General features: G+C 71.3%; 151 protein-coding genes and 1 pseudogene. 64 read left to right on the plus strand and 88 right to left on the minus strand.

Going from position 1 to position 195,576, the window contains the following annotated elements; translation table 11 throughout:
* Positions 1-85: 85 nt before the first annotated feature.
* The gene (locus AB0O48_RS23655) at positions 86-652 is read right to left on the minus strand and encodes a helix-turn-helix domain-containing protein (protein WP_357249874.1); all 567 of its coding nucleotides are present in this window, start codon (positions 650-652) and stop codon (positions 86-88) included.
* A gap of 112 nt (positions 653-764) precedes the next feature.
* Here AB0O48_RS23655 and AB0O48_RS23660 point away from each other — a divergent pair, with 112 nt between their 5' ends.
* Positions 765-2,165: an MFS transporter gene (locus AB0O48_RS23660; protein ID WP_357249877.1), complete on the plus strand. Its 1,401-nt coding sequence runs from the start codon at positions 765-767 to the stop codon at positions 2,163-2,165.
* Positions 2,166-2,188: 23 nt separating this feature from the next.
* On the opposite strand, the gene nhaA is transcribed toward AB0O48_RS23660, so the two are convergent.
* The gene (gene nhaA / locus AB0O48_RS23665) at positions 2,189-4,123 is read right to left on the minus strand and encodes a Na+/H+ antiporter NhaA (RefSeq protein ID WP_357249880.1); all 1,935 of its coding nucleotides are present in this window, start codon (positions 4,121-4,123) and stop codon (positions 2,189-2,191) included.
* Between the two features lie 103 nt (positions 4,124-4,226).
* On the opposite strand from nhaA, the gene AB0O48_RS23670 reads away from it, so the two are divergent.
* On the plus strand, positions 4,227-4,466 hold the full coding sequence (locus AB0O48_RS23670; protein ID WP_357249883.1) for a hypothetical protein: 240 nt from the start codon (positions 4,227-4,229) through the stop codon (positions 4,464-4,466).
* A gap of 17 nt (positions 4,467-4,483) precedes the next feature.
* On the opposite strand, the gene AB0O48_RS23675 is transcribed toward AB0O48_RS23670, so the two are convergent.
* From AB0O48_RS23675 to AB0O48_RS23685, 3 genes are all read right to left on the minus strand, one after another.
* Positions 4,484-10,492 (minus strand): DUF4011 domain-containing protein, encoded by a 6,009-nt coding sequence (locus AB0O48_RS23675; RefSeq protein WP_365068376.1) that lies wholly within the window; start codon positions 10,490-10,492, stop codon positions 4,484-4,486.
* 269 nt (positions 10,493-10,761) lie between these two features.
* A complete protein-coding gene (locus AB0O48_RS23680; protein WP_357249889.1) occupies positions 10,762-13,281 on the minus strand; it encodes a DUF262 domain-containing protein in 2,520 nt (839 codons plus the stop codon).
* Between the two features lie 273 nt (positions 13,282-13,554).
* Positions 13,555-13,902: a hypothetical protein gene (locus AB0O48_RS23685; protein ID WP_365068378.1), complete on the minus strand. Its 348-nt coding sequence runs from the start codon at positions 13,900-13,902 to the stop codon at positions 13,555-13,557.
* Between the two features lie 763 nt (positions 13,903-14,665).
* Here AB0O48_RS23685 and AB0O48_RS23690 point away from each other — a divergent pair.
* Positions 14,666-15,502 carry an aldo/keto reductase gene (locus AB0O48_RS23690; protein ID WP_365068380.1) on the plus strand — a complete coding sequence of 279 codons (837 nt, stop codon included), beginning with the start codon at positions 14,666-14,668 and terminating at the stop codon, positions 15,500-15,502.
* Positions 15,503-15,667: 165 nt separating this feature from the next.
* Here the strand turns inward: AB0O48_RS23690 and AB0O48_RS23695 are convergent, their stop codons facing one another.
* Both AB0O48_RS23695 and AB0O48_RS23700 read right to left on the minus strand, forming a co-directional pair.
* Positions 15,668-17,737: a phosphocholine-specific phospholipase C gene (locus AB0O48_RS23695; RefSeq protein WP_365068382.1), complete on the minus strand. Its 2,070-nt coding sequence runs from the start codon at positions 17,735-17,737 to the stop codon at positions 15,668-15,670.
* Positions 17,738-17,815: 78 nt separating this feature from the next.
* On the minus strand, positions 17,816-18,742 hold the full coding sequence (locus AB0O48_RS23700) for an AraC family transcriptional regulator (RefSeq protein ID WP_357571010.1): 927 nt from the start codon (positions 18,740-18,742) through the stop codon (positions 17,816-17,818).
* A 103-nt stretch (positions 18,743-18,845) separates the two neighbouring features.
* Between AB0O48_RS23700 and AB0O48_RS23705 the strand changes: the two genes are divergently transcribed.
* The 3 genes from AB0O48_RS23705 (at position 18,846) to AB0O48_RS23715 (ending at position 21,576) form a co-directional block, all read left to right on the plus strand.
* Complete coding sequence (locus tag AB0O48_RS23705; RefSeq protein ID WP_357571011.1) at positions 18,846-19,676, plus strand: NAD(P)H-binding protein; 831 nt, start codon at positions 18,846-18,848, stop codon at positions 19,674-19,676.
* A 73-nt stretch (positions 19,677-19,749) separates the two neighbouring features.
* Positions 19,750-20,790, plus strand: a complete 1,041-nt coding sequence (locus AB0O48_RS23710) for an SEC-C domain-containing protein (RefSeq protein ID WP_365068384.1) — start codon at positions 19,750-19,752, stop codon at positions 20,788-20,790.
* A 285-nt stretch (positions 20,791-21,075) separates the two neighbouring features.
* Positions 21,076-21,576 carry a DUF2231 domain-containing protein gene (locus tag AB0O48_RS23715; RefSeq protein WP_365068386.1) on the plus strand — a complete coding sequence of 167 codons (501 nt, stop codon included), beginning with the start codon at positions 21,076-21,078 and terminating at the stop codon, positions 21,574-21,576.
* A 4-nt stretch (positions 21,577-21,580) separates the two neighbouring features.
* Here the strand turns inward: AB0O48_RS23715 and AB0O48_RS23720 are convergent, their stop codons facing one another.
* Positions 21,581-22,237, minus strand: a complete 657-nt coding sequence (locus AB0O48_RS23720; protein WP_365068388.1) for a DUF998 domain-containing protein — start codon at positions 22,235-22,237, stop codon at positions 21,581-21,583.
* 141 nt (positions 22,238-22,378) lie between these two features.
* A complete protein-coding gene (locus tag AB0O48_RS23725) occupies positions 22,379-25,729 on the minus strand; it encodes a S8 family peptidase (protein WP_365068390.1) in 3,351 nt (1,116 codons plus the stop codon).
* Between the two features lie 330 nt (positions 25,730-26,059).
* Here AB0O48_RS23725 and AB0O48_RS23730 point away from each other — a divergent pair, with 330 nt between their 5' ends.
* From AB0O48_RS23730 to AB0O48_RS23745, 4 genes are all read left to right on the plus strand, one after another.
* Positions 26,060-27,943 carry a Xaa-Pro dipeptidyl-peptidase gene (locus AB0O48_RS23730; RefSeq protein WP_365068392.1) on the plus strand — a complete coding sequence of 628 codons (1,884 nt, stop codon included), beginning with the start codon at positions 26,060-26,062 and terminating at the stop codon, positions 27,941-27,943.
* An 828-nt stretch (positions 27,944-28,771) separates the two neighbouring features.
* Positions 28,772-29,434 carry a C39 family peptidase gene (locus AB0O48_RS23735; protein ID WP_365068394.1) on the plus strand — a complete coding sequence of 221 codons (663 nt, stop codon included), beginning with the start codon at positions 28,772-28,774 and terminating at the stop codon, positions 29,432-29,434.
* A gap of 252 nt (positions 29,435-29,686) precedes the next feature.
* A complete protein-coding gene (locus AB0O48_RS23740; protein ID WP_357249924.1) occupies positions 29,687-30,580 on the plus strand; it encodes a DUF1996 domain-containing protein in 894 nt (297 codons plus the stop codon).
* A gap of 71 nt (positions 30,581-30,651) precedes the next feature.
* Complete coding sequence (locus AB0O48_RS23745) at positions 30,652-31,281, plus strand: DUF305 domain-containing protein (RefSeq protein ID WP_357249927.1); 630 nt, start codon at positions 30,652-30,654, stop codon at positions 31,279-31,281.
* A 70-nt stretch (positions 31,282-31,351) separates the two neighbouring features.
* On the opposite strand, the gene AB0O48_RS23750 is transcribed toward AB0O48_RS23745, so the two are convergent.
* The 3 genes from AB0O48_RS23750 to AB0O48_RS23760 form a co-directional block, all read right to left on the minus strand.
* The gene (locus AB0O48_RS23750; protein WP_357571019.1) at positions 31,352-33,022 is read right to left on the minus strand and encodes an ABC-F family ATP-binding cassette domain-containing protein; all 1,671 of its coding nucleotides are present in this window, start codon (positions 33,020-33,022) and stop codon (positions 31,352-31,354) included.
* Between the two features lie 237 nt (positions 33,023-33,259).
* A complete protein-coding gene (locus AB0O48_RS23755; RefSeq protein WP_365068397.1) occupies positions 33,260-33,997 on the minus strand; it encodes an alpha/beta hydrolase in 738 nt (245 codons plus the stop codon).
* Between the two features lie 12 nt (positions 33,998-34,009).
* Positions 34,010-34,612, minus strand: coding sequence for a TetR/AcrR family transcriptional regulator (locus AB0O48_RS23760; protein ID WP_357249936.1), 603 nt, complete (start codon positions 34,610-34,612; stop codon positions 34,010-34,012).
* Between the two features lie 129 nt (positions 34,613-34,741).
* Here AB0O48_RS23760 and AB0O48_RS23765 point away from each other — a divergent pair, with 129 nt between their 5' ends.
* Entirely contained in the window at positions 34,742-35,845 is a 1,104-nt protein-coding gene (locus tag AB0O48_RS23765; protein WP_357249939.1) for an aldo/keto reductase, read from the plus strand.
* Positions 35,846-35,914: 69 nt separating this feature from the next.
* On the opposite strand, the gene araD is transcribed toward AB0O48_RS23765, so the two are convergent.
* From araD to AB0O48_RS23790, 5 genes are all read right to left on the minus strand, one after another.
* The gene (gene araD / locus AB0O48_RS23770; protein WP_365068400.1) at positions 35,915-36,616 is read right to left on the minus strand and encodes an L-ribulose-5-phosphate 4-epimerase AraD; all 702 of its coding nucleotides are present in this window, start codon (positions 36,614-36,616) and stop codon (positions 35,915-35,917) included.
* 207 nt (positions 36,617-36,823) lie between these two features.
* Positions 36,824-37,798: an alpha/beta hydrolase gene (locus AB0O48_RS23775; protein WP_365068402.1), complete on the minus strand. Its 975-nt coding sequence runs from the start codon at positions 37,796-37,798 to the stop codon at positions 36,824-36,826.
* Between the two features lie 75 nt (positions 37,799-37,873).
* On the minus strand, positions 37,874-38,770 hold the full coding sequence (locus tag AB0O48_RS23780) for an acetyltransferase (protein WP_365068403.1): 897 nt from the start codon (positions 38,768-38,770) through the stop codon (positions 37,874-37,876).
* A 158-nt stretch (positions 38,771-38,928) separates the two neighbouring features.
* Positions 38,929-40,128, minus strand: coding sequence for a low temperature requirement protein A (locus tag AB0O48_RS23785; RefSeq protein WP_365068405.1), 1,200 nt, complete (start codon positions 40,126-40,128; stop codon positions 38,929-38,931).
* Positions 40,129-40,265: 137 nt separating this feature from the next.
* On the minus strand, positions 40,266-41,837 hold the full coding sequence (locus AB0O48_RS23790) for an NAD(P)/FAD-dependent oxidoreductase (RefSeq protein ID WP_365068407.1): 1,572 nt from the start codon (positions 41,835-41,837) through the stop codon (positions 40,266-40,268).
* Between the two features lie 204 nt (positions 41,838-42,041).
* On the opposite strand from AB0O48_RS23790, the gene AB0O48_RS23795 reads away from it, so the two are divergent.
* On the plus strand, positions 42,042-43,004 hold the full coding sequence (locus AB0O48_RS23795; RefSeq protein WP_357571028.1) for an AraC family transcriptional regulator: 963 nt from the start codon (positions 42,042-42,044) through the stop codon (positions 43,002-43,004).
* Positions 43,005-43,136: 132 nt separating this feature from the next.
* Positions 43,137-44,261, plus strand: a complete 1,125-nt coding sequence (locus AB0O48_RS23800) for a glycoside hydrolase family protein (RefSeq protein ID WP_357249958.1) — start codon at positions 43,137-43,139, stop codon at positions 44,259-44,261.
* On the opposite strand, the gene AB0O48_RS23805 is transcribed toward AB0O48_RS23800, so the two are convergent.
* From AB0O48_RS23805 to AB0O48_RS23825, 5 genes are read right to left on the minus strand one after another with little or no spacing between them, the layout of a single operon-like run.
* Positions 44,243-45,151, minus strand: a complete 909-nt coding sequence (locus AB0O48_RS23805) for an NAD(P)-dependent oxidoreductase (protein ID WP_365068409.1) — start codon at positions 45,149-45,151, stop codon at positions 44,243-44,245. The genes AB0O48_RS23800 and AB0O48_RS23805 overlap by 19 nt on opposite strands.
* A gap of 50 nt (positions 45,152-45,201) precedes the next feature.
* Positions 45,202-45,867 (minus strand): response regulator transcription factor, encoded by a 666-nt coding sequence (locus AB0O48_RS23810; protein WP_357571029.1) that lies wholly within the window; start codon positions 45,865-45,867, stop codon positions 45,202-45,204.
* Positions 45,864-47,027 carry a sensor histidine kinase gene (locus AB0O48_RS23815; protein ID WP_365068411.1) on the minus strand — a complete coding sequence of 388 codons (1,164 nt, stop codon included), beginning with the start codon at positions 47,025-47,027 and terminating at the stop codon, positions 45,864-45,866. Before AB0O48_RS23815 ends, AB0O48_RS23810 begins: the two co-directional genes overlap by 4 nt.
* Before the next feature lie 5 nt (positions 47,028-47,032).
* Positions 47,033-48,562, minus strand: coding sequence for a multicopper oxidase domain-containing protein (locus tag AB0O48_RS23820; RefSeq protein WP_365068413.1), 1,530 nt, complete (start codon positions 48,560-48,562; stop codon positions 47,033-47,035).
* Positions 48,559-48,786 (minus strand): hypothetical protein, encoded by a 228-nt coding sequence (locus AB0O48_RS23825; protein WP_357249973.1) that lies wholly within the window; start codon positions 48,784-48,786, stop codon positions 48,559-48,561. Before AB0O48_RS23825 ends, AB0O48_RS23820 begins: the two co-directional genes overlap by 4 nt.
* A 143-nt stretch (positions 48,787-48,929) precedes the next feature.
* Here AB0O48_RS23825 and AB0O48_RS23830 point away from each other — a divergent pair, with 143 nt between their 5' ends.
* Entirely contained in the window at positions 48,930-49,349 is a 420-nt protein-coding gene (locus tag AB0O48_RS23830; protein ID WP_357249976.1) for a PPOX class F420-dependent oxidoreductase, read from the plus strand.
* Positions 49,350-49,365: 16 nt separating this feature from the next.
* On the opposite strand, the gene AB0O48_RS23835 is transcribed toward AB0O48_RS23830, so the two are convergent.
* Positions 49,366-50,250, minus strand: coding sequence for a bile acid:sodium symporter family protein (locus AB0O48_RS23835; RefSeq protein ID WP_357249979.1), 885 nt, complete (start codon positions 50,248-50,250; stop codon positions 49,366-49,368).
* Between the two features lie 146 nt (positions 50,251-50,396).
* Here AB0O48_RS23835 and AB0O48_RS23840 point away from each other — a divergent pair, with 146 nt between their 5' ends.
* Positions 50,397-51,722 (plus strand): glycoside hydrolase family 18 protein, encoded by a 1,326-nt coding sequence (locus AB0O48_RS23840; RefSeq protein WP_365068417.1) that lies wholly within the window; start codon positions 50,397-50,399, stop codon positions 51,720-51,722.
* Positions 51,723-51,929: 207 nt separating this feature from the next.
* Positions 51,930-52,688, plus strand: a complete 759-nt coding sequence (locus AB0O48_RS23845; RefSeq protein ID WP_365068419.1) for a VOC family protein — start codon at positions 51,930-51,932, stop codon at positions 52,686-52,688.
* A gap of 174 nt (positions 52,689-52,862) precedes the next feature.
* Here the strand turns inward: AB0O48_RS23845 and AB0O48_RS23850 are convergent, their stop codons facing one another.
* Complete coding sequence (locus AB0O48_RS23850) at positions 52,863-53,303, minus strand: hypothetical protein (RefSeq protein WP_365068421.1); 441 nt, start codon at positions 53,301-53,303, stop codon at positions 52,863-52,865.
* A 128-nt stretch (positions 53,304-53,431) separates the two neighbouring features.
* Here AB0O48_RS23850 and AB0O48_RS23855 point away from each other — a divergent pair, with 128 nt between their 5' ends.
* On the plus strand, positions 53,432-56,233 hold the full coding sequence (locus AB0O48_RS23855; protein ID WP_365068423.1) for a M14 family zinc carboxypeptidase: 2,802 nt from the start codon (positions 53,432-53,434) through the stop codon (positions 56,231-56,233).
* Positions 56,234-56,306: 73 nt separating this feature from the next.
* Here AB0O48_RS23855 and AB0O48_RS23860 read toward each other — a convergent pair whose 3' ends face one another.
* The 5 genes from AB0O48_RS23860 to AB0O48_RS23880 form a co-directional block, all read right to left on the minus strand.
* On the minus strand, positions 56,307-56,498 hold the full coding sequence (locus AB0O48_RS23860; protein WP_357249992.1) for a DUF397 domain-containing protein: 192 nt from the start codon (positions 56,496-56,498) through the stop codon (positions 56,307-56,309).
* Positions 56,489-57,289 carry a helix-turn-helix transcriptional regulator gene (locus AB0O48_RS23865; RefSeq protein WP_365068426.1) on the minus strand — a complete coding sequence of 267 codons (801 nt, stop codon included), beginning with the start codon at positions 57,287-57,289 and terminating at the stop codon, positions 56,489-56,491. Before AB0O48_RS23865 ends, AB0O48_RS23860 begins: the two co-directional genes overlap by 10 nt.
* Positions 57,290-57,580: 291 nt before the next feature.
* Positions 57,581-61,846: an FtsK/SpoIIIE domain-containing protein gene (locus tag AB0O48_RS23870; protein WP_365068428.1), complete on the minus strand. Its 4,266-nt coding sequence runs from the start codon at positions 61,844-61,846 to the stop codon at positions 57,581-57,583.
* 10 nt (positions 61,847-61,856) lie between these two features.
* Positions 61,857-64,376 carry a serine/threonine-protein kinase gene (locus AB0O48_RS23875; RefSeq protein ID WP_365068430.1) on the minus strand — a complete coding sequence of 840 codons (2,520 nt, stop codon included), beginning with the start codon at positions 64,374-64,376 and terminating at the stop codon, positions 61,857-61,859.
* 124 nt (positions 64,377-64,500) lie between these two features.
* Positions 64,501-67,041 (minus strand): serine/threonine-protein kinase, encoded by a 2,541-nt coding sequence (locus AB0O48_RS23880; protein WP_365068432.1) that lies wholly within the window; start codon positions 67,039-67,041, stop codon positions 64,501-64,503.
* A gap of 169 nt (positions 67,042-67,210) precedes the next feature.
* On the opposite strand from AB0O48_RS23880, the gene AB0O48_RS23885 reads away from it, so the two are divergent.
* From AB0O48_RS23885 to AB0O48_RS23900, 4 genes are read left to right on the plus strand one after another with little or no spacing between them, the layout of a single operon-like run.
* Positions 67,211-67,522 carry a hypothetical protein gene (locus AB0O48_RS23885; RefSeq protein ID WP_357250006.1) on the plus strand — a complete coding sequence of 104 codons (312 nt, stop codon included), beginning with the start codon at positions 67,211-67,213 and terminating at the stop codon, positions 67,520-67,522.
* Complete coding sequence (locus tag AB0O48_RS23890) at positions 67,515-67,811, plus strand: WXG100 family type VII secretion target (RefSeq protein WP_357250008.1); 297 nt, start codon at positions 67,515-67,517, stop codon at positions 67,809-67,811. Before AB0O48_RS23885 ends, AB0O48_RS23890 begins: the two co-directional genes overlap by 8 nt.
* Positions 67,812-67,823: 12 nt before the next feature.
* Positions 67,824-68,936 carry a hypothetical protein gene (locus AB0O48_RS23895; RefSeq protein ID WP_357250011.1) on the plus strand — a complete coding sequence of 371 codons (1,113 nt, stop codon included), beginning with the start codon at positions 67,824-67,826 and terminating at the stop codon, positions 68,934-68,936.
* Entirely contained in the window at positions 68,937-69,410 is a 474-nt protein-coding gene (locus AB0O48_RS23900) for a hypothetical protein (protein ID WP_357571039.1), read from the plus strand.
* A 62-nt stretch (positions 69,411-69,472) separates the two neighbouring features.
* Here AB0O48_RS23900 and AB0O48_RS23905 read toward each other — a convergent pair whose 3' ends face one another.
* Positions 69,473-71,533 carry a cellulose binding domain-containing protein gene (locus tag AB0O48_RS23905; RefSeq protein ID WP_365068436.1) on the minus strand — a complete coding sequence of 687 codons (2,061 nt, stop codon included), beginning with the start codon at positions 71,531-71,533 and terminating at the stop codon, positions 69,473-69,475.
* A gap of 445 nt (positions 71,534-71,978) precedes the next feature.
* Here AB0O48_RS23905 and AB0O48_RS23910 point away from each other — a divergent pair, with 445 nt between their 5' ends.
* Complete coding sequence (locus AB0O48_RS23910; protein WP_365068438.1) at positions 71,979-73,334, plus strand: PHB depolymerase family esterase; 1,356 nt, start codon at positions 71,979-71,981, stop codon at positions 73,332-73,334.
* Between the two features lie 139 nt (positions 73,335-73,473).
* Here AB0O48_RS23910 and AB0O48_RS23915 read toward each other — a convergent pair whose 3' ends face one another.
* Positions 73,474-73,623 carry a hypothetical protein gene (locus tag AB0O48_RS23915; protein ID WP_357250022.1) on the minus strand — a complete coding sequence of 50 codons (150 nt, stop codon included), beginning with the start codon at positions 73,621-73,623 and terminating at the stop codon, positions 73,474-73,476.
* Between the two features lie 328 nt (positions 73,624-73,951).
* On the opposite strand from AB0O48_RS23915, the gene AB0O48_RS23920 reads away from it, so the two are divergent.
* From AB0O48_RS23920 to fxsT, 3 genes are all read left to right on the plus strand, one after another.
* Positions 73,952-74,389: a hypothetical protein gene (locus tag AB0O48_RS23920; RefSeq protein WP_357250025.1), complete on the plus strand. Its 438-nt coding sequence runs from the start codon at positions 73,952-73,954 to the stop codon at positions 74,387-74,389.
* A gap of 57 nt (positions 74,390-74,446) precedes the next feature.
* Entirely contained in the window at positions 74,447-75,934 is a 1,488-nt protein-coding gene (locus tag AB0O48_RS23925; protein ID WP_357250028.1) for a hypothetical protein, read from the plus strand.
* 211 nt (positions 75,935-76,145) lie between these two features.
* The gene (gene fxsT, locus AB0O48_RS23930) at positions 76,146-79,952 is read left to right on the plus strand and encodes an FxSxx-COOH system tetratricopeptide repeat protein (protein WP_357250031.1); all 3,807 of its coding nucleotides are present in this window, start codon (positions 76,146-76,148) and stop codon (positions 79,950-79,952) included.
* A 22-nt stretch (positions 79,953-79,974) separates the two neighbouring features.
* Here the strand turns inward: fxsT and AB0O48_RS23935 are convergent, their stop codons facing one another.
* The 6 genes from AB0O48_RS23935 to AB0O48_RS23960 all read right to left on the minus strand — a co-directional run bounded on the left by AB0O48_RS23935 (position 79,975) and on the right by AB0O48_RS23960 (position 87,693).
* Positions 79,975-81,843 carry an HEXXH motif domain-containing protein gene (locus AB0O48_RS23935; RefSeq protein WP_357571044.1) on the minus strand — a complete coding sequence of 623 codons (1,869 nt, stop codon included), beginning with the start codon at positions 81,841-81,843 and terminating at the stop codon, positions 79,975-79,977.
* 354 nt (positions 81,844-82,197) lie between these two features.
* A complete protein-coding gene (locus AB0O48_RS23940) occupies positions 82,198-83,319 on the minus strand; it encodes a hypothetical protein (protein WP_357571046.1) in 1,122 nt (373 codons plus the stop codon).
* 124 nt (positions 83,320-83,443) lie between these two features.
* Complete coding sequence (locus tag AB0O48_RS23945; protein WP_357250038.1) at positions 83,444-84,460, minus strand: LacI family DNA-binding transcriptional regulator; 1,017 nt, start codon at positions 84,458-84,460, stop codon at positions 83,444-83,446.
* A 53-nt stretch (positions 84,461-84,513) separates the two neighbouring features.
* A complete protein-coding gene (locus tag AB0O48_RS23950) occupies positions 84,514-85,350 on the minus strand; it encodes a carbohydrate ABC transporter permease (RefSeq protein ID WP_357250041.1) in 837 nt (278 codons plus the stop codon).
* On the minus strand, positions 85,347-86,345 hold the full coding sequence (locus AB0O48_RS23955; protein ID WP_365068442.1) for a sugar ABC transporter permease: 999 nt from the start codon (positions 86,343-86,345) through the stop codon (positions 85,347-85,349). The genes AB0O48_RS23950 and AB0O48_RS23955 overlap by 4 nt, the downstream gene beginning before the upstream one ends.
* A gap of 52 nt (positions 86,346-86,397) precedes the next feature.
* Positions 86,398-87,693: an extracellular solute-binding protein gene (locus tag AB0O48_RS23960; protein ID WP_365068444.1), complete on the minus strand. Its 1,296-nt coding sequence runs from the start codon at positions 87,691-87,693 to the stop codon at positions 86,398-86,400.
* 250 nt (positions 87,694-87,943) lie between these two features.
* On the opposite strand from AB0O48_RS23960, the gene AB0O48_RS23965 reads away from it, so the two are divergent.
* The gene (locus AB0O48_RS23965; protein ID WP_357250050.1) at positions 87,944-89,569 is read left to right on the plus strand and encodes a glycoside hydrolase family 43 protein; all 1,626 of its coding nucleotides are present in this window, start codon (positions 87,944-87,946) and stop codon (positions 89,567-89,569) included.
* A gap of 44 nt (positions 89,570-89,613) precedes the next feature.
* Here the strand turns inward: AB0O48_RS23965 and AB0O48_RS23970 are convergent, their stop codons facing one another.
* Positions 89,614-90,240: a hypothetical protein gene (locus AB0O48_RS23970; protein ID WP_365068446.1), complete on the minus strand. Its 627-nt coding sequence runs from the start codon at positions 90,238-90,240 to the stop codon at positions 89,614-89,616.
* A gap of 299 nt (positions 90,241-90,539) precedes the next feature.
* Here AB0O48_RS23970 and AB0O48_RS23975 point away from each other — a divergent pair, with 299 nt between their 5' ends.
* The 4 genes from AB0O48_RS23975 to AB0O48_RS23990 all read left to right on the plus strand — a co-directional run bounded on the left by AB0O48_RS23975 (position 90,540) and on the right by AB0O48_RS23990 (position 93,394).
* Positions 90,540-91,754 carry a chitosanase gene (locus AB0O48_RS23975; RefSeq protein ID WP_357250056.1) on the plus strand — a complete coding sequence of 405 codons (1,215 nt, stop codon included), beginning with the start codon at positions 90,540-90,542 and terminating at the stop codon, positions 91,752-91,754.
* Between the two features lie 128 nt (positions 91,755-91,882).
* On the plus strand, positions 91,883-92,275 hold the full coding sequence (locus AB0O48_RS23980) for a MerR family transcriptional regulator (RefSeq protein WP_357250060.1): 393 nt from the start codon (positions 91,883-91,885) through the stop codon (positions 92,273-92,275).
* On the plus strand, positions 92,263-92,592 hold the full coding sequence (gene trxA, locus AB0O48_RS23985; protein ID WP_365068523.1) for a thioredoxin: 330 nt from the start codon (positions 92,263-92,265) through the stop codon (positions 92,590-92,592). The genes AB0O48_RS23980 and trxA overlap by 13 nt, the downstream gene beginning before the upstream one ends.
* A 40-nt stretch (positions 92,593-92,632) precedes the next feature.
* Positions 92,633-93,394, plus strand: a complete 762-nt coding sequence (locus tag AB0O48_RS23990) for an MBL fold metallo-hydrolase (protein ID WP_365068449.1) — start codon at positions 92,633-92,635, stop codon at positions 93,392-93,394.
* Between the two features lie 35 nt (positions 93,395-93,429).
* On the opposite strand, the gene AB0O48_RS23995 is transcribed toward AB0O48_RS23990, so the two are convergent.
* On the minus strand, positions 93,430-93,861 hold the full coding sequence (locus tag AB0O48_RS23995; protein WP_357250302.1) for a cold shock domain-containing protein: 432 nt from the start codon (positions 93,859-93,861) through the stop codon (positions 93,430-93,432).
* Positions 93,862-94,039: 178 nt separating this feature from the next.
* Between AB0O48_RS23995 and AB0O48_RS24000 the strand changes: the two genes are divergently transcribed.
* The 3 genes from AB0O48_RS24000 (at position 94,040) to AB0O48_RS24010 (ending at position 97,408) form a co-directional block, all read left to right on the plus strand.
* The gene (locus AB0O48_RS24000) at positions 94,040-94,546 is read left to right on the plus strand and encodes a nitroreductase/quinone reductase family protein (RefSeq protein WP_357250066.1); all 507 of its coding nucleotides are present in this window, start codon (positions 94,040-94,042) and stop codon (positions 94,544-94,546) included.
* A 191-nt stretch (positions 94,547-94,737) separates the two neighbouring features.
* On the plus strand, positions 94,738-95,406 hold the full coding sequence (locus tag AB0O48_RS24005; RefSeq protein ID WP_357250068.1) for a class I SAM-dependent methyltransferase: 669 nt from the start codon (positions 94,738-94,740) through the stop codon (positions 95,404-95,406).
* Between the two features lie 109 nt (positions 95,407-95,515).
* Entirely contained in the window at positions 95,516-97,408 is a 1,893-nt protein-coding gene (locus AB0O48_RS24010; RefSeq protein WP_357250071.1) for an ABC transporter ATP-binding protein, read from the plus strand.
* An 85-nt stretch (positions 97,409-97,493) separates the two neighbouring features.
* On the opposite strand, the gene AB0O48_RS24015 is transcribed toward AB0O48_RS24010, so the two are convergent.
* Together AB0O48_RS24015 and AB0O48_RS24020 are read right to left on the minus strand one after the other, a co-directional pair.
* Entirely contained in the window at positions 97,494-98,006 is a 513-nt protein-coding gene (locus AB0O48_RS24015; protein ID WP_365068452.1) for a PepSY domain-containing protein, read from the minus strand.
* A 162-nt stretch (positions 98,007-98,168) separates the two neighbouring features.
* Positions 98,169-98,618, minus strand: a complete 450-nt coding sequence (locus tag AB0O48_RS24020; RefSeq protein ID WP_357250077.1) for a GNAT family N-acetyltransferase — start codon at positions 98,616-98,618, stop codon at positions 98,169-98,171.
* A gap of 100 nt (positions 98,619-98,718) precedes the next feature.
* Between AB0O48_RS24020 and AB0O48_RS24025 the strand changes: the two genes are divergently transcribed.
* On the plus strand, positions 98,719-99,600 hold the full coding sequence (locus AB0O48_RS24025; RefSeq protein WP_357250080.1) for a LysR substrate-binding domain-containing protein: 882 nt from the start codon (positions 98,719-98,721) through the stop codon (positions 99,598-99,600).
* A gap of 34 nt (positions 99,601-99,634) precedes the next feature.
* Here AB0O48_RS24025 and AB0O48_RS24030 read toward each other — a convergent pair whose 3' ends face one another.
* The 3 genes from AB0O48_RS24030 to AB0O48_RS24040 are packed head-to-tail and all read right to left on the minus strand — an operon-like array spanning position 99,635 to position 102,199.
* On the minus strand, positions 99,635-100,189 hold the full coding sequence (locus AB0O48_RS24030; RefSeq protein ID WP_357250082.1) for a DUF5872 domain-containing protein: 555 nt from the start codon (positions 100,187-100,189) through the stop codon (positions 99,635-99,637).
* Positions 100,190-100,217: 28 nt separating this feature from the next.
* The gene (locus tag AB0O48_RS24035; RefSeq protein WP_365068455.1) at positions 100,218-101,507 is read right to left on the minus strand and encodes a HAMP domain-containing sensor histidine kinase; all 1,290 of its coding nucleotides are present in this window, start codon (positions 101,505-101,507) and stop codon (positions 100,218-100,220) included.
* Entirely contained in the window at positions 101,504-102,199 is a 696-nt protein-coding gene (locus AB0O48_RS24040) for a response regulator transcription factor (protein WP_357250088.1), read from the minus strand. Before AB0O48_RS24040 ends, AB0O48_RS24035 begins: the two co-directional genes overlap by 4 nt.
* A 102-nt stretch (positions 102,200-102,301) precedes the next feature.
* On the opposite strand from AB0O48_RS24040, the gene AB0O48_RS24045 reads away from it, so the two are divergent.
* Positions 102,302-102,766 carry a septum formation initiator gene (locus AB0O48_RS24045; protein WP_357250091.1) on the plus strand — a complete coding sequence of 155 codons (465 nt, stop codon included), beginning with the start codon at positions 102,302-102,304 and terminating at the stop codon, positions 102,764-102,766.
* A gap of 124 nt (positions 102,767-102,890) precedes the next feature.
* On the opposite strand, the gene AB0O48_RS24050 is transcribed toward AB0O48_RS24045, so the two are convergent.
* The 4 genes from AB0O48_RS24050 to AB0O48_RS24065 form a co-directional block, all read right to left on the minus strand.
* Positions 102,891-106,826 carry a ThuA domain-containing protein gene (locus tag AB0O48_RS24050; protein WP_365068458.1) on the minus strand — a complete coding sequence of 1,312 codons (3,936 nt, stop codon included), beginning with the start codon at positions 106,824-106,826 and terminating at the stop codon, positions 102,891-102,893.
* Positions 106,827-107,036: 210 nt separating this feature from the next.
* Entirely contained in the window at positions 107,037-108,497 is a 1,461-nt protein-coding gene (locus tag AB0O48_RS24055) for a hypothetical protein (RefSeq protein WP_357250096.1), read from the minus strand.
* Positions 108,494-110,341, minus strand: coding sequence for a dynamin family protein (locus AB0O48_RS24060; RefSeq protein ID WP_365068525.1), 1,848 nt, complete (start codon positions 110,339-110,341; stop codon positions 108,494-108,496). The genes AB0O48_RS24055 and AB0O48_RS24060 overlap by 4 nt, the downstream gene beginning before the upstream one ends.
* A 115-nt stretch (positions 110,342-110,456) precedes the next feature.
* Positions 110,457-111,344, minus strand: a complete 888-nt coding sequence (locus AB0O48_RS24065) for an IniB N-terminal domain-containing protein (RefSeq protein ID WP_365068460.1) — start codon at positions 111,342-111,344, stop codon at positions 110,457-110,459.
* Positions 111,345-111,641: 297 nt separating this feature from the next.
* Between AB0O48_RS24065 and AB0O48_RS24070 the strand changes: the two genes are divergently transcribed.
* The 6 genes from AB0O48_RS24070 to AB0O48_RS24095 all read left to right on the plus strand — a co-directional run bounded on the left by AB0O48_RS24070 (position 111,642) and on the right by AB0O48_RS24095 (position 119,047).
* Positions 111,642-112,898, plus strand: coding sequence for an Hsp70 family protein (locus AB0O48_RS24070; protein WP_357250100.1), 1,257 nt, complete (start codon positions 111,642-111,644; stop codon positions 112,896-112,898).
* 5 nt (positions 112,899-112,903) lie between these two features.
* Positions 112,904-115,468, plus strand: coding sequence for a LuxR C-terminal-related transcriptional regulator (locus AB0O48_RS24075; protein ID WP_365068462.1), 2,565 nt, complete (start codon positions 112,904-112,906; stop codon positions 115,466-115,468).
* Between the two features lie 46 nt (positions 115,469-115,514).
* Positions 115,515-117,431, plus strand: coding sequence for a nitrate- and nitrite sensing domain-containing protein (locus tag AB0O48_RS24080; RefSeq protein WP_357250106.1), 1,917 nt, complete (start codon positions 115,515-115,517; stop codon positions 117,429-117,431).
* Entirely contained in the window at positions 117,428-117,877 is a 450-nt protein-coding gene (locus AB0O48_RS24085) for a roadblock/LC7 domain-containing protein (RefSeq protein WP_357250108.1), read from the plus strand. The genes AB0O48_RS24080 and AB0O48_RS24085 overlap by 4 nt, the downstream gene beginning before the upstream one ends.
* Complete coding sequence (locus AB0O48_RS24090; RefSeq protein WP_357250111.1) at positions 117,855-118,235, plus strand: DUF742 domain-containing protein; 381 nt, start codon at positions 117,855-117,857, stop codon at positions 118,233-118,235. The genes AB0O48_RS24085 and AB0O48_RS24090 overlap by 23 nt, the downstream gene beginning before the upstream one ends.
* A 74-nt stretch (positions 118,236-118,309) precedes the next feature.
* Positions 118,310-119,047, plus strand: a complete 738-nt coding sequence (locus AB0O48_RS24095) for a cellulose binding domain-containing protein (protein WP_365068465.1) — start codon at positions 118,310-118,312, stop codon at positions 119,045-119,047.
* A 73-nt stretch (positions 119,048-119,120) separates the two neighbouring features.
* Here the strand turns inward: AB0O48_RS24095 and AB0O48_RS24100 are convergent, their stop codons facing one another.
* The 3 genes from AB0O48_RS24100 to AB0O48_RS24110 all read right to left on the minus strand — a co-directional run bounded on the left by AB0O48_RS24100 (position 119,121) and on the right by AB0O48_RS24110 (position 121,681).
* Positions 119,121-120,053: a DUF4394 domain-containing protein gene (locus AB0O48_RS24100; protein WP_365068467.1), complete on the minus strand. Its 933-nt coding sequence runs from the start codon at positions 120,051-120,053 to the stop codon at positions 119,121-119,123.
* 251 nt (positions 120,054-120,304) lie between these two features.
* Positions 120,305-120,901 (minus strand): hypothetical protein, encoded by a 597-nt coding sequence (locus tag AB0O48_RS24105; protein ID WP_357250118.1) that lies wholly within the window; start codon positions 120,899-120,901, stop codon positions 120,305-120,307.
* A gap of 114 nt (positions 120,902-121,015) precedes the next feature.
* On the minus strand, positions 121,016-121,681 hold the full coding sequence (locus AB0O48_RS24110) for a hypothetical protein (protein ID WP_357571070.1): 666 nt from the start codon (positions 121,679-121,681) through the stop codon (positions 121,016-121,018).
* Positions 121,682-121,690: 9 nt separating this feature from the next.
* Here AB0O48_RS24110 and AB0O48_RS24115 point away from each other — a divergent pair, with 9 nt between their 5' ends.
* Positions 121,691-122,071, plus strand: a complete 381-nt coding sequence (locus AB0O48_RS24115; protein WP_357571071.1) for a YccF domain-containing protein — start codon at positions 121,691-121,693, stop codon at positions 122,069-122,071.
* Between the two features lie 152 nt (positions 122,072-122,223).
* Positions 122,224-124,353 (plus strand): RNA polymerase recycling motor ATPase HelR, encoded by a 2,130-nt coding sequence (helR, locus tag AB0O48_RS24120; RefSeq protein WP_365068470.1) that lies wholly within the window; start codon positions 122,224-122,226, stop codon positions 124,351-124,353.
* Between the two features lie 18 nt (positions 124,354-124,371).
* Here the strand turns inward: helR and AB0O48_RS24125 are convergent, their stop codons facing one another.
* Both AB0O48_RS24125 and AB0O48_RS24130 read right to left on the minus strand, forming a co-directional pair.
* Positions 124,372-126,456, minus strand: a complete 2,085-nt coding sequence (locus AB0O48_RS24125) for a PQQ-dependent sugar dehydrogenase (protein ID WP_365068472.1) — start codon at positions 126,454-126,456, stop codon at positions 124,372-124,374.
* 176 nt (positions 126,457-126,632) lie between these two features.
* Positions 126,633-127,184 carry an RNA polymerase sigma factor gene (locus tag AB0O48_RS24130; protein WP_357250131.1) on the minus strand — a complete coding sequence of 184 codons (552 nt, stop codon included), beginning with the start codon at positions 127,182-127,184 and terminating at the stop codon, positions 126,633-126,635.
* 58 nt (positions 127,185-127,242) lie between these two features.
* On the opposite strand from AB0O48_RS24130, the gene AB0O48_RS24135 reads away from it, so the two are divergent.
* Positions 127,243-128,607, plus strand: coding sequence for a serine/threonine-protein kinase (locus AB0O48_RS24135; RefSeq protein ID WP_365068475.1), 1,365 nt, complete (start codon positions 127,243-127,245; stop codon positions 128,605-128,607).
* Here AB0O48_RS24135 and AB0O48_RS24140 read toward each other — a convergent pair.
* Positions 128,594-129,289 (minus strand): hypothetical protein, encoded by a 696-nt coding sequence (locus tag AB0O48_RS24140; protein WP_365068476.1) that lies wholly within the window; start codon positions 129,287-129,289, stop codon positions 128,594-128,596. The two genes, AB0O48_RS24135 and AB0O48_RS24140, sit on opposite strands and share 14 nt — an antisense overlap.
* Positions 129,290-129,549: 260 nt before the next feature.
* Between AB0O48_RS24140 and AB0O48_RS24145 the strand changes: the two genes are divergently transcribed.
* The 3 genes from AB0O48_RS24145 to AB0O48_RS24155 are packed head-to-tail and all read left to right on the plus strand — an operon-like array spanning position 129,550 to position 133,571.
* A complete protein-coding gene (locus AB0O48_RS24145) occupies positions 129,550-131,586 on the plus strand; it encodes a serine hydrolase domain-containing protein (protein WP_365068478.1) in 2,037 nt (678 codons plus the stop codon).
* A gap of 42 nt (positions 131,587-131,628) precedes the next feature.
* The gene (locus AB0O48_RS24150; protein ID WP_357571078.1) at positions 131,629-132,924 is read left to right on the plus strand and encodes a histidine kinase; all 1,296 of its coding nucleotides are present in this window, start codon (positions 131,629-131,631) and stop codon (positions 132,922-132,924) included.
* The gene (locus AB0O48_RS24155) at positions 132,921-133,571 is read left to right on the plus strand and encodes a response regulator transcription factor (protein ID WP_357571079.1); all 651 of its coding nucleotides are present in this window, start codon (positions 132,921-132,923) and stop codon (positions 133,569-133,571) included. Before AB0O48_RS24150 ends, AB0O48_RS24155 begins: the two co-directional genes overlap by 4 nt.
* A gap of 13 nt (positions 133,572-133,584) precedes the next feature.
* Here AB0O48_RS24155 and AB0O48_RS24160 read toward each other — a convergent pair whose 3' ends face one another.
* The 12 genes from AB0O48_RS24160 to AB0O48_RS24215 all read right to left on the minus strand — a co-directional run bounded on the left by AB0O48_RS24160 (position 133,585) and on the right by AB0O48_RS24215 (position 146,751).
* Positions 133,585-134,709 carry an LLM class flavin-dependent oxidoreductase gene (locus AB0O48_RS24160; protein WP_357250149.1) on the minus strand — a complete coding sequence of 375 codons (1,125 nt, stop codon included), beginning with the start codon at positions 134,707-134,709 and terminating at the stop codon, positions 133,585-133,587.
* A gap of 18 nt (positions 134,710-134,727) precedes the next feature.
* Entirely contained in the window at positions 134,728-135,795 is a 1,068-nt protein-coding gene (locus tag AB0O48_RS24165; protein ID WP_357571080.1) for an LLM class flavin-dependent oxidoreductase, read from the minus strand.
* Positions 135,792-136,307: a GNAT family N-acetyltransferase gene (locus AB0O48_RS24170; protein WP_357250154.1), complete on the minus strand. Its 516-nt coding sequence runs from the start codon at positions 136,305-136,307 to the stop codon at positions 135,792-135,794. Before AB0O48_RS24170 ends, AB0O48_RS24165 begins: the two co-directional genes overlap by 4 nt.
* Positions 136,304-137,650, minus strand: a complete 1,347-nt coding sequence (locus tag AB0O48_RS24175; protein ID WP_357571081.1) for an NtaA/DmoA family FMN-dependent monooxygenase — start codon at positions 137,648-137,650, stop codon at positions 136,304-136,306. The genes AB0O48_RS24170 and AB0O48_RS24175 overlap by 4 nt, the downstream gene beginning before the upstream one ends.
* A gap of 16 nt (positions 137,651-137,666) precedes the next feature.
* The gene (locus AB0O48_RS24180; protein WP_357571083.1) at positions 137,667-138,875 is read right to left on the minus strand and encodes an LLM class flavin-dependent oxidoreductase; all 1,209 of its coding nucleotides are present in this window, start codon (positions 138,873-138,875) and stop codon (positions 137,667-137,669) included.
* Positions 138,876-138,885: 10 nt separating this feature from the next.
* The gene (locus tag AB0O48_RS24185) at positions 138,886-140,511 is read right to left on the minus strand and encodes an ABC transporter ATP-binding protein (RefSeq protein WP_357571084.1); all 1,626 of its coding nucleotides are present in this window, start codon (positions 140,509-140,511) and stop codon (positions 138,886-138,888) included.
* The gene (locus AB0O48_RS24190; RefSeq protein ID WP_357571085.1) at positions 140,511-141,401 is read right to left on the minus strand and encodes an ABC transporter permease; all 891 of its coding nucleotides are present in this window, start codon (positions 141,399-141,401) and stop codon (positions 140,511-140,513) included. The genes AB0O48_RS24185 and AB0O48_RS24190 overlap by 1 nt, the downstream gene beginning before the upstream one ends.
* Positions 141,402-141,404: 3 nt before the next feature.
* Positions 141,405-142,340, minus strand: a complete 936-nt coding sequence (locus AB0O48_RS24195; protein WP_357571086.1) for an ABC transporter permease — start codon at positions 142,338-142,340, stop codon at positions 141,405-141,407.
* A 1-nt stretch (position 142,341) separates the two neighbouring features.
* Entirely contained in the window at positions 142,342-143,985 is a 1,644-nt protein-coding gene (locus AB0O48_RS24200; RefSeq protein ID WP_357571087.1) for an ABC transporter substrate-binding protein, read from the minus strand.
* 395 nt (positions 143,986-144,380) lie between these two features.
* Positions 144,381-145,289, minus strand: a complete 909-nt coding sequence (locus AB0O48_RS24205) for a zinc-binding dehydrogenase (protein WP_357571088.1) — start codon at positions 145,287-145,289, stop codon at positions 144,381-144,383.
* Positions 145,290-145,329: 40 nt separating this feature from the next.
* Positions 145,330-145,863, minus strand: coding sequence for a flavin reductase family protein (locus tag AB0O48_RS24210; RefSeq protein WP_357250178.1), 534 nt, complete (start codon positions 145,861-145,863; stop codon positions 145,330-145,332).
* A gap of 33 nt (positions 145,864-145,896) precedes the next feature.
* Entirely contained in the window at positions 145,897-146,751 is an 855-nt protein-coding gene (locus AB0O48_RS24215; RefSeq protein ID WP_357571089.1) for a DUF1684 domain-containing protein, read from the minus strand.
* A gap of 367 nt (positions 146,752-147,118) precedes the next feature.
* Here AB0O48_RS24215 and AB0O48_RS24220 point away from each other — a divergent pair, with 367 nt between their 5' ends.
* Complete coding sequence (locus AB0O48_RS24220; protein WP_357571090.1) at positions 147,119-147,916, plus strand: SAM-dependent methyltransferase; 798 nt, start codon at positions 147,119-147,121, stop codon at positions 147,914-147,916.
* 59 nt (positions 147,917-147,975) lie between these two features.
* On the opposite strand, the gene AB0O48_RS24225 is transcribed toward AB0O48_RS24220, so the two are convergent.
* Positions 147,976-148,779, minus strand: a complete 804-nt coding sequence (locus AB0O48_RS24225; RefSeq protein ID WP_357571092.1) for a cellulose binding domain-containing protein — start codon at positions 148,777-148,779, stop codon at positions 147,976-147,978.
* 317 nt (positions 148,780-149,096) lie between these two features.
* Between AB0O48_RS24225 and AB0O48_RS24230 the strand changes: the two genes are divergently transcribed.
* The gene (locus AB0O48_RS24230) at positions 149,097-150,170 is read left to right on the plus strand and encodes a hypothetical protein (RefSeq protein ID WP_365068485.1); all 1,074 of its coding nucleotides are present in this window, start codon (positions 149,097-149,099) and stop codon (positions 150,168-150,170) included.
* A gap of 37 nt (positions 150,171-150,207) precedes the next feature.
* Here AB0O48_RS24230 and AB0O48_RS24235 read toward each other — a convergent pair whose 3' ends face one another.
* The 3 genes from AB0O48_RS24235 to AB0O48_RS24245 form a co-directional block, all read right to left on the minus strand.
* Positions 150,208-151,305 (minus strand): winged helix DNA-binding domain-containing protein, encoded by a 1,098-nt coding sequence (locus tag AB0O48_RS24235; protein ID WP_357571095.1) that lies wholly within the window; start codon positions 151,303-151,305, stop codon positions 150,208-150,210.
* Between the two features lie 319 nt (positions 151,306-151,624).
* Positions 151,625-152,875 (minus strand): DUF222 domain-containing protein, encoded by a 1,251-nt coding sequence (locus tag AB0O48_RS24240; RefSeq protein WP_357250195.1) that lies wholly within the window; start codon positions 152,873-152,875, stop codon positions 151,625-151,627.
* A gap of 151 nt (positions 152,876-153,026) precedes the next feature.
* Positions 153,027-154,277, minus strand: a complete 1,251-nt coding sequence (locus tag AB0O48_RS24245; protein ID WP_365068488.1) for a phosphodiester glycosidase family protein — start codon at positions 154,275-154,277, stop codon at positions 153,027-153,029.
* A 329-nt stretch (positions 154,278-154,606) separates the two neighbouring features.
* On the opposite strand from AB0O48_RS24245, the gene AB0O48_RS24250 reads away from it, so the two are divergent.
* Positions 154,607-160,069, plus strand: coding sequence for a carboxyl transferase domain-containing protein (locus tag AB0O48_RS24250; RefSeq protein ID WP_365068490.1), 5,463 nt, complete (start codon positions 154,607-154,609; stop codon positions 160,067-160,069).
* Between the two features lie 34 nt (positions 160,070-160,103).
* Here AB0O48_RS24250 and AB0O48_RS24255 read toward each other — a convergent pair whose 3' ends face one another.
* Positions 160,104-160,709, minus strand: coding sequence for a hypothetical protein (locus AB0O48_RS24255; protein ID WP_357250203.1), 606 nt, complete (start codon positions 160,707-160,709; stop codon positions 160,104-160,106).
* A gap of 144 nt (positions 160,710-160,853) precedes the next feature.
* Here AB0O48_RS24255 and AB0O48_RS24260 point away from each other — a divergent pair, with 144 nt between their 5' ends.
* A complete protein-coding gene (locus AB0O48_RS24260; protein ID WP_357250206.1) occupies positions 160,854-161,369 on the plus strand; it encodes a SigE family RNA polymerase sigma factor in 516 nt (171 codons plus the stop codon).
* Positions 161,366-162,217, plus strand: coding sequence for a hypothetical protein (locus tag AB0O48_RS24265; protein ID WP_357571101.1), 852 nt, complete (start codon positions 161,366-161,368; stop codon positions 162,215-162,217). The genes AB0O48_RS24260 and AB0O48_RS24265 overlap by 4 nt, the downstream gene beginning before the upstream one ends.
* Positions 162,218-162,245: 28 nt before the next feature.
* Here the strand turns inward: AB0O48_RS24265 and AB0O48_RS24270 are convergent, their stop codons facing one another.
* The 3 genes from AB0O48_RS24270 to AB0O48_RS24280 all read right to left on the minus strand — a co-directional run bounded on the left by AB0O48_RS24270 (position 162,246) and on the right by AB0O48_RS24280 (position 166,548).
* Entirely contained in the window at positions 162,246-162,824 is a 579-nt protein-coding gene (locus AB0O48_RS24270) for a sigma-70 family RNA polymerase sigma factor (protein WP_357571102.1), read from the minus strand.
* 191 nt (positions 162,825-163,015) lie between these two features.
* Positions 163,016-164,845 (minus strand): ABC transporter ATP-binding protein, encoded by a 1,830-nt coding sequence (locus AB0O48_RS24275; RefSeq protein ID WP_357571104.1) that lies wholly within the window; start codon positions 164,843-164,845, stop codon positions 163,016-163,018.
* Positions 164,842-166,548 (minus strand): ABC transporter ATP-binding protein, encoded by a 1,707-nt coding sequence (locus AB0O48_RS24280; protein ID WP_357571105.1) that lies wholly within the window; start codon positions 166,546-166,548, stop codon positions 164,842-164,844. The genes AB0O48_RS24275 and AB0O48_RS24280 overlap by 4 nt, the downstream gene beginning before the upstream one ends.
* Before the next feature lie 165 nt (positions 166,549-166,713).
* On the opposite strand from AB0O48_RS24280, the gene AB0O48_RS24285 reads away from it, so the two are divergent.
* From AB0O48_RS24285 to AB0O48_RS24310, 6 genes are all read left to right on the plus strand, one after another.
* On the plus strand, positions 166,714-167,298 hold the full coding sequence (locus tag AB0O48_RS24285) for a hypothetical protein (protein WP_357250219.1): 585 nt from the start codon (positions 166,714-166,716) through the stop codon (positions 167,296-167,298).
* 6 nt (positions 167,299-167,304) lie between these two features.
* Positions 167,305-168,507, plus strand: a complete 1,203-nt coding sequence (locus AB0O48_RS24290; protein WP_357250222.1) for an efflux RND transporter periplasmic adaptor subunit — start codon at positions 167,305-167,307, stop codon at positions 168,505-168,507.
* On the plus strand, positions 168,504-169,193 hold the full coding sequence (locus tag AB0O48_RS24295; RefSeq protein ID WP_357250224.1) for an ABC transporter ATP-binding protein: 690 nt from the start codon (positions 168,504-168,506) through the stop codon (positions 169,191-169,193). The genes AB0O48_RS24290 and AB0O48_RS24295 overlap by 4 nt, the downstream gene beginning before the upstream one ends.
* Positions 169,190-170,419, plus strand: a complete 1,230-nt coding sequence (locus AB0O48_RS24300) for an ABC transporter permease (RefSeq protein WP_357250227.1) — start codon at positions 169,190-169,192, stop codon at positions 170,417-170,419. Before AB0O48_RS24295 ends, AB0O48_RS24300 begins: the two co-directional genes overlap by 4 nt.
* Before the next feature lie 73 nt (positions 170,420-170,492).
* Positions 170,493-171,194: a response regulator transcription factor gene (locus AB0O48_RS24305; RefSeq protein WP_357250230.1), complete on the plus strand. Its 702-nt coding sequence runs from the start codon at positions 170,493-170,495 to the stop codon at positions 171,192-171,194.
* On the plus strand, positions 171,191-173,014 hold the full coding sequence (locus AB0O48_RS24310; protein ID WP_357250233.1) for a HAMP domain-containing sensor histidine kinase: 1,824 nt from the start codon (positions 171,191-171,193) through the stop codon (positions 173,012-173,014). Before AB0O48_RS24305 ends, AB0O48_RS24310 begins: the two co-directional genes overlap by 4 nt.
* 53 nt (positions 173,015-173,067) lie before the next feature.
* On the opposite strand, the gene AB0O48_RS24315 is transcribed toward AB0O48_RS24310, so the two are convergent.
* The 4 genes from AB0O48_RS24315 to AB0O48_RS24330 all read right to left on the minus strand — a co-directional run bounded on the left by AB0O48_RS24315 (position 173,068) and on the right by AB0O48_RS24330 (position 177,186).
* Positions 173,068-174,393 carry a carbohydrate-binding domain-containing protein gene (locus AB0O48_RS24315; protein WP_365068497.1) on the minus strand — a complete coding sequence of 442 codons (1,326 nt, stop codon included), beginning with the start codon at positions 174,391-174,393 and terminating at the stop codon, positions 173,068-173,070.
* Between the two features lie 168 nt (positions 174,394-174,561).
* Positions 174,562-175,470, minus strand: coding sequence for a hypothetical protein (locus AB0O48_RS24320; RefSeq protein WP_357250239.1), 909 nt, complete (start codon positions 175,468-175,470; stop codon positions 174,562-174,564).
* A gap of 31 nt (positions 175,471-175,501) precedes the next feature.
* Positions 175,502-176,347: an SDR family oxidoreductase gene (locus tag AB0O48_RS24325; RefSeq protein ID WP_357250241.1), complete on the minus strand. Its 846-nt coding sequence runs from the start codon at positions 176,345-176,347 to the stop codon at positions 175,502-175,504.
* Positions 176,347-177,186: a fumarylacetoacetate hydrolase family protein gene (locus AB0O48_RS24330; protein ID WP_357250244.1), complete on the minus strand. Its 840-nt coding sequence runs from the start codon at positions 177,184-177,186 to the stop codon at positions 176,347-176,349. Before AB0O48_RS24330 ends, AB0O48_RS24325 begins: the two co-directional genes overlap by 1 nt.
* A gap of 106 nt (positions 177,187-177,292) precedes the next feature.
* Between AB0O48_RS24330 and AB0O48_RS24335 the strand changes: the two genes are divergently transcribed.
* Genes AB0O48_RS24335 through AB0O48_RS24345 form a run of 3 tightly spaced genes read left to right on the plus strand, consistent with a single transcriptional unit; the run spans position 177,293 to position 180,059 of the window.
* Positions 177,293-178,003, plus strand: a complete 711-nt coding sequence (locus tag AB0O48_RS24335; RefSeq protein WP_365068501.1) for a (Fe-S)-binding protein — start codon at positions 177,293-177,295, stop codon at positions 178,001-178,003.
* Positions 178,000-179,445, plus strand: a complete 1,446-nt coding sequence (locus AB0O48_RS24340; RefSeq protein WP_365068503.1) for a LutB/LldF family L-lactate oxidation iron-sulfur protein — start codon at positions 178,000-178,002, stop codon at positions 179,443-179,445. Before AB0O48_RS24335 ends, AB0O48_RS24340 begins: the two co-directional genes overlap by 4 nt.
* The gene (locus AB0O48_RS24345; protein ID WP_357250253.1) at positions 179,442-180,059 is read left to right on the plus strand and encodes an LUD domain-containing protein; all 618 of its coding nucleotides are present in this window, start codon (positions 179,442-179,444) and stop codon (positions 180,057-180,059) included. The genes AB0O48_RS24340 and AB0O48_RS24345 overlap by 4 nt, the downstream gene beginning before the upstream one ends.
* 65 nt (positions 180,060-180,124) lie before the next feature.
* Here the strand turns inward: AB0O48_RS24345 and AB0O48_RS24350 are convergent, their stop codons facing one another.
* On the minus strand, positions 180,125-181,024 hold the full coding sequence (locus AB0O48_RS24350; protein WP_365068505.1) for an ABC transporter substrate-binding protein: 900 nt from the start codon (positions 181,022-181,024) through the stop codon (positions 180,125-180,127).
* A gap of 212 nt (positions 181,025-181,236) precedes the next feature.
* Here AB0O48_RS24350 and AB0O48_RS24355 point away from each other — a divergent pair, with 212 nt between their 5' ends.
* On the plus strand, positions 181,237-181,647 hold the full coding sequence (locus AB0O48_RS24355; RefSeq protein WP_365068507.1) for a VOC family protein: 411 nt from the start codon (positions 181,237-181,239) through the stop codon (positions 181,645-181,647).
* Between the two features lie 183 nt (positions 181,648-181,830).
* On the opposite strand, the pseudogene AB0O48_RS24360 reads toward AB0O48_RS24355, so the two are convergent.
* The 4 genes and pseudogenes from AB0O48_RS24360 to AB0O48_RS24375 all read right to left on the minus strand — a co-directional run bounded on the left by AB0O48_RS24360 (position 181,831) and on the right by AB0O48_RS24375 (position 184,437).
* A pseudogene (locus tag AB0O48_RS24360) lies at positions 181,831-182,087 on the minus strand (CbrC family protein).
* Between the two features lie 93 nt (positions 182,088-182,180).
* Positions 182,181-182,780: a hypothetical protein gene (locus AB0O48_RS24365; protein WP_357250262.1), complete on the minus strand. Its 600-nt coding sequence runs from the start codon at positions 182,778-182,780 to the stop codon at positions 182,181-182,183.
* 150 nt (positions 182,781-182,930) lie between these two features.
* Complete coding sequence (locus AB0O48_RS24370; RefSeq protein WP_365068509.1) at positions 182,931-183,911, minus strand: HEAT repeat domain-containing protein; 981 nt, start codon at positions 183,909-183,911, stop codon at positions 182,931-182,933.
* Positions 183,912-184,032: 121 nt separating this feature from the next.
* Entirely contained in the window at positions 184,033-184,437 is a 405-nt protein-coding gene (locus AB0O48_RS24375; RefSeq protein ID WP_357250268.1) for a nuclear transport factor 2 family protein, read from the minus strand.
* A gap of 83 nt (positions 184,438-184,520) precedes the next feature.
* Between AB0O48_RS24375 and AB0O48_RS24380 the strand changes: the two genes are divergently transcribed.
* Complete coding sequence (locus AB0O48_RS24380) at positions 184,521-185,039, plus strand: helix-turn-helix domain-containing protein (protein WP_357250271.1); 519 nt, start codon at positions 184,521-184,523, stop codon at positions 185,037-185,039.
* A 71-nt stretch (positions 185,040-185,110) separates the two neighbouring features.
* On the opposite strand, the gene AB0O48_RS24385 is transcribed toward AB0O48_RS24380, so the two are convergent.
* The 5 genes from AB0O48_RS24385 to AB0O48_RS24405 all read right to left on the minus strand — a co-directional run bounded on the left by AB0O48_RS24385 (position 185,111) and on the right by AB0O48_RS24405 (position 193,071).
* A complete protein-coding gene (locus tag AB0O48_RS24385; RefSeq protein WP_365068512.1) occupies positions 185,111-186,640 on the minus strand; it encodes a hypothetical protein in 1,530 nt (509 codons plus the stop codon).
* 71 nt (positions 186,641-186,711) lie between these two features.
* Entirely contained in the window at positions 186,712-186,912 is a 201-nt protein-coding gene (locus AB0O48_RS24390; protein ID WP_357250276.1) for a hypothetical protein, read from the minus strand.
* A 96-nt stretch (positions 186,913-187,008) separates the two neighbouring features.
* Positions 187,009-191,898 carry a tetratricopeptide repeat protein gene (locus AB0O48_RS24395; protein WP_365068514.1) on the minus strand — a complete coding sequence of 1,630 codons (4,890 nt, stop codon included), beginning with the start codon at positions 191,896-191,898 and terminating at the stop codon, positions 187,009-187,011.
* Complete coding sequence (locus tag AB0O48_RS24400; protein WP_365068516.1) at positions 191,895-192,308, minus strand: CU044_2847 family protein; 414 nt, start codon at positions 192,306-192,308, stop codon at positions 191,895-191,897. Before AB0O48_RS24400 ends, AB0O48_RS24395 begins: the two co-directional genes overlap by 4 nt.
* A 286-nt stretch (positions 192,309-192,594) precedes the next feature.
* Positions 192,595-193,071 carry a YfbM family protein gene (locus AB0O48_RS24405; protein WP_357250288.1) on the minus strand — a complete coding sequence of 159 codons (477 nt, stop codon included), beginning with the start codon at positions 193,069-193,071 and terminating at the stop codon, positions 192,595-192,597.
* A gap of 97 nt (positions 193,072-193,168) precedes the next feature.
* Here AB0O48_RS24405 and AB0O48_RS24410 point away from each other — a divergent pair, with 97 nt between their 5' ends.
* Positions 193,169-195,448 (plus strand): glycoside hydrolase family 44 protein, encoded by a 2,280-nt coding sequence (locus tag AB0O48_RS24410; RefSeq protein ID WP_365068519.1) that lies wholly within the window; start codon positions 193,169-193,171, stop codon positions 195,446-195,448.
* Positions 195,449-195,576: the final 128 nt, after the last annotated feature.

Here is a 195,576-nt window from a genome sequence, read left to right on the forward strand (position 1 = left end):
GTCACGGGGAAGCGGCCCGCGCGGCGCCGCTTCCCCCGCGTGCTCCTGGGAGTTGTACGTCTGCGCCGTCACCGTGACGTCGAGGTCACCCGGTCGTCGTGCTCAACCCGTCCAATGCGACAACGAGGACGTGGTCGCGCTGCTCGGAGCGCGGGAAGTGCCCGGAGGCGATGGCGCTGGAGAGCCGCATCACGTCGTCGATCGTCACGTCGGCACGCACCTCGTGCGCCAGCTGCGCGCGCTCCAGCAGCGGTCCGCCCGCCGCGTAGAGCGCCCGCCGACACTCCTGGTACGCGGCGGACTCCCGGTTGAGGCCGGCGGCCAGAGGCTGCTTCGCTCCGATGTATTCCACGAAGCGCCGCAGCCACGCGTACAGGGCGGCACGGGGGGCCAGGGAGCCGACGTCTTCGGCCGCCTCGCACACCGCCTCGACCTCGGTGACGTAGACGTTCTCGATCAGCACCTCGCGGGTCGGGAAGTTCCGGTAGAGCGTCGCGATGCCCACGCCAGCGCGCCGGGCGATCTCCTCGAGGGGAGCGTCGGCGCCCTGCTCAGCGAAGGCGACACGGGCCGCCGCGAGGATCGCGTCGTAGTTGCGCGCCGCGTCCGCCCGGTGTGGGCGGGCCACGCGCAGGTGGGTGAGGGCCGTCACGGTGCCGATGTCTCCCAGTGCCAGCAAACGGAGGCCGCCTATCACTATAGTGATAAGTCGCCTCCACTTATCCGGAGGTCGCCTATCAGTCTAGCCCGAAAGAAGGCAGACCATGTCCCCGACTCCCGCCTCCCGCCGCGGGATCGCCCTGTCGCTCATCCTCGGCTCGCAGCTGATGATGACGCTTGACACCTCGATCATCACGACCGCGCTGCCACACGTGCAGCGGCAGTTCGGTTTCACCCAGTCCGGACTCTCCTGGGTGCAGAACGCCTACGTGCTGGCATTCGGCGGCCTGCTCCTGCTCGGCGCCCGGGCCGGCGACCTCCTCGGCCGCCGCCGCGTCTTCGTCGTGGGGATCGTCCTGTTCACCGCGGCATCCCTCGCCGCCGGTCTCGCGCTGAACGGAAGCTGGCTGATCACCGCCCGTGTTGCGCAGGGGCTCGCCGCCGCGCTCGCGGTGCCCTCCACGCTCGCCCTGCTGGTCGCCGACCACCCCGAGCCGGGGGCCCGCGCCAAGGTGATCGCCCTCTACAGCGCGGTCATCGGCGCCGGCGGCAGCGTCGGGATCGTGATCGGTGGAGTCTTCACCGACCTGCTGTCCTGGCGCTGGGGAATGCTCGTCAATGTCCCGATCGGCATCGCCATCGCGCTCCTCGCCCCGCGGTTCCTGGTCGAGACCGAACGCCGCCCCGGCACCTTCGACCTCGGCGGCGCGCTGACCTCCACCGCCGGCATGACCGCCCTCGTGTACGGCTTCATCCAGGCCGCAGCGGCCGGTTGGAGTGCGCCCACCACCGTGGTCTCGCTGGGCCTCGGCGCCGTCCTCCTGATCGCCTTCGTGCTGATCGAGCACCGGGCGCCGCAACCCATCACCCCGCTGCGGCTCTTCCGCAGCATGGAGCGTTCCGGGGCGTACGCCGGGCGGATCCTCATCGTCGGCGCGACCTTCTCCACCTTCTACTTCCTCAGCCAGTACCTCCAAGAGGTGCTGCACCTCAGCGCCCTGCAGACCGGCTTCGCGTACGTGCCCATCACCGGCATGTTCTTCGCCATGGTCTACGTCATCCGGCCCCTGCAGAACCGGCTCGGCCGTCCCATCCTGCTGGTGGCGTCTCTCGCCATCGCACTGATCGGCATGGCGTGGCTGTCCCGGATCTCGACCGAGTCCAGCTACTTCCCGGACGTGCTGCTGCCGCTTCTGGTGATCGGAATCGGTCAGGGGATCGCGATCATCCTGATGACCCAGGGCGGTGTCGTCGGGGTCGAGCCGCAGGACGCCGGCGCCGCATCCGGGCTGGTAAACGTCGCCCACCAGCTCGGCGGCTCGCTCGGCATCGCGGTCCTGACCATCGCGTACACCCGGGCCAGTGCGACGACCGACCCGACCGCCGGCTTCCACGCGGCCTTCACCGGCGCGGACGTCTTCTTCCTGATCGCACTGGCCTTGGCGGTCGTCGTGGCCATCGCGGGACGTCGTGCCCGGCAGCTCGCGGTTCTCCCCGCTGGCTGAGCGCGCGCGGGCTGTCGGGGCGGTCAGCCCGACAGCCCGCCCTCGCGCCGCCCGGGAGGCCGAGGGTGGTACTCGGGGCAGAGCTTCGCGCTGGCGAACGCCCCCTTCACCGCCGCGGAGAGCGCGGCCATGTCGTACGCGCCGTGGTGCCGCCGGCCGTTGATGAAGAACGTCGGGGTGCCGGTGACGCCGCTGAGGTCGGCGGAGTCGACGTCCTCGGCGACCCGGTCGACGCCCATCCGCTTCACCATGTGCTCCCGGAACTGGTCCGGGTCCAGGCCGAGCTGTACGGCGTAGCCGAGCACGTCGGCAGGGTCGAGTGCGTGCTGGTGCGTGAGGAGCAGGTCGTGCATCTCCCAGAACGCGCCCTGCGCCCCCGCCGCCTCGGCGGCCTCGGCCGCGAGTTGGGCGTGTGAGTGGACGTCGGTGAGCGGCAGGTGCCGCCACACGTACCGGATGTTGGCGAAGTCGGCCAGCAGTTCCCGGACCACCGGCTCGGCCTGCCCGCAGTAGGGGCACTCGAAGTCGCCGTACTCCACGACCGTCACCGGCGCCTCGACCGGCCCCCGCATGTGGTCGCGCTGCTCGTCGACCGGCAGCATCAGGTCGACGATCCCCTCGGTGACGCCCAGCAGCGCCCGGGTGCGCCGTGCCGGCGACAGTCGCCCGGCCGAGCGGAACACCAGCCAGGTGACGAGGGACGCGCCGAGCGTCGCGACGAGGATGCCGAGTTTCGCCTCGTCCAGGGCGGGACCGTTGAGCGCGTGGGTGGCGATCAGGAGGGCGACGGTGAACCCGATGCCGGAGACCGTGCCGACTCCCGCGACGGCGAGCCAGCCCACCGGCGGGCGGAACCGGTTGCCGCTCAGCCGGGCCACCAGCCACGACGTGGTCAGGATCCCGGCCGGCTTGCCGACGACGTACGCGACCACGACGCCGAGCGTGACCGGGGAGGTCACGGCCCGGGCCAGCAGCTCGCCGTCGACCACGATTCCGGCGTTCGCCAGTGCGAAGAGCGGCACGACCACATAGCTCGCCCACGGATGGAAGAGAGTCTGCAGCCGCTCGTTCGGCGACACCGCCGAGGTGAGCCCGGCTCGGGCCATCCGGGCGAGCTGCGGGGTGGGCTGTTCCCGGAAGAGGCGGAACTGGTCGGTTGCCCGCTGCAGGTCGCCGCGACCGGGGGCATAGGCGTAGGTCAGCAACCCCATCACCAGACCCACCGCGACCGGGTCGACACCGGATTTCGAGACGGCGACCCAGGCCGCCACCCCCAGCAGCGCGTAGATCGGCCCGAACCGCACGCCGCTCCCCCGTACCAGCAGGACGACGGCGAAGATGCCCACCGCGACGAGCAGCGCCATCGGCGAAGGATGCTTCGGGTAGGCGATCGCGAGCACCACGATGGCCAGCACGTCGTCGACGACCGCGACGGTCAGCAGGAAACCCCGCAGCCGGTCGGAGAAGCGCGGCCCGAAGACGGCCAGCGCGCCGAGCGCGAGCGCCGTGTCCGTGGCCATCACCGCCCCCCAACCCGCGGCGGTGGTGTGCCCGGAGTTGATCGCGAGATAGATCCCGATCGGCAGGAGCATGCCGCCGAAGCCGGCCAGCATCGGCAACGCCAGTCGACGCCGCTCCCGCAACTCGCCGATGTCGAACTCGCGGCGCAACTCCAACCCGGCCACCAGGAAGAAGAAGGTCATGAGGCCGCTGTTGACCCAGGTACGCAGGTCGTGTGACAGGGACCAGTCGCCGAGCTGGACCGACAACGACGTGTTCCAGAGCGACTCGTACGACCGGACGTGCAGATTGGTCCACGCGAGAGCCACCACCGCGGCGACCAGCACCAGCCGGGCACCCCCGGTCTCGGTACGCAGGAACGCGCGCAGCGGAGCGTTGAACCGCCCCTCCCAGGCGGTTCGGCTGCTCCATCCCCGGTGCGTGTCGTCGCTCGTCACGGAGACAATCCTTGTCGACCTGATCTCGGCGCGGCGGTGAATCGTCCACCGCGTACGGCGTCGGTGGGGAGGGACCAACCACGCGATCATCGCGACCCGGCTCATGGTGTGGCTCGCCCAGGGCGGTGTCCCGGCGGAACACATCGCCCAAGCAGTCGGGCTACGCATACCGGGTCGTGACGGCGGCGTCGGTGGACGGATTCCAGACCTGGTCGTCTGGAGCAAGGCTCAGGCAGACGGCGTGTGGCTGCCGGTCGCCGACGTGCTCCTCGTGATCGAGATCGTCTCCCCCGGCTCCGAGGGGGTCCTCAACACGCGTCCGGAGGAGCACGGTCTCGGCTGAACGTGTCGTGACCCTCGTCAGGCGCGGGTGAGGCGACCGTCCTGGTCGACGCGGAGGCGACCGCTGGTCACGGCGACGTGCAGCCCGTACCGGAGCAGTTTGTCGATCTTTTCGGTGCGGCGGCGGTAGCCGAGCCGTTCCAGGCCGGCGCGCAGCAACCGCTCCTCGTCCATGCTCGGTACGCCCTGGAGGACGTGCACGAGGGCGTTGGCCACCTCCTCGGGTGGCACCTCCTCGAACGCGCGGTCGTTGCTCGCCTGCGTGACCCGGTACGCGCGGTACGTCCGCGGGTCGGCGTCCTCGGGCCAGGCGTACCGGCTCACGGTCGGGTGAGCGTGCAGGCGGCGGGAGTCGACGAGCGACAGGACGGCGACACGCCGGTCCTCCCGGGTCCGGAGGAAACCGAACCGGGCGAGGGCGAGGCGGGCGAGGCGGTGCTGCTCGATGGGTCCCTCCGCCTCGATGATCTCGCGGAGCGCGTTCCGCATCAGCTCACGTACCCGCCGGTCGGTGGCCAGGAGGTCGAGGTCGGCCTGGTCGCCGAGCGGCGTGGGCACGTAGGGCACGAACGGGCTCACCGTGCTGGTGTCCCCATCGGAGGCCGCCGTGACCTGGGGTGCGGTGGGCGCGGGTGCGGTGGCTGCGGCGGCGAGCGCGTTGACCGGCGGCGCCGAGACATCCGGGGCGGGCTCGTCGTCCACGGCGAGGCGCGGCTGGGGCAGCTCGGCCGTCGCGGTCGGGTGCGGCGGCTCCACGTCCGCCTCGGAGCGCGGCTGCGGCAGCGCGATGGCCCCGGGCGGCGCGGCAGCCGCCGACGAGTCGGTTTCCGGTTCGGCGGTCGCGGGCGCGTCGGCCCGGGTGACCGCCTCGCCGACCCGGTCGAGCAGCGCCGACCGGTCGTGGATCCACGCCGGCAGCCAGAACCGCACGACCTCCGGCCAGCCCATGATCGAGCGCAGGAGCGCGGGCGCCGAGTCCCGGTCGGCCACCGTCGGGCGTGCGCTCCAGTCCGGGCCGTCGAGCATGACGGCGACCTGCCACCGTGGTGCGCCTGGTCGGCGTACCGCGATGTCCACGGTGAAGTCGGAAAGGCCGTGCGAGGTACGGACCTCGTGGCCGCGGTCGCGCAGCGCCGCGGCCACCTCGTCGCGGATCCGACTGCGCCGCTCGGTGCGGTCGGTGGCGAGGTCGCCCAGGCGCTCCGCGCCGGCGGCGGCCATCTCGCAGTACGCCCGCAGGTGCTGGGTGCCCAGCGCGGACGTGCGGGACAGGTCGATGTCGGACGGGTCGAAGGACGAGTAGAGGACGACCTGGCGGCGGGCGCGGGTGATGGCCACGTTGAGCCGCCGCTCGCCACCGGCCTGGCTCAGCGGGCCGAAGTTCAGCGGGAGCTGACCGGTCTCCGGGTTGGTGGAGAAGGCCAGGGAGAACAGGACGACGTCCCGCTCGTCGCCCTGCACGTTCTCCAGGTTCTTCACGAAGATCGGCTCCGCGACCGCGCCGGACAGGTGCTCGCGGATGATCGGATCGGCGCTCTCCTCCAGCAGGTTGAGGATGAGGTCGCGCTGCTGGATGTTGAAGGTGACCACTCCGACGGAGTGGTTGGCGGTCGCCGGGTCGTGCAGCCGCCGGGTGATGTCCCCGAGGATCGCCCGCGCCTCGACCTCGTTGGTGCGGGATCCACCCCGGTCGTACCGGCCGTCGACGCGCCGCCAGTTGACGCCCGCCTCGCTGGCGGCACCGGGCGACGGGAGGCTGGACAGTTTGTTGTCGTAGTAGTAGCGGTTGGAGAAGGCGATGAGTGACTCGTCGTGACTGCGGTAGTGCCAGGAGAGCCACCGTTGCGGCAGTCCCGACTCGACGGCCTCGCCGAGAATGCTCTCCAGGTCCTCCGGCACGGGACCGTCACCCTCGTCGACGTCGTCCGGGCTGTGGCTGGCCTGCATGATGCTGCTCGGTGGCATCTGCCGGGAGTCGCCGACCACCACCACGGCGCTGCCCCGACCCATCGCGCCGATCGCCTCCGCCACGCGGATCTGCGAGGCCTCGTCGAAGATGACCAGGTCGAAACGTTGGCTCCCCGGTGCCAGGAAGTTCGCCGCGGACGCGGGGCTGACCAGAACGCACGGGGTCAGTGCGAGCACCGCGTCCGGGTACTGCTCGAACAGTTCCCGGAAGGACCGCCCGCCGCGCTTGCGGCGAAGCTCCGCCGCGAAGTCGGCGAAGCGGCCCCGCCGGTCGGTCGGGCTGAAGGGGCGGCGACGGACCAGCACCGACGGCAGCTGCGTGGGCAGCGCGGACCGCAGCTCACCGGCGGCCGCCTCGAACTGGCTGATCTCGTCGTCGTGCAGTTCCGCGTCGAAGTACTGCAGGCCGCCGGCCCGGACCCGCTCGGCGAGGGACGCCGTCGCGACTCCCCGCCGGTAGACCTCCTCGGCGAGACGCGCGGGCACCTCGGCACGCAGCAGTTGGTCCCGATAGTCGGTGAGACCGGCGGAGGCGAGCACGTCGGCGTGGGCCAGGACGGTCGCCCACCGGCGCAGCGGGAACAACTCCTCGCTCCGCAACTCGTGCAGCCAGGTCGCGCCGTCGCGCTGCCAGGCGTCCACCCAGTGCGCACCGGCGGCCCACCGGGCCAGCTCGGCCGCACCGGAGCGCAACACCCCGCGCCAGGCCCGCCACCGCGAGGCGAAGCGGTCGAGCACCACCGCGTCGGCATCGGTGCACCCGCCGTCGAACAGCTCCCAGGCTCGCGGGTGCCGGGTCAGGAGCGTGCGGCCCACCCGGGTCGCCTCGATCGCTTCGGTCAGCCGCTCCTGCGCGGCGGGGTCGGTGGGCTGCCACCGCGACAGCCGCAGCCCGCCCACCGCGCCGACATGCTGGTGGAGGGCCGCCGCCTGCGCCTGGGCGGCGACCAGCCGACCGGTGGTGACCTCCACCCGATCGACGTCGAGCGTCGCACCGGCGACCAGGTGCACCGCCAGCAGATCCGCGACGGCCTGCCGCCGCTTGCGCTTGCCGAACAGCTTCTTCGCCGCCTCCTGGGCCGCCGCGTGCCAGGCGGCCAGCTCCGGTCGAGCAAACACGTCCGGCCGGAAGGTGGCCAGCTCACCGGCGAAGCCCTGCCGGAAGGCCGCCAGGTCCGCCTGGAGCCGGGCCACCGCCTCGTCCCACCGTCGGTCGCCGGCGTGCAGGGTGGTCTGCCGGTCCGGCAGCAGTCCGCGTACGGCGAGCCAGGCGCCCGCCTGTAGCTCGCTCACCGTTTCCGGGGCGGGCAACGTCCGCAGCAGCTCGACCAGGTGCGGGTGGGCGGCGAGGTCGGCACGGAGGCGTTCGAGCTCACCGGCGATCTCGGTGACCGCGTCGCCGTGCAGCCCGTCGAGAGTGCGGCAGCCGCTGAGCGCCCACGGGTGCGCCGCCCGGAGTCGCGCCGATCGTGCGGCCGCCGGGAACTCCCGCAGGGTCGTCTCGACCTGTACGCGTGCCGGGGCGGGTGCGTGCAGGTAGGCCACCGGGATCGGGGCGACCGGGCCGTCGCCGTACGCCAGGGTCTGCTCGTAGGCCGACCAGAGCGACAGCCCGACGGGGTTGGCGGTGTGCACCTGGGCCGGGTAGTCGGCCAGTGGCGCGAGCCGCGTCCGGTAGGCCGTCTCGACGGCCGTCCACGTGCCGTCGCCGCCCTGGTCGTACTGGTCCAGTGCGTCGCGCAACTGCTGGCGGATCGCGTTGAGGGACTGCTTACGCCCGTGCAGGTCCAGCGCGAACGGCCCGAGGCCGACCTGCTTGAGGCGGCGCTTCACCACCTCCAGTGCGGCCTGCTTCTCGGCGACGAAGAGCACCGACCGGCCCGCGCCGACCGCCTGGGCGATCATGTTGGTGATGGTCTGGGACTTGCCGGTGCCCGGCGGACCCTCCAGGACGAAGGAGTGGCCGCGCTCGGCGCGCACGATGGCCTGCATCTGCGACCCGTCGGCGGGGATGGGCAGGTGCAGGTCGGCCTCGTCGACGGCGATCTCGACGTCGTGCTCCGGGCGGGCGGGATCGTCGAACGTGGCGCCGGAGGACTCGACCAGGTGCCGGACGACCGGGTTCTCCAGAAAGCGGGGCCAGTGGTCGGTGAGGTCCCGCCACATCTGGAAGGTGGAGAACTGCAACAGTCGAAGGCTGGCGGTCTCGTCGATGCGGTAGTTGAGCCGGTTGTCGAGCAGCCCGGCGTTGATCGCCGCGAGGGTCTTGGCGATGTCGATGCCGTGCTCGTCGAGGACCGGTCGCTCCAGCTCCGGGATCCGCACGCTGTGCCTGACCCGCAACCACTCGACCAGGCAGTGGTTCGGACTGGCGACCTCGGTGCCGTCGATGACCATCGCGTACGGGCGACGGCCGCTGCCGCCCTCGATGCGCACCGGCAGGAGGAACAGCGGCGCGTACGCCTCTCCCCCGGTCGTCTTCGTGTGCACCAGGGTGCCGATGGTCAGGTAGAGGTAGTTGCTGCCGGTCTCCTGCTCCATCGTGCGCGCCTCGCGTTGCAGCGCGCGCATCGCGGTCTTGTAGCGGGCGTCGGTGACCGCGCCGTAGACCCGCCGGTCGGTACGCAGCTCCCGGGTGAGGATCTCGGCGTCGAGGTCCTGCGCCCGACGCGTCCCGGCCAACTCGTGGACGTGACTGATGGCGTCCTGCGGGATGACCTGCACCTGGCGGCCGTCGTGGATGAGGTCGTCGAGCAGGGCCAACGCACCCGCCGGCACGTGCAGGTCCAGACCACGGCCCCGCTTGGGCAGGTTGAGCAGCGGATTACGCAGGCTCAGGTCGAGCAGCGACTTCTTCCACTGCTGGACGCGCGCCGGCGACCCGTCGGACTGCTGCGGCACCTCCTCGCCCTCGTCGGCGAACTGGCGCAGCCGCGCGGCGGCGACGCCGGGAGGCAGGTCGAGGGACGCTGTTGTCGCGGGCGTCGCCTCGGCTGTCTTCGGCGTCGCCTCGCTGTCTACCGCGGCGGGCAGGGGGCGGATCCCCGAGCGATGGGCCAGGTGCACGTCGACGACGCCCTGCACGCGCTCGCCGTCGCCGCGGAAGTGGCCGAGCCCGACGCGTACCGCCTCGGTGAAGGTCGCCGACTGCGCGCCCGGCCCGATGCGGGTCAGCTCGACCGGCACGGCCCGGCCCGAGTCCACCATGGAAACCAGCAGGTTGGTTTCGGTCACCGCGGCCGAGCCCAGCCGCTCCTCCTCCAGCAGGAAACCGCCGAAGGCGTGCCCCGCGCCGATGAAGACGAGCGGGTGCAGCCCCGCCGCCTCCAGACACGCGGCGTACGTGACGGACAGGTCGAGGCAGTTGCCGAGCCGACCGTCGAGCACCGCCGCCGTCGTGCGCACCTTCTGGCCGGTGTTCTCGAAGGACGCCGGCAGGGTCTGGTAGGTGATCTCGAGTTGGCGCAGCGCCTCGTACACCGCGCCGGCGATCAGCGCCGCCCGCTCCGAACCCTCCTGGTAGCCCTGCAACGAGCCGGAGCCGGTCCGTGCGAGCAGGAGCTGGGCAGCGGCCCGCAGGACCGCCTCGACGGCCTTGGTGTTCGGCTGCACGAACGCCGCCAGGCTGTCGTACAGGGCGGGGGTGTTGAACCACTCGTTGTGCGCCAACACCCTGGACGGGGCGACAAGCGTCAGTGCCTGCTCCTGCGCCTGCACCTGGAGGGTGTAGTCGACCGGGAACGCCTCGTCGGTGCGGTACAGCAGCGTGCGGTCGGGTGTGAAGTCGCGGAAGTCGTCCCAGCTGGTGCTGGCCCCGGGCCGCAACGGCTGGGTCAGCGTCCGTACCCACGGCTCGGTCAGCGCGCCGTCCGGGCCACGCAGTTCCAGCGTCAGTGTGACGTCGGTCAGCGGCACCACGCCTCGGTTGACGAGCGTGAGGTGACGGACCAGCGGCACCCGGTTGTGCACCAGGGCGGCGTTGATCGCCGGCTGCACGAGCAGCCCGACCTCGAGCTGGTCGTCGTCGGCGGTGAACTGCGCGAAGACGCTGTCGGACATGGCGTTTCTCCAGGTGGGCAGACCAGGGGGGCCAGCCTAGCGGCCACCTTGGCCGCCTGGGGGGATCCCCTCTTCGCGCCAGCTTTCACAGGCGAGGCCGCGTCAGAGCCCAACTCGACGTCGGCCGCGATCTCTGTCAGCTCCTTCGGCCAGGCTGTCGCACTGCAGAGAAAGGGACGGAGCTGACCACTCCACGAGTCACCCCCCTTCGCCAAGGCACTGCCCGTGCCATGGCCCCCGGGCCACGAACAGCGGGGATAGGCCGCGGGTCAGGCCTCTGGTTGTACGGCCTGCCCGTAGAACCAGCGGAGATGCTCGATGAGCGCCTCGCGAGCCTTGACGTTGACGAGGATGTCCAGAGGGAACCCGGGGCGGAGCGCGAGCTTGGCTGCCGCGATATTCACGCCCTCCAACTCGTTCAACCGCTCGCGGAATTGCTTCCGCAACTCGATGTCGTCGAACGGTGGCCGGGTGCTCAGGTGCTGGAACACTATCTCGAACTTACCGCTCGGGTAGATCGTCGCGGGCCAGATGTTGCCCAGCTCGTGGTCCTTGCCACGCGCCATGAGGAAGCACGAGGTCTCGCCGCCGGTGCCATAGAACAACATGCCGCCCATCCCGGCCCAGGCTTCGAGCACCGCGACCGTGCCGTGCGCGACCTGCGCATGCTGAAGGTCCCTCAGCTGTTCGAGGAAGCGGTCGTCCAGCGGATTGTTATGTCGGGACCGTGGACGCAGGAGTTGGCCGGGCCCGTCCTGCTGCGGCATCCCGGCAAGTTGGGCCAGTTCCTCGACACCGATCCGCTGAGCCTGGCTGGCCCGACCGTACGTGTCGAAGTCGACACCCTCCTCGCGCAGCAGGTCGTGCGGGTCGTCGGTGCGGGACGGCTCAAGCCAGCGGAAGTTCGGGGCTAGCACGCCCTCGGCCTGGAGCACCCGGTGTGCGTTCGGTGCGGCATGGTGGGCGAGCCGGGCACCGACAGAGACAGGGTGACTGCCGATCAGCGCGGCCAGATCACCGTACGCGGTCCACGAGCCGGCGGGCAGCGCGGCGAGCGCCGTGTTCATGACGTCCCAGGGCACCTCGGACTTGTTGCCCGCCTCCTCGGTGGGCCCGGGCCAGGTGGCGATGATCCGTTCGGCGAGCCCGTCGGCGCGCGCGTGGATCTCGGGGCGTCCCCAACGCTTCTGGTCGGCGATCTCCCGGCTGAGCGCGATCCCACTCTTGCCGAGTTGGGTCCGCTTGACAAGGAAAGAGCTGTTGCTCAGTTCCGAGTTGTAGCCGGTCAGGGTGAGGTTGCCCAACGTGTGCACAAGGGCCTCGTGCACCTCGGCGAAGCTCTCTTCGCCCTGCAGGTCCTCGCTCAGCATCTGCCGCCACTCCGCGGTCGGGCTCTGCGGCATGACGTGTTCGATGGTGAGCGACTGCGGCGCGACCGGCTCCTTGCTGCCGTACGACTCCTCCAGCCACTGAAGCACCAACTTGCGCTGGGTCGCCCGCCCGTTGAGGTAGAACGGGATGGACCGTACCGCCTCGCGCAGGCTGACGTCGGTGGCGTAGTACTTGCGGCCCACCGACAAGAACGCCCGGACCGCCTCGTCGACGGGCAGATCCTTACGCATGTCGGTCACGATGCGCAGCAGGACCCGGTTGATGCTCGCGGTGGCGCGACCGATGAGCAGACGGCGAATGAAGTAGCTCTCGACGTACAGCATCGCCGAGGCAATCTGCTCCGACGTCGCCGTTCCCTGCTTGCGGCGGTCCAGCAGGTGCAGCAGGAGCGGCAGGACGGTGGTGGTGTCCCAGGCGTTGAGCCGGGCCAACCGCCGCCGTACCTCCGGGTCCGGCTCCTCCTCGGGATGCAGGATGATCCGCAGGAGGGCGCCGAGGCGGCAGAATCGGCGCACCTCGGCTTCGATCTCCGCCTCGGTGTGCAGGCCGTTCAGCCTCGCCTGCTGCCCGACGTAGGTGTCGGTCTGTTTGACCTCGGGGTTGCGGTGCACCATGTCGAGCCAGAACAACTGTTCCATTTCCCCGGCGTCCAACTGCTTCTGCAGGGGGAACCACAGCGAGTCGTAGACCGCCTCGCCACGGTTGGGCAGGCGCATGAACAGGTAGTTGCGCAGCAGGTCAGCCTGTGTGAGTTTCAGGCCGGTGTTGTTGAGCGACTCGAAGATCCGATAGACGTTGTCGCCGGACTGCGCAACAACCGAGACCAGCGCCATCCCCGAGATGACCGCGTCCTCAATGCGTTCGATATCCAGCGGGTCGTCCGGGTCGTCGACGGCGACGAGTTGGGCCGCGAAGAACCGGTACGCCGCACCCACCTGGTCGCTGCCGCCGGCCTGAGGCGTCGCTTCGAGGCAGGCCTCGTAGGCGGTGCGGTCGGCCTGGGTGGGAACGAGCTTCAACCGATGAGTCGGCTTGTACTTGTTGATCAGGTATTCCTGGTTGATGCGGTCTCGGTGGTCTGGACCCTCATGTGTGGCGCGGTGGTCGCGGATGGCGCAGAGCAGAATGGACAGCGTGGTGAGACGTTGCTGACCATCCACCACAAGGAATTCGGAGACCGCCGGGCCTAGGGTGGGGCTGGGCGCGAGCACAAGCGAGCCGATGAAGTGCGTGAGGTTCTGGTTTTCGACTCGCTCCTCGGCCAACTTACGGATGTCGTCCCAGAGTCGTCTGAGTTGTGAGTCCGTCCACGAGTAGGTCCGTTGGTACAGCGGCACCCGATACTGCTTCGCGCCTTCGAGCAACTCCCGCAGCGTCGTCTCGTGTGCCGCAACCATGTGCGCTCCCCTCGTCCCTGGCGTAATCCGGCCAGCCAACCAGACACCCGAATCGGATCAACGCCTCAGTCAAAAACGTGACTTCTCTGTTCGGCCACGGCAAGTCGGCGCGGTACCGAGTTCGCCGCAGAGATGCTGACCAGCGTCAGCATCGCCGCCGGTCAGCGGGGGAGCTCCGCCTCGTCGGCGAGGACGCCTACCTGGGAGGGACACCCGCACGTCTGCATCTCGGCACAGAGTTCAGTTCGCGCGATCGACCACCGGGAACGCTGGTCAACCCGCCCGGTAGGAGAGGTAGTAGCCCTCGTACGGCCAGCTGTGGAAGTTGTTGAGCTCGGACGCAGCGCCGGTGCAGTCGGGCGTCCGGTAGCCAGAGACGGATCCGAAGCCGTTCCAGCCGATCGCCCAGATCGCCTCGGCCGGGACCGGGCGGCAGATACCGTCGGGCGTGGCCTGCCTGCCGACGATGATCTGCGTGTAGGCCTGGTAGAAGACGAGGCCGGTGTCGGGAACCTTGAGCGTCTCGGCAGCGGCTGCGGGCGACGCCGGCATCGTCACGGCCAGTGTGGTGATCAAGGCGGCGGCGAGACCCGCAGCGATTCGGCTGGTAAATCTGCGCATGGGCTTCCCTTCCTAGCGGTGTTCAGGGACGGGACCGGAGCTCGATCAGCTCAGGGAAAGATTTACTTGCATCGATTATGTTCCCCGTGTCAAGCAACCTGCCGCTGAGCGCTGTCGCTGAGCGTCCCGAACGCAGGGCTGGCTGCGAACTGGTCGCCTGCCATCCGCGCCGCGGGGGCGCTCGGAGGCGGCCGGGTCCGCCGGCGGCCGGTTCTTGACGGTGCAACTTTCCCGCGGTAGCGTAAGTTAATTCATTCCCATCAATGGAAGTGGGTAGCTGTGCTGTTGAAACCCTTCGCCATCGCCGGGGTCATCGCAGGTGTGCTGGCTGTTGCACCCCCTGCCTCGGCGGCACCCCAGTCGGGGGCCGGCGTCTACCCGCCCGGGAATTGCCAGCCGGGCACATTCTGCGTCTGGCCCCACTGGGATCACCCGAACGGGGTTCCGACGGCGACTCCGTCCCTGGTGACCACCACGGAGTGGAGCGGCAACATCACGGGTTTCAACTACTACAACTACACGAACCGGAACGCCGAGATTAGCTGGTCGTTCACCACCCAAGGGAGGACCTTCACCGGCACGGACTGTGCTCCTCCTGGTGACGGATTCTTCTACGTTCCCATGACCGTGACGAAGGTGAGTTGGCGGACGCACGTCTGCTGAATCCCGCCGTCTTCTGCGCCGCCCGGGGTGCTCGTCCCGTCGCGTGTGCTCGACATCGAGCCACCGTCGCCCCGCATCTCGTGCGGGTAGGGTCCCAATCATGACGATTCCCCACCTCACGGCAGCTGACGGGACCACCCTGCCGGCGATCGGGCTCGGCACGTACCGACTGAACGGCTCGGCCGGAGTCGACGCGATCGGGCAGGCGATCCGGGCGGGTTACCGGTTGATCGACTCGGCGGTGAACTACGAGAACGAGGGCGCGGTCGGCCGGGCGGCACGTTCGGCGGGTGACGTGCGGGACGAGCTGGTCGTCACCTCGAAGCTGCCGGGGCGGCACCACCGCTACGACGAGGCACTGACCACCATTGAGGAGAGTGTGTTCCGCACCGGCCTCGACCAGGTCGACCTGTACCTCATCCACTGGCCGAACCCCAAGACCGACCTGTACGTGCAGGCGTGGCGGGCGCTGATCGAGGCGCGTGAGCGTGGCCTGGTCCGGCACATCGGGCTGTCCAACTTCCTGCCGGAGCACATCGAGCGGCTGGTGGCCGAGACCGGGGTCGCCCCGGTGGTCAACCAGATCGAGGTGCACCCGTACTTTCCGCAGCAGGAGGCGATCGACTACCACCGGGAGCACGGGACTTTGGTGCAGGGTTGGAGCCCGCTCGGCCACGGCAACGACCTGCAGGAGCATCCCGTCGTCGTGGAGATCGCGACGGCGCACGGTGTCAGCCCGGCACAGACGATCCTCGCCTGGCACGTGGCCCGTCAGGTGATTCCGCTGCCCAAGGCCGCTTCCCCGCAGCGGCAGGTCGAGAACCTGGACGTCTTCGACATCAAGCTCACCGACGCGCAGGTCGAGGCCATCACCGCGCTGGGCCGCCCGGACGGGCGGCTCGCGGACCAGGACCCGGCGGTGTACGAGGAGTTCTGATCGCCCCGACCACGCTCGGCCTGGACCACGGAACGTGACGTCTGAGGGATCGGACGCGGTGGTGAGCGTGATGACTCACAGGCATCTTGATGCCGCACAGTCATCACGCTCGTCACCACATTGCCCGGCTGTTCCAGGGCGCTCGGATGTCGGCGGGACGAACGCTCAGACGAGCCCGCCGAGCGCCGGGTCGCTGATGCTGTCCTTGCCGTTTTCGACATGACCCGCGCAGCGGTACGCGAAGTCGGCGTCGCCCGCGACGGAGACCGTCAGGTCGTACCAGCCGTGGGTGCGGGCGAGCGCCCACGTCGCGCGCTCGGTCTCGCCGGGGCGCAGGGACAGCTTCACCGGGCGGGAGTTGTATCCGTCCCGGACGGTCACCTCGACCCGCTTCGACCCGCGGTTCTTGAGGGTGAGGGCGAGCTTGTAGTCCCGCTCGTCGTAGGCGGGGGTGACGTCGAGGTGGGACCGGCCGTCGGTGAACCGGCGGAAGAACCCGTTCGGCCCGTGCACCGAAAGGTCGTAGGACGACTCGACCGGCCAGGTGTCGGTCAGGTGCTTGCCCGGCTCGACGGTGTAGCTGCGCGGGGCGTCCGCGCTGCCGGCCTGGCGGACCTGGAAGACCGCGGCGACCTTGCCGGAGTTGCGGAAGTCGATCCGGAGCGCGCCGTCGTCGACCCGGGCGTCGGCGTGCAGGGTGTACGGGATCGCGCGCGCCGGACGTACCCCGTGCTCCTGCTTCGGTAGCCGCTGGTCGGCCGGCGGGACCGGCACCTCGTCGGGGTGCCGGATCAGCTCCTCGGGCTTGAAGTCGTCGGTGTCGGGCAACCTGACCTCGCGCGAGCGGTTCGGGTGCCGGAAGTCGAAGGCCGTGGTCAGGTCACCGACGACGGCGCGCCGCCACGGGGTGATGTTCTGCTCGATCAGGTCCGGGCGGCCGTGCCCGAACCGCGCCTCCAGGAACTTGATCAGTGAGGTGTGGTCGAAGAGCTGCGAGTTCACGTAGCCGCCCCGCGTCCACGGCGAGACGATGACCATCGGCACCCGGATACCGAGGCCGTACGGCCCGGCCGGGTGGTCGGCGTCGCCCGGGAAGATCTCGTTGGTGGTGGGGACCGTCGACTGCCCGTGCTCGCGGGTCTGCGGGGGCGTCGGCGGGACCACGTGGTCGAAGAAGCCGCCCTCCTCGTCGTACGTGACGAAGAGCGCCATCTTGCTCCACACCTCGGGGTTCGAGGCGAGGATGTCGATGACCTGCGAGATGTACCAGGCGCCGAAGGCCGGCCCCCAGTTCGGGTGCTCGGTGTACGCCTCGGGCGCGGTGATCCAGGAGACCTCCGGCAGGCGTCCCGCCTCGACGTCGGCGCGGAAGTCGGCAAGCAGCGCCTCCGGGTCGCGACCCTGGGTCCTGATCTCCGTGCCGGTCTTCGCCTTCTCGGCCAGCGGCGTCCCGGGCTGCGCGTTCTGGTACTGGTGGAAGTAGAGCAGCGAGTTGTCGCCGTAGTTGCCGATGTACGGGTCGTTCGTCCAGCCCCACGACCCGGCGGCGTTGAGGCCGGTGCCGACGTCCTGGTAGATCTTCCAGGAGATGCCGTTGCGCTCCAGCCGCTCCGGGTACGTCGACCAGTCGTAGCCGGCCTCCGCGTTGGTGATGACCGGGCCGCCGCCCTTGCCGTCGTTGCCGACCCAGCCGCTCCACAGGTGATAGCGGTTCGGGTCGGTCGGCCCCATCAGCGAGCAGTGGTAGCTGTCGCAGACGGTGAACGCGTCGGCGAGCGCGTAGTGGTAGGGCAGGTCCTGGCGGGTGTGGTAGGTCATCGCCGTGACGCCCTTGTTCGGCACCCACCCGTCGAACCGGCCGTCGTTCCAGGCGGCGTGGCCGTCGTTCCAGCCGTGCGGCGGGTCCGGCAGGAAGGTCTGACCGAGATCCTTCACCTCGGGGCGGAACGGCAGCAACTCGTCGTCGCCGTTGGGTTGGTGCCAGACGTCCTTGCCGGACGGCAGTGTCGCCGGATGGGGGTCACCGAACCCGCGTACGCCGCGCATGGTGCCGAAGTAGTGGTCGAAGGAGCGGTTCTCCTGCATCAGGATGATGACGTGCTCGACGTCCTTGATCGAGCCGGTCCGGTTGTTCGCCGGGATGGCGAGCGCCTTGCTGAGGTCCAGCGGGAGCGCCGCGCCGATCGCGGGTGCGCCCATCGCCTTGAGGAAGGTACGTCGATCTACCGTGCCCATAACTCCGCCTTTGTGCGACCTGTCGAGAAACTGGCGACCGGACGCTATCGTCGACGGGTTGACGGCAGATGACAGTAGTTAGTTCGTTTTACGACCATTCGACGACCGGCTCCGCGCCGCGCTCGGGCTCATCCCGTGCACCCGCTTGAAGGCGGCGCTGAAGCCGAAGGCGTCCGCGTACCCGAGGTGTCTCGCCACGGCGGCGACCGTCGCCGTGGAGTCGGCAAGCATGTCGGCCGCCAGGGTCATGCGCCAGTCGGTCAGGTAGGTCAGCGGCGGTTCGCCGACCAACGCGGTGAACCGCGTGGCCAGTGTGGACCGGGAGACTCCCGCCTGCGCGGCCAGACTGGCCAGCGTCCACGGCCGGCCCGGCGCGTCGTGCATGGCGCGCAGCACCGGACCGACGGTGTCGTCGCCCAACGCCCGGTACCAGCCGGGAGCCTCGGCCTCCGGTTGGTCGAACCAGTCCCGCACCGTGCACACCAACAACCAGTCCAGGAGACGGTCCAGCACGACCTGCCGGCCGGGCCGACAGGCGTCGAGCTGCGCGTCCAGGTAGTCGCGTAGCGCGGCACAGTCCTGGTCGTCCGGGACGACAAGCACCGGCGGCAGCGCGCTCAGCAGTCGCTGGGGCACCAGAGCGCGCACGTGGTACACCCCGACCAGCAGCACCAGACGGTCGGCGGGATCCGTGCCCGCCGGCGCGGACGTGCCGGTGTGACCGCGCCGCACGTCCCGCAGCTCCCCCGGCTCGAAGCTCGACCGTGGCTCGGCGGAGAAGACGAACGGCGCCGGGCCGCGCACGGTGGCGGCCTCCCCGACCCGGACCAGGCGAGGCTTGTCGCTCTCGGGGTGGGAGATCCACCCCTCGCCGCGCATGGGCACACAGAGCGTCAGTGGGGCGCCGTCGGTGAACCGCAGCGCTCCCGGCGGAGTCAGCACCGACCGGCCGAAGGCCGCACCTTCGGCGTGCACGCCCCGCAGCAGACTGTCGAACGGGTCCATGACATCGACGATAGGTCGCCGACGACCGGGCTCGGACGATCGGACATGCGCGGCGTACGACAGCACATGGACCGGTGCGCGGCGGCCGAGTTGACTGGTAGCCATGACGACAGACGCGGGTTCGATCCTCGTGCTGGCCGGGACCGGCAAGACCGGTCGCCGGCTGGTGCGGACGCTGCGGGCGGCGGGTCAGCAGGTCCGGGCCGCCTCCCGCTCCGGTGAGGTGCGGTTCGACTGGTCGCGGCAGGCCACCTGGGGACCGGCCCTGGACGGAGTCTCGGGGGTCTATCTGCTGGCTCCGGAGGACCCCGCGTTGGCCCCCGGCTTCGTGGCACAGGCGGTCGACTCGGGTGTCGGCCGTTTCGTGGCGCTGTCCGGGCGCGGGATCGACCGGGTCAGCGACTTCTCCCCGGGCATGGTCGCCGCGGAGGAGGCGGTGCGGAAGTCCGGCGTCCGGTGGACGATCATCCGGCCGAACAACTTCAGCCAGAACTTCAGCGAGGACCTGTTTCGCCAACCGCTGCTCGACGGTCGGCTGGCCCTGCCGATCGGTGACACCCCGGAACCGTTCGTCGATGCCCAGGACATCGCCGACGTGGCCGCGACGCTGTTGACGTCACCCGGTCACCACGAACAGGTGTACGACCTGTCCGGTCCGCGTGCGCTCACCTTCGCCGAGGCGGTGGCGACGATCGCCAGGGAGTCCGGGCGTTCGATGCGCTACGTGGAGCTCACGGCGGAGCAGTACCAGGCCGAACTGCTCGCCGAGGGTTACCCGGAGGAGACCGCCACGGCGCTGAACGCCCTGTTCGCCGGGATGCGGGCGGGACATCTCGCCGAGCCGGCCGACGGGGTGCGTCGGGTTCTCGGACGTGATCCGCTCGACTTCGACAGCTACGCCGCTCGGGCCGCGGCGGCCGGAGCCTGGTCGTAGCTCCGGGAGCGTGCGAGCGGGGTAACGGGTGATCTGCCCGCATACCGGGAGCACCCCGACGTACGGTGAGATCGTGCCGACAAGAGACGTACTCACCAAGGCTGACCTGGCTGAGCTGCGCCGCTCGGCGCTCGGGACGGCCGACCCGCTGGGTGTCGCCGCCGACGTCGCCGAGGCGGCGGAGCAGGGTCGGCTGGAGGATCCGGACGACGCCGGGGACGCCCTGACCCTGGCCGCCGAGATCGCCGAGATCCGGGCGAGACCCGAGGCCGCCCTGCGCTACGCGGAGCAGGCCCTGGCGGCGTACCCGTCCGGGGACGACCCGCGCGCCGGGGTCGCCCGGACGCTGCGGGCCCGGGCGCTGTTCCGGGCCGGCGGTCGCGACGACGAGGCGATGGCCGAGTTGACCGCGCTGCGCCCGTCGCTGCTCACGCAGCCCGACGCCCCCGCCTACGTGAGCGCCGCGCTGGACGCGGGTGGTCGTTCGGCGACCGCCGAGACCTGGCTGAGTGAGGCGGTCGACACCCTGCTCAACGAACGCGCGAGCGCCGCGTCCGGACCGGCCAGCACCACGATCGACCCGGTGGTCGATCTGGGTCCGCCGGACGCGCCCGGTGTCGTCTTCTTCCTGCTGCAACAGCGGCACCGGGTACGCCGGAACCTGAACCTGCCGCACGATCGGCAGGACGACCTGGCGGACCGGTTGGAGGCCCAGCTGGTGCGCCGGGCCGGAGAGCGTCGGGACGCGGAGTCGGACCTGCTCTTCTGGCCTCGGGCCGAACTCGATCGGCTGCTCGCCGAGCACGCGACGCTCAGCGACGTGTACGGGCCGGACTGGGACGCGCATCGGGGCCGGCTGGAGAAGGAGCTGGTCCGGCTGAGGGACGCCGGTCAGGCCGGGCTGGGCGTGTTCCGCGCCACCGTGGACGGACTGAACGCGTTCGCCGGTCAACGGGACGGTGACCCGGGCGACGCGGCGGTCCGGGCGGGGTACGCGGCCGAGGTGCAGGCGCGACCCAGCGCGCGGATCGCCTGGCCGCCGGAGCGCAACGACGCGTGCTGGTGCGGCTCGGGCCTGAAGTACAAGAAGGACTGCCTGCCGCGCTCCCGGTAGCCGGGGGCGTCGGTGTCGTCCGGCTGCGACATAATCCCGGCTGCGGCCGGGGTCCGGCTCCGGTGGCGAGTCGCGACCAGCAGCACTTCACGGTCACCTGGGCCGCCAGTGCCGAGCGGGTGGGCGTCCATCGAACGACAGGGGCATGCGGGCGATGGCTGAGGCTGTCGACCTGGCCGTACTGCGCTGCGACCGCTGAAGCCGATACTGCGCCGCGACCGCTGAACCGCTACGGTCCATCTCTGGACGATCGACGTCCACCTGACGCCTCCCGAGGAGACGCCGATGTTCGAGGAGTTCATGGGCATCCCCGCCCACCCTCTGGTGCTGCACGCCGCGGTCGTGTTCGTCCCGCTGCTGGCCCTCCTGACGGTCGGCTACGCGCTCGTCGCGCCGATCCGGCCACACACCCGGTGGGTGCTGGGGCTGCTCGCCGTGGGTGCGCCGGTCGCCGCCCTGCTGGCGAAGCTCTCCGGGGAAGCCTTCTTCGAGCGCCTGCAGAAGGCCAACCGGATCACCCCGGAGTTCCTCCCGAAGATCGAGGCGCACCAGGAGTTCGGCGACATCACGTTCTGGGCGACCCTCCTGTTGGCGATCGTGACGCTGGCACTGGTCCGGTTCGTCCCGCCGCGCTCCGCCGACCCGAGCGCCACCGACGACCGGCGGCCCGGCCGCGCGCTGACGGTGGCGTTGCAGGTGCTGTCGGTGGTGGCCGCCGGCATCGCCGTGTACTACGTGGTCCGCACCGGCGACTCCGGCGCGAAGGCGGTCTGGGAGGGACAGTGACCCCTCAGGCCACCTCGTCGCGTACCCGCCAGGACACCGCGACGAGCCAGCCGGAGATGAGCACCGCTCCGACGGCGAAGCGGATGCTCGCACTCTCCTCGCTCCAGGGCAGGGCGGTGAGCACGAACGCGACGGCACCGCTGGCCGCGCTGTAGAGCGCCCATCCCCGGTGGCCCTGGGCGGCGAAGCGTCGGGCGATCAGCAGCCCGGCCGCGATGAGCGACAGGAACGCGGCCCCGCCGCACACCGTGTGCAGGATGCTGCCCGTGCTGGCCTGCTCGGGCAACCCACGCGGGGCACCGGGCGGCCAGCCGAGCGCGGGATCGGGGACGAAGAATCCGCCGCCGACCATCGCCACCCCGTAGACGCCGACCAGCACCGGCACCACCGTTGCGGCCGGCCCCGGGCGCAGTGCCCGCCACAGGCCCACCGCGAAGGCGACGGCCAGCACGCCGGTGCCCGCGAACGCGAGGACCTGCAACCAGCCGAGGTCACCGAGGGTGAGCGCGCTCAGCGCGTGCCGGCGCAGATCGAATCCGGATCGGGTGAACGCCTGCCCGAACGACAGGGCGGGGAAGAGAACGCCGGCGATCGTGCCGCAGCCCAGCAGGAGCCGGGTTGGACGAAGACGGGTCTCGGGGACGGTCGTCCGGGACGTCATGGGCGTACCTCTCGGATCGGCGTCACGTTTCACCGTCACGACGAACGGGGCCACCCCGGATCGACACTGCCCGGCGGCGAATCCGGCGGGGTGCTGGTGCGGCCCGGCCGTGAGCTCGGGCCGCACCAGCAGCGGTGACCGTCAGCCGGCGTGGTACGCCCGGATGATGGTCTGGTCGATGCCGCTACCTCCGTTCGCGGCGGCCTTCACCCGCAGCGAGACGGCCTGCCCGGCGCTGGCCTTCGGCAGGGCGACCCGGTAACTGTCGCCGCTCGCGGTGACCCGGGCCGACGTCCAGGTGGCGCCGTCGTCGGTCGAGGTCCAGACCTGGAACGACGTCACCCTCTGCGCCTTGACGCCGTGCGCCTGCCGGACGGCCAACTCGGCGGTCGCGCCGGTGACGTGGTTGGTGGTGTCCATGGGCAACGCGTAGTCCAGCGCGAGCAGCGGCAACGGCACGCTCCCCGTCCCGTCCGGCCCGGCGGACCGGAACGTCCAGGAGGTGTTGACCTTCGTCGAGATCGGCAGGATCAGGCTCGTGTCGACGTCGAGGTCCAGTCGGTAGTCCGCCATCCGCTGCGGCACGGTGAAGTCGGCGAGTGGCCGGTTCCGCTCGTCGACGAGCTTGCCGTCGCGGTACAACGACAGGGTGCGGTTCACGCCGATCGAGTCGCCCTGCAGGCAGTCGGCCCGCTGGTGCTGGTCGGTGAGGGTCACCAGGTCGATGTGCAGGTTGCCCCGGGTCCGCGACGGCGCGGTGGCGCAGCTGTGGCCGGCGCCGGCCGGGTCGTCGTACCAGCCGGAGTGCAGCGGCTGCCGCGCCCAGACCTTGGCCTGTTGGCTGCCCGGCTGGTAGCTGCGGGGCGCCTCCTGGGCCGACAGGCCACCGTAGACGCCCTCGTCGGCCCAGAGGTAGCCGGGCGACAGGTAGTCGGTGCGGTACGGCGGCAGGTTGCCCTCGTGGGTCTCCGTCACCGGCACCCCGTCCGGAGTGAAGCCGCTGCGGATGAGCTGGGTGACCATCCCCTCCGAGTCGGCCTGGTGGAACCGTTCCTCGATCCGGGCGAGTTTCGCCTGCTCCGCCGCGTTCACCCGGTACGCCGGATCGGCCGGCACACCGTTCGGGTACTCGTGTACGAGGTTGTAGCGGTACGGCTTCGCCGTGCCGGCCGGTGCGCCGAGGTTGACAGCGGCCCAGCTGCGCAGCGATCCGACACCGGGCTTCGGCAGTGCGGAACTTCGCACGGCCGTCGCGGTCCCGTACCCGCTGATCTGGTTCCACCAGGACAGACCGTTCGACGCGGTCTGCACGTTCGTGAAATCAATCTTGGTGGCCGTGGTGGCGACGCCGTCGACGGTGGCCGTCACCGGCTTGGCGCGCGCCGGGTCGAGCGTCACGCTCCGGTTGCCGGTCACGTTCAGGTCGGTCTCGCCGATGAGCGTCGTCTCCAGCACGTCGCTGTCCACGTAGTAGGCGACCGAGGCGCCGAGCACCGAGTACCGGCCGGCCGGTACCCGCAGCGTGAAGTCGTCGCCGGGCGCACCGCCCGCTCCGCCGTAGTAGATCACCGGGTCGGTGAGGTTGGTGATCGCGAGGTTGATCCAGCTCTCCGCGCCGTCCTTCAGACCGGACAACGGCTTCGTGTGGATCGTCAGGTCATAGCTGGGCGGCTCGACGTAGAAGCTCACCGGCGTGGTCGCGACCACCTTGCGGCCGGTGCGGGCGGTGACGGTGGCGAGGTAGAAGCCCGGCCGGGTGGCCAGCGCCGCGCGGTTGACCCGCAGGGTCGCCCCGGCGGTGCTGCCGCGCCTGACCGTCACCCGGTTCGTCGAGAGCGACGCCGCGCCGCGCGGCACCGGCTGGCCGTCGTGGTTGACGACCGCCACGTCGAGGTCGAGGACCGTCGTCGCCGGGGTGGCCGCGCCGGTCCAGCTCAGCGTCGCCTCGCTGGTCCCGGACTGCGGGTACGCGAACGTGCCGAGATTGACCACCGGCTGGTTGCTGGTCGGGCCACCGAGGGCGCGGACCGCGTTGAGCCGGCCGGCGCCGACGGCGTACGCGTCGATGCCGGTCAGCGGGTCGGCGGCGCCGACCAGGGCCGCCTTGAGCTGCGCACCGGTCCAGTCCGGGTGCCGTTGGGCGAGCAGCGCGGCGGCGCCCGCGACGTGTGGGCTGGCCATCGAGGTGCCGCTGATCGCCTCGTAGTGCTTGTCGATCGGGTCCTGCAGGTTGGTGCCGGCGGCCCGCGCGGCGACGATGTCGACACCGGGCGCGACCAGCTCGGGCTTGGCCACGTTGCTGGTGACCAGCGGCCCGCGGCTGGAGAAGTCGGCGAGTTCGTCGTTGCGGTCCACAGCGCCGACGGTCAGGGCGCTGGCGGCGGAGCCGGGCGAGGAGATGGCCCCGCCACTGTTGCCCGCGGCGATGACGAACAGCGCGCCGGTCTGCTTGCTCAGACCGTCCACGGCGAGCGACAGCGGGTCGTTGCCGTCGTCCGGGTCAGTGCCACCGAGACTCATGTTGATGACGTCGGCTCGGGCGGCGGCCCACTCCATGCCGGCGATGATCCCGGAGTCCGCGCCGGAGCCGTGGTCGTCGAGGACCTTGCCGATCACCAGCTTGGCGTCCGGCGCCACGCCGCGACGCTGCCCGTGCGCGGCCGCGCCGGTGCCCGCGATCGTCGACGCGACGTGCGTACCGTGGCCGTTGTGGTCGACGGCGTCACCGCCCTCGGCGGTGAAGTCGGACCGGTCGGTGACCCGGCCGACCAGGTCCGGGTGGGTGAAGTCGGCGCCGGTGTCGAGCACCGCGACCCGGACGCCGACGCCGGTGTAGCCGGACTTCCAGGCCTCGGGTGCGGAGATCTGGCCCAGGTTGTGGTCGAGGTCCCGCTGCTGCCCGCCGCCGGTCAGCGCGGTGGCGCGGACCTTGCGGTCGAGCCAGACCTTCTTCGCGCCGGCGGTCAGCGAGTTGGTCGCCAGCTTCGCGGTGGCCGGGCTCTTCTTGGGTACGCGGCCGGCCACCGCGCCGATGCTGGGCAGCGGCAGTACGTCACCGAGCGCGGCGACCCGGGCGGTCGCGGTGGCGGGCTGCACGATGAGCGGCAGCTCCGAGGCGTTGTCGTCGTCGTACCCGTCGGCGATCAGCGTGGTGACGTCGAAGAGGTCGGGGTCGAGGACCGCGCCGATCTGGGACGCGACCCGGGCGGGGATGACGTGCAGGTGACCGTCGGGGCCACAGGTCTGGCGGATCACCGCGTTCTCGTCGGCCGGTCGGACGGTGGCGTGCGGGCATCCCGAGCCGGTGCTGCGGACGGTCACCACGTCACCGGTCAGCAGGGTGACGGTGTGGGTCTTGCCGTCGATCGAGGTGGCGGGTGGGCCGGTCCGGCCGATGCCGCTGGGTCCCGCCGTGGCCGTGCCGCCCGGTAGGGCGGTCAGCGTCGTGGCCGTGACGGCGACGGCCAACAGCCACCGTGTTGTCCTGAGCATGCTGCTCCTCGTCTAATGTGGACGAAAGCGCCTCTTCGGGCGACTTCCCGCAAGATCATATGCACGAGTACGTGATCTTCGAAGGTTCCCGACGACAGGTTTTTCCGCTGGTGGGGCCCGGATTTCCGCAGCGTGTCACCGTCCGGCTCGGTTCGATGACGTTTCGATTGCCGCCCACCTCGTCCAGAACAGCACATTGTGAATAAAGCGCACATCCCCCTCCGAAGGCATCGACGGGGTCCGAGCCCGGACCTAGCATGACCACGAATGGATCTTCGAGACAGCTTCCTGCCGAGACCCGGCACCCAGCCCAACCGAAGGGAGACGCGGATGCGTCGACCCCGCCATCTGGCACTACTGAGCGTCGGCGTGTCCGGCGCACTGGTCCTGACCGCAGCCGCCACCGCGACCGCGGCCCCGCCCACGACCACCACGCCCACCGGCATCGTGGTCAGCGATGGCATGACCCAACCGGTGTTCTCGCTCGCCGACGCGATCGAGGAGCGGGTGTTCGTCCAGACCCCGGTCGACACCGATCACGACGGTCGGCTCGACCGGGTGGCGATCGACATCTCCCGCCCCCGGGAGACCGCCACCCAGGACTTCAAGGTGCCGGTCATCTTCGAGCACAGCCCGTACCGCAAGGGCACCTGGGGCGACGTGCCGTACCCGAGCGTGCTGGTCGACGACCTGCCGCAGAACGGTCTGGTCGACCGGTCCGGGCGGCGGGCGCTCGACGCGGGCACCCAGCGCGCCCAGGCGAAGGCCAACCTGCCCGGCTCGCTCGACGACTACTACGTGCCCCGCGGCTACGCGGTGGTGCTCGGTCAGAGCGTTGGCACCGGCGACTCCGACGGCTGCCCCACCAGCGGCGACCAGGCCGAGACGCTCGGCACCAAGGCGGTCATCGACTGGCTCAACGGCCGGGCGAAGGGGTACGACGCCAACGGCGCCCCGATCACCGCCGGCTGGACCACCGGCGCCGTCGGCATGACCGGCGTCTCCTACAACGGGACGCTGCCCAACCAGGTGGCCACCACCGGGGTCAAGGGACTCAAGACCATCGTGCCGGTCTCCGCCATCAGCAGCTGGTACGACTACTACCGGGCCAACGGTCTGGTCGTCGCCCCCGGGACGTTCCAGGGTGAGGACCTCGACATCCTCGCCCAGTACACGGCCGGGCAGGCCCGGGCCGAGGGTCCCTGCGCCGACGAGCTGGCCACCATCACCGCGGAGCAGGACCGGGTCACCGGCGACTACTCGAAGTTCTGGCGCGACCGCGACTATCTCGACGCCCGTAACGTCAAGGCCAGCGTCTTCGTCGTGCACGGCCTCAACGACTGGAACGTCAAGACCGAGCACTTCGCCGGCTGGTGGGACCAGCTCGCCAAGCGCGACGTGCCGCGCAAGATCTGGCTGCACCAGGGCGGGCACGGCGGGCCGGGCAGCAGCGCGTCGGTGACCCTGCCGAGCGGGCAGACGTGGACCTACAAGCAGACCGAGAACCGCTGGTTCGACTTCTGGCTGTGGAACGTGCGCAACGGCATCATGGACGAGCCGACCGCGGTGCTCCAGCGCGAGGACCGCGCCTACACCACGTACGCCAACTGGCCCGACCCGGCCGCGCGTACGGTCGGGTTGCGGTTCGCCGCCACCGACGCCACCGCCCCGGGCGCGCTCACCACGGGCAAGCCATCGAAGGCCACAATCGAGCAGAGCTTCGTCGACGAGGGCCGCACCATCCACCCGGACACCCTGGTCGCCAACCCCGACACGGCGAGCGCCAACCGGCTCGCCTACCGCTCCCCCGCACTGACGCAGGACGTCCGCATCTCCGGACGCCCGGAGATGCGGCTACGGATGGCGATCGACAACAAGCCGGACGCGAACCTCACCGCGTACCTGGTCGACTACGGCCCCGCCGGGTCGACCGCCGCGCCGACCGTGGTAACGCGAGGTTGGATGGACCCGCAGAACCGCAAGAGCGCCGCCCGCACCGAGCCGGTCAAGCAGGGCAAGCTGTACGACTACCGGTGGACCCTGGAGCCGAAGGACTACATCTTCCCGGCCGGGCACCGGATCGGTGTGGTCGTCTTCTCCAGCGACCAGGAGTACACCCTGCTGCCGTTGGGTGGCACCGAACTGCGGGTCGCACCGAACGACAGCGAACTGCGGCTGCCGGTGGTCGGCGGGCGGAGCGTCCTGGGGTTCTGATCCCGTCCTCGCACCCAGGTGGGGCAGTCCGAAGCGTTCGGGCTGCCCCCTGCCGTTGCGCCGTTGCGCCGTGCGCCCCCGCGCCGTTGCGCCGTTGCACCCCTGGGCCGTGCGCCCCCGCCCCGTTGCACCCCCCGCGCCGTTGCACCCCCCGCGCCGCGCGCCCCCGGCGCCGTCGCCGGTCGCGGCGACAGGCCGTTCCCTTGCATGATCGTGCTCGATCCTGGTTGTAGTGGTCTCGTCCGCACGGTGAGGGGCCTCTTTCCGGGATCGAGCACGATCATGGGGTGGGTGTCGTTGCTGCCCGGCTGCGATCTGAGGCAGCAGTCTCCCGGATCGTGCGCGCGTCGTGGCTTGCGTGGGTTTGGGGTGCCGGGGGCCTGATGTCCGGTTCCGGGGCTGCCGGTATGAGGTGGGTGTCCGGTTTCGCGCCCCGTGTCCTGGGGTCGGGGTCACCCTCGCGGCGGAATCGGTGGCCGGGCGGGGTCGTTATACCTGGCAGACCCCGCAGCAGTCAGGCCCACCGCAACAGTCGGGCCCACCGCAGCAGTCAGGGTCGCGAGGCGCGGCTCCGGCCGGGAACATCCGTCCGGCCGCCCCGGTTACATCCCCCGCACGGCCGAGCACCACCACCGGCCAACCCCCGGGCACGCGGACTGCGCCACCCCCGGTGGGAGGCGGAATGACCCGCCACCGCGAACGGTTACACCCTGTCCCGACGCCGGCCCCTGCGGGTCGCCGGGCAAGAACCCCCCCTCGCACTTCCCCGCACGATCACCCACCCTTGGGTGTGGTGTGGGCACCCCCGATGCAGAGGAGCACGCCATCATGCGTACCGATCTGATCCGTAAGACCGCTCTGACCGCCGCCGGCCTCGCCTTCACCGGTGGTGCCATCGCCGGACCCGTCACCACCGCGTTCGCCGCGCCGAGCACCGACAAGCCCACCACCCAGACCCAGAACGACCGTAAGGGTCACGGTGAGCGCGAACTGGGCGTGCGCTACGAGGCACAGCCGAACTTCTACTACTGCGGCCCCGCCGCCACCCGCAACGCCCTGTCCGTACAGGGTAAGAACATCAACGTCGACGACATGGCCAAGGAAATGGGCACCACCGAGGCCGGCACCAACAGCATCAACGACATCACCCCGGTCCTGAACAAGGAAACCGGCAAGACCGACGCCTACCACAGCGTGGAGATCAGCAGCCCCGACGCCGACGCCACACAGACCGACCGGCTACGCGCCGACATCGTCACGACCGTCGACGACGGCCGGGCCGTGGTCGCGAACATCGCCGGCACCAGCACCGACACCGACGGCGGTGTGCACTCCTACGAGGGCGGGCACTACATCAGCGTCGTCGGCTACCGCGACAACGGCACCACCGTCAAGATCGCCGACTCCGCCGACCCGAACACCGCCTCCTACTGGATCACCGTCGAGCACCTCGCCGACTGGATCGCCACCCGCGGCTACGCCACCAGCTGACCCACACACCACCACCGCTTACACCGAAGGGCCGGACCCCACCACCGGGGACCGGCCCTTCGGCGTCGTCATTTCCGCCAACTGCGGTACGTATTGACAAGTTTCGACGCAGAGGTAAGGCTTGGGCGGCCGGTGAGAGCGCTCTCTCTTCCACGCTCCGCCGGTCATCACCAGTCCGGCCAGGGCAATCTCCGACGTCTTCGGCGGCGGCGCCGGAGCTACCCTGACCTGTTCCCCGACAGGAGTCACGAGATGGACAGGGCCGCACCCCTCTCCGGCAACCGCCGCCGACTGCGCCTCGCCACGGCGATCGGCGCTCTACTGGTGCTACTCGGCACGTACGTCGTCTCCACCACCGCACGGGCCGACGCCGCCCCGGTCGCCAACGCCATCCGGGTTGCCGAGTTCCCCGCCGACTGCACCTACAGCCACCGGCTGCCGGACGACCCGATCGTCTTCCCCGGCCTGCCCGGGGCGTCGCACATGCACAGCTTCTTCGGCAGCACGGTGACGAACGCCAACACCACCCTGCCCGACCTGGTCAACTCCCAGACCACCTGCAACCCGCGGGTGGATGTCTCGTCCTACTGGGTGCCGACCCTCTACCGTGACAACGTCCCGGTGGAGCCGGCGATCGCCACGTTCTACTACCTGGGCGAGGGCGTACGCTCCGACGTCGTCGCGAACACCCAGCCGTTCCCGCTCGGGCTGCGACTCGTCGCCGGCAACGCGAAAGCAACCGGGTCGAACGACAGCATCGCCCGGTGGTCGTGTCTGCACGCGGGACAGGTGGCGCCGTCGAAGAACTTCGTCAACTGCCCGTCCGGCACGATGCTGGAGTCGTACCTGGACTTCCCGCAGTGCTGGAACGGCCGCGACCTGGACTCGTCGGACCACAAGAGCCACCTGGCGTACCCGGTGAACCAGGCCTGCCCGAGCACCCACCCGGTGCACGTGCCGAAGTTGCGGCAGGTGCTGCGGTACCCGGTCAACGGCGACCCGTCGCGGTTCCGGCTGGCCTCCGGGCCGGGCTACACGATGCACGGCGACTTCTTCAACGCCTGGCCGGTCGCGGAGATGGCCCGGCGGGTCCAGGACTGCATCCGTCCCGTCATCAAGTGCGGTGCCGACGGGCGACCGCTCTGAGCCGACAGGCGCATCCCGCGGCGGCGGGTCCGGTCACGCCGGGCCCGCCGTCCCGGGCGGGAGGAGGCCGGATGCGAGGAATCCCCGGGCGGGCGACCGGGTGCCTGCTCCTCGCGGCGCTACTGCTCGTCACCGCCTGCACCGGCGGGTCACCGACCGAGCCCGCGACAGCAACCACCACCACCGGGCCGACCACCACCACCGCGTCAACCACCGCGACGACCGCTACCGCACCCGTCGGCTCGGCGGGTCCGTTCAGCGCCACCGACATCGCGTGGCTTCAGCTGACGGTGGCGATGAACGAACGACTCCTGCCGGTGCTGGACCTGGTGTCGAGCCGGACCACCGACCCGGCATGGCGAACGTTCGCCGCTCGGCTCGGTACGGGACATCACGCCGACCTGAGTACGGCTCGACGGCTGCTTGCCGAGTCCGGCGCCCCGGCGACCAATCCGCACGAGGGCCACGACATGCCGGGCATGGTCACCGACGAGGAGTTGACCGCGTTGCGGTCGGCCACCGGCGTCGCGTTTCAGCGGCGGGCCGGCCAGCACGTCCGGGCGCACCTGGACCAGGCGATCCGGATCGCCACCGCCGAGCAGCTAGTCGGCACCCACCCCGCGACCACGGCGTTGGCCACGGCGGTCATCCGGACGGGAAACATCGACCTCGCCGGACTCGGACGGCTGGACCGGCCGTGATGGCGGCTCGGGAGCGCCATGGAGCCCATAGCGGTACGCAGCCCGCGACGTGGCACCGGAATGGTTGCTGTCATCCGGCCCGGCGTGTCGTGACGCAAACCTCTTGATCACCGGTGAAGGGGTGGGGTGCGGTGAGGGGGAGCTTGCGGCCTTGCCAGCGGGAGCGGAGCCGCCGGTCGTGGCTTGCGACGACGACGGCGCCCGGTCCGGTGCCGAGGGCCTCTTCCAGCTCGTCGCAGAGTCGCGGCGAGAGATGGTTGGTCGGCTCATCCAGCAGCAGCAACTCCGGCGGGTCGGCGACGAGCACGGCGAGATCGAGCCGACGACGCTGCCCGGCGGACAGGTCGGCAACCGGGCGGTCGAGGTCCGATGCGGCGAGCAGACCGAGTGACGACAGCGGCACGGCTTCGGCCCGTTCTTCCCCGACCGCGCGGGCGAAGATCTCCCTGGCTGTCCGGTGCGGATCCTCGAAGACGCTGTCCTGACCGAGCAGGCCGACGCGTAGACCCGGTCGCCGCCAAACGACTCCGGCACCGGTCAGGTGACCGGCCAGGACGGCGAGCAGAGTGGACTTGCCCGCTCCGTTGGGACCACTGACCAGAAGCCGGTCACGGGCCGCGAGGTCAAGGTGCGCCACTTCGAGCCGGCCGGGGACCTCCAGCCCGGTCACCGTGACGATGGGCTCGTCGCCGTTGCCGTTGGCGAGAACGGGCGCGTGGAAACGCAACGGCTCCGGCGGCGCGGGGACCTGGTCGCGTTCCAGCGTCTCCAGTCGGCGGGCGGCAGCGCGGACCCGGCGGGAGATCTGGTTCTGCACGCGGCCGGCCGTGTGCCCGTATCCCATCTTCTCGCTGTCGCGAGGGCCGCGGCCGTGGGCGACCTGGTGCCCGGTCACGGCGGCGGCATCGCGCAGCTCGGCCAGGAGCGCCTGTTCGTCGTCGTAGCGCCGACGCCACCGTTGCGCCTCGGCGCGCTTGGCCGCCAGGTATTCGGTGTAGCCGCCGCCATGGCGGACCGGCCCGTCGACCGCCGGGTCCAGATCGATGACGTCGGTGCAGACCGCGTCCAGGAAGGCCCGGTCGTGACTGGCCACCACGACCACCCCGGGCATGGCCCGAAGCTGGTCCTCGCAGAACGCCGCCGCCCCGTCGTCCAGGTGGTTGGTGGGCTCGTCGAGGAGCAGCGCGGCCGGCCGACGGATCAGCATCGCCGCGAGGGCGAGGCGGCCGCGTTGCCCGCCGGAGAGCGCGGCCAGCGTCCGGTCGTGCGGCATCCCGTCGAGACCGAGGCCGGCGAGCACCGTCCGGGCCCGTCGGTCGGCGTCCCAGGCGTCGCGGTCCTGCGCCCGCTCCAGAACTTCGCCGTACGCGGCCAGCAACCGGTCGTGCTCCGCGCCGCCCCCCGGCGAGTCGGCGAGCGCGACACCGATCCGGTTCAGCTCGGCGAGGTCCGCCCGGGCCTCGCGAAGCGCGTCGTCGAGGACCGTGGCGATGGTCGTTGACGGGGTGAAGGGCATCTCCTGGTGCAGGAAGCCGCACTCCGCCGGCCGGGAGACGGCGCCGGAGTCGGGTTCGTCGACACCGGCCAGGACCCGCAACAGGGTCGTTTTGCCGGTGCCGTTCTCACCGATCAGGCCGATCCGGTGACCGGGCGCGGTGGTCAGGGAGACGCCGTCGAGCACCCGACGGGTGCCGCGGATCCGCACCAGGTCACGGGCGATGAGAGCAGGTCGAACAGACATGGGGACCTCGGAGAGGGCAGATCCGGGCGCACACGGGTGGCCCGGCGGGAGCAGGGCATGACGACGGGGCCGCGGCGACGGTGGCGCGTTCACGCGCCTGTCGGCGGCCGGTCCGGGCTCTCACCCGGAGATGTCGTCGTCACCTGCCACGCCTGCTCCGATCTCTGGCAACTTGCGTCCGAGATTAGCTCACCGTCAGCGGCCCCGGCCACGGCTGGCGTTCGCCCGATCGTCCTCTCAGCCGGTCGCCAGCAGCCGGGCGATCGTCGCCGGCTCCGCCAGGTGCGGGAAGTGGCTACCGGGTAGCACCGTCACCGCGACCTCCGGCAGGGCATCCGTCAGCCAGGTCAGATAGCGGGGCGGTGGCTCGGACGAGGTCACCCACCGGTAGGGAACCCTCCGCTCGCCGATGGACCGCAGAGCGCGCTGCCGCTCGGTGGAGATCCCCTCGTCGGACCCGCTCAGGATCTCACCCCAGTAACCCAGCAGCAGGTCCGGTCGGGGATCGGTCGCGGTGGTGACGATCTCGCGTGCCTCGGCCGGCAGCGCCTCGATGCCCATCCCCGCCAGCATGCCGTCCCACACCCGCCGCCAGTCCGGGCCGCGCAGTGCGGGCTCGGCCTGGCGTACGGCCACGCCGAATGGGCCGGGCAACAGGATCTGGTCCAGATTCACCACACCGCGCACCGGGTGCCGGGCCGCGTACGTCGTGGCGACCACCGCACCGACCGAATGTCCCACCACGATCGGCTGGGCGAGGCCCGCCTCGGTCACCTGCTCGTGCACGACGTCGGCCACCTCCGCCATCCCGTAGGACTGCCGCCGGGGTGCGTCACCGTGCCCGGGCAGGTCGAGGGCGAGGACCTGCCGGGCAGGATCGATCACCGCGAGCTCGCGCCGGACCGGGTCCCACTGTCGCCGGTCGAAGGTGAGGCCGTGCAGCAGCACCAGAGGTGCGCGGTCGTCATCCGTCATGACCTCACCCTTCTACGTCCGGGCGCTCGCCCGCAGCGAGTCGATGGTGAGGTCGAGAACCGCCTCCAGGTGATCGATCTTGCCGGTGGAGAGGAGCAGCAGCACGCCGCCCTGGATGCCGGCCAGCAGCGCCGCGGCGGCGCGCTCGGCGTCCACGTCCGCGGCGATGTCGCCGGTCGACTGCATGTGCCGGATCCCCTCGGTGATCGCCCCCTGCCAGCGCCACATGAGCCCGGTCACGATCGCCTGCGCGCCCGGCGCGCGTCGGCCGGTCTGCCCGAGCAACCCGTTGAGCGGGCACTTCACGCCCTGCGCGAGGTACCGCTCGACGAGCCGGTCGCGCCACGCCAGCCAGGCCGGCCAGGAGGTCAGGTTGCTGAGCATCGGCTCCTGGTCGATGAGCACCTGGTCGGCCTCGTGCTGGGCCACCGCGAGCAGCAACTCCTCCTTGCCGTCGGGGAAGTAGTGGAAGAGCTGGCCCTTGCTGGTGCCGGTGCGGGCCAGCACGTCCTCCAGGCGTACCTCGTCGACGCCACGCTCGCGGACCTCGGCGGCGGCGCCGACGACGATCCGCGCGCGGGTCGCCTCGCCCTTGCGGGTCAACGCCCGTGTCATGGGACCTCCTGGTCTGGACCTGCGGACCCAACCCTACTCAACTTTTGGACTTGCGGGTCCAAATTTGGCGAGCAAGGGTCTGGAGCGCGGTCCGATCCGGGCCGACACCACGATCGGGAGGGCACCACCGTGAACCACTACTACCTGCTCGGGCGGTCCGGCCTGCGGGTGAGCCGGCTGGCGCTGGGCACCATGAACTTCGGCGTCGACGGGTTCCACGCCCCGTACGGCAAGACCGAGGAGGAGGCGGAGCCGATCTTCCGCCAATACCTGGAGGCGGGCGGCAACCTCATCGACACGGCGGACTTCTACACCGCCGGGCAGAGCGAGAGGATCCTCGGTCGTCTGATCGATCGCGCCGGCGTCCGTGACCGGCTCGTGCTCACCAGCAAGGCCACCAACACCGTCGACCCGACCGACCCGAACGCCAGCGGCAACGGCCGCAAGCACCTCACGCGGGCCGTGGAAGGGTCACTGGGCCGGCTCGGCACCGACTACATCGACCTGTACCTGGTGCACACCTGGGACCGGATCACCCCGGTCGAGGAGGTCGTGCACACCCTCGACGACCTGGTCCGCGCCGGCAAGATCCGGTACGCCGGGCTCTCCGACGTGCCGGCCTGGTACGCGGCCCGCGCACAGAGCTACGCCGAGGCACACGGACTGGCCCCGATGATCAACGTGCAGCTTCCGTACTCCCTGGTGACCCGGGGTGTCGAGGCGGAGTTCGTGTCGATGGCGCAGAGCCTGGGGATGGGGCTCACCGCGTGGAGTCCGATCGGCGGCGGGCTGCTCAGCGGCAAGTACCGGCGGACCGGCGAGGGCCTGAGCGGGACCGGGCGGTTGACCAACCCCGACGCCGCGGGTCGGGAGATCAGCCCCGGCGACTGGAAGGTCATCGAGGCGCTGGAGAGCGTGGCCGCCGACCTGGGTCGCAGCATGGCCCAGGTCGCGATCAACTGGGTGGCCACCCAGCCCGCCGTCGCCTCGGTGATCGTCGGGGCGAGCAGCTCCGAGCAGCTCGCCAGCAACGTCGGCGCGCTCGACTTCGAGATCCCGGCCGACGCTCGTCGCCGACTCGACGAGGCCAGCGCCCCGGACCTCGGGCTGCCGTACGGCATGTTCACGGCGCAGTACCAGTCCTGGGTGGTGAGCCCCGGCCTCGGCATCGGCGACAAGCCGGCGGGTTACGCCCCGCCGGTGTTCAACGGGGCCACCCAGCCCACCACGTGAGAGACCTGCGGACCGCGCGGAGCACCGGCACGGGCGACCGCCCGCGCCGGTGTCACCGCACGGCGACGGTCACGGCCGGCTCTGCTCGGGAAGCTGGTTGCCGTAGTAGGCGCCGGCGCCGTGCTTGCGGGTGAAGTGGCGGTCCAGCAGCCACTGGGGCGCGGCCGCCGCGGCGTTCAGCGACAGCGTCTTCATGGCCATCTCCGCGACCGCCTCGCAGACGATCGCGTTCTCCACCGACTTGAGCGGGTCCTTCGCCCAGGTGAAGGGGCCGTGGTTGGCGGCGAGGGCGACGGGGTTGGCCAGCGCCTCGGCCTCTCCCCCGATCAGTTCGATGATCGCCCGGGCGGTGTTGAACTCGTAGTCGTGGGCGCACTCCTCGGCCGTCAGGTCGCGGGTCACCCGGATCGGGCCGGCAAAGGTGTCGGCATGCGTGGTGCCGAGCACCGGCACGTCCCGTCCGGCCTGGGCGAAGGCGACGGCGTTCGTCGAGTGGGTGTGGGTCACCCCGCCGATGGACGGCCAGTGCAGGTAGAACGCGCGGTGCGTCTCGCTGTCGACGGAGGGCCGCAGCTCTCCGGCGATGACCTGCCCGGTCTCCAGATCCACCGGGACCAGGAGGTCGGCCGTGAGGTCCTGGTACGCCACGCCGGAGGGCTTGATGACGTAGATGCCTGCCTCGCGGTCGACCCCGCTCACGTTGCCCCAGGTCAGCGCGGCCAGGCCGGCCGAGGCGATGAGGCGGTTCGCGGCGAGGACTGCGGCGCGCAAGTCGGTTGATCCGGCCGTACTCATTGCAGGTGACGCCTTTCGGGTGGGGGTGGCATCCGCCGCCACGCGATGCGGTAGCGCGGCACGTTAGCGCTAACATCCTGCCCGGTCAATAGCGGGAGCGCCATGCCGGGTAGGGGTGACGCGCCCGCACGGGGCACGACACGGGCGCAGTTTAGACGCCGGCGCGACAGCGCGCGGGGGACGTCACTCGTCGACGCGGGCCGCCGGGGTGAGTCCGGGCGTCGGCGCCGGATCGTCCTCGTAGAGCGCGACGTACCGCCGGCGCAGCTCGGATCCCTCCGTGCCCAGCGCGGCGAGGTCGAGGATGTTGTGGCCGACGCCCAGCGCCTCGGGCAGGGTGCAGACCCGCAGCGGAATCGCGTTCGCGTCGGCGATCCGGCGGGGCACGGTCACCGCCCTGGCGAGGTCCACCACACCGTCGAGCGGACTGACGGCGACCGCGGCGGTCCGCAGACCGGTCCGGCGCGGCGGATTCGGGAGACTACGCGCGATCGTCAGGTACTGGGTGACGGCCGAGAGCGAGTAGCCGCGTGACGTGACGCGATCCGGGAGGAGGCGCCGCCCGTACAGCGTGATGAGCGGTCGGACCGCGAAGGCCGGCGCCTGACGCGGGTCCGGGCCGAAGAACGGCGACAGCAACAGCAGATGCCGTACGACGTCGCCCGGCACCTGGGCCAGCCAGGCAGCCAGCACCGCGCCGCCGGAGATCCCCACGATGCCCACCTCGTCGCCGAGGCCCGCCGCGACGGCCAGCGCCCGGGCGGCGTACGTCGTCAGCTCGTCGGCCTCGACCCGGTGGTGGGCCCGCTCGCCGACGGTCCCGTGGCGCGGAGCCCGGGGGATCCAGACGTTGTACCCGCGGTCGAAGAACTCCTCGGCCAGCCCGTCGTACTGCTCGGGCGCGAGGGTGTATCCGTGCAGCAGCAGAACGACCCGCCCGGTACGGGAGCCGTGGCTCAGCAGGCGGCTCCGCGATTCCGGCCGGACCGCCGGATCCGCCGTCTCGGCGGCGATGATGGCCCCGGCGGCGCGGATGGCGGTGTCGAAGTCGAGCGGTGGCGACGGTGCGACGCGCAGCCCACGGCGGCGCGGTGGCCAGAGATACAGCCCGGCGACCAGCGCCAACCCACCGAGAGCGAGGGCGATGATCTCCGGCATGCCCCGATGCTGACAGGGGTGTGGGTCGGGGTCTGCCGAGGGGTGCGCCCCGGTGACAGGGCGCACCCCGGTCGGCTACTCCGGAGCGTCCTGCGGCGCGAAGACGATCCGGGAGCGCAACTGCCGGAACCCGGTTCGTTCCAGTTCCGCGAGCACCGCGACCTGGTGGGAGTCCACGTCGGCGATGATCTCCCGGGCACCGCCGGCGGCCAGCACCCGGACCGCCTCGACCAACAGCTCGGGTCGGGCCGCGTCGTCGAGCAGGCCGAGGTAGGCCAGCAGCGGGTAGCAGGCGTCTCCGGCCGTGCCGACCAGACCCACCGCCTCCCCGGCGTCCAGCGCGATCCGCCATTCCTCGGTTGCGTCGCCGAGCCAGGCCAGCGGGTCGGTGGCCAGGTCGACGCCGGCGACCGCTCGCGCGATCTCGACGCCGGTCAGCACGTCCGGCTCGGCGATCCGGGTCACCAGGGCGTTGATCTCCGCCGCGTCGGCGGGCCGCCGGAAGTCGTAGCGCCCGGAGGACGCCGGCAGCGGGGTGCCCGCCCAGGAACACCTGAGCCGCTCCCCCCGCTCGACCAGCCCGGCGAGCCGGGCCGCCGCCATCGGCGCCCGCACCACGGCCAGCACCTCGGGCCGACGCCGCCAGTGCGCCGGCAGCGCGGCGTAGTACCGGCCGGGGCCGCCGAGCGCCTCGTGGGCGGCGTGCAGCAACTCGGCACCCACCTCCGGCTCGGCGTCCAGATCGAACCGGTCCAGCCAGGGGGCTCCGACGGCGCCTGGCGGGAGCAACCAGGCGGCCCGGCCGACCACCCGGCCGGCGCGCAGGGCGACCCAGGTGGTCTCGGGCCGGTAGCCGCCGCCGGCGATCCCGTCGGCGTAGGCGACCTGGCGCAGTTGGGGCAGCGGATCAGGCATGGAGTCGAACAGATTTTCCTCGCCCGCGACGAGCGGACGGATGACCAGATCAGTCATGGGTGGAACCTCCGGGAAGCGCGCGCCCCGGATCAGATCCGCGCGGACGCCGGAGCGCGGAGGGGGCGCAGAACATCGGACATTGTTCTGACCTCCTTCCAGCTCGACGGCGTGCCAGAGCACCATACGCGCGGCAGCCGTCGAACCGCAACGATGTGTCACAGGGTCGGGTTGGTCTCCGACCCACGCCGGTGGGCGCGCTGGTCGAACACGGCGATGCCGGCCAGGATCACCGCCGCCGAGGCCGCCACGGCGACCGGCGGGAGCAGCACCATCGGCAGCGCCGCCACGAGCAGCGCCGCCGCACCGACGTACAGCATCCGGCAGCGTGGCGCGTATCGGTTCTCCTTCTCCAGGAAGCTCCGCCCGAACAGGAACAGCACCGGGCCACCGAACAGGATGACCACCAGGGCCCAGTCGATCGGCGGGTGCGGGTGCTCGATGATCTGCCCGAAGCCGACCGCCGTACAGATGATGCCCCCGACGATGATCAGCAGGCTGTAGCTCGCCCACCGGGACAGCTGAATCCCCTGCCCGCCCGGGGTCGCGGCCTGACCGGACCGGACGTGGTAGAAGTAGATCCGCCAGAACGAGACGGCCGTCACGAAGGCGGCGACGAGGGTGATGATCCCCGCCATCGTGAAGCCGGGAAAGCTGACGGCGGCACCGGCTTCGAGCACCACCTCGGCGAGGGCGATCATGAAGAACTGGTTGTACCGCTCCGCGAGGTGGACGTGGGAGACCGCGACCCCCGCCCGGTGGAACCACCCCGTGCCGAGCCACGGCACGGGCCAGGCCGTGGCGGTGCCGGTGAGCTCGATGGCGAGGGCGAGGGTCCAGAAGACGCCCCGACCGAGGCCGCCGCTGATACCGCCACTGATCCACAGCACGGCGGAGGCCGTGTGCCAGGTCAGCACCCGGGCCGCGAGCGTCCGACCGGGGTGGCCACGCAGGGCGAACGTCAGGAAGAGCGGTCGGCCGATCTGGATGATGACGTACGTGCAGGCGAAGACCACGCCGCGCCTGCCGAACGCCTCCGGCAACGAGACGGCCAGCACCAGCGTGCCGAACATCGTCGCCAGCAGCACGGCCTGCAGGTCCGCCCGGCGAGGGTCGTAGGTGCTCGCCAGCAGTGCGTTGAGCGACCAGATCATCCACATCGCCGCGAAGAACAGCACCGTCTGGCCGGCCTCCGACAGCAGCGTGTGCCGGACGATTGTCAGATCGTCCGCCACCCGCCCGGCGAGGCGGGCGAGCGCGAAGACGTAGACGATGTCGAACAGCAGTTCCAGGACGGTCGCGGAGTCGGGGCTCCTGCTGTCGCCGAGCCCGCGCAGCATCCTGGGGCGCGTCAGCACGGACGGCGGGACAGCTCAGCCGACCACAGCCGCCGGCACGGGAACGCCGGGGCGGTGACGGTGTTCGGCGACCTGCTCCGCTGCCATCGTCCCGGGCCCTCCCGCTGGCCGTACCGCCTGCTTCCTGTCTGCGTACTTTATCCGGATACGTGAGATTCTTCGTGGTTATGCCGGATCCCCCCGTGCGCCGACCGGGCCGATGCGGCCTCGCCCGTCGTGCCGCCGTCGGCGGTACGGGCGATCATTCGCGCCGTCACGCCCCGGTAGGAGCGCGGGTCCACGGGGAGCAGCCACTGCCGTGCCCGGGTCAGCGGGCCGAGGTTGAGCCCCATCTCGTCGAGCACCTCGTCGATGTTGTGCATCGAGAACGGGATGATGTTCGTCCCGCGGGCGTGCCGCCCGTTGGTGCGCGCCGCCATCCAGGCCAGGCGGGTGCGGACCTCGTCGCGCATCCGGTCCTCGGCGGGCAGGGTGATCCCACCCCGCAGGTACGCGGCCGTCCACACCGCCGCCATCTCCGCGCTGAGCGGGCTGAAGAACGACGAGTTGTAGCCGGCGAACGTCAGCCGTGGCACGCCGAGCGGCAGGATCTGGCGGTAGAGCTGGAAGTTGCCCGCCTCGTCCTGCAACCGCGTGTGCAGCGCGTCGTCGAAGAACGGCACGTGCTGGCGGAAGCCGGTGCCGCAGATCACCAGGTCGGCGGGGAGCACCGTGCCGTCGGCCAGGCGGGCGGCGGGCCGACCGTCGTGGACAAGCAGTTCGGTGATCACCTGGTCGCGGTGCACGGCGATGCGGCCGTCGGCGACGCGCTCGAAGAAGCCCTCCGTGACGAGGCTGACCGTGCTGCGGGCGATGTCTGCGAAGCTGCCATTCGGCACCAGACCCAACTCACGCAGCTTGAGCTGCCTGGTCGCGACCGAGCCGACGCTGTCGACCATCCGTTGGCGCAGACCGTTGCCCGGACCGTGCAGGAACCGCTCGAAGCCCCTCAGGTGGAGGTAGCGGAACAGTGCCTCACCCATCCGGGTGAGCAGCAGGTACTTGTAGTTGAGCGCCCCGCCGAGCTTGCGGGGCATCTTCCAGAGCAATCCCCGGGCCACCACGTGGGTCTGGGCGGCGAGGTCGCTCAGCGGAACCGCCACGTCGCAGGACGACTTGCCGTACCCGACGACGAGGACGTTGCGGCCCCGGGCCGCCTCGACGTCGTGGAACTCCCCCGTGGCCAGGACCCGCCCGCCGGCGGCGGCGAAGGCCGCGTGCCCGTCGAACGACGGCACGACCGGGTCGGAGAAGATGCCGTTGGCGACGATCAGGTGGTCGTACCGCTGCACCGTCACCGGCTCCGATGCCCCCGCCGGCCGTGACGTGACAAGCCACCCGGTGTCGTCGTTGATAAGCTCGGCGGTGACGACCTCCGTGGACAGACGCAGCACGCCGGCGAGCCCGAACTTCTCCACGTAGCTCTCGAGGTACCGCTGGACCTGCTCGCCCGAGGGCCACTGCGGATAGTCGGCCGGCATCGGCAGGTCGGACAGGTGGTAGGTGCCCTTGTTGTTCTGGGTGTGCAGACCGGGATAACGCCGGGTGCGGCTCCACACCCCACCGACGTCGGGGGCCTTCTCGAACACGGTGACGTCGAACCCGCTCTGCCGCAGCACCTTCGCTGCGCTCAGACCGGCGAATCCGGCGCCGACGACGGCAATTCTCATGGCATCCTCCGAAGCGGGTCCACCACTGCGGTAGCGGTGGTGAGCGCACGCTAACGAGCGGGCCGTGACCGTCGCTATCCGCTGCGCGCGAGGTGTGTCCACTCCGCGCAGCCGGCCGGCCCGTGTCGGGTGTACGGCTTTGCGGCACTGCCGTTCCTAGTCCCGCCTTATGGTCAGCGCACCGAGACGCCCGGGAGGGGTCGGATGGATGCGGTGACGGTCCGGACGGACGACATCGACCAGGCCCGCGCCGAGGTCGGCAAGATCTTCTGTCCGCACCGACTCACCCCGCAGGCGGGCGTGCGCGCCGTTCAGTTGCGGATGGCGGCACGCCGGGTGGGCGGGGTCGGTGTCGTCGACCTGGACTACGGGCAGGAGGTCCGGATCCAACCCCCCGCCCTGGAGAGCTTCTATCTCGTCCAGATCCCCCGGGCCGGCAGCACGGTGGTCCGACACTCCGGCCACACCGTGACCTCGACACCCGACGTCGCCTCCGTCCTGTCCCCGTACGATCCCTCGGACATGCGGTGGTCCGAGGGGTCGCCGCATCGGATCTTCTACGCCGACCGGCGCGCCGTCGACCGGGAACTCACCCGTCTCCTGGGCCGCCCGGTGGACGACCCGGTCCGCTTGGACATCGGCATGGTCATGACCACGCCGAGGGCGCAGGCGTGGGCGCGTGGGGTGACGTTCCTCGCCGACGAGCTGGCACAGCCGACGGACGCGTCCCTGTTCGACCATCCGCAGGTCGCCGCCCGTTTCGAGCAGGGGCTCATCGGCCAGTTGTTGCTGGCCCACCGGCACAGCCATTCCGACCTGCTCGCCGAGCCGGGCCACCACGCCAACCCCGGGCGGCTGGTCCGCCGGGCCTGCACGCTGATCGCCGACCACCACGGCGAGGCACTGACCGTCGGTGATGTCGCCGAGGCGCTGCGGGTGAGCGTACGGACGTTGCAGGACTGCTTCCGGCGGGAGTTGCGGACCACCCCGACGGCGTACCTGCGTGCCTGTCGCCTCGACGCGGCGCACCGATCGCTGCGGGCGGCCGAGCCGGGGGTCTCGGTGACGACCGTCGCGCTGCGGCACGGGTTCGTGCACCTCGGTCGGTTCGCGACCGAGTATCGGAGCCGGTTCGGTGAGTCGCCGTCGGCGACCCTCCGTCGCTGACGATCGTCCGGCCGACCACCTTCGAAACTGTTATCCGGTCGCGTCTGGCAAGTCTCCTGAGGTGAGGTGTTGGCGGGATTCCCGCCAGCGGAGCATCGATCAGCGGTGCGATCACACGAAGGAGTCGAGACGATGCGCGCAACCGGCCCGGGTGAAGCGGACACCCCGAAAGGGTCCCGGGGAGTCCACGCGGAGCCCCGACGCCTGATGGTCCGTCGCCTTCCGATCGGCGTCTGGCGCCTGCGGTGGCCCCTCGCCGTGGCGGCCGCGGTCGCCGTACTGGTGACCGGGGTGGCCGTCGTGGCGCAACCGACCGCGCCGACGCCCGCTCCCGCTGCCACGCAGGCGCTCGACACGCCACCGTCGACGACGAGCCCGGAGTCCGGCGCACCCACCGCGACCACGCCCGCCGCGACGGCCAGCCCGGCCGGGGTGACCCCGACCCCCACGCCGACGACCAAGCCGACGGCGACGGCGACGCCGACGACCAGGCGTCCGGCCGCCCCGGCGGCGACCGCCGTGACCTCGAAGCGCAAGGGTGTCGGGGTGTGGACCTTCGACGGGGTCAGTCAGGCACTGGCCAGTTCCGGGGCGAGCTGGTACTACACCTGGGACGTCGCCCACCAGGGCGTCACCAGCCCGAAGAACGCCGAGTTCGTCCCGATGATCTGGGGCGCCAAGAGCGTCACCGCCAGCAACCTGGAGAAGGCCAAGCAGAACGGCCGCTACCTGCTCGGGTTCAACGAGCCAGACCTGAAGGGTCAGGCGGAGATGAGCGTGGAGCAGGCGTTGGAGCTGTGGCCGCAGCTGGAAGCGACGGGTCTGCCGCTGGGCAGCCCGGCGGTGGCCTGGGGCGGTGACCGGCCGGGCGAGTGGCTCGACCGCTTCATGGCCGGCGCGAAGCAGCGCGGTTACCGGGTCGACTTCATCGCCCTGCACTGGTACGGCGGTGACTTCACCACCGCCAACGCGGTCAACCAGCTCAGGTCGTACCTCCAGGCGGTGCACGACCGCTACCAGCTGCCGATCTGGCTCACCGAGTTCGCCCTGATCGACTTCTCCAACGGTGTTCGCTTCCCGACCCAGGCCGAGCAGGCCGCGTTCCTCAGCGCGGCGACCCGGATGCTGGCCGGCCAGTCCTGGCTGCACCGGTACGCGTGGTTCGGCCTGCCCGCCACCGACAAGGACCAGAGCGGCCTCTTCCGCACCGGCAGCGAGGCGACCGCCGTCGGTCGCGCCTACCAGGCCGCGCGCTGAACCGGATTCGCGTGGTCTCGCCAGGAGTGGCGCGGCTCGTAGCCCAGCAGCCGTCGTGCCTTGTCGATGCTGAGGAGCGTCTCGTGCTCGCCAAGCTCCTTGCGGATCTCCACACCCGGGTAGACCTCCGCCATCAGGCTGGCGCTGGACCTGGTCATGACGGTGTCGGCGTTGGCGATGATGAAGACGTCGGCGCCGGGCCGGTCGTGGGCGAGCGCACGCTCGACCGCCTGGGCCCCGTCGCGGGCGTCGATGTAGCCCCACAGGTTCCACCGCCGCGCCTGGGGGTCGGCGTCGAAGGAGGGGAACGGCGCGTAGTCCTCGACGTCCATCACGTTGGAGAAGCGCAGACCCACCATGACCAGCTCCGGGTCCCAGCGGCAGAAGTGCCGGGCCATCTCCTCCTCAAGGGCCTTGTTCAGCGAGTACGTCGACTCGGGCCGCGGCGCGTACTCCTCGTCGACGGGCGCGTACGGCGGCGGGGTGTCGAACGGCAGCCCGAGCACCGTTTCGCTGGACGCCCACACCACCCGCTTGATCCCGGCCGCCCGCGCCGCGGCGAAGACGTTGTACGTGGCGGCGGAGTTGTTCGCGAACGTGGTCGCGTTGGACCTCAGCCCGGGGGCCGGGACCGCCGCCAGGTGCACGATCGCGTCGACCCCGCCGGCGTGCTCGTCGGCGCCCCCGGTGAACGCCTCCACCACCTGCCCGTAGTCGGTCAGGTCGGCCAGGAGGAACTCACCGGCCACGTCGCGCGGGTCGCGGCCGCCGGCGCGGTCCACCGCGAGCACGTCGACGCCCACGGCGCGCAGGTGGGCGACCACGGCCCGGCCGAGCTTTCCGGTGGCCCCGGTGACGACGACACGCCTGGGCAGTGCGGGGTTGCTCATCACCACATCCTCGCCCAAAGCGACCGCAGGCCCGCACGCGCCCCACCAACCTAGCCGCCGGGCGTGATGAGCCCGCTCTCGTACGCCAGGACCACGAGCTGGGTACGGTCTCGGACGCCGAGCTTGGTGATGATGCGGCTGACGTGGGTCTTCACCGTCAGCGGACTCATCCGCAGCGCCTGGGCGATCTCCGCGTTGCTCAGCCCGGTGGCGACCGAGGCCAGCACCTCCCGCTCGCGGGCCGTCAACGGGGCCAACCGTTCGGGTGAGCGCTGCGGCGGGCGTGGGCGGCGGGCCAGCTCGGCGATCACGGTGCGGGTCACGCTCGGGCTCAGCAGGGCCTCCCCCTCCGCCACCACGTGGACGGCCCGACACAGCTCCTCCCGGCTCGCGGTCTTGGCGAGAAACCCACTCGCGCCGGCCTGCAACGCCTCGAAGATGTACGCGTCGATGTCGTAGGTGGTGAGCACGACGACACGTACTCCTGCGGTGGCCGGGTCCTCGGCGAGCCGCCGCGTGACGGCCAGGCCGTCCAGGTGCGGCATCCGGATGTCGAGGAGGGCGACGTCGGGTCGGGTCTGTCGGGCGAGCCGCAGCGCCTCCGCGCCGTCCTGCGCCTCCGCGACGACGGTGATGTCGCCGTCGCGTTCGAGCAGACCCCGCAGACCGCTGCGGACCAGCGGTTGGTCGTCGGCGAGAAGCACCCGTACGCTCACCGGGCGCTCGCCGCCGTCGACTCCTCGGCCGGGGCGAACGGCAGGCTGGCGCGCACGCTGAAGCCACCGTCGGGTCGCGGTCCGGCGGTCAGGCTCCCGCCGACGCTGGCGGCCCGTTCGCGCATGCCGGTGAGCCCGTGGCCGGGCCGATGGTCCGCCACCGTCGCCTGCGGGCCGTCGTCGACGATGTCGAGGCGCACGTCCTCGTCGCCGTAGCGCAACGTCACCGTGACGGCCGCGTCGTCGGCGTGCCGCAGCACGTTCGTCACCGACTCCTGGGCGATCCGGTAGAGGGCCAACCCGACCGCCGGTGGCAGCGGCCGTGGGGTGCCCTCGCGGTGGAACTCGACGCGCAGGCCACCGTCGGCCGCACGGGCCAGCAGAGCCTCGATCATGGTCTCGTCGGGCACGGGGTGGCGGTCCGTCGCCGCCGCGTCGGAGGGGTCCCGCAACAGGCGTACGGCGGTCTCCAGCTCACCGATCGCGTCGGTGTTGACGCGGCGCGCGGTGTCGAGCAGCTCGCGGGTCGCGGCGGGATCGTCCTCGACCAGTTCCCGGGCCAGGTTGATCTGAATGCCGACGACCGCGACGGTGTGCGCGGTGACGTCGTGCAGCTCCCGGGCGATGCGCAGGCGTTCTTCCAGGACCTGCCGCGCCGACTCGCGCTCCTGCTGGTGGCGCTCGGCGGCGAGGCGGGCGCTGAACTCCTGGGCGAACAGCTCCCGGTGGCGGACCGCCGTGCCGGCGACGAGGGCGAGAGCGAGCAGGGCCGCCTCGCGGAACACCCCGTCGAACAGTTCGAGCAGCGGTACGCCGGCGTTGAGCACCCAACCGGCGGAGACGAGCAGCGTGGCACCTCCGATCGCCGCGCCGATCGTCGCCTGCCCGGCCCTCGCGACGGTGTAGAGGGGCAGCAGGAGTGGCCAGATCGGCGAGACGCTCGGCAGCTCGGTGAGGTTGTAACCCATGATCGCGATCAGCGACAGGACGAGCACGGTGACGGGTCGACGACGCCGGAAGAGCAGCAGACCGCCCAGCACCGCCCCGAGCGCGTACGCGGCGACGGCCGACGACGCGCTGGCGGGCTCGGCCGCCACCGAGGTCGCGATCGTGATGGCGGCGGCGCTGGCCAACGCGAGGAGGAGGTCGGCGGCACGCATGGGGTTCATCCTCCGTGGTGGGCGTGACCGCCGTCGAGGGTGACCGGTACGGAGGGTTCGTCCTGCGGCGACACGGTCAGGAACTGACCCATCATCCCGGCGTCCTCGTGGGCCAGCACATGACAGTGGAACATGTACGGCGTCCGGACGTCGGAGTGTTGCAGGAAGCGCACGGCCAGCCGGACGACGCTGCCGGGTGGCACGTAGACGGTGTCCTTCTCCCCGCGCGACTCGGCGGCGGGCGGTTCGCCGTCGACGTCGAGCACGTGGAACGACGCGCCGTGCAGGTGGATGTTGTGCGGGATCGACTGCCCGTTGACGACCTCCCACGCCTCCACCGAACCGGTCCGCGTCACGCGGTCGATCCGGGCGGGGTCCATCGTCGCGCCGTTGAGGAGGAAGTCGCCCATCTCCAGGCGGAAGGGCGCCGGCCGGGTCACCGTCGGCGCGGGCGCGGCCGGGATCAGCTCGGCCGGCACCGGCGGGCTCGGCCGCAGCGCCTCGGCCGCCGTCATCTTGATCAGGTCGTGGGTGTCGCTGCCGCCCGCCAGCCGGCCGTAGAGCGGGTTCGCCCGCAGCGGCGCCGGGAAGCTGCGCAGGATGACCGACTCGCCGGCCCGGAACTCCACCACGATCTCGGCGCGCTCACCGGGTGAGAGGAGGAGCCGGCGCAGTGGCTGCGGCGAGCTGAGCAGCCCGGCGTCGGTCGCCACGAGCGTGAACTCGCGGTCGTCGGTGAACCCGACGTACAGGATCCGGGCGTTGCAGCCGTTGAGCAGCCGCAGCCGTACCCGCTCGGTCACCACCTCGACGTACGGGTCGTAGGTGCCGTTGACCAGGATCTTGTCGCCGAGCAGGCCGGTGATGGTCAGGCCGCCGAACGTGAGGTCGGACTCGTCCAGGGTGCCGTCGTCGGCGATCTTGCGGTCCTGCACGATCAGCGGGACGTCGTCGACGCCGTACTCCTTCGGCAACCGCACGGCCGTGTCGTCGTCGACGATGAACAGCCCGGCGACACCCCGGTAGACGTGCGCGGCGGTGCTGTGGTGCAGGTGCGGGTGGTACCAGAGGGTCGCGGCCCGCTGCTCGATCGTCCAGCTCGGCCGCCAGGTGGCACGCGGCTCGATGGGCTGGTGCGGCCCGCCGTCCATCCGGGCGGGCAGGTGCATGCCGTGCCAGTGCAGCGACGTCGTCTCCGGCAGGTGGTTCCGCACGTCCACGCTGACCCGGTCACCCCGGCTCGCCCGCAGCGTCGGGCCGAGGATCGGCCCGTTGGCACCCCAGGTGCTGGTGGTCGTGCCGGGCAGCAGTTCGGTGCGACCCGGGGCGAGCGTGAGCTGGAATCGTCGGACCCCGTCCGCCGCCAGCGACGGAGGCAGTATCGGCGGGATCCGGAACCGGTTGCGGAACGTCAACGTGCCGACGTTGCTCCGCCCCGAGTCCGCCCACAGGTATCCGGCGAACCCGGCGGCGGGCAGGACGACCAGCCCGCCCACCGCGCCGAGCCAGCCGAGCACCCGGCGGCGGGTGCTCACCGGCGGACCCGGCGCAGGATGGCCCAGGCGACGAGCGCGAGGCCGATGATGATCACCCACCAGCCCAGGAGCACCTCGGGCATCGGCACGAATCCGGGGTCGTCCAGCCACACCTGTGGGGGGACGAAGAACCACCCGAGGTTGAAGACGACCCCGACGAGGACGATGGCCAGCCCGGCCCAGAGGCGGCGGCTGACGAGCAGCGGAGCAGGTTTGCCGTTCATGACGCCGACCGTACGAACCACCGGGTGGGGGTCACATCCGCTGCACGAGGTACTCCCTGCGATGTACCTGCCGGTCCACGCGTGATCGGAGCCCGCGGGTGCGTAACGTGCAGGGGTAAACGCCGACCCGACGAGGAGACCGCATGTCCAAGCCACCGCTTCCCGAGGCCGCGATCGCCATGCTCCGGAAGCCGAACCCGGCCGTGATGACCACGCTTCGCAACGGTGGTCAGCCGGTGTCCGCCGCCACCTGGTACCTGTGGGAGGACGGCCGGATCCTGGTGAACCTGGACGAGAGCCGCCGCCGGTTGCAGCACATCCGCAACGACCCGCGGGTGTCCCTGACCGTGCTCGACGAGGCCGGCTGGTACACCCATGTCAGCATCGTCGGGCACGTCGCCGAGCTGCGCGCCGACGAGGACCTGGCGGACATCGACCGGTTGTCCCTGCACTACACCGGCAACGCGTACCCGCGACGTGAGCGCGCCCGGGTCTCTGCCCTGATCGAGATCGACAGGTGGCACGGTTGGGGTTCGCTCAAGGACAACGACCAGGTCGGCTGACGGCTGACGCCGCTGGTCAGGGTGTGAGGCTGGCGGTGGACCGGGTGCCGGCGCGGGTCACCAGGTAGCCGAAGGCCGCCGCGGTGAAGAACATGACGATGCCGTAGACGGCACCCGGGATCGCCATCTGGGTGCTGTCGAGCAGCGCGGGGCTGAGCGCGATCGTGATGGCCAGGGTGCTGTTGTGGATGCCGATCTCGAACCCGGCGGCGGTCGCGGCGCGCCGGTCCACCCCGGCGAGCCGCGGCACCCCGTACCCGATCGCGAGGCTCAGCAGGTTGAACGCGAGCACGGCCAGGCCGACGGAGACGAAGTAGTCGGCGATGTTCTCCCGCTCGCCGAGGACGGCGCCGGCGATGACGGCGACGAGGACGACGACGGAGAGGATCCGGATCGGACGGTTCAGCCGTTCGGCGGCGTGTGGCACCCGGGCGCGGATCAGCATGCCGATCGCGACCGGGACGAGCACAATGGCGAAGACCTGCACCACCTTGTCGAACTGCAGTCCGATGCTGCGGCCGTCGGGCAGGAAGTACGCGGCCGACAGGTTGACCAGGATCGGCAGGGTGACCACGGCGAGCACCGAGTTGATGGCGGTCAGGGTGATGTTCAGGGCCACGTGCCCACCGAACAGGTGGCTGTAGAGGTTGGCCGTCGTGCCGCCCGGTGAGGCGGCCAGCAACATCATGCCGACGGCCAACTCCGGAGCCAGGTCGAACGCGAGGACCAGGCCGAAGCAGAGCGCCGGCAGCACCAGCACCTGGCACACCAGCGCGATGACGGCGGCGCGTGGGTGCTGGGCCACCCGGCGGAAGTCCGTGCTGGTCAGGCCGAGACCCAGACCGAGCATGATGATGCCGAGGGCGATGGGCAGACCGATCAGGGTCAGGGCGGAGTCCATGGCACAACATCGTTACCAGCCGGTAATGCGTTAACAATCCCCCGTGTGGCCGGTCGACTCTTGACCGTGGAGTGTGATCGGCTTAACTTCATCAATCAGATAAGTGTCTTTACTAATTGTGCGTCAACCGTCGTGGGAGTGTGCCGATGCGACCATTCCGCCACCGCCGTGTCACCGCCGTCGTCGCCCTGGCGACCCTGCTGATCACCGCCACCCCGCCCCCCGCCGCCAGCGCCGGCGACCACCAGCAGCGCCGCGCCGGCTACCACCGGGTCGGCTACTTCACCCAGTGGGGCATCTACGGGCGAGCCTTCCCGGTCAAGAAGCTCGACACCTCCGGGGCGGCGAGCCGCCTCACCCACGTCAACTACGCCTTCGGCAACGTCAGTGAGGACGGCCGCTGCTACCTGGACGGCGGGCCGGGCGAGGGCGACGCCTGGGCCGACTACCAGCGTCCCGTCCCTGCGGAGGAGAGCGTCGACGGTGTCGCGGACGCCCCGGGGCAGGCGCTCAACGGCAACTTCGGCCAGCTCGCCAAGCTGAAGGCCAAGCACCCCAAGCTCCAGGTGCTGATCTCGCTGGGCGGCTGGAGCTGGTCGACGTACTTCTCCAACGCCGCCCGCACCGACGCCTCCCGCAAGGCGTTCGTCGCGTCCTGCGTCGACCTCTACCTCAAGGGCAACCTGCCGGGCGCCCCGGGCGCCGCCGCCGGCGTCTTCGACGGCATCGACCTCGACTGGGAGTGGCCCAACTGGGCGGGTGAGCCGGGCAACGTCATCCGCCCGGAGGACCGGGAGAACTTCACCAAGCTGCTGGCCGAGTTCCGCCGGCAGCTCGACGCGTACGGCCGCACGACCCGGACGCACCACCCGCTGACCGCGTTCCTGCCGGCCAACCCGGCCACCATGGACGCCGGCTACGAGGGCCGCAAGATCTTCAAGTACCTGGACTTCGCCACCGTGCAGGGCTACGACTTCCACGGCGGCTGGGAGGCGGTGGCCAACCAGCAGTCGGCGCTGCGCGTACCGGCGGGATCGCCGGACAACCCGGACTTCTCCGTCGAGGTGGCCATCGACGGCTGGATCGCCCGGGGCGCGCCGCGCGACAAGCTCGTGCTCGGCATCCCGTACTACGGTCGCGGTTGGACCGGCGTCACCGGCGGCGGCACCGGCCTCTTCGGGCCGGCCACCGGGCCGGCGCCGGCCACCTTCGAGGCCGGCTACGAGGACTACAAGAACCTCAAGACCCTGGCCGGCAACGGCTACGCCGTGCACCGCGACCTGCGCGCCGGGCACGCCTGGCTCTTCGACGGTACGACGTTCTGGACGTACGACGATCCGGCGGTCGTCTTGCAGAAGACGCTCTACATCCGCCGGGCCGGCCTGGCCGGCGCGATGATCTGGTCGCTGGACGGAGACGACGACAACGCCACGTTGACCAGGACCATCGGCCTCGGCCTCACGACCTGGTAGGGGTATTCGATCCACCCGGCCCGCCGCCGGCCGACTCCTCGGCTGGCGGCGGGCCGGCGGGACCGTGCCGGGAACTGCCGCTGCGTCACGCCGTCGGGCCGCTGATACCCGACGTGCCGAGGTGGATGTCGATGTCGGCGGGCTCGGTCATCTGGTCGTACGCCTTGGTGCCGATGACCGAATGCCCGCTTTCCCTAGAATCGGGGCATGGCTCTGCGACCGGCTCATGTGAACATCAAGGCAGTCGATCCCGTCGCGGTCGGCGAGTTCTGGGCTCAGGCGCTCGGCTGGAACGCGTTCCACCCCGGCGTCACCACGTACGTCGGGCCCCGAGCTGAGCTCGTCTGGCCGGACCCGGACTTTCTGGGCATCGACATCGTCCCGGTCCCCGAGCCGAAGACAGTGACAACGAACCGCATGCGTCTCGAACTCGCCAGCAGCTCGCCCGGACACCGGGCCGAGCTGCTGGCCCGGTTGGAGAGGCTTGGCGCGAAACCCGCGGGCGCCGATCGGCTCGGCGCGTCCTGCGCCCTGCTGGCCGATCCGGAGGGCAACGAGTTCTGCGTACCAGGACCGCAGGAGACCGGCCGGGACACCGGCCCCATTTCCGCGGTGGTCATGGACTGCACCGACCCGCCCGCCATGGCTCGCTTCTGGAGCGCGGCGATCGACTGGCCCGTGGTTGCCGTCACCGGCGAGCGGGCCACCCTGCGGTCCGGCCGCGGCACCGGACCGGACCTCACCTTCGTCCGCGTCCCCGGCACCACGCCCACACTCGACCGGCTGCACCTCGACCTGCGGCCCGACACGGGCGACGACCAGGCCGCCCAGGCCGTTCGCCTGCGCGCGCTCGGTGCCGCCGATCTCGACGTGGGCCAGGGCGGCGACGTCTCCTGGATCTGCCTGACCGACCCAGACGGACATGAGCTCTGCGTCCTCGCCGCTCCCGGGGGCGAGTCCGGCTGATCAGGCCGGAACACCCGGGCGGTAGCGCTGGGCCGAGAACCCGACATCACTCCACTTCGGAGCGGTCTGCCGGATGTCCGCGCAGGGACCGATATCGGTCAGCGTGGTCCGGCGGACCGTCGACCCGTGAACGATCCTGGGGTACGGGCGGCGCGGTCGACCGGGTCGGGCGGCTCAGCTGTCGTTCGTCATGGCGGACGGTTGGCGATCGGGCAGCGCGCGCACGGCGGCCTCGATGAGCGCGGTCACCTGGTCCATGTCCCGCGCCTGGCGGACGTCCACGTCGGCCGTCCACCCGTCGGGCCGGGCCAGCCGCACCGTCACGTCGTCCCGGCGGTGGATGAGCCAGCCGGCGATCGCCTGCACCAACACCATGGCGGCGCCCGCGTCGTCGACAGCCACCCGCAGCGGGTCCGTGCCGCCGGCCGGCATCTCACCGGCCGGCGGCTGACTGGCCGGCGGCGAGGTCACCCCGTCGCGCAGCCGGTCCTCGGCGCGCAGCCAGGACGCCAGCGACCGCCGCGCATCGGCGGACGGAGAATCCGGATGGACCGAGAGCGCGATCATCTCCGACACGGCCTGCTCCTTCCAGACGACGATGAATCCACCCGTCATCCTGCCAGTCCGCATCCGGTCCGGCACGCCGAGTAGTGAACAGTGTCGATCAACCCTTGACCGTCGTGTCGGCCCGTTCATAGGCTCCGGCCACTGCGAGGCTGTTCCCGAGAAGGGAAACACGACACATGTCCCCATCGACGCGCCCGTTCTGGACGGTCCCCCCGAAGCGGCTGGCGAGTGCCGCCACGATCGCGCTCCTGCTCGGCCTGACTCCCCTGCTCGGCGGCACCTCGACCGCGAGCGCCGCCCGCCCGTCCACCTGCAGCGACGACCCGACCGCACACCTGGGCACCGTGCCCGCACCGGAGGCCGTGTTCGGCTTCCCGCTCGGCGTGGGCCAGGAGCGGGTCGTCACCAACGAGGAGGTCCGCACCTACCTCGGGGCGGTGGACACCGCCTCCGACCGGGTCGTCACCGGAGTGCTGGCCACCAGCGTGGCCGGGCAACCCCTGCCGTACGCGGTGGTGTCCAACGAACGCCACGTGCGGCCCGCCGCCCTGCGCCGGATCGCCGACGACGTACGGGACCTGCGTGATCCCCGTCGGACCAGCGTGCGGACGGCCGCCCGCACGGCGAAGGACAGCCCGGCCATCGTCTGGGTCACCGCGAACGTGCACGGCGGCGAGAAGAGCGGCACCGACGCGGCGCTCAAGACGCTGTACGAGTTGGCGGCGGGCCTGTCCTGCGAGGTCGCCCGGCGCAACGACAACCTGGTCACCATCATCGTGCCGACGCAGAACCCGGACGGCCGCGACGCGACCCGCCGGCAGAACGAGTTCGGCTTCGACCTGAACCGGGACTGGTTCGCCCGCACCCAGCAGGAGACCGACGGCAAGCTCGAACTGCTGCGCCGCTACCCGCCGCAGGTCTTCGTCGACGCCCACGAGATGGGTGGCAAGCAGTACTTCTTCCCGCCCAACGCCGACCCGATCCACCACGAGATCGCCGGCGAGGCGGTGGACTGGATCAACCGGATCGGCGAGGCCAACAAGGCCGGCTTCGGCTACAACGGCGCCTGCGACGACACCGCCTTCACCGAGTGCTATTTCAACTACGACACGTACGACATGTTCTTCATGGGTTACGGCGACACCGTGCCGACCACCGGCTTCGGCGCGGCCGGCATGACGTACGAGAAGGGCAGCGCGTCGGCCGTGGCCGACCGGGTGCAGCAGCAGTTCCACACCCAGTGGTCGACGTTGGGCTGGGCCGCCGCCAACAAGCGCGAGGTGCTCGACGGCTACTTCGACATCTGGACCGACGCCCTCGCCCAGGGCCGGACGGGCACCCTCGAACCGAACGAGGTGGTGCAGCCCACAAACGAGGTCCAGTTCCCGGTGCCCGACATCACGATCCGCTCGTATTTCCTGCTGCCCGACCGGCAACTCGCCGACGTCCGCCAACTCGTCGAGCGGCTGCGCCGGATGGACGTCGAGGTGTACGAGGTGCAGCAGGCGACCCGGGTCCCCACCGCACGGGTCTTCGGCGGGCGCAGCGCCACGAACGTGACAGTGCCCAAGGGCGCGTACTGGATCCCGATGGACCAGCCGCAGAAGCACTGGATCCAGGCCGTCATGGGCGAGGATCCCTACACGCCGTTCCCCTACTTCTACGACGTGTCGTCCTGGAGCAACCCGCTGCTGATGGGTGTCTCCACCATCTACACCGGCGACGCCGTCCGACCGAAGGCCCAGCTCGTCCGCGCGATCTCCGGCGGCCGGACCGCCCCGGCGTGGCCGTGGGGCTCGTACACGTACCCGCTCGACTCGGCGGCCGCCGCGGAGCTGACGTTCAGCCTGCTCGGTCGCGGCGTGCCGCTGGTTCGCGACCTGACGACCAGCCGGGTCGCCATCCCGGCGACCAAGCTGAGCCGCACTGTCGACGAGCTGGCCGAGTCGTTCGGGGTGACCCTCACCCCGGGCGGGCGGCCCACCGGCACCAGCCTGGCCCTGCCCGATGTCGGGCTGTTCCAGGGCACCGGCATCTCCACCACCGCAGGCTCGCACGGCGAGGCCCGCTACGTGCTCGGCAAGCGGTGGGGGCTCGACCTCACCCCGGTCACCACTGCCGACATCAACGACAACACCGAGGCGTTCACCGGTCGTACGGTGCTGCTGGTCCCGGACGGCAGCAGCCCGACCGGCGGTCTGACCGCCGCCGGCCAGGCCAACCTGCGCGCCTGGATCGCCCAGGGCCACACCTACGTGGGGCTGCGCAACGAGGGCACCCGGCTGGCCCGCGCCGCCGGGCTCACCTCCACCACCGAGAAGACCAAGCCGGCCGACTACCTGGTGATCGGCTCGCACCTGCGGGTCGACGTGGATACCGACAACCCGGTCGCCCTGGGCCGTCCGGCGGAGGACTTCGAGTTCAACAACAGCGACCCGGTCCTCAACCCGAGCACCACCGGCACGAACGTGCTCAGCTACCCGACGGGTGACACGTTCTGGGCCAACGGCTACACCGTCGGCGCGGACACCCTGAAGGGCACGGCCGCAGTGGTCGACGAGCCCACCGGCGCCGGTCGGGCGGTGCTGTTCGCGTTCAACCCGCTCTTCCGGGCGTACAACGAGAGTGGCCTGCACCTGGTGGCCAACGCGTTGCTCTACCCGGCGGGCGCGCCGGACGGCCGGCGCACGGCCGGTCTCGACCCGGCGCGCGCCAGCGCCGCCGCCGCGCCGGTCACCCCGGACCTCGGCGGCGGGTGGCGGCCGATCACCGTCGAGGTCGCGGCGAGCGACCTGCCGCGCGCCCGGGCCATCGTCGAACGCTTCACCACCGACGCGAGGACGTCCGCGAAGGACACCTCGGTGTACGTCGTGATCCCCAACCCGCAGGGCCTCCAGGTCGACGAACACCCGTTCGCGAGCGATCTGGTACGCGCGCTCCGCGACGCCAAGGTGCCGCTGCGGTCGGTGGTCGGCTGACGAACCCGCACAGCGGAAGCGCCCGTCCCCGTCGTCTCGGGGGCGGGCGCTTCGGTGTGTGTGCAGGGGTCGGTTACGACCGCCGGGCGACCTCGGTGACAAACGCCCGCCAGGCCACCGGCCCGAAGAGCAGAGCCGGCCCGGCGGGGTCCTTGGAGTCCCGCACACCGACGATGCCCGGCAGGTTGTCCGCAACCTCGACGCAGTCGCCACCGCTGGAGCCGCTTCGACTGGACTTTCGCCACGTAGCGCCGGTCAGGTCCATGACGTCACCACTTCCTTCATCAGCTCAGTTGACTGCCGCCGAGGTAGGGCCTCGTTCCGTACGGTCTCCCACTTCGATAGAAGCGTAGCCATGTCATCGTCGTTGTTGATGACCGCCCCGCCAAGCTGGTTCTCCAACTGGCCGACCCATTTGCCATCGGCGGCCCGCGCCAGGATGAACGGACCGGTGAGCCCGGCATGCATGCTCACGTCGCCCGGCACGACGTGGACACTGATGTTCGGACGCTCGACCAAGGTCAACAAGTGCGTGATCTGTCCGACCATGATCCCCCGAAAGTCCTCGCCCGCCCGTCGCAGCACCTCCTCGCCGATGACCGCAACGAATTGCGGTGCCTTCGGCTGGGTGAGGATCGACTGCCGGTCGAGCCGAGCCGCAAGTCGCTTATCGACATCCTCGTCACCTAGCGTGTCGTCGCAGCGAATGACCGCTCGGGCGTAGTGCTCGGTCTGGAGTAGGCCAGGAATCAGAGACGGTTGCCAGGACCGAAGCTGAGTCGCGACGCGCTCGGCGTCCAACCACGGCAGAAACCAGGATGGCGCCCCCAGCTTCGCCACCATGCGCTCGAAGAGGCCGCCGTTCTTGAGTGCCCGGTCCGCGCCCTTGATGAAGTCCATCGTCAGCGCCCGCGTCTCGCTCTCCACGGCACTGACGTGGGAGGCGCTGAAACCCGCGCCTCGGCCGAACGACTCCTGCGTCATCCCGGCGGTCCCTCGTGCCCGGCGGATCTCGGTCACGATGAACGCGGCGAGCGTGTGCGGTAAGTCGGCCATTCAGCACTCCCCAAACCAGAAGATCGACTACTCGTGCCAGTGCCCGGCGTAGACCGTCTCGTCAGCGCGGCCCGAGGCTGGCGACCGGGAATTCACCGTCCGAGCGTAGTGGTCTCCACAGCGGAGCGTCACCACCGGCGCGGCCGGAAGTTGGTTGATCCACTCGACTTTCCGGAAGTCGGGGTGTCCAAGGGCCGCCGACACCCCGACTTCCGGAAAGTCGAGTGGACCTTGCCGATTTTGCGCCACAGGGGGCGCCACCAGCGCCGGGTTGTGGTGGCTCGGTCGGTCCTAGGGTGCGGCCACCTGCACCAGCACCGGCGTACGGCCGGCCGCGAGGTAGCCCCGACCGGGCGGGCCGGTGAGGTACTGGTCGGGTTCGAGAGTGATGTTGTGGGCCACCGCCGCCGACCGGTTGGGCGGGACCAGCACGAGACGAGTTCCCGCCATCACGATCGCGTTGACCAGACGGGTGAGCGGGCTGGGGAAACCGGTCAGCAGGGGGGCGGCGTCCGCGGTGACGACAAGCGCCCGCCGTCCGCGAGCCGCGGGGCTGCTGATGTCGTCCAGCAACGTGGGGCTGCTCGCGAAGCCCTGTTCGCTGGGGAGCACGGCGATCCGGTCGACGTCGTCGACGACCACCGCGTACGGCTCGTCGCCGAACCCGGCGACGGCCTCGCGCAGGTCGCTGTCCTTGAACGTCGCACCGGTGAGCACCCGAAGCCCGGCGTCGTCGGGGAGCAGCCTCGGCAGCGGGGACTGGAGTGGGGCGACGGCGAGGACGCCGATCCCCCGCTGCCGTAGCGCGTGCACCATCGTGGCCGCCGCGGTGGTGCGGCCCGTGCCAGCAGCACCGGAGATCAGCAACAGGTGGGAGTCGGCGTGGAACAGGTCGGTGCCCACGGTGGTGTTGTCCGGCCCGCCGACGCCCAGCGGTATCCAGGTGGACAGCGCCCCGGTGTCGGCGCTCGACCCGAGTGCGGCCAGGTCGACGCGCGCGGGCAGAGCCGGGAACCGCCGGGGCAGCCGGTGCGCGGGTGCGTCGTGCGGTTCGACGGCGTCGGCGCTGCCGGATCGCGTCGGCAGGCACACCTGCACGTGCCGGCCGCTGCCGGCGTCGATGGCCCGTCCGGGGAGGGCGGGCGGGCTGGCCATGCCGGTCTGCAACTGCATCCGCCGGGTCTCCTCCTTGGGAAACGGCAGGAGCAGCCTCCGGTTGTAGAGGGTCGGCAGCCGGTGGTTGAGCATGTCCTGACCACCGAACGGCACGACGTGCACCCCGAGCGGAGCGCCCGCGGTGATGACGCCGCGCAGGGTGGCGAGCAGGGACGTCTCGACGAAGGCCGGGTCGCTGTGATCCTCGAAGTGCTCCCAACCGTCGACGACGACCACGATGTGCGGCCGTGCCTCGTCCGCCGGGGGCGCGCTGCCGGCACGGCGTTGGACCTCCTCGGCCAGCCAGGTGATCAGGCGACGGATCCGGTCGGGCTCCGCCGCGGAGAAGACCCCGCCGCAGTGCGGCAACGCCGCGTACTCGGCCAGGCCGGCCGGGTGCCGTTCCACGACGTACAGGTGGGCCTGGTCGGGTCGGAAGCGGGCGGCCAGGCCGGTGATCAGGGTGCGGGCCATCGTCGTTCGGCCGGACTGCGGACCACCGGCGACGAGCAGGCGGTCGACTCCGGCCAGGTCGAGGAAGTCCGCCGGTTGCGCCTGGCGCGCCGGGTCGTCGGCCAGGCCGAAGGGTACGGCGGTCGCCGGCGCGGCGGCGGTCCACCGCGCCGGCAGCTCGTCCACCGTCAGGGTGGCCGGCAGTGGGGGCAGAATCGGCCGGAAGGGCGCCGACAGCCCGGACCGATCCGCGGCGTCCTCGATCGCGGCGATGGTGAGGTCCTGGTCGGTGGGTCCCGCTCCCCCGGTGGGTGCGGCGCGGGGGCGAGGGGTGCCGAGGTCCGTCGGGTTCAGGGCGCGGACGACGGCCGGGGTGGCCCCACCGGTCGGCGGGGGGTCGCCGAGGTAGCCGGATTGGAACGATTGCGGGATCCGGGACTCCGCAGTGGTGCACAGGATCAGGCCACGGCCGCGCAACGCGCCCGGGATGGTGGCGGCGTCGGGGACTCCGAGCACCTCCGTGCTGTCCGCCGGCTCGTTCTGGCGAAGGCTGATCCGCAGCGACACGTTGTTCTTCAACTCGGGCGAAAGCTTGCCCTGCAACGACTGCGTGGCCAGCACGAGGTGCATCCCGAGCGACCGCCCCTTCGCGGCGACGTTGACCAACTCCTTGACGAAGTCGGGCGCGGCGTCCAGGACCCGACCGAACTCGTCGAAGATCATCACCAGTCGGGGCAGCGGCGGCAGGTCCGCCCCCGCCAGGCGCTTCTGCCAGTACCTGTCGATCTCCCCGTCGTATCGGGCCAGCAGGGACTCCCGGCGGCTCACCTCCGCCCGGATCGAGGCGAGCACCCGGGCCGCCGCCGCGTCGTCGAACACGTCGGCGGCAGTCTCGCCGGTGGAGCGGATGAGCGCGACGACGTGCGGGCACCGTTCGAAGGGCAGAAAGGCGCTGCCGCCCTTGAAGTCGACGAGCACCAGGTTGAGTTCGTCCGGCCGGTTCGCCAACAGCAACGACGTGACCAGGGTCTGCAACAGGATGCTCTTGCCCGCGCCGGTCGCGCCGCCCAACATGGTGTGCGGTCCCTGGTCGGCGAGATCGACGTACACCGGTCCGGTCGCGTCCGCACCGAGCACGACGCGAGTCCGTGGACCCCGCCCCCGCTCCCAGAGCGCCCGCACATCGTCGCCGCTGGGCGCACCGAGGTCCAGGAGGTCGAGCAGGCGCACCGCACCGGGGATGGCCTGCTGGGCCGCCCCGAGTGTCGCCCGGTCCCGCATCGGGGCCAGTGCCCGCGCCAACCGCTCGGCGGTCATCGCGTCGAGCGTGTCGGCCCGGACCGTCACCGGCGGGCCGTCCGGGCTGCGAGTCACCCGTGCCGACTCCTCCGCCGTCTCGATCAGACCCCGGCACTCGTTCATGCTGTGCCGATCGGCGCAGATGAGGTGCACCCCGACCGCCGGACCGTCCCGCAGCACCTCGTCCATGCCCGGCAGGTCCCGCAGCGCCAGCGCGCCGTCGAGGACGACGACCACGTCGTCGAACTGCTGCGGGCCGCGTTCGGCACGCCGCGTCGCGATGAGGGTACGCAGCTCCCGTACCCGGTCGGCCCGGGTCGCGGTCGTGTTGCCGACCCGGCAGGAGTACGTCGCCGTGTCCCCCGCGTCGACGTGCGGCAGCCAACGCGCCCAGGCCAGACGGCCCCCCTCATCGGCGCTGAGCAGCACCATCCGCAGGTCGTCCGGGCCACGCAGGGTGGCGAGCTGGACCAGCAGCCACCGCAGGACGGCCTGCACCGACTGCTCGGCGCCGGTCACCCCGAGCACGCCGATGGTGCGCAGGTCCACGGTGACCGGGACGGCCGACAGCCGCGGGGGGCGGAAGCCGGTCCAGGGCTCCCCGCGTACCGTCACCGATGCCGGCTCGTCGGCGACGCCGACCCGTAGTGCCAGCGAGTGCGGTGCGGACGCCCGACGCGTCCACAGATCGACGCGGGCACCTCGGGCGATGTCGACGATCTCGGCCGGGCTCGGGGCGAGCGCCCGGCGAACCCGCTGCTCGGCGTCCACCTGGGTGGCGATCGTCGCGTCGACGACCTTCCGCGCCGCGGTGAACTCGGCCTCGCGCTCCGCATCCTGCTTGTTCTGCGCGTGCTGGTGCAGCAGCAACCCCCCGATGGAGACCGCAGCGCCGAGCAACAGGACGGGTGACTGCGTGAGCAGCGCGGCCCCCACGGATCCCGCGGCGCCCAGCAGGTACGCGGCCGCGACCGGGCCTCGGGTCACGCTCGGCTGAAACGGCAGGGTCACCTCGACGGTGGGGATCACCGGGGCGTGGCCGAACGCGCGGTCGAAGTCGAGTCGACCGTCCGGGGCTCGGACGAGTCGCCGCGCCCCAGCCGGCACCGGGGTCCACCGCAGCTCGTTGCCGCCGATCTGGAGCACGGTGTTCGGCGCGACGACGGCCCGCTCGGCGATCCGCACGCCATCGACGTACGTACCGTTGCTCGATCCGCCGTCGGTGACCGTGGCCGTGCCATCCGGGGCGACCTCCAGCAGCGCGTGCGTGTCCCGGGAGACGTCGGTGTCCCGCAGTGGCAACGCCGCCGCGGAGCGACGAGCTATCGGGTGGATCCCGGCGCGCAGGGCGACGGCCAGGCCGGCGTCCGGGCCGCCCACCACCTCCAGCACACCCGCTGCGCCATCGGTGGCCAGGCGGCCGACCGGCCCGGGTCCGCCCACGCTGAGCACCGAGCCGCGCAGCAGTGGACTGTTGCCCAGGCTCGCGGCCGGGTCCAACGCGACGGCTCCGACGAAGCAGCGCCGGCCCGCCACGGAGACGGGCAGCCCCGCGAGCACGGACCGCACGCTGCTGGTGGGCGCGGCGATCACCTCGACATCGTGTGCGGTCCCGGTACTGCGGTCCCACACGGTCAGACGCAGGATCATGATTGTGCCCTCACCTGTCCGAGCCGTACGTCCACAACTGCAGCCCCTCGTCCCCGCCCAGCACGGCAGCGCCGGCCGCGCTCAGCGCCACCACGTCGGAGGCCAGGTCGGGGCCGGTGAAGGGTCCCGGCCGGTACACGTGCGCGGTCCGGCCGGTCGTGGTGTGCCAAACTCTGATCTCGTCTCGGCGAGCGGTGACGAAGAGGTCGTCCGGGCCGAATGCCGTGGCACTGGGTGTGCCCGCCTCGCTGACGACAGTGGCCAGGATCGTGTTGGAGCCCGTGGCGCGGATCAGCACCTCGCCGTCGGGGGTGAGGTCCGCCCACGGTGTCACCGGGCCGTCGATGCGGGGTGCGTCCTGGCCGCTGGCGGTCTGCCAGGCGCGCAGGGCACCCCGCTGGTCGAGGGTCATGAGCACCTGACCGTCCTGGCTGAAGCGGATGGTCGTGACGTCCGTCTGCTGGGTGACCAGGTCGATGCGGCTGTCCGGAGACAACAGGGGCCACACTTTGACGTCGCCGTGACCGAGGGCCGCCAGGCTGGTCCCCTGCGGCGTGAACAGCACGCTGGAGACGCCGTGTCCGACGGTCAGCGTGGTCGTGTTCCGCAGGCTGGCGACGTCCCAGAGCTTGACGACGCCGTCCTCCCCGCCGCTGGCCAGCGTCTTCCCGTCCGGGCTGAAAGCCATGACGTTGATCGTGTTGGCATGCCCCGGAATGACGGCCGTGGCCCTGCGGTCGGCGACGTCCCACAGCGTGATGCCGAACGTCCCGGTGTGCGCACTGGCGAGGGTCGCGCCGTCCGGGCTGAACGCCACCGCGCTGACGGGCTCGTCGCGCAGAGCCACCAGCGCCGCCTGCCGCCGGTGGAGGAACAGGTGACCGCTAACGATCAGGCCCGCCACCACCACGACGCACAGCACCGCCCACGGCCGCCGCGACCCGAGTGGTCGGAGGGCACGCGGTGACCAGCCCGGCACCTCGCGCGACCGATCGGCGATCCGGACGTGGCCGGGCGCTGCGACACGCAGTTTGTCGACCATCTGCGCCGGGCTGACCCCGACGACATCGGCGATGATCCAGACCGGGCTCCTGCCGTCCTCTTCGTGGAGGACTCCAGTAATCCTCCACGGGTCGGAGGTGGACACCGGTACCCCGTCCGTCAGCTCGAGGCCGATTCGGCTGCGCCTGGTGGACACGTCAGCTCCCGGCCACACCATGATGCCGAGGATGTTTCTCCACAGCACCTCCTGCGGCGGCCCGCCACCAGCGCTGAATCGCACAGAACGGCTGCCCACACTCATCGTGCCGTGCGGAGGATCCACGATGCTCGACAGCAGCCAGACCCCCAGCACCGGTGGCAGGAGGACGGCGGGGAACACCGTCCATCCGGGTAGACCCAGGCTCGACACCACGTTGACGGCCAGGAAGGTTACCCAGAGCACGCCGCCGAGAAGAGCCAGCCGAGCGGCGACGTTGATCCTGCGGATCCGCCTGGGCACCGCGACCACGAAGCCGGTGGCCGACGGGGCGGGCGGGTGGGCCGCCGCCGGTCGCTGACGAGGTGGTGGAGGGCCGGCCGGCTGCACGGTCGTGGCCTGCCGCTCCCAGGACTCACCCTCCGGCTCGGGGTCGCTGTCCGCGGGATCGGGTCGTTCGGGCTCCTGGGCTGCTGGGCTGTCCCGCCCGCCGGTGACGCTCGCGCTGACCGGGACGTCGAGAAGGCCACGAGCCTGCTCGACGGTGAGCCGTTGCGCCACGTCGCGGGTGAGCAGGCCGGCGATCACGGTGGACAGCGGCTCCCCGCACCGGATGACCGGCAGGTCGTCGTACAGGACGGCGTGCAGGGTGGCCGCGGTGGAGACACCCTCGAACGGAAGCTCGCCGGTGACGGCCTGGGCGAGGGTCACACCCGCCGACCACAGGTCGCTCGCCGGCGTGGGATCGCTGCCGTGGAACAGCTCCGGAGCGAGGTAACCGGTCGAGCCCATCATTCCGTGGCGGGTCAGGCGGGCATCACCCGCGGCGCGCGCGATGCCGAAGTCGAGCAGCTTCACCTGGTCACCGGCCAGCACCATGATGTTGCCGGGTTTGACGTCCCGGTGCACCACACCGACCGCGTGCGCGGCCTTCAGCGCGTCCAGCACGCGTACGGCGACGGCCCGTACCCGATCGGGTGGCAACGCCCCCTCCCGATCGAGGAGATCGGCGAGCGTCGGAGCGTCCACCAACTCCGTCACGATGTAGGCGGCCTCGTCGTCGGCGGTCGCCGGCACGAGATCGTAGACCGCGACGACGGCCGGATGGTTGATCAGCCCGGCGGTACGCGCCTCGCGCAGCGCCCGCTCCCCGAACAACCGGCGATCCTCGCCGGGCAGGCCGACGGGAGCGCGGATCTCCTTGACCGCGACGGTGCGCCCGATCAGCTCGTCGGTCGCCCGCCAGACCACACCCATGCCACCCCGGCCGAGGACGCTCTCCAGCCGGTAACGCTTTGCAACGAGCCGCTGCGCCGGCCGGGGATCTGACACCCTCGTGCTCCTCGCCATCGACCACTACAGTCGGTGCGAACGATACCCCGACCACTGGCGCGACGATGTCCGTCCATTATGGAGCCGGGCCTGACATCGTGGCTGGTGCGGACCCGGCTGGATGTCAGCTGGCCGAGCCGTACGTCCACAGCCAGAGACCCTCGGTGCCGGCGAACGCGGCAATGCCGGCGGGGCTCATCGCCACGGCGTCGGACGACACCTCCTGGGCGGGGAAGATGCCCGGCTTGTAGAGGTGCGCGGTGCGGCCCGTCGACGTGTGCCAGATCCGGATCTCGTCCAGGCTGGCGCCGATGAAGAGGTCCTTCGGGCCGAAGGCGGTGGCATCGAACGTCGCGCTCGAATCGCCGACCAGGGTGGCCACGATCTGGTTGGAGCCGGGTGTACGGAGCAGCACCTTCGAGTCACGGGTGGCCTCAACCCAGGGTGTGACAGCCCCGTCGACGCGAGTGGTCGGAAGGCCGCTGGCGGTCTCCCACGCGCGCGGGACTCCCTTCGGGCCGAGGGCGATGAGCACCTGCCCGTCCGAGGTGAAGCGGATCGCCTCAGCCTCGATCGGCCCGGCCGCCGGGTCGGATGACAGCTCGACGGGCCTGTCCGGGGAGGACAGTCGCCACAACTTGACATCGCTGTAGCCGAGCGCGCCGATGAGGTCCCCCGAGGGGGAGAACAGCACGTCTTCGACGGTGCCGCCTTGGTTGAAGGTGAGCGTTCCGGTGTTCTGCCGGCTGGCGACGTCCCAGAGTTTGACGGCACCGTCGTCCCCACCGCTGGCAAGCGTCTTGCCGTCCGGACTGAGCCGGAGAACGTTGATCTCCTTGGTGTGCCCGGGGATGGTGGCCACGGCCCGACGGGCGGCGACGTCCCAGAACGTGATGCTGAACGTGTCGCTGTTGGCGGTCACGAGCGTGGTGCCGTCCCCGCTGAACGCCAACGCGCTGGCCGGCTGGCGGTCGAGCTCCACCATGGCCGAGCGCTGGTGCCGGAGATAGAGGTGACCGGTCACGATCAGGGCGGTCAGCAGCACGAAAGACACCACCGCAAAGGGCCACCGCCGGCCGAGCGGCAGAAAGGCGCGGGTCGAGCCGTCCGGCGTGTCCTCGGTCGGACCGACGACCCGCACGTGACCGGGAGCGACGGCACCCAGTTCGTCGACGAGGACCGTGGGACTGACCTCCAGGTCACCGACGGTCCAGACGGGACCACGGCCGTCCTGCTCGTGCAGCACCCCGCGGGCTTTCCACCGGGTCGTCGTCTCCGGCGGCGCATCCGGCGTCAGCTCGACGCCGATCCTGGAGCGCTTGGCGGACCGGCCGGCACCGGGACCGACCGTGATGGCGGCGATGTGCGCCCAGAGCACATGCATCGGGGTCCCACGCCAGAAGTGCGTCCGGATGGAGCGGGCGCTCAGGTGGAGCCAGCCGTGCGGCGGGTTGACGACGGTCACCAGCAGGCCGACCCCCACCACCAGCCCGATGAGGACGACCGGGATCAGGGTCCAGTCGGGTCGACCCTGCACCAGCAGCAGGGTGGCAAGCAGGCCGGTCACCCACAGGGCGGCGCCGAGGAGGACGATCCGGGCGCCGATGTTGGCGATGAGGGTCGCCCTCGGCACCACGGCCAGGAAGTTGACGGCCGGCTGCTCCGCCGCCGACGCGGGTGACTCGTCCGGGCCGGGCCGCTGGCGAGGTGGCGGAGGCCCGGCCGGCTGCACGGTCGTGGCATGCCGCTCCCAGGCTTCGTCCACCGGTGTGGGGCCGCGGCCGGCGGGAGCGGGCTCCGCGGCTGCGCGGCTGTCGCGCCGCCCGGGTGCGCCCGCGCTCACCGGGGCGTCCAGGAGGTCACGGGCCTGCTCGACGGTCAACCGTTGGGCCACGTCACGGGTGAGCAGACCGGCGATCACCGTGGCCAGCGGCTCCCCGCACTCGATGGCCGGCAGGTCGTCGTAGAGAACCGCGTGCAGGGTGGCCGCTGTCGACGCCCCCTCGAACGGGAGCTCACCGGTCACGGCCTGGGCGAGCGTCACGCCCACCGACCACAGATCAGCGGCCGGCGTGGGGTCGTCGCCGTGGAACAGCTCCGGAGCGAGGTAACCGGTCGACCCCATCATCCCCTGGCGGGTCAGGCGGGTGTCCCCCGCCGCGTGCGCGATGCCGAAGTCGAGCAGCTTCACCTCGTCACCCGGAAGCACCATGATGTTGCCCGGTTTGACGTCCCGGTGCACCACACCGACCGCGTGCGCGGCCTTCAACGCGTCCAGCACACGAACGGCGATGGTGGTCACCCGATCCGGCGGCAAGGCCCCATCCCGATCGAGGAGATCGGCAAGCGTCGGGGCGTCCACCAGCTCCGTCACGAGGTAGACGGCCTCGTCGTCACCGCTGGCCGGGACCACGTCGTGGATCGCCACGACCGCCGGATGGTTGATGCGCCCCGCGCTGCGGGCCTCGCGCAGCGCCCGCTCCGCGAACCGCTGACGCTCCTCGGTCGGAAGCCCGAGGGGTACGCGGACCTCCTTGACCGCGACCGCGCGCCCCATCAGCTCGTCGGTCGCCCGCCAGACCACCCCCATCCCGCCGCGGCCGAGGACACTCTCCAACCGGTAACGCCCCGCGATGAGCTGGTGCGGCGACTGCGGATTCGGCACCTTCGCGCTCCTTGCCATCGGGCATTACAGTCGGTGCGAACCATACTCCGGCCGATCGCACCGTGTTGTCCGTCCACATAGGAGCGGATCGACGTCTCGCGCCTGGTGCGGCGGGCGATGGGGCTGGGTTCGACCGGGGCAGGCGCGACTCTCAGGAGGGCACGGGGCGATGGCGACCGGGTTCGGTTTCGACAGGGACGCGGTCCTCCAGGCCGTACAGCAACTGACCGGAGTGCGCTCCGGGCTGGAGTCGACCCGCCAGCAGGCCCGACAACTGTCCGCGACCGGCTCCCGCGACGTCGACCTGGCCCTCCACGATTTCACCAACGCCGCGATCCAGCATCAGGCCGGCCTGGTGGCCGCGGTGTCAGCCGCCGCGGACCGGCTCGACGACGTGGTCACCGGCCACGCCCAGCTCGACAGCGCACTGGGCAGTCAGCTGTCGACCAACCAACAAGCGAAGGGGAAAGTCAATGAGTGACGTCAGCGTCGGTTACGAGGGTCTCCAGTCGGCGGCCCGCACCCTGACCACGGGGCAGGAGGAGATGACCCAGAAGTTGAACGCCCTGAAGTCGATGATCGACCAACTGGTCAACAGCGAGTTCCGCACCCAACTGGCCTCGGGTCGTTTCCAGGACTCCTACCAGCAGTGGACCACCGGTGCGCAGAACATGATCGGCGGCCTGGAGGGCATGTCCACGTTCCTGGTCGGCGTCGTCCGCGAGCACCAGGACCTGGACGCCAGGCTGGCCGGGGGCATCAACGGCTGATCACCGGCCGACATGGAACAGTGGCAGGTCCTCAGCATCTACGACGGCGATCCGACCCCGGGCTCGCCAGCCTCGATCAACGCCATGGTGACCGCCTTCAGGCGCCGCGCGGCGGAGTTCAGCGGGCACACCGCACGGCTCAGGTCCGTCGCGGCCAACAGTGGCGCCATGAGCTTGCGGGGCGACTATGCCGCGACCATCGATCGTGAGCTCGGGCGACTACCCGGCGATGCGAAGGTCCTGTCCGACGCGTATCTGGCCTGCGCGACGGCCCTTTCGGCGTTCGCGGACGATCTCATTCGGCTGCAAGTGCAGTCGCGCGACGCACTGCGCATCGGGATGACGGCAGACAGCCAGTACCGGGCCATGCTCCAGCAGTTCTGCGGCCTGACCGGTATGCGCACCTACGGGCCGGGGGTCTGGCGTGGACTGAACGAGTCGTACGCGGCACGGGCGCCGGAACAGGTGCGCCCGCAGGCCTTCGTCATTGCCCGCAACGCGGCGCTCTGCGAGACCGAGCGCGAACGCGCGAGAGTTTCCGCGCTTCAGGCGGGAAGCCGCTACGAGGCTGCCGCAGCTCGCTGTGCCCAGGCCATCAGGTCCGTCGGACTGCGACCGACGTCGGCGGGCGCGCAGCGGGTGACGGCGGGATCCGGAGCCTCCCAGGCCATGCCGACCCCGACGTCCACGCCACCCACCCGGCGTGTCGCCGGTATCGCCGGCAAGATACCCCTCAAGCCGGTTCATGACCGGCACTACCTCAACCGCATCAGGCCGAATAATCCGGTCAAGCCGTTCAACACGGTGGTCCTGCCCGGCACGGACGTCGCGCAGGATCTGGCCGACATCGCCGCTGGCCTCGCCACCTGGGTGGCGGACCGCAGTCGTTACGTGGTGAACGGTCGCACCTACGGCGTCGAGGACAAGGGTACGGTCTTTCCGGAGAGCGGGCCCGGCCTGGAGCGGTTGGAGCGGTTGGAGTACAAGGCGTTGAAGACGTACATCAAGTTCGGCGGCGACCTCGATGCGGCAAATGTCGAGTTGGTCAAGGATCCATACATCACACCTGCCCACCGGGAGCGCGCGATGGAGGTCTTCCGCCTGCACAAGAAATACCGGGGGTAGGTGTTGGTCTACCAGATTCAGTTCGAGGGTGAGATCCCCGCAGCCGATCTGCGGCGGTTCCTCGCGGACAGCTATGGCATCGCGCCGGAGTCGATCTACGTCGGTCGGATCGAGGACCGATCGCCTGGCGACCCCCGACCGGTCGCCATGTTCACTCCTCCCGACGACGACGAGGAGTTCGGCTGGGCGCTGATCGGCGACACCGAGCTCGTCGACGCCACCGGCCTGGGGGAACGGGAGCTGGCCGTTGCCCTGGCCCGCGCCTTCCGGGTTCGGGCGCTTGTCGACGACGGCAGCCACTATCCCGACAGGTGGCTCCTGGTCAGCACCGATGGCAGCAGTGGCCGGGTGCTCACGGACGAGGACGCCGCAGCCGACGGTGACCTGCGGATCGTGCACGCACTCGAACCGATCAGTGGCGAGCCCCAGCTCGCCGTCGTGCCGCCGCGGGACTGGTCCCGCGACGACGACTGACCAGACGGTGACCACCGGTGCCGGCTGGCCCGAGCGCACGGGCCAGCCGGACCACGGCCGTGTCAGCCGGTCGTGCAGACGGTGCCGTTGAGGGTGAACGCCGTGGGCAGCACGTTCGGCCCGCCGTACGCCCCGACGAAGCCGGCGCTCACGCTGCCGCCGGCGGCGATCTGCCGGTTGTCGACGGTGGGCGTGACCCGCACGGCGGTGCCGGTCTGCTCCCAGGTGGCGCTCCAACCGCTGCTCACCTGCTGCCAGCCGGTCGGCCACGTCCAGGTGAGCGTCCAGCCGTTGATCGGGCTGGTCCCGTTGTTGCTGATCTCGACGCCGCCGATGTAGCCGTTGCCCCAGTCGTTGTTCGTGGTGAAGCGGACGGTGCACGCACCCTCGGCGGGGCTGCCGGTGGCGAAGGTGAGCGGTGGTGAGGCCCAGGACACCCGGCCGGCGGTGTCGCGGGCCAGCACGTTGACCGTGTATCTGCTGCCCGGCACCAGGTTGCCGACCGTGAAAGAGGTGCTCGTCGTCTCGCCGAGCTGCTCGCTGACCGCGCCGTACTGCCGGTGCACCTCGTACTTGGCGATCGGGCTGCGGCCCGGCGTGGCCGCCGGCCAGGAGATCGTCGCGGCGCGGTCGGTGATCTCGCCGGCGGTGGGCTGGCCCGGCGCCGACGGGCGGCCGACGGCCGCGTCGGCCGGGCGCAGCACGAGCGTCGTCAACGAGTACGCCGGCAGCGTCCGACTGGTCGCGGAGCCGGACTGGCTGGTGGCGATGCCGGTGGCGCCGTTGGTGAGGGTGGCGACGGTCGGCGCGGCGGCGGACGGGGTGAACCCGGCGTAGTCGATGGCGACCTCGTGCGCCGCGTCCGGGTCCTTGTTGACCAGCAGTACCGCGAGATCGCCGTTGCTCCGGCGCACGGCGTGCGCGCTGACCAGCGGCTCGTCGGTGCCGGCGCGGATGAACTGGTCGCCGGCCTTGGCGAACAGCTTCATCATGCTCAGCCCGTGGTACGGGGCGAACGGTGTGTTCAGTGGTGGCTCGCAGACCGAGCCGTCCGCCGTGCAGGTGCCGCTGGAGAGCATTCCGAAGTCGTTGTAGTCGGTCTGGCCGGCCACCTCCGACACGGCGCCGATGCCGTTGTGCACGTTCCACCAGTGCACGGTGAAGACGCCGTTCGCCAGCAGTTCGCTGTAGGCGTCGGCCAGGAAGAGCGCGGCCGGTTGGGTGGTCCGGCCGGCGTCGACGTTCAGCTCGGTGAGGCTGATGCCGATGCGGTCGGCGTTCGGGCCGGCGTACCTGCTGATCTGCTGCCGCAGCAGGTAGGTCGCGTCGGGGATGTGGTTGGTGCGGGCCAGGGACTCGGCGGCGGTGCCGCCCGGGTACCAGTGCACGTCCACGAAGTCGATCTTCGGGCCGGCGAGGGAGAGCACTGTCTGGTTCCACGGGCCGGGGTCGCTGCCGGCGGTGATCCCGTCCGGCCAGTTGCCCGGCATCGTCAGCACCGCCCCGACCTTGACGCTCGGGTCGACCGCCTTCATGGCGTCGGCGTACTCGACGACCAGGCGCGCGTACTGCGCCGCGCTCTTGTCCGGGTGGTCGTCCGCCTCCCACGCGGACCCGTAGTGGCCGTTGCCGTAGTTCTCGTTGCCGACGGTCCAGTACCGCGCGCCGTAGCCCTTCGTCACGTTGGCGTACCGCACCCAGTCGGCCGCCTCGGCCGGGGTCCCGGTGCCGTAGTTCGCGATGATCATTGGCTGTGCGCCGACCCGCTGGGCCGCCGCCATGAACGTGTCGAAGTCGGTTCCCGGCGCGACGTAGCCGCCGGGCGCGGTGTGGTCCTTCCAGTGGTAGATGTCGGCGTACGAGCCGCCGGGGTACCGCATCATCTGCACGCCTGCGTCGCGCAGCAGGTCCGACGTCTCCGTGGTGCCCAGGTTCTGGTCCCAGATGGCGTGGTTGACGCCCAGCGCGGTGTCGGGCACGGTCGCCAGCCCCGCGCGGGCGTTGACTGTCACGGTGACCGGGTCGGGGGCCGCGCTGGCCGCCGGTGGGTTGATGCCGGCGAGCGCGGTCGCGGCGAGCAGCGCGCTCGCCACCAAAGACGCGCGCCTCTTCTGGTTCTGCATGGGCTGGGGTTCCTTTGCGGGAGTGAGTGCACGGATGGCTCTCGGCGGTCCATCGCTCGTCGCACCCGTCCCCCAGCACCCGTATCGGATCCTGGTTGCCCTGGACGGACATCGGCTCCGCGCGCGGGCGGTCATCGACGCACAAGGATGTCATGGCCGGATCGGGAACCTCAAGCCGTCCGGTCGACTGACGTCATACGTTACAGCTTGACGAACGGCATGTTATCGCTCACAGTCGATGTCGAGGCGAACAGCGTTCGCGGGTTGCCGGGAGAGCCCCCGCTGGTCAGCCTCGGCATCACGACGCCCCCCGGGCATGCGGGGCGTCGCATCAGGACTTCACCGCGGCCGCCGACGACGCGCGGCGGACGACGCGCGTCCGCACCCCCACCCGAGCACCCCGTGCTGCCGCCGAGTCCCCGACCCAGCACCAGAGGAAGCGCCGATGAAATCAAGGATCGCACTGCTGGCCGCCGCGCTCGCGACGGCCCTGGCGACGATGACGGCCGTGGTCACGGTCGCCACCCCAGCGTCGGCCGCGACGCTCACCCAGGTGACCAACTTCGGCACCAACCCGACGAACCTCCAGATGCACCTGTACGTGCCGGACCGGGTCGCCGCCCAGCCGGCCCTCCTCCTCGCCCTGCACTACTGCACCGGCAGTGGCCCGGCGGTGCACTCCGGTTTCGGGCTCAGCACCCTCGCCGACCGCTACGGCTTCATCGTGATCTACCCGTCGGTGACCCGCAGCAGCAAGTGTTGGGACGTCTCCTCCCCGCAGGCGTTGCGGCGCGACGGCGGCAGCGACCCGATCGGCCTCAAGTCCATGGTCGACTATGTCCGGGGCCGCTACCCGGTCGATGCCAACCGGATCGCCGTCGGTGGGTTCTCCTCCGGCGCCATGATGACGAACGTCATGGCCGGCCTCTACCCGGACCTGTTCAACGCCGGGTTCAGTTCCTCCGGGGTTCCGTTCGGCTGCTTCGCCACCACCAACGGCGCCGAGTGGAACAGCGAGTGTTCCGGTGGGCGCATCGTCCGGACCCCGCAGCAGTGGGGCGATCTGGTGCGCAACGCCTACCCCGGCTACACCGGCAAACGCCCCCGGATGCAGATCTGGCACGGCACCACGGACACCACGCTGAGCTACGTCAACTTCGGCGAACAGATCAAGCAGTGGACAAACGTCCAAGGGGTGTCCCAGACCCCCGCCTACACCGACTCCCCGCAGACCAGCGCCACCCGCACCCGGTACGGGGGCACCGGCGGCACGGCACCTGTCGAGGCCATCAGCTTCCAGGGGTACGGCCACTCCATCCCGTTCGACGCCGCGCAGGCCGTCCGGTTCCTCGGTCTCGACACCACGAGTCCCACCACACCGCCGCCGAACCCGACCACGCCGCCGCCGGGCGGCACGGCCGGGCCGCTGCGCAACGTCAACGCCGGTCGCTGCCTGGACGTCCCGTCGAGGTCACAGACGAACGGCACCCAGGTGGCGTTGTGGGACTGCAACGGTGGCACCAACCAGCAGTGGACGCCGACCGCCGCGAGACAACTCCAGGTGTACGGCACGAAGTGCCTGGACGCCGAGGCCGCGGGGACCACGTCGGGCACCCGGGTGATCATCTGGGACTGCAACGGCGGCACCAACCAGCAGTGGAACCTCAACACCGACGGTACGGTCACCGGCGTGCAGTCCGGCCTGTGCCTCGCACCGAACGCCGCCGGCACCGCCAACGGCACCCAGTTGGTCCTCTCGACCTGCAACGGCGGGAACAGCCAGCGGTGGACCCGCAGCTGAACCGGCGCGCCCTCCGTCGGTCGCGCCGCCGAAGCGCGCCGACGACGTGAGGTCAGCCAGCCGCGCGGCCCGGCTCGGGGACGTTCCCGAGCCGGGCCGCGCGGCCCGTGTGGCGCTGTCGGTTCGACGGTCTGGGGCGTCAGGCGTCGTCTTCGCCCCGACCGCCGCGCCCTGAACGACGCCCGCGGACGCCGACGGCGGCCAGGAGGGTAACGACCGCGGCGACCAATTGCAGCGCGCCGCCGAGCAGATCGACCAGGCTGGAGATGGCGTTAGCGTCTGGGTGCATGAACGGCCTCCGGGTTCGTGCCCACCGTCCGCTTTCTGCGGAAGGCCCTCCCCCGGGCCCAGCGGTGACCGCTTGAGCGCCGCCATCATTGTGGCACCCTCCCTCACCAAGTGGAAGCTGGTGGCCCTCGGCGCGGAGCCATGTTCCCGGTGGCACGCCCGCGCGGACCAGAGCGGCAGCGGCGCTCCGCGTGTGGAAAGCTCATAGACACAAGCGGATGTGGCGAGCCCCACGATCCGCACGTCCAGTACGAGCACATTGCGAATTGTCAAGTTGGCGACACTTCCGCGACGCCATGGCCGCCGCCACCACCAATACCATAAAGCGCATGTCACCAAAGGTCTCGATTGTCGCCACGGACCGCCACCGGGAGCCCGGCCCACGGCCAGACGCCGACGTGACCTTCCTGCCGATCGCCGACGACGGCGGCGTTCCGGTCTACGACGACTCCGTCCCCGAGCTGATCGAGGAACTACTCGCCGCACGGCTGACAGCAGGCACCTGGCACCCCCTCACGGAGTGCGAGTTCGTCTCGTCCCGGGGCGTGCTGACCGACGCCCTGCTCCAGATCGCCGTGGGGATCAGCTCGTCCGCCGGCTGGTACGCGTTGCAGACGCTGTTGCGTCGGCGCGGCGGGCAGCAGCTCCGGGTGGTCGCGATCTTCGACGACGGCACCGAACGTCGGCGCGCCGAGGTGACCGGAGAGGCGGACGACGTGGTGCAGGCACTGACGACGCTCAACCCGTTCGGCTCGGAGCCGACCTGATGACGCCCGCCGCACCGAATCGCCGCCGATCCGGCGACGAGCGACCACCCGAGGCTCGTGCGTGAGGCCCCGCGGCTTCATTCGCCGCCCGTAGCGGAGGAACGCCGCCGACTCGTCGGACAGATCACGACCGTGCTGGAAGCGTCGTCGGTCGTGCAGGACCCGAGCAGTCGACAGTTGCTGTTGCAGGAGTTGCGGCACGCGCTGGGCGGCGCGCTGGACTACCGCGAGGTGGGCGTACTCCGACTCCAGCTCATCGCGCTGGTGACGGCCTGCGTGGACCGACCGGGTGGGCTGCGCTGCCTCGCCGAATGCCTCGAGCTGCTCGAGCCGGAGAGCAAACAGACAGTCGCGTTGCTGCGCCTGGCCGACGACTGGCAGGCGTACGAGTTGCTCTCCGACTACGACGTCGCCTGGTTGCGCGGGGAGCTGTCCACGCTCGACGCGACCCCTGACCTTCGACAGTTCGTCGCCGAGATTCGCGCGACCCCCGCCCCACCCCGGTGCGAGACCGCGTGGGAGCTGTTCGCCCACCTCACGTCGGCGAACGCGCATGGCGAGGTGCCGTCCTGGCTCGTGCTGCTCGACCGACTGGCGCCGGCCGTGGCACAGGCGTCGCTGCCCCGGCTGCGCCAGCTGCGCAAACAGCTGGCCACGCACTGGGGCGTCGCGGATCAGCTCGACGCCGCTCAGCCGACCGCAGCGGCACCCGCCCGCAGCGCCTACCTGGTGATCCAGTTCGAGAAGTACGGCGGCGACGACGACACGTACATCATGTCCCACTGGTACCAGTGGGCGTCTCCGGAGTGGCAGCCGATCCGCGGCGAGGATCGGCACGTCGCGTACGAGGAACTCGAGGCGGCCGTCGACCGGGTCGTCAACGAGGCCGAACGCCGTTGGGCGGCGCGGGCCGGCGCGGTGACCATCGAGTTCGTGCTGCCCTGGCAGCTGATCAACGAGCCGGTCGACACCTGGCGCAAGGAGCTCCAGTCCGCGCTGCCAAGCCCCCTGACCACGGAATACCCCCTGGTGATCAGGAGCCTGGAGCGCAACCGGGCCAGCCACTGGCACCGGCTCTGGCGCAGCCGCTGGCGACTCGTCAGCGACCACCCCGGCGAGCGCAAGCTGATCCACTGCGCCGCGCGGCACCACGCCGACGTCCAGCTCGAAGCGATCCTCAAACGCGAGAGCGCGGTCGCCGTGCTGGTGCTCAGCGAGACCCCGACCGCCGACAGCATCGGCGAGCGGCAGTTGCTCGTCGGGCTGCGCTCCGGTGTGCCGGCGATCGTGTGGCACCGAGACCCACCGTCCAAAAAGGATCTATGCCAGACTGTTGCGTCGATGGTCGACGGTCGGGCGTCGGACACCGACGTCACAGCCCTTCCGAACCGCGTCGCGCACCTGCGACAGTTGGCGTGGAGCGAAGACCCGGAGGGGCTCGACAAGCACATCGGGCATGGCTTTGTGATGTTGTTCGACGATCCGGATCGGCAGCCCGGAGGGGCGGACTCCGCCGACGGCGACAGGCGAAAGGTCCTGGCATGAGCGGCAACGGCCAGCGGAGCACAGGGAGTGCCGCCAGTCGGCGCACACAACGGTCAGGCACGGGCGCCCACGACCGTCACCGCCCGGTGCCGCCGCCGGCATCGACGACCGGGCCGTGGTGAGCCGAATGATGCCGTCAGCCGTCGACGTCGCGAGCGGCCCTACCAACGGGACGAGGCTCGATCCGGGACACCACCCCCGGGATGTTGTCGTGGTCGTCGACGACGACGCGGTGATGGAGTTCTGGACCGAGGAGATCTCCGCCTTCGTCGCGCAACTGCGCGCCCAGCCGGGCTTCAGCTCGGTCGAGGTCTGGCGGCTGGCCGTCAACGATGGCGCACTCGTGGTGACCGACAGCGCCGACAGCGGCCCCGTCGCCCCCTCGGCACTCGTCGACCCGACCGGGCAGCGCGTCGTTCTCCTGTTGACCCACGGCGGATCCGACGCCTGGCGAGGCGGCCTCGTCCAACCCGTCCTCGTCTCCTGGGCCGCCAGCATGACGATCGCCGTGGTCAACCTGTTGCCCCAACAGCGGTGGCGCGAGCGACGGATGGAGACGACCGAGGTGGCCTGGAGCCCGACCGAGTCGGATTCGGCGACGCACCGGTGGTCGTGGCGGGTGAGCGGTCTGGACCTTCGCCCCACCGACGAGCAGGACGACGCCCGGCTGACAGCGGTTCCGGTCATCGAACGAGGGGCCGACTGGTTGCGACGGTGGAGCGGGCTGCTCTCCGAGACGCCCACCGGGGACGTCCGGCTGCCCGCGCTGCTCCTGCCGCCCGATGGCGAGATCCCCCGCCGGGTGAGCCGTGCGCTCACCGCACACGACCTCGTCGCCCGCTTCCGGGCCACCGTGTCGCCGGCGTCGTTCATCCTCGCGACCCGACTGGCGGCCGCGCCGCTCAACGCCCGGGTGATCCGCGCCCTGCTGAAGACGATGGTGCGGTCGGGGCCGGCGCAGCTGACCGAGGTGCTGACGAGCGACCTGGTCCGACCCGTCCTGCACCGGGCCGCGCCGGCGAACGACACCCGCATCAGGTACGAGTTCGCGCACGGCGTACGCGAGCGGCTCCTCACGCTCGGGTACCGCGACCGCACCGTCGAGGTCCAGCACGTCGTGGAGTACGAACTGGCGCACGACGTCGCGGCGGTGCGCAACCTGACCCTTCGCATCAAGGATCCGCGCCACACCTCGTACGAGCGCGTCACCCCGGCCGCGGAGCCCTATCTGCGGGTCGAGTTGGCTGTTCACCTCTCACTGGGCGGGCCGAACCTCGTCGCGGCCGCGCGGCTGGGCCAGGCGCTCGGCTCACCCATTCCACGGCAGGTACGTCGAGTACTGGAGCCATCTTCCGTTACCGCCCACAGGACCATGGAGTCCGGAATGTCTGACAGAGTGAAATCGCCGGACTCGGCCGCCTCGATCGGCACTGCGCCACACACCATCCTGGACACCGAGACGGGCATCGAATCGGGCCTGCCGTCGTCGTCCCGTGATCTGCCGCCCATGCAGCGGCTCGACGGTCAGCAATCGGCGCTCGTCGGCAACCTGCCCTTGCGGAACACGAACTTCACCGGTCGACGCGACCTCCTCGACCGGCTGCACCAACGCCTGCGCGCCGGCACGACGGCCGTGCTACCCGAGGCGGTGCACGGCGCCGGCGGCGTCGGCAAGTCGCAGCTCGTCATCGAGTACGTCTACCTGCATCAACAGGACTTCGACCTGATCTGGTGGATCCCGGCCGAGCGCCCCGCGCAGATCCAGTCCGCGCTTGTGGAGTTGGCGACGCGCCTGAACCTGCCCGTGCCCGCGACGGCCAACACGGCCGTACCGGCGGTGCTGGAGGCGTTGCGCGTGGGTCGCCCGTACTCGAACTGGCTCTTGATCTTCGACAACGCCGAGGATCCGGAGAGCGTCGAGCGGTTCTTCCCGAAGGGCGGCCCGGGCAGCATCGTGGTCACCTCTCGCATCAGTGCGTGGCGGCGGATCGCCAACAGCCTCCCGGTCGACATCTTCGAACGCCAGGAGAGCATCGACCTGCTCCGTCGTCGAGACCCGGACCTGGCCGTCACCGACGCCGACCGGCTCGCCACGGCGCTGGGCGACCTCCCGTTGGCCATCGAGCAGGCGGCGGCCTGGCGCGCTGAGACGAAGATGCCGACCGACGAGTACCTCGACCTTCTCGACGCCAGTCGTCCGCTGTTCGACGACGAGACGACGGCGCGGCAGGATTATCCCGAGCTCGTCGCCGCGGCGTGGAACGTGTCGCTCAACTGGTTGCGGGAGCGGGATCCGGCGGCCCTGCGGCTACTCCAGGTGTGCGCGTTCTTCGCGCCCGAGCCGATCGGCAAGGTGCTCCTGTCCAAGCCACGTGCGCTGCGCATCCACCCCGAACTGGATCCCCTCGTCCGCAACCCGATCCACCTCAACCAGGCGATCCGCATGATCGGGCGGCTGTCGCTCGCCCGGATCGATCACCGGACGAACTCGTTCCAGATGCACCGACTCGTGCAACGCGTGCTGATCAACCAGATGGACCGGGAGGAACAGGAGGAGATGCAGCACGGCGCCCACCTGCTGCTCGCCGGCAACGACCCCGACCAGCCCGACAACAGCGACCACTGGCAGCGGTACGCGGACCTGTATCCGCACATCCTCGCCTCGCAGGCTGAGCGGTGCTCGAACGACCTCGTCCGGGACATGGTGTTGAACGAGGCGAAGTACCTGTGGCGATGGGGTGACCACCTGGCGGCCCGGGGCCTCTCCCAACGCGCGTGGGCGGCCTGGACCGACAGCAGCTCGGACGGCGCCGACCCGGACAGCCTCCGGGCGGCGAGCTGGCTCGGCTTCATGCACTTCGTCGTCGGTGACTACGCCGCGGCGGCCCCGCTGAACGCCCGGACACTGAAGCTCTACCGGCAGACCATCGGCGACGACCGGGAGGAGACCCTGGACGCCATCGGCGCCGTGGCCGCCGACCACCGCGTCGCCGGTGACTTCGCCGGCGCGCTGCAACTGTCGCTCACGGTCTACGAGCAGGCCAAGCGGAACTTCGGCGAGGACGAGCCGTTCACGTTGCGCGCCGCGCACAACCTCGCGGTGAGCATGCGACTGTCCGGCCTCTTCGGTCGAGCCCTCCAGCTCGACGAACAGACCTACCAGCGCCTGGTGCAGATCTACGGCACCGACCACCCCGACACTCTCAGCACCTTCGGCGGCATCAACCTCGACCGCCGGGAGCTCGGCGACTACGTGGCGGCGCACGCCGATCAGGAGACCGTCGTGGCGACGGCCCGACGGATGCTGAAGTACGACGATCACCCGTCGATCCTGCGCGGGAGCCGCGCGCTGGCGACGTTCCGGCGCAAGGCCGGCCGCCACAACGACGCCCTGGACCTCTCGGGCTACGTGTTGGCCCGCTTCCGGTCCCGCTACGGCGACAACCATCCGGACACGGTGCTCGCCACGCTGACGTTCGCCATCGACCAGCGGCTGAACGGTGACCTGCGGGCAGCCCGGGAGTCGGCGGAGATCGCGGTGGAGGGGCTACGCCGGCTGTACGGCGACAGCCACCCGCACACCGCGGGGGCTCAGGTGGACCTGGCGGTGACCCTCCGGCTGCTGGGCGAGTGCGCCCAGGCCCGGGATCTCAACCAGACCGCCCTGCACCACCTGACCAGCCGGCTCGGCGAGTCGCACGCGCTGGTGCTCACCGCCCGGGTCAACCTCGCGAGCGACCACTACGAGCTCGGCGAGTACGCCGAAGCCCACGCTCTCGACCTGGAAACGCTCGCGCTGTGTCGGCAGGTGTTCGGCAACAGCCACCCCACCACGCTCGTGTGTGCGCTCAACCTCGCCATGGACCTGCGCGACCTTGGTCGTGAGGCCGAGGCGAGCATGATGTTCGACAAGGGTCTCGAGCAACTGCGGCTGACCCTCGGCGCGCAGCACCCGGCGGTCGCGGCGATCGGTGCCGGCGTCCGCGCCAACTGCGACATCGACCCGCTGCCTCTGTGACGACGGGGTCGACCCGGCGGGATCAGGCGGCCAGCCAACCCGCCGGGTCGACCGTGTCGAGGTCCCGGTCGGGGATCAGACGGCCGACCCAGGTGGCCAGCTCGATCGGGTCCGGACCGACCGTGGTGTCGCCGCGCGAGCGCAGCCCGTCGACGACGGCGAGGACGATCTCCGGGTAACCCAGCAGTGCTCGCGGCACCGGGTCGGCGGGACGGTCGAGGTGGGTGAGGCCAAGACCCACCCAGCCGTGCACGCTGGCGGCGTCCTCGTGCAGTTCGTCGAGGTAGGCGGCCCGCGCCCGGGGCAGGTCACCGGCCACCAGGGCGAGATCGGCCTCGGTGGCGCCGGCCACCGTGGCCCCCACCTCGTCCGGTGCGGCGCACAGCCGACCGAATGCGGCCGGGTCGACAAGCAGGTACCGGCGGAGCACGGCCCGGGCGTCGAGCAGGCCCTCCGGTGGCGCCGCCAGCACCGTGCGACCGAAGCCCGTCTCCGCCGTCGGATCACGGCGCTCCCAGGCTGCCGCCAGCGCGTCCCGGTCGGCGGGTTGGATGCTCATGTTGTGGCCCCGCCACATCGCGCGATGATCGACGGCGACGACACCCGCCGCGTCGAGCGCGACGGCGGGGACCGGGTCCTCCTGGTACGCCTTCAGCTCGGTGTGCAGGGTGTCGACGAACCGCTGGCCGTGCCCGGTCAACCGGCCGGACGCCGCCATCATCCGCAGGACGTCGAGGGTCTGCCGTCGCCACAGGGCGAACTCGAAGTCCGCGGCGGCCCGTTCGTCGAGCGGTGCGTCGTGTCGGTAGGTTCGCCAGAACCGGGTGATGCCGACGAAGGCGTACGCGCCCTGGAGGATGCCGGCGAGTGGCCTGGGGTCGTCCCGCCAGGGGGCGTAGTAGCGGACGTCGCCGCCGCCCTCGACGAGGGTGAGCAGGTGGGACAGCGCACCGAGCTTGTGGTGCTGCGACTCGTGCACCAGGGTGACGGCCAGTTGTGCGGCGTCGTCCGGCTCGGAGAGCAGCACACCCCCGAAGGCCTCGGCACCGGATGCGGACAGTTGACGGAACCGGGCCCGCGGCGGTAGGGGCGCCACGCTGCGCAGGATCCCGGCGATCGCCTGCGCCCCTCCGCGCTGCTGACTGACCAGCAGCCCCCAGGCCTGCGCGAGAAGCGCGCGCCAACGGACGACGTCGGACGCCGACAGCGGTTGGGGCGGCGAGGTGCCCCGCAGGTCGCGGTACACGTCACGGTCGTGCAGTTCCACCCGGAGCTCGACGCCGTACGAGTCGACCGCGACGATGATCGGTGGGTGCCAGTTGGGGTCGTCGGCGGCACCGCATCGCACGGTCCGGGCGGTGCTCACCAGGTCGACCTGCCCGGCGCGGGCCCGCACCCGGACGACCGGCACGGTCGGTGGGATCGAGGCGGCACCCACCGTGGGGAGCACTGCCGCGCCGTCGCGCACGGGAATGTCGACGTCGAAGGAGAGGCCCGCCCGCACGGCGCTCGCCGCCGCCAGGGCGTGCAGGTATCCGACGTCCAGCCACAACGGCACGGTGGGATCGGGATCGTCGTGCAGCCGACGCAGGGTGTGGGCGGCCCAGATGCCGACCTGTGGTTGGGCGAGGACGTCCTCGGTGGCGGCCGGATCAGCACCGTGCGCCTGGGCGAGGAGCTGCCAGGCGTCCGCGACCGGCGCGAGCGGACCGGCCGCGTCGGGCCGAGTGGCGCAGCCGTCCAGGAGCGCCCGCAGCACGATCAGCCGCCAGCTCCGCTCGGACCGCCAGAGCGCCGCGATGGTCTGTCCGTCACCTGCACCGGAGGCAAGGGCCTGGAAATGCTCGGGATCGAGGTACGTCGGCCCCAACGTCACGGGATCAGACGACATGTCCCTCCGAATCCGGCCCGGCAGACCGTATCCGACTCGGGAAGGAGCCGTTGTAGCCGCTGATGCTGCCCCCCGAGTCGGCAACTCTCTCTCGCACCCGCGAGATGGCCGCGGTCAGGCCGGGGCGGTCAACGGATCGTAGAGTAGCAATGTCCACCGTTGACAAATCGAGCAATTCCGACTCGATACCGGTGAGGCTTTCCTCCATGTACGACAACCCTTCCGACGATGGCTCGCAATGGCTCCATCATCGCTTATGTCTGGAGCGCAACGAAAGCGTCACATCGAGCTACGCCCACCGTAACCCGCACTGCGGTGACGTGACGGTCCGACGTGGATCGCCCGCGGCTCGGGTCAGGCGTACGGGGCCAGCCGAGCGGCGCTCTCCTCGACCTGAGCCATCGCGACGTCGTCGCTGGCGAAGAAACGGACCGCCTCCACGAGTTCCGCCAGGGCGCCCGGATACCGCAGACAGGTCCGGACGATGCTGATGGTGTCCGCCCGGGCCGCGCTGCTGCGTCGGATCGCGGCATACACCTGACCCCGAAGAAGGGACAGGATCTCCTCCCGGTCGTTGGGCCGCAGGAACTCCGGCATCGCCAGCAGCGCGTCCACGAGGGGACCGAGCAGGGACGGCGGCGGGGACGCCGAGGTCGGCGGCGCCGGCTGCCCCGCCGGAGGTCGACCGAGCACGAGGCCCTCGTCGCCGAGCGCGTTGCGGTACCAGAGGTACGTGGGGGTCTGCCCGGTGAGCCCGGTCGCACGCAGCTCGGCGAACCGGTCCCGGAGTGCGGCCACCAGCCGAGCCGGGTTGCCGAGCAGGTCCGGGTCGTCGGATTCCAGCAGCCGCAGCACCTCCCGACTGAACAGCCCGGTACGTCGTACCCGCAGGTTGGCCGCGGCCTGTCCGACACCGGCGGCGAACAGCACGTCCTGTGTCCGACCGGCGGCGGGTTCGCCGGCGGGAAAGGTCTCGTTGCCGGGTGTGCGCAGCGCGTGCGGGCGGTCGTGCGACTGGCACGCGTCGACGATCCACAACTGCCGGTCGAACGACCGCACGAGGTCCGAGGCGAACGTGGCGAGCATGGAATCCAGGTCGAGTGAGCCGGCGTCGGTGGCGGTGGCGTCGGCGTAGTAGAGCCGCCGGTGCCGGCCGGTGTCGACGTAGCCGTGGCCTCCCCACACCACGTAGAGGGTGGACTGGGGGCGGGTCGGCAACTCCCGGAGCAGCACGTCCCGTACGGTCGCGCGATCGGCGGCTCGCACGACGACTCCCGGCGGGACGGCGCTCGGATCGGGTTCGGGGGCCAACAGCAGGGTCACCTGCTCCGGCGGCACCCCCCAGGCGACGAACCGGCGTGCGAACCGGATGGCGTCGTCGACCGGCCCGACCAGACTCCAGTCGCTCCCACCCTCGTACCTGTCGATGCCGACACCGAGCACCTGGACGTCGCGCGAATCAGGGCCGAGATCCACTGTTCACCCCGTCTCCGGGCTGCGACGGAGTGAGTCAGCACGCATCCGGTAATCATGCCCCCGGGACCGCGTCGACGACGCCCTCCGCGAGGCCTGATCACGGGCCGGACGCCGGGCGCTGACGTCACCGGGGTGGTGCGGCACTGTCGCGGACGACGAGCTCGGTGGCCAGCTCGACCCGAGGGCTCTCGGTCCTCTCACCGGCGGCGAGGCGCAGCACGGTCCGTGCGGCCAGCATGCCCATCTCGGCCAGCGGTTGGCGCACCGTGGTCAGCGGCGGGGAACACCACCGGACCTCGGGCAGGTCGTCGAAGCCCACCACGCTCACGTCGTCGGGCACCCGCAACCCGCGTTTGCGCACCGCCTCGTAGACGCCGAGCGCCATCTGGTCACTGGAGGCGAAGATCGCGGTGGGCGGGTCGGGCAGGGCCAACAACTGGGTGCCGGCGCTGAATCCGCCCTCGTGGTAGAAGTTGCCGGGGCGGATGAGGGCGTCGTCGACGGGGATGTCGGCGGCGCCGAGCGCGGCCCGGTAGCCGTCCATCCGGGCCCGGCTGCACATCAGGTGCGGTGGGCCGGCGATGAAGCCGATGCGGCGGTGGCCGAGGCTGATCAGGTACTGGTTGGCGCTCAGGCTGCCGGCCCAGTTGGTGGCGCCGATGGTGGGCGACTCCTGCGGGTCGACACCGGCCGGGTCGATGATGACCACCGGCAGGTGCAGGCGGCGCAGCTCGGCCTGCAACGGTGGGTTCACCATCGAGGTCACGAAGATGATGCCCTCGGTGGAGCGCGTACGCATGTTGTCGAGCCACTGCTTGGCCGAGGAGATGCGCCAGTGGATGGCCGACACGACGGTGCCGACGCCGCTGCTCTGGCCGACGTCCTCCACCCCACGAATGATCTCCACGGCCCACGGGCTGTCCAGGTCGTTGAAGACCAGGTCGATGAGGGCGGCGTCGGTGCGCCGGGCCGGCGACCGGCGACGGTACCCGTGCCGGTTGAGCAACGCCTCGACGCGTTCCCGGGTGTCCGGGGCGACATCGGATCGCCCGTTGATGACCCGGGAGACCGTGGGCACCGAGACACCGGCCAACCGCGCGATCATCGCGATGGTGACGTTTCGGCCGTTCTCCGCGCCCACGGTCGCTCCTTCGTCTGCCGAGAGGCTTCAGGTCTGCTCGCGGTGCTGCGGTGTCACCCCTTGACGCTGCCGGTCAGGCCCCCGATGAGCTGCCGTTCGGCCACGGCGTAGAAGCCCAGGGCCGGGATCATGGACAGCACGACGTACGCGAGCACCCGTGCGGTGTCGTCGGCGTACTGGCCCTGGAAGGCCTGGACCCCGACGGGGAGCGTCCACCAGCTCTGGTCGCTGAAGACGACGAGCGGCAACATGAAGTTGTTCCAGCTGGTCACGATCGCCAGCACCGAGACGGTGGCCAGGGCGGGACGGGCCATCGGCAGCAGGACCCGCCAGAAGAACCCGAAGGAACTGCACCCGTCCAGGACAGCTGCCTCCTCCACCTCGGCCGGGATGGTGCGGAAGAACTGGCGCAGGATGATGATGGTGATCGGCAGCCCGAAGGCGGCCTGGGGCAGGATGACGCCGAGCGGGTTGTCCAGCAGGCCCATGCCGCGCAGCAGGATGAACAGCGGCAGGATGGCCACCGCGAACGGGAACATCAGGCCGATCGCGAAGAGGGTCACCAGGAACTCGCGGCCCCGGAACGCGTAGCGCGCGAAGACGAACGCGGCCATCGCCGCCGCGCCGACGACGATGACGGTGCTGCTGACGGCGATCAGCACACTGTTGCCGAGCTGTCGCCAGAACAACCCGTTGGCGAGGATGTCGACGTAGTTGCCCACCCAGGGGTCGGGCCAGCCCAGCGGGTTGGTGGACAGTTGACCGTTGTCCTTGAAGCCGCCGAGCACCCCGAACCAGACCGGTACGACGATCAGCGCGCCGACGGCCACGCAGATCAGGTGCAGCACGAGGCTGCGGGTCCGCTGGGCGCGACTGATCCTGGCGGTCATCGCTGGCCTCCCTGGTTGGTGATCGCGCCTGCGGTGTCCCGACGCAGGACCATTCGCTGGTAGAACAGGGCGAAGACGAGGCTCAGCAGGAACATGATGATGCTGATCGCGCTGGCGTAGCCGACTTCGAAGCGGCGGAAGCCGTACTCGTACATCGTCACGGCCATGGTCTCCGAGGAGTGGATCGGGCCACCGCCGGTGAGCACCCAGACCATGTCGAACAGTTGGATGGTGCCGATGACGGACAGGAACACGCTGATCCGGATCGTCGGGCCGAGCAGGGGCAGGGTGACGTGTCGGAACGCCTGCCAGGCGGTGGCGCCGTCGGTGACCGCGGCCTCCGAGAGTTCCTTGGGGATGCCCTGTCGGGCCGCCAGGAACAGCATCATGTAGAGGCCGAAGTACTTCCAGGACACCACCAGGAAGACGGCGAACAGCACGGTGTCCGGGTCGGCGAAGACGGCACCGGCATCGGCGCTCAGCCACCCGGAGAGCGCCTCGCCCAGGCCCCGGTTGGGTGAGAACACCAGGGTGAACAGGACGGCCGTGGTGACCTCGGACAGCACGTACGGGGCGAAGAAGATCAGCCGGTAGACGGCGCGGCCCCGCAGGGGCTGGTTGAGCAACATGGCCAGGGCCAGCGCGGCGGGCAGTTGAACGGCCAGCGACAGCAGCACCAGCACGAACCCGCGCCACAGGTCGCCCCGGAAGGTCGGGTCCTGGAAGGCGCGTGTGTAGTTGTCCAGCCCGATGAAGTTCTCCGGCAGCCCGAAGCCGTTCCACTTGTAGAGGCTGCCGTAGCCGGCCACCAGGATCGGGGCGATGACCAGCAGCAGGAACAGCACCAGGGCTGGTGTGAGGAAGATGGCGAGGACGCCGCCGCGGCCCGGCCGGGGCTGGCGGCCGCGCTGACGCGCGGTGCCCGGCCCCGGTGCCGACGGGTCCGTCGCCGTGTCGCCGCGCCTGGTGTCCGACACGGTCGATGGCGTGGTCATGCCTACTCCACTGGGGTTTTGCGGCCGGCTACGGATGGGTGGAAGAGCACGGTCAGACGGTCTTCGCCACCTGCGTGATGTCCTTGACGACCTGCGCGGGCGACTTGTTGCCGGCGATGAGCTCGGCCACGCTGTCGTTGATCTGCGAACCGAGCGCCGGCGCGTACGCCTGGTCGAGGTAGAGCTGGAAGCCGGTGTAGCTGGCGAGAGTGTCCGCGACGGTCTTGGCGTTGGGGTCGGTGATGGCCGACGCGGCTTCCTTCACGGTCGGTAGCACCGCGCCGGTCTTCGTGGCCGTGCGCTGGTTGTCGGCGCTGAGCAGGAACTTCAGGAAGTCGACGGTGGCCCCGGGCGCGTTCTTGCCGACGGCGAAGCCGTTGCCGCCGCCGAACACCTCGGTGGCTGCGCCCTTTCCGCCGTCGACGGCGGGGAACGGGAAGAAGCCGAGCTTGTCGCCGATGCCCTTCTTGCTGGTGGAACTCGTCCCCTGCGTCGCCGGCGCCCACTGCCCCATGAGCTCCATGGCGGCGCCACCGTTGCCCATGGTGGCGGCCTGCCCGTCGGGTGAGCTGTACGAGGCGCCGAGGAACCCCTTCTGGAACGGCTGCAGGTCGACGAGTTCCTTGAGCCGGTCGCCGGCGGCGACGAGGTCGGGACTGTCGAAGTTCTTGTCCGTGACGGCCTTCTGCAGCGCGTCCTTGCCGCCGATTCGCATCGCGAGGTAGGACCAGTAGAAGTGGGCCGGCCACTTGTCCTTGCCCGCCAGGGCGATCGGGGTGATGCCCGCGGCCTTGAGCTTGCGGACCGCGTCGAGCACACCCGTCCAGGTGGTGGGGGCGGCGGTGATTCCGGCGCGGGTGAAGAGGTCCTTGTTGTACCAGAAACCGACCATGCCGATGTCGAACGGAACGCCGTAGATCTTGCCGTCGATCGTGTACGGCTCCATGGCGGCGGGCAGCAACCCGCCGATCCACGGCTTCACGTCGTCGGTGAGGTCCTTGACCAGCCCCGCGTCGACCTGCTGCTTGAGCACGCCGCCGCCCCAGGACTGGAAGAGGTCCGGCGGGTCGCCGGCCTGGGTGACGGTGGTGAGCTTGGCCTTGAACGCCTCGTTCTCCAGGGGCTGGATGTCGAAGGTGACGTTGGTGTGTGCCGTCTTGTACTCGTTCGCGATCGCCGCCCAGACGGGCAGCAACGGGTCGGTGTTCTGGATGTGCCACCAGTTGATGGTCTGCGGCGCGTTCGGGTCGCTGGACTTGTCGTCACCGCTACAGGCGCTCAGCAGGTAGGCGCCGGCGCCGGCACCGGCGAGGCCGAGCAGCGTTCGGCGGGAGAGGTGCGTAGTCATGATCCATCCCTTCGGGGACTCACAGGGTGCTCGGACGCCGGCCGAGCCGGCGGGGTGGGACTTATGGATCTCCGGAACTTTCATTGCTTCGCCGGTATTACCGGTCGATGGCCGGCACGCTACGAGCTGTGGCCGCAACGGTCAAGACCTCTGTCCTATTGCGAAAAGACCGGCTAGCGTAGGCAGGACTTCCAGTGATCCGGGACCGCAAGTTTCCGGAAGTTCCAGACAGTCGTCCAGAGGAGCCCTCGTGTCGACCGACATCGCTAACGTGGTGACCGCTGCCCGGTCGATCCGCAACCCTGTCCTCGCCGGATTCCATCCGGACCCGTCGATCCTTCGCGTCGACGATGACTACTACCTGGCCACCTCGACCTTCGAGTGGTATCCGGGCGTGCGTGTGCACCATTCGCGTGATCTCGTGAACTGGCGCACGCTGGGTGGGATCATCACCGACCGCCGCCTGCTCGACCTGCGCGGCTGCGGTGACTCCAACGGCGTGTGGGCGCCCGACCTGACGTACCACGACGGTCAGTTCCACCTCGTCTACAGCGACGTGGCCAGCTTCGCCAGCGGCTACTGGGACCCACAGAACTTCCTGGTCACCGCCGAGGACATCGCCGGCCCCTGGTCGGATCCGGTGAAGCTGCACGGGCGAGGTTTCGACGCCGCCCTGTTCCACGACGACGACGGCACCACCTGGCTGCTGAGCATGAGCGCGGACTGGCGACCCGGCCGGGACCGCTTCGGCGGCATCGAGATCCAGCAGTACGACCGGGCCGCGCGCCGCCTGGTCGGCCGGCCCCGCATCCTGTTCACCGGCACCCCGGTCGGGGTCACCGAGGGCCCGCACCTCTACCGCCACGACGGTTGGTACTGGCTGATCACCGCCGAGGGCGGCACCAGCTGGGAGCACCAGGTCACCGTGGCGCGATCCCGGGAGTTGTTCGGGCCGTACGAGGTGGACCCGGACGGCCCGCTGCTCAGCTCGGTGGGCCGGCCCGACCTGCGGTTGCAGAAGGCCGGTCACGGCAGTCTGGTGCGCACCCAGGGCGGCGAGTGGTATCTGGCCCACCTGGTGGGTCGCCCCTACTCACCGCTGGGCAGTTGCGTGCTGGGCCGGGAGACCGCGATCCAGCGGGTCGAGTGGCCGGCGGATGGCTGGCCCCGGATCCCCGGCGGGGTGCCCGCGGACGAGGTCGTCGCGCCGGACCTGCCCGCGCACCCGTGGCCCGCGGAACCCGACACCGACCACTTCGACGCCTCCGAGCTGGGTTTGTGCTGGTCGACGCTGCGCCGGCCGGCCACCGACGACTGGATCGACCTACGGTCGCGCCCGTCGCACCTGCGCGTGCACGGCGGGCAGTCACCGGTCGGTCGACAGGCCCCCAGCCTGGTCGCGCGACGCGTCGAGGCGACGCACTGCTCCCTGGAGACGGTGGTGGAGTTCGACCCGGTCGACCACCGTCAGCTCGCCGGCATCACCGCCTACTACAACACGCTGAACTGGCACCACCTCTACCTGACCCGGGCCGACGACGGGCGGACGGTGCTGGAGCTGCTCAGCTCCGACAACGGGCGACGCACCCCGTACCCCGAGCTGACCGTCGACGCCAGCGGGGTCACCCGGGTCGGTCTGCGGGCGGTGTTCGACGGGCCGGTGGTGGGCTTCGAGTACGACCTCGGCGCCGGCTGGCGGCGGCTCCCGGTCGACCTGGACGCGACGATCCTGTCCGACGAGCACGCCGCACTGATCATCGACGGCGAGCCGGCCGCGTGGGGCTTCACCGGGGCGTTCGTCGGCCTGTGGGTACAGGATCTCGGCGGCGACGGCGTGTACGCCGACTTCGACCTGGCCACCTACCGCGAGCACTGACCGCGCGGACGGCACCCCCCGGGGTGCCGTCCGTGTCCGTCGTCCTACTTCACCTGGCCGGCGACGGTACGAAGCTGGCCGAGGGTGGTGCGGAAGCCGTGGCCGGACGCCGCCGGGTCCTCGGCGACCAGACCGCTGACGGCCATGGCCTGCGAGCGGGACACCGCGACCGCGTCGTCGCCGGCCCCGGCCACGTCGAACACCCCGAAGTCGCCGCTGAGCGTCCGGAACGTCGGGGCCGCCAGGTCCCTGGCGAGGTAGAGCACCACGACCTGACCCGCCGTGAGCGTGGACATCTGGGCCATGTCGGCCACGCCGCGATCCAGGCTGGCGAGCGTGATCCGCGTCCCGGCCCCCACGGACGATCCGCTCGCCGCGCGCAGCACCTCGTCCACCCGGAACCCGTCCGCCCCGACCGCACCCCGGACCACCAGGTCCGCGGCCTCACTGAGCTGCCGCACCGTGCCGTACCCGCGCAGCTTGCCCTTGACCGCCGGGGCCGCGACGCCGGTGGGCGTGGCCTCGGTCGGCGCGGCCCCGGTCGGCGCGGTGACGCTGGGCGTGCCGACCGGATCGGCGCCCGCGCTGCCGCAGGCGGACATCGCCGCCACGGCGAGGACGGCGGCGGCCGTGACCCACAGAGACCGGGTACGGCGGAGGTGGACTGCCATGGAGCGCTCCTTGCGTGTCGGTGCCGTCCCGGGTCGTCTCGCCCGGGACGCGGCACTGCTCAGGCCATCTAACTGGGTGGTCCGGGGGCCGAGCACCCCGGTAGCCGGCCGGGCGCACAACGCCCGCCGACAACGAGATGAACATGCGTCGTCACGGCCTGCGCTCGTCGATTGACGGCGACCCGACGTACTGATATCTGTTAATACAGTTTCCAGATTCTCGTGGTGCCCGCCGGGGCCGATCGCCGCGCCGGGCATCGACCGGCCGGCGGCATGCCGCCCCTTCCCCGAGGAACACCATGGTGCGCAAGAGAACAGCCGCCTACGTCGTGGGCACCCTGCTGACCGGCGTCGCGGCGGTCGGCTACGGCCTGCCGTCGGCCAGCGCCGCGACCGCCGGCCCGATCACCGGCCTCGGCGGCAAGTGCATCGACGTCGCCGGGGCCAATCCGGCGAACGGCACGGCGGTCCAGCTCTACGACTGCAACGGCAGCGCGGCCCAGACGTGGACCGTCGGCAACACCGACACCTCGATCCGCGCGCTCGGCAAGTGCCTGGACGTCACCGCCGCGTCGACCGCCAACGGCGCCAAGATCCAGCTGTACGACTGCAACAACACCGGTGCGCAGAAGTGGACGGCCAGCAACGGCGCCCTGGTCAACACCGCCTCGGGCAAGTGCCTCGACGTGACCGACCGGAGCACCGCGAACGGCGCCCGGTTGCAGATCTGGACCTGCGGGGGCACCAGCAACCAGCGGTGGACGCTGCCCGGCGGGGGCACACCCACCCCCACGCCGACCGCTACCGTCCCGGCCGGCACCAACCTCGACGACCCGGCGAAGAAGGACGTCGCCATGCAGCTCGTCTCGGCCGCGGAGAACTCGTCGCTCGACTGGCGCGCGCAGTTCTCCTACATCGAGGACATCGGCGACGGTCGCGGCTACACCGCCGGCATCATCGGATTCTGCTCCGGAACCGGCGACATGCTCGAACTGGTGCAGGCGTACACGAACACCAAGCCGGGCAACGTGCTGGCCGGCTACCTGCCGGCGCTGCGCGCAGTCAACGGCACCGCGTCGCACGCCGGCCTCGACCCCAACTTCCCCCGCGACTGGCGGACGGCGGCCAACGACTCGGTGTTCCGGGCGGCCCAGGAGGCCGAGCGGGACCGGGTCTACTTCAACCCTTCGGTACGCGACGGCAAGAACGACCAGGTCCGGGCGCTCGGTCAGTTCGCCTACTACGACGCGGCGGTCATGCACGGGTACGAGGGCATGCGCCAGATCCGCAGCCGCGCCCTCGCCCGCGCGAAGCCCCCGGCGCAGGGCGGCGACGAGCGGACCTGGCTCAACGCCTTCCTCGACGAGCGGGTCATCGAGATGAAGAAGGAGGAAGCCCACTCGGACACGTCCCGCGTCGACACGGCCCAGCGGGTGTTCCTCAACAACGGCAACTTCAACCTGAACACGCCGTTGGCGTTCGCCGTCTACGGCGAACAGTTCCGCATCGGCTAGGCCCTCCGGCACGCGCAGACGCTCAGGGCGCCGCCTCGCGGCGCCCTGAGCCGTCCCCGGGCTCGACCTTGCCTTGACGCTGACGACAAGGTTTAGCCTGGTCGCGACGGGCTGGTCGAGGAGGTCTGATGCTGATCGGCGAGCTGGCGGAACGGGCCGGCACGAGCACCCGGACGTTGCGCTACTACGAGGCCCACGGGTTGGTACGTCCGCAGCGCTCGGCCAACGGCTACCGGGTCTACGACGAGGCGGAGCTGCGGGTGGTCCAGGAGATCCGCGCGCTGCTCGACGTCGGCTTCGGCCTCGACGACGTCCGTCCGTTCGTCGCCTGCCTGCGGGCGGGAAACGCATCGGGCGACGTCTGCCCCGATTCCGTGCTGGTGCTGCGACGCAAGCTCGCCGAGGTCGACGACTACCTCGGTCGGCTCGCAGCGGTCCGTCAGCAGTTGCACACCCAGCTCAACCACGCCATCGCGCACCGGGAGGAAACATGCCCCAGGAGACGACAATCGGCTCCCTGACCACCGTCACCGACGACACGTTCGCCGAACTGGTGCTCGCCAGCGATCGGCCTGTCGTGGTCGACTTCTGGGCCGAGTGGTGCCCACCCTGCAAGATGATCGAGAAGAGCCTCGTCGAGCTGGCCGGGGAGTTCGGCGAGCGAACGGTCATCGCCAAGCTCAACTCCGACGACAACCCGCAGGCCACCCGGCGCTACCGGGTCATGTCCCTGCCGACGCTGCTGGTGTTCCGTCGGGGTGAGGTGGTCGGTTCGGTCGTCGGGTCCAGGCCGAAACTGCACCTGCGGCAGAGCCTGACCACGCACGCCGGGCTGTGACCGATCGAAACGCACACCCATCACTGGCACAATCGTCGACATGGTCGACTGGCACACCCGAGGTGAGGCGGGTAGTGGCGTCATCCGGCTCTCGGAACCGCACGTCAACGAGCTCCTGTCGGCGAACTTCTGGTGGTTGCGCGGCAACGATCGTGATCTGGTGATCGATGCCGGGCTCGGGGTCGTCGCCCTCCGGGAGGCGATCCCGGCGATGTTCGAGCGCGATCCGATGGTCCTGCTCACCCACGCGCACCTGGATCATGTCGGTGGGGCGGCCGAGTTCACGGACCGGGCCGCGCACCCCGCCGAGGCGGAACTCCTGACGGCGGGCGTGCCGGCGAGCCTGTACGGCGCGGAACTCTTCGACAAGCTCGGGATCGACGCGACGGGCGAACCCGTCCCGGAGTTGATGATCGACGTCCTGCCCGATCCCGACTACGACCCGGCCAGCTACCGCATCCCACCCATGACTTTGCACCGCTTGCTCGACGACGGTGACCACGTCGACCTGGGCGGGCGAACACTCACCGTGCTGCACCTTCCCGGCCACACCCCGGGCAGCATCGCCCTGCTGGAGCAGCGCACCGGGACCTTGTACTCCGGCGACATCATCTACGAGGGCGCGCTGATCGACGACCTGCCGAACTCCGATGTGGCCGCCTATCGGCGCAGCATGGAGTTTCTCGCCGATCTCGACGTGTCCGTCGTCCATCCCGGCCACGGGCGCAGCTTCGACCGGACCCGCCTACGTCAGCTGGCCGAGGCATACCTGCGCAGAGATGTCCAGACGCGTAAGTCCTGACCCGCGGATGGCGAGCGCCCGATCGGGCCAGCGGCTCAGCTCTCGACCCAGCCGTGCGATCTGGCGTGGTCGACCAGCGGCTGCCGGATCGCGGAGATCTGGGCCGCGGTCAGCGTCGGCACCCGCTCGATCAGTAACTCCGTCACCTCGTAGGTGAACTCGCGCGGCGACAGGACGTCGCACATCCCGTCATCCTCGCCGGTCTGCCCGGTCCGCGTCGGCACGACGTCCGGCACCCGTTCCGGGCGGGCGCCCGCGACCGGCTCGACGATCCGCAGGGCCGCCACCTTCAGACCACGGTCGCCGGCCTCCACCTCGTACTCGACACGCATGCCGGGATGCACCAGGTGCCGCTGCTCGCCGAAGTCGTTGGCGTGGACGAAAATGTCCTCGCCACCCTTCGCCGGCGCGATGAAGCCGTAACCACGTGCCTCGTCGAACCGGATGACCTTACCTGCCGCCCACACAGCCACCACCCACTCCCACCACTCAACCAGGATCTCGACAGTGTCCACACACACTGCTCGGCAACGGTACCGAACACGTCGTGACCTGGCGTCCAACGATCACCACGCGCACCATTCCGCGCCGGGAGCGCAGCTGGCATTCTGTTCGTACCATCGCCGAGCAGGTGTGGAGGCCGTCGTGTCGATCGAGGATCGCGCAAAGAAGCCGAGGCTGCCGCCACGCTGGTTCATCCGGACGGCCTGGTCCGTGCACCGGGGGCTCTATCGGGTGTTTCGCGGCCGAGTCGGGCTCTGGCGACCCCGCCCGGACCGGTGGGGCACCCTGCGGCTGACCACGACCGGTCGCCGCACCGGTCAGCAACGCGGTGTCATCGTCGCGTACCTGGAGGATGGACCCAACCTGTTCACGTTGGCGATGAACGGCTGGGGTGAGGGTGAGCCCGCCTGGTGGCTCAACCTGCGAACCCATCCGGAGGCGACGGTGGACCTGGTTGACGGGCGGCGGCTGGTCCTTGGACGCGCCGCGGCCGGGGACGAGCGGGTCCGCCTGTGGACCCGTTGGCGCGACATCGACACCAACCTGGACGCCCTCGCGGCACTGCGCCCCTCCGAAACCGCGGTGGTGGTTCTCGAGCCCCGCTCCGGCGTCGAGGGCGTCGCCGGCCAGCCGCAGCCCGACGCCTGACGCGGTCCGCCCGCTCCCCCACGCCGCCGCTGGGCCACGCCTCGGGCGACGACGCAGCCACCCTCGACCGGACGATGCCGGTGTCGGGTGAGACATGAGCGCGCGCTTGTCCGGCTGCTTGACCTCGCTCATATTGCGGGTCTATTTTTAGAGCACAACGTTAGAGTTGGACTCTATTTTTGGAGGACACGATGAGCCAGCCCCACGCCATCCAGAAGCCAGGGCCGGACCTGGACTCCACGCAGCGGGACCCGGAGGAGGAGTCCGTCCACCGCGCGCTGGAGCGCTACTACCGCACCGGCAAGCCGCCGTGGGACACCGGCGTGACGCCGCCCGAGCTGGTCGACCTGGTAGAGGGGCCGGGGGCGCTGCCGCCCGGCCGCGCCCTCGAACTTGGTTGCGGCACCGGAACCAACGCCACCTACCTCGCACGGCACGGCTGGGAGGTGGCGGCCGTCGACCTGATCGACCGCGCCGTCGACCAAGCCAGGGAGAAGGCTGCGGCGGCGGGAGTGGCGGTACGGCTGCTGCACGGAGACGCCACCCGCCTCGACGAGCTTGACGTGCCGGGCCCCTTCGACCTGTTCTTCGACCTGAGCTGCTACTGCGGAGTCCCGCTGCACCGCCGCGACGCCTACGCCGCCGGGCTCACGCACCGCGCCGCTCCCGGGGCACGCCTGCTGATGTTCGGGTACGGCCCCGAGCCGCTCGGCAGTCCGATGCCCGAGGTCACGTCGTGGGCGGCAGGCGTCACAGCCGACGAGCTCCGCGCCAGGTTCCGCGGCTGGGACCTCCTCGACGTCACACCGGGCACCAACTCGGTGCCGACCTTCTGGTTCACGCTGCGCCGCGACGCCTAGCAATCTCCGGTCACGGCACCTCCGGTCGCGGGTCGAGGTGGAACGCCCGGCGCGGTGACTTGACCTCAATCTCGGGTGAGGTCCTAACCTCCGTTATCGGAGGTAAGGCATGAGCATGGAATTTGCCGCGTGGACGTCTCTGCACCACGCGATGAACGCGCAGGAAGAACGACCACTGTCCCGTGTCACCCTGAAGCGCATCGTGGAGTTCGCGCGTCCCCACCGGTCCCTGATCGTCAGGTTCCTGCTGTTGAGCGTGGTGACGGCGGTCCTCACGGTGGCGGCACCGGTCCTCGCCGGACGGGTCGTGGAGGCCATCGTGGACGGCGCCGACAGCGGCGTCGTGATCCGGTTGGCGGTGCTGATCGCCGTGATCGCCCTGGCCGAAGCCGGCCTGGGTCTGGTAACGCGCTTCCTGTCCGCCAGCATCGGTGAGGGACTCATCGTCCAGCTGCGCACGGCCGTCTTCGACCACGTGCAGCGCATGCCGGTGGCGTTCTTCACCCGGACGCGCACCGGTGCGCTGGTCAGCCGCCTGAACAACGACGTGATCGGCGCGCAGCGGGCCTTCAGCGACACCCTGTCGGGGGTGGTCGGCAACGCGGTAACCCTGGCACTGACGCTGGCGGTGATGCTCAGCTTCTCGTGGCAGATCACGGTGCTGGCGCTCGTGCTGCTGCCCATCTTCGTCCTCCCGGCGCGCCGGATGGGTTCGAAGCTCGCCCAGTTGCAGCGTGAGGCGGCCGAGCACAACGCGGCCATGAGCACGCGGATGACGGAACGCTTCTCGGCACCCGGCGCGACACTGGTCAAGCTGTACGGGCGGCCGGCCGAGGAGTCGGCGGAGTTCGCGGCGCGGGCGCGTCGGGTGCGGGACATCGGCATCCGCACCGCCATGCTCCAGTGGGTCTTCATCACCGCGCTCACCGTCGTCGGCTCGCTGGCGCTGGCCCTGGTCTACGGGCTGGGCGGTCTCTACGCCCTGCGGGGCAGCCTGGACGCCGGGACCGTGGTCGCCCTCGCGCTGCTGCTGTCGCGTCTCTACGCGCCGCTGACCTCGCTGGCCAGCGCCCGGGTGGAGGTGATGAGCGCGCTGGTGAGCTTCGAGCGGGTGTTCGAGATCCTCGACATCAAGCCGCTGATCCTCGACCGACCCGATGCCCGGCCGCTCCCCGACGGGCCGGTCGCGGTGGAGTTCGACGGGGTACGGTTCGGCTACCCGTCAGCGGACAAGGTGTCGCTCGCGTCTCTCGAAGATGTGGTGAAGCTCGACGCCCGCGGCGGCGATGAGGTGCTGCACGGGGTGTCGTTCCGCGCCGAGGCGGGGCAGATGGTCGCCCTCGTCGGCTCCTCCGGGGCGGGCAAGTCGACGATCGCGCAGCTCGTCCCCCGCCTGTACGACGTCGAGGACGGCGCGGTGCGGCTCGCCGACGTCGACGTACGCGACCTGTCGGCCGAGTCGATCCGGACGGCGCTGGGCGTCGTCACCCAGGACGGGCACCTCTTCCACGAGAGCATCCGCGCCAACCTGGCGTTCGCTCGGCCGGACGCCACGGAGGCCGAGATGTGGGAGGTGCTCCGGCGTGCCCGCCTCGACGACCTGATCCGCTCCCTTCCCGATGGGCTCGACACGGTCGTCGGTGAACGCGGGTACCGGCTGTCGGGCGGGGAACGGCAACGGCTCACCATCGCGCGCCTGCTGCTGGCCCGTCCGCGCGTGGTCATCCTCGACGAGGCCACCGCGCACCTCGACTCGACCTCCGAGGCCGCGGTTCAGGAGGCCCTCGCCGAAGCTTTGACCGGCCGGACGAGTGTGGTCATCGCGCACCGGCTCTCCACCATTCGGGCGGCAGACCAGATCCTCGTCGTCGAAGACGGCCGAATCGTCGAGCGTGGGCGACACGGCGAACTGCTCGCCGCCGGTGGCCGGTATCAGGAGTTGTACCGCACCCAGTTCGACCAGGCCCAGCCGACGGTCCAGGAGCAACGCGTCGCCATCTGAGGCCGCCGCACCGGGCGACCTGCGCCACGACGCGAGCCGCCGCCCGCCCCGGGGGATCCCCGTGCCGGGCGGCGGCAGCGGACGGTCAGTCGTTGTCGTCGTCGGCGTCGTCGTCGTCATCGGCGTCATCGGCGTCGTCGACCGGCTCGTGCTCGGCCTTCACCACCGAGCCGTTGTCCCGGTCGACGTCCACCTCGTGCTCGGTCTCGCCAGCGACGATCTCGACGCTCCACACCGGCCGGCCGTTCTCCTGCTCGGATTCGACCTCGACGATCTGACCGCCACCGGCCTTGGCGAGTGCGATCTCACCGGCGCGCTTCTCGTCGACCGCGCTGCCCGCCGGCGCGGTGCCGGTGGTCGGCGTACCGCTCGGCGTACCCGACGAGGCGCCCGCCGACGGCGTACCGCTGGTCCCCGGCGCGGCGGTGGTCGCGCCGGCCTCCGGCGCGTCCGTGGCCGTCGGGGCGACGGTGGCCGCGGCGAGTGCCGTGCCGCCGGCCCGCGTGTCGCTCACGGCGTTGACGCCGAGCGCGACCCCGGCCACCGCCAGCACCGCCGACCCGCCGACCGTCGCCAGAAGCAGGTTGGTGCGCTTCATCGTGGTGTCCACCTTTCCTCGGATGTCAACTCCTGGGTTGTCGACTCTGAGGATCGGCTGAACTGGGATAGCACCGCGCTGTCCGAACGCTAAGGCCGGGTTAAGCCGGCGCTGGCGTCGGCCGCGCACCCAGCCCCAAGGGTGCGCCTCGACCGGAAGTGATCAGAGCGCCATTCGCATGAAGACGTCGGCGCGGGCGTACGGCGGCAGCGGGATCTGTTCCGGACTGACGTGCTGGAAGCCGGCAGCCTCGTAGAGGTGCACGGCGTTCGCGAGCTTGGTGCTGCTGCCCAGGAACAGGGTGGTCGCGCCGAGCTGGCGGGCACGCTCGATCGCCGCCCCGATGAGCTGGCGGCCGAGGCCCTTGCCGCGCGCCGCCGGGACCACCGTCATCTTCGACAGTTCGAAGACGTCGTCGGAGTTGCGGACCAGGGCGACACAGCCGACGATCTCCCCGCCGGCACGGACGATCAGCACGTCGCCGCCCGGGTCGACGATGGCGGCGAACGGGTCGCCGAGCGTCTTGCGGTCCGACTCCTCAATGGTGAAGAAGCGGGAGATCCATTCCTCGTTCAGCGTCCGGAAGGCCTCGGCCTCCGCAGCGGTCGTCATGGACGTGACGGTGAGCGTGCTCGGGTTCATGGTTCGATTCTCCGGCCACCGCTATTCGAACGTCCAATATCTTGTTCGGGGTCATTCGTATTCTTGACGTATGGAACCCGAGTTGCGCCACCTGCGCTACTTCGTCGCGGTCGCCGAGGAGCTGCACTTCGGCCGGGCCGCGGTGCGGCTGCGGATGGCCCAGCCGCCACTGTCGCAGCAGATCCGCCAGCTCGAGGCGATGATCGGTACGCCGCTGTTCGTTCGCACCTCCCGATCGGTGGCACTGACGCCCGCGGGCGAGGCGTATCTGGGCCGGTGCCGGCGGGTGCTGGCCGCCGTGGCCGACGACGTGCACGAGGCGGGGCGCATCGGGCGCGGGGAGCAGGGGCGCTTCGACATCGGCTTCGTCAGTTCGGCGATCCCGCTCGGGCTGGCCGGGCCGATCCGTCGTTTCCGCGAACGCCATCCGGCCGTCCACCTACGGCTGCACGAGGCGTACACGGCGCACATCGTCGACCGGTTGTTGAACGGCGAGGTCGATCTCGGCGTGGTTCGGGACGCGGACGACCACGACGACCTGGTCGGCACCACGTTCGCCACCGAGTCCTTCGTCGCCGTCCTGCCGCCCGACCACCCGCACGCGGGAAGCCTCGCGATCAACGCCGTGATGCTGCGCGACGACCCGTTCGTCTTCTTCCCACGGGTGGCCGGCGAGCGGGCCTACCAGCGCAATCTCCGGCCGTGCCTGGAAGCCGGCTACACCCCGCGCATCGTCCAGGACGCCACCAGTTGGGCCACTGTGGCGCACCTGGTCGCGGCCGGCCTCGGGGTGACGATCGCGCCGGCGAGCATCTCCGCCGTGGTGCCCGCCTCGGTGGCAGTGCTGCCGTTGACCGACACCGAGGCCAGCACCGAGGTGCAGATCCTGCGCCGGCGAGACGACGACCGGATCACCTCGGCGGGCTTCGAGGCCGCGGGTCAGGCACCCTGACCTGCGCGGTGCGGCACCGGCCGTGCCAGCGCGGCTAGCCGCGCCTGTTGAGTTCCGCTTCGAGCCGCTGGACGAGCGTCTTCCGGTCCTTGCCGGCGTGCTCGTTGCGCAACGCGGTCCTGAGCTGCCGCGTGTCGAGGCCACGGACCAGCTTGGCGGCCTCGGCGACCGACATCTCCGACATCCGGCCGGCCGTGGTGGCGTCTCGACGCGCCCGTTTCGCCGGCCCGGTGTTGGCGACGTACTGCTTGCCGGATCGGGAGGCGGCACGCTTCTTCGTGTCGGTCGCCCGCTTCTGGCTGTCCGACATCTCGTCCCAGGCCTTCTTGGGCAGGTAACGGCTCGTCGTGTCGCCCTTGCGCGCGCGGGTGTCGCCCTCTTTCGTCTGCCACTTCTCGTTGCCCCAGCGCTGGAGCGACTTCTGCCGCTCGTCCTTTTCGCCCAGGAATCCCCCGCCGCGCTTCTTGTACTCCTGAGTCACCAGCTGTGACTTGCGCGCCGACCACTGCCCCGGCCTGCCACCCTTGTCGGAGGCCTTGACCTCTTCCTTGATCTGCTCTCTGAGCTCGGGTTTCGTATACCGCGCCATAGCTGGCAGCTACCCCACGGCACCGCGCCTAACCCTCCCGCCGGGTCGTCGGTGGCCGCAGCCGCAGCAGCACCCGCGCCCCGCCAGTCGGGCCGGCCCGCAACTCCAGGCTCCCGCCGCCGGCCTGCGCGGCGCGCCGAGCGATGTCCAGGCCGAGACCTGTCGACCCGGCCGCGCTGGCGCCCCGCCGTACCGCCCCGACGGGCAGGCCGGGGCCGGCGTCCGCCACGGTGAGGACCACCTCCCCCGCGTCGCGGGTGAGGTGGACGGCGAACGGCGTCCCGTCGGGGGTGTGCGCGAAGACGTTCCCGAGCAGGGCGTCCACGGCCGCCGCCAGGTCGTCGGCGGGCACCCCCACGGGCAGCGGGCCGGGAACCAGGTCGAGGGTGACGGCCCGGCCGGTGTCCTCGGCCAGCACCGACCAGAACGCCACCCGGTCGGCGACGATCGCCGCCGCGTCCGAGGTGGCCGGCTGCGCCGTCGGCGAGTGACGCCACCGGGCCTGCCGGATCAACCCGGTGACCGCGCGTTCGAGCCCGTCGGCCGCGGTGGTGATCCGGGCGGCGTCGTCCGGGTCACGCAGCGACTCCGCCTCCAGGCGCAACGCCGTCAACGGGGTACGCAGCCGGTGCGACAGGTCGGCGACCTGCTCGCGCTCCTGCACCAGGAGCACCTGGATCCGGGTGGCGAGATGGTTGAGCGCACCGGCCACCTCGCGCAGCTCGGCCGGTCCGGCCGGGGTGACCCGGGCGTCCAGCTCGGCGTTGGCCAACCGGTGCGACACGGCGGACAGGTCGCTGATCGGGCGGACCAGGTTACGGGCCAGCCGGTCGGCGACCAACAGGCCGATCAGCACCAGCAGCACACCGAGCAGGGCCAGCACCAACCAGGCCCGGGTGACCCCGGCGGTCAGCTCGTGTCGCGGCACCACGATCCGGATCACCCCGGTCCCGTCCGTCCGCCCCTGCACGGCGATGACCACCTCCCGGCCGGCCGCCGACTCCCCGGTGAGGCTCTGCCCGCGCGCGGCCAGGGCCACCGCCGGCGTACGGGGGGTCTGCGCGCCGAGCACCGAACCGTCCGGCAGGAAGACGCTCACCGGTCGTCCGGATTCGGCGGCGAGTTGCTCGACGGTGAGTCGGATCGTCGTCGCGTCGGCGGTGCCGACCACCGGCACCAGACTCTGCGCGTCGGCGGTGGCCGCGACTGTGGCCCGGTCCTCCGCGACGGTGCGGACCAGCAGCGCCAACGGCACCAGGAACGCGATCAGGGTGAGCACGCTGACGGCGGCGACCAGCAGGGCGAGCCGGGCCCTCACGGCTGTGCCGCCGGTGCCTCGAGACGCACCCCGACCCCGCGCACGGTGTGCAGGTAGCGCGGCTGTTGGGCGTTCTCCCCCAACTTGCGGCGCAGCCAGGACAGGTGCACGTCGACGGTCTTGTCGGCGCCGCCGTACGGGATCTGCCAGACCTCGGTGAGCAGTTCACGTTTGGTGACCACCTGGCCGGGGCGGCCGGCCAGGTGGTGCAGCAGGTCGAACTCGCGCGGCGTCAACTCCACCGCCGTCCCGTCCAGGGTGACCTGTCGGGACCGGGGGTCGACGCGCAGTCCGCCCACGACGAGCGACGGGTCCTGCCCGTCCGTGCCCGCCGGGCCCCGTCGCAGCACCGCCCGGACGCGGGCGTCGAGCTGCGCGGCGGTGAACGGCTTGACGACGTAGTCGTCGGCGCCCGCGTCGAGCACCCGGACGATCTCGGCCTCGTCGTCGCGGGCGGTGGCCACGATGACCGGCACCGAGCTGACCGCGCGCAGCATCCGCAGCAGCTCGCGGCCGTCCAGGTCGGGCAGGCCCAGGTCGAGCACGACGAGGTCGGGCCGATCCTCCAGGGCGTCCCGCAGGCCGGCCATCGCGGTCGAGGCGGCGGCCACCGCGTGGCCGCGTTCCCGCAACGCCCGGATCAGCGGCGTACGGATCGTCAGGTCGTCCTCGATGAGCAGCAGGCGGGCCACAGCTGGCAGGTTAACCGCTACCACCGGCGGCGAGGCCCACGTTAACCACGCCTTAGCGTCGGGATGTGCCAACGACAAGGACGGATCGGGGATAGTCAGGGAATGGGCCGTCGTTCGATCCTCGTTGCCGCCGGGTGGGTGGCCACGGTCGCCGTGGCCACCCTGATCGGGTTGGGCGCGATCCAGCTGGTCGGGGAGAGCATCACCGGCACCCCGGGTGGGGTGCGCAGCGAGGCGGAGATCGAACGGGCGCTCGCCTCGCCGGAGCCCGTGCCCAGCGGCACGACGGGCACCGGCTCGGCCGCTCCGGGCACGACGGGCGCCGCACCCAGCGCCAGCCCCGGGGTCCGTCGGGGGTTCGCCACCGAGGGCGGCACGGCCGTGGCCGAGTGCGGCGCCGGCGGCGTACGCCTCGTCTCCTGGGCGCCGGCGCAGGGCTACCGGGTCCGGGACGTGGACCGGGGCCCGGACGACGACGTCGAGGTCACCTTCGCGGGGTCGACCCGCGAGTACGAGTTGAAGGTGCGCTGCATCGGCTCGGAGCCGGTGGCCGTCGCCGACGACTAGCCGCGCCGCGCTCCTTCGCGAGTCCCGACACTGCCGGTCCCGACGCGACCGGTAACGATCAAACCGGTCGGAGACGACGGGGCCGGCACGGTACGTCCGTGCCGGCCCGGTCAGCGGTGGTGGTTCAGCTCGTGTACGCCTCCACCTCCCAGAGCGAATGGCCGTATCCGGTGCCCCGGGCGGTGCCGTTGATCCGCAGGTAGCGACCGTTGGCGCCGAGCCCGGCGTGCTCGTCCACGCCACCGTCGGCCCCGGTCACCGTCTTCGCGGTGGTCCAGGTGGTGCCGTCGTTCGAGGTCTGGATCTGGTACGCGCTGCTGTACGCCGCCTCCCAGCTCAGCTTGACCCGGCCGATCGCGGTGGGGCTGCCGAGGTCGACGCGGATCCACTGCGGATCGGAGAACGTGCTCGACCAACGGGTGGTGAGGCTGCCGTCGACCGCCTGGGCGCCGGACACGTCGGCCCCCTCGTTGCTGGACGTCGACGTGGGCTTGTTCAGCAGCAGGTTCCCGCCGGTCGGGCTGCCGGTGCCGCCGTACACCTCGAATTCGAACAGCGAGTAACCCCAGGCGGTGCCCCGGGTGGTGCCGAGCAGCCGGACGTACCGGCCGGAGCCGGTGAGCCCGGTCAGGTCGTCCACGCCGCCGTCGCCGCCGGTCACCGTGCGGATCGTGGTGAAGGTGACCCCGTCCGGTGAGGTCTGGATCTGGTACCCGCTGCCGTACGCCGCCTCCCAGGTCAGCTTGACCCGGTTGATGGCGTACGAGGCACCCAGGTCCACGTCGATCCACTGTGGGTCACCGAACGCGCTGCCCCACCGGGTGCCAGCCGCGCCGTCGAACGCGTTGGCCGCGGTGAACGCGCCCTCGAAGCTGGACGCCCGCGCCGGCTTGCCCCGGGCCAGGTTGGCACCCGGCTCGGGATCCGGGTCCGGGTCGGGTCCTGGTCCACCGGGGCTCGTGGAGAGGGTGAACTCGTCGATGTCGAAGTACGGGCCGGTGCCCTTGAAGACCAGGAACAGGGTCCGGGTGCCGGTCGGTGCGGTGACCCCGCCGGTGACCGTGGCGAAGGTGGCGTACCCGCCGGTGGGGACCACGGTGGCCGAGCCGACCAACGGACCGGTGGGCGAGTCGACCCGCAGTTCGAGGGTGCCACCGCCGCCGGCCGGGGCGCCGACCCGGGCGCTGAACGACTGCACGCCGCTCAGGTTGTACGGACGGAACGAGATCCAGTCGTTGTTGTCGATGTAGCCGACCGCCGCTCCGCCGTGCCCGGCCGCCCCGGCGACGATCTGGACGCCGGACGAGTCACCGAAGTGCTCGGCCTGCCGCACCCGGGGTTGCAGCACCGCCTGGGTGTGCGTGGTCAACGGCGGTTGGCCGCCCCCGCCCAGGTCGGTGTACTCGGCGTCGATGATGCCGAAGATGTTCGCCGCGGTGTCGTGCTCACCGTCGGCGGTGGTCTGGATGACCCCGGTGCAGCCCTGCGCGCTGCCGAGTTGGTGGCCGTGCGAGTCGTGGCCGAGGACGTAGTTCACCTTGACCCGGGCGCAGTTGACCGCACCGTCCTGGGCGTCGGTGACCGTGACGCTGAACGGCACGGCGTCGCCGAAGGAGAACGTCTGCCCGTTCAACGGGGTGTTCACGGTGACCACCGGCGCGCTGTTGCCGACCGTGACGACCACGCTCGCGGTGGCCGTCTTGCCGGTGGTGTCCCGGACCGTCAGCGTCGGGCTGCGGGTCCCGTTCGTGGTGTACGTGAAGCTCGGGTTCGCGGCCGTCGAGTCGGTGGTGCCGTTGTTGTCGAAGTCCCAGGCGTAGGTGAACGGGTCACCGTCCGGGTCGAGGGTGCCGGCCGAGGAGAAGGCCACGGTCAGCGGCGCGCTGCCGCTGGTCGGGGTGGCCGACACCTTGGCGACCGGCGCTCTGCCCTCGCGGGCGTACTCGATGCGGTAGAGCGCCGAGTTGGCGTCGCCGTTGAACCAGCCGGTGCCGTAGTCGAGCACGTAGAGCGCGCCGTCCGGGCCGAACTCCATGTCCATGACCTGTGTGCCGGTCCACGGGAACGGGTTGATCTTCAGTGGTTGGCCGGACGCGTCGAGCTTGATGTTCTTGATCCAGCGACGACCGAACTCACCGGCGAAGTAGGTCCCGTCGTAGTACTCGGGGAACGCCACCGGCGAGGTGTTGTTCGGGTCGTACCGGTAGACCGGGCCGCCCATCGGCGACAGGCCACCGCCGGTGAACTCCGGTGGCGAGCCGGAGCCGCCGTACGGCAACCAGGCCGGGATGGCCGGCGGCAGCTGGGTGATGCCGGTGTTGTTGGGCGAGTTGTTCACCGGCCCACCGGCGCAGTTGAACTTCGCCCCGGACGGCCCGGACGGGAAGGTGTAGTCGTTGTAGGCGTCGTTGCGGGCGGTGCAGTACGGCCAGCCGTAGAAGCCGGGCCGGTCGATGCGGGCGAACTCCACGTTGCCCGCCGGTCCCCGGTTCGGGTCGGCGGTGCCCGCGTCCGGACCGTAGTCGCCGAGGTAGACGATGCCGGTGGCCTTGTCCACGCTCATCCGGAACGGGTTGCGGAAGCCCATCGCGTAGACCTCCGGGCGGGTCCGCGCGGTGCCCGGGGCGAACATGTTGCCGGCCGGGATGGTGTACCCGCCGGCCGCGCTCGGCTTGATCCGGAGCACCTTGCCGCGCAGGTCGTTGCTGTTCGCCGAGGTGCGCTGCGCGTCGGAGGCGGGGTTGCGCCCGGCTCGCTCGTCGATCGGGGTGAACCCGGCCGAGTCGAACGGGTTGGTGTCGTCCCCGGTGGACAGGTAGAGGTTGCCGGCCGCGTCGAAGTCCATGTCGCCGCCGACGTGGCAGCACATGCCCCGACTGGTCGGCACGTTCAGGATCAGCGTCTCGCTGGCCAGGTTGATGGTGTTGTCCGCGTTCACGGTAAACCGGGCCAGCCGGTTGACGCCGTCCCAGGGGGCGAAGTCCGCCGGGGTGCCGGTGGCCGGGGGGCCGCCGCCGGGAGTGTTCAGCGGTGGGGCGTAGTACGCGTACACCCAGCGGTTGGTGGCGAAGTTCGGGTCGGCCTTGATGCCCTGCAGGCCCTCCTCGTCGCCGGTGTAGACCGGCAGGGTGGCGGCGATCTTGGTGTTGCCGGCGGCATCGGTGTGCCGGATCACGCCGTTGCGGGAGGTGTGCAGCACGCCCCGGTCCGGCAGGACGGTCAGGCTCATGGGTTCACCGGTCTCGGCCGCACCCTTCGCCAGCTCCACCTGCTGGAAGCTGCTGGTGACGGTGGGGCCGCAGTCCGCGTCGAGCGCGCCGGCGGCCGTCTGGATGCCGCCGAGCAGGTGCTGACGGAAGCTCGCCTCGGTGTACGACGCGTCGGTGTGGCCCAGGCCCGTGTACCAGGCTCGGCCGCCGGAGTAGTTCTGGCACCAGGAGATCGGGTGGTCGGCACCCATGCTCCCGCCGGTGTAGGTGCTCTCGTCCAGGGTGGCCAGCACGTGCGCGGTGCCCCGCGGGTTGGTGCGGTAGTTGTACAGCTCGTCGAACCGGTTCCACCGCTGCGGCAGGGTCGCGGTGGACGGGTGCACCTGGTCGGCGACCTTGACGGTGACGTTCTGCTCGGCCGGGTGCGAGGCGAAGTACGCCCCGACCAGCCCGCCGTACCAGGGCCAGTCGTACTCGGTGTCGGAGGCGGCGTGCACGCCGACGTAGCCGCCGCCGCCGGTGATGTAGCGCTCGAACGCGGCCTGTTGGGCGGCGTTGAGCACGTCGCCGGTGGTGGACAGCCAGATCACCGCGGCGAACCGGTCCAGGTTGGCGTCGGTGAACTGGGCGGCGTCCTCGGTGGCCTCGACGGTGAAGCCGTTGGCGGCGCCGAGTTGCTGGATGGCGGTGATGCCCGGGGTGATGGATCCGTGCCGGAACCCGGCAGTTTTGCTGAAGACCAGCACGGTGAACGGTGCGGCGCTGGCCGTGGATGGCGCGGCGACGATGCCGCCGGCCACGAGGATCGCGCTCAGGGCGACGCCGAGCCACGATCTCAGGGATCTGCGCACGATTGTCCTTTCGTGGTACGAGGACGGCGTGCGCCGATCACGCCTGGCAGTGGAACGAGGAATGTGAATGCATCGTTGCGTCCGGATCACGGCCGCGTCAAGTCTCTTCCACCATCCGTGAGAGCGTTATCTCCGCAGGTCAGGGACGACCGTGGCGAGCAAGATCGAATAACGGTTTTCGGGGTGCGATCGACGGCGGAAACCGTCCGCTCAGCGACCGCCCGCCACCAACTCGGCGATCATCCCCTCGCAACTGCGGACGACGACCTGGGCGCCGCGCCGCTGCGCCAACGGGAGCAGGGGGTCCTCCGCCCGGTCCCGCCACCGCCACTGCGCGTCGGTGGCAACCTCCCAGAGCCGCTGCACGGTCGCCTCGTGCTCGACCCCCAGTCGGGCCGCGAGGCCCACCCCGTCACCCCCGACGAGCCGCTGCGCCTCGGCGGTCAACTCCGCGTCGAAGCCGAGCCGGGCGTTGCGCAGCGCCACCAGCAGGCGTAGCTCCCGGAACTCGTGCGCACCGGCGAGGATCCGCTCGACCGCGCCGGCCAACTCCGTGGAACCCGGGGTCGGCTCGGCCCGCAGCAGCGTCTCGACCGCGGCCAGCGCGGACCGGGCCTTGAGGGCGTCGCCGCGGTCGATGAAACAGCGGGTCACCGACTCACGCAGCTCGGTGAGGCCACTGCGCCGAATGAGTTCCGCCGAGAGCTTCACCCGGCTGTCGAACCCACTGCGCACCAGGGTGGTCGCCAACCGGACGCCGAAGAGCCCGAACCGGTCCAGCAACGCGGCACGCGCCGCCGTTTCCAGCCGTACCGGCAGCTCGCCGTGGAGGAACCGATCGGCGGAGATCAGATGGGCGTCCAGCTCGACCCGGGGCACCTGGGCGATGGCGGCGAGCGCGGCGAAGTCCGACTCGCCGAGCATCCGGCCCGCCAGGCCGAGCATCCCACTGCACGCCACCACGTTCACGCTGAGCGCGCTCACCCGTGGATCGCGGTGGTGCCGACGAGCGAGCTGCCGGGCGGTGAGCAGGCCGTCGATCCGACCTCCGCCGATCTCGTCCGCGCGGGACAACACCATGATGACGTTGACCGGCGCGACCTGCCCCACCACGCTGTCCCGGCCCGACTCCAGCACCCGCAGATCACTGTCGCGGGCGTCGCGGGTCAGATACAACACCGCGTCCGAGTCCCGTAACACCCGCTCCCACACCGGCGCCCGATCCTGCTCGACGGTGCTGGTGACCGCGGGTGTGTCGATGAGCGTGACCTGCCGCAGCGCCCGCGTCGGCCACCGCACCACGATGTCGCGCACGTCGCCCGCGCCCCAGCCGAGATCCACCCGCAGGCCGGTCGCCGACTTGACCACCGTCAACTCCTGCGGAGGCTGACCGGCCGGATACGCGGTCGCGTGCGGCTCGGCGCCATCCTCGTACCAGGTGAACGCCCCGTCCGCCCGCTCGACCGGCGCGACCTCCTCCCCCATCAGGGCGTTGAGCACCGTCGACTTGCCGGAACGCCAGGGGCCGGCGACCGCGATCCGCAGCGGTTGCTCCAACCGGGCGACCTGGTGCCGCAGCTGCCCGACGGCCCGCGGATGGTCCCGGTAGAGGTCGATGGCCTGGTGCAACAACTCCCAGGCCGCCTCGTCCAGGCGCAGACCCACGGTCATGCCTGCGGCTCCAACAGCAGCGGGGCGGCCCGGGTGCCGGTCAACTGCTGAGCCTGTTCGTAGAGCGCGGCCAACCGGGTCATCTTCAGCCGGATCTCACGCTGCCGCTGCTCGCGCAGCGACGCATCCGTGTCGGCCTCCTGCTTGGCGCTGCGGAACGACTGGACGATCGCCTCCTGAAGCTCCTCGGTCAGCCCCGTGAAGTGGTCCCGCAGCATCCGCTGCACCTGCCGGGCGGTGTCCCGGCAGTCCCGGATCATCCGGGCGAAGAAGTCGTCGACGTGTCGCTGGATGGCCGTCTTGACGGTCGCCTGACGGCGACGGAGCAACTGCTTGCTCTCGTCGCGGATGCTCTTGCCGCCGAACAGCGCCCCGATGCCGACCGAGACCGGGTTGATCATCGGCATGCCGGCCAGGGTGGTCGCCAGACCAAACATCAGCATGCCGCCGTACGAGCCCTTCATGCCGGTGAACAGCTTCTGGCTCGGGGTGAACCGGTCGATCGTCGGCATCTGCAACTCGGGCAGCCGCTGCCCGATGTCCTCCGGCATGGTCATCGACCAGGGCGGCAGCACGTCGTAGCCGTACCTGTTGAAGTTGGCGGCCACCCGCCGGGCGATCCAGTCACAGCGCTGGATCAGCCACTCGTGGTTCGCCTCCGCGGCCTCCACCAGGCTCCGCTCCAGCCAGTCCTGGAAGGTGTCCCAGGCGACCAGCGGATCGGCCGTGTCGAAGGCCTCGTCGACCGTACGCAGGATCTCCCGGGTCCGGTCGCGCAGGTCGTACTCGATGTCGGACAGCAGGTCGCCGATCTCGTCGCTGAGGGTGTTCTGCCACCGGGTGGAACACCGGCGCAACTCGTCGACCTCACGCTGCGCCGCGTGCAGGCGGGAGATCGGCCCGGACTGCTCCTCGGCCTCCTGGGTCGCCAACTCGGCGCGCAGCGGGGCGGCCAACTGCTCCACCACCGTCCGGGCCACCGTCTGCACCGACGACCGGGCCAGCCGGTCGGCCTTGCCGGCCAGGTCCCGCTGAAGTCTGGCGATCAGCACGGGAAAGCCGGACTCGGCGTTGAGACCCCGGTCGTCGTTCCCGGCGGCGCGCAGTCGCAACGTCGCGGAGACCGGGATCAGCGTCGCCGGGATGCCCGCCTCGGCCAGGTGCTGCCGGTTGCGTTCGGCCACCGCACGCCAGTCCGCCACCAGATCGGTCTTGCTCTGCACCACGACCACGTTGGGGTGTGCACGCATGACGTGCAGCAGCATGTTCAGCTCGGCGACCGACAGGTCCCGGGTGGAGTCGGAGACCAGCAGCACGGTGTCCGCTCGAGCGGGTGCGGCGACCGACGTCGCGCCGCCGATACCGGAGACCTCGTCGGCGCCGGGAGTGTCCACGAGCACCAACCCGGCGCCGAGCAGGGCGCGGGGCACTCCGATCTCGACGTACGCCGGGCCGCCACCCGGCCGGCGTCCGATCAGGCCGGCCACGCTCTCCGCGACCTGGTTCAGTGCCACCGGGGTCCGCTCGACGGCCACCGCGACGGCGGCGCCGCCCCGGGCGGATGGCGGCGCCTGGGCGACCGCGACGGTCGGGGCCTCGGCATGCTGCACCACTGTCGGTAGGACCGTGGTGCGGCCGTCGCCGACCGGACAGGCCGGCGCGTTGATGATCGCGTTGATGAGTTGGCTCTTGCCCTGGTTCGGCTCGCCGATGACCAGGACGCGCAGCGTCGGATCCAGCAGTTGGGCACGCTTCTGCCGGACCGTCTGGAGCAGGTCACCACGACCGTGTGCACTGCACGTGCGGGCGATGTCGTCCAGCACGTCCAACCAGATCCCGGCCATCACCGCACCAAGTGTGCTGATTTCAGCTCAATTATCAAGAGGCAGCGGACATGGAAGCGGAGAGGGCCGGACCGCCCGATACGATCCGGCCCTCCGCTCCGCCCGGAGATCCGGGTCAGAGCAGGCCGCCGGTGATACCCAGCAGCCCGTGATCGGACGAGGCGTGTGAGTCGCCGCCGAGCACACCATCGGTGACCCCGCCGGTCACGTCACCGACCGTGTCGGTGACACCGGGGAGGAGGCTGTCCACCTGGTGCGTCACGCCGCCCACCGCCGACGGCACGTCGAGCGGCGGGACCACGCCGCCGGCGACACCGTCGCCGTGCCCGAGGCCGAGCCCACCGAGGGTGTCGTCGACACCCAGGGAGCTGACGACCCCGCCGACCTGACCATGGGCGCCGGAGAGGACGCCGCCGGTCAGGTCGCCGCCGATCAGATTCGGGTCGGTGCCGTCGAGCAGGCCGCTCGCGTCGCCGACGGTGCCGGTGGCATCACCCAGCACCGGGTCCGCGATCGCGTCCACCGGCTGCACCACGTCGGCGTCGAGGGTGTACGCCACGTCGGATGCACCGGCGAAGTCGGTGTCCAGGCCGGCCGGGCCGACGCCCAGGCCGATCCCCGGCAGCACGGTCACCCCGGCGGCGGCCGTCGACGAGTCGACCGCGATCGCACCGAGCACGCCGGCCTTGACGTCCACGCCGGTGGGCGAACTCGTGACGCTGATCTGCTGCGCCACGCTCTGCAACTGACCCACCACATCGGTGCTGTCGGTGAACAGCGGGTCCAGCCCGAGCTGCCCGACCGGCGAGGCCAACGGCGCGAGACCCGCCCCCGGCGCGTAGTCGACGACCAGCGGCACGACGTCCTGCACATCCGCCGCGGTGATGTCGGTGAGCCCAGCACCCCGCAGCGCGCCCTCGGGGTCGAGGTCGAATGCCGACCGCGCGTCGGGGTTCGTCAGCAGGTCGAGCACGAAGTCGTGGAGGGTCTGGTGCGAGTCCATGTGCCGGGTCTCCTCGGAAGTGGCGGCGGCGGGTGTCGTACGTCGACAGTGACGCTATTGCCGGGGCCCGGTCCCGGGCATCGGGGCTCAACCCGCATCCGGCCCGGTTGAACTAGGGGCTCCGCGACCTCGTACGTTAGGGGGACAGGGGGAAACCGTCCCGGCGAGATTAGGGTCCCGACCAGGGGCGGATCTCTGGTACGAACGTAGGAGCCCGCGGGGTTCGCCGGGGGTGGGTCGTCGGCAGCACCGACACCATCGCCACCGGCCGGCCAACTCACGGGGGGAGAAGAGACGATGCCGTACGTCCTGGGGATAGACATCGGGAGCACCAACACGGCCGCCGCGGTCGCACGGCGTACCGGTGCGTCCTGGACGCGTCCCGAGCCCGTTCCGCTGCACGTCGGGTCCCCTCTCGTACCGTCGGTGCTGTGCCTGGCGGAGGACGGCTCGCTGCACGTCGGCGAGCCCGAGACCGACGACGGCAGCCGCACCACCCGGGACTTCGTCCACCGGATCGGTGATGACGTGCCCCTGCTGCTGGGCGGGGAGGCGTGCACACCGCAGACGCTGACCGCGGAACTCGCGGCCTGGGTGGTGGAGCGGGTGCACGCCCTGGAGGGCGGCCCCGCCGAGGCGGTCGTGCTCAGCCACCCGGCCGGGTGGCGTCCGTACCGGCGGGAGGTGCTGCACCGCGCACTGTCGCACTTCGGCCTGCGGCACGTGACGTTGCTGCCGCGCACGGTCACGGTGGCCGAGAGCCACGCGGCCCGTGGGTTCGCGGGCACCACCGCCGCCGTCTACGCCCTGGGGGGCAACAGCTTCGAGGCCGCGCTGGTGCGTCGCACCCCGCGCGGCACCTACGAGACATTCGGCACGCCGCAGGGGCTCGACTCGGTTGGCGGCGTCGACTTCGACGAGGCGCTGGCCGGACACACCCGTACGATGCTGGCCCGGGAGCTGGCCAGCACCGCACGCCGCGGCACTCAGACCGCGCTGCGCGGGCTGCGCGCGGAGTGTGACCGGGCCAAGCGGGCGCTGACCGTCGACCTGACGGCCGACGTGGTGGTGACCCTGCCGAGCGGCCCGGCACGGATACCGGTGACCCGGGCGCAGTTCGAGCACATGATCCGCCCGATGGTGCAGACCACCGTCGACCTGCTGCTGCGGGCCGTGCGCAGCGCCGACCTGACGTCGGCGCAGCTCGACGGCGTCCTGCTGGCGGGCGGCTCGACCCGCGTGCCGCTCGTCGTCGAGCTGATCAGCGCGGCCCTCCCGGTGCCCGTCGAGGTCGAACCGGACTCGCAACTGACCGCCGCCGCCGGGGCGGCACTGGCCGCCGCCCAGGTGGTGTCGCCGCGCCCTCGCCAGCCGGCACCGGCCCGCGACGCCGGGCGCGGCACCGGGCGGGCCACCGTCCCGGCGCCGCGCCGCCCGCACCACGACACCGTTCCGGGCGATCCGCCACCGCGGCCCCCGGTCCGGGTCCTCCCACTGGACCTGCCGAAACCGTCCCGCCTGGCGCTGGCCCGCGGCCGGGGACGCGAAGGATGACCCCAATGATCATGAATGACATCGCCGTACCAGGGCTGACGCTGGACCGAGGGCCACAGGCCCTGCTGGACACCGTCGCCCAGGACCCGACCGGTCCACTGGCCGTCGGCATCGCCGGTCCCGGCGGGCACGGCAAGACCGCGCTCCTCGCCGAGCTGGCGCGGGTCCACCAGCGGGCCGGGATCACCGTACGCACGGCCACCCCGGCGCCCGACGAGCCGGTCGAACCCGGCACGCTGGTGCTCGTCGACGACGCACACCTGCTCGACGACGCACGGATCGAGGTGCTCCTGCGCCTGCTCGGCGCCCGCCGGCACCGCCTGGTGGTCGCCCATCGCCCGTGGCCCCGGTCGGCGGCGCTCAGCGAGCTTGTCGACTCGCTACGGCGGGACGGGCAGGCCGTGCTCCTCACCCCGTTCACGCGGGAGCAGACCGCCAGCTACCTCACCGCCACGCCGGAGTTGGGCCGCCGCGACGACCTGGTCGACTTCGTCCACACGCAGACCTCCGGCGTACCCCGGGACGTCGAACGGCTGGCCCGCGGCCTGGCCGGCGCGGAGACCCGGACCGGCACGGTGGTCAACCCACCCCGGTCCGTCGTCGCGGAGTTCGGGCCGGACCTGGACGTGCAGCCCGCCGCCGTACGTCGGCTGCTGCTCGCCGTCGCGGCCGGCGGGTCGCTGCCGGCGAACATGCTCGCCGCGCTCCTGGGCGTGGACCCGGCGGCAGTGGACGAACTGATCGCCACCACGCGGGCGGCCGGGCTGCTCGGCGCCGACGGCCGGCTCGCGCCGATCGTCCGGCGTGCGGTCACGACGCTCAGCCCCACCACCGACCGCACCGCGGTCTGGCGCCGGCTCACCGAGGTGCAGCTCGCCCGGGGCGGCGCGGTGCTGCCGCTGGTCCGGTCCCTGCTCGCGGTCGGCGCGCTCGGCGACTGCCCGGCCTCGACCCTGGCCGCCGCGGCGGGCGAGGCCCTGGCCGACGAGCCGGCGTTCGCCGCCGAGCTGTTCGCCGCCGCCACCGCGGCCGGGCAACCGGCCAGCGCGCAGCAGGCGCTCGCCGCCGCGCTCGCCGGCAACCTCGACGACGCCCTGCGGTTGGCGGACCGGCTGCTGGCCACCGCCGCACCCCACGATCGGTCCGAGGCGGCCGTGGTGGCAGCGACCGCCCTGGCGCACCGTGGCCACGTCGGCCGCAGCGTGGAGCTGTACCGGTGGTCGGGCACCGCCTCGGCGCTGGCCTTCGCCGTCGTCGGCGGGCTCGCCAGCGGAGACCCGGACCCCGCCGCCGCGTCACCGGCGGGTGACCCGCTGGGCGAACCGCCGACCCTGCACGCCAGCGCCGCCCGGCTGATGGCCGACGGCGTACGCGAGAGCGTGAGCGGCCCGCCGACCGCCGCGCTCTCCGCGCTCGTGCAGGCCGCCGCGCTGCTGGAACCGGACGGGCGGGCGGCACTCCTCCCGGACAGCCCGGCGGCGCTCGCCGCGCTGACGGCCGTGCACTGTGGTGAGCTGGAGATCGCCGAGCAGGTGCTGCGCCGCGCGCTGGGCGCCGGTGTCGGTGGTCCGCTGATGGCTCGCCGCCACCGGCTGTTGCAGGCGTGGATCCTGATGGTCCGGGGCGAGACACGCGCCGCGAGCGAGCAGCTCGCCGCGGTGACGCTCGACGGGCGGCAGTTGGAGTCCCGCGACGCGCTCTTCGCCGCCGCGATCCGGATGGGCGTCGGCCGCCGCACCAGCGACATCGGGGCACTCAAGCGTGGCTGGGGGCAGGCGCTGGAAGCGGTCGTCCGCCACCCCGTCGACCTGTTCACGCTCCTGCCGCTGGGTGAGCTGGCCATCGCCGGCGCGCGCCTCGGTGACCTGGCCCGACTCGAACCGTACCTGCGGGAGGCGCGCACGTTGCTCGGCCGGCTCGACGACCCACCACTGTGGAGTGTTCCGCTGCGCTGGAGCGGTCTGCACGCCGCGATCCTCACCGGGGCGCCGGACGTCGCCGACGAACACGTCGCGGCCCTGCTGGCCGCGGCCGACCACAGCCGGTACGCCGCAGTGGTCGCCGCCGCCGCGGAGTGCTGGGTGGAGGTGCTGCGGGGGGTCGTCGACCCGACCCGCGTGGAGGCCGCCGCCCGGGCGCTGCACGACACCGGACTGCGCTGGGACGGTGCTCGCCTCGCCGGCCAGGCCGCCATCCGAACCGCGGACCGGCGGGCGATGACCACCCTGCTGGAGTGTGCGCGGGCACTCCAGGGGCGACCACCCGGCGGCCACGGCGAGCTGGCACCGACGAGCACCACCGAGAGCGCCACGCGGGTCACCGGCCCCGCCCAGCAGGGGCTCAGCGACCGTGAGTACGAGGTGGCCGAGCTGGTGCTGGCCGGGTTGACCTACCGCGAGATCGGCGACCGGCTCTTCATCTCGGCGAAGACCGTGGAACACCACGTGGCGCGGATGCGCAACCGACTGAACTGCGCCAACCGCACCGAGTTGCTGGCACTGCTGCGCACCGTCGTCGCCGACCGGGCCAGCGACACGGCCGGGCAGCCGTGGCCGCAGCGGACGACCTGATGGAGTGCCCCCGCCGGGGACGCCGCCGCACCGAGCGGTGCGGGACGTGACGCCCAGCGAGGTCCGGCTGATCCGGACGAGGCTCGTCGTACTGGCCGCCGTCCTGGTCACACTCTGGTCGTACGCGGCCTATCTGACCAGCCAGGACGCCCTCGACCTGGTGCGGGTGCGGGCCCTGGCGGACACCCTGGGCCAGCCCATCGACCGCCTGATCCTGAGCCTTCAGGTCGAACGTCGGGCCAGCGCCGAGGCGCTCGCCGGAGCCGGGCCGGCGGCGACCCCACTGGGCGGGGCGCGTGAGGTCACCGACCGGGCCGCCGCCGAGCTCCGCAGGTTCCGCGCGGGCCGCGACATTCGGCTGCTCAGCGCCGGCGAGGTGCGCGACCGGGCCGACGAACTCGTCCGCCGGCTCGACGGCCTGAGCACGATCAGGTCCCAGGTGGACGCCGGGCAACTCGACCAGGCCGAGGCGGTCGACGGGTACGACCAGGTCGTCGACGTCGCCTTCCGGGTGTACGGCCCGGAGTGGGGCGCGAACGAGAGCACGTTGGCCGCCGACAGCCGCGCGGTGATCGCGCTGGCCCGCGCCCGGGAGTTGCTCGCGCGGGAGGACACCCTGGTCAGCGCGGCCCTCACCGCCCAACGGCTCGGCCCGGACGATCGCCGCCGGCTGACCGAACTCGTCGACAACCAGCGGTTCGCGCGTACCGAGGCGGCGGCCGGGCTGCCGGCCGACGGCCCGGCAGAGCACCGGCGGATCGCGGGCGGCCCCGCGTTCGCGGGGCTGCTCGCCCTGGAGGACAGGCTGGTGCGGACGGACACCGCAAACGCCCTGGCCGGGACCACCCTGGCGGACTGGCGGGCCGCCGCGGATCCCGCCCTCGGCGCGCTGCAGACCCTGGTGACGAGCACCGCCCGCAGCAGTGTCGAACGGGCCACGCCGGGTGCCGCCGTGCTCGTCGCCCGGACCGGCGCCGTGGTGGGGCTGGGCCTCATCGTCGTGCTCGTGCTCCTGGTGAGCTGGGCGAGCACCGTCCGACGGCTGACCGACCAGCTGACCCGGCCGATCGTCGACGCGCCGGTCCCGACCCCGGACGTGGCGGCGGCGCCCGACGGTCCCGACCGGGAGCTGTTCCTGCGGGTCACCCGCCGCAACCAGGTCCTGCTGCGCGATCAGCTCGACCTGCTGGACGGGATGCAACGCCGGGAGCGACCCGCCGAGGAGAGCAGCGAGCTGTTCCAGCTCGACCACCTGACCACCCGCGTCCGGCGCAACGTGGAGAAGCTGATCGCCCTCGCCGGCGCGCGGCCCGCCCGCCGCTGGCGGCGCGCGGTGCCGATGCTCGACGTCGTACGCGGTGCCGTCGCCGAGGTGCCGGACTACCAGCGGGTCCTGATCGCGCCGTACTGGCCGTGGTCGCTCGCCGGCCCGGCCGTCACCGACGTCGTCCACCTGCTGGCGGAGTTGATCGAGAACGCCCTCTCCTTCTCGCCGGCGGACACCACCGTCCGGGTCGGCGGCGAGCAACGGACACCGGGGTGCGCCATCCTGGTCGTCGACGACGGGCCCGGCCTGGACGCCGCCGCGCTGGCCGACGCGAACCACCTGCTCGCCAGCCCGCCCGCGGCTCCACCACCGGGTCCCACCGGTCTGTACACCGTCGCCGTGCTGGCCCACCGATGTGGCGCCCTCGTCTCGCTGCGTCCCAGCCGGCGCGGCGGGACGGCGGCGGTCGTGCTCCTGCCGGCCCACCTGGTCCCGGCGCCCGACACCGGCCGGAGACCCTCCACCTCGCCGCCACCCGCCCCGTACCCGCCCGCGCACCACGGCACCGACCCGAGCGGCGACGGCGCGCTGCCGACGCGGGTCCGTCAGACCGGGCCACCCGACCCCGAACACGGCAGGGCCGGCCTCGACACGGTCGAGATGCCGGTCGCCAGAACAGCGAGGAGAGACCCATGACCTCCGCAGTGGTCACCGACGACGGCCTGACCGGCGCCCTGGACCGCCTGGTCGACCGAGTGCACGGCGCGGAGTTCGCCGTCGTGCTGTCCCCGGACGGGTTGCTCCTCGGCGGCTCCCGGCAGGTGGAGACGAAGCTCGCCGAGCAGATCTCCGGCGTCGTCGCCGGCCTGATCGCGTTGGGGCTGGCCGCCACCCGGACCTGCGAGGCGGGCGGTCTGCGTCAGGTCGTGGTGCAGATGGCGCGCGCCTTCCTCTTCGTCGCCACCATCGCGAACGGGACCATCCTCACCGTGCGGATCTCCGGTGACGACGTCAAGGTCGGCGACATGGCGTACGAGGTGGCGCTCTTCGTGGGGCAGGCCGAGCAGCACCTGCCGATCACACTGGGTCCGGCCTCCTCCGCGACGATCGGGGACACGTGTGCGCACCAACGGCACCGCTGACGAGGCGTGGTACGACGACGACGCTGGCCCGGTCGCCCGGCCCTACACGATGACCGGCGGGCGTACCTCGCCCGTGGGCGGTCAGTTCGACCTGATCTCGCTCGTCGTCGCCCGGCGGGCGGCCGCGCCTCCCACCCCGCTCTTTCCCGAACAGGCGCGGATCGTCGAGCTGTGCCACCATCCGGTGTCGGTTGCCGAGGTCGGCGCCGAGTTGGACCTCCCGCTCGGGACCGTGCGGGTGCTGCTCGGCGACCTGCTCGCGGCCGGACTGATCGAGACGCACGACCCGCCGGTGCTGTCGGAGCTGCCGACCACGGATCTGCTTGAGGCGATCCTCGTCGGGCTCCGCACCCTGTGACAGGGCAGGGGCCATCCGCGACGGATCGCGGGCGGGCATCCGGCGACGAACTGAAGGGAAGACAGGCAGTGCCGGTGACACCACCCCAGCCACGCCGTACCGTGGCGATCATCCTGCTGGACCGGATCGTGGCCCTCGCCACGACTGCCCGGCGGGTGCTCAGCGGTCGCGACGACGCCTCGCGGATCACCTGGGTTGCCGCGGTCGCGGTGCTCGGGGTGCTCGGGGTGACGGCGGTTCTCGTCGCCGGAGTGCTCCGCACGCCGGAGAAGATGGCGCCGGTGACTCTCGACCCGCCACTGTCGGTGGATCCGGTGGGCACGACGCCGGGCGGCACTCCCCGAGCGCGGGCACAACCGGCAGCGACCAGCCCGGCGGTGGCCGCTTCCCCGCCCGCCGCCTCGGTCACCGTGGTCCCTCCGCCGACCGTCGGGGCCACGACCAGCCCCGCGCCGACGGGTTCGACCGCCGTACCCACGCCGGCCCCCCTGATCGCCGACTTCGCCGTCGAGGACACCGCACTGCTCAGTTATGGCGCGGCCGTGACCATCACCAACCCGGGGCCGGTGCCGGCACCACAGTGGACGGTGGTGCTCACCCTGCCCCGGGAGTCGCTGCGGGTCAGCGCGGTCGAGGGCGCGCAGGCCAGCCGCGACGGCGCGGTGTGGACGTTCGTGCCGGACGGCAGCGCCGGTGCGGTGCCCGGCAGCTCGTCGGTCCGGGTGACGTTCCGGGTCAACGGCGCACCCACCGGTGCCGCCCCCGAGGCGTGCACCATCGACGGGGTCGCCTGCACCGGCCTGCCGGGTTGACCGGCGCGCGCCTGCCAGAACACGGCCAGGGGTGACCCACCCGAAGGTGGGCCACCCCTGTCAGACATCGGGGCTACTGCTGGTTGAGGTGCAGCGCGAGATCGATGACCAGGTATTTCACGGCGAACGCACCGGTCAGCTGAGCGGTGCCGCTGAGCAGGTCGATCTGGTACACCTGGCTGGGGAAGCCACCGTTGAGGACGGCGTAGGCGTTGTTGCTCACCGCTCGTCCGCTGCGCAGGGTGCTGTGGATGTCGAAGCCGGCCCGCGGGTTGGCGGCCACGCCCAGGCTGCCGGTGGCGACGAGTTGGCCAGCGTTTGCCGGGGACTGCAGCGCGACCTGGTCGAGGTTGGTGTCGATGTCGAACAACGTGGTCGCGGTGCTCGGATCGAGGTCGACGTTCGTGTAGGCCGCCGCGGTCAGCCCGGGGGCCGCGGTGACCGCAGGCGGGTAGGTGAGGGTGCCGTCGGCGAGGGTGACGCCGCCGACGTTGACGTTGTGCCGCAGATTCTGGCCCACGTCGCTGATGATGCGCAGGCGATCGGCGGCCGGGTTGAAGTCGACGCCGAAGAACGACCCGCTGAGGGGGATGGTCAGCTGGCTGACCTTCGTGGCAGCGGCATCGCTGGTGGACAGCGTGAAGATGCCGCCGCTGTTGCCGACGCCGTAGAGCCGGCCGTCCTGGACCCGGTAGTCGATGCCCACGAGGTTCTCGGCGCCGGGCAGGTCCACCGTGCCGATCACGCAGGCCAACCCCGGTCGGTTGGCGGCGAACTTCAGGAGCTGCTGGTCCTCGGTCAGACCAACCGCCACCCGGCCATTACGGCCACCTGCGTTGAGCAGGTCCCAGAGAATGGTGCAGGAGCCGGCGTTCAACGATGCCGGACCGGCGGATGAGGTAGACCTCGACGAGACGCTGTCGGGCCGGGCTGCCGCGCCCGCCGAGGTCGTCAGCATTCCGATGACGACGGCCGTGCCGGTCAGGAGCAGTCCTCGATGGATCATGCGATGCATGGACGGGCCTTCCTTGCGAGATAGGGAGAATGCCCGGCAGTGGCATCGAAAGAGGGCGTCCCGATCGGTTCATTCGGAACGTTTGCCCAGCTCAGACGCTATATGGCCCGCTCGAAAGTTGCTGTCGGATCACGTACTATCCGAATCGTCCTCACCGGCACGACGGGATGCGGTGCGGTAAACCGTCGCTGTCGCAGCCACGCTGGTCCCCGTCAGCCATTAACGGCGGGGACCAGCGCAGATCAGCGCACGGCCAGGGGCGGCTCGGCACGCTCGCCCTGCTGGCGCAGGGCCGGCAACGCTGGGGCGAGCGCCACCAGCATGGCCAGGCCGGCGACGGGTAGCAGGTCGAGAGTGACCACCGGCAGGACGATGCCGACGATCAGCAGTGGCACACTCCACCACGGCAGCCGGCGTTTCGCGGCGAGCATGCCCGCGAGGACGACCAGGCCGAGGAAGAAGAACTGGGGTACGACGTCGTAGAAGGCCACCTCGACGCCGGGGATGGCCTTGAAGTCCGCGCCGAGCGCCGACATCTCCGCCCGGTCGGCCGCCAGGAGACCCTCCACGATGTCGGCGCCGAACTGCACCATCGTCGCGGCGAGTCCCACCATCGTGACGGTCACCACCCCGGTTCGCCAGGGGCTGCGGGGCAGGAGGCGAGACAGCGCGAGCACCCCCGGGACGAAGCACACCATGCCGGCGAGCGCGACCAGATGCGCGGCCTGCCAGTCGAACCCCGGGCCGTACACACCATCGGACTTCGCCCAGAGGCGGACCAGGCCGTAGGCGGCGATTCCGATCGGTCCGGCGAGGACATACAGCTCAGCGCGTTTCATGCCGACCATCATCTGATCCTCGGCGTCGCGGCCGGCTCCGGGAAGATCCTCGCCCGGCCCCCGATTTCCGTCTCAGGTTTTCCACCGAGCCAACCCTCGGTCGGGGCTTCGTCGTCAGGCGCGCCAGATCGGTTGAGCGGCGGCCAGCGCGGCCTCCTGGTACGGCGTTCGCGGCGAGTCCGCGGCGACGACCTCCACCGGCCACCTCTGCCCCAGCGCGACCCAGAGCGTCGACAGCACGCCCGAGTACGTCGACGGCTCGTCCGCGCCCTCGGCCACCAGCAGCACGTACGTCCACGCCGCCGCGTCCGGCGCGCCGTCCAGTGGCGTCCGCCAGGCGCGGTGCAGGCTGCGCCCGTGGCGGCGGGGCGCGTCGACGGACAGGAGGGTGTCGGCCGGGGCTGGATCGGGCGCGTCCGGCGGACCGTCGGCGCTGAACCGGTACGACAGTGGCGGCACCTCCGTGACGGCCGGCACGTCGGCCAGGTCGGAGCCGTCGGGCTCACCGACGAGGGCGCGCAGTAGTGCCCGTTCCGCGCTGGTGATCCCGACGCCGTGGAGCGCCAGGCTGAGCAGGAGGGTGGCGTCGGCCAGGTCGAACTCACCCGCGGCGTAGTGCTCCCGCACGGTCCCGAGGACATCGTCGGGGAGCCGGCCCGCGAGCCGCCGGCACACGTCGGCGACCGTCGCGTACGTCTTCGCGTCCATGGCGTTCATTCTCGTGGTGGTCGCCGAACGCGGGTGGTCGCCGAGCGCGGGCGGGTGGCGAGCGTCGCTCATGCTGGAGTGGTGATTCGTTTCGTACTGAATGTGCTGTGGCTCATCTTCGGCGGTGGCATCGTGCTGGCGGTCGGATACGGCGTCGCCGCACTGATCTGCTTCGTCCTGGTCGTGACGATCCCGTTCGGGGTCGCGTCGCTCCGCCTCGCCGTCTACTCGCTGTGGCCCTTCGGCCGCACCCTGGTGCCGAAGCCCGGCGCGGGCGTGGCCTCCGGGTTGGCGAACATCCTCTGGCTGGTGCTGGCGGGCTGGTGGCTCGCGCTGTCCCACATCGTCGCGGGCGTCGCCCTCTGCGTGACGATCATCGGAATCCCGTTCGGCATCGCCAACTTCAAGCTCGTGCCGGCGGCGCTCTGGCCCCTCGGCCGCGAGGTCGTGGACACGCCCTGAACTCGGGAAACGGGGGCACCTGCTCCCCGCCACCTCTAACTTATAGCGCACTGGGGGGCTTGCGGCAAGACCCGGGTCGTGCCGCAAAATCGTCGGCCGAGGCCAGAATCTGCCGAAATGGAAGTCATCATTTGAATTCCCTGCCTACCTCCGTGTTCGATCTCCCCGCGCACCTCTCCCCCAAGGCCGACCCGAGGCTCATCGCCCTGGACGAGCAGCATTTCGCGACGATGGCGCAGAGCCTCGACCAGCTGAACACCGAGCTGTCCGAGCGCCTTGCCGCCGAGCGCCTGGCGCCCGGCGGCAAGGGCCGGCAGGCCATGGACCGGGACGAGGAGATCCGCCGGCTGACCGGCCGCCTGCGTGCGCTGAGTCGCTACGGCCTGGACCTGTGCCTCGGCCACGTGGTCGGCGCGGACGACCCCGAACCCGTGTACGTCGGGCGGCGTGGCCTCACCGACAGCACCGGTCGGCGGCTGCTGCTCGACTGGCGCTCTCCGGCCGCCGAGCCGTTCTTCGGCGCCACCCACGCGAACCCGATGGGTCTGGCCAGCCGTCGCCGTTACCGCTGGACTCGCGGCCGGATCAGCGACTACTGGGACGAGGTGTTCACCCCGGACGGGTTCGTGGGGCACGCCGTCGCGCTCGACGACCAGTCCGCGTTCATCGCCAGCCTGGGCACTGCCCGCTCCGCCCGGATGCGGGACGTGCTCAGCACCATCCAGGCCGACCAGGACGCCATCATCCGGGCGGGATCGGCCGGCACTCTCGTCGTGGACGGCGGTCCGGGCACCGGGAAGACGGTCGTCGCGCTGCACCGCACCGCCTACCTGCTCTACTCCGACCCTCGCCTGGGTCAACGCCGGGGCGGAGTGCTCTTCGTCGGGCCGCACCAGCCCTACCTGGCCTACGTCGCCGACGTCCTACCCAGCCTCGGCGAGGAGGACGTGCAGACCTGCACCCTGCGGGACCTCGTCGACGAGGGCGGGACGGCGACCGTCGAACCCGACCCGGACGTGGCCCGGCTGAAGTCGTCGGCGGACCTGGTCGGGGCGATCGACGCGGCGGTCCGGTTCTACGAGGACCCACCGGTCAAGCCGATGACTGTCACCACCGACGAGGGCGACCTCTGGCTGGGCGCCGACGACTGGGCCGACGCGTTCCAGGCACCGGGGCCGGGCACCCCACACAACGAGGCACGCGACGAGATCTGGGCGGAGTTGCTCACGATCCTCGTCGACAGGTACGACGGCGACGAGCCGGACGACGTGCTGCGCCGGTCGCTGTCGCGCAACCGGGAGCTGCGCACCGCCTTCAACCGCGCCTGGCCGTTGCTCGACGCGGCCGACCTGGTGGGAGACCTGTGGTCGGTGCCCGCGTACCTGCGCACGTGCGCGCCCTGGCTCAGCCGGGAGGAGATCCGGACGCTGCAGCGCGACGAGCCCCGGGCCTGGACCGTGTCCGACCTGCCGCTGCTGGACGCGGCCCGGCGGCGGCTCGGCGTCGCGTCGGGGCGTTCGCAGCGGCACGACCCCGCCGCCGCCGTGGAGCGCGAGCACCGGGACCGGGTCGTCGACGAACTCCTCGCGGCCGACGCCTACGACGACGGCGAGGGTCTGTTGACGATGCTGCGCCAGCCCGACCTGCGCGACGCCCTGGCCGACGAGTCCGGGTCGCTCAGCGCCGACCCGGACCTGCTGGCCGGCCCGTTCGCGCATATCGTCGTGGACGAGGCCCAGGAGCTGACCGACGCCGAGTGGCAGATGCTGCTGGCCCGGTGCCCGTCGCGCAGTTTCACGATCGTCGGGGACCGCGCCCAGGCCCGACACGGGTTCACCGAGTCGTGGCAGGAACGCCTGGAGCGGATCGGGCTGGACCGGATCACCCTGGCCTCGCTGAGCATCAACTACCGGACCCCGGAGGAGGTCATGGCGGAGGCCGAGCCGGTCATCCGGGCCGTGCTCCCGGACGCCAACGTGCCGACCTCCATCCGCGGCAACGGGCTCCCCGTCCTACACGGCTCGACGGCCGAGCTGGGCACGATCCTCGACGCCTGGCTCACCGAGCACACCGACGGGACCGCCTGTGTGATCGGCGACCCGGCGTTCGCACCGGCGTCGCGCGTCCGATCGCTGAGCCCGGAGCAGGCCAAGGGCCTCGAATTCGACCTGGTCGTCCTGATCGATCCGGACGCGTTCGGCACGGGCATCGAGGGCGCGGTGGACCGGTACGTGGCGATGACCCGGGCGACCCAGCAGCTCGTCATCCTGACGAGGCGCTGAGCCGCCCGCCCACAGCTGTCAGTTGCCGAGCGTGACGTGCAGGATCCTCTCGTTGCTGTTGTTCGGGGTGCTGTCCTTGTCACCGGTGTTGGTGGTGGTCAACCACAAACCGCCGTCGGGAGCCGGCTCCACCGTCCGCAGGCGGCCGTAGGTGCCGCTGAAGTACGTCTGCACGTTCGTCAGGCTGCTGCCGCTGATCACCGCCCGATACATCCGGGCACCCCGCGCACAGGCCACGTAGAGCGCGTCCCGCACGATCGTGATCCCGGAGCAGGACCCCTCCGCGGTCGGATAGGTACGCGCGGGCGCGATGAACCCGGCCGTGCCGCAGGTGCCGCTGGTGCCCTCGCACGCCGGCCAGCCGTAGTTGCCGCCCTTCGTGATCAGGTTGGTCTCATCCATGATCGAGTTGCCGAATTCCTGCTCCCACAGCCGACCCTGCGAGTCGAACGCCAACCCCTGCGGGTTGCGGTGGCCGTAACTCCAGACGTAGTTGCCGAACGGGTTGTCCGAGGGGACCGTGCCGTCCGGGTTGAGACGCAGGATCTTGCCTTCGAGGGCCGACCGGTCCTGCGCGTAGTTGCCGTTCTGCGCGTCGCCCGTGCTGGCGTACAGCTTGCCGTCCGGGCCGAAGCGCAGCCGGCCACCGTCGTGGTACTTGTTCCGCCGGATGCCACTGACCAGCACCTGCTCGCTGGAGGTGTTGAGGCGGCCGTTCTCGAACTTGATCCGCACGATCCGGTTGTCGCTGGGCGAGGTGTGCATGATGTACAACCAGCGGTCGCTGGCGAAGCTGGACGACACGGCGAGCCCGAGCAGGCCACCCTCGCCGTCGGTGCTCTGCACGTTCGGCACCGTGCCCAGATTGGTCTTGGTGCCGGTGCTGGGGTTGAGCTGGATGATGTCGTGCGCGTCGCGGCGGTTGTAGAGCACGGTGCCGTCCGACAACGTGACGAGCCCCCACGGGACGTCGGTGTCGGTGGTGACCTGACGCACCCCGCACACCGGGTTGCCGCAGCCCGCGCCGGTGGTCACCGTCGTGGTGGCGCTGCGCGACGAGGTGTTGTCCTGCGCGTCCCGGGCCACCACGTAGTACTGGTACGCGGTGTTTGCCGCCAGCCCGCTGTCGGTGAAGGTGGTCACCGGCGGCGTGCCGGTGACCGTGCCGACCTTCACACCACCCCGGAAGACGTCGTACGCCCGGACGCCGACGTTGTCGGTCGACGCGGTCCAGCGCAGGGTCACCGTGGTGCCCGACGCGGTGCCGGAGAGCTGCTGCGGCGCGGTCGGCGCCTGCGTGTCGGCCTGACACTGCGGGGGCGTGATCGACACGGTGGTGCTCGCCTGGGACACGTTGCCGGCGGCGTCCCGGGCGTTGACGTACAGGCCCCAGGTCGCTCCCGCGACCACCGTGAGGCTGGTGGACAGCGTCGAGCCGCTCACCGACTTCATCAACTGGCCGTCGTGGTAGACGTCGTAGAAGGCCACCGCGACGTTGTCCGTCGAGGCGTTCCACGCGAAGGTCACCGAGTTGCACGTCAGGCCGCTCACCCGCGGGCTGCCGGGAGCCGTGGGCGGCTGGGTGTCGGAGCTGCCCAGCGCCGTCGTCCACCGCTGGTTGGCCTGCCCGTTGCAGGTCCAGAGACCCACCAGGGTGCTGTTGGCAGTGGCACCGCCGTTGACGTCCAGGCACAGGCTGGACTGGACGCCGACGATGGTCCCGTTGGTGTTGATCCGCCAGCGCTGGTTGGCGCCGCCGGTGCAGGAGTTGATCTGCAGGGTGGCCGGCGCGGTGGTGTCCTGGCCGACCACGTCCAGGCACATCGTCTCGTCGTAGACCCGCAGCTCACCGGCCGAGGTGAACGTCCAGGACTGGTTGGCCTGACCGTTGCAGTCGTAGATGTTGATGCCGGCGCCGGCCGTGCGGACGTTGCCGACGACGTCCAGGCAGCGGCCCGATGCCGCACTGACCACCGTAGAGGCCGGCGCGGCCGATGCCGGTACGCCGATGGCGACCGTCAGCAGCGTCACCGCTGCCATCGCCGCCGGCAGTAGCCGTCGTCGTCGTGCGTGACGGGGGTTGGGCCGCGCGAAAGCTGACATCCGTCCTCCAGGATCGGGGCGTCGACCGGACCGATCCGGTGCCGGACGACCGGCACCCGACCAAGTCGAACTATGAACATCGAATATCAAAGATGGGTCGACGTCGCATGTCAAACGATGTCACTCGATCAGCGACAAAACCCCAGATCGATACGATGTCCGGCAGGCCCGCCGCCCTACTCCCCGCCCCGCAACGACTCGCGGACGTGCCGACGGGCGTGATGGATCCGGGACTTCAGCGTGCCGACCGGGATGCCCAGTTGCTCGGCGATCTCCTGGTAGTCCAACTGGCACAGGTCCCGCAACACCAGTGCCGTCACCAACTCCGGCCGGTGGGCCTCCAGCCGGTCCAACGCGTCGAGCAGGTCGAGGCGCGACCCGGCGATGACGCTCGTCGTACGAGGGTCGGCCACCTCGACGGGCAGCAGCGGGCTGGGCTGCTCGGCCGCCCGTCGCCGCAGGGACCGATAGGTCTGGCGGGCACAGTTGGCGACCACGACGTGCAACCAGGTCGAAAAGAGCGACCGGCCCTCGAATCGCTCGATGTGCCTGGCCACCTGCACCAACGCGTCCTGGGCCGCCTCCTCGGCGTCCTGCCGACAGGGCAGGAAACGCCCACACTGCTCCAGGACCCGCGGACCGATCGCCGCCAGCAACGCGTCCCGGGCCGCGCTGTCGCCGGTCGCCGCCCGGCGCGCCAGTTCCTCGATCGACGACCCGTCCACCACCGGCGCTCCCCCCGCTCGTGTGTGACACCCGCAGTTCCGGTTGCCGGATAATACGGCCGTGTCCATCCCGCCACAGGTCGGCCGGTACCGCGTCGCACGCCCCGTCGGCAGCGGGGCGTTCGCCACCGTGTGGCTGGCGCACGACGACGAGTTGCAGGCCCCGGTGGCCGTGAAGGTGCTGGCCGAGAACTGGTCGCAGCGGGCCGACATCCGGGCGCGGTTCCGCCAGGAGGCGCGGTTCATGCGACAGGTCGACTCCGACCACCTGGTCCGCGTGTTGGACATCGGCGAGCTGCCCGACGGCCGGCCGTACCTGGTGATGACGTACGCCGGTGGTGGCACGCTCGCCGATCGGCTGGTCGGCGGGCCGATGCCGGTAGGCGAGGCGGTGCGGGTCGCCGCCGACATCGCCAGGGCGGTGGCCGTCCTGCACGACAACGGTGTGCTGCACCGCGACCTCAAGCCCTCCAACATCCTCTTCGACAGCCCTGCGGCCGGAGGGCGGGTGCTCGTCGCCGACCTGGGGCTGGCCAAGGCGCTCGCGCACGCCTCCGGGTTCACGCTGACCGCCGGCACGCCCGGTTACATGGCACCGGAACAGCTCGTCGCGGGCGGCGGGCTGGACGCGCGCGCCGACGTCTACGCGATCGGCGCCCTGACCCAGCACATGCTGACCGGGAAGCCTCCAGGGCAGGCGATGGAGGCGGCCTCGGGCGTACCCGCCGCGGTCGAGCGCGTCGTCCGTCGGGCTCTGCACCGCGACCCGGGCCGCCGCTGGCCAACCGCAGCGGCGTACGCCGATGCGCTGGAGGATCTGCTCGCCGCGCGACGGGTTCCGGCTCGCCCGTGGCTGCGGCGTACCCGTCGGAGCCTCACCGCTGTCGGCACCGTGGCCGCGACGCTGGTCATGGCCGGATCCGCCACCGTTCCCACCGCCGCACATGGCTGGACCCGGGTGGCCGACGCGACCGGCGCGCTCTCGGTAGCCGTCCCGGACGGCTGGGCACGGCAACTGCGGGACGCCGGCTGGGACCCGGCCGTGATCGGCCTCGCCGGCGAACGTGGTCCGGGCCTGCTCGTCGGAGCGGACCTCACCGACTGGTCCGACGTGGACAGCGCGACACCGGGGGTCTTCGTCGGGCTGAGCCCTGCTCTCGCGGGAGCCAGGAGGCCGACATTGCCGGACCACAGCGGATGCACGCGTGCCGCCGATCGGGCGATCACCGTCGGTGCCCTCAGCGGGAACGTCGGGCACTGGGCGCGCTGCGGGGGCGCGCAGACGTCCTTCAGCGAGGTCACCCTGGTCGCGGCCGACGGCATCGTCGGCGTGTACGTCCAGGTCAAGCAGAGTGACGGCGCGGACCGTACCGACGAGATCCTCGGCACGTTGCGGGTGGACGCGTCGATGGTCACCCAACGGTAGTCCGTTCCCAGGTTCCGCCGCCGTCGGCCTTGCGCCACTCCCGGGTCTCGGTGCGGCCGTCGAGCTTGCGGACGGTGGCCCGCACGTTCTCGCCCACCACCCGGTACGAGGTGAACGTCTCGATCTCGTCGGGCCGGTCGCCGCTGCCGCCCACGATGACCGGCCACGCGTTCCGCTTTCCGCCGGTGTCGGAGAGCTGGACGGGCACCAGGGCCTGTGCCCGTCGGGAGCCGGGATTGCCCAGTTCGACCAGGATGAGGGCGTCCTCGGTCGACGGCGCGATTGCCGGCTCCTCGACGATGAACTCGGCGTACACCGGACTCGCGCCGCCCGGCAGGATCTTGCACGGCACGGCGGCGCCGTTGGATCCGTTGCGGAACCTGACGGTGTCGTCGGACCCACCGCAGAATTTCAGGTTGTCGATGACCGCGTTGGGCCAGTCGGTCCGCCTGATCTCGCTCAGCGGCTTGGCCGGCCCGGTGGTGCGGGTGGCCGGGGTGGGGCTGGCCGGAGCAGTCGGGCTGGGGGTGGCCGAGGCCGGATCGCTCGGTGCCGGCGGGCTCGTGCTGGCGGACGGGGAGCCGGCGGGCGCCGCGTCGCCGCCGACCCGGTCGAACGGTGACGTGCAACCGACGACGAACGTAAGGGTGAGCACCACACCGATCAGCAGTCTGCCGCGCATGGACGGTCCTTTCCTCTATCGGGTCTGTCACTGGGTTTGATGCACCCGTACGGGAAGTGGTTCACGCGACCGGGGCGGCGGTGGACGCTCCGCTTCCCACCGTCGGTGCACATGCCCCTCCTCCTCAGGTCGTAGGCGCATTGCCGTCCTGCGCCAGATGGCTGGGTGCGATCGCGCGAACAGGCTTGTCCCAGGGCGTCGGGTGACGCCGTACGGACCTGTTCCGGACACCCGTTCGCCTGGAAAGGCAGTAACCGACGATGCGTTCCCTCTCCTCTTCCCCGTCCCGCTCGGCCCGAATCGCACGGCCGATCGTCCGCCTCGGCGCGGTGGTGGCGACCGCTGTCGTCATCGCCGTGAGCGCCGCGGGCTGTGGCACGGGGCAGAGCGCTCCCGCGCCACCCGTCGACGCTCCGGCGGCACCGGCTGCCGCGAGCGGGGCGGCCTCCACCCTGACCGACACCGACGCCAACGCCTGGCTCGACGGTCTGCTGCCGGCGGCCCTCGACCGCACCGGCATCGCCGGGGCCACCGTTGCCGTCGTGGACGACGGCAAGATCATCACCACCCGGGGGTACGGCCACGCCGACACCGGGAACGGTGGCACCGGGGCCGTGCCGGTCGACCCGGACCGGCATCTCTTCCGGATGGGTTCGGTGTCGAAACTCGCCACCGCCACCGCCGTCCTGCAACTCGTGCAGAGCGGCAAACTCGACCTCGACGCCGACGTCGAGACGTACCTCGACTTCGACCTGCCGCGCCACTACGAGCGGGCCGTCACCCTGCGGCACCTGCTGACGCACACCGCCGGTTTCGAGGAGCGCATCGCCGGTCTCATCGGCACCGAGGGTGGCGACGTCGATCTGCGTAAGGCCCTGGTGACCGACCCGCCGGAGCAGATCTACGAGCCGGGGACCGTCCCGGCGTACTCGAACTACGGCAACTCGCTCGCGGGCTACATCGTCCAACGCGTCAGTGGGACACGTTTCGAGGAGTACGTCCAGCGCAACATCCTGGACCGGGCGGGCATGCCGTCGTCGAGCTTCGAACAGCCCCTTCCGGCGGCACTGCGCGACCGGATGTCCAAGGGGTACGACACCTCCGCCGCACCCGCCGGACCCTTCGAGATCGTCGGCACTCCCCCGGCCGGCGCGTTGAGCGCCCCGGCGACCGACATGGCGCGGTTCATGCTCGCCCAACTCGGCGAGCCTGTCGGCTTCGGACCCCTGCTCGACAAGCCGACCCGCGAGCTGATGCAGCGGCCCGCGCTCGACGCGACGTCGCTCGGCACACTTGCCGCCGGACCCCGGATGACGCTCGGCTTCTTCGACGAGAGCCGCAACGGCCACCGGATCCTCGGCCATGGCGGCGACACCACGTACTTCCACACCCACCTGCAGATCTACCCCGACGACCGCGCGGGCATCGTCGTCTCGCTCAACAGCAACGGCTCCGGCGCCCTCGCCAGCCACGACCTTCGTCAGTCGGTCGTGAACGGATTCGCCGACCGCTACTTTCCGGCCCGCGACGGACAGCCGACCGCCGGCGTCGATTCGGCGACCGTGGCCAGGCACGCCGCGCTGGCAGCCGGCACGTACGAGTCCTCGCGAGCGATACGCAGCAACTTCCTGACGACGATCGGCCTGGTCGGTCGTACCACGGTCAGTGTCGCCGACGGCGGCCGACTGCTGTTCGAGCCGGGTCCACTGTCCGACTCGCCGGCCCTCTACGAGGAGGTCGCGCCCTGGGTCTGGCGTGAGGTCGGCGGACAGCGCACGCTTGCCATGCGGGCGACCGACGACCGGGTCGAGGCGATCAGTTTCGACTCCGCGTTCGCGCTGCTGCCGGTCGAGCCCGCACGCGGCTCCGCACTGGCCCTCCCCGTGCTCGTCGGGTCGACAGTCGTGCTGCTGCTCACCGTCCTGTCCTGGCCGATCGGCGCGTACGTCCGCCGTCGGCTCGGCCGCACCCCACGCGAGCGGACCGGGCGCACCGCGCGGATCCTGAGCCGCGTCGCCGTCGCCGGCACGCTCCTCGCCTTCGCCGGTTGGGTGCTGGCCCTCAGCAGCATCATGAGCCTGCGGGACGTCCCCGGTGGGGTGCTGCGCGTCGTGCAGGTGCTGCAACTGGTCGGCCTGCTCGGTGTGCTGCCCGCCGCCGTCCGGCTGGTCGACGACGTCCGACGCCACGTCGGCTGGCGGAGGATCGCCGGCAGCGCCCTGCTCCTGCTCGCCCTCGCCGGTGCGGGCTGGTTCGCCGTGGAGTTCCGGCTGCTCGCGCCTAGCATCTCCTACTGACCCGCCCGACCCGGGACGATCCGGAGCAAGGATGCGCACCGCATGAGGGACCACACCGACACCGAACCCGGCTCACCGCGACTGACGAGATGGCTCGACGGACGACTCACCCGACTCGGCGTGACGGGGGTGTTCCCCCGGGACTGCCTGCTCGCGGTGGCGCTGACCGTAACGACGTTCGTCCTGCTGACAGTGCTCGTGTGGTTCGTGGCACCGGAGGACGGGGTGTCCTTCGACCCGGCGCGGGCGTGGCTGCTCATCGCCCTGTGCTGCGTCCAGGCGATGCTGCTGTGCCTGCGTCGGGTCCGCCCACTGCTCTGCCTCGCGCTCGTCGTCGGCCTTCAACTGCCGGTCATCGGCGCCTCCCTGCCCGAGGCGACCGTCCGGGGTGTCGCTCCGTTCGTCGTGGCGTACACCATCGGGTCGGTGCTGCCGTCTCGGCAGGCGCTGCTGGCCGTCGGCGCGGCCGTGGTGGTGGAGTCGGTCGGGGCGGCCGTCGTGGTGACCCCCAATCTCCTGACGGCCGTCGCGTACGTCTCCGCGAGCGCTCTGACCTACCTCAGCGCGGCCTTCGTCGGCAGGTACGTGGCCACGTCCCGCCGCTACGTCGAGCTGGTCCAACTGCGAGCGGAGGAGACGATCCGGGAACAGCACACGAAGATCCAGGGGGCGATCGGCGCGGAACGCGCCCGGATGGCCCGGGAGCTGCACGACGTGGCGGCGCACCACCTCTCCGGCATGGTCGTCCAGGCGGCGGCGGTCGAGCGGTTGATCGACCGGGACCCGGCCGCCGCGAAGGCCGGGGTGGCCTGGATCCGGAGCCAGGGCAAGGAGACCCTGGACAACCTGCGACTGGTCGTCGGTGTGCTGCGCGGACGCCCGGGGCACGAGGGTGGCGACGGTGGCGCACCGGTGCCGGGCCTGGGCATGCTCGACGACCTGGTCCGCACCGTCGGCACCCTCGCCGGTCCGGTAGAGCTCGTCCGCGAGGGGCAGCAACGCGAGGTGGCGCCGATCGCCGACGTCGCGCTCTACCGGATCGCGCAGGAGTCGCTCAGCAACGCCCGTCAGCACGCCCCGGGCGCGGCGGCGCGGGTGGTGCTCCGCTTCCTGCCCCGCTCGGTGTCCCTGGAGGTGGTGAACGAACCCGCCGCCCGGCGTGCCGTGCCGGCGGCGCGGACCGGCGGTGTCGGCCTGGTCGGGATGCGCGAGCGCGCGCAGCTGATCGGAGCGACGTTCGCGGCCGGCGCGACCGCGGCCGGTGGTTGGTCGGTCACCGCGACGCTACCCACGAACGATCCCGTCGCGTCGCAGCCCAACGGAGAGGCCCCGGCATGATCAGAGTGATGCTCGTCGACGACCAGGCGGTCGTCCGCGCCGGCTTCCGCGTCATCCTCGAGGAGGCCGGCGACATCGGGGTCGTGGCGGAGGCGTCCAGCGGTACGGCCGCCGTCGAGCTGGCCCGTCGGCTGCAACCGGACGTGATCTGCATGGACGTCCGGATGCCGCACGGCGACGGGCTCACCGCGACCCGAGAGATCGTCGCCACGGCAACGCCACCGGCGGTGCTGGTGGTGACGACCTTCGACCTCGACGAGTACGTCTTCGGCGCGCTGGAGGCCGGCGCCAGCGGGTTCATCCTCAAGGACTGCGAGCCGGAGGACCTGATCGAGGCGGTCCGTCGCCTCGCCGACGGGTACGGCCTCGTCGACCAGGCCGTCACCCGCCGGGTGATCTCGGAGTTCGCCAGGCGTACCCCCGCGCCCCGCTCGGACGCCGCGGCGGCCCACCAGCTGACCGCACGGGAGACCGAGATCGTGGAGTTGCTCGCGCAGGGGCTGTCCAATGTCGAGATCGCCGACCGGCTCTTCATCGAGACCAGCACGGTGAAGTCGCACCTCGGGCGTGCCATGGGCAAGATCGGCGCACGGGACCGGTTGCAGACGGTCGTGTGGGCCTACCAGAACGGTGTGGTCCGTCACTGAGAGGCACGCCGCTTCAGTTGATCCATTCCTTGGCGAGCAGCTCGTAGGAGCTGACCCGGTCGGCGTGGGCGTGGGTGATCGTGGTGACGAGCAGCTCGTCGGCGGCGGTGACGTCCCGCAGGGTCCGCAGCCGCTCGGCGACCCCCTGGGGTGATCCGACGAACTGGGTGTCCACCCGGTCGGCGACGAGATCGCGGTCGTCGTCGGTCCACGGCAGCGCGGCGGCCTGCTCCGGGCTCGGGAACGGCATCGCGCCCTCGCCGCTGCGGATGCTGCGCACCCACGGCCCGTACGGTGCGGCCAGCCGGCGGGCCGCGTCGTCGGTCTCGGCCACGACCACGTCGGCGGAGACCACCACGTACGGCTCGGCGAGCGTGGCAGAGGGTTGGAACGCGGCCCGGTAGGCGGCGACCGCGTCGAGGATCGACGAGGGGCTGACGTGGTAGTTGGCGGCGAAGGGCAGGCCCAGCGCACCCGCGAGCTGGGCGCTCTCCCCGCCGCTGCTGCCCAGCAGCCACACCTGAAGGTCGCTGCCCTCCCCCGGTACGGCGTGCGCGTCCAGCCCGTCCGCGTCGCGGTAGTCGCCGCGCAGCAGGGCCAGCACGTCGGCCACCTGCTCCGCGAAGGGTGGCGGCTGTGCGCCCGGCTGGTGCAGCAGGGCGGTGCTCAGAGCGAAGCGTGGTGAGGCGAGCACGCTGGCGTAGGAGAACGGTGGCGGAATGAGCAGCCCGTCGACCAGCCGGGCCGCCACCGGCGGCGGTGCGGGCGCGGCGCTCTCCCGGGCGGCCTCGATGCGCCGCTGACCGGAGCGGCCCAGCCCGAGGTCGATGCGGCCGGGGTACAGGGCGGCGAGGGTGCCGAACTCCTCGACCACCGACAGGGCGGTCCGGTGCCCGACCTGGACGGCACCGGAGCCGACGCGGAGCACGCTGGTGGCGGCGGCGACCTGCCCGATCAGCACGGCCGGCGCGGAGCTGGCGACACCTGCGGCGAGGTGGTGTTCGGCAAGCCAGTACCTGTGGTAACCGGACTGCTCGGCGCGGCGGGCCAGGTCGACGGTGTTGCGGAGGGCGTCGGTGACAGTGCCGCCGGCGGGCACCGGGGAGAGGTCGAGGATTGACAGTGGCGTGGACGGCATGGTGGTCCCCGTTTCTGGTCAGGCCGCCGCGGCGGCGGTCGCCGGCGGTGCGAAGGGGCGGCTGGGGATCTCCCGGCGCAGCACCGGGGCCACCTCGGCCTGGAAGAGTTCCAGGCTCTCCCGGTGCTGCTTGTCGGTCAGCCCGTCGTGGTCGGCCTGGAGGTGGATGACCTCGTGGCCGAACTGCTCGTGGTAGCGCAGCACCTTGTCCACCACCTGCTGCGGGCTGCCGACCAGGATCGAGCTGCGCGCGATGGCGTCCTCCAGGGTGTCGAAGACCGGCGGGATGCCGAGCCGCCGGAACGCGGCCAGCCGGGCGTCGAAGATCGGGCGGTACCGCTCGATGGCCTCCTGCGAGGTGCGGGCCACGTAGAAGCCGGCGGTGCCGGCACCGACGAGGGCGTCGGCCGGGTCGTGCCCGTAGTGGACCCACCGTTCCCGGTAGTGGCGGATGAGCTCGGCGTACGGCTCGATGGGGTTGGTGACGTTGGCGGAGAAGATCGGGTCGCCGTAGCGGGCGGCGAGGTCGACCGAGTCCCTGCTGGTGGCGCTGCCGTGCCAGATCCGGATGGGCTGTTGCAGAGGGCGCGGCCAGGTCTCGGCGTCGGTGAGCGACGGCCGGTACGTCCCGGACCAGGTGACCTTGTCCTCTCGCCAGAGCCGGCGGAACAGCTCGTAGCCCTCCCGGTTGCGGTCCCACTGGTCCTCGGCGGTGACGTGGAACAGTTGCGCCTGCGCCGCGCCGTTTCCCTTGCCGATGATCAGTTCGAGTCGGCCGTTGCTGAGGTGGTCCAGGGTGGCGTAGTCCTCGTAGGCGCGGACCGGGTCGAGCAGGCTGAGCGTGGTGACCGCGGTGAACAGACGGATGGTGGAGGTGCGGGCCGCGATGTGGCTCAGCACCACGGGCGGCGACGACGAGATGAACGGGCGCTCGTGGCGTTCACCGACGCCGTACCCGTCGAAGCCGAGTTCCTCGGCGAGGACTGCCGTGTCGACCACGTCCCGGAACCGGTCGGTGGTGCTCCTGCGCTGGCCGGTGACCGGGTCGGGCAGGTGGGTGATGAGCGTTATCAGCAGGAACTTCACGCCGGGACCGTCACTTTCGTGGGCAGGGTCAGGGTCGGGCGCAGCACCAGGGCGAAGCAGCGGGAGTACGGCAACACGTCGTACGGGGCGAACACCGGGATCGGCCGGTAGCCGGCCACCTCGTAGCGGCGTACCGCGTCGGGTTGGCGGTCACCGGTCTGGAGCACGATCCGCGCCGCGCCGAGCCGACCGGCGGCCTCCCGGAGCGCGTCGAGAAGTGCCTGAGCGACGCCGCGCCCCCGATGGGCGGGCAGCACGTACATCCGTTTGAGCTCCAGGTCGGCGCCGCGCCAGCGCAGCGCGGCGTGCCCGACCGCTGTGGCGTCGGCGGTGTAGGCCACACCGGTCCAGGCGACCGAGGTCGGGGCGATCACCTGCGCGTCCGGCAGATGGATCGGGTCGGCGAGGCGGTCCGCGTACCGCTGGCGCATCTCCGCCGTCATGGCCGCGCGCAGCGCGACGGCGTCCGGATCGTTCCACCGTCGCTGACACACGAGGGCCGGCGGGGTCACACCGCACCGACCGGGCGGGCGGGGCCGAGGCCGAGGTGGTCGCGCAGGGTGGTGCCGGTGTACTCGCCGCGGAAGACGCCGCGCTCCTGCAACAGCGGCACGACCTGGTCGACGAACTCGTCGAGCCCGCCGGGGGTCAGGTGCGGCACCAGGATGAAGCCGTCGGCGGCGTCCGACTGCACGAAGTGGTTCATCCTGTCGGCGACCTGCCGTGCCGTGCCGACGAACGACTGCCGGCCGGTCACCTCGATGATCAGGTCGCGGATGCCGAGCCCCTTCTCCTCGGCCAGCGCCCGCCACCGCCGCGCGGTGTCGACCGGATCGGGATACATGCCGGCGCGACCCCGGCTGATCGCGTCACCGGAGACGTCCGGGTCCTCGGCGGGCAGTGGACCCTCCGGGTCGTACCCGGACAGGTCCCGGTTCCACAGTTGTTCCAACAACAGGATGGCGGTCTGCGGGCTGACCTGCTGGCGGCGGATGTGGTGGGCGCGTTCCTGCGCCTCGGCGTCGGTGTCGCCGAGCACGAAGGTGACACCGGGGATGACAAGCAGGTCGTCGGGTTGGCGGTCGTACCGGGCCAGCCGGGACTTCACGTCCCGGTAGAAGTCCTGGCCGTCCTCCAGGGTGCCGTGTCGGGAGAAGATCGCGTCGGCGCTGGACGCCGCGAACTCGCGCCCGTCCGGAGAGTCGCCGGCCTGCAGGATCACCGGGTGCACCTGCGGGCTGCGGGGCACCGTGAAGTGCCCCGCGATGTCGAACTGGTCGCCGTGGTGGGCGAACCCGCCGGGGGCGGCCTCGGTGAGGTACCGGCCGGCGTCGCGGTCGCCCACGATCGCGTCCGCCGGCCACGACTCCCACAACTCGCGCGCCGTACGCACGAACTCGGCGGCCCGCTCGTAACGCAGCGAGCGGTCCAGGTAGCCGCCCCGGCGGAAGTTCTCCCCGGTGAACGCGTCGGAGGTGGTGACGACGTTCCAGGCCGCTCGCCCGCCGGAGAGGTGGTCGAGGCTGGCCAACTGCCGGGCCAGCTCGTACGGCTCGCGGAAGGTGGCGTTGAGCGTGCCGGCGAGACCCAGGTGCGTGGTGACCGCCGCGAGGGCGGCGAGCACGGTCAGGGTGTCCGGACGACCGACGACGTCCAGGTCGTGGACGCGGCCCCGCTGCTCGCGCAGGCGCAGCCCCTCGGCGAGGAAGAGGAAGTCGAACTTGCCCCGTTCCGCGGTACGGGCCAGGTGGACGAAGGAGGAGAAGTCGATCTGGCTGCCGGACGCCGGGTCGCTCCACACGGTGGTGTTGTTCACGCCGGGAAAGTGCGCGGCCAGGATGATCTGCTTGGGCATGACGGGTCTCCAGTGCTCAGGCGGTCGCCGTGGCGGCGTACCGGCTGGCCGGTCGGGGCAGGCCGAGCAGGTCACGCAGCGTCCCGGCCGGATAGTCGACGCGGAACAGACCGCGATCCCGCAGCGCGGGCACCACCGCCCGGGTGATCGCGGTCAGGTCGTCGGGAATCACGGCCGGTCGCAGCCGGAAACCGTCCACGCCGGCGCGGTGCCACTCGGTGAGCAGTTCGGCCAACTGCCCCGGGGTGCCGGCGAAAATGGCCGCGTCGGACGTGAACGCCTCGCCGTTCAGCTCGTCGAGACGGGCGCTACGGCGTCGGGCCGATGTCGACGACTCGTCGAGCAGGACGACCACGTCGGCGAGGACGCGCAGTCGCCCGTCGGTCCGGCCGACGGTCGCCTCGGCCGCCCGTACCTCCGCCACGATCGCCGCGGCGTGCCCGGCATCGGTCGGGGTGACGAAGACGACGTCGGCGTGGCGGGCGGCGAACGCGTACGTCACCGCCGAGTGGGCCAGCGCGGCGACGACCGGTTGCCCCTGCGGTGAGCGGGGCACGATGGAGGGACCCCGGACCGAGAACCACCGGCCGGTGAAATCGATGTAGTGCAGCCGCTCCCGGTCGACGAAACGGCCGGTCGGCACATCCCGGATCACGGCGTCGTCCTGCCAGCTGTCCCAGAGCCGGCGGACCACCTCCACCGCGTCGCCGGCCTCGGCGAGGAGGTCGTCGACGAACCGGACCGCCTCCGGTTCGTCGAGCCGGGCCGGGTCCAGCGGCGGGACGTCGCGGCGGCCGAAGTGCCCGGCCTCGGCCCTGCGGGCGGAGACGCGGGGCCGCCAACCGGCCCGACCGCCGCTGACGTGGTCGAGCGTGGCTATCGCCGTGGAGAGGTGGAACGGCTCGCTGTGGGTGGTGCTGGTGGTCGGGATCAGCCCGATGTGCCGGGTCAGCGGGGCGAGCCGGGCGGCGATCTGCACCGCGTCGAGCCGTCCCCGGAGCTGGTCGGTGCGGTCGTCGGGGCCGTCCGGCCGGGACGTCTGGAGGTCGAGGCTGTCCTCGATGGTGAGCAGGTCCAGTGCGCCGTGTTCGGCCTCGCCGGCGAGGGCGTTCCAGTAGCGGGCGGTCAGCGGCGCGGTCGCGTCGGCGCGCGAGAGCCGCCATGCGGCGGGGTGCCAGCCGAGACCGTCGAGCGCCACGGCCAGGTGCAGGCTCTGGTCGGTCATGGTGTTCCTCCTACGGTCGGCCGGCGGTGACCAGCGTGGGCAGCGCGTCCAGCAGGGACCGGGTGTAGTCGTGTCGGGGGTAGCTGAAGACGTCGCCGACCGGGCCCTGCTCGACCACCGCGCCGTCGTGCAGGACCAGCACCCGGTCGCTGAGGTGGTGCACCACACCCAGGTCGTGGGAGATGAACAGCAGGGCGGTGCCGTCGGTGGCCCGCAGGTCGGCCAGCAGGTCGAGGACCTGGGCCTGCACGGAGACGTCGAGGGCGGAGACCGGCTCGTCGCAGACGATCAAGCTGGGTCGGGGAGCGATCGCGCGGGCGATGGCGACCCGCTGCCGTTGGCCGCCGGAGAGTTGCCGGGGATGCCTGTCGACCAGGTCCGCGCCGAGACCGACCCGGCGCAGCAGGTCGACGACGCGGTCGCGCCGGTCCGCGCGGCTGACGTCGTTGCCGAGGTTCTCCGCGACGACCCGCCCGACGGTGTAGCGGGGGTCGAAGGAACTCAGCGGGTCCTGGGAGATCATCTGCAACCGGCGCCGCAGTGGGCGGCGGGTCCGCTCCCGTACGCCGGCCCACGCGGTGCCCTCGAACGTGACGGCGCCCGCGTCGGCGTCGAGCAGGCCGGCGACGATCCGAGCGACGGTGCTCTTGCCGGAGCCGGACTCCCCCACCAGGCCGAGGGTCTCGCCCCGGGCGATGGTGAAGGAGACGTCCCGCACGACCGTCTGCTCGCCGTACGTCTTGGTCAGCCCGGCCGCGTCGAGCACGGTGTCGTCAGCGCGGACCTCGGCACGGGCGGGCAGCGCGGCCCGTGCGGCCCCGGACCGGGGCACCCCGAGCCGGCGTCCCCGCGACGTCGCCGAGGGCACCGTGTCCAGCAACTGCCGGGTGTACGGATGCGTGGGTGCCCGCAGCAGCGTGCCGGTGGGACCCTGCTCGACGATCCGACCGTCGCGCAGCACCAGGACCCGGTCGGCGATCTGGGCGACGACCGCAAGATCGTGGCTGATCAGCAGCAGGCTCACCCCGGCGGCGCGTCGCTCGGCGAGCAGCCGCAGGATCTGCGCCTGCACGGTGACGTCCAGCGCGGTGGTCGGCTCGTCGGCGATCAGCAGGGCTGGTTCCCCAGCGATCGCCGAGGCGATCAGGGCTCGCTGGCGCAGCCCTCCGGAGAGCTGGTGCGGGTACTGCCGGGCGCGGCGCTCCGGCTCCGGAAGGTGCACCTCGTCGAGCAGATGGGTGACCCGGCCGGCCCGTTCCCGGCGGCCGACGATCTCGTGGGTGGCGAGCACCTCGCCGATCTCGGCACCCACCGTCCGCAGTGGGTCGAGGGAGACCAGCGCGTCCTGCAGGACCAGCCCGGCGAGCCGGCCACGGACCCGCCGCCAGTCCCGCGGTCGATGGCCCCGCACGTCCTGGTCGGCCAGTTCCAGCCGAGCGGCGCGGACGCGCGCGCCCGGCCCGGCGAGCCCGACCAGGGTACGAGCGGTGACGCTCTTGCCGGAGCCGGACTCCCCGACGACTGCCACACACTCGCCGCGCTCGACGGTGAAGCTGATCCCCCGCACCGCGGCCACCGGGCCGGTCGGGGTGTCGAAGTCGACGTGCAGGTCCTCGACCGTGACCAGGGGGGCCATCAGCGCCGCCGCCCGTCGAAGCGTGCCTGCCAGTGCCGGCCGACGACGGTCAGCGACACCACGGTTGCGGTGACCGCAAGGCCGGGCAGGATGGTGATCCACCAGGCCACCTGGAGGTAGTTGCGGCCCTCGGAGAGCATCGCGCCCCACTCCGGCGACGGCGGCTGTGGGCCCATGCCGAGGAAGCTGAGCCCGGCGGCGGCCAGGATCGCCTCGCCGAGCCCGATCACCGCGAGCACCGGCACCGGACCGACCACGTTGGGCAGCACGTGCCGCAGCACCAGCCGGGACCGGGACTGACCGAAGGTGACGGCCTGTTCGACGAAGCCTGCGCGGCGGACGACAAGTGTCTGACCACGGACCACGCGGGCGTGGTGCGGCAGGGTGGCGATGCCGATGGCGACGATCAGGCTGGCGGTGCCGGGGCCGGCGATGGCGATGAACAGCAGGGCCAGCAGCAGCATGGGGAATGCCGACAACGCGTCGAACGTGCGGCTGAGCGCCTCGTCGGCGGCCCGGTGCGTGAGACCGGCGAGCAGGCCGAGCAGCACCCCGCCGGTAACGGCGAGCGCGGTGGCGGCGACACCGATGGTGAGCGAGTGGCCGGCGCCGTGCACCACCCGCGCCCAGACGTCGCGGCCGAGGTGGTCGGTGCCGAGCCAGTGCGCCGCGTCGGGCGGGCTGAGCACGCCGAGCGGGTCGGCGGCGAGCGGGTCGCCGGGGGCGAGCGCCGCCGGCCAGGCCGCGGCGACCACCAGCAGGATCAGGTACGCCCCGGCGACGAGCAGGCCGGGTCGCAGCCGGGGCCGTCGGCGTACGGCCGGTTCGGCCGGATCGGCGACTGCCTGCGCCAAGGCGTCGGTGAGCGGTGGGCCCAGGGTGACGGTCATCGGTCAACTCCTTCGCAGTCGCGGGTCGACCAGCAGGTAGGCCAGGTCGGCGGCGGTGTTGACCACCACGTAGACGGCGGCCGAGAGGGTGACGACGGCCAGCACCACAGGCATGTCCCCGCTGGTGACCGCGCTGAGGGTGACCTGGCCGAGACCGGGCCGACCGAAGACCTGTTCGACGATCACGGCACCGCCGAGCAGGATGCCGAAGAGCCAACCGGCCAGGGTCACGGCCGGCAGGAGCGCGTGCCGCAACGCGTGGCGCAGCAGCACCGTGCGTTCCCGTACGCCCCGGGACCGGGCGGTGAGCACGAACGGCTCGTCGAGAGCCCTGTCGATGCCGTCGCGCAGCACCTGCGCCAGCAGCCCGGCGATGGGCAGCGCGAGGGTGACGGCGGGCAGCACCAACGCGGCGATCCCCCGATCACCGGAGACCGGGAAGAGCCCGAACCGGAACGACAGCACACTGAGCAGCAGGAGCCCGATCAGGAACGGCGGGGTGGACACCAGCAGCAGTTCGGTGCCGGAACTGACCCGACGCAGCCACGGTCGCCGGTCCCCGGCGGTGGCCACCGCGATGAGCAGGGCGAGCAGCACCCCGAGCCCGGCGGCGGAGACCGCGAGGGTGAGGGTGGGGGCGAGTTGTTCGCCGATCACCTCGGCGACGGGGCGCTGCAACAGGTACGAGCGACCGAGGTCGCCGCCGCCGAGCCGCCGGAGGTAGTCGAGGTACTGCACGACGGGCGGGCGCTGCAGGCCCCACTCGGTGATGATCTGGGCGCGGATCTGCGGGGTGTCGGCGCCGTCGCCGACGATGTTGTCCACGGTGTCGCCGGGGGCGGCCAGCAGCGCCAGGTAGGCGGCGGTGGCCGCGACCCAGAGGACGACCAGGCCGGCACCGAGCCGGCGGGCCACGGCACGTACGGGTGGGCGGCTCATGTCACTTGCCGATCCACAGGTCGTAGGCGCTGGCGGGAACCCCGGCGGTGGGCTCGAAGCGCACCCCGCCGACGCCGGTGCTGGCGGCGATCTGGTCGGCCGGGGCGTACAGCGGCAGCGCCAGGGCCTGCTCGGCGACGACCTGCTGTTGCACGTCGGCGTAGATGCCGGCGCGCTTCGTCGGGTCGGCGGTGGCCTGACCGGTCTCCAGGAGTTGGTCGATGCGCGGGTCGTTGACCTGGGTGCGGTTGATGCCGCCCTTCGAGTGCAGCAGCAGGTTGAGTGCGGCACCGGCGTCGGTGTCGGCCCGCGAGTTGTCGAAGACCTCGTACTCGTTGCGCTGGAACGAGTCCGTGGCGGTGCCCTGGTCGACAAGCGACACCTTGAGGTCGATGCCGGCGCTCTGCTTGACGGCGGCCTGGACGGCCTGGGCCAGGACGTCACGGCGGTCCCGGACGAAGGGTGCGGACTGCACGAGCCGTACGGTGAGCCGTTTGCCGGCCTTCACCCGGTAGCCGTCGGCGTCTCGGGCCGTCCAGCCGGCCTGGTCGAGCAGGGTGTTCGCCTTGGCGGTGTCGCCGCTGTAGCCGCCTTCGAGGCGCTTGTCGTACAGCGGGCTGGACGGGCTGATCACGCTCCAGGCGCGGGTGACGGTGTCGCGGTAGACCGACGTCAACACGGTGTTCACGTCGACGGCCTCCCGGAACGCCTGCCGGACCCGCAGGTCGTCGAAGGGCGCGTGGGAGGTGTTGAAGTAGTAGGAGTAGGCGGACCCGGAGTTGAGTTCGCGGTTCAGGCGCAGTGTCCGGTTGCCGGTGACCAGCGGCTGGTCGGTGGCCGGCACCCCCTCGATGATCTGCACCTGGTTGGACGTGAGGGCGCCGACGCGTACCGCCGACTCCTTGAGGAAGCGGTAGGTGATCCCGTCGAGGTAGGCCGGCCCGGTGTGCGTCGCGGTGGGCGGTGCCCAGTCGTAGCCGGCGTTGCGCCGATAGCGCAGCTCCTGACCGGGGACGTAGCGGTCCAGCACGAACGGCCCGGTGCCGACCACGTCGGTGCCACCGGCCTTGAGGTTCTTCGCCTGCCGCAGCGACGTCGGGGAGACCTGCGCGCCCTGCGGGGAGGCGAGGAAGTCGAGGATGAGCACGTCCGGCGCGCTGAGGACGAGCCGTACGGTGCGTGGGTCGACGCTCTCGACGGCCTTGAGGTTGCGTAGTTGGACGGCGGCGACGCCCGGGGCGTACCCGGGCTCCCGGAGTTTGTCGAAGTTGGCTTTGACGGCCGCCGAGTCGAAGGGCGTGCCGTCGGAGAAGGTGACCCGGTCGCGCAGCGTCAGGGTGTAGGACAGCCCGTCCGGCGTGACCGTCCAGCCGGTGGCCAGCCAGGGCACGAGTTTGCCCTGCTGGTCGTAGGTGAGGAGCGACTCGAAGGTGTTCCAGACCAGCAGGCGGGCCTTGGCCTGGGCGTACTGGTGCGGGTTGAGGGTGACCGGCTCGGTCTCCACGGCCCAGGTGAGGGTGCCGCCGGAGCGGGGCTGGCCGGCCGCCTCGGCGGCCGGGGTGGTGGCCGTGGAGCAGCCGGCGACGACGACGAGCAGTGCGGCGAGCGCGGCGGCGGCCAGGGTACGCAGACGGTACGCGGGCATGCGGAGATCTCCTGTCCAGGCAGGCGGAAGCGGGGTGCCGACAACGGACCCGACGCGTGGGCGTGGGCCGGTGGCGGTGTCGGTGCGGTGGTGGCGCGGCGGTGCGCCAGACCCCGGCGGGCCGGTGTGGCGGGCCGGGTCACGGGCGAGGGTGCCGGGTCAGGCCAGACAGGAACTCGACCACACGCGACCGAAGTCGATGTGGCCGCGGATCGTCAGCCGCAGCTCGCTGGACATGAGTTGAGTCCACCTTCAGGGCAGTGCTGGTGTCAACGAATCCGTCGCCGGATGTCGGCTATCGCACGGGTGGACGTCGATCCGTTGACGTATACCCTACTAAGACTATAGGGTTTGCAGGGATTGCCTGATCGGAGAATCAGCGGAACCACCTCGGCTCAGTCCAGGTCGAGCAGGACCTTCCCGGCCACCCGGCGCTCTCGCAGCGCATCGGCCGCCTCGTCGAGGCGCTGCCACGAGCCACGCCAACCGATCGGCGCGCGCAGAGCTCCACGCGCCACCAGGTCCGCGAGCAGACCGAGATCCGACCCCGGGGCGGTGGCGTCGCCGAAGGACCGCAGGGTCCGTGCCGCACCCGGCGTGAAGGTGGAGTTCACCGGAAGGACGGCCGACTCGCCGGAGGCCCAGCCGATGCTGTGCAGCACCCCACCCGGGGCCAGCAGGCCCCAGGCGGCCACCAGGTGGGCGCCACCGACCGTCTCCAGCACCACGTCGACCGGGTCGGTGATCGCGTCGAGACCAACCACTACCTCGTCGGCGCCGAGGTCCGTCAGCCCCGCGCCGCGAGCCGGCGAGCCGACCACCGCGACCACGTACGCGCCACCGAGCCTGGCGAGTTGGACGGCGACCCGGCCCACTCCCCCGGACGCACCCGTGATCAGCACCCGACGGCCGAGAAGCGGCCCCGACGTCCGCAGGGTGCGCAGGGCGGTGAGGCCGACGGTGGGCAGCACGGCCAGCTCGGCCAGGTCGACGGCGGCGGACACCACCGCCACACTGTCCACGTCGAACACCGCCAGGCGGGCCCAGGCCCCCGGCCCGAAGGCGACCACCCGGTCACCCTCGCGGGGGCCGGACCCGTCGATGGCGCCGCGCACCACGTGACCCGCGGCGTCATGCCCGAGCACGGCGCCGGCCGGCCAGACGTCGAGGTGACGGATCTCGCCGGCGTTGACGCCGACGTGTCGCACCTCGACGAGAAGCTGCCCCGGTCCCGGAGTGGGATCGGGCACGCCCGTCACTCGGAACCCGGCGTGGGTGTCCGGAGCGGCGACGATCGCTTGCACGGCATCCTCCTGCGTACGGTTGGGGCGGGCGGGCACCCGGTCAGGCGGCTGGACGGCGGGACAGTCCGGGCTGGTCGCCGGCGAGACCGGCGTAGCGCCCCCGGTGGTAGAGCAGCGGCGAGCCGACGTCGGTGTGCCGAAGCACCTCCGGTTCGGCCAGCACGACGGCGTGATCCCCGACGGTCACCCGGTCGACGACCCGGCAGAGCAACCAGGCCAGGGTGTCGTCCAGGATCGGCACCTCCTCCGGACCGGTCCGCCAGCGGGTGGGTGCGGCGAACCGGTCGATGCCGCTCGTCGCGAAGGTCCGGGCCAGTTGTTGCTGGTGGTGGGCGAGCAGATGCACGGCCACGTGCCGGGCACGGGCCACCGCGGGCCAGCTCGACGACCCGAGGTTCAGGCAGAACGAGACGATCGGCGGCGCCAGCGACACCGAGGTGAACGACGTGGCGGTGAAGCCGACCGCGGGCGAGCCGGGAGCGGTGACCACCGTGACGGTACTGGCCTGGTGACGCAGCAAGGTCCGCAGCGCGTCGCTGTCGGCGTCGATCGGGGCGTCGGTGGACTGGGTCATGACGATCCTCCCGCAGGGGTGGGTGCGCAGGGGCTACGAACGGTCGGCCGAATCGACAGCCAGCCGCTCGTACGGGGTCTTCTCGCCGGCCTCGACCGCGATCGGCAGCCGGTTCTCCGCCGGGGGCAGCGGGCAGGTCGCGAAGTCGGTGTACGCGCACGGCAGGTTGGTGGCCCGGTTGAAGTCGAGCGTCACCAGACCCTGCTCGTCGGGTGCGGCGACGGCCAGGGACCGGTTGGCCGGATAGGTCGTGACGCCGGAGGTGGCGTCGGTGAACAGCACCGACAGGCTCCCGGGGGCGGCGCCGTTGAACGCGGTCAGGCGCAGCGGCACCCCGTCGACGGCGAACTCGATCTGACCGGGAGCGTCGTAGACGTGCGTGAGCCCCTCCACTGCCGCGCCGACAGTGGTGGGCCGAGGGCTGTCAAAGGGTACGAAGCGCCCGCTCAGGACCCACCGGTGATCGGGCGGATAGGTGGCGGTGCCCCGGTAGGCGACACGGAGAGGGTGATCCGGGCGCCGGGGACGGAGGATGTCGCGCCCACCCCGGCGGGCCACCTCCAGCACCCCACCCTCGAGGCCCACGGTGATGCCGCCACGCTCGGCGATCGGCCCGAACTCATGCCGATCCTGAACCTGGCGGCCGTCGACGACGAGTCGCTCGCCCGCACCGAGAGCCACCACGGGTCCCTCCTCGCCGGTGTGCCACTCCCCCGGCACGTCGGGGAACCGCTGCGGCCCCGGGGTCAGCCAGTGCAGATCGGTGACGGCAAGGAAGCCGTGGGGGTCGGCCCGAGCCTCCTCGTGGAGTCGATGCCACTCCCGCCAGGCCGCCTCGAAGTCGAGCCGGGGGTCCAAGGTCGTCGCTGATACGCCGTCGATGCTCATGGCAGGGTCCTCCTCGACGAGATGCACCGCCACGCGGGCGGGATGCGGGGTGCCGGGCGCGACAGTGCGCCGCGAACGAGAAAAGGGGCCGGCGAGGGCTGGGCAGCCGGTCAGGCCGGAATGGGCGCGCCGGGACAGAGCTGCGCGGCGACCCGCATCAGGTCGACGACCCGGCGGGAGGTGAACAACCGAAGCAGCGGCATGCCATCGAGTTTCCTACCAATGAAGTAGGAATTCAAGACCCCGGATCGAGTGAGGCACCGCGGCTCACCCCGTCCAGCGTCGACAGTGGACGGCAGCGGAGTACGATCCCGCTGCGCACCGCAGTGGTGATCTCCCGCCGACGACCCCTCGATAGGAGCCTGGCATGGCCGGTCCGGATGCCGAACTCGCCGCGAAACTCCAGCCCGACGTGCCGCACGCGGCTCGGATCTGGAACTACTGGATGGGCGGCAAGGACAACTTCCAGTCCGACCGGGCGGCCGGCGACGCGGTCGCCGAGGTCTACCCGGAGATCGTCCTCATGGCGCAGCAGTCGCGCGTGTTCCTGGTGCGGACCGTGCGTCACCTCGCGGCCGAGGCGGGCATCCGGCAGTTCCTGGACATCGGTACCGGCCTGCCCACCATGCAGAACACGCACGCGGTCGCGCAGAGCGTCGCGCCCGAGTCGCGGATCGTCTACGTCGACAACGACCCGATGGTGCTGGTGCACGCTCGGGCACTGCTGGCCAGCACGACCTCGGAGGGTGTCACCACCTACGTCCCGGCCGACTACCACGACCCGGAGAAGATCCTCGCCGAGGCGGCGCAGACGCTCGACTTCGACAAGCCCATCGCCGTCATGTACATGGGTGTGCTCGGCTACGAGCCGGACCTGGACGTGGTGCGTTCCATCGTCGGCCGGACGATGGACGCGATGCCCTCCGGGTCGCACCTGGTGCTCTGGGACGGCACGAACACCAGCCCGGCGGTGGTCTCCGGCGCGGAGCGGCTGGCGCAGAGCGGCGGGGTCCCGTACATCCTGCGCAGCCCGGAAGATCTCGCCACTTGCTTCGACGGGCTGACGATGGTGGAGCCCGGCCTGGTGCCGATCCCCCTCTGGCGACCGGAAGATTCCGACGCTGTCGGGATCGACGCCTACGGCGCGGTGGCACGCAAGCCCTGACCGACCTGACGTCCGTCCCGCCGCCGCCGTGGTGACCGCGACAGCGGGACGGACGTCGCTCACCCGTTACACGTCAGCGTCAACCCGTCGGGCACGGCGCTTGTCGACACGAGCAGGCCGAACCTCGCCACACCACCCGGCGCCAGCGTCCCGTTGTACGTGGCGTTGCGGACCGTCTGGTCGACGCCGACTGTCTCCAGCACCCCACCCCAGACGTTCTCGACCCGCTCGTCTCCGGACCACCGCCAGGAGACGCGCCACCGGTCCAGCGGCTGGCTTCCGATGTTCTGCACGGTGGCCGTGACGACGAAACCGCTGCCCCACCGGGCGTCGATCGAGGCCGTCGCACGGCACGAGGTCAGCGCCGCGGTCCGGGCCGATCCGAAGATGAACGGATCCCGCTTGCCGTCGGGGGCGGTGAACCGGTACCAGTACTCGGTGTTGGGCGTCAGCCCGTCGACTGTCACCGCGCCGGTCCGCTCCGGCCCGGAGACGGCCGTCGCCACCGGCGCCCTCCACTGCTGGGCGTCCTCGCGGCTGGCGAAGAGGCTGAGGGTCAGCGGCGGGTCGTAGCCGCAGGGCGGGCGGAAGAAGATCGAGTACGAGATGGTCACGCTCGTGGTGGTGACAGCGGTGACGCCGGCGCCGATCGGCAGGGCCGGCGGGCAGGCGAACGTGGGAGTGGGTATCGGCGTGGGCGTGGGTGCCGCAGTGGGCGTGGGCGTGGCTATCGGAGTGGGCGTGGGCGCCGCCGTGGGTGCCGACGTGGCCGACGGTGTCGGTTCTGGTGCCGCCTCCGCGACGGCGGTCCCGGCCCAGGCGGCCAGCGCCATGGTCGTGACGGCGAGGAACGTGCGAAGCATCGGTGCCTCCGTGGTCTAGCAGGCACCGAGGACCGAGGTGGTGGCCGGTGCCGCGCTCGGGTGTCCGACCGCCGACGAGGGCTGCCCGGCACGGGTGACCCAGCCACCTCGTGCGCCCTGCGGGCCGGAGAAGATGCGGTGCGCGCCGGCTCCCGAGCACGACCGAACCCCAGCATGGCAGTCGGCGAGCATCGATACAACCCGATCCCGATCTCGTCGAGCATCGTCCGCTTTCTCGTCGCCGTAGGGACACCCGCCGGGTGCCCGAACCCCGAATGATCCATTGCGGTCTATTCCTTCGGACACGGGAGCACACCATGCTCGACGCAAGCAGCACAACCCGGCGACCCCGGGTGGTGCGGGCACTGATCGCGGCCGGCGCTGCGGCAGCGCTGGCCGCTGCCGCGCTGGCCGCACCGACCCCCGCCGTCGCCGCCGTCAGCCGAGCCGAGTTGGCCCTCCGCTGGGCGCCCATCCACTACCAGGACGTCGATGCCACCGGCAGCCACGCCCTGAGTGGCCAGTCGGACTACCTGACCTCTGTCGACTTCGACGGCGACCTGGCCGGACGCAACAACTGGGACCGGGCTGGCCAGGCCGGCACCGCACATGCCGCGCACGTGTACTACTCCGTCGTGGAGACGAGCACCCACTGGTACATCACGTACTTCTTCTTCCACCCCCGCGACTGGACCGACCATCCGTTCTTCGAGACCGAGCACGAGAACGACGGTGAGGGCGCGCTGTTCGCGATCGAGCGCGACGGTTCCACGTACGGCGTTCTCCGCTCGGCCGTCACGGTCGCGCACAGTGACTTCTTCTCCTACACGCCGACCGGCAGCACCTGGACCAACGGCGGGGAGAGCATCGACGGCACCCTGCGGTTCCAGGCGTCGCCGCACGACACGTTCCAGCACCCGGTGACGGCGCAGGAGGCGCAGGGCCACGGACTCAAGGCGCACCCGCAGTACGACATCAACGGCGACGGCCTGGTCTACTACCCGTCGACCGTCGCCGAGACGCCGAGCAGCAGCAACGACCGCGACGTGCGCTATCGGCTGATCGACATCTTCGCCGCCGGCGGCCTGTGGGCGCAGCGGTCCAACGCGAGCCTGTTCGCCAGCCTGGGCACGTTCGCCGGTGACACGTCCGGCGACTGCGGCGTCGGCACCTGGAGCTGTTCGACTAACTCGGCAAACGCGCCCTGGGGCTGGGACGACGGCAACGACGCCCCCGCGCGTGGCGAGATCGCCAGCGACCCGGCGAAACTGTCGGCCGCGTACTTCACGGTGCCGGCTGGCCAGGCTCGCACCTACAGCTACAACCCGTACGCCAGCGCGGCGGCGGCCCTCGCCGAGGCGGCGAGGACGGTGCCACCGACCGTCGACTGATCTTCTCGTCTCCCCGGGGTCGGGCCGTCCTGGCCCGTCACCGGGGAGACGAACCGACCCGCACCCGGTCGCTCCCGTCGTCGGAGAGGAAGGACGCCAGCGCCTGTCCCTGCTCGGTCACCGCGACCCGATCCGCTCGGGAAAGGCCGCGTAGTGGACTGACGGTCACCGTGCCCGAATCGACGGTCCAGGTCGCCGCGACCCGTCCGTCGACGAGCACCACACGTTCGCCGGCTACCGAGAGGCCACGGTGGGCGTCGTCGATGATGCGGCTGCGGTCGTCGTAGCCGAGGATCGCGTTGTCGAACGCCGGCAGGAACCGTACCGGGGCGGCTGTCTCCGGGTCGGGGCGCGGCGCGTCGGGAAGGTCGATCAGCTTGCGGCCACGGTCGTCGCGGAAGGTCACCAGCTCGTCCCGCATCGCGGCAACCGTCGCCGGCAGCCCGGCGAGGCCGCACCAGGCCCGCAGGTCGGCCGTGGCCGCCGGGCCGAACGCGGCCAGATAGCGGCGTACGAGCAGTTGGCCGACCGGATCGGTGCCCTCCGCCGCCGGCGGCGCGATCTCCCGGCCGAGCCACGCGGAGAGCAGGACGTGGCGCGCGCCCGCCTTCGACCGCCACACCCCGCGCGGCGGCAGTTGTGTCATCGGGAGCAGCGCGATCGCCATCTCACCCAGTGCCCGCATCCCCGCCGTCGGCCAGCGCTCGCCGAGCGCACGCCCGATCTCGGGCATCGAGCGGGGCTCGCCGTCGGCCACCAACGCCCGGGCGGCAGCGGCGAGTTCGTCGAGGTCCACCCCGTCGAGCTCGGCACGGTAGACCCCGAGCACGCGCTGGCGCAGCATGGCGTCGTGCCGGGGACGCCAGGCCACGGCGTCGTCGGCGACGACCAGGTGGACGGTGCGACGCATGAGGTGGGTACGCACCACGTGTCGCTCGATCAGCAGGGTGGAGAGAACCGTCGGGTCGAACGCGCGCAGCCGCGACCACAGCCCGACGAACGGCTCCTGCGGCTCCTGCGCCTGGAGGCCACCGAGGTGGGCGACGGCGTCGAGCGCCGGCAGGTCGCTGCGGTCGAGCAGCAACTGCCGGGCGAGCGTCGCGCGGTTGAGCGCCCGGGTGTCGAGAACGGTCATCGGGTCCCTTCGGTCGACCTCATTGTCCGACCGAGGGTGACAGTTTCGGGCGAGGGCGGATCACCCGCTCCGGGCAGGACGCGAATGCGCCCCGTCCGGCGGTACCGGTGGGAAGCGGGCCAGGCCTCGTCACGGTGGGGGGCCAGGCCTGGTCACGGTCGGGGGCGGACCGGTGTCTGGGCGCGGAAGGGCTGGCCGGGGCCTCGGGAGGGCACGGCGTGATCTGGTGATGTAGGACTAGATCGTTGCCCGGGGAAGTAGGCGGATCTGGCTTCCAACGCGGCGGATTCCGTTTCGGCATATGTGTGGGTGCCGGTGTTCACTCGCGTCGGTGGTAGTGGTTGCGGCGGGGGATCTGGTTGGGGTCGAGCCAGGCGGGTGGAATGAATTCGGGGTGACCGTCGCCGCCGAGTTGCACGGCCCAGTTGCTGTGGTGCAGGTGTCGGTGGTGGTGGCCGCAGAGCAGGACGGCGTTGGTGAGGTTGGTGGCGCCGCCGTCGGCCCAGTGGTGGATGTGGTGGGCGTCGCACCACCGGGGTGGGCGGTCGCAGCCGGGGAAGGCGCAGCCGCGGTCGCGCAGGACGAGGGCGCGGCGCAGCGCGCCGGTGACGAGTCGCCGTTGTCGGCCCAGGTCGAGCGGTTGACCGGTGCTGTCGAGGACGGCCGGGAGGATCGCCGCGTCGCAGGCGAGCCGGCGGATCGTCTCGGGCGTGAGCTGGAGGCCGGTGTCGAGGGTGCCGGCACCGAGGTGCCCCGCGAGGGCGTCGAAGCTGGTGGTGACGACGAGTTGCGCGGGGTCGCCGCCGTGCTCGGGTAGGTCGCTGGTGCGCAGGGTGAGGCGGCAGAGGTCGGCGAGGGCGTCGTGGCGGCGTTGCCCGGGGGCGCGGTGGTCGTCGGGGCCAGACGGTGCGGTCAGTGGGTCGATCGCGGCGCGAAGCAGGCCGGCGGTTTCGCTGTCGAGGACGCCGGTGAGGCGCAGGCGGCCGTCGGTCAGTGTGGAGAGGGTGAGGTGGCGGTCGCGGGCGGCGCGGCAGGCGTCGGCTTCGAGGGCGGCTCGGGCAGCGGCGTCGGCGATGTCGGGGGCGACGTGCTCGAGGATGCGGGTGCCGAGTGTGCGCAGCAGGGTGGGGTCGAACTGGCCAGCCCAGTCGACCAGAACGCCGACGGCCTTGTCGGCTGCCTGCGCACCGGCCGCGGTGTGCACGGTGGCGACGGTGTCGGCGATGACCCGGGCCTGTTCGACGGTGATGTCCCCGTGGGCCAGCGCGGCGCGTATCCCGGGGTTGGCGGTGTCCAGGGCGGCGGCGAGGTCGACGAGGCGGCGGGCGGCGGGGACGGTGAGGTGAAGTCGCTCGCGCAGCCACACCGCGGTGCTGGAAGCGCCCCGCGCGTGGGCGGTGCCGCGACCGTCGATCTCACGGACCAGGGCGAGTGTGACGGCGGCGAGGCGTCGCTCCAGGCGGTGCGCGGCGTCGAGGGCCGCGACCAGCTCACCGTCGGTGAGGGGCCAGGTGGCGTCGTCGACGCAGGCGGCGACCACGTCGTCCGCCTGCGCCAACTCCTCGACCATGACCAAACACTAGAACACCCGTACGACAGCTTCACTTATCAAGATCGATTGATCGGGGGCTCCGCTGGCGCTGTCAGGTTCGCGGGCTGACCGCCCGCACGCCAGGCCGTGGCGAATCGAGCATCGGGCGGGCGAACTCGAGGGGCAACGATTAGTGCTTGCCCACGAAGATCCCGATGCCGTTGGCGACCAGACGCTCCGTACCGTCGGACGGGCTGTTGCGGGCGGTGGCCGCGGCCTGGCCCGGCTCGCGGACGGCGATCGTGCTCGAACCGCCGCCGTCCAGGTTCACCGCGTCGTGGGCGCCGAGCGAGCGCATCAGATCGGCGAGCTCGGCGATCGTGAAGCCGGCGCTGGCCGGGGCACGCCCGGCCAGGACGACGAGGTAGACCGTCCGGCCGTCCGGGCTGACACCGGCCGAGCTGCGGACCGCGGCGGTCTTGGTGTCCAGGCCGGCCAGCGGCGCACCGTCGCGCAGGATCGGCGCGCCGCCGACCGCGAACGTCAGCTTCGGTTCGCCGGTGGAGTCGAGCTTCTCCCGCACCTGCAGGTGGTCGCCGACGGCGAGGTCGTCGAGCGTGTCCGCGCCACCCTCGCGGCCGACCAGCACCTGGGTGTCGGCCGGGATCGCGCCCGCGCCGGGCGTCGAGCCCACGGCGGTCACCACGCCACCACGTACGGTCACCTCGTAGGTGTGGGCGCTGCACGGGTCGCTGCGGCTGGTGTCGGTGCCACAGGTCGACCGGATTCGGGAGGCGGCACCCCACTCGGAGGTGAACAGGCCGACCCCGCCGACCGGCAGCGCGTACTGGTTGAGCCCGCTGAGGGCGATCGTGCCCTTGGTGCTACGCACCTCGCCGTTCAGGCTCAGGGTGTCGACGCGCGCCTTGCCGTTGACGCCCACGCCGAACACGTCCCGGGTCGAGGTGCCGGGGGCGAGACCGGGGCCGAAGCGCTGCGCGGTCGGGACCGCGAACTTCAACCCCTCGCCGTCGGCGATCTCCGGACCGGACGACGAGTAGGTGGGCGTGACGCCGGCGTGGGTCTCGCTGTTGTTGAAGAAGTCGCCGTTCACGCCGGCGATGGCGCCCTGGTCGTTGGCCATCGATGAGATGACCTTGCGTTGCGCGACCGCGTCGGGGTGCAGCAGGTCCAGGGAGACCTTGTTCTTCTTCAGGTCGGCCGTGAGCAGGTAGCCGACGGTGACGCCCCGGGGCGTGGTGACCTGGAACGACTCGTACGTGACGCCCGGGGCGAGTTGCTCGGTCGAGGTGACGGTGATCGGCGTGCCGGATACGGTTGCCGCCGAGGCGGGGGCTGCGCCGGCGGGCGTCACGAGCGCGCTCAGCCCTGCGGCGAGCAGCAGGGCCAGACTCGGGCGCACGAGGTTGAAGGGCCGCACTGCGCTCCTCTCTTGGTGCGTCCTCCTGGCCTACGCCGGGATGGTCGAGCCGGACCGGCGCTTGACCGGACCGGCGATGATCGTCTCGACCAGCCGATCAGGCGAGGGTGAACAGCAGAGGCGGGCGACGTGAACCCAGCACACCGCCTTGATCAACTGCGGGCGCCGTCCCGGGGCGCCAAAAACTTTTGTGCACTTCCTACAACTGAGCGACGGTGGGTTCGGTGGTTGCGCCATAGCGCTGGCCGCCGCCAGCCGGAAGGGTGATCACTACTGGGAGCCGTCGTCTCGCGGCACCCGGTTCGAGGTCTAGCTAAGGGGTCAGTCGGGTGTTCAACCGTGTCGCCATCGTCAACCGAGGTGAAGCCGCCATGCGGCTCATCCACGCGGTCCACGAGCTGGCTGCGGAAACCGGCAGACGGCTCGAAACCGTTGCTCTTTACACCGACGTCGACCGTACCGCCACCTTCGTCCGCGAAGCGGACATCGCCTACGATCTCGGTCCGGCATCCGCCCGCCCATACCTCGACCTGGCGGTGCTCGAACGCGCGCTGATCGAGACCGGGGCCGACGCCGCCTGGGTCGGCTGGGGTTTCGTCGCCGAGGATCCGGCCTTCGCGGAGCTGTGCGAGAAGATCGGCGTCACGTTCGTCGGGCCGAGCGCGGACGCGATGCGCCAACTCGGCGACAAGATCGGCTCGAAGCTGATCGCGGAGAAGGTCGGTGTGCCGGTCGCGCCGTGGAGCCGTGGAGCCGTCGAGACCCTGGACGCCGCACGCGCCTCGGCGGCCCAGGTCGGCTACCCGCTGATGCTGAAGGCGACCGCGGGCGGCGGTGGACGCGGCATCCGCGTGATCCGCAACGAGGCCGAACTCGACGACGCGTACGAGCGCACCAGCCAGGAAGCGGCGCGGGCGTTCGGCAGCGGCATCGTGTTCCTGGAGCGCCTGGTCACCGGAGCCCGGCACGTCGAGGTCCAGGTGATCGCCGATGGGCAGGGCACGGCATGGGCGCTCGGTGTCCGCGACTGCTCGGTGCAGCGACGCAACCAGAAGGTCATCGAGGAGTCGGCCTCGCCCGTGCTCGACGCGGCACAGGCGGCCGAGCTCAAGTCGTCGGCCGAGCGACTGGCCATCGCGGTCGGTTACCGGGGCGCGGCGACCGTCGAGTTCCTGTACCACCCCGGCGATCGACTGTTCGCGTTCCTCGAGGTCAACACCCGCCTCCAGGTCGAGCACCCGATCACCGAGTTGACCACCGGGTTCGACCTGGTCAAGGCGCAACTGCACGTCGCCTCCGGTGGGCGCCTCGACGGCACGCCGCCGGCCGAGCGCGGGCACGCCATCGAGGCGCGGCTGAACGCCGAGGATCCCGACCGTGACTTCGCGCCGTCGCCCGGCCGCATCGCGCGGCTGGACCTGCCCAGCGGCCCGGGCATCCGGGTGGACACCGGCGTCAGCGAGGGCGACACCATCCCGGCCGACTTCGACTCGATGATCGCGAAGATCATCGCGTACGGCCGCGACCGCGACGAGGCGCTCGGCAAGCTGCGTCGGGCGATGGCGAAAACCACGGTGATCATCGAGGGCGGCGCGACGAACAAGAGCTTCGTGCTCGACCTGCTCGACCAGCCCGAGGTGATCGACGCCAGCGCGGACACCGGCTGGATCGACCGCGTCCGCGGTGAGGGCCGGCTGGTCACGCACCGCCACTCCGCGGTCGCGCTGGCGGCAGCCGCCATCGAGTCGTACGAGGAGGAGGAGCGCGTCGAACGGCAGCGTCTGCTGTCGACGGCGTCCGGTGGGCGCCCGCAGGTGCAGCACGCCAGCGGCCGGCCGTTGGACCTCAAACTGCGTGGCGTCAGTTATCGCACGCGCGTGGCGCGGGTCGGTGCGCACCGGTTCCGGGTCGGCATCGAGGCGGGCACCGCCGTGCGCACCGCCGACGTCGAGCTGGACCGCTTCGACCGGCACACCGGTCAGATCGTCGTCAACGGCATCCGGTACCGCCTGCTCACCGGCACCCACGGGCCGACCCACCTGGTCGAGGTGGACGGTGTGACGCACCGGGTCAGCCGTGACGAGGGCGGCGTCCTGCGCTCCCCGATGCCGGCGCTCGTCGTCGCCACGCCGCTGGAGGTCGGCGCCGAGGTCGAGGCGGGCGCACCGGTACTGGTGCTGGAAGCCATGAAGATGGAGACGGTGCTGCGGGCGCCGTTCAAGGCGCGGTTGAAGGAGTGCGCCGTCTCGGTGGGCAACCAGGTGGAGGCGGGTGCGCCCCTGCTGCGCCTGGAGCCGCTCGCGGACGAGGCCGACGACACCACGGCCGACCCGACCGGCGAGGCCGTCGAGCTGGACCTGCCCACCGCCGCCGAGGACGTTCCGGCGTCCACGCACAGCAGGCGCGGTCAGGAGGACCTGCGCGGCCTGCTCCTCGGCTACGACGTCGACCCGCACGACGACCGTCGGGTGCTCGACGACTACCTCACGGCCCGCCGGGCCGCCGCCGAGGCCGGTACGCGGCCGCTGGCCGCGGAACTCGATCTCATCGAGGTGTTCGCCGACCTCGCCGAGTTGAGCCGTAACCGGCCGACGGGCGAGGACGGCGGCGCCGCGCACGTGCACAGCGCCCGGGAGTACTTCCACACCTACCTGCAGAGCCTCGACGTCGAGCGGGCCGGGCTGCCGGACGCCTTCCAGACCAAGCTCGCCAAGGCGCTCGGCCACTACGGTGTCACCGATCTGGAGCGCTCCCCCGCACTCGAGGCCGCCGTCTTCCGGATCTTCCTCGCCCAGCAGCGGGCGTCCGCCGACGCCACGGTCGTCGCGACGCTGCTTCGCGCGTGGCTGGAGGAAACCCCGCCGAACGAGGCGCTTCGCGAGCCCGTCGGCCTCGCGCTGGAACGGCTGATCGCCGCCACGCAGGTCCGCTTCCCCGTGATCGCCGACCTCGCCCGGGGCGTGGTGTTCGCCTGGTTCGCCCAGCCGTTGCTGCGTCGCAACCGCGCCCGCGTCTACGCCGGGGTCCGGGGGCACCTGCGGCACCTGGACGCCCACCCGGACGCGCCGGACCGCGCCGAGCGCATCGCCGAGATGGTCCGCAGCACCGAACCACTGGTCCGGCTGCTCGGCCAGCGGCTCGTCCGCGACCACCTCGACAACGCGGTCATGCTGGAGGTGCTGACCCGGCGGTACTACGGCAACCGGGCTCTCACCAGTGTGCGTACCCAGGAGGCCGCGGGCTGCACGTTCGTGGTGGCCGAGCGCGCCGATTCGAGCGTCGTCTCCGCCGCGGTGCGCTTCGACGCGCTGGGCGGCGCGCTGCGCGGCCTGGCCGAGCTGGCCAGCGACGAGGACTCCGTCGACGCCGACATCTACCTCGGCTGGGAGAACCAGCCGGAGGACTTCGACGCGATGGCGGCCGCGCTGGCCGAGGCCGTCGCCGCGCACCCGCTGCCGCCGCAGGTCCGTCGGGTGACCACCACCGTCGCGGGTCGCGGCGGGGCGGTCATGCACCACCACTTCACCTTCCGCCCGTCGGACGACGCGATGGCCGAGGACCGGTTGATCCGGGGCCTGCACCCCTACATCGCGCAGCGGATGCATCTGGAGCGGCTGCACAAGTTCGACCTGACCCGGCTGCCGTCGTCCGACGAGGAGGTCTACCTCTTCCAGTGCGTGGCGCGGGACAACCGGGCGGACGAACGCCTGGTCGCGTTCGCGCAGGTCCGTGACCTGACCGAGCTTCGCGAGCAGGACGGCCGCCTGGTGGCGCTGCCGACGGCCGAGGACGCCATCGCGGCGTGCCTCGACTCGATCCGCCGCGCCCAGTCGCTGCGACCGTCGAAGACCCGCTTCAACACCAACCGGATCGTGCTCTACGTCTGGCCGCCGAGCGAGCTGACCCGCGAGGAGATGGAGATGATCGCCGGGCGCGTCCGCCCGACGACCGTCGGCGCCGGCCTGGAGGAGATCCTGTTCGTCGCGCGGCAGCGGGACCGCCGGACCGGCGAGCTGAGCAAGATCGCCGTACGGATCTCGTTCGACGCCGCGGGCGGCGCGGAGCTGGCCGTCGGTGAGCCGCCGGTCGAGCCGATCGAGCCGCTCGACGAGTACCGGCTGAAGGTGCTGCGGGCGAGCAGCCGTAACACCGTGTACCCGTACGAGTTGACCGGTCGCCTCGGTGACTTCGTCGAGCACGACCTCGACGACGAGCACGTGTTGGTGCCGGTGGACCGGCCGAAGGGGCGCAACAGCGCCGCCATCGTCGCCGGGGTGGTCACCACGCCGACCGAGCGGCACCCGCAGGGCGTCACCCGGGTGGTCCTGCTCGGCGACCCGACCAAGGCGCTGGGCGCCCTGTCCGAGCCGGAGTGCCGGCGCGTGATCGCCGCACTGGACCTCGCGGAGCGGATGAACGTGCCCCTGGAGTGGTGGGCGCTGTCCGCCGGGGCGCGCATCTCGATGACCACCGGTACGGAGAACATGGACTGGGTGGCCGCGGCCCTGAAGCGGATCGTCGAGTTCACCCAGGCCGGCGGTGAGATCAACATCGTGGTCGCGGGCATCAACGTCGGCGCCCAGCCGTACTGGAACGCCGAGGCGACGATGCTCATGCACACCAAGGGCATCCTGGTGATGACGCCCGACTCGGCGATGGTGCTCACCGGCAAGCAGTCGCTCGACTTCTCCGGTGGCGTGTCCGCCGAGGACAACTTCGGCATCGGCGGCTACGACCGGGTGATGGGGCCGAACGGGCAGGCGCAGTACTGGGCGCCGAACCTGACGGCCGCGCGGGACGTGGTGATGTCGCACTACGACCACACGTACGTCGCGCCCGGTGAGGACGCGCCCCGACGGGCAGCCACCACCGACCCGACCGACCGCGACATCTCCGACTTCCCCCACGACGTGGCGGGCAGTGCCTTCCGCACCGTCGGGGAGATCTTCTCCGTCGAGCACAACCCGGACCGCAAGAAGCCGTTCGACATCCGTACGGTGATGCGCGCCCTCTCCGACCAGGACCACCCGGCGCTGGAGCGGTGGGCGGGCATGGCCGACGCGGACACCGCCGTCGTACAGGACATCCACCTCGGTGGCATCCCGGTGTGCCTGCTCGGCATCGAGTCCCGGTCGGTGCCTCGGCACGGCTTCCCGCCCACCGACGGCCCGGACACCTACACCGCGGGCACGCTGTTCCCCCGCTCGTCGAAGAAGGCGGCGCGGGCGATCAACACGGCCAGCGGCAACCGACCCCTCGTGGTGCTGGCGAACCTGTCCGGCTTCGACGGCTCACCGGAGTCGATGCGCAAGCTGCAACTGGAGTACGGCGCCGAGATCGGCCGGGCGATCGTCAACTTCCAGGGGCCGATCGTCTTCTGTGTGATCTCGCGCTACCACGGCGGCGCGTTCGTGGTGTTCTCGAAGGCACTGAACCCGAACATGACGGTGCTCGCCCTGGAGGGTTCGTTCGCGTCGGTGCTCGGTGGCGCACCCGCGGCCGCGGTGGTGTTCGCCGCCGACGTCAACGCCCGCACGGCGGCCGACCCCCGGGTGCGGGACCTGGAGGCGCGCGCCGCCGCCGTGGCCGGCACCGAACGCGCCGCGCTGACCGCGGAACTCGACGAGCTGCGTTCGTCGGTGCGCGCGGAGAAGCTCGGCGAGGTGGCCACGGAGTTCGACCGGGTGCACAACATCCAGCGCGCCGTCGAGGTCGGCTCGGTGGACGCGGTCGTCCGCGCCGCCGAACTGCGTCCGCGCATCATCGAGGCCATCAAGGCCCGTCTGGGCTGACGCCACGGGTGGCGCCGACCGGGGACCGGCCTGATCAGGCTGGTCCCCGGTCGAGCACCGCGAATCCGGTGACGCGGGCATCGTTGGCGGGGTCCTGGACGTGCAGCCCGTCGCGCGAGTCGAAGGTGACGGGACCGGACGCGCTCTCGATCCGGTAGGTGCGGCGGCCCTCGCTGTCCCGTTGGTCGGTCTCAACGAAGCGGAAGAGCTGCCCCTCCGCCTCCGGGGCGCAGACGGCGACCACGAGGGTCGGCGGCCCGCCCGTGTCGCGGCGTACCCCCACGCACGAGTTGTCGGCGAAGGCGGTCCTGATCTGGTGACGGGCACCGGCCGGGACGGGGACGAAGACGCTGCGCTCGGTCAGCCGCACGTTACCGACGACCTTCCCGTCCGCCCCGACCACGAGGTACGCCGGTGGACCCGACTCCATCGCGATGGCGACCTTGCGCGTACCCGAGAAGACGCCGTCGCCCGACGGCGACGCCTCCTCCGCGGACGGTGACGCCGACGGGCTCGACGGCGACGACGGTGGCACCGTCGGGTTCGCGGCGGGCGTGCTGGGGACGTCCTGCGTCGGCGCCGCGCACGCCGATACGCCGAGCGTGAGGGCGGTGACGGTCGTGATGAGGCCGGTACGCAACACGAGTTCCTCCAGGGTGGTCGGTGGGAATGCTCTACCTGGGACACACCGCTGTGGTCCCGCCGATTGCACCCGGGTCAGGTGCAATCCGCGGCCGGCCCCGGGTGTGTCTGTGGTGGAGGACCCGCGACCACAGGAGGTGCCGTGCGAGGCGACCAGCCGGACGACCGTGCCGCCTTCGACCGGTTCTTCCAGACCTGCTACGGCCGGATCAGCGCGCAGATCCACGCGTATCTCGGCGACCGGGCCGAGGCCGAGGACGTGAGCCAGGAGGCGTTCCTGCGGGCCTGGCAGAAGTGGCGCGACATCTCCTCGTACGACGATCCGGTCGCGTGGGTGCGCCGGGTGGCCTGGAACCTCGCCACCAACCGGCTGCGTCGGCTCACCGTCGCGGCCCGCGCGTTACGCCGCCAGCCCGTCGTGCCGCCCGTACCGGCGGTCCAGCCGGACCACGTGGCGCTTGTCGCCGCCCTGCGTACGCTGCCCGAGCGGCAGCGCCGGGTGATCGTGCTGCACTACATCGCCGACCTGCCGACCGCCGAGATAGCCGCCAGCCTCGGCGTACCGCAGGGCACGGTGGTGTCGTGGCTGCACCGCGGCCGGGCGAAACTGGCGGAGCATCTGAGCGAAACGTCGAGCGGAGAGGCGGTCACGTCGTGACACCCCCGGAGCCGGATCCCGGTCGAGACGCCGTCGCCGGTTTCATGCTGCGGTCGTACGCCGACAGCGGCCACCTGTCGTTCGCCGCGCCCTCGGCCGACGTGATCGTGCGCCGGGCCCGGCGTCGTACCAGGACGAAGGTCGCGCTGTCCTTCGCCGCGGTGGTGGCGGTCGCCGCCGGGAGCATCGCGACGATCACCCGACTGGGTCCCGATCCGGACCGGGACCCACCGATCATCGGGCCCACCCCGACGCCGTCGGTGAGCGTCTCCCCCACGCCGGCGCCACCGCCCACACCGGCGACGACGTCGCCCTCGACACCACCACCCGACCGGCGGACCCCGTCGCGGTCGTCGTCACCGACCGGCACACCGAGCGCGACCGGCAGCGCTCCGACGCCGCTGAGCGTGCGCGGCGTCGACTGGGCGAACGCCACGATCACCATGACGGCGTCGGCGGGCGACGAGTGCCTGACCGGCAGGATCCGCTTCGTCGACGGCAGGGGCGGCCAGCCGGGCGACGCTCCGCACATCAGGATCTCGTCCTCGTACGACGAGGGCGGCGCGACGTTCGGCGACCTGAACGGTGACGGCCGCGACGAGGCGGTCGTGTACGGGTCCTGTCTGGCCGGCGCCGGCGACGAGGACGCCTCCGGTCAGGTCCTGGTCGTCACCGGGCGCAGCGGCCAACTGGTCGGCAGTTGGGTCGGGCCGGTGGCCGAGGTGGTCGACGACGTGGAGGTCACCGGCGGGCGGCTGGTCATCTCCTCGACCAAGAAGTACGCCGAGCCCGAGGTGCCGGTGGATCGCACCTATCGCTGGACGGGCACCCGCTACGCCCAGAGTTGAGCGACGGCGCCCACCCACGCCGAACAGGTCAGCCGGTTCGTTTCCCGCTGGTCTGGTCACTGTCGGTCTGCCAGGCCGCGGCGAGGTCCTCGCGGGCCCGGGCGACGCGGGAGCGGATGGTGCCGACCGGGCACTGGCAGACTTCTGCGGCCTCCGCGTAGGACAGGCCGAGCATCTGGGTGGCGACGAACGCCTCGCGCCGCTCCCGGCTCAGACCGGAGATCACCTGTTGGAGGGTGACACCCTCGTCGGCGCCGGCCGTGATCGCACCGGCCGCCTCGGCTGCCGCCTGCCAGTCCGGCACCGAGGCCAATCGTGGCCGGGCGACCGCCGCCCGGACGTGATCCACGGCGACGCGCCGCGCGATCGTGAACACCCAGGTACGTGCCGAGGAGCGGCCGGCGAAGCCGGGCAGGTTGCGAAATGCGCGCAGGAACGTCTCCTGGGTCAGATCGTCGGCCTCACCCGGCCCCGCCAGGTGCGACAGGAACCGCCAGACCTGGTCCTGCAGTGCCCGGACGAACGCCGTGGCGGCCTGCCGGTCGCCGCGGCCCGCCTCCTGCGCCCAGCGGGTCACCTGATCGTCGTCAGCGCCGCCGTTGCGCACAGACCACCGTCCTGGGTGCCACGGGCGCTCCTCCATACCGAAAGCCGTCGTCGGATCGCGCCGCTGAGCCGCGCACTCTGGTGGTCGGCGGCCGGTCCCGGAAAGTTCCCGGCACTCCCCGTTCGGCTGACACCGTCGCCCCCGCGGCGGGCGGGGGCCACGGCCGGCTGACGCGCGCCCCCGTCGGCCGCTCAGCCTCGGACCGGCTGGTCGCGGGTCTGCTCGGTGCTCTCCCGCCCGCGCGGCACCAGGTCCGGCATGCTCCAGGAACGCCAGAGCCGGCTGTACCCGCCGCCGGCCTCAAGCAACTCGGCATGCGTACCCTGTTCGGCGATGCGGCCGTGGTCCAGGACGACGATGCGGTCCGCGGTGGCCGCCTGGCTGAGTCGGTGGGCGACGATGAGCGTGGTCCGGCCCTCGGTGGCCGCGACGGCGGCGCGGTCGAGGTCGCGTGCGCCCGCGCTGCCCGCCTCCGCGGTGGCCTCGTCGAGGATCGCGACGGCGGGGTCGGCGAGGACGAGGCGGGCCAACGCGAGCTGCTGGGCCTGGGCCGAGGTGAGGCGTCGTCCGCCCTCCCCCACCAAGGTGGCGAGGCCCTCCGGCAGGGTACGCAGCCAGTCGGTGACACCGACCCGGTCGAGGGCGGCGGTCAACTCCGCGTCGGTGGCGTCCGGATCGGCCAGGCGCAGGTCGTCGGCGAGCGGCCCCGCGAAGACGTGCACCTCCTGGCTGATCAGCGCGATCTCGCGGCGGAGGCGGTGCTCACCGAGGTCCGCCAGCGGCACGCCGCGGAGGCGCACCGCGCCGTGGGTCGGCGCGATGATGCCGGCGACGATGCCGGCGAGCGTGCTCTTACCCGCCCCGCTCGCGCCGACGAGGGCGACGCGCTCACCGGGTGCCAGCCGCAGGGTGACGTCGCGCAGTACGACGGGTCCGTCGTCGTATCGGTGCTGCTCGACGACCACCTCCAGCGCGGCCGGCTCGGGTCTGGCTCGCTCGGGACGCTCGGGAGACGTGGTGGCCGGCAGGGTGGTGACGCCGACGAGGCGGGCGAGGCTCGCCCCGGCCTGCAGGACGGAGTCCGACTCGAACAGCAGCAGCCCGATGGGGTTGAAGAGGCGGTGGAAGTAGAGCGCTGCGGTGGTGGCGGCACCCACCGTGACGAGGTCGTCGCGGACCAGGAGGAACCCGGCGAGCAGCACGGCGGCGAGCCCCACGAACTCCGACCGGTTGATGCGCAGCCCGAACCGCGTGAACAGTCCGAAGATCTCCAGCGACAGGTCACGGGCCACGGCGGAGCGGCCCGCGATCCGTGCGACGTGGTCGTCCTCCATCCGGTAGGCGCGCACGGTCGCCGCGCCGCGCAGCGCCTCGGCCGTCGCCTGTGCGCGCTCGCCCGTCGCCACCCGTTCCCGGGCGTAGTACGGGATCGACCGCTTCAGGTACCAGCGCAGCGCCACCGCGTACGCCGGGGCGGCGGCCAGCCCGGCGATGCCGAGTCGCCAGTCGAGGGCGAAGAGCCCCAACGCGGTCAGCACGACGGACAGCAGCGCGCCGAGGAAGGCGGGACCACTGGTGGCGATCACGTTCGTCACGACGGCCACGTCGTCGCCGGCACGTGCCACCAGGTCCCCGGTCCCGGCCCGTTCCAGGGTGGCCGACGGCAGGTGCAGGGCACGGTCGAGCACCCGTTCCCGCAGCCGGGCCAGCACGGTCTCGCCGAGTCGGGCGGCGACCGCCGCTCCGACCGCGGTGAGGAGCCCCGCGAGCACCGCCGCGCCCGCGATCACACCCGCCCAGGCGACGATCCGCGGTGTGTCGGATCCGGCGATGACGTCGTCGACGAGGCGACCGAGCACCCAGGGGGCGACGAGCCCGGTCGCGGCGGCGGCGACCAGCAACGTGCCGGCGGTGACGCTGAGCCCCGGCAGGCGGCCCACCTCGCTATGGAGGGCCACCCAGGTCTGCCGAGCGGTGGCCGTCGGCAGCAGTTGCCGGCTTTCGATTGACGCGTCGGTCACCGCAGGACCTCCTCGCGGTAGCGGGTGTCGGTGGCGAGCAGCCTCTCGTGCGGACCCTCGGCGACGATCCGCCCCCGGTCGAGCACGGCGACCCGGTGCGTGGCGCGCAGCAGCGCCGGACTGGTGGTGATCAGCACGGTGCCGCGGTCCGCCGCGCCGCGAGCCGCGGCCAGGCCCTCGGCGAGCAGCCCCTCGGTCACCGCGTCAACGGCCGTGGTGGGGTTGTGCAGCACCAGCACCGGCGGGTCGGCGACGAGTGCCCTGGCCAGCCCGATCCGTTGCCGCTGCCCGCCGGACAGGTTCGCCCCCCGTTCGGTGAGCAGGCGGTCGAGCCCGTGCGGGTGCGCGGCGAGCACGTCCTCGGCGGCGGCGGCACGCACAGCCGACCGCAGGAGCGTGTCGTCGACGTGTGCCCCGGCGCTGAGGTTGGCGCGCAGGGTCCCCTCGAACAGTGCCACGTCGTGCTGCTCGACCAGGACGGCGGCGCGTACGGCGTCGATGTGCAGTTCGTCGGCGGGCACACCGTCGACGCACAGCGAGCCCTGGTAGTCCGGGCGGGACACACCGCCGGACAGGAGCGTGACAAGCGCCTCGGCGTCGCCCGGATCGTAGGCGAGCACGCCGAGAACCTCACCGGCGCGGACGTGCAGGCTGACGTCGTGCAGGCCGGCGTAGCGGACCCCGTCGAGGGTCAGCCGCGACGGGCTCGGGGCCGGCGGCCCGCCGCTACCCGGGCGGGTGGCCGGCGCGGCACCGAGAACCCGGGCGACCCGACCGGCGGAGGCCCGGGCCATGGCGAACAACTGCACGCAGTACCCGAGCGTCTGCACCGGTTCGGCGATGAACTGGGCCAGCCCGACGACGGCGACGAGTTCGCCGATGGTGAGCCGGCCCTGGAGCGCGAGCCAGCCCGCGACACCGGCGACCGCCGCGAGGAAGAGACCGTTGACCATGGTGGTGAGCCCGAGGTGCAGTCCCTTGGTGGTCGCGGCACGCAGGGTGACGTCGAGCGCGTGGCGGCTGGCGCCCGCGTACCGGCGTGCGGCATGGTCCTGGGCGCCGATGCCGCGCAGCACGCGCAGGCCGGTGACGAGGTCGACGGCGAGCGCGGTCGTGGCCGCGAGGGCTTCCTGCTGCGCGGTGCTGCGCCGGGTGAGCAGCGGCGCCATCCGTTGCAGGGCGACGACCAGCAGGGGTACGCCGATGAGCACCCCGAGCCCGAGTGGGATGTCGACGACGAGCAGCGCGACGGCCGCGACCACGATGGCGGTGAACGCCGCGGCGGTGAGCCCGGCGACCCGGACGACAAGCGCGCTCAGCTCGGCGTCGGAGGCCGTGACGGAGAGCAGCTCTCCGTCCCGCATGCCGGAACCGTGTCCGCGCGGGTCGAGGGCGCTGCGGACGATGTCGACGCGCGTGGCGTGCGCCTCGTGTTCGACCGCGGCGTACGCCAGCCGAGCGCCGGTGCGGTAGGCGAAGGCGAGGACGGTGAACAGGGCGGCCAGGCCGGCGAGCGAGAGCAGTAGCGCGCCGCCGTCCCCGGTGGCGACCGCACGATCGATGACGACGCCGATGGCGACCGGCACGAGGGCCTCGGCGGCCTGGTGTGTGCACAGCAGCGCGACGCCGAGAACGACCCGATTGCGCTGTCGACGGAGCGCGCGACGGAGCACCACACCACCGGTGATCTCGGCGGCTGTCATCGGCGGCTGTCCCGCTGTCGGGTCGGTGCGGTCATGGGCAACTCCGGGACGGCGGATTAGGGCAGGCTAACCTAACACGTCATCAACGTGGGCTTACCGGATGGCCCTCGAAACCGGTGTGCGCACCTAACGAATAGCTGACATGTGGCGACCAGGCTGACCGTCATGCGAAATGCGAACGTGAAGATGGTCGGCCTGGCGGTCCTGTTGCTGTCACTCGCGGCCTGCGGCGGCGACGCGGAGGGGCCGGGGCCGCAGGTGGCCGCGATCCCGGGCGCGACCGGGTCGGCGAGCGCCGGCCCGGCCGGTTCGACCGGCGGCGCTGACCGCCAGCTCCCCCTCGGCGCGAGCAAGCAGGAGATCGACCGCCTGTACGGCGCCTACTACGCCTGCTGGACGCAGCACGGCGTGCCCTCGGCTCCGGCGAAGGACGGAAACGGCGGCCCGCTCCTCAGCTACAAGATGGACGAGAAGAAGTACCAGCCGGCCGTGGACGCGTGTGCCGACAAGGAACCGCTGGGCGCTCCGGAACTCGACCCGCACCAGAACCCGAACTACGCCGACGACCTCCGCGAGCAACTGCAGTGCGTCCGGGACCACGGCCTGTCGATGGAGATCCGGCAGGGGGGCACCGACAACGCCAAGATCTGGGTCGCGCCGGAGACGAAGGCCAACCTCGAGAAGGCGAACAGCGACGAGGGCATGGAGATCCAGCGTCAGTGCGAGATCTCGGCCTTCACGCAGAAGTAGCCGACCGTGCGGACGAAACCCCTCATCATCACCATCACCTGCGGCGTGCTCGCGCTGGGCGGCGTGGTCTACGCCGTCCACGCCAGCGGCGACCGGGACTCCCCCGCCGCCCAGCCGGCCGCGTCCAGGGTGGCCACGGCCGAGGTGGTCCGGACCGACCTCTCCGACTACTGGACCGAGAGCGGCACGGTCGGCTACCGCAAGCAGCGCACCCTGCGCGGCGTCGCGCCCGGGGTGCTCACCTGGCTGCCCCAGCCGGGCAGCACCATCGCCCGAGGCGACATCCTGTATCGGGCCGGCGACCGACCGGTGACCCTCTTCTACGGGTCGTCGCCGATGTTCCGCGACATCGACGTGGTCGGCATGGTCGGCCGCGACGTCAAGGTGCTGGCCGACAACCTCCGGGCGCTCGACTACCGGATCGGGCCGCAACCCGCACCGGGAACCCGGGTCACCGTCCAGGGCGGGCCGACACCGGCCGCGAACGACCCGGGTGCGACCGGGGAGGCCACCACGCCGGATTCGACGCCGACAGCCTCCGGCACGAAGGCGTACCAGACCGTGTTGACCAGCCAGGACGCCGTGTTCACCGCATCGCTGAAGGACGCCGTACGGCGCTGGCAGGCGGCCAAGGGGATCCGTCCGGCCACCGGCACCGTGACACTCGGCGACATCCTGGTGCTGCCCGGCGCGGTGCGGGTGGGCGCGGCTTCGGCGCAGCTCGGCGACGACGCCACCGGCAACCTGATGGCGATCAGCGACAAGACCAAGGCGGTCACCGTCGAGATCGACGCGAGCCGGGCCGACGACCTCCGGGCGGGGCAGAAGGTGCAGATCACTCTCCCGGACAGCTCGCACGCCGGCGGCACCATCACCTCGGTGAGCAGCAACGTCCAGGCCAGCTCGTCGGACGGCGACAACCCGGGCGCGGAGGGTCCGAAGGTGCAGGTCGTCATCGCGGTGGACGATGCCTCGGCGATCCAGGACATCAGCTCGGCCGCCGTCGTGGTCCGGTTCACCGGCACCACCGCGCACGACGTACTCGCCGTCCCGGTCGGCGCCCTGCTCGCGCTCAGCGGCGGCGGCTACGGCGTCCAGATCTCCGACGGCGCCCTGACCGCGGTGAAGGTGGGCCTGTTCGCCGACGGCATGGTGCAGATCACCGGTACGGGCATCGCCGCCGGCACCCGGGTGGTGACGACGTCGTGAGCGCGGTGCTGGAGATCGACGGCGCCACCCGGCGCTACGGCGAGGACGTGACGGCGCTGCGCGACGTCTCGTTGCGGATCGACGCGGGCGAGTTCGTGGCCATCCTGGGGCCGTCCGGCTCGGGAAAGTCCACTCTCCTCAACATCATGGGCACGCTGGACCGGCCCACCGAGGGCCGGGTGCTGCTCGGCGGGCGGGACGTCACCACCATGTCCGACCGACAGCTGTCCAGCCTGCGCGGCCGCTGGCTGGGCTTCGTGTTCCAACAGTTCCATCTCACCGATGGGCTGAGCGCGACCGAGAACGTCGCGACCGGCCTGCTCTACGCCGGCGTGCACCGCCGGCACCGCCGGGCGCTGGCCCGGGCGGCACTGGAGCGGGTCGGTCTGGCCCACCGCGCCGACCACCACCCGCAGGCGCTCTCCGGCGGCGAACGCCAACGGGTGGCGATCGCCCGGGCGCTCGTCAACCGGCCCGCGCTGGTGTTGGCCGACGAGCCGACCGGGGCGCTCGACCTGGCCACCGGCTCGGCCGTGCTCGACCTGCTGACCGAGCTGAACCGGGAGGGGACCACGATCGCGCTGATCACCCACGATCACGAGGTGGCCGCCCGGGTGCCCCGACAGCTCCGCATCCTCGACGGCCGCCTGGTGTCCGACTCCGCGGCGGGCGGTGCGCCGGTATGAGGCGTACCCGTCACGCGGCGCGAGTGGACCGGGACGCCGCACCGGTACGGCTGGCCCCGGCCGACCTGATCGGTCTGGGCCTGCTCGGCATTCGGACGCGCACGGCGCGCGCCGCGCTGTCGGCGCTCGGCATCGCCATCGGCATCGCCACCCTGGTCCTGGTCACCGGAATTCCCGCGTCGAGCCAGCGGGCGCTCGAGGAGGAGCTGGCCGCCCTGGGCACCAACCGACTGCAGGTCACGCCGGCGCCCAACCGCGAACCACCGGTCCAGCTGCCCGTCGAGTCGGTGGACATGGTGTCCCGGATCGGGCCGGTGACGGTGGCGAGCGCGACCGCCGACTTCGGGCTGAACGTCGCCCGATCCGACCGGACCGGCCCGGGCGACTACAACGCGATCGCGGTCGTCGCCACCAGGACGAACCTGCTCGCGGCGATCGACGGCCGGGTACGCTCCGGCCGTTTCCTGGATTCCGCGATGGAACGCCTGCCGACCGTGGTCCTCGGCGCGGTCGCCGCCCAGCGGCTCGGCTTCACCGCCGTCGACCTCTCCCAGCCGATCCAGGTTCACCTCGGCGGGCAGCGGTTCAGCGTGATCGGCATCCTCGACCCGGTGCCACTCGCGCCCGAGATCGACCGTTCCGCGATGGTCGGCTGGGGGGCGGCCAACCACTGGCTGCGCTTCGACGGGCACCCGACCCGCATCTATGTGCAGACCACCGACGCCCAGGTGGTGGCGGTGCGCTCGGTCCTGGCCGCCACGGCCAACCCGGAGCATCCGAGCGACGTGCTGGTCAGTCGTCCCTCGGACGGGCTCGCCGCCAAGCAGGCGGTGCGGCAGACCTTCAGCTCGCTGCTGCTCGGGCTCGCCGGGATCGCGTTGCTCGTCGCCGGCATCGGGGTGGCGAACACGATGTACATCTCGGTGCTGGAGCGGCGCCGCGAGATCGGCCTGCGCCGGGCCCTGGGCGCGAACCGGGGCCAGGTACGCATCCAGTTCGTGACCGAGTCGATCGTGCTCTCGGCCCTTGGCGGAGCAGCCGGGGTGGTGACCGGCACGGTGGCCGTCGCGGGCTATGCCACCCTCCAGCACTGGCCGGTGACCATCCCGACGGCAGCGGCCGCCGCCGGACTGGGAGGTGCGCTGGTCATCGGGGTGTTGGCGGGGGTCTATCCGGCGATGCGGGCGGCCTCGCTCGACCCCACCGAGTCACTGTCCAGCGTCTGAGCTGCCGTTAGGAATCTGTCAGGTCGGGCCGGAGATCGGTGCGGTGCCGCACCGGCGACCTATCATCGCCGGCATGTGTGCGATGGTCCTGGTCGCTGACGACGATCTGCGGCACGCGGAGGGAATCCGCCGTTATCTCGTGGCCGCCGGGCACGAGACGACCGTGGTGCACGACGGGCGCGCGGCGCTGGACGCCGCCCGCCGGGACCGGCCCGACCTGCTGATCCTGGACGTGATGATGCCGGGACTGGACGGCTTACAGGTGTGTCGCACGCTGCGGCAGGAATCGGACGTACTGGTGCTCATGCTCACCGCGCGCAGCGCCGAGAGTGACCTGCTGCTCGGACTGGAACTCGGCGCCGACGACTACCTGACCAAGCCGTTCAGCCCTCGGGAACTGGTGGCCCGCACCCGCACCCTGCTGCGCCGCGCGTCCCGCGGCACACCCGAGCCCACCGCCCGGAGCATCCGGCAGACCGGTCGGATCACCGTCGATCCGGTCGGGCACCACGTCACGGTCGACGGCGAGCGGATCGAGTGCACCCGTGGCGAGTTCGCCATCCTGGCCGCCATGTCCGAGCAGCCGGACCGGGTCTTCACCCGCGCACAACTGCTGCACCACACCCGCGGACTCGACCGCAGCTCGACCGAACGCACCATCGACGTCCACGTGATGAACCTGCGCCGCAAGATCGAAGACGACCCGAGACGTCCCCAGCAGTTGCTCACCGTGCACGGTGTGGGCTACAAGCTGGCTCCGGGTCCGACGCCGTGAGCAAGGACAGGGTGCCGCTGCGGCACAGTCTGGTGACCCGGCTGCTGGTCGCCTCCGTGGTGATCGCGCTGGCCGCGATCTCGGCCACCGCCTGGCTGGCGGCGACGACCACCACCCGCGCGATCAACTACGAGCAGGGCGGCGCCGTCGCCGACGAGAGGGCCGTCTACCAGGCGCTTGTCGGTTACGCGGCCACCCACGACGACTGGTCCGGCGCCGCCGACCTGGTGCACTCGCGCGCCGCCGAGCTGGGCCGGCGCATCACGCTGACCACCGACGACCACAAGATCATCCTTGACTCGCAGGCCGGCCCAGCGCTGGGCAACATCCGTCCTTCGGCCGTGGTGGATCCGCTCCAGGTCGACCTGGGCCTGACCGGCGGCGCCGAACACATCGACGAGCGAGCCGTCGGACCGTACATCGTGCCGCCCGAAGACCGGTACGTGCTCAGCGAGGTGGCCAAGAACGCCCTGAGCTGCTTCCACAAGGTGGGCTACGACGGTGTCATCCGGACCGCGAAGACCGGCCGCCCGAGCGTCGTCCTCACCACCGTCCGCGCCGAGGCCGAGCGGCCACTGACCCGGTCCGTGACGGAGGGCTGCGGGTTCGAACTCGACAGCCTGGTCAGTGCCGCCGAGAAGAAGGCACTCGAGACGCTGACCACGTTGACCGCCCGCTGTCTCAGCCTGGGCGACCGTGCCTCGCAGTTGCGCATCACGCCGTCCTTCACGGCGTACCTCGGCGATTCGGCGGTGGTCCGGACCGCGCACGAGGACACCGAGGTGAAGCCGCCGTCGCTGCTCACGCCGGCCGGGCCGGCCGGCGTCGTGCAGGGGTGCGTCGAATCAGGGCGCAGGACCCAACTCCGACCGTACGTGGCACCCCGCGCGCTGCTGTTCGTCACCGCGCCCGGCACCGGCCGCACCACGCTGAGCCTGTCCGGCGGCAGCATCGGACGGATCGTGGCGGTCACCGGTGCGGTCCTGCTCGCCACCGTCGCGGCGACCGTACTCGTCGGGCGGCGCCTGGTGCGGCCGCTGCGCGACCTCGCCGTCGCGGCCGAACTGCGCACACCCGCCCCGGTGTCCGGGCGCGACGAGATCGGCCGGTTGGCGCGCGCGTTGAACGACTCCGCGCAACGCCGGGAACGGGCCGAGGCGCAACGCCGCACCATGGTCAACGACGTGGCGCACGAGCTGCGGACCCCGCTCAGCAACATCCGCATCTGGCTGGAGGCGGCGCAGGACAACCTGGCGCCGACCGACGCCCAACTGCTGGCGCTGCTGCACGAGGAGGCGCTGCTGCTCCAGCACGTCATCGACGACCTCGGCGACCTGGCGGCCGCCGACGCGGGCACGCTGCGGATCGACCTGCGGCCGGCGGACCTGCGGGACGTGCTCACGCACGTGGTCGACAGCCATCGGGGCAGCGCGTTCGCGGCCGGGGTGCGCCTGGACCTCAGCGTCGTGGGAGATCCGGTCGTGCACGCCGATCAGGTGCGCCTACGACAGGTGGTCGGCAACCTGATCTCGAACGCCATCCGGCACACCCCGTCCGGCGGCTCGGTGACTGTCGACGCGAACGGCTCGACCATCTCCGTCCGGGACACCGGCAGCGGCATCGCCCCGGCCGACCTACCGAAGATCTTCGACCGGTTCTGGCGGGCCGACGAGTCGCGCAGCCGGGTGACGGGCGGCAGCGGGCTCGGTCTGGCGATCGCACGCCACCTGACCGAGGCACACGGCGGCACGATCGAGGTGCGGAGCGAGCCGGGCCGGGGCACACACGTCACCATCCGGCTGCCGGGCCTCGGCGGTTGAAGCGGCGGTTCCGCCGCCAACCGCCAAGGCCACAGCACTGACCGGGGTTCGGGTCAGCGGACCACCCCGATACCGGTGAACGACCTGTCGTACGCGGTGAACGACTGGTTGTTGTGCGGCGCGTAGATCCAGGTCCGCAGCGAGTTGGCGGCGGTGTCGACCTCGACCAGGCGGACCGGGTTGGTGCTGTTGGAGTGGAACGTCTGGAGGAACGAGTAGATCTTGTTGCCGTGGACTCCGGTGTCGACCCGGTTGCCGGCGATGCCGGTGTGACCGGAGAAGACGAACCGGATGTTGGCGTACTGCTTGACCAGGTTGTCGAAGAGATACTGCGGGCTGGTCTCGCCGTAGCCGGCGCTCTGCTCGATATTGCCGTTGCCGTCGATGTAGTCGTGGGTGACGACGATGACGTTGTGCCGGGGATTGGCGGCGACGACGCTTCTGGCCCAGTTCACGGCCGCGACCCGGGGCCACAGCTCCAGGGTCAGCACCATCCACTGCACGCCGCCGGCCTCGAAGGTCGAGTAGGAGTTGTCGACCTTGCCAGCCTCGAACTGTCCCCGGACCGCCCGGTACTGGCTGACCGTGAAGTACTGGTTGAACACGGTGGTGTCGCGCAGCAGTTCGCGGGTGTGGGCGGGGTCGCGGGCGGAGCCGCCGACGCCGGTGGCCTGGGTGTCGTGGTTGCCCAGTGCCAGCGCGTACGGGATGGCGGCGTTCTCGATCGGCCGCATCGCGGTGCGGGCGATGACGTACTGCGAGTGGTCGGGGGTGTCCCAGTTGACCACGTCACCGGAGGAGGTCACGAAGCGAAGGTCCAGCGCGGACCGGTTCTGCACCAGCCAGTTCGTGCGGTTGAGGAAGCGGGTGTCGCTACCGTTGAGCACCTCCTGCTGGGTGTCCGGCAGGACGGCGAAGCTGAACGTCGTGTCGGTGGCGCCGGCGGTCTCCATCCGCGCGTACGCGATGTGGACGTTGCGGTCGCAGGCGTCGTCCCGGAAGTCGTTGACGAACTGGACCTGCACGGTGTGCTGGCCGGCGCCGACCGCCGCGCCGACCGGGTACGTGCCGTAACTCGTCGCGCTGACGATCGTGGTCTGGCCGACACTGACGCCGTCGACGCTCACCCGTACGGTCGGCCAGCCCTGGCAGTTGTCACCGATGGCCCCGATCAGTACCCGCCCGGAGCCGTTGACGCTCGTGGTGGCGTAATGGGAATTGCTCCACAGCGACGCGTGCGTTCCGGAGGCGGGCACCGGGGTGCCGGTCGCCGGTCGGATCGCACCGCCCACGACGCTGAACTGGGAGGGCTCGGCGGCGTGTGCCGTACCGCCGACGAATGGTCCCCCCGCCACGGCGACCGCCACCGCCGCGGCCATCGCCACGAACCTTGACCTGAATCTTCTGATACGCACCGCTGGTCCTCTCCTGCCGACATACGCCCAAAAACTGGACATTCGCAGCCTAGAGAGGATCGGGACGACACATGTGAATGTTTGGAAACCATCCTGAGTACAGGTGCTGCACTCTGCGAGGCCGGCGCCGCCCTACCGCGACGTGCCGCCGCGACGGCCCGCGCCGGCCGTGGAGGGCCGGTGCGCGATGCGGGGAGCCCGGACCGCCGAGGAGGTGCCGGACCCCGGGCGGAAGTCGCGGGCCGCGCTGGCCACCATCTCGTCGGGGTCGCGGGCGAGCGCCTGCCGGATGTGCGGCGGAACGAGCTCGCTCGTGGCCATGGCCAGGCGTACCTGAACCGAGCGGTCGTCGAGCAGCAGCGCCAGGTCCGCCTCACCCAGCTCGACGGCACGCACCAGCGCGGCGCGGACGTCGACCACCGGGTCCGCGGCGAGCGCGCTGCGCTGCGCGGCGGTGGTCCGCGGGTTGCGGGCAACCCCCTTGCGTACGCGTGCGGTGCGATCGGCCAACAGGGCGGTGATCACATCGGGGTCGTGGGTGTGCGTGGCGAGGCGTTCGCGTACCTCGGGTGACACGTCGTCGATCAGCCGGGCGGCCAACTCCGGCTCCAGCTCACGACTCTCCGCGAGGAGACCGCGAAGCTCCTTGTCCGACGCCTCGGACATGACCCGGCGGATCGACTCGTCACAGGCGGGGTTGCCGGCGACCGCCCAGCGGATCCACCGGTCGGCGTCCTTGACCAGACGCATGAGGTTGGCGATCGAGGCGGAGGGGTTCCTCGCCACGGCCTCCCGTACCTGACGATCATGGTCTCGGGTCAGCGGACGCAGGGCCTGTGCGGGCGCGTCGGCCCGAGCGGCGACCGCCTTGCGGACCACGGCCGACGGATCGGACGCCAGGTCGATAAGCGTCATCTGCGGCGTGTTGGGGTCCTGAGCGAGGGCGAGCCGTGCGTCCGCGCTGCCACCGATCGGACGGTGGTCGGCGACGTCGGACCCGCTGTGACGGTCGGGCTCGCCGACGTCCTGCTGTTTCCCCATGGCGCAATCATGTCACGCGCCCCCGGACCCCTCAGGAGCCGACCGCGTCCGGTCCGGCGGGGGCGGGCGCGGAGGTGACCCGAGCGGGTAGTCGCAGGCCGGACATGCCGCCATCCACCGGGAGCGACGACCCGGTCACCGACCCGGTCGCCGGCGAAGCGAGGTAGACGACGGCGGCGGCCACCTCCTCGGCGGTCACCAGCCGCCCCGTTGGCTGGCGGGACGCGAGGTGCCGCTTCTCCGCCGTCGGGTCGGCCGCGCCGGCGAGCAGGCGGGCCACCCAGGGCGTGTCCACGGTGCCGGGGGCGACACAGTTGACCCGGACCCCCTCGGTCACCAGGTCGGCGGCCATGGCGAGGGTGAGGGCGTGCACGGCGCCCTTCGACGCCGAGTACAGGGCGCGTTGGGGCAGGCCGACGGTCGCCGCGATCGAGGAGATGTTGACGATCGCCGCGGCCGACGACCGGCGCAGGTACGGCAGCGCGACGGCGCTCGTCCGGGCCACGCCGGTGACGTTGACGTCGAGCACCCGGCTCCACCGCTCGTCGTCGTCGTCCTCCACCGTGCCCACGGCGGAGATGGCGGCGTTGTTGACCAGGATGTCGATGCCGCCGAAGGTGTCGGCGACCGAGGCGACGGCCGCGTCGAGGGAGGACCGGTCGGCCACGTCCGCGCGGACGCCGTGCACGCGAGGGTCCTCGGGGAGACCCGACAGATCCAGATCCAGCACGCCCACCCGGGCGCCGGCGGCCAGGAACGCCCGCACGCAGGCGTGGCCGATCCCCGAACCACCTCCGGTCACCACCGCCACCAGACCGTCACACCGCATGCCGCTCTCCCCTCCCGAATAGTCCTCCGCGTCGACAGGCACCGCCATCAGGCAGCTCTCAGCGTGCTGCGCTGCCGGCCGAGGCCCTCGATCTCGACCTCCATCACGTCGCCGCCGGCCAGGTACGGGAACCGGCCGGAGAGCGCCACGCCCTGCGGGGTACCGGTGTTGATGACGTCGCCCGGGTCCAGGACGGTGTACTGGGACAGGTGCCAGACCAGGTACGCCACGTCGAAGATCATGTCCTTCGTGCTGGAGTCCTGGCGGGGCTCACCGTTGACCCAGGAGCGCAGCCGCAACGCCTGTGGGTCGTCGATCTCGTCGGCGGTGACCAGCCACGGGCCGAGCGGTTGGAACGTCTCGCAGGACTTGCCCTTCGACCACTGACCCCCCGAGACGGCGAGCTGGAAGTCCCGCTCGGAGACGTCGTTGGACAGCACGTACCCGGCGATGTGCCCGAGAGCGTCGGCCGGCGAGGCGAGGTAGCGGGCCTGCCGACCGATCACCACCGCCAACTCCACCTCCCAGTCGGTCTTCGTCGAGCCACGCGGAATCAGAACGTCGTCGTGGGGGCCGACGACCGTGTTGGGCGCCTTGTAGAAGATGATCGGGTCGGTGGGTGGCTCGGCACCCGACTCGGCGGCGTGCGCGGCGTAGTTCTGGCCGACGCAGAGGACCACACCGGGACGGGCGATCGGCGCGCCGACCCGCTGACCGGAGACGTCGATCTCGGGCAGGTCGGTGGCCTCGCGGACGCGCCGGATGCCGTCGCCGCCGAGGAACTCCGCATCGATGTCGGCGGTCAGCGACGAGAGGTCGAGGTGCCGCCCGTCGACGTACAGGACAGGGCGTTCCCGCCCGACGGGTCCGACGCGCATGAATCTCACGAACCATCCTCCGGTGCCTGGTGGCGGCAGAGCCGTTTCCGATAGGATCTTGCTCGCCAGTGTGTACTCGCTCACACCAACACAGTCAAGGCGGGTCGACACCGCCATGCGGATAGCCCTCTTCATCACCTGCGTCAACGACATCGCCTATCCCGCCACCGGCATCGCGGTCACCCGCATCCTGCGCCGGCTCGGCCACACGGTCGACTTCCCGACGGGCCAGACCTGTTGCGGGCAGATGCACGCCAACACGGGCTACCGGGCCGAGGCGATGCCGATGGTGCGCAACTACGTCGACGTCTTCGACGCGTACGACGCCGTCGTCGTGCCGTCCGGTTCGTGCACCGCGATGATCCGCGACCAGTACCCGCGGCTGCACCCGCCGGCCACGTCGGTGGCCGCCCGCACCTACGAGCTGTCCGAGCTGCTCGTCGACGTCCTCGGCGTCACCGACGTCGGCGCCGAGTTCCCGGAAACGGTGACCTACCACCCCACCTGCCACGGCCTGCGGCTACTCCGGCTGGGTGACCGGCCCCTGCGACTCCTGCGTCAGGTACGCGGGATCCGGCTGGTCGAGCTGGCCGACGCCGAGGAGTGCTGCGGTTTCGGCGGCACCTTCGCCCTGAAGAACCCGGACGTGTCCACCGCGATGCTCACCGACAAGTGCGCCCGGGTCGGCGAGACCGGAGCACGGGTGCTCGCCGCCGCCGACAACTCCTGCCTGGCGCACATCGGGGGCGGCCTCGACCGCCACCGCTCCGGCGTACGGGCCCTGCACTACGCCGAGATCCTCGCCGGGACGGGGGCCAACTCGTGACCAGGCCGGTCGCACCGGCCACCGGAGACGGGCGGATCCGCACGCCGCTGCCCTTCCCCACCGCGGCGAAGCCGGCCGTCGCCGACACGCAACTGCGGGCCAACCTGCACCGGGCCACCCGCACCATCCGCGGCAAGCGCGCCCGGGTCGTCGACGAGGTGCCCGACTGGGAGGCTCTGCGCGACGCCGGCGCCGCGATCAAGGCGGACGTCCAACGGCGGTTGCCGGAGTTGCTGGAGCAGTTCGAGGCGTCCGCCACCGCCGCCGGCGCCACCGTGCACTGGGCCCGGGACGCGGCCGAGGCCTGCCGGATCGTGGTCGAGCTGACCCGGGCCACCGGGGCCGACGAGGTCGTGAAGGTCAAGTCGATGGCCACCCAGGAGATCGAGCTCAACGAGGCCCTGGAGGCGGCCGGGATCACCGCGTACGAGACCGACCTGGCGGAGCTGATCGTGCAGCTCGGCGACGACACCCCCTCGCACATCCTGGTGCCGGCGATCCACTACAACCGGACACAGATCCGGGAGATCTTCCAGCGTCGCATGCCCGACGCGCCGGCCGACCTCAGCGACGAGCCGGCCGCCCTGGCCGAGGTGGCGCGCGCCCACCTGCGGCGACGGTTCCTCTCGGCCCGGGTCGCCGTGTCCGGCGCCAACTTCGCCATTGCCGACGCCGGCACGCTCGTGGTGGTGGAGTCCGAGGGCAACGGGCGGATGTGCCTCACCCTCCCGGAGACGCTGATCAGCGTCGTGGGCGTCGAGAAGCTGCTGCCGACCTTCACCGACCTGGAGGTCTTCCTGCAACTGCTCCCGCGGTCCTCGACCGGTGAGCGGATGAACCCGTACACCTCGATGTGGACGGGCGTCGCCCCCGGCGACGGCCCGCAGGCCGTACACGTCGTCCTTGTCGACAATGGCCGGTCCGCGGTGCTCGCCGACCCGGTCGGGCGGCCGGCGCTGTCCTGCATCCGCTGCTCCGCGTGCCTCAACGTCTGCCCGGTGTACGAGCGGGCCGGCGGGCACGCGTACGGCTCGGTGTACCCGGGGCCGATCGGCGCGATCCTGTCGCCCCAGTTGACCGGGGTGGCCGACAACGCGTCCCTGCCGTACGCGTCGACGCTCTGCGGCGCCTGTTACGACGTGTGCCCCGTGAAGATCAACATTCCGGAGATCCTGGTCCACCTCCGCCAGCAGGCGCCGCACCCACTCGCGGAACGGGCCGCCATGCGCGTCCTGTCCTGGGTGATGCGCAGCCCTCGACGCTGGGCCGCCGCCCTGCGGCTGGCCCGCACGGGCGCGGGTCCACTCGGCGCGTACCGCGAACGACGCACCGGCGCTCGAACGCTGCGCCGGCTGCCCTGGCCCGCCTCGGCGTGGACCCGTTCGCGGGACCTGCCGCTGCCCGCACCGCAGACCTTCCGGGAGTGGTGGGAGCAGCAGTGAACGCGCGCGACGAGATCCTGGCGCGGCTCCGGACGGCCCTGGCCGACAACCCGCCACCGGTGGCGGTGCCCCGCCGATACCGTCGGACCGACGACCGCTCCGACCTGGTCGAGGTTTTCGTCGACCGGCTGGAGGACTACCGGGCGACGGTCCACCGGGGCCTCGGCGCCCTGGCCGGGCTGCTGGCCGAGGTGGACCGGCTCGCCGTCCCCACCGATGTGCCCGCCGACTGGTTGGCCGGCTGTGCCGGGCAGGTGCGGCGCGACGCTCCCCCACTCGCACCGGCCGAGCTCGACGCCATGGACGCGGTCCTGACCGGTTGCGCAGTGGCGGTCGCCGACACGGGCACCATCATCCTCGACGCCGGCCCGACGCAGGGGCGGCGAGCGCTCACCCTGGTGCCCGACCGGCACATCTGTGTCGTCCGCGCTGACCAGGTCGTCGGCCTGCTACCGGAGGCGCTGACCCGCCTCGACGCACGCGCACCCCAGACCTGGATCTCCGGCCCGTCCGCGACCAGCGACATCGAGCTCAACCGGGTGGAGGGGGTGCACGGCCCCCGCCGACTGGAGGTCGTGCTGGTCGGTGTCGACGACGACCTCCCGGAGCACTGACGTCCTCGGCCGGGTCAGCATCGACGGCACCCCGGTCGACACCGTGCCGGTCGGGCGCGGCAGTGTCAACCGACGTCGAGGGGGACCTGTCGAGCGCGGGAGTCGGGACGGCCAGCGAGGATGCCGGCAAGGATCTCCGCGCCGTCGACCACCCTCGGGCCGGGGCGGTTGAAGTAGGCAGGCCCGTCGACCACCCACACCTGCCCCTGACGAACCGCGGGCAGGTCCGCCCAGGCGGGTTGCGCGGCCGCCACCGACAGCTCGTCGAAGGTGCGCTCGGGCGTGAACCCGCACGGCCCGAACACCACCACCTCGGGAGCCAGGTCGGCGACCACCGACCACCGCTGCGGGGTGCTATGCGCGCCCGGCCCGAGCAGCAGCGACCGCCCACCCGCATAGGCGATCTGCTCCGGCACCCAGTGCCCGCCGGGCATCAACGGGTCGAGCCACTCGACGAACAGCACCGTCGGCGCGCCGGTCACCGGTCCCGGCAACGCGGCGAGGCGACGCCCGGCGTCGGCTCGGATCTCCACCGCCCTGCCCTCGGTGTCCGTCAGCGCGGCCACGGCATCAACCGTGTCCAGGATCCCGTCGATGGTCCGCGCCTCCAGGGACACCACCCTGGTGTCGAGATCGATCAGGCGAACCGCGTCGTTGACCCGCTCATAGGAGACCGCGCAGACATCGCACAGATCCTGGGTCAGGATCAGATCCGGTTTCAGGGCCTCCAGCATGGCGACGTCGAGCTGGTACAGCGATGATCCCCGGTGCGCGTCGCCGGCGATCGCCGCCGAGATCTCCCGGCTCGTCAGGGCCTCCGGCAGGGACGTCGCCGTCACCGCCGGGACATCGGCCAGGGCCCCCGGCGGCCAGTCACACTCGTGGGTACGCCCGACCAGATGCCCGGTCAGGCCGAGCATGGCCACGATGTCCGTGGCCGCCGGCAGCAGGGAGACGATGCGCACACCCGCCTGCCTACCAGGCGCGACGTGCCACGTCCACTCTCCGGCAGCGAGGCCACGGCGGCCAGCAGCGGCCCCGCCATTCCGCGACCACCTGCCCGGCAGCCATGCTTGAGGTGTCGGGTACAGCTGGTTTATCGTCGTCGCGAGGTGTCATCGCGTCTGGCCGCAACGACGTTGTGGTGATGGAGGTGGCACGACATCAAGGAACGACAATGCCCGCGTCCCTGCACCACCTGATCATCCCCGTGTCTGATCGCGACGCTGCCGCCCACTACTTCAAGGGCCTGCTCGACCTCCGCGAACCCTGGGAGAACGGCTTCTTCCAATCGGTGCAACTCGATGATTCGGTTGTCATCAACTTCGCGGCCCCGCCGGTCGAGGTGCAGCCCCAGCACTACGCCTTCCTGGTGACCGACGAACTTTTCGACCGCATCAAGGCCCGCTTCGACAGCGAAGGTACGCCGTACACCGCCGACCCACCCGGAAAGCGGCCGTCGGAGGTCGGCGAGGTCAATCGTGACGGAACCGGCCGGCGACTGTATTTTCTTGGGCCGGACAAGCACATGCTCGAAGTGCTGACCGCTCGCTACAACGATGTGCCACAGCGATCTCGGCCGCTGTAGTCGCGCCGGTAGTCGCACCTGAGCCGTTGGGCTGACTCGGCGTCTCACGCAAGCCGCTTCTCGCGAACAGCCATGGCGGCCCTGCCAGCACGAGATGCTGTGCGGGGCCGCCAGCTCGGCAGCGACCCCATTCCGTCACGGCTGCGGCCGCCAACAACAACCTTCCCCGTCCAGGACGGGCGGTCAGGCCGAGTCGGAATACGCGAGGTGACTGCCGCAGTGCCGGCAGCGGAAGAGATAGGCGGTGACCGGGCCGGCCTTGCTCAGCGTTCGCAGATACCAGTCGCTGTCACCGGCCGACCAGCCAGACCCGGCCGACGTCAGCCGGAGGTGTTCCAGCGCGTCCGGGGTGGTCGCCAACTCGTTCGCCCGACCGCGCCATGGAACTCCGCCGCGTCTCGGCAATGGTGCAACCACTGCTCCTGCTGCCACCCCACCATCCTCGTCAGCCAGCACCCGCCGATCCTAGGTCGCCGCGAGCGGCCCACCTGAGCGCCGAACACCTGCCGCGTCAGCGGTCCCGGGGACGTCGTTCAGCTCTTTCGGTTCGGGTCGGTGAGAGCGTCCCAGTCGTCAGCGCTCGTGGGGAACGGCCCCCAGTGCGGCAGATAGAATGGTCGCCGTGGTGGATCGGCCACCGTGAACGGCTTGAACTCCGGATCCGCGATCACCCGATAGACGAACTCGGCCGTCGACATGTCGAATTGGTGCCACGGGTCGGTTTCCCGACGCGCGATCACCTGCCACCGGTCGGGCTCCACTGAGCGGTCCGCCAACCAGTAGTACTCTCCCTCGGTCTGATCACTGCCCCACTGGATCAGCCCCGACCCCTTGTCGGGCTCGTACATCTCGTAGGGGGCCCACAGCCGCGCGGACTCGTGCCCGGCCGCCCACTGCCGGAGGGAGGCCCACGTCGGAAGCAGCGGCTGCGCATAGTCGTCCGTGGGCCCTAGAAGGTCCAGGTACGCAGAGAACGCCCCCGGTACGAACCGTCGACACAGCTCCTTGAAGTCCGAAGGCAGCACCACGCCCAGCTCCGACTCCACCTGCTCCCAGCCAGCACCGTCCGCGGGCTCCTGGTGCCATCCGGTCACGTCGATGATTCGGTCGATCCACGTCAGCTGATCATCCACGGCCGGCAAAGTAACAGCACCCGGCCGGCGTCCTCCATCACCCGGTCAACGGATGGCGGTCGGCGACCTTGGCGGTCCTCGGCGCTGCGCGCCCGCCATGACACCACCCCGTAGCGACCGACCCGGCAGAAGCGGATTCACGAGGGCGACCTATTCGGCGATCATCCGGCGGGTGGCGATGGCGGCAGCGTGCAGCCTTTCGTCCGCGCGCATCTCGGCGTCAAAGTCGCCGATGTTCATGCCGACTCGGTGCCGGGAGGCCACGAATCGATCCAGCCGGTCGAGCACCGGTCGCGCGTGCGACCCCATCGCGGCGAAGACCCGCAGCCCATTGTGCTCGGCCAGCCAGGTCAGCACCGCTGGCGCGATCTGGTCTCGGCGGCCAGGTTGTTCGGGCCGGCCGGCGAGATACTGGTCGGCCACGGCCCGGTCCGATGTGACGCTGAGAAGGGCAAGCGTCGCGCACTGCGTCGGGTACCGCCGAAGCAGCGCTGCTGCGGCTGCGGCGGCTGGCCCGATCTGTCCGAGAACGTGGATCGCCCAGTCCGGGGTGTCGTTCTCGGCCCCTTCGAGTCGGTCAATGAGTTCCGGCACTGCGGCAGCGGCGGCCGGCCCGAACGCGGCCAGGACCCGCATCGGCAGGTCCGGCGTGCACGAATCCGGTAGCACGGCCAAGATCTGCCGGGCGGCGGCCACCGGGACCTGTGCATCGGCACCCGTCCGGGCAACCGCCTTGAACGCCTCAGCCAGACGCGGCTCGTCGCTGTTGGACAGCATCAGCCGGACCAGATGCGGCACCGCCCGGTGGTCGCCGACGCTGCCCAGCGCGGTAGCGGCCACCGCGCCGAACTCAGGATCGTCCAGCAGCCCCGCGAGCTCGTCGGCGGCCAGACGGGACGCGGTCAATGAAGCCGCCAACGTGTGCAGCGCCGCCGACCGCACCTCGGAGCTGTCGTCCCGCAGGAGGCCGGTCAGCATCGGCGTCAGCCGTGCGGGCGCGGCGCGCCGCTCACGCATCGCCGCGAGCGCCATCCGTACGCCTTCGAGCCTGACCTGTGGGCGCTCGGACCGGTTTGCCAGCCGTTCCGCCCAGGCGTAGCGGTCCAGCTCTCGATCGAGGCCGGTCAGCACGCGCGCCCAGCGCTCGCCGCCGGTCTCACTCTGCGAGGCGCGCGGCGCCTTTCCGGTGAGTCATGAACCTGATCTTCCCCCACGACCATCGCAGGGCGCAACGCCTGGTCCTGATCCGGGCCTACACCTGACCGACGGCCTCAGCGATGGCGAGGGTGTGCTGGTACTCGCGCCAGTGGGCCAGTTTGCCGTCCCGGGTCCGCAGCACCCCGATGAACGGCGCCGAGGCGGTTGTCCCCGTCTCTGTGTGAGTGCCGACCAGTTCATACTCGACCACGATCACCTCGGGGTCCGCGGTCTCGTGCACGACCACGTTACGACAGTCGTCGAACCGGACCGGGAACACCGCCTGGCTCCCTTGTGTGTACGCAAGCACCCGCTGCTTTCCCTCGGTACGTGTAGGGCGCCCGGGTGCGGCGAACGGTGTCTCGATCACCACGTCGTCGGTGAGCAGGTCGGCCTCGAAGGTGGGCTGGTTCGCGAGCCACTGGGCGCGCATGCTCTCGAAGATCGCTCTTGGTGTCACGGTCGTCCTCCCTGATAATGAGTCAGCACTCGACTTGTGCCGAGAATAGTGAGTGGAGACTCATTTTGGTAGAGGGTCCGCCGTTGCGCGTCGACGCGCAGCGCAACCGCGCACGCATCCTGGACGCCGCGGAGGCAGTCTTCGCCGAGTTCGGTCCCCGAGCCTCCACCGAGGAGGTGGCCCGGCGCGCCGGTGTCGCCATCGGTACGGTCTTCCGCCACTTCCCCACCAAGGACGACCTGCTCGCCGCGATCATGAAGCGACTGCTCGCACAGCTCGTCGAAGACGCCGCCCAGCGAGACCTGTTCGCCTTCTTTGCCCACCTGGTGGCACAGGCCGCGGCGAAGAAGACGGTCGTCGACCTGCTCGCCGGGTCCGGGGTGAACATCCGGCTGCCCGACGCGGTCGGTCACCTCGAGAAGGCGGTGGCCCGGCTGTTGGAACAGGCCCAGGCCGCCGGCTCCGTCGCCGCCCCGGTACGGCTACCCGAAGTGATGGCGCTCCTCGCCAGCGTCTGCCAAGGGGCCCTGCACGGTGGGTGGGACGAGCCTCTGCAGGCCCGTACGCTCGCGGTCGTCTTCGCTGGCCTGAAAGGCGCCTGACCGGCCGGCTGGTGGATCAGCACCCGGCGTGAGGGCCGGGCCGGGCCGGCGTACGCGTCGGTCGCCTCGTGTCAGCCCACGGGCGTCCCGTCCAGGATGCGCTGCATCTGATCGACCGGCAGGGCCGGGTTGGCCGCGGCGGCCTCGGCCAGTTCGGGATCATCGAGAAGCGCGACGATCCGCGGTGCGGGGAGCCGTGGGCTGCTGGCCATCGCCTGTCGCACGGAGGCGCTCGGGTCGGTGCTCAATCGATCGACGACTTCCGGGTTGGCGTGCGGATCGAGGGCGACGAGCCGTCGTACCGTCGGGTCGGGGTCGTCGGAGAAGCGGGCCAACCCGTTGGTGGGAAACTGCGGAAGCTCGCTCAACCGGTCCCGGCCGCAGCAGTGGTACTCGAGGAAGCAGCGCAGCAGCAGCGCGGGCGGCGCGGCCAGGTGATGCTGGGCGAGCAGGACCCGTACGCCCAGGTCGGGGTCCTCGGCGAGGATGTCGACGAGGTCCGGCGGCAACTCGGAGTTTCGGGCCGCGCGGCGGCGGAGCAGCGGGTTGACCGAGCGTGCCCAGCGCAGCGCATCGGTGAGTTCCGGCGCGGCGCCGTCGGTATAGGGGATCTCGCGGCAACGTACGTCCGCGGAGCCAAAGTGGCCGTCGTCCGGCACCGTGGTCACGTCGATGTCGATGCTGGCCCGCTGCGGTTCGCTGAGGCCGGGATGGGTGGAGACCGCGGTTCGGACCTCGACCGTCGGGTCGGTGGAGAGCCGGACAAGCTGGTCGCCGCTCAGGTCAACGCGGCCGGCCAATCCCTGCCGAACCGACGGGTCGGGGTGGCGCAGCAGCGTCTCGACCACGTCCGGTGGGACGCTCGGGTTCTCGGCCATCACCCGCAGCGCGGCCGCGTCGCCGCTGGCGAGCACCTGATCGACAAGCGCCGGGGACAGTGGACGCTGAAGCACGTACCAGAATGCGTGACAGTGCTGGTCCGGCAGATCCGCAGGCTCCATCACCTGGTGGCGGCGCGCGTCGGACGCCACGGCGACCGCCCGCACCTCGGGCGCCTCATCCTCCAGCAGCGCCCGGCGCGACCGCTCGTCCAGCCAGATCGCGGAGCCGGCCACGTACCGGCGCACACCCGGCCGAGGGTGCACGGCGGCCAGCCGGATCAGACGTCGGTCGTACCCCATCGCGCCGAACAACTCGTCGATCAACTCCTCGCGGCTGAACGGCACGTCGGAGGGGGGATCGTCGAGTCCGGTCAACAACCTGACCAGCACGTCGTCCGGCAGCGGTGCCTGACCGGGTCGGCCGAACGCGCGAAGTCTCACCCGCCACGCCGGGTCGGCCAGCAGGTGGGCACGCGCCAGGGGGTCGACCTGCGGGTGGCTGGCGAGCGCGCCGCGGATCGTGGGTGAGGGATGACGCAGCATCGCGTCCCGCACCGGCGGCAGCAGCTCGCGGCGGCGTCGCAGCCCCTCGCATGCCTGCTCCGGCCACATCTCCACCAGCCGCAGCAGCACGTCGATCGGCGCTGCCGGATTCCTCGCCAGCCCGGCCAACAGCGACGAGGGAGACGAAAACCGATCCGAAGAAGCAGCACCGACCATCAACCGCACGCTACGCCCACGTCCATCGTCGCGGCATCCGCTCATCGGGAGAGCAGGCGCCGCCCGACCGCTCAGGTATAGGCACCGTGCCCATACTCGTCGCGGGTGACCTGGAAGTCATCGGGCCTCGTCCGCCGGAGAAGCTCGTACCGGTCCCCGAAGAGGTCAATCGCTTGCCGGAGGCTGCATTCCTCGGCCCGACAGATCGCCTGCAACGCCAGGATGATCCGTTGTTGCACGATGAGGTCGTCGATCGACTGCCAGGCGTCCACGCGGCCATCCTGCGGGACGACCATCAGCGTGGCAATCGGCGGATGAAGGATCCCTGATTCCACAAGCGACGTGAGTTCGCCGGGCCGGGTGGGAGCCTAGGTGCCGTCTTCTTCTTCTGGACTTCCTGCCTGATCGAGTAGGGCCGTCAGCGTCTGCAACGATTGTTCGTCGAAGATGGGGGTGACGATGTCGCCAAATCTGCGTTCTCCAAGCTTCCCGCGGAGGTCACGGAGTCGAGCGATATCGAAACCGGCCTGGGGAACGCCGATTTCGAGCCGTATCGCGAGGGCCTGGCAATGCAAGGTCACTGCCTCGGCGAATCCACCTGCTTCGGTACGCAGGGTCGCGAGCTCGCTGATTGAGCTCGCCATGCCAGCCCGATTGCCTAGTTCCTCGTCGATGGTCAGCGATTGCTGATAGCGGCGATCGGCCTCGGCGTAGTCGCCCCGAAGGTGGGCGAGAATGCCGAGCTGACCGTGGCTGCTGGCCATGCCAGCTCGATTACCCAGCTCCTCGTTGATGGTCAGCGATTGCAGGTAGCGGCGCTCGGCCTCGGCGTAGTCGCCCCGATCCTGGGCGAGGATGCCAAGCTGGTGGAAGCTGCTGGCCACGCCCACCCGATTACCCAGCTCCTCGTCGATAATCAGCGATTGCTGATAGCGGCGCTCGGCCTCGGCGTAGTCGCCCCGAAGGTGGGCGAGGATGCCGCGCTGACCGTAGCTGCTGGCCATGCCAGCCCGATTACCCAGCTCCTCGTTGATGGTCAGCGATTGCAGGTAGCGGCGATCGGCCTCGGCGTAGTCGCCCCGATCCTGGGCGAGGATGCCAAGCTGGTGGAAGCTGCTGGCCATGCCAGCCCGATTACCCAGCTCCTCGTTGATGGTCAGCGATTGCAGGTAGCGGCGCTCGGCCTCGGCGTAGTCGCCCCGAAGCTGGGCGAGGATGCCAAGCTGGTGGAAGCTGCCGGCCACGCCCGCCCGGTCGCCCAACTCCTCGTCGATGGTCAGCGATTGCTGATAGCGGCCATCGGCCTCGGCGTAGTCGCCCCGATCATTGGCAAGGATCCCGAGCTGGTGGTAGCTGCTGGACATGCTGGCCCGGTCGCCCAGCTCCTCGTTGATGCTCAGCGATTGCAGGTAGCGGCGCTCGGCCTCGGCGTAGTCGCCCCGGCGCTGGGCGAGGATGCCGAGCTGGTGGTAGCTGGTGGCCATGCCGGCCCGGTCGCCCAGCTCCTCGTTGATGGTCAACGATTGCAGGTAGCGGCGCTCGGCCTCGGCGTAGTCGCCCCGAAGGTGGGCGAGGATGCCGAGCTGACCGTAGCTGTCGGCCATGCCCAGCCGGTTACCCAGCTCCTCTTTGATGGTCAGCGATTGCTGATAGCCGCGATCGGCCTCGGCGTAGTCGCCCCGATCCTGGGCGAGGATGCCAAGCTGGTGGAAGCTGCTGGCCATGCCGGCCCGGTCGCCCAGCTCCTCGTTGATGGTCAACGATTGCAGGTAGCGGCGCTCGGCCTCGGCGTAGTCGCCCCGGCGCTGGGCGACTACGCCGAGCTGCTGGTACCAGGCCGGGCGGCGGGGGGAGTTTTCTGGAAGCCAGCGAAGGGTGTCGTAGATGAGGCTGACTTCTCGGTCCCATGCCCCCCACTCGTCGAGTTGGCCGCAGATGCGCTTAGTGATGGTTCCGGCGGTTTCTAGATCATCGATGGCCAGCAGGTGATGACGGGTTTCGTCGAGGTCGTGGAGGTCGTCGAACCGATCTTGCGGCCAGGTCTCGACGCGCCACCGCCAGAATGTCGCGGCGGCGTGGTGAGCGGCGGTGACCAGCCCGGGGTGGTGGTGCGGACCGTGGTCGGTATTCCAGTGACGATGCAGTTCGGTGGCGGTCCAGCGGTGCATCACCACCCGGCCGTCATCGACGATGGCGATCAGACTGGTCGTGGCGAGTTGCCGGACTAACTCCGTCATGCCCGGTGGTGCGGCGAACGGGGGCTGAGGCGGTTGGCGTGCCTTTTCGATTAGCTGGGCGAGACGTTCGCCGTCTGCCGGGGTCAGCGGACTGTCCTGCCCGAGTGCCTCCGTTAGCCCGTACAGATCGAGTCCGTATCGCGACAGCAGGTCACTTATCTGCGCGGCTGCCTCTGTCATGCCGTGGGGCTGCGCTTCCAGATCGGCATCCGGGTCCGCGACGCCCACCTGGAACAGCAGCCCGTTGACGTCGACTGGTTCGCGGTAGACGCTGATCCCGGCCAGCAGCCGGACCGCGCCCTCGATGGGGTCGAGGCGGGTCAGGTGCTCGGTAAGCAGGACATCGTCGGCGGCCAGCGTGACCGTGTCGGCCAGCGCCGCGTCCAAGGTGCGCTGTTGGGCGAGCCACGCGGCCGTGTCGGCGGGACCGAGCCGTGTTTCGACGGCCTGGCGTAGGCGTCGGGTGATGTCGGAGAAGCGGCCCTGTCCCGCAGGGTCGCCGCCGCTGCTGGGCAGCAGCGCGTCGAGGTACTCCAAGGCCCTGGGGTGTCCACCGACTGTCTGCCAGATGCGCTGCTGCGCGTCGACATCGGCGGCGTGCCGGTCCAGGCGGGGCAGCGACCACAGCAGCTTCCGGGCCTCGGCCAAGCTCAGCGGAGGCACCTGATAAGGATGCAGCCGTTCGGCGGCCGGGTCGGGTAGCCCGAACCGGTAGCGGCTGGTGATCAACAGCCGGCTACGGCCGGGGCTGACCAACCAGGCGGCCAGCAACCCTGCCAGCCCCGGATCCGCGATCGACCAACCGGCGTCAATGCCGCTGTCCTGGATCAGGTTGTCCTCGAAGTTGTCCAGCACCACCAGGATCCTCGTGCCGGCCAGGACCTGATCGCGCAACAGAGCGAACCGGTCGGACCAGGGCAGATCCACCCGGCCGGCCGCCTGCACCGCAACCATCGGCGGGCCGGTGAACTGTTCCCGCAGCACCAACTCTCGACGGGCCGCGTCGGCGAGCGCGGTCAGCAGCCCGTCGACGGTGACCGGCCCGGTCACGGTGACCAGACGCCAGTCCGACGATGTGTCCAGCAGCCGGCGGACCACCTCGGCGGCCAGGGTGGTCTTCCCGACCCCACCGATACCGTGCAGCAGCACCGCCGTACCGGTGCCGTCAGTGAGGAGACCGGGCAGGGTGCGCTGGGCGTGCCGGCGACCGACGAACTGCCCGACCGGCCGGGCGAGTAGGCCGCCCAGGTCCGGCACGGTCTCCGCGCGAGCTTCGGCTGGTGCGGCGCCGTCCGCGACGGTCACCGACGGTGCGGCGGCCAGCACGCTGACCACACTCCACTCGTCCATGCCCGCAACCGCCTGGATCAGCGGGTCCGGGGCGGTCGCGAGGTCTCGTTGCACGCGCCGACGGGCCTGTGCCACCGCCGCGACCACGTCCGGCCGCGCCGAAGCTGCCAGCTCGGCGTACACGGCGGCGAACAATCTCGTGGCGTACGCGTCGGTGACCGAGGTCTGCGTCGCGATCACCGCGCCCGCGCCCCGCCGGGCCATCCTGGCGGCGAACGACCCCGCGCCGTCCTCGCCGTCGGCATCGGTGTAGCAGGCGGCCAGTGAGATCACCCGCGGCATCCGGCCCTCCGGGATCGCCTCCGCCATCAGGGTCTCCGGATCCACCGACCGGGAACGACCCTGCTCGTCCTCCAGGTGCAGGATGCCCGGCGCACCGTGCGCGGACAGATGCAACACGTGCGTGGTGTCCTCGGCCAGCACCGCACGGATGGCCGCCGTCGTGGCGAACGGCAGGATCCGCACCACCGCCCGGCTGCGGTGCGCCCCGTGCACCGCGTCCAGGACGCTGCCCAACTCCCGCTCGTAATCCAGCAGCGGACCACCGCCGGACTCCGGCGACGCGATCGCCACCACGATCCGCAACGGACCCGGCGCCGCTGCCGACCGGGAACCCGCCGCCTCCACCCTCCGATACACCGACACCAGCTCGTGCAGCACCATCGGACGGCCGGTCACCGGCTCCGGCAACGCCTCCCACGGCAGCCACCACCAGTCCGGCGCCTGCACCCCCACCCGCACCGGCACATACTCCCGCTGCGCCCGGCGGATCACCCGGGCCAGCGCCTGTGCCACCGTGACCGGCAGAAACGATTCCGCCAACAGCTCACCGGCGCGCCGCAACGACACCACACCGGCGGCCTGGCCGGCGGCAGCGAGATCACGCGTCACCACACGGCGGCGAGCGCGTTCCCGACGTACGTCCTGCAACGCGTTGGCCAGGCCGGGCGACACACCACGGTGTGCCGCCGTCACATCCTGTCCACACCCCGACAGGCGCACCTGCGACTGCGACACCGTCAGCACCAGGTCCAGCAGCCCATTCGCCGGCACCGTCTCCTCGACGACGACCGACGCCACCCCATCCAGCAGCGTGGACAGGTCTTCAACCCGGGACACCCACACCGCACCTGCCAACCAGCCGTCCTGCGAGTTGTAGCGGCCGGAGACGACGCCAACCACCGCCCGGTCGGACGCCCGCAGCACCGGCGCACCGCTCATACCGGGCATTACCGCGTCCGCCTGCAGACGCGACCACAACACGCCGTCCCGCAACGCCGGGCCACGCCAGTGGCCCCCCGCGGTCAGCAGCTCGTACTCGTGCCCGTCGTCCTCGACCGTCGGATAGCCGGCCGTCGTCACCGGCTCGTTGTCCCGCACCCCGTCGGAGGCGACCACCTGCGACACAGACCCCGCCAGCGGCTGCTCGGCACGCAGGACCGCCAGGTCGTGCACCTCGTCGACGCGTTGCACCGTGGCGTCCCACCCCGCACGGCCGCCGACGGGCCCGATCCGCACCACGGATCCCACCGCCGCCGCACCGATCTCCGCGAGAACGTGGTGGGCGGTGACCAGCACAGCTGACTCGACCTGGAAACACGTGCCGACAGGTACCGCATCGTCAGCAGCGACCCAGCCGAGAAAGTCGTACCCGGCCACCCGCACGGTCATGACGCGCCGTCCTGCGCTTCCTCGGCGTCGGTGTCGGCGTCGTCCGGGTCCGCTTCCCCCGGCCCTCGAAGCGCACGGTCAGCAGTTGCGCCATAAATGATCTTCACCTTCAGTGACGCCTCGCCCGAGGCGCCGGCGACGATCACGTCACCTTTGGCCGACACCTTCAGCCCGAACTCGACCTCCACCGACTCCGGGCTACCGACGCGGCGCGTGACCCGGCCAACCATCCGCGCCGTCGACACCGCGATCTCCTCCACCGCCGACTGCGCCCGTTCGAACGCACCCGCCGCATAGTCCACGGCCCGATCAACGCGCTCACGTGCCGACGTCTGCTGGGAACCACCCACCGGCACGACCTCGACGAGTACCTCGACCGCCCCCACCCGCACCGCAACCGTCTGCGCCACCCAGACTCCTTCGCCGAAAAATGGTAGGAACCATCTGACCAGCAAGCGGAAACACCCAGATAAAGATTAGATAGAGGCTAGGCAGCGGTCAAAACGAAGCACACAACACCAAACACCCAACGCCCCAGACGAACGAAAATATGTCAGCCATCCGACAATCAATTTTCAATCCACGAGAGAGTCCAATTACAAATTCAACAAATTGGACAGATCGAACCTAAGAGGACGCATCGAGCGTCGTGAGCGCCCGCACCATGGCAGAGGTTCGGCGAGTTGGCGACGTGACTCAGGTGGCGGTAAAGATCACTGAGCGGTCCGCTTTAGCGGCTCGGTCGTAGAACGCCTGCACGTCAGCGAAGTTGCTCCAGGTGTACTCGAAATCGTCGTCGTCCTGGGCCCCGTCGTAGTCGCTGCCGTCGATCGCATCGAAGCGGAGGCGTAGCCAGACTCGGTCGATGGTTCGCAGGGCCTCGGCCACATCCCGGACCTCGGCGGCGCTGACGTACACGACGTAATAGTCATCGTGGAGGTGCCGGCCACCGAGCACCGCGTGGGACAACGGATACGGGCCACCGTCCGGGTCGAGCGTGCCATCGGTCAGGCAGCGGTGGATGGCGTCCCAGGCTTTGTCGGTGTCAACCCTGAAGGTGTCGTCGTACCAAGACTCCTCGATCTCCTCAAGGAACTCGCCCACCCTGTCGTCGTCGGCCGCCAGCAGCGAGCGCTCCTGCTCGGACGTAATGGCGAAGTGCACCCCCAACATGCCGGCGATCGTACGGGAGGGGTGCGACGTTGACTCGGAGCCAGGAAGGCGCAACGCTGTGGAAGCGCTCCCATCGTCGAGCTCCTATGCGAAAGGAATGCTCGTGCGTCCCACCACCACCGTTCTACTCCCAGTCGTGCTCGCCACGGCCCTCGGCGGTCTGGCCCTGCCGGAGCCCGCCCTGGCCGCGGCCGGCCCGGCACTCACCGTCGACACCACCGCCGCCCGACACCAGATCAGCCCGTACGTCTACGGCATGAACTTCGCCGACGAGGCTCTCGCCCGCGACCTGCGGCTGCCCGTGCACCGCTACGGCGGCAACGCCACCACCCGCTACAACTTCCGTGCCGACACCACCAACCGCGCCGCGGACTGGTACTTCGAGAACATCCCCAACGACAACCCCAGTCCGGACGACCTCCCGGAGGGCTCGGAGTCCGACCGGTTCGTGCAGCAGAACAAGGCCACCGGCGCTGCCACGGTCATGACCATGCCGATGCTCGGCTGGATCGCCAAGGACCGGTCGCGGGCGTGTGGCTTCAGCGTCGCCAAGTACGGCCCGCAGCAGTCCACCGACACCTGGGCACCGGACTGCGGCAACGGCATCAAGCCGGACGGGTCACCGGTCACCGGCAACGACCCGGAGGACACCAGCGTCGCCGTCGGTGCGGAGTACGCCACCGACTTCGTCAACCATCTCAAGGGGCAGTTCGGCGCTGCCGCCGACGGTGGGGTCCAGTTCTACAACCTGGACAACGAACCGGACCTGTGGCACTCCACCCACCGCGACGTCCGCCCGACCGGGCTGGGCTACGACGAGCTACGCGACCGCACCTACGAGTACGCCGCCGCGATCAAGGCTGCCGACCCGGGCGCGAAGACACTCGGTCCCGTCGGCTGGGGCCTGAACTCGATCCTCTTCTCGGGCCTCGACCAGGACACCTGCTCGCGTACCGGCTGCTGGTCGAACCCGCCGGACAAGGCCGCGCACGGCGGCCAGGACCTCGGCCCGTGGTACCTGGACCGGATGCGCGAGTACGAGCAGCAGCACGGCACCCGCATCCTCGACTACTTCGACGTCCACCTCTACCCGCAGCAGGCCGGCGTGTTGGGCGAGGCCGCCGGCGACGCCAACACCCAGGCGTTGCGGCTGCGCTCGACCCGCCAGCTCTGGGACCCGACCTACGTGGACGAGAGCTGGATCAACAGTCCGGTCCGGTACATTCCGCGACTGCGCGAGCTGGTCGACCAGCACTACCCGGGTACGAAGGTCGCGATGACCGAGTACAACTGGGGCGCCTTCGGGTCGCTCAACGGCGCGCTCGCCCAGGCTGACGTTCTCGGCATCTTCGGCCGCGAAGGGCTCGACCTGGCCACCCTCTGGACCGCACCCACGGCCGACCAGCCGGTGGCCAACGCCTTCCGCGTCTACCGCAACTACGACGGCAAGGGCGGCGCGTTCGGCGAGACCTCCGTCCGGGCGACAAGCGCCGACCAGGGCAAACTGGCCGTGTACGCCGCCGAGCGCAGCGCCGACAAGGCGCTCACCCTGGTCGTCGTCAACAAGACCGGCGACGACCTGACCAGCCCGGTCGCCCTCACCGGCGCCTCCGCCAGCACCGCCCAGGTCTACCGCTACAGCGGGGCGAACCTCGCCGGCGTCGTCCGGGAGGCCGACCTGCCGGTGACCGCCAGCGGCCTCACGGCCACGTTCCCGGCCAACTCGATCACCCACCTGGTGCTGCCCCGCAGCACCACGCCCAGCGACACCCAGGCGCCGACCGTCCCGGGTAAGCCGACCGCCGGCACGATCACCGGCGACAGCGTCGCGCTGTCCTGGACGCCGTCCACCGACGACACCGCCGTCACCGGCTACGACGTGCACCGGGTCGACACCACCGGCCCCGTGAAGGTGGGCAGCGCCACCGGCACCACGTTCACCGTGACCGGGCTGACGCCGGACACCCCGTACACCTTTGTGGTGACCGCCCGCGACGCGGCGGGCAACGTCTCGGCGGCCTCGCCCGGCCTGGCCGTGCGGACCGCGCCCACCGCCCCGGCCGGCGGTTGCACGGTCGGCTACACGGCGAACAGCTGGCCGGGCGGCTTCACCGCGTCCGTGACGGTCAAGAACACCGGCACCACCGCGATCGACGGCTGGAAACTCGGCTTCGACTTCCCCACCACCGGCCAGAAGGTCGATCAGGGCTGGTCGGCCACCTGGAAACAGAGCGGCACGAGCGTCACCGCGGACAGCATGAGTTGGAACGGCAAGCTCGCCCCCGGTGCGTCCACCAGCATTGGCTTCAACGGCACGTGGAGCGGCACCAACCCGGCGCCGACCGCCTTCAGCCTCAACGGTCAACGCTGCGGGTGACCTGAGAGAGCCCCCGCCGGACCACGCCGGCGGAGCAGGCCGGGGGTCCGGGGTGCAGCACCGCCGGCGGCCGACCTGGTCGGCGAGAATCCGCCGGCGAACATCCCGGGCGCCTGACCGTCGGTCAC

This window comes from Micromonospora sp. NPDC085948, assembly GCF_040686315.1.
GTDB lineage: Bacteria > Actinomycetota > Actinomycetes > Mycobacteriales > Micromonosporaceae > Micromonospora.

Coding starts and splice junctions, on each gene's coding strand:
- AB0O48_RS23660 (WP_357249877.1), top strand. CDS start 765: ATGTCCCCGACTCCCGCCTCCCGCCGCGGGATCGCCCTGTCGCTCATC.
- AB0O48_RS23670 (WP_357249883.1), top strand. CDS start 4,227: ATGGTGTGGCTCGCCCAGGGCGGTGTCCCGGCGGAACACATCGCCCAA.
- AB0O48_RS23675 (WP_365068376.1), bottom strand. CDS start 10,492: ATGTCCGACAGCGTCTTCGCGCAGTTCACCGCCGACGACGACCAGCTC.
- AB0O48_RS23680 (WP_357249889.1), bottom strand. CDS start 13,281: ATGGTTGCGGCACACGAGACGACGCTGCGGGAGTTGCTCGAAGGCGCG.
- AB0O48_RS23685 (WP_365068378.1), bottom strand. CDS start 13,902: ATGCGCAGATTTACCAGCCGAATCGCTGCGGGTCTCGCCGCCGCCTTG.
- AB0O48_RS23690 (WP_365068380.1), top strand. CDS start 14,666: ATGACGATTCCCCACCTCACGGCAGCTGACGGGACCACCCTGCCGGCG.
- AB0O48_RS23695 (WP_365068382.1), bottom strand. CDS start 17,737: ATGGGCACGGTAGATCGACGTACCTTCCTCAAGGCGATGGGCGCACCC.
- AB0O48_RS23700 (WP_357571010.1), bottom strand. CDS start 18,742: ATGGACCCGTTCGACAGTCTGCTGCGGGGCGTGCACGCCGAAGGTGCG.
- AB0O48_RS23705 (WP_357571011.1), top strand. CDS start 18,846: ATGACGACAGACGCGGGTTCGATCCTCGTGCTGGCCGGGACCGGCAAG.
- AB0O48_RS23715 (WP_365068386.1), top strand. CDS start 21,076: ATGTTCGAGGAGTTCATGGGCATCCCCGCCCACCCTCTGGTGCTGCAC.
- AB0O48_RS23720 (WP_365068388.1), bottom strand. CDS start 22,237: ATGACGTCCCGGACGACCGTCCCCGAGACCCGTCTTCGTCCAACCCGG.
- AB0O48_RS23725 (WP_365068390.1), bottom strand. CDS start 25,729: ATGCTCAGGACAACACGGTGGCTGTTGGCCGTCGCCGTCACGGCCACG.
- AB0O48_RS23730 (WP_365068392.1), top strand. CDS start 26,060: ATGCGTCGACCCCGCCATCTGGCACTACTGAGCGTCGGCGTGTCCGGC.
- AB0O48_RS23735 (WP_365068394.1), top strand. CDS start 28,772: ATGCGTACCGATCTGATCCGTAAGACCGCTCTGACCGCCGCCGGCCTC.
- AB0O48_RS23740 (WP_357249924.1), top strand. CDS start 29,687: ATGGACAGGGCCGCACCCCTCTCCGGCAACCGCCGCCGACTGCGCCTC.
- AB0O48_RS23745 (WP_357249927.1), top strand. CDS start 30,652: ATGCGAGGAATCCCCGGGCGGGCGACCGGGTGCCTGCTCCTCGCGGCG.
- AB0O48_RS23750 (WP_357571019.1), bottom strand. CDS start 33,022: ATGTCTGTTCGACCTGCTCTCATCGCCCGTGACCTGGTGCGGATCCGC.
- AB0O48_RS23755 (WP_365068397.1), bottom strand. CDS start 33,997: ATGACGGATGACGACCGCGCACCTCTGGTGCTGCTGCACGGCCTCACC.
- AB0O48_RS23760 (WP_357249936.1), bottom strand. CDS start 34,612: ATGACACGGGCGTTGACCCGCAAGGGCGAGGCGACCCGCGCGCGGATC.
- AB0O48_RS23775 (WP_365068402.1), bottom strand. CDS start 37,798: ATGCCGGAGATCATCGCCCTCGCTCTCGGTGGGTTGGCGCTGGTCGCC.
- AB0O48_RS23780 (WP_365068403.1), bottom strand. CDS start 38,770: ATGACTGATCTGGTCATCCGTCCGCTCGTCGCGGGCGAGGAAAATCTG.
- AB0O48_RS23790 (WP_365068407.1), bottom strand. CDS start 41,837: ATGAGAATTGCCGTCGTCGGCGCCGGATTCGCCGGTCTGAGCGCAGCG.
- AB0O48_RS23795 (WP_357571028.1), top strand. CDS start 42,042: ATGGATGCGGTGACGGTCCGGACGGACGACATCGACCAGGCCCGCGCC.
- AB0O48_RS23800 (WP_357249958.1), top strand. CDS start 43,137: ATGCGCGCAACCGGCCCGGGTGAAGCGGACACCCCGAAAGGGTCCCGG.
- AB0O48_RS23805 (WP_365068409.1), bottom strand. CDS start 45,151: ATGAGCAACCCCGCACTGCCCAGGCGTGTCGTCGTCACCGGGGCCACC.
- AB0O48_RS23815 (WP_365068411.1), bottom strand. CDS start 47,027: ATGCGTGCCGCCGACCTCCTCCTCGCGTTGGCCAGCGCCGCCGCCATC.
- AB0O48_RS23825 (WP_357249973.1), bottom strand. CDS start 48,786: ATGAACGGCAAACCTGCTCCGCTGCTCGTCAGCCGCCGCCTCTGGGCC.
- AB0O48_RS23830 (WP_357249976.1), top strand. CDS start 48,930: ATGTCCAAGCCACCGCTTCCCGAGGCCGCGATCGCCATGCTCCGGAAG.
- AB0O48_RS23835 (WP_357249979.1), bottom strand. CDS start 50,250: ATGGACTCCGCCCTGACCCTGATCGGTCTGCCCATCGCCCTCGGCATC.
- AB0O48_RS23840 (WP_365068417.1), top strand. CDS start 50,397: ATGCGACCATTCCGCCACCGCCGTGTCACCGCCGTCGTCGCCCTGGCG.
- AB0O48_RS23845 (WP_365068419.1), top strand. CDS start 51,930: ATGGCTCTGCGACCGGCTCATGTGAACATCAAGGCAGTCGATCCCGTC.
- AB0O48_RS23850 (WP_365068421.1), bottom strand. CDS start 53,303: ATGACGGGTGGATTCATCGTCGTCTGGAAGGAGCAGGCCGTGTCGGAG.
- AB0O48_RS23855 (WP_365068423.1), top strand. CDS start 53,432: ATGTCCCCATCGACGCGCCCGTTCTGGACGGTCCCCCCGAAGCGGCTG.
- AB0O48_RS23860 (WP_357249992.1), bottom strand. CDS start 56,498: ATGGACCTGACCGGCGCTACGTGGCGAAAGTCCAGTCGAAGCGGCTCC.
- AB0O48_RS23865 (WP_365068426.1), bottom strand. CDS start 57,289: ATGGCCGACTTACCGCACACGCTCGCCGCGTTCATCGTGACCGAGATC.
- AB0O48_RS23870 (WP_365068428.1), bottom strand. CDS start 61,846: ATGATCCTGCGTCTGACCGTGTGGGACCGCAGTACCGGGACCGCACAC.
- AB0O48_RS23885 (WP_357250006.1), top strand. CDS start 67,211: ATGGCGACCGGGTTCGGTTTCGACAGGGACGCGGTCCTCCAGGCCGTA.
- AB0O48_RS23890 (WP_357250008.1), top strand. CDS start 67,515: ATGAGTGACGTCAGCGTCGGTTACGAGGGTCTCCAGTCGGCGGCCCGC.
- AB0O48_RS23895 (WP_357250011.1), top strand. CDS start 67,824: ATGGAACAGTGGCAGGTCCTCAGCATCTACGACGGCGATCCGACCCCG.
- AB0O48_RS23905 (WP_365068436.1), bottom strand. CDS start 71,533: ATGCAGAACCAGAAGAGGCGCGCGTCTTTGGTGGCGAGCGCGCTGCTC.
- AB0O48_RS23910 (WP_365068438.1), top strand. CDS start 71,979: ATGAAATCAAGGATCGCACTGCTGGCCGCCGCGCTCGCGACGGCCCTG.
- AB0O48_RS23915 (WP_357250022.1), bottom strand. CDS start 73,623: ATGCACCCAGACGCTAACGCCATCTCCAGCCTGGTCGATCTGCTCGGC.
- AB0O48_RS23920 (WP_357250025.1), top strand. CDS start 73,952: ATGTCACCAAAGGTCTCGATTGTCGCCACGGACCGCCACCGGGAGCCC.
- AB0O48_RS23935 (WP_357571044.1), bottom strand. CDS start 81,843: ATGTCGTCTGATCCCGTGACGTTGGGGCCGACGTACCTCGATCCCGAG.
- AB0O48_RS23950 (WP_357250041.1), bottom strand. CDS start 85,350: ATGACCGCCAGGATCAGTCGCGCCCAGCGGACCCGCAGCCTCGTGCTG.
- AB0O48_RS23955 (WP_365068442.1), bottom strand. CDS start 86,345: ATGACCACGCCATCGACCGTGTCGGACACCAGGCGCGGCGACACGGCG.
- AB0O48_RS23960 (WP_365068444.1), bottom strand. CDS start 87,693: ATGACTACGCACCTCTCCCGCCGAACGCTGCTCGGCCTCGCCGGTGCC.
- AB0O48_RS23970 (WP_365068446.1), bottom strand. CDS start 90,240: ATGGCAGTCCACCTCCGCCGTACCCGGTCTCTGTGGGTCACGGCCGCC.
- AB0O48_RS23975 (WP_357250056.1), top strand. CDS start 90,540: ATGGTGCGCAAGAGAACAGCCGCCTACGTCGTGGGCACCCTGCTGACC.
- AB0O48_RS23980 (WP_357250060.1), top strand. CDS start 91,883: ATGCTGATCGGCGAGCTGGCGGAACGGGCCGGCACGAGCACCCGGACG.
- AB0O48_RS23990 (WP_365068449.1), top strand. CDS start 92,633: ATGGTCGACTGGCACACCCGAGGTGAGGCGGGTAGTGGCGTCATCCGG.
- AB0O48_RS24005 (WP_357250068.1), top strand. CDS start 94,738: ATGAGCCAGCCCCACGCCATCCAGAAGCCAGGGCCGGACCTGGACTCC.
- AB0O48_RS24010 (WP_357250071.1), top strand. CDS start 95,516: ATGAGCATGGAATTTGCCGCGTGGACGTCTCTGCACCACGCGATGAAC.
- AB0O48_RS24015 (WP_365068452.1), bottom strand. CDS start 98,006: ATGAAGCGCACCAACCTGCTTCTGGCGACGGTCGGCGGGTCGGCGGTG.
- AB0O48_RS24020 (WP_357250077.1), bottom strand. CDS start 98,618: ATGACGACCGCTGCGGAGGCCGAGGCCTTCCGGACGCTGAACGAGGAA.
- AB0O48_RS24025 (WP_357250080.1), top strand. CDS start 98,719: ATGGAACCCGAGTTGCGCCACCTGCGCTACTTCGTCGCGGTCGCCGAG.
- AB0O48_RS24030 (WP_357250082.1), bottom strand. CDS start 100,189: ATGGCGCGGTATACGAAACCCGAGCTCAGAGAGCAGATCAAGGAAGAG.
- AB0O48_RS24045 (WP_357250091.1), top strand. CDS start 102,302: ATGGGCCGTCGTTCGATCCTCGTTGCCGCCGGGTGGGTGGCCACGGTC.
- AB0O48_RS24055 (WP_357250096.1), bottom strand. CDS start 108,497: ATGACCGTGGGTCTGCGCCTGGACGAGGCGGCCTGGGAGTTGTTGCAC.
- AB0O48_RS24060 (WP_365068525.1), bottom strand. CDS start 110,341: ATGGCCGGGATCTGGTTGGACGTGCTGGACGACATCGCCCGCACGTGC.
- AB0O48_RS24065 (WP_365068460.1), bottom strand. CDS start 111,344: ATGGACTCGCACCAGACCCTCCACGACTTCGTGCTCGACCTGCTGACG.
- AB0O48_RS24070 (WP_357250100.1), top strand. CDS start 111,642: ATGCCGTACGTCCTGGGGATAGACATCGGGAGCACCAACACGGCCGCC.
- AB0O48_RS24075 (WP_365068462.1), top strand. CDS start 112,904: ATGATCATGAATGACATCGCCGTACCAGGGCTGACGCTGGACCGAGGG.
- AB0O48_RS24085 (WP_357250108.1), top strand. CDS start 117,428: ATGACCTCCGCAGTGGTCACCGACGACGGCCTGACCGGCGCCCTGGAC.
- AB0O48_RS24100 (WP_365068467.1), bottom strand. CDS start 120,053: ATGATCCATCGAGGACTGCTCCTGACCGGCACGGCCGTCGTCATCGGA.
- AB0O48_RS24105 (WP_357250118.1), bottom strand. CDS start 120,901: ATGAAACGCGCTGAGCTGTATGTCCTCGCCGGACCGATCGGAATCGCC.
- AB0O48_RS24110 (WP_357571070.1), bottom strand. CDS start 121,681: ATGAGCGACGCTCGCCACCCGCCCGCGCTCGGCGACCACCCGCGTTCG.
- AB0O48_RS24125 (WP_365068472.1), bottom strand. CDS start 126,456: ATGTCAGCTTTCGCGCGGCCCAACCCCCGTCACGCACGACGACGACGG.
- AB0O48_RS24140 (WP_365068476.1), bottom strand. CDS start 129,289: ATGCGCGGCAGACTGCTGATCGGTGTGGTGCTCACCCTTACGTTCGTC.
- AB0O48_RS24145 (WP_365068478.1), top strand. CDS start 129,550: ATGCGTTCCCTCTCCTCTTCCCCGTCCCGCTCGGCCCGAATCGCACGG.
- AB0O48_RS24150 (WP_357571078.1), top strand. CDS start 131,629: ATGAGGGACCACACCGACACCGAACCCGGCTCACCGCGACTGACGAGA.
- AB0O48_RS24155 (WP_357571079.1), top strand. CDS start 132,921: ATGATCAGAGTGATGCTCGTCGACGACCAGGCGGTCGTCCGCGCCGGC.
- AB0O48_RS24160 (WP_357250149.1), bottom strand. CDS start 134,709: ATGCCGTCCACGCCACTGTCAATCCTCGACCTCTCCCCGGTGCCCGCC.
- AB0O48_RS24175 (WP_357571081.1), bottom strand. CDS start 137,650: ATGCCCAAGCAGATCATCCTGGCCGCGCACTTTCCCGGCGTGAACAAC.
- AB0O48_RS24180 (WP_357571083.1), bottom strand. CDS start 138,875: ATGACCGACCAGAGCCTGCACCTGGCCGTGGCGCTCGACGGTCTCGGC.
- AB0O48_RS24185 (WP_357571084.1), bottom strand. CDS start 140,511: ATGGCCCCCCTGGTCACGGTCGAGGACCTGCACGTCGACTTCGACACC.
- AB0O48_RS24190 (WP_357571085.1), bottom strand. CDS start 141,401: ATGACCGTCACCCTGGGCCCACCGCTCACCGACGCCTTGGCGCAGGCA.
- AB0O48_RS24195 (WP_357571086.1), bottom strand. CDS start 142,340: ATGAGCCGCCCACCCGTACGTGCCGTGGCCCGCCGGCTCGGTGCCGGC.
- AB0O48_RS24200 (WP_357571087.1), bottom strand. CDS start 143,985: ATGCCCGCGTACCGTCTGCGTACCCTGGCCGCCGCCGCGCTCGCCGCA.
- AB0O48_RS24210 (WP_357250178.1), bottom strand. CDS start 145,863: ATGACCCAGTCCACCGACGCCCCGATCGACGCCGACAGCGACGCGCTG.
- AB0O48_RS24215 (WP_357571089.1), bottom strand. CDS start 146,751: ATGAGCATCGACGGCGTATCAGCGACGACCTTGGACCCCCGGCTCGAC.
- AB0O48_RS24220 (WP_357571090.1), top strand. CDS start 147,119: ATGGCCGGTCCGGATGCCGAACTCGCCGCGAAACTCCAGCCCGACGTG.
- AB0O48_RS24225 (WP_357571092.1), bottom strand. CDS start 148,779: ATGCTTCGCACGTTCCTCGCCGTCACGACCATGGCGCTGGCCGCCTGG.
- AB0O48_RS24230 (WP_365068485.1), top strand. CDS start 149,097: ATGCTCGACGCAAGCAGCACAACCCGGCGACCCCGGGTGGTGCGGGCA.
- AB0O48_RS24235 (WP_357571095.1), bottom strand. CDS start 151,305: ATGACCGTTCTCGACACCCGGGCGCTCAACCGCGCGACGCTCGCCCGG.
- AB0O48_RS24240 (WP_357250195.1), bottom strand. CDS start 152,875: ATGGTCGAGGAGTTGGCGCAGGCGGACGACGTGGTCGCCGCCTGCGTC.
- AB0O48_RS24280 (WP_357571105.1), bottom strand. CDS start 166,548: ATGACAGCCGCCGAGATCACCGGTGGTGTGGTGCTCCGTCGCGCGCTC.
- AB0O48_RS24285 (WP_357250219.1), top strand. CDS start 166,714: ATGCGAAATGCGAACGTGAAGATGGTCGGCCTGGCGGTCCTGTTGCTG.
- AB0O48_RS24300 (WP_357250227.1), top strand. CDS start 169,190: ATGAGGCGTACCCGTCACGCGGCGCGAGTGGACCGGGACGCCGCACCG.
- AB0O48_RS24305 (WP_357250230.1), top strand. CDS start 170,493: ATGTGTGCGATGGTCCTGGTCGCTGACGACGATCTGCGGCACGCGGAG.
- AB0O48_RS24315 (WP_365068497.1), bottom strand. CDS start 174,393: ATGGCCGCGGCGGTGGCGGTCGCCGTGGCGGGGGGACCATTCGTCGGC.
- AB0O48_RS24320 (WP_357250239.1), bottom strand. CDS start 175,470: ATGGGGAAACAGCAGGACGTCGGCGAGCCCGACCGTCACAGCGGGTCC.
- AB0O48_RS24325 (WP_357250241.1), bottom strand. CDS start 176,347: ATGGCGGTGCCTGTCGACGCGGAGGACTATTCGGGAGGGGAGAGCGGC.
- AB0O48_RS24335 (WP_365068501.1), top strand. CDS start 177,293: ATGCGGATAGCCCTCTTCATCACCTGCGTCAACGACATCGCCTATCCC.
- AB0O48_RS24355 (WP_365068507.1), top strand. CDS start 181,237: ATGCCCGCGTCCCTGCACCACCTGATCATCCCCGTGTCTGATCGCGAC.
- AB0O48_RS24385 (WP_365068512.1), bottom strand. CDS start 186,640: ATGGTCGGTGCTGCTTCTTCGGATCGGTTTTCGTCTCCCTCGTCGCTG.
- AB0O48_RS24395 (WP_365068514.1), bottom strand. CDS start 191,898: ATGACCGTGCGGGTGGCCGGGTACGACTTTCTCGGCTGGGTCGCTGCT.
- AB0O48_RS24405 (WP_357250288.1), bottom strand. CDS start 193,071: ATGTTGGGGGTGCACTTCGCCATTACGTCCGAGCAGGAGCGCTCGCTG.
- AB0O48_RS24410 (WP_365068519.1), top strand. CDS start 193,169: ATGCTCGTGCGTCCCACCACCACCGTTCTACTCCCAGTCGTGCTCGCC.